Genomic DNA, 224,944 nt, shown 5'->3' with positions numbered 1-224,944 from the left:
TGGCCGCGCTGCTGATGGGCGGTTCGGGACGGCTGTGGAAGAAGGTCGGCAGCCTGCTGTGGGGCGAGGCCGCGCTGAACGCCCTGCACACCGCCAACGAGAACATCCTGGTCAGCAGCCTCGGCGCCGAGCAGTTCGAGCGGCACTACGCGCGCGGCGCGAACCTGCCCGTCCAGGTGCTCGCCGACCTCGCCCGGGCCCACGCGCCCAAGGCCCGTCCACCCGCCCCGCCGGACGAGGACGGCAGCCCGCTCGGCCCCTCACCCGCCGCGAACGCGAGGTGGCGCACCTGATCGCCCAGGGCCTCAGCAACCGCAAGATCGCCGAGCGGCTCGTCATCTCCAAGCGCACGGCCGACGCCCACGTCGACCACATCCTGACCAAGCTCGGCTTCAACTCCCGCACCCAGGTCGCCGCCATGATCGGTGCCCTCCGCACCCCGCCCCCCGACAACCCCTGATCCGCGGATGCGGTCAGTGCCCCGCCGTGGCGCGCAGGGCGGAGGCGAACGTGCGCAGCGCCCTGCGAACGGCCGGTTCGGACGGACGTGATTGCAGGACGACGCTTCGGGTGGGCAGCCGGGGGAGTCCGAGTGTTTCGCCCATGTCGATGGTGCCGGGCGGGGCGACGCGGGGGCTGAGTGCTGCCACGGCCAAGCCCGCTGCGGCGGCGGCGCCGATGGTCGCGATGCCGCCGCCGACGAACACCGCCTGCCACGCGATGCCCGCTTCGTCCAGCGCGGTCGCCGCCATCTGGTGGACGTGGCACGACTCGGCCTGCAGGGCGAGACGCAGAGGTTCGCCCGAGCGGTGCTGGAAGTCGGACGAGGCCATCCAGCCGAAGGACTCCTCGAACAGGACTTCACCGTCGGTGCGGCGGCCCTCGTGGCGCAGCACGATGACCGCGTCCAGCGCATCGCCGTCGAACTGGTCGAGAAGCTCCCATGAGCTGCCGACGCTCACCTGCAGCGTCAGGTCCGGCTCCGCCTGCCCGAGCCGGCGCAGGAGGTAGGGCAGTTCGGCGCCGATGACGTGGTCGCTGATGCCGATCGACAGGCGCTGCCGCTGGACGCCGAACGAGCCGAGGGCATCCGCGTGGGCGGCCAGCAGTTCACGTGCGGGCCCGAGGAACGCGGCGCCGTCCGGCGACAGGCGGACCAGGCGGGGCGAACGGTCCAGCAGGCGGCGGCCCAGGACGTCCTCCAGGCGCTTGATCTTCAGGCTCACGGCGGACTGCGTGGAGTCCATCGCCTCCGCGGCGCGCGTGAAGCTCTTCAACTCGGCGGTCAGGACGAAGGCCTGCACGGCGTCCAGGGCGAGCATCTTCATCGTCGCACCGATCATTGGAGAACTTCATGGCTGAAATATCCTAAGATCACTTTTTTGACTGATCAAGGGCTGGCTAGGCTCCGGACCGTCCGGAGGAACGGAGCCCGACCATGCCCTTGGTCCAAGTGTCATTGCGGCGCGGCAAGTCCGCCGAGTACCACCAGGCCCTCTTCGACGGCGTCTACCGCGCCATGCGCGAGACCTTCGACGTGCCGGAGGACGACCGCTTCATGACGATCACCGAGCACGACGCGAGCACCTTCGACGTCAGCCCCACCTACTGCGGCGTCGAGCGGAGCGACGAGGCGGTCATCATCCGGATCACCGCCAACAACACGCGCGACCTCGCCCAGAAGAAGGCGTTCTACCTGCGCATCGTCGAACACTTGCAGGCGAACCCCGGCGTGCGCCCCGAAGACGTGTTCATCAACCTCGTGGAAGTGCCGCCGGAGAACTGGTCTCTCGGCCACGGCATCGCGCAGTACGCACCGCAGCCGGACTGAGGCCGAGGTCGATCGCGCCGGCCGCGTCGAGGCGGGCAAGTTGGCCGGGGGAGAGGCTCGCCTCCAGGGCGTCCAACGTCAGCGGCCGCGGACGCGGGACGCGGGACGCGGGACGCGGCATCACGGCCCGGGTGGTCAGGTGGCGAGGCCGTTGCGGTAGGCGTAGACGACGGCCTGGACGCGGTCGCGGAGGTCGAGCTTGGTGAGGATGCGCGAGACGTAGGTCTTGACGGTCTCGGGGCTGAGGGTCAGCGCCGCGGCGATCTCGCCGTTGGACAGGCCGTCGGCGATGAGGCGCAGCACCTCCAGCTCCCGAGGGGTCAGCGGGACGCGGTCGGAGCCGCTTTCGGCGGGCCGGATCCGCGCCGCGTACCTTCCGACGAGCCGCCGCGTCACCTCGGGCGCGAGCAGCGCCGCGCCGGACGCGACCGTGCGGATGCCGTGAAGGAGCTGGGCGGGCGGAGCGTCCTTCAGCAGGAACCCGCTCGCGCCCGCGCGCAGCGCCTCGTACACGTAGGCGTCCAGGTTGAACGTCGTCACCACGAGAACCTTGACCGGATCGGCAACCCCCGCCCCGGCAAGCAGGCGGGTGGCCGCGATGCCGTCGAGCACCGGCATCCGCACGTCCATCACGACGATGTCCGGGGTCAGGCGGCGGGCCAGCTCGACCGCGGCGCGCCCGTCCCCGCACTCGCCCACCACCTCCAGGTCGGGCTGGGCGTCGATGATGGTGGCGAAGCCGGTGCGGACCAGCGCCTGGTCGTCGCAGACCAGGACGCGGACCGGGACGGTCACGACGGGCTCCCCGCCGGGATGCGCGCCCGGACGGCGAAACCGCCGCCCGCCCGCGCTCCGGCGCCGAACTCGCCGCCCAGGGCCTCGACCCGGTCGCGGAGCCCGGCCAGGCCGCGACCACTTCCGCCGACCGCCGCGGTCCGTGCTCTCGGTCCATCCGCTCCGGGCGACGCGGTTCTTGTGCCCGGTCCGTCCGTGCCGACCGCCACGCTGATCTCCCGTTCGCCGAAGCGGACCTCGACCACGGTGGGGCTGCCGTGCGCGTGCTTGAGCGCGTTCGTCAGGGCCTCCTGGACGACCCTGAACGCGACCGACTCGGCGCTGCCCGACGGCGCGGCCGGTTCGCCCTCCTGAGTGAACTCCACCGGCTGGCCGGCCTGCCGCGTCTGCTCGACGAGCGCGCCCAGGTCGCCCGGCGGCGGGGCCGTCCCGTCCTCGTGGTCGGGATCGAGCAGGTCGAGCAGGTGGCGCAGGTCGCTGATGGCCCGCCGGCCGGTGCCGGTGATGGCGTCCAGCGCCGTGTCGAGCCGGTCGGGTGCGGCGGTCAGGTAGCGGGCCGCCTCGGCCTGGACGACCATCGCCGTGACGTGGTGGGTGACGACGTCGTGGAGCTCGCGGGCGATGCGGGCGCGTTCGGCGGCGCGGCTCGCCTCGGCCACCCGGTGGCGGCGTTCGGCTTCGGCCGTCCGGGCCGAGCGCCACCAGGCCCCGACTCCCCACGCGAGCGCCAGCGCCACGAGGAACATCGCGTAACCGGCGGGGCGCTCGCTGCCGCCCGGACGGTCCAGCGCGACCGCCAAGGGCACGAACGCCACCGCCAGGACGACCAACGTGGCGCGCCGATGCCGTTCCAGATGGGCGCCCGAACTCACCATCGCGAGCGCCAGGCCCGTCCCGGCAAGCTCGTGGTACCCGCGCAACTGGTCGAGGGCGAAACCGGCCGATACCAGCGCCAGGCAGGCGGTCGGCCACCGACGGCGAACCGCAAGTGGCAGGCACTCCAGCGCGACCGCCGCCACTGCCAGGGCGTCCAGCGGGCGTTCCGGAACGTCGCCGAGCCTGGTCCCGTGGCCGTGCAACGCCGGGAGCAGCGACCCCGCGAACAGCAGCAGCGCCGCCGGAAGATCGCGGACGATGACGCCGGAGCGCCGCCACCGGCCGACCACCCCGCGAAAGTCGATCACCGGGCGAGGGGAGCCCGTCAACGGGCGGCCTGCGCGGTGACCTCCTGGACCGCCGACACCACCAGGTCCGGGCGCTCCAGGTAGATGTAGTGCCCGCTGCCGGCGGCGGTGGTCAGCCGGCTGCGGCCGGACAGCCCGAGCCACCTGCGCTGCCCCGCCGACCAGGCCTGCTCCAGCCGCGGCCCGTAGGTGGGGATCGCCCCGAGGTACTGCTTGCCGTGCTTGAGCACCTCCACCGGAATGTCCCCGGCCGAGCCGACCTTCCCGTCCACGATGACCAGCTTCTCCGGGTTCTGGCCCTGGAAGATCGCCAGGTTCTGCGCGCGGACCTGGGCCGCGGGCCCGGTGGCGGACGCGGGGATCACCCTGCTGATGTCGGCGATCATCGTGGCCGGGGTCGCGTCCATCAGGACCAGCCCCTTCACCTTGTCGCGGTGCTCGGGCGCGTACCGGGCGGCGATCAGCCCGCCGAGCGAGTGCCCGGCCAGCACGACCGGGGCATTGCCGGCCAACCGGGCCAGCACCCCGGTCAGGACTTTGCCAGTGGCGGCGAAATCCTGCGGACCGTCCGGTTGGGCGCTTCCGCCGGCACCGAGCCGGTCGTAGGAGCAGACCCGGTGCTGCTTGCTCAGCGACTTCTGCAGCGCGGCCATCTTGTCCAGCCCGTCGCCGCCTCCGTGCAGCAGGACCACGACGGGCGAGCGCTTCGCCGCCGTCCCCGAGCAGGAGACGTTCACCGCCTTGCCACCGATGCCGATCTTCTTGGTTCCGGTGAAGGCTTCCACGTCGCCTTTCCCATTGCCGGCGGCGAGCGGATCCCGGTCGTCCCCGTCCTTGCACCCGGCGAGCCCGGCGGCGGCGACGGCGCAGCACACCGCGATCACAGCGGACGACTTCATCTTGCGGAACATCGATTCCTCCGGCGGACGACCTGATGACCGTTCACGCGAACTCCGCGTAGGGCCGCGATCACCCCGAGAACGCTAGGGACCGACCGCATCCGGAATCATCACCGCGTGGTGGACACCTTCAGGTAGCTCGCACGGGGGACAACGCTCGCGCCGCCGCCCGCCCGGCTCGCCTAGTTGAGGCGGAGGCGCTGGACTCCGGTGAAGTTCGTCCCTGCGAACAGCCAGCGGCCGTCCGGGCTGACGGTGAGGGACGAGGTGGACGGGCTCACCAGGCCGCGGCTGATGTCGTGCCAGGTGGCTCCGGCGTCGTCGCTGCGCCACACGCCGGTGCGCGCGTTGCCGGACCAGGCGGCGTACAGCGTCCGCGGACGGCGCGGGTCGGCGACCACCTGCTTCAGGATGCCGTTCGCACTCGGCTGGACGGTCCGGAAGTGCGCTCCGCCGTCGGTGCTCAGCCGCAGCTCGGACTCCCCGGCCAGGACGCGCCGCGGGTCGCGGGGGTCGACGAACACCTGGGCGGTGGCAGCGCCGCTGACCGACGTGAACGTCCGTCCGCCGTCGTCCGAGCGCAGCAGGCCCTTGCGGCTGCCCAGCCACACGCGCCGCGGGTCGCGCGGGTCCCCGGCCAGGGAGGTGTACGGCGCGTCGGGGAGCTGGGCCGTCCACCACGTCGCGCCCTCGTCGTCGGTGCCGCGGATGCCCCAGCCGTCGAGCGAGTGGAACAGCACCGACACCCGGCGCGGGTCGGCCGGGTGGACGAGCAGGTCGAACGGCGCGCCGCCGTCGTTGATGAAGGCCGGCTTGGACCAGGTCACGGCGCCGTCGCCGCTGCGGTAGATCCCGGTGGACAGGCCGTTCTCCTCGGCACGCCACACCGTCCGGGGCGAGCGCGACGACACCGCGATCCTCGGGTGGGCGTGCAGCTGGTCGGAGGTGACGCGGGTCCAGCGGCGGGTGGCGGGGGTGACCCGGCCGGTGGGCAGCGGCGTGTGGAACAGGTCCCAGATCCCGGCGGAGACCAGCAGCGTGCGGCCTTGCCGGTCGCGGGTCGTGACCAGGTGCGCGGCGGTCTCGCTCGGCACCCCGAGCGGCCGGTAGGTGCGGCCGTTGGTGGTGGTGAACACGCCGTGGTAGCCGTCCGACACCAGCGTCGTGCCCGGCTTGCCCGGCATCGGCGCGACCTCGCCCACGCCCTGACCGGAGATCGGCACGTTCCAATGCGCGAAGGTGCGGCCCCGGTCCCGGCTCGCGTAGACCTTGCCGGCGGTGGTCACGAACACCTGGTCGCCGAAGATCTGCGGCCCGTAGAGGTAGTCGGCCTTGTCACCCAGCAGCAGGCGCCAGGTCCTCCCGCGGTCGGACGTGCCGTACAGCGCGTGCCCCGCCGTCACCACCACGCCCCACCGCGTCGCGGCGACCTCGTCCACCGCCTGCCGCCCCGGCTTCCCGAGCCGCTGCGGCACCGGCGACGCCCCGCCGATCCCCTTGATGACCCAAAGGTCCTGCCCGGGGGAGACCGTCGTGGCGAACAGGTCGCCGCCGACCAGGGCGAGCTGGTGCCTGAGCATCGGAGCCGCCATCGAACCGCGCGCCCACGGCCGCGCGATCTGCCGCCAGTGGTCGCCGCCGTCGGTGCTGACCCCGATCGTGTCGAGGCCCTCGGTGACGACCGTCCGCCCGGACACGGCGAGCTGGAGCGGCCCGTCCTTGGTGTCGTGGCGCAGCGTCTTCCAGCTCGCGCCCCGGTCGGTGCTGCGCAGCAGCCACCCCTCGTAGACCCCGAACCCCACCTGCTTGGACACCAGCAGGTACATGCGCCGCGAGTCGCGCGGATCGACGACGAACGCGCGCGCCGCCCCGCCCGTCCGCGGCACCGTGTCGCGCAGCCGCCAGTGCCCGCCGCGATCGTCCGACAGCCAGAGCAGCTGCGGCGCGTCCGTCATGACGGCGATCTCGTTGGGCTTGGACGCCGACAGCCCCAGCGACCCGCCAAGCGAGTCCGGCCCCACCGCCTCCCAGCGCGGCGCCGCGGGCTTGGACCGTTCCGCCTGCGCCGCCTGAGCCACGCCCGTCCCGGACAGGACGAGCGCCACACCGGTGGCCACGACCCCGATCCTCTGCCCGAACCGTGGTCTGCGGTGCCCGGCGGGCACGATGCCGTTGCGTCTCATGCGTGGCTTCCTTCGGTGGGGGGTGATCACGAACGGCCCGAGCATGATCCACTACCGACCAGTACGGAAGAGCCGCCCCCCACAGAGTCCCCATACCGACCGCTCCCACCTACCGCATCAACCAGCGACACCACGTCACCTCCCGGGGCGTCCGAGTCGCTGGCCGATGACCTGCGTGATGTCCGGTACCGCATCGCCCTCGTCGGCGACCGCGTGCCACACCGTCCCGCCGGGCGCGGACTCCAGGGCGAGGCGGAACAGGACCGCCGGGGCCGGGCAACCAGGAGCTCGGCGTCCGGATCAAGGCGGCCGTTGCGGTCAGCACCAAGCTCCAGGAGCGGGACGCCCTCAAGAGCGTCGGGCTTGTGGCCGCGATGACGACCGCGCTCGTTGCCCGCGGGGTTCCGGACGCGGTCGCGCACCTCGCCGCCGAGCTGGGCGTCCTCGCGTTCAAGCGGGGCTACGCCCAGTGGTCCGAGAGCAAGGACGATGACGTGGACGGGCTTGCACGTCATGCGCTGGCCGCCCTGAACGACTTGCACAGCGCGACGTCGCAGCTGTTCACCCGTAACCGATAGTGGGGCGTTTTCGAAGCGGAATTCCTGCGGTGGTTCAGGCGACGGCGAGGCAGGTGTCGATCAGGGTTTTCAGGGCGGGGCCGTGACCTGCCTTGGTGATGAGTGCGGTTTGGGCGTGGGGCAGGTCCAGCCTGCGGAAGGCGATGCGCCGGATGGAGAGTTGTTCGGCGGCGGATGCGTAAAGCACGCTCCAGGCCGGGGCGCCTGATCCGATTTCGCTTAGTGCGTCGTGTACCGCGTCGATCGGGTTGCCCCAGGACGGCTCGATGCCGGCGCGTTCCAGGCCCGTGGTGATGAGGTCGTGGAATCGCGGGTTCGTCTCGCGGGCCGTCAGACGCAAGGGCAGCCGCGCGATCTGCTTGAGCTGGATCGCCGGACGAGCGGCCAAAGGGTGAGTCGCTGGGAGGGCCGCGACGAGCGGTTCGGTCCAGACCGGGAATTGTTCGAGGTTCCCATCAGGGTCGGTGATCGCGGGCCGGACGAAGGCCGCGTCGAGCCGTTCTTCGCGGACGGCGGCGATTCGCTGGGAGAAAGGCAGGCTTACCAGTTGGATCTGTAGTCGAGGCGCGACGCGCGACAGTTGTTCCAGGACGCGGTCGAGCCTTTCGCCGAGCCCTTCGCTCGTGCCGAGGCGAAGCGTGCCGGTCACCTGGTCGGCCGGTTCGCGGGCGAGGTCACGCAGCCGGTCGATGGCGAGGAGGGCCGTCCGGGAGGCGGGCAGCAGGCGGTGGCCCGCTGCGGTCAGCCGCACGCGGCGGGAGGTGCGTTCGACCAGCTCGACGCCGAGTTCGCGTTCGAGCCGGGCGAGTTGCTGGCTCACCGCGGGCTGCCCGACGTGCAGGCGCTCGGCCGCGCGCCCGAAGTGGAGTTCCTCGGCGACGGCGACGAAGTATTCGAGCTGGCGCAGTTCCACGGACACCCCGCATCGATCACCGATCCTGATACCTGCACATCGCAACATCGCGTTGATGCCGGTGGATTCCCCGGCGTGGAATACAGCGCATGAGATCAGTGGTGAACACCCCGGATGGAACGGTCATTCGCGAAGTGCCCGATCCCGCGCCGCGCGAGGACGAGGCGCTGGTCGCCGTCCGCGCGTTCTCGATCAACCGCGGTGAGCTGGCGCTGCTCGCGCGCCGGAAGCAGGACTGGCGTCCGGGCCAGGACGTCGCCGGCGTCGTGGTCGAGGCCGCCGCCGACGGGACCGGGCCGAAGCACGGCGATCGCGTGGTGGCGATCGTCGACGAGGGCGGCTGGGCGGAGCTGGCCGCCGTGCCGACATCGCGCCTGGCCACGGTGCCGGACGCGGTCGAGATGGAGCAGGCCGCGTCGCTCCCCATGGCAGGGCTGACGGCATTGCGGACGTTGCGCTTGGGCGGCAGCGTCCTGGGCCGCCGGGTCCTGGTCACGGGCGCCGGCGGCGGTGTCGGCGGATTCCAGGTCGCGCTGGCCGCGTTGAGCGGTGCGGAGGTGACGGCCGTCGCCCGTCCGGACGCCGCGGATCGGCTGACCCGGATCGGAGCGGCCGCCGTCGTGCCCGACGTGGCGGACGCGACCGGCACGTTCGAGCTCGTCCTGGAGTCGGTCGGCGGGCAGGAACTCGCCGGTGCGATCACCAAGATCGCTCCGGACGGCACGGTCGTCCTCCTCGGCACCAGCAGCGGCGAGAAGACCGGGATCGACATCTACGACTTCGTCGGCGGCCACGAGGGCGCCCGCCTGCTCAGCTACCTGTCCTACGCGCAGCCCCAGCCCGCCGGACCCGATCTGCGACTGCTGGTCGACCTCGTCGCGTCCGGCAAAGTGAAGCCGGAACTCGGCCTGGTCAAGGACTGGACGCAGCTCCCCGAGGCCATCACCGCGCTCCAGGACCGCACTATCCAGGGAAAGGCCGTCCTCACCATCACCTGACGAACCAAAGCGACTCCGGCGGACTCGTCCCGCCGGAGTCGCACCTTCATTACGGCTCCGGTCAGGGTTCCAGCGGCGCGGGCGGGTTGTGGGACGGCGGCGCCCAGCCTTCGAGGGCCGGACCGATGTCCACCCAGGCGGAACTCCCGTCGGCGGTCTGCCCGAGCCGGCATTCCAGAACGCGTCCTCCGACGCTGACCTGATCTCCCGGCAGGTACGAGCGTCCGGCGGTGTCATGACAGGTCAGGTCGGAGGCGGCAGCGCCGTCGGCCAGGACGATCCCGCCTACTCCGATCAGACCCGCCACCAATGAGGCGCCGACAATGCGCTGAACTCGCATGATCTCCCCTGGTGTCGCGGCGGTCACTGCAAGGCACGTCCCGGACCGAACTCCGGTTCACCTACGCCGCCCCGCCGTCCGACGCCACTCCACGGGGACGCTGCCCAGATGCCCCAGCGTTCGAGGAAACGATCTCTCGGCGGGTGCATCCGTGCGACCCGTGCCGGGCGTCTCAGAAACGTGGCGATGATGCGACAGCCTGGCGCTGGCGATCCGGCGGAGGCGACGACCCGACCGTGGTGGAGAGCGCGCCTTCCCGTGGTGGCCACGGCCGTCGGCGGGCTGTTGGCGGCCGTGGCGGTGGTGGGCGCGGTGTGGGTGGTGGCCGGGCCGGGCGCGGCGTGGGTGCTGCACCATCTCGACGGCATTCACGACAAGGACCTGTCAGCCAAGGACCGGGCGGACGCGCTCAGCTCCATCCGCGGTCAGGCTCTGGGCGTGCTGACCGGGGTGCTGGCCACGGTGGCGATCTACTACACCGCGCACAACGCCACCACTGCCCGCCGCGCCCTAGCCCACAGCGAGCAGGCGGCCCGCCAGACGGCCGAACTGACCGAGCAGGGACAGGTGACCGAGCGGTACACCAAGGCCATCGAGCAGATCGGCTCCGACAGGCTCGACATCCGCATCGGCGGCATCTACGCCCTTGAACGCATCGCCGCCGACTCCGCCCGCGACCACCCCACCATCGTCGAGGTGCTGGCCGCGTTCGTCCGCGAGCACTCCCACGACAACGACGCCAACGCGCCTGTCGCACCCGACCATCTCCAGGACGACCCCGATGCGGTCGGTCGCCTGCGGCCCGACCTGCAGGCCGCCCTTACCGTCCTGGGACGTCGCGACCCCGACCACGCCATCATCGATCTGCGCGACGCCACCCTGCTCACCGCGGATCTGCGCGATGCCACATTGCGCGGCGCGGACCTGAGCCGCGCAGTGTTGAGCGGCGCGAACCTGCGCGGCGCAAGCCTGAGCCATGCGAGTATGCGCGGCGCGGATCTGCGTGGCGCGGACCTCAGCGGCGCGAAACTGGCCAGCGCGGATCTGAGTGGCGCATATCTGAACGACGCGAACCTGACGAGCACGGATCTGGCCGACGCCGATCTGAGCGGTGCCGACCTGATCGGCACGAACCTGCGCCGCGCGGCCATGCGCAACGCGAACCTGCACGGCGCGGACCTGAGCAGTGCGGACCTGTCCGGCGCGGACCTGCGCGAGGCGCGCGGCGCCGATCTGGCGGGGGCAAGGGGCGTCCCGCAGTTCCCTCCACCTGATTCACAAGCGTCCCTGTAGCGATCGGTTCTGCTGGGGCGGCCGCGGTACGGTTCGGGCGTGATCGCCGAAGGAGGGGCTCAGCTCGGAAGGTTGGCCGCGCATCGCTTGGCCCAACTTGGCTGCTGCGTGATCGAGGCAGGCCTGACCGACGCAGAGGTCGCTCGCATCGAGCGCGAGTACGGGTTCGAGTTCGCCGACGACCACCGGGCCTTCCTCGCTGCGGGCCTGCCGGTCCACGAACCACGGGAAGAGGAGCCGGGCGTTGGTTACGCGTGGGAGAGGCCATGGCCGGACTGGCGCAACGGCGACCCCGACGAACTTCGCCAGCGCCTTGACTGGCCGATCGACGCCCTGCTTCGGGACGTCGAGCACGGGCATTGGCAAGATGCCTGGGGCGAGCGGCCGGATTCCGGCGAAGCGGCCGTTGACCTGGCGCGGTCGCAGCTGGATGGGGTGCCGAGGATGGTTCCCGTCTACGGGCATAGGTTCTTGCCCGCAGGTCACGGCGGCTTCGGCCACCCGGTCTTGTCGATGTGGGGCAGCGACATCATCTATTACGGCGCTGACCTGCTCGACTACATCAACCAGGAGTTCGAAGGACCCCGTCCCGAGCATCCCGAGGACTGGGCGCCCCAAGCCACCGTGCCGTTCTGGCGGGACTACCTCTGACGACACCCCCATAGACGGCGCCTGAGTGCAGCGAAACGGCACTGGCTGTCGCTGTCATCGCGGGCTTCGAGGCGGGTATGCAAAAAGCGTCTTGCAGGTTAAACGCGGCCGTTACATGCTTTTAACACTCTATTTGTGTAATTCATTTGCGGCGGGCTCCGGTCTTCTTGCTTTCTGTGGGAGTTCGTGAGCGAGGAGCCGCGTTGGGGTGGTGGAGTTCGAAGCGGGCCCGGGGACGCCGGTGACGCTCGCCTCGTGGGGGACCCGGCGGGGTGTCCGCGGGTGGGCTGGAGGAGGACGATCGTGCATCTGACCCATCACGAGCAGGAGCGGCTGCTGATCCATGTGGCCGCCGAGGTGGCCGCCAAGCGGCGGGCCCGGGGGCTGCGGCTGAACTATCCCGAGGCGATGGCGCTGCTGACCGTCCATGTGCTGGAGGGGGCCAGGGACGGCAGGACGGTGCGGGAGCTGATGTCGTCGGGGCGGGGCGTGCTCACCCGCGAGGACGTGATGGAGGGCGTCCCGGAGATGATCGAGACGGTCCAGGTGGAGGCGACGTTCCCGGACGGCACCAAGCTGGTGACCATCACCGACCCCATCCCCGCCCGGGACGACGTCGCAGGGCCCGGCCATGTCGAGCACGCGGCCGAGCCGGTGCTGATCAACGAGGGGCTGCCGGTGACGCGGGTCGAGGTCCGCAACAGCGGGGACCGGGCGGTGCAGGTCGGCTCGCACTACCACTTCTACGAGGTGAATCCGGCGCTGGAGATCCGTCCGGTGCCGGGGGCCGCGGACGCCGAGCCCGACCGCGGGTGCGCCTACGGCAAGCGCCTGAACATCCCCGCCGGCAAGTCGCGGCGCTTCGAGACGGGGTGCCGCGTCGAGGTCGATCTCGTCCCGTTGCAGGGCGAGCGGGTCGTGGCGGGGCTGCGCGGGACGGTCGGGGGCGCGCTGGATGACTGAGCCGGATGGAGGCCGTCCGCGGCTGGAGCGCGCCGAGTACGCCGACCTGTACGGGCCGACCACCGGCGACCGGATCCGGCTCGCCGACACCGACCTGCGGATCGAGGTCAGTGAGGACTGGGCGGGCGGTCCGGGGCACAGCGGCGACGAGGTGGTGTTCGGCGGCGGCAAGGTGATCCGCGAGTCGATGGGCCAGTCCCGGGTGGCGCGCGCCGACGGCGCTCCCGACACCGTGATCACCGGCGTGGTGGTCCTGGACCACTGGGGGGTCGTCAAGGCCGACGTGGCGCTGCGGGACGGGCACATCGTCGCGCTGGGGAAGGCCTACAACCCCGAGACGATGAACCGGCGCCATGACGACCACCCGGTCGCCACCGACATCGTGATCGGTCCGGAGACCGAGATCGTCGCAGGCAACGGCAAGATCCTCACCGCCGGCGGGGTGGACACCCACGTCCACTTCATCTGCCCCGAGCAGCTCGACGTGGCGCTCGGGTCCGGCGTCACCACGCTCATCGGCGGCGGGACGGGCCCGGCCGAGGGGAGCAAGGCCACCACGGTCACACCGGGACGGTGGCACGTCGCCTCGCTGCTGGCCGCGCTGGACGGCTCCCCGGTCAACATCGGGCTGCTCGGCCAGGGCGCCACGATGTCCAAGGAGTCCATGCGCGACCAGCTGCGCGCGGGCGTCCTCGGGTTCAAGGTGCACGAGGACTGGGGCGCCACCCCGGCCGTCCTCAACGCCTGCCTGGAGGTGTGCGAGGAATCCGGCGCGCAGCTGGCGATCCACGCCGACACGCTGAACGAGGCCGGTTTCCTGCAGAGCACGCTGGAGGCCGTCGGCGACCGCTGCGTCCACGCCTTCCACGTGGAGGGCGCGGGCGGCGGACACGCCCCGGACATGATCGAGATGGCGTCCCACCCCAGGGTGCTGCCCGCCTCCACCAACCCGACCCGCCCGCTGACGGTCAACACCGTGACCGAGCACATCGACATGCTGATGGTCTGCCACCACCTCAACCCGAAGGTCACCGAGGACCTGGCCTTCGCCGACTCGCGGATCCGGCCGTCCACGATGGCCGCCGAGGACGTGCTGCACGACATGGGCGCCATCTCGATCATGTCGTCCGACGCCCAGGCGATGGGACGCATCGGCGAGGTGATCCTGCGGACCTGGCAGACCGCGCACGTGATGAAGCGGCAGCGCGGCCCGCTGGACGGCGACGGGGCCGCCGACAACCTGCGGGCCCGCCGCTACGTCGCCAAGTACACCATCAACCCGGCCATCGCCCACGGCATCGGCCACAAGGTCGGCTCGGTGGAGACCGGCAAGCTCGCCGACCTGGTGCTGTGGGAACCGGCGTTCTTCGGCGTCAAGCCCTACCTGGTGATCAAGGGAGGGCAGATCGCCTACGCGCAGGTCGGTGACGCCAACGCCTCCATCCCGACCCCGCAGCCGGTCCTGCCGCGCCGCATGTTCGGCGCGCTCGGGCGCGCGCCCGGCGGGAACTCGGTCAACTTCGTCTCCGGATGGTTCGACGGCGAGGTCCCCGGGCTGCACAAACCGTTCGAGGAGATCACCAGCACGCGCGGCCTGGGTAAGGCCGACATGCGCGAGAACGACGCCCTGCCGCGCATCGACGTCGACCCCGACAGCTTCACCGTCACGGTCGAGGGCAGCGGCGGGGCCAGCCGTCAGGACGACCGGACCGGAGACGTCAGCGTGCAGGTCGGCCAGGAAACCGTCGCCCCGGAGTACCGCGACGAGCTCCCGATGGCCCAGCGGTACTTCCTGTTCTGACTCTTCTGACTCTTCTGACCCGTGTCGGTCCCCGTCGTCCTGGAGGCATGGTGAGCCCGGTGTCCTTGCTGATCTTGAGTGACGGGCGCTTCCCCGCCGGAGGCCACGCGCACTCCGGCGGGGCCGAGGCCGCCATCGCGGCCGGGCGCGTCCACGACACCGCGTCCCTGGAGGAGTTCTGCCGGGGACGCCTCTCCACCGCCGGCCTGGTCGCCGCGGCCCTGGCCGCCGCGGCGGCGAGCGGGCACGACCCGCTCCTCCTGGACGACGCCGCCGACGCCCGCACCCCCTCCCCGGCGCTGCGCCAGGTCGCGCGCAGGCTCGGCCGGCAGCTGATGCGCGCCGCCCGCGCCGTCTGGCCCAGCCCTGACCTGGACCGGCTCGCGGCGGCGCGTCCGGCGGGTGCGCATCATCCCGTCGTGCTCGGCCTGGTCGCGCGCACCGCCGGTCTGTCCCCGCAGGACGCCGCCCAAGCCGCCGCCTACGACAGCGTCTGCGGGCCGGTGAACGCCGCGGTCCGCCTGCTGGGCCTGGACCCCTTCCAGGCCACCGCCGTCCTGGCCCGCCTCAGCGGCGCCATCGAACACACCGCTGCCCAGGCCAGCGAGCACGCCGCGCGACTACCGGTGGACGGCGTCGACGCACTCCCCGCCGCGTCCGCGCCGCTGCTGGACATCACCGCCGAACAGCACGCGACCTGGCCGGTGCGCCTGTTCGCCAGCTGACACGTCCCTGCTTGTCCGCCCATCCGGACCGCCACTTTGGAAGGCGCCATGCACCTGCACCACACCGACCCGGTCCACGCCGACCTCATCCCCCCTTCCGCTGCCGCCCTCTCCGGCGGACGCCGCCGTCCCGTGCGCATCGGGCTGGGCGGGCCGGTGGGGTCGGGCAAGACCGCCACCGTCGCCGCGCTGTGCAGGCGGCTGCGCGACACCCTGTCCATCGCCGTCATCACCAACGACATCTACACGCGCGAGGACGCCGAGGCCCTGCGCCGCCAGGCGGTGCTGCCCGACGAACGGATCACCGCCGTGGAGACCGGCGCCTGCCCGCACACCGCCATCCGCGACGACATCTCCGCCAACCTCGAAGCCGTCGAAGACCTCCAGGAACGCCTCGACCCCCTCGACCTGGTCCTGATCGAATCCGGCGGCGACAACCTCACCGCCACCTTCTCCAAGGGCCTGGTCGACCACCAGATCTTCATCATCGACACCGCCGGGGGCGACGACATCCCCCGCAAGGGCGGCCCCGGCGTCACCACCGCCGACCTCCTGATCATCAACAAGACCGATCTCGCCCCGCACGTCGGCGCCGACCTGGACGCGATGGAACGCGACGCCAGGGCCGCCCGCGGCACCCTGCCCGTCATCCTCACCAGCATCAGGACCGACCAGGGCATCGACCCCGTCGCCGACTGGATCCGCGCCCGCCTCGCCGACCACGCCCACCTCGCCGACCAAGCCCGCCCCGCCGACCACGCTCGCCTCGCCGACCACACCAACCGCGCATGACTGCGGCGCCCCCCGTCCACCCTCCGCCGGACACCGCCCCGACCCCGCACGGCGCCTACGGCCTGCATGCCACCGCCCGCATCACCGCCGAGTCGGCCGGCGGCGCCACCGACCTTCCGCTCCTGGACGGCGACGGCCCGTTCTCCCTGCGCCGCCTGCGCTCGCGCGGCACCCAGGCACGCGTCTGCGTCCTGAACACCATGAGCGCCCCGCACAACGGCGACCGCCTGCACACCGAGGTCACCGTCGGCCCCGGCGCCGACCTGCACGTCATCACCGCCGCCGCCACCATCGCGCTGCCCGGGCCCGTCCCCGTCCACGCCACCCACGACCTGACCCTGCGCGTGGCCGACCACGCACGCCTGCACTGGCTACCCGAACCCCTCATCTCCGCCGCCGGAAGCGACCTGCGCCAACGCATCCGCATCGACCTGGCCCCCACCGCCCGCCTCGTCCTGAGCGAGCAGCAGATCCTCGGACGGCCCCACGAACCCCCAGGGCGCCTCAGCACCCGCATCACCCTGCGCCGCGACGGCCGGACGCTCCTGGACCAGCACAACACCTACGGCCCCGGCGCCCAGGGCTGGGACGGCCCCGCCGTCCTCGCCGGCAACCGCGCCACCGGCCAGCTCCTCATCATCGACCCCGCCTACGAAGACCACCCACCCGAGCCCCACCACCTCGACACCCCACCGGCCCAAGGCGTCATCACGCCGCTTCCCGGCCCGGGAGTGCTCCTCACCGCCATCGCCCCCGACGCCGGCCACCTCCAGCACTGCCTCAACGCCGCCCTACGCCACCTGGGCCACCACACCCAATAAGCGACGTTCTATTCGGACGCTTCAGTGGCTGTGTGTCAGCGCGCCGATTCCGATGCTGGTCCGGAGGTAGACCATCCCGTCGGTCGGCAGCACGGCCTCCACACCACAGGCCGTGCCGTTATCAGGCGGCTGTGTTACTGCGGCGGGGGAGGGCCCGCCAAAGGCGGCCGCAGGCGATCGCGCCGACCAGCAGCAGGACGTAGTCGAGGGGCGTCCAGGCTCCGCCGCTGCGGGTGGCCTCGCCATGGTGGACGACGATGGTGACCGAGCTTTGCAGCCAGGCGATGCCGCTCCAGATGTAGGTGCCGTCCGAGTGCGGGCTGGTGGCGGTGATCGCCTGCTGGTAGGCCTTCGCGGCCTCGTCGAGGAAGAAGTTGAACAGCAGCGGGGCGGTGAGTAGGAAGGTCGTCGCGGCGATCCAGGAGTAGCGGGGGCCATCGCCACGTTCGGCGGCCCGGAAGCCCTCCGCGAGGGTCCGGGCGTTGCCGATCCGGCGCACCGCCTCCGCCGCGCCGACCTCCATCGCCGCCTCCAGCAGGTTGGCGCGGACCTCGCGCCGCCGGGCGACGCGGACCCGCGGGTGCAGGTCGTAGAGGCGCTGGTCGAGCGACCAGACGACCCACTCGATGCGCAGCCGATCGAGCCAGGTGACGGTGTGCTGAGGCATGTCAGGAACCTCTCTGCGGTGCTGTGGGGGGAGTTGCCGACAGCGGCCGGTTCAGGACGGCGTCGACACTGGCGACGTGCCGGCTCCAGCCGGCGGTTCCGTCGGCCAGGGCTTGGTGCCCGGCCGCGGTGAGCCGGTAGTACTTGCGCGCGGGCCCGCTGCTGGACGCGACCAGCCGGGTGGCCAGCCGTCCCTCCCGCTCAAGGCGGGCCAGCGCGGGGTAGACCGTGCCCTCCAGGACGTCGGCGAAGCCGGCGGCCTGCAGGCGCTGGGCCACCTCGTACCCGTACGACTCCTCCTCTGCCAGCAGGTGCAGCAGCAGTAGCGACAGGACACCTTTGAGCAGTTGCGGATCATGGCTGGAGGTCACAGCACCCAGACTGTCGCAGGTACTAGATAACGTCAAGTACTAGCCAGTGACCAGAACACGAGCGCCGAGCCACGCCGTGGTCGGACGGGCGCGCCGGCGTCCCCGGACGCGGCTACCGGGCGTCGGGGGCGGTCTAGGGGAAGGGGATCTCCTGGCCGACGTGGAGTTCGCGGGCCCTGCGCGCGATGCGCAGGCCGGAGAGCGCGTCCTCGACGGCCAGGCCCAGCGACTTGAACAGGGTCGTCTCGTCGGCCTGCGCGCGTCCGGTGATCCGGCCCAGCAGGATGTCGCCCACCTCCCCCCGGATGTCCCGCGGCGCCAGCAGGCCCTGTTCGATGGGGACGCGGAGGTCGCCCGCCTCGGCCAGGGCGGCGTCCAGGCCGTCCACGAAGATCGAGCAGCGCGCGACCAGCCCACCGGTCAGCTCGCGCTTGTCGGGGAAGGACGAGCCGACCGCGTTGATGTGCGTGCCGGGAGCGACGTGCGCCTCCGCCAGGACGGGTTCCGCGCTGCCGGTCACGGTGCAGATGATCGCGGCGTCTGCGGTGGCAGCGGCGACCGAGGACGCCGCGGAGACGGGGAACGGGAGGCCGTCGAGCGACGCGGCGAAGGCGCGCGCCTTCGCCGCGTCGCGGGACCAGACCGTCGCGCGGGTCAGCGGGCGGACCGCGGCCATCGCCTCCAGGTGGCTGCGGGCCTGGACACCGGCGCCGAGGACGGCGAGGGTGTCCGCGTCGGGGCGGGCGAGCAGGTCGGTCGCGACCGCGGAGACGGCGGCGGTGCGGACGGCGGTGATGACGGTGCCGTCCATCAGGGCCTCCGGACGGCCGGTCCGGTCGTCGAAGACCAGGACGAGCCCCGCGTTCAGCGGCAGGCCGAGCCGGGGGTTGCCGGGTTTGATCGCGACGATCTTGATGCCGAAACCGGCGTCCGGGACGTCGGCCGAGGCGGGCACGTAGGACGGCATCACCGCGTACGCGTCGGCGCCGGTACGCAGCATGAGCCGCTGCGGCTGGACGACCTTCCGCGCGCTGAACAGGCCGAGCGCGGCGCGCATGGCCTCGATCGACTCCTTCATCGGGTACAGGGCGCGGACGTCGTCGGCGTTCAGAACGATCATTTCGTCACTCCGGGGTCGTGTGTCCGTCCAGCAGCGATCCGTCCGGCAGCGCACCGTCGGACAGCGCTGCGTCCGGCAGCGCACCGTCCGGCAGCGCTGCGTCCGGACGGCGGCGGGCGGGAGGCGGCCGGTGGCGCATCTCGGCGCGGTCGAGCAGGGCGAGGGCCGGTCCGGTCATCGCGGTGGTCGCGAGCGCCATGACGACCAGCGCGGCGAACAGCGCGGGCGTGATGATCCCGGCGCTGCGGCCCGCCTGCAGCACGATGAGTTCGGTGAGCCCGCGGGTGTTCATCAGCGCGCCGACCCGCAGCGCGTCCCAGCGCGACTGCGCGCCGAGCCGCGCGCCCGCGTAGCCGCCGAGCGTCTTGCCCGCCACGCCGAGCGCCACCGCCGCGAGGACGAGCGCGGGCGAGGCGGCGGCGAACCCGGCCGTGACCGCGCCCACGCCGCTGACCACGAAGTACACCGGGACCAGCGACCGGCCCGCCGCCGTCACCGAGCCCAGCGCGGCGCTCCACGGCTTGGCGGCCGGCACCGCCAGCCCGGCCAGGGCCGCGCCGACGATCGCCGTCAGCCCGAGCCGTTCGGTGGCGCACGCCAGGGCCACGGCGACGATGCCGATCAGCGGCGCCGCCAGCCGGGGAGCCCGCCGGCACAAGGCGTCCCCCGCCGCGCCGCCCAGGACCCGGCGCAGCAGCACCGTCACCGCGAGGCCGCAGGCCAGCACCGCCATCGCCCGCAGGAAGCCCGAGCGGGATCCCGACGCCAGCCCGATCGCGACGGTGAGCAGCGGCCAGGACAGCGCGTCGATCACGATGCCCGACGCCAGGGAGACCCGGCCCACCGGGGTGTCGGCGAGGCCGCGGTCGAGCAGGATCCGGGCCAGCACCGGCACGGCGGTGATCGACAGGGTGACCGCGAGCATCAGGACGAACGCGCCGGTCGGCGCGGTGCCGCGCACGGCGGGATCACCGGTAGCCAGCACCAGGGCGGCGAGCAGGACGCCCGCCGCCTGAGCCGGTAGCAGCGCGCCCACCACCACCCGCGTCACCGTGCGCCGGTCCGGTGCGGACGGCCCGGTGCGCAGCTTGTGCGCCAGGCCGCACAGGAACAGCACCAGTCCCGCCTCGCCCACCAACTTGAGCGCGGCGAGCACCCCGCGCGGCAGCAGCATGTCCAGGCCGTGCCGGCCGGCCAGCCACAGGACGGCAGGGCCGGCGAGCAGCCCGGCGGCGAGTTCGCCGATGACCTCCGGCTGGCGGCTCCGGCGCGCGGCGTACCGGCCCGCTGCGGCGACGAGCAGCACGGCTCCCAACGCGGCGAGCACGTGCCCGGCCCGGCCGAGCGGTTCCACGGCCGCCATGCGGGCCGCTGTACCGGCCGCCATGGCGGCGGTCACCGCGGGACCGCGTGCCCGGCCGCCTCGACGATCAGGTCGATGAGCGCGGGGGCGTGGTCGTTGAGGAAGAAGTGGCCGCCGGGGAACAGGTGCAGGCCGCGGAAGTCGGTGGTCTCGGCGTGCCAGTCCCGCAGCGTCCCGGGTGGTGTCACGGTGTCGGCGTCGCCGTTGAAGGCGATGACCGGCACGTCCAGCGGGGCGACAGCCCGGTAGGCGTACCCGCGGCAGAGGCGGAAGTCGGCCCGCACCACCGGAAGGCTGCGCTCCAGCATGACCGGATCGGCGAACAGCTCGTCCGGGACGCCGCCGATCCTGCGCAGGTCGGACGCGAACGCCGTGTCGTCGTCCGGGTCGGGCATGACCCGCCGCGCGGCGCCGCGCGGCGGCCACGACATGACCGCGAGCAGGACCGGCAGGGGAGCGCCGCGCCGCCGCAGCTCGTGCGTCAGCCGGTAGGCCAGCATCGCACCCATGCTGTGCCCGGCGAGGACGTAGCGTCCGCCGAGTTCGGGACCGAGGCCGTCCAAGAGCGCCTCTACAGCCCGGTCGACGTCGGTGAAGGGCTCCTCCCGGTGCCGTCCGGGACGACCCGGCAGCCGCACCGCGCGCAGCTCGACGCCCTCGGGGAGGTGGTCCGCCCACGTCCGGAACATGGACGGCCCGCCGCCCGCGCAGTGCAGGCCGTAGAGCGTGAGCCGCGGGTCCGGGCACCGCCGGAGCACGAGGTACCAGGGATGCGATCGCGCCATGACGGAAGTGCGCTCCCAACGGAGTCGGCCGCCGGCCGGCGGGGTTCGGCCGCCGGTCGGCGGGGCTCAGACCAGCGACTGGGCGATGATCTCTTTCATGACCTCGGTGGTGCCGCCGTAGATCGTCTGCACCCTCGTGTCGAGGTAGGCGCGGGCCACGGGGTAGCCGCGGACGACGCCGTTCCCGCCGTGCAGCTGCAGGCAGCGGTTGACGACGTTCTGGCACAGCTCGGTGTTCCACCACTTGACCATCGCCGCGTCCTCGCCGCTGAGGCGTCCCTCGGTGTGCGCGAGCACGGCGCGGTCGCAGTGGCTGCGCGCCACGGCGAGCGAGGTGGCGAGCTCGGCGAGGACGAAGCGGTTGTACTGGTGCCGCGCGATCGGCCGGCCGAAGACGGTGCGTTCGCGGCAGTAGTCCAGGGTGTCCTCGAAGACCCGTTCGGCGGCGGCGAGCGCGGAGACGGCGATCCACAGGCGCTCCTGCGGAAGGTTGCGCATGAGGTGGCCGAACGCGCGTCCCGGGGCGCCCAGCAGGTTCTCCGCGGGGACCGCGACGTCCTGGAAGAACAGCTCGGCGGTGTCGAGGGCGCTCATGCCGATCTTGTCGATCCGGCGGCCGCGGCTGAACCCGGCGCGGTCGGCTTCCACGACGAACAGGCTCGCGGACGCGGTCCGGGTCCCGCCCCGCTCCGGCGGGGTGCGCGCGACCGTGAGGAACAGGTCGGCGGTGTGGCCGTTGGAGATGAACGTCTTGGCGCCGTTGAGCAGCCAGCGGTCCCCGTCGCGGACGGCGCCGGTCCGCATGGCGCCGATGTCGCTGCCGGCGTCCGGCTCGGTGATCGCGATGGCGGTGACCAGGGAGCCGTCGCAGAAGCCGGGGAGCCAGCGCGCCTTCTGCTCCGGGGTCGCCAGGGTGCGCAGGTAGGGGCCGACGATCTCGTTGTGCAGCGGCAGGCAGGGCGCGTAGGCGCCCGCGCGGGCCAGCTCCTCCGCCAGGACGGCGTGGAACCGGTAGTCGGTGGAGCCCCCGCCGCCGTACTCCTCGGGGACGTCCATGCCGAGGAGACCCGCCGCCCCGGCGGCCCGCCAGACCTCGCGGTCGACCGCGCCCTCCTCCTCCCAGCGCGGGTAGTGGGGGGAGATCTCCTTCTCGATGAACGCGCGGACCGTCTCGCGGAACGCCCGGTGCTCGTCCGTGAGGATCTCATCGCGCATCGCGCGCCTCCACCGGCGTCGGCGCCGTCCACGTCGGCATGATGTCGTGGAGCCGGTTCATCATCGCCTGGCAGTACGCGGCGTTGTGCTCGATGCTGCGGTGCCGCGGATAGGGCATCTTGCGGCGTCCGCGATGGTCCAGGCGCAGCAGTGCCGTCTCGCCGGTCTCCGGAACCGGCAGGTCGGAAACGCGCAGGTGCGGCAGGACGGACAGGGGCATCCGGACCTCCACGCGGTAGCGGTCGAGCTGCTCGGCCGACGTCTCGTGGAGCGGGACGGGCGGCAGCGCCACCGGCTCCCGGTAGATGTACGGCCGGGCCAGCAGGTCGATCTCGGCGAGGGCGCGCACCACCGGGTCCCGCCACCAGGGGGAGTTCCGGAGGAAGTCCATCAGCAGCGTGTCCAGCTCGGCCCGGTGGTGGTGCATCGCCAGGTGCAGGGCCTTGCCCACGTTGTTGAGGTCGTACTGGTCCATCTCGGCGATCGAGTGCGCGAAGAAGCGGCACAGCGGGTTCTCGGTGTGCTCCTGGAACCAGCGCACCGCCGCGGTGAGGAACGCGGTGTGGTCGCAGGCGCCCGACGCGTCCAGGTAACCGGCGGTGTGGTAGAGGGCGCGGGCGTTGTACAGGGTGATGACGGCGTAGTAGAACCACACGCCCTCCTCGTACTCCTCCCGGTCCACCCACTTGGTGCCGACCACCAGGTCCGCCTCGGACGCGTCGTCGGCGACCCGCACGGTGTCGATCCCCAACTGCTCGCGCTGCCGCTCCATCGGGGTGTTCCGTAGCAGGAGCTGGGGGTAGACGACCACCGTGCCCGCCTCGGACCGGCACAGCCGCCCGATCCCGGCGCGGAAGGAGTCCAGCGTCTCCCCGGGGAGCGGCCAGATCAGCTCGGTGTAGGAGCTGATCTGCTTGTCGTGCAGCTTGCGCTGCAGCTCGACGTAGGTGGACTCCTTGATGTTGGCCCTGTCCACCATCCGCAGCGCCTGCGGCGACACGGTCTGCAGCGAGACCGGCTGGCTGGTCAGCATGCCGCCGTCGACGAGGATCTCGGTGATCTCGGTGACCCGGTCGGGCCGGTTCTTGGCCGCCTGCATGTTGACCATCAGCGGGTAGCCGGTGCGTTCCCGGCACGCGACCAGGTGCCGGGTCAGCTCGACGTCGCGGGGCAGCGCGCCCCAGTTCGCGTCGGCCAGGAACACGCTCTCGACGCCGTGCTCGCTGATCCAGGTGAGGTCGCGCTTGACCCGGTCGAGCCCCCAGCGGTGGATCTTGTCGTTCGTCGCGGCGCCCCAGTAGCAGTAGGTGCAGCGGAAGGGGCAGCCCCGGTTGGTCTCCACGACGGCGAAGGTGTAGTCCGCCCCGTCGAAGATCCCGGCGGCGAACGGCGAGGGGATCTCGTCCAGGTCGCGCAGCCGGTCCGGCTTGTCGGTGGTGACCAGCGTCCCGTCCTGCCAGAAGCTCACGCCGGGCACCTGGCGCAGGTCCGGTTCGGGGCGCGCGAGCTGCTCCAGGTAGGCGGCGAAGGTGGTCTCGCCCTCCCCGTTCGCGACGGTCACGTTCTCCTGCCCGGGAGCCACGTAGTCGGCGATGTGGTCCATCACCTGCGGGCCGCCGAGGATGAAGCGGGCCTCGGGACGGGCCTTCAGCAGCTCGTCCAGGACGGTCTGGAACCGCCGCATGTTCCACAGGTAGCAGCTCATCGCGTAGACGTCGGCATCGAGCGCGACCAGCTCCGCCACCAGCTTCTCGGCCGGATGGCCCACCGGGCGCGAATGGATGACGAAGTCGTGGCTCCGTGCGATCGCGGCGTCCCGGGTGGCGTACGCCTGCAGGTAGCCGGACACGAGGGGCAGCGTGTTCGGGTAGAGCGGGACCTCCACCATCGCCACGCGGGTGCGCGCGCTCACCGGGACGCCCCCGTCGTGGTGGCAGGGGCCGTCGCGGCGGCCACCGCGGTGCCGCGTCCGGCCCGTTCGTCCAGCAGCTCGGCCAGCTCGCCGAGGATGTCGGTCTCGAACATGTCCTCGGCGCCGAAGTGCAGGTCGTGCCGCTTGGCCTCGGCGGCGAGCCGCATCGCCAGCAGGGAGTCGCCGCCGAGATCGAAGAAGCTGTCGTCCCTGCTGGTCGGCCGCTGCCCGAGGACCCGGCCCCACAGCTCGGCCAGCAGGCGCTCGGTCGGGCCGAAGCCGGCGGCCTCCTCGCCGGCGGACGCGTCGCCGGGCGGTGTCCGGCCGGCGGACGGCGCCGGGAGCGGCCGGGCGGCCAGGGCCCGCCGGTCGGTCTTGCCGTGCGGGGTGAGCGGCAGCGAGTCCAGCCGGACCAGCGCGTGCGGGACCATGTACTGCGGGAGCGCCGCGGCGAGGCGGTCGCGCAGCGTCCGGGCGTCGGGCGGGGCGTCCGCCTCGGCCGCGACCCAGTACCCGACGAGGCGCCGCGTCTCCCCGTCCTCGGGCTCGGGCGCCACCACGGCCGCGCGGGCGACGCCGGGGACGGCGAGCAGGGCGCTCTCGATCTCGCCGGGTTCGATCCGGAAGCCGCGGACCTTCACCTGGTCGTCGGTGCGGCCGAGGAACGCCAGCCGCCCGTCGGGCAGGCGCTTCACCAGGTCCCCGGTGGCGTACATGCGGACGCCGGGACGGCCGGCGAACGGGTCGTCGCGGAAGCTCCGCGCGGTCTGCTCGGGCCGGTTCAGGTAGCCGCGGGCCACGGCCGTCCCGCTCAGGTGCAGCTCGCCGGGCTCGCCCTCGGCCACCGGACGCAACCGCTCGTCCAGGACGTGCGCGGTCAGGCCCGGCAGCGGACGGCCGATGGGAGGCGGCACCGCGCGGTCGGCGCCGGGCTCGATCTCGCCGCAGGTGGCCAGCATCGTGGCCTCGGTCGGCCTGTACACGTGGAACAGCCGGAACGGCGGGTGCACCGCCGGCGGCGCGTGCAGCTTCTCACCGCCGAGCAGCATCACCCGCATCGATCCGCCACGGCCATCCCACGAGGCTTGCAGCAGCCGCACCGCCAGCGCGGTGGTGAAGAACGCCACCGACACGCGCTGATCGCTTAGCCAGTCGACGAAGTCGTCCGGGGAGTCGGGAAGCCGCCGTTCGGCGATGCACAGGGTCGCGCCCCCGGCCAGGCACGGCCAGACCTCCAGCGCCCACCCGTCGAACGACGGGCGCGCGATCTGCGGCATCCGGTCTCCGGGGGCCACCCGGAAGGTGTCGACGTACCAGGAGACGAGGTCGGCCACACCCCGGTGCTCCACCAGGACGCCCTTGGGGCGGCCGGTCGAGCCGGAGGTGAAGGTCACGTAGCAGAGGTCGCCGCCACCGGCGGTGCCCGGTTTGCCCGTCGCGTCGTCCGACGCGGGTAGCTCGGTCGGCTCGTGTGCCGCGGATAGGGCGGTCGGCTCGTGTGCCGCGGCAAGGTCGACCAGGATCTCCGGGGGCGAGCCGGGCGGCAGCCGGTCGGCGAGCGCCCGCGTCGTGAGGATCACCGGGGCGTCGCAGTCGGCGAGGATCGCTCCGGCGCGGGCGGGCGGCTCGCCGGTGTCCATGCCGACGTAGGCGCCGCCGGCCAGCAGCACCGCCAGGGCGCTCACCACGAGCTCGGGCGAGCGGTCCAGCCACAGCGGCACCAGCGTGTCGCGCCCGACGCCGCGGGCGCGGAGCCGGGAGGCGAGCGCGGCGGCGCTCCCGTACAGCTCGGCGTAGCCCAGACTTCGTTCGCCGTGCGTGACCGCAGGCAGGTCCGGCCGCCTGCGCGCCCATCCCGCGATTCGCTCGGTGATGGGCTCGGATTCGGCGACATGCTCATGCTGCTTCATTCCGATTGACCTTCCAACCCTACTCGTGGCCGAACCGTTCGCGTTCGCCGTGTCGCACTTCTCCGCGTGACCGCATGAAATCGCCGTCGCCGGCGGACGGCCACCTGTCGATGACCGGGAAACAAGCGTGCCGATGACCGTGAAACCCGAGCTGGTCGAAGCCTCTCCCGGAACGTTAGGCATATGCCACCGCGGATATCCATGGGGTTTCTATTTTTTTTCGGCTTCGCCCGCCGTCCGCCGAAGCCGTTACCGGCGGCGTCGCTCGATGTCAGGGGCCAGAATCTCCCCGGTGGCCGCACCGCGGACGAGGATCGCCTCCACCGGGCAGGCCTCGGCCGCGTCGAGCACGTCCCGGTCCGGACGCGTCCGGTCGCGCGTCGGCCGTGACCGCGCGCCGGCGAGCCGGAAGGCGGCGGGCGCGAGGCTCTCGCACATGCCCGAGCCGATGCAGGTGGACGCGTCGACCTCCACCCGCCACTCCGCGTCGTCCCGCCGGTCGCCGCCGCCGTTCACATGCGTCATTCCGCTCAGCTCCTCGGTATGCCGACAACCGAGTGGATCTCCTTTCGCCGAGTGGCGTCAAGCGGGTCCGGCTGTCCTGTCGCCGGGACAGCGGCGGAGCGGGGAATGGCGCTGGAAAAGGCGGGACGACCTTGACCGCAAAGCGCGGAGAGTTGAAGGTGGTGATCGGTCGCGGGGCAGCAGGACGCGGCCTGTATGACGATTTCCCGTCCCAGATCCGACGTCATCGTGCGTTCGGCATGGCGGTTTTCGCGATCCATTCGTCCTCTGGAGACCCACGTGCGTGAAATGGCGGAACACGACCGGTCGCGGGAAGTGTCGCGGGGTGCCGGACCGGCCCCGGACATGACCGTTCCCGAACTGTTCGGGCGGTGGGCCGCGCGTCGACCGGACGCCGTCGCGGTGACCGATGGCGAGCGTTCCCTGACCTACCGGCAGCTCGACACGTGGTCGGCCCACTTGGCGCGGGCGCTGGCCCGGCGCGGGGTGGGACCGGAGTCCCTGGTCGGCGTGGTCGTGCCGCGCTCGCCCGAGCTGCTGGTCGCGATGCTGGGGGTGCTGAAGGCCGGTGCTGCGTACGTGCCGGTGGATCCCGACTACCCGGCCGAGCGGCTGGAGTTCATGTTGGACGACGCGCGTCCGGCACTGGTGCTGACCGGCGCGGGGGAGGCGGCGGCCCTGCCCGGCGGGTGCCCGCGCCTCACCTTGGAGGAGGTCGCACCCCAGCCCGCCGAGTCCCAGCCCGCCTCGGCCTGGCCCGCCGCGTCCCGACGCGCCGGCCGCGTGGACGCGCCGCCGGATCCCGCCCCGGTCGAGCACCCGGACCGGCTGGCGTACGTGATCTACACCTCCGGCTCGACCGGCGTGCCCAAGGGGATCGCCGCCACCCACCGCGACGTCGTCGGGCTCGCGCTGGACCGGCGCTACGGCGACGGCACCCAGGCGTGCGTGCTGACCCACGCGCCCGTGGCCTTCGACGCGTCGGTGTACGAGCTGTGGGTGCCGCTGCTGAACGGCGGCCGGGTCGTCATCGCACCCGAGCTCGACCTCACGCCCGAGGTGCTGGCGCGCCTGGTGGTCGAGCACCGCCTCACCGCGGCGTTCCTCACGCCCGCGCTGTTCAACGTGCTGGTGGAGGAGGACGCCCGGTGCCTGGCCGGGCTCCAGGAGCTGTGGGTCGGCGGCGAGCGCATGCTGCCGCGGGCCGCCCAGCGGGCCCTGGCGGCCTGCCCCGACCTCATCCTCTTCAACGGCTACGGCCCGACCGAGACCACGGCGTTCTCCACCTGCCACCGGGTGCGGCCTACCGAGGACATCGACGCGGAGGTCCCGATCGGCCGTCCGATGGACTTCCTGCGCGGCTACGTCCTGGACGAGCGGCTGCGTCTGGTTCCGCCCGGCGAGCCTGGTGAGCTGTACCTGGCGGGCGCCGGGTTGGCGCGCGGCTACCTGAACCGGCCCGGGCAGACCGCGGAGCGGTTCGTCGCCTGCCCGTTCGGTCCGCCCGGTGACCTGATGTACCGGACCGGCGACGTGGCGGCGCGCGCGGCGGACGGCGAGCTGATGTACCTCGGCCGCGCCGACGAGCAGGTCAAGATCCGCGGGTTCCGGATCGAGCCCGGCGAGATCCAGGCGACCCTGCTGGCGCATCCGGCCGTGGCGCAGGCGGCCGTGGTCGCCCAGGCGGACCACGACGGCAGGGACAGGCAGCTGGTCGGGTACGTGGTGCCGGTCGCGGACGGCGATACCGGCTGGGGCGCCGGCGACGGCGACATCCTCATCGACTCGGGGCTCGTGGCCCGGGAGCTGCGCGCCTTCGCGGCCGAGCGGCTGCCGGAGTTCATGGTGCCCGCGGTGATCACGGTGCTGGACCGGCTCCCGCTGACTCCGAACGGCAAGCTGGACCGCGACGCGCTGCCCCGCCCGGAGCGCGGCGGCCGGCCCTACCGGGCGCCGCGCACGCCGGCCGAGCGCGTGCTGGCCGCGCTGTTCGCCGAGGTCCTCGGCCGGGCTCGGGTCGGGATTGACGACGACTTCTTCGCCCTCGGCGGCGACAGCATCCAGTCGATCCAGGTCGTGGCGCGGGCGCGGGGACGCGGCGTCGAGGTCGGCACCCGGCAGATCTTCGAGCACCGGACGGTGGCGGCGGTCGCCGCCGCGGCCGGGTCCGGCGAGACCCCGCCGCCCGTCCTCGCCGAACTCGACGGCGGCGGCGTCGGGTGGATGCCGCTGATGCCGGTGGCGCGGTGGATCCTCGAATCGGGCGCCGGGTTCGACCGGTTCCTCCAGGCGCTCGTCGTCGAGCTGCCCGCCGGCATCGACCGCGCCGGACTGACCGCCACCGTGAGCGCGGTCCTGGACCGGCACGACATGCTCCGCGCCCGCCTGCTGACCGGCGACGGCGCGGGCATGCGCGCCGAACCGCCAGGCTCGGTGGACGCCGCCTCGCTCGTCCGGCGCGTCCCCTGCTCCGGACGGTGGGACGAGCCGTCCTGGCACGATCTGCTGCTGGAGGAACTGGACGCCGCCGCCGGACGGCTGGACGCCGCGGCCGGCACGGTGGCGCAGTTCGTCTGGTTCGACGCCGGCGACGGGCCGGGCCGCCTCCTGGTGGCCGTGCACCACATGGTGGTCGACGGCGTGTCCTGGCGGATCCTGACCTCCGACCTGGCCGCCGCGTGGGCCGCGGTCCGCGCCGGAGCGGAACCCGACCTGCCGCCCGTGAACACCTCGGTGCGGCGCTGGGCGCGCGGGCTGGTCGAGGCGGCGGCCGCCCCCGAACGCGTCGCCGAGCTGCCGCTGTGGCTCTCGATCGTGGACGGCCCGGACCCGATGCTCGGCGCCCGCCCGCTGGACCCGGCCGTGGACGTGATGCCGACCGTGCACAAGGCGTGGGCACGGCTGTCCGCGCGGGTGACCGACGCGCTGCTGACCACCGTCCCGGCGGCCTTCCGGGGCGGCGTCAACGACGGTCTCCTCGCGGCGCTGGCCCTGGCGGTCGCGCGGTGGCGGCGCGGCCGGGGCGTGGACGAGCCGTCCACGCTGATCCGGCTCGAAGGACACGGCCGCGAGGAGGACGTGGTTCCCGGCGCGGACCTGTCCCGGACCGTCGGCTGGTTCACCAGCGTGTTCCCGATGCGACTGGACCTGACCGGGATCGACCTGGACGACGCCTTCGCGGGCGGCCCCGCCGCCGGGGCGGCGGTCAAGGCGGTCAAGGAGCGGCTGCGTGCGGTGCCCGACAAGGGCATGGGCTACGGCCTGCTCCGCCACCTCAACCCCGAGACGGCCGAACGGCTGCGCGGGCGGCCGGTCGGCCAGATCGGCTTCAACTACCTCGGCCGGCTCTCGGCCGCCGACATGCCCGGGGAGCTGGCCGGGACGGGCTGGACCCCGACCTCGGAGCTGGCGGAGTTCGCCGAGTTCGCCGAGCTGGACGCCGCGCACGACGCGCGCATGCCCGCGCTGTCGGAGCTGGACATCAACGCCGCCGTCACCGACGGACCGGACGGGCCGCGGCTGGGCGCCCTGTTCGGCGCGCCGACCGGCGTGCTCTCCCCGGCCGAGGTGCAGGAGATCGCCGATCTGTGGTGCGCCGCGCTGGAGGGGATCGTCCGCCATGCGACGCAACCCGGCGCGGGCGGGCTGACGCCCTCGGACGTCCCGCTCGTCTCCGTCACCCAGGACGAGCTGGAGGCGTGGGAACAGCGCTACCCGGGCCTGGTGGACGTGTGGCCGCCGACCTCCCTCCAGTCGGGACTGCTGTTCCACTCCCTGCTGAACGACTCGGACTTCGACCCGTACCACGTCCAGTACGTCCTGCACCTGTCCGGGCGACCGGACCCGGAGCGGCTGCGGGCCGCCGGGCAGGCGCTCCTGGACCGGCACGCCGCCCTCCGCACCGCCTTCGTCCCGGACGCCCGCGGCGACCTGGTGCAGCTCGTCGTCGAGGGCGTCGAACTGCCGTGGCGGCACGCGGACCTGAGCGGCCTTCGCGAACCGGACCGGGACGCCGAGCTGAAGCGGTTCCTGGCCGCCGACCTGAGCGACCACTTCGACCCGTCCGAGCCGCCGATGCTGCGCCTGTCCCTGGTCGAGCTGGGCGCCGACCGGTCCGAGCTCGTCCTGACCGCCCACCACGCCCTTTTCGACGGCTGGTCGATCCCGCTGATGACGCAGGATCTGCTGCGGCTGTACGCGGCGGGCGCGGACACCTCGGCGCTGCCGCCCGCGCGCGACTACCGCGCCTTCCTGGCCTGGCTGTCCGGCCAGGACCGCGCCGAGGCCGCCCGGGTGTGGGCGGACGAGCTGCGCGGCCTGGACGGCCCGACGCTCGTCGCGCCCCGCGAGGCCCCCGCGGACGACGGCGCCGGGGTCGGGCAGGTCACCGTCCCGCTGGAGGCGGCGACGGCCCGTGCGGTGGCCGACCGCGCGGCCGAGCTCGGCGTCACCGTCAACACCGTGGTGCAGGGCGCGTGGGGCGTTCTGCTGGGCCATCTCACCGGCCGCCGCGACGTGGTGTTCGGCGCGACCGTGGCGGGCCGTCCACCCGCCGTTCCCGGAGTGGACGGCATCGTCGGGCTGTTCCTGAACACCTTGCCCGTCCGCGTCCGGTTCGACCCGGGCGACGGCTTCGCCGACCTCCTCCTCGCGCTGCAGGAGCGGCAGAGCGCGCTCCTGGACCACCATCACCACGGCCTGACCGAGATCCACCGGCTGGCCGGGCTGGACCGGCTGTTCGACACCTTCATCGCGTTCGAGTCCTTCCCGATGGACCGCGCGGGCATCGCCAGGGCGAGCAGGGACACCGGGATCACGGTCACGGGTCTCCGCCCGTTCACGACCACCCACTACCCGCTCACTGTGCTGGCCCTGGCGGATGCCGACACGCACCTCCGGCTGGCGCTGCAGTACAGGCGCAGCACGTTCGGCCCGGAGGCCGCCGACGACATCGCGGCGCGTTTCGGGCGCCTGCTACGGACCCTGGTGGACGAGCCCGGCAGGCCGGTGGGGGCCACTGACGTCCTCGAACCTGCCGAACGGGAGGAGCTGCTGAGGCGACTCGACGGTCCGGCAGCCGAACCGTCCGAGGCCACCCTTCCGCGCCTCTTCCGACGCCAGGCGAAAGCGACGCCCACGGCCGTCGCGGTGGAGGCAGGCGGCGAGGCGATGACCTACCGCGAACTCGACGAGCGCGCCGACCGGCTGGCGCGCGGCCTCGGCCGGCTCGGGGCCGGCCCGGAGCGGATCGTCGCGGTGGCCCTGCCGCGCTCGGCGGACCTGGTCGTCGCCTTGCTGGGCGTGCTGCGCAGCGGCGCGGCGTACCTGCCGATCGATCCGGCCCACCCGAGCCGCCGCCTGGAGTTCGTCGTCGCCGACGCCGACCCGGCCCTCGTGCTGGTGGACGAGACCACGCAGGCGGTCGTCCCGGACGGGACCGCTCCGCGCCTCCGCCTGGACGAGGTGATGGAGCAGGGAGCCACCGCCTCCGCCGCTTCTGCCGAACCGCCTGCGGCGCCCGGACCGGACAACCTGGCCTACCTGATGTACACCTCCGGGTCCACCGGGACACCGAAGGGCGTGGCCGTCACGCACCGCAACGTGACCAGCTGCCTTCCCGGCCTGGCCGCTCGCCTCGACATCCAGGAGGGCACGCGGCTGTTCGCCGGGGCCTCGGTGAACTTCGACGTGTCGGTGTTCGAGCTGTTCGCCACGCTGTGCGCCGGGGGGACCGTCGAGATCGTCCGGGACGTGCTGGCGCTGTGCGCGCGCGACGGCTGGTCCGGCGGCGTGCTCAGCGCGGTGCCCTCCGCGTTCGCCGAGCTGCTGGAGCAGAGCGAGGAGGCGGTGAAGGCCGACGCCGTGGTGTTCGCGGGGGAGCCGTTGCCCGCATGGCTGACGGCGCGCGCCCGCACCGCGGTCCCCGGCATCCGCGTCGTGAACGCCTACGGGCAGACCGAGACGTTCTATGCGACCGCCCACACCGTGAACCCCGTGGACGATGCGTGCGCGGTGGAGGCGGGCGGGGCGGGCGGGGCTGGCGGGGCGAGTGTGCCGATCGGATCGCCGCTGGAGAACGTCCGGACGTACGTGCTGGGCGACGGGCTCGCACCCGTGCCCCCTGGCGTGGTCGGCGAGATCTACGTCGCGGGCGCCACGGTGAGCCGCGGCTACCGGGGGCGCCCGGGACTGACGGCCGAGCGCTTCGTCGCCGATCCCTTCGGCCCTCCGGGTTCCCGGATGTTCCGCACCGGCGATCTGGGCCGCCGGCGGAACGACGGCCCGCTGGAGTACGTCGGGCGGGGCGACGCCCAGCTGAAGGTGCGCGGGGTCCGGATCGAACCGGCCGAGGTGGAGGCCGCCCTGACCGCCCATCCCGGAGTGGGCCGGGCCGTGGTGACCGTGCACGCAGCAGAAGCCCTCGCCGGGTCCGAGCAGCTGGTGGGCTACTACACCGCCACAGGAGCACTCGGCCCTGACGCGGAGGAGCTGCGCACGTTCGTCGCCGAGCGCCTGCCCGCCTTCATGGTGCCCGCGGCGTTCGTCGCCCTCGACCGGCTGCCGCTCATGCCGAACGGGAAGCTCGACCGGGCGGCGCTCCCCGAGCCGGTGCTCACCGGCGCCGCCTACCGGGCGCCCCGCACCGCTCACGAGGAGGCCCTGTGCGGCCTGGTCGCCGAGGTGCTGGAGCGGGAGCGGGTCGGCATCGAGGACGACTTCTTCGCGTTGGGCGGCAACTCGCTGCTGGCCACCCGGCTGTCCAGCCGGATCCGCCGGAGGCTCGGGATCGAGGTGTCCGTGCGGACGATCTTCGAGGCGCCGACCGTCGCGCGCCTGTCGACCAGGGTGGGGCCGAGGAGGACGAGCAGGCCCCCGTTGCGCCGGATGAGTGGGAGCGCCGAATGATCCAGTTGTCGTACGCGCAGCGCCGGTTGTGGTTCATCGACCGGTTCGAGGGGCCGTCGGCCACTTACCACCTTCCGTTCGTCCTGCGGCTGACCGGCGCGCTGGACCGGGCCGCGCTGACCGCGGCGCTCCGCGACGTCGTGGCGCGGCACGACAGCCTGCGCACGCTGATCGTCGAGGACGAGGCGGGCGTGCCGTTCCAGCGGGTGCTCCCCGAGGAGGAGGCGGCGCGCCTGGACGTCCCGATCGTGGACGCCGACCCCGCGCAGGCCGACGCAGTGGCTACGGAGCTGGCGGAGCGGCCGTTCGACCTCGCGTCCGACATCCCCGTGCGGGCGTGGCTGATCCGGTGCGGCCCCACCGACCACCGGCTGGTGCTGGTGATCCACCACATCGCCGCGGACGGGCAGTCGATGGCACCGCTGGCCCGGGACCTGACCCAGGCCTACACGGCGCGGCTGCGCGGCTCCGCGCCGGAGTGGCCTCCGCTTCCGGTCCGGTACGTGGACTACACGCTCTGGCAGGACGAGCTGCTCGGGGACGAGTCCGACCCGTCCAGCGTGCTGGCCACCCAGCTGGAGTACTGGCGCCAGGAGCTGGCGGGGATCCCGCAGCCGACCCGGTTGCCCGCCGACCGGCCGCGTCCGCCCGAGGCGTCCCATCGCGGCGACGCGGTGCGGTTCGACATCGATGCCGAGACGCTGGCGCGGGTCGAGAGGCTGGCGGGAGACCGGAGCATGTCGGTCCCCATGGTGCTGCAGGCGGTCCTGGCGGTCCTGCTGTACCAGCTCGGCGCCGGTGAGGACGTCGCGCTCGGCTCCACCATCGCGGGCCGTCCCGACGAGGACCTCACCGAACTCGTCGGCTTCTTCGTCAACACCTGGGTCCTGCGCGTCGACCTGTCGGGGAACCCGTCGTTCGACCGGGTGCTGGAACGGGTCCGGGAGAAGGCGCTGGCCGCCTACGACAACCAGGACGCGCCGTTCGAGCGCCTGGTGGAACTGCTCAACCCCGACCGGTCCACCGCCTACCACCCGCTGTTCCAGGTCATGTTCACCTGGCAGGGCGAGGACCGGATCGACCTCGACCTGCCGGGCCTGCGGGCGACCCTGCGCGGGGTGCCGACGCCGACCGCGAAGTTCGACCTGGAGCTCAACGCCGCGACCCTGCCCGGCGGCGGGCTGCGCTGCACGCTCGAATATGCGACCGACCTGTTCGACCGGGACACCGCCGAGGGTGCCGCGGCCCGGTTCACGCGCGCGCTGCACCGGCTCGTGGCCGACCCGCGCCGTCCGATCGGCGCGCTGGACCTGCTGGAGGAGTCCGAGCGTCGCCGGCTGCTGCGCGAGTTCAACGACACCGCCCAGCCGACCCCCGGGCTGACCATCGCGGACCTGGTCGAGCGGCAGGTCACCGCCGACCCGGACGCCGTGGCGGTCGTGTTCGGGACGCGGTCGCTCACCTACGGCCGGCTCAACGCGCGCGCCAACCGGCTGGCGCGCGAGCTGGTCCGGCGCGGCGCGGGGCCCGAGCGGCTGGTCGGGCTGGCGCTGCCGCGCTCGGAGGACCTGGTCGTGGCGATGCTGGGCATCCTGAAGTCCGGTGCGGGCTACGTGCCGATCGACCCCCAGTACCCGAGCCGCCGCCTCGAAGCGGTGCTGTCCGGGGCCGGGCCGGAGCTGATCGTCACCGACGCGGCGACCGCCGGGGTGCTGCCGGACTCCGCGGTCCCGCTGCTGCGCCTGGACGCCCTCGACCTCACCAGCGGGCCGGCCGGCGACCTGACCGACGACGAGCGCGTCTGCCCGCTGCGGCACGACCACCTGGCGTACGTGATGTACACCTCCGGGACCACCGGGACCCCCAAGGGCGTGGCCATCACGCACCGCAACGTGGTCAACGGCGTGCTGCGGCTGGCGGCGTCGGTCGGGGCGCGGCCGGCGGGCCGGACGCTGGCCGGGACCTCGATCAACTTCGACGTGTCGGTGTTCGAGACGTTCACCACGCTGGCGACCGGCGGGACCGTCGAGGTCGTCGGCAACGTGCTGGAGCTGGGGGAGCGGGACGGCTGGTCCGGGACGGTGCTGAGCACCGTCCCCTCGGTGCTGTCGGAGCTGCTGGACCAGGTGTCCGGCAAGGTCACCGCCAACGTGGTCGTCCTGGCGGGCGAGGCGCTGCCCGCGTCGCTGGTGCGGCGGGTCCGCGAGGTGATGCCGGGCGCGCGGGTCGTCAACGCCTACGGGCAGAGCGAGACCTTCTACGCTTCGGCCTTCGCCGTGCCGTCCGGGGACGGCTGGGCCGGCCCCGGCAGCACGCCCGTGGGCGTTCCGCTGGGGAACATGCGCGCCTACGTGCTCGGCCCCGGCCTGGCCCCGGTGCCCGCGGGCGTGGTCGGCGAGCTGTACGTCGGCGGCGCGATCGGCCGGGGCTACCACGGCCGCGCCGGGATGACGGCGGAACGGTTCGTGGCCGATCCGTTCGGTCCGCCCGGGGCGCGGATGTACCGCACCGGCGACCTGGCCCGGTGGAACCGCGACGGCCAGCTGGAGTACGCCGGCCGCGGCGACCAGCAGCTGAAGGTGCGCGGGTTCCGGATCGAGCCCGGCGAGGTGGAGGCGGCGCTCACCGCCCATCCGGGTGTGACCCGGGCGCTCGTGGTGGCGCGTCCGGGACGCGGTTCCGGCGAGCGGCTGGTGGGCTATGTGGTTCCGGCCCGTCCCGAAGGCGGCGCCGAGGACGGAGGACCTGGCAATGGCGCGGATGGCGGGCCCGGCGTCGGCGCGGACGGGGGACCCGGCGAAGGCGCGGGCGGTGGACGGGGCGAGGTCACCGTCGACCTGTCCGCCGGGGTGGACGTCGGGGAGCTGCGCCGGTTCGTGTCCGACCGGCTCCCGGAGTACATGGTCCCCTCGGCGCTGGTGGTGCTGGACCGGCTGCCGCTGACACCGAACGGCAAACCGGACCGGTCCGCGCTCCCCGATCCGGAGTGGACCGGCGGCGCGTACCGGGCGCCCCGCACGGCCGTCGAGGAGGTCCTCGCGTCGGCGTACGCCGACGTCCTGGGCATGGAGCGGGTCGGGATCGACGACGACTTCTTCGCGGTCGGCGGCGACAGCATCCGCTCGATCCAGGTGGTGTCGCGGGCCCGCGCGCGGGGCGTCGAGATCACGCCGCGGGAGATCTTCGTCCGGCGGACCGTGGCCGGGCTGGCCGACGCGCTGGCCGACCGGCCCGGCCCGGGCGCGGAGACGCCCGCGCTGGCCGAGCTGGACGGCGGCGGGGTCGGCTGGATGCCGCTGCCGCCGATCGCCCGCTACCTGCTGGAGCTGGGCGGCGGCTACGACCGGTTCTCCATGTCCATGGCCGTGGAGCTGCCGGACGGCATCGACCGGGCCGGGCTGGTCGCCACGCTCACCGCGGTGCTGGACCGGCACGACGTCCTGCGCGCCCGCCTGGACTCCGAGGACGGCGGCGGCCTGCGGGTCGGGCCGCCCGGTTCGGTGCAGGCGGACGGGCTCGTCCACCGGGTCGCCTGCGACGGCCGGTGGGACGCGGCCTGGAAGGAGTCGGCCGCCGCGGAGCTGGACGCCGCCACCGGGCTGCTCGATCCGCGGGCCGGGGTGATGGCGCGGTTCGTGTGGTTCGACGCCGCCGCGGGCCCGGGCCGGTTGCTGATCGTCCTGCACCACCTGGTGGTGGACGGGGTGTCGTGGCGGATCCTGCTGCCCGACCTGGCCGCCGCGTGGCGGCAGGTGCGGGCGGGCCGGCGGCCCGAGCTGGAGCCGGTGGCGACCTCGGCGCGGCGCTGGGCGCACGCGCTCGTCGAAGCCGCCGCCGACGACGCGCGGACGGCCGAGCTGCCGCTGTGGCGCTCGATCGTGGACGGCCCGGACCCGCTGCTGGGATCCCGTCCCCTGGACCCGGCGGTGGACGTCCAGGCGACCGTCGAGCACCACTGGCTGAGACTCCCGGCCGGGGTCACCGAGTCGCTGCTGACGCGCCTTCCGGCGGCCTACCGGTGCGGGGCCGACACCGGCCTGCTCGCCGCGCTCGCCCTCGCCGTCACCCGCTGGCGGGGCAGGCGGGGGACCGACGAGCCGTCCACCCTGGTCCGGCTCGAAGGCCACGGGCGCGAGGAGGACGTGGTGCCCGGCGCGGACCTGTCCCGCACCGTCGGCTGGTTCACCAGCCTGTTCCCGGTGCGCCTGGACGTCGCCGGAGCGGACCTGGACGACGCGTTCGCCGGCGGCCCCGCCGCCGCGACCGTGATGAAACGGGTCAAGGAGCACTTGCGGGCCGTCCCCGACCGGGGGATCGGCTACGGGCTGCTCCGCCACCTCAACCCCGAGACGGCGGCTGTGCTGCGGAAGTACTCCGCCGGGCAGATCGCCTTCAACTACCTCGGCCGGTACACCGCCGCCGACATGCCGGAGCAGCTGCGCGGACTCGGCTGGACGCAGGCCGCCGACACGGTGGAGACCGTCGCCGACCCGGACCCGGACATGCCCGCCATGGCCGCCCTGGAGATCAACGCCCTCGTCGCCGACACCGCGGACGGGCCCCGCCTGACCGCCCGGCTCGGCTTCCCCACCGGCCTGCTGACCGGCGAGGACGTCCGGGAGCTGGGCGAGCTGTGGTGCGCCGCGCTGGAGGCGCTGGCCCGGCACGCCGAGCAGCCCGGCGCCGGCGGCCTGACGCCGTCGGACGTCCCGCTCGTGGCGGTGGACCAGGCCGAACTGGAGCGCTGGGAGGAACGCCACGGGGGCCTCGCGGACGTGTGGCCGCTGACGCCGCTCCAGTCGGGCCTGCTGTTCCACTCGTCGCTGTCGGAGTCCTCCTCCTACCACGTCCAGCTGGTGTTCCACCTGGAAGGGGAGGTCGACCCGGACCGGATGCGCGCGGCCGGACGGGCCCTGCTCGACCGCCACCCGAACCTGCGCGCCGGGTTCGCGGCGGACGCGACCGGGGACCGGGTGCAGGTCGTCCCGAAGCGGGTGGAGATCCCGTGGCGCTACGAGGACCTCGGCGGCCTCGACCCCCGGCGGCGCGAGGAGCGGCTCGGGCGGTTCCTGGCCCGCGACCGCGCCCGCGGGTTCGACCCCGCCGCGCCCCCGCTGCTGCGGATGGCGCTGCTGGCCATGGAGCCCGGCCGCGCCGAGCTGGTCTGCACCGCGCACCACGTCCTGCTCGACGGCTGGTCGATCCCGCTGCTGATGCGGGACCTGCTGCGGCTCTACGCCGCCGAGGGCGACGCCTCGGCCCTGCCACGCGTGCGCGGCTACCGGGACTTCCTCGCCTGGCGGTCGCGGCAGGACCACGCGGCGGCGGCCCGCGCCTGGGCCGAGGAACTGCGCGGGATCGACGAGCCCACCCTGCTCGTCCCGGACGCCGCCGAGCCCGGCCCGGACGCCGAGGACGTCGCCGATCTGCGCGTCCCGCTGCCGCCGGAGCTGTCCGGGGAGCTGGCGCGCCGGTCCGCCGAGCTGGGCGTCACCCTCAACACGCTGGTCCAGGGCGCCTGGGCGTTCCTGCTCGGGCGGCTCACCGGCCGGGAGGAGGTCGTGTTCGGCGCGACCGTGTCGGGCCGTCCGCCCGAGCTGAGCGGCGTGGACGCGATGGTCGGGCTGTTCGTCAACACCCTTCCGGTCCGGGTGCGCTGCCCGGCCGGAGCCTCGTTCGCCGATCTGCTGACCGATCTCCAGGACCGCCAGGCCGCGCTGCTGGACCACCACCACCACGGGCTCGCCGACATCCAGCGGGACGCCGGCCTGCCGGCGCTGTTCGACACCGTGGTGGCCTTCGAGTCGTTCCCGATCGACCACGTCGGGCTCAGCGAGGCCCACACCGCCGCGGGCGTGAGGATCACCGGGCTGACCCCGTATGCCGCGTCCCACTACCCGCTGGCGGTCGTCGCCGACGCCGACCCGCACCTCCGGCTCACCCTCCAGTACCAGCGGCACGCGCTGGACGCCGCGACCGTGACCGCCATCGGCGACCGGTTCCGGCGGGTGCTCGCGCGGCTCGCCGCCGACCCGCGCGTGCGGGTCGGCGACATCGACGTCCTCGGCTCGGACGAGCGCGAAGCGGTCCTCGGCCGGTGGATCGACACCGCGCGGACGGTCCCGGCCACCACGATCGCGGAGCTGTTCGAGGCCCAGGCGGCACGGACACCCGATGCGGTCGCCGTGGTGTTCGAGGACGTGTCGGTGTGCTACGCCGAGCTGAACCGGCGGGCCGACCGGCTCGCCCGCCGCCTGGTGGTCCTCGGGGCGGGCCCGGAGCGGGTGGTGGCCGTGCGGCTGCCCCGGTCGGTCGGACTGCTGGTCGCTCTGCTGGCGATCCAGAAGGCGGGCGCGGCCTACCTGCCGATCGATCCGGACCAGGGGAGCGAGCGCATCGCGTTCCTGTATGCCGACGCCCGGCCGTCCGTGACCGTCGCGGCTCCCGGCACGCCCGAGGACGCCGGAACCGAGCGGATCGTGCTCGACGCCTCCGGCGCGGTGGACGGCGAAACGGGCACCGACGTCCACGACACGGACGTCCACAGCGCCGACCCCGGCAGAGCGCGGGCCACGCCCGCCCATCCGGCGTACGTGCTGTACACCTCCGGATCGACGGGACGTCCCAAAGGTGTCATGGTCGAGCACAGGGCGATCGTGAACCGCCTGCTGTGGATGCGCGACCACTACGCGGTGGGCCCGGACGACCGCATCCTGCAGAAGACCCCGCTCGGCTTCGACGTGTCGGTCTGGGAACTGTTCCTGCCGTTCACCGCCGGGGCGGCGCTGGTGGTGGCGAGGCCGGACGGCCACCGCGACCCCGCCTACCTGGCGGAGCTGATCCAGCGCGCCGGGGTGACCATCACCCACTTCGTCCCGACGATGCTGCGGGACTTCCTGCGGGAACCGGCGGCGACCGGCTGCACGATCCTGCGCGCGGTCATCTGCAGCGGCGAGGAACTGCCCGGCCACCTCCGCGACGAGTACTACGCGGTGCTCGACGCGCCGCTGCACAACCTCTACGGGCCGACCGAGGCCGCGGTCGACGTCACCGCCGCCCGGTGCCCGCTCCCGGGGGAGGGGCCGGTCACCATCGGCCGTCCGGTGTGGAACACGCGCACCTACGTCCTCGACGCGCGGCTCATGCCCGTCCCGCCCGGCGTGCCGGGCGAGCTGTACCTGGCGGGCGACCAGCTCGCCCGCGGCTACACCGGCCGTCCCGGACTGACCGCGGACCGGTTCGTCGCCGACCGCCACGGCCCCCCGGGCGCGCGGATGTACCGGACCGGCGACGTGGTCCGGTGGAACCGGCGGGGGGAGATCGAGTACCTCGGCCGGACCGACCAGCAGATCAAGCTCCGGGGCCAGCGGATCGAGCCCGGCGAGATCGAGGGCGTGCTCGGCGCGCATCCCGGGGTCGCGAGGACCGCGGTGGTCGCCCGTCCGGTCGCCGCCGGCGGCGAGCAGCTGGTCGCCTACCTGGTGCCCGACCGCGAGGCGGCCGGGCCGGTGGCCAACCTGTCGCGGCTGCGCCGGGAAGGGCGGCTCGCCGACCGGGAATTGCACGAGCTGCCCAACGGCATGGTCGTCTGCGCGCGGAACCGGTCGAACACCGCGTTCCTGTACGACGAGATCTTCGTGCGCGGCGAGTACGCGCGGGCGGGGCTCGCGCTGCCGGAGTCCGCCTGCGTGGTGGACGTCGGCGGCCACGTCGGCATGTTCTCGCTGTGGGCCGGGCACCGGCGCCCGGACTGCCGGATCTACGCGTTCGAGCCGATCCCCGAACTGGCCGGCATGTTCCGGCTGAACGCGGAGCTGCACGGTCTCGACGCGGTCGTCACCGCGTGCGGGCTCGGCCGGGAGCCGGGCGAGGCGGAGTTCACCTACTACCCGGAGATGTCGCTGCTGTCCGGGCGGTTCGCCGACGAGCGCGAGGAACGCGACATGCTCCGGCAGGTCCTGCGCAACGAGCGCGCCCGCGACGGACGCGACGACGCGGCGCCCGGCAGCGGCCCGGACGGCGGCCCGGACGGCGGCGCTGGCGACGGAGCCCAGGACGGGCTGCTCGACGAGCTGCTGACCGAGCGGCTGCGCGCCGAGCAGGTCGGGGTCGAGGTGCGGACGCTCTCCCAGGAGATCCGCCGCCACGGCATCACCGCGATCGACCTGCTGAAGATCGACGCGGAGAAGAGCGAGCTGGACGTCCTGCTCGGCATCGAGCCCGCGCACTGGCCGATCATCCGGCAGGTCGTGGTGGAGGTGCACGACATCGACGGCCGCCTCGGCGTCGTCGTCGAGCTGCTGGAGGACCGGGGACTGCGCGTCACCGTCGAGGCCGCCGACGACCTGGCGGGCACCGGGATGTACTCCGTGCACGCCCGCCGCCCCGAGGCGGCGGTGTCCCAGGATGCCGTGCAGCCCGGTAAAGCTGACGGCGAGCGGTGGCGTCACAACCCCCGGGACTTCGTGGACCGGGTGCGCGACCATGCGGCGGAGCGCCTGCCGCACTACATGGTCCCGATGGCGTTCGTGGTGCTCGACGCGCTACCGGTGAACGCGAACGGCAAACTCGACCGTCGCGCGCTGCCCGCGCCCGAAGCCGCCGGCGGCGAACGCGGGTTCCGCGGTCCGCGCACGCCGCGCGAGGAGGCGCTCTGCCGGCTGTTCGCCGAGGTGCTCGGGGTGGAGCGCGTCGGCGTCGACGATCCCTTCGGCGCGCTGGGCGGGCACTCGCTACTCGCCACCCGCCTGGTCGGCCGGATCCGCGCGGAGCTCGGCGTGGAGGTCCCGATCCGCGCGGTGTTCGACGCGCCGACCGTCGCGGAGCTGGCGCGCCACCTGCCCGCCGCGCCGTCCGGACGCCCGGTCATGCGCCGGGCCGCGACGCGCCCGGAGAGCGTCCCGCTGTCGTTCGCCCAGCGGCGGCTGTGGTTCGCGGCGCGCTTCGAGGGCCCGTCCGCCACCTACAACCTGCCGGTCGTGCTGCGGCTGACCGGCCGGCTGGACGTCCCGGCCCTCCGGTCGGCGCTGCGCGACCTGGTGGCCCGGCACGAGAGCCTGCGCACGGTGGTCGCCGAGGACGAGGATGGCGTCCCGTTCCAGCGGATCCTGCCGATGGAACAGGTGTCGTTGGAAATCCCCGTGGCCGACGTCTCCCCGGCCGACGTGCCGGCCGCGGTGGCCGAGGGCGCCGCCCACCGCTTCGACCTGGCGGCGGAGATACCGGTGCGGGCGCGGCTCCTGCGCGAGGACGAGGAGCACCACGTCCTCCTGCTGCTGATCCACCACATCGCCGGGGACGGCGAGTCCATCACGCCGCTGATGCGCGACCTGGGCGCGGCCTACGCCGCCCGGCGGCGCGGCTCGCCGCCGGACTGGCCGGAGCTGCCGGTGCAGTACGCCGACTACGCGCTCTGGCAGCGGGAGCTGCTCGGCGAGGCGGACGATCCGGACAGCGTGCTCGCCGCCCAGCTCGCCTACTGGCGGGACGAGCTCGCCGGTCTCCCGCAGCCGATGCCGCTGCCGTCCGACCGCCCCCGTCCGCCGGTGGCCGGTCACCACGGTGACCTGGTGGACCTCGCCCTCGATCCCGAGCTGGTGGCCGCGATCGGGGAACTGGCCGCCTCGCAAGGCGCGACGGTGCCTATGGTGCTCCAAGCGGCACTCGTGCTGATGCTGCGCGAGGCCGGCGGCGGCGACGACCTCGCGATCGGCTCGCCGATCGCCGGACGCACCGACGACTCCCTGGCCGAGCTGGTCGGGTTCTTCGTCAACACCTGGGTGCTCCGGGTCCGGATGTCCGGCGAGCCCACCTTCGCCCGGGTGCTCCACCAGGTGCGGGACCGCGCGCTGGCCGCCTACGACCGCCAGGACGTCCCGTTCGAGCGCCTGGTGGAACTGCTCAACCCCGAGCGCTCCACGGCCTACCACCCCCTCTTCCAGGTCATGTTCGCCTGGCAGCACGGTGCGCCCGAGACCTTCGACATGGACGGTCTGCACGCGTCCCTGAAGACGGTCGCCACCCACACGTCCAAGCTCGACCTGACGTTCCTCCTGGCCGACGTCCCGGAGCGCGGCGTGGTGGGCGGCATCGAGTACGCCACCGACCTGTTCGACCGGTCCACGGTGGAGGACCTGGCGGACCGGTTCGTCCAGACGCTGCGCGGGGCCGTGAACGACCCAGACGCGCCGATCGGCCCGCCGCAGGTCGCGACGCATGCCGTGGCCACCGACCGGGAGGGCGCGACGATCCGCGGGCTCCGGACCGAACTGGCCGAGGTGGAGGCGGCACTGACCGAGCACTCCGGTGTCGCGCGCGCGGCGGTGGTCGTGCACGAGGGGCATGGCAGCCGGAGGCTGGTCGCCTACCTGGAGCCGGAAGGGCCGGCGCACACCGAGTCCACCCTGTCCTTCACCGGCGGTGTCGCGGCGCCCGAGCTGCGCGACTTCCTCTCCGCACGGCTGCCCGCGCACGCCGTGCCGTCGGCGTTCGTGTTCCTGGCCCGGCTGCCCGAGGCGCCGGACGGGACGGTCGACCGCGCCGCGCTCCCCGAGCCGCCGGCCGCGGGCGCCGAGTACCGGGCCCCGCGCACGGAGGCGGAGACGGCGCTCGCCGCGGTCCTCGCCGAGGTCCTCGGGCTGGAACGCGTCGGGATCGACGACGACTACTTCCTTCTGGGCGGTGACAGCATCCGCTCGCTCCAGGTCGTCTCGCGGGCGCTGGCCCGAGGCGTCGAGATCACGCCGCGCGACATCTTCGAGTTGCGGACGGTCGCCCAGCTGGCCGCGAAGGCCCGGGACCGGTCCGGCCAGGCCGCGGCCGAGCGGAAGGCCCCCCGGCCGGAACCGGGCGGCGACCAGGACTGGATGCCGCTGCCGCCCATGGCGCGGCACCTGCTGGAACAGGCCGGTCCGGCGCGCCGGAACATCGACCGGTTCGCGATGGCGACCATGGTGGACCTCCCGGACGGCATCGACGACGCCGGCCTGGTCGCCACGCTCGCGGCGATCGTGGACCATCACGACCTGCTGCGCGCCCGCCTGGAGGCAGACGGCCTGCGAGTGGCGCCACCGGGATCGGTGGACGTCCGGACGCTGCTCCGCAACGCCGCCGGGACAGCCCCCTCCGATCCGCAGCGGGAGCTGGATGCCGCAGTCGGCCGCCTGGACCCGTCCGCCGGAGTGATGGCGCAGTTCGTCCGGCTCGAACGCGACCGGCTCGAACGCGACCGGCTCGGAAGCGACCGGCTTCTGATCGTCCTGCACCACCTGGTCGTGGACGGGGTGTCGTGGCGCATCCTGCTGCCCGACCTCGCCGCCGCCTGGCAGGCCGTCCGGACGGGGGCCGACCCCCGGCCCGCTCCCGTCCCCAGGTCCTTCCGGCATTGGGCGCACGCGCTGCGCGACGAGGCGGTCTCGCCCGGCCGCGTCGCGGAACTGCCGATGTGGCGGTCCATGCTGGACGGCGCGGACCCGCTGGTCGGCGCGCGGCCGCTCGACCCCGCCCTCGACGTGCAGGCCACCCTCGACACCGTCGAGACCCGGCTCGCGCCCGACGCCACGCAAGCCCTGCTGGCGCGGCTTCCGGCGGCCTACCGCTGCGGGGTGGCCGAGGGGCTGCTCGCCGGGCTGGCCCTGGCGATCGCACGTTGGCGGCGGGCGCGCGGAGTGGACGAGCCGTCCGTCCTGCTGCGGCTCGAAGGCCACGGCCGCGAGGACGCGCCGCTGCCGGGAGCCGACCTGTCCCGCACGATCGGCTGGTTCACCAGCGTGTTCCCCTTCCGAGTCGAGGTCCCGACCAGGGGACCTGGGGTGGGGGAGCTGGTCAAGGCGGTCAAGGAGCGGCTGCGCGGCCTTCCCGACAAGGGCCTGGGATACGGGCTGCTGCGCTACCTGAACGACGAGGCGCGCGCCGAGCTGTCGGTCCGTCCGGCCGGCCAGGTGACCTTCAACTACCTCGGCCGGTTCTCGGCGGCCGACATGCCCGAGACCCTCCGGGGCCTGGGGTGGAGCGAGTCGGCCGACGCCGCCGACCTGGCAGTGCGGTTCGACCCCGACCTGCCGGTGACGTCGGCACTGGAGGTCAACGCGTTCGTCTCCGACACCGCGGACGGCCCGCGGCTCAGCGCCCGGTTCGGGTTCCCGTCCGGCGTGCTGGCGCAGGCGGAGGTCACCGAGCTGGCCGACCTGTGGTGCGCCGCGCTGGAGGAGATCGCGCAGCACGTCGCCGCGCCGGAGGCAGGCGGGCTCACCCCGTCGGACGTGCCGCTGGTCGACGTCCGGCAGAACGAGATCGAGGCGTGGGAGCGGCGCTACCTGGGACTCGCGGACGTCTGGCCGCCGACCCCGCTCCAGTTGGGCCTGCTGTTCCAGTCGATGCTGACCGGCGCCGGCCGGGACCCGTACCACATGCAGCTGGTCCTCCACCTGAGCGGCAAGGTCGATCCCGAGCGGATGCGCGCCGCGGGACAGGCCCTGCTGGACCGGCACGCCGCCCTGCGCGCGGCGTTCGTCGGTGCGGCGTCCGGCCGCTGGGTCCAGCTGGTCGTGGACGGGCTCGTCCTGCCGTGGCAGGTGATCGACCTGCGCGCCCTGGACGAGGACGGCCGGGCCGCGGAGCTGGAACGGGCGCTGGCCGCCGACCGGGACGAGCCCTTCGACCCGGCGGTCCCGCCGATGCTGCGGTTGGCGCTGGTCCTGACCGGCGAGGAGAGCGCCGAACTCGTCCTGACCGCGCACCACCTGCTGTTCGACGGATGGTCGCTGCCCCTGCTGACGCGGGACCTGATGCAGCTGTACGGAGCGGACGACGACGGCGGCGGCCCGTCGGCGCTGCCACGGGCGGCCCGCTACAAGGACTTCCTCGGTTGGCTGTCGGGGCGGGACTCGGACGAGTCCGCGCGCGCCTGGGCGGACGAGCTTGACGGCGTGGACGAACCCACCCTCATCGCCCCCGGCGCCGGACCGGAGACCGACCCGGACGACGTCACCGTGCTCGACGTCCCGCTCCCACCGGAGGTGGCCGCCGGCCTGCCCCGGCGCGCGGCCGAGCTCGGCATCACGCTCAGCACCTTGGTCCAGGGCTGCTGGGGCATCGTCCTGGGCGCCCTGACCGGACGGCAGGACGTGCTGTTCGGCACGACGGTGTCCGGCCGTCCGCCGGAGCTTGCGGACGCGGAGTCCATGGTCGGCATGTTCGTCAACACCGTCCCGATGCGGGTGCGGTGCACGCCGTGGAGCACCCTCGGCGGCGTGCTGGCCGACCTCCAGCGACGCCAGAGCGCGCTGCTGGAGCACCACCACCACGGGCTCACCGAGATCCAGCGGTCCACCGGGCTTCCCGTCCTGTTCGACACGGCGGCGGTGTTCGAGTCGTTCCCGATCGACACCGCCGGGATCGGCGCGGCGAACTCCGCCGCCGGGATCTCGGTCACCGGGGTCAGCGCGCTCACCGCCACCCACTACCCGCTCGGCATGGCGGCCGCCGCCGCGCCCCACCTCCAGGTCACCGTCCAGTACCGCGAGACCGCGCTCGACGGCACGGTCGCGGCCCGCTCTGCCGCACTCCTGGAACGGGTGCTGCGGCAGGTGGCCGACGATCCGGAGGTGCCGGTCGGCACTCTGGACGTCCCGGACGACCCGGAGCGGGAGCGCGCCCTGGCCCATCTCGACGCCACGGCCGAGCCGGCGCCGCAGGGGACCATCGCCGAGCTGTTCACGGCCCAGGCGACCGCGACCCCCGATGCCGTCGCGGTGGTGTTCGGCGGAAGCGAGCTGACCTACAAGGATCTCGACGTCCGGTCGGACCGGCTGGCGGGCGAGCTGGTCCGCCGCGGCGCGCGGCCGGAGACCGTGGTGGCGGTGGCGGTGCGGCGGTCCCCGGACCTGGTGGTCGCGCTGCTCGCCGTGGCCAAGGCGGGCGCGGCGTACCTTCCGGTCGACCACTCCTATCCGGCGGAGCGGATCGACTACATGGTCTCGGACTCCGGGGCCGGGTTGGCGATCGCGGACGCGGACGGCGCCGAGGTGCTGTCCGCGTGCCCGGCGCTGTCCGCGTGCGCGGTGCCGATGCTGCGGGTGGACGAGCCGCTGCCCGCTTCCGACGAGCCGCCCGCCGGGCGCGCCACGATCGGGCCCGCCGCGGACCTGGACGGCCTGGCCTACGTCCTGTACACCTCCGGCTCGACCGGACGGCCCAAGGGCGTCGCGGTCACCCACCGCGGGGTGGGCGCGCTGGCCGCCGCGCACGCCCGGCGGCTCGGCGTCACCGCCGGGTCGCGGATGCTGCAGCTGGCCTCGCCGAGCTTCGACGTGTCGCTCTGCGAGCTGTTCACCGCGCTCTTCTCGGGCGCCGGCGTGGTCATGGCCGACAGCGCCGACCTGGTGCCCGGGCCCGTGCTGGCCCGGACGATCACCGAGGCGCGGACCACCCACGCCATGATCCCGCCGCCGGTGCTGGAGCTGCTGGACCCCGCGTCGCTGCCCACCGTGCGGACGCTGGTGACCGGCGGCGAGGCGGTCCCGGCGGAGACGGTCGCCGCGTGGGCGCCCGGCCGCCGGATGGTGAACGTCTACGGGCAGACGGAGACGACCGCCGCCGCCACCATGAGCGCGCCGCTCGGCGCTGACGCCGGCGCCGCGCCGATCGGGCGGACGATCCCGGGCCTCCGGCTGCTGGTGCTCGACGGCGCGCTGCGTCCGGTGCCTCCCGGCGTCGCCGGGGAGCTGTACGTCGCCGGGGCCGGGGTCGCGCGCGGCTACGTGGGCCGCGCGGACCTCACCGCGCAGCGCTTCGTGGCCTGCCCGGCGGGGCCGCCCGGCGCGCGCATGTACCGGACCGGCGACCTCGTCCGGCTCACCCCGGAGGGCGACCTGGTGTTCCACGGCCGCACCGACGACCAGGTCAAGGTCCGCGGGTTCCGGATCGAGCCGGGGGAGGTCGAGAGCCGCCTGCTGGAGCACCCGGCGGTCGGCCGGGCGGCGGTGTTCGTGGACGACCGGCTCGGCGACCCGCGCCTGGTCGGCTACGTGGTCCCCGCCGGGGACGCCGCGTCCGCGCCGGACGGCGGCCTGGTCGGGGCGCTCCGCCGGCACCTGCGCGAGCGCCTGCCCGAGCACATGATGCCCGCCGCGCTGACACCGGTGGACGCGATCCCGCTGACGCCGAGCGCGAAGGTCGACCGGCGTGCCCTGCCGCTCCCGGACCTGTCGGGGGCCGCGGCCGGACGCGCGCCGCGCACGGCGCGCGAGCGCATCCTGTGCGGGCTGTTCGCCGAGGTGCTCGGGCTCGACCGGGTCGGGGCCGACGACGACTTCTTCGCCCTGGGCGGGGACTCCCTGCTGGCCGCCCGGATCGTCAACCGGGTGCGCACGGTCCTCGGCGTCGAGGTGCCGATGCGGACGGTGTTCCAGGCCCCGACCGTCGCCGGGCTCGCCGCGCGTCTGGCAGCGGGCGCCGACGACCAGGCCGGGGCCGCCGACCAGGCCGGGGCCGCCGACGACCGGGCCGGGGCCGACGACCGGGCCGGGGCTGAGGACCCGTTCGGGCCGGTGCTGACTCTCAGGGCCGGAGGCGAACGGGAGCCGCTGTGGTGGATCCACCCGGGCGGCGGGCTCTGCTGGCCGTACCTGGGACTCGCCGGGTCCTTGCCCGCGGACCGGCCCGTCTACGGCGTCCAGGCCAAGGGGTTCGACGGCTCGGCCCCGCTGCCCGCGTCCATCGGGGAGATGGTCGCCGACTACGTCGCCGAGATCCTGCGCGTCCAGCCCGAAGGGCCGTTCCACCTGCTCGGGCTCTCCGGCGGCGGCACCCTGGCGCACGCGGTGGCCGCCGAACTCCAGCGCCTCGGGAACGAGGTGGGCCTGCTGGCGCTGCTGGACAGCGTTCCCGGCGGACGCCTCGCCGAGGAGCGTCCGCCCACCGAGGCGGAGATCCGCGACTACTTCGCCGCGCACCTCACCGACGCCGCCGGCTCCGGCGACTACAGCGCCTTCGTGGACGGCGCCGTAGCGGTGATCACCAACTACACGCGCCTCGCGCCCGGCTTCGACTCGCCGGTCTTCCGCGGCGACGCGCTGCTCTTCGACGCGGTGCCCAAGCCCGGGGGGTCGTTCGCCGGGCTGTGGCGCCCGCACGTGGAGGGGACCCTGCACCAGCACGACATCCAGTCCGCGCACGGGGACCTGCACCTCCCCGGACCCGCCGCCGAGATCTGCCGGATCGTCGGGCGGCACCTCGCCGCCGGCGGCGCGACGCCGTGGTCGTGAGAGGCACCGAGAACAACAGGCCGTCACCGAGGGAGTGCTCGAATGGACGAGAGTGAACTGTACGACGTGGTGGGCATCGGGTTCGGCCCCTCCAACCTCTCGCTGGCGATCGCGCTGGAGGAGAGCGAGGAACCGCTCAGCGCCCTGTTCCTCGAGCGGCAGCCCGCGCTCGGCTGGCACCGCGGGATGCTGGTCCCCTCGGCGAAGATGCAGGTCTCCTTCCTGAAGGACCTGGTCACCTTCCGCAACCCCGTGTCGCCGTTCAGCTTCGTCTCCTACCTGCACGAGCGGGGACGGCTGGTCCGGTTCGTGAACAACCAGGACTTCTTCCCGACCCGGCGGGAGTTCCACGACTACCTCGAATGGGCGGCGGCGAGGGTCGCGCACCGGGTCGACTACGGCGCGGAGGTGACCGCCGTGCGGGCCGTCCCGGACCGGCGGCCGGGGCCGGTGGACCGCCTGCGCGTCGAGGTGCGCGACCCCCGGGCCCCGGGCGGGACGCGGTCGGTGGACGCCCGCAACCTGGTCATCTCCACGGGCCTGGTGCCGCGGATGCCCGCGGGGATGGAACCCGACGAGTCCGTCTTCCACGCCGCGGAGTTCCTCCACCGCTTCCGCCGGCTGGACCCCCGCTCGCTGCGGCGGGTGGCCGTCGCCGGAGCGGGGCAGAGCGCCGCCGAGGTCGTCAAGTTCCTGTACGACGCGCTGCCGGAGGCGACCGTCTACGCGATCCTGCCGTCCTACGGCTACACCGTCGCCGACGACACCCCCTTCGCCAACCAGGTGTTCGACCCGGCGGCGGTCGACGACTACTACCACGGCTCCGCCGAGGCGCGGACCGCGTTCTGGCGGTACCACGCGGGCACCAACTACTCGGTCGTCGACGGCGACGTGGCCAAGGAGCTTTACCGGCGCGCCTACGACGACGAGCTGTCCGGGACCGGACGGCTGCGCTTCCTCAACCTGTCCCGCGTCACCCACGCCAAGTCCGTCGCGGGGGAGACCCGCGTCACCGTGCACTCGACCGCCTCCGACAGGTCCCGGGACCTGGACGTCGACCTGCTGGTCTGCGCTACCGGATACGACCCGATGGACCCCGGCCGGGTCCTCGGCGAGCTGGCCGGACGCTGCGCCCGCGACGCCGCCGGGCGGCTGCGGGTCGAGCGGGACTACCGGGTGGTCACCGGCGACGACGTCCGCTGCGGGATCTACCTGCAGGGCGGGACCGAGGACACGCACGGGCTGTCGTCGTCGCTGCTGTCGAACCTGGCGACCCGCAGCGGCGAGATCGTCGGATCCATCGCGGCCCGCGCGGCCGCCGAGAAGCGGAACGGAGTCCGCGTATGAGCACCAACCCGTTCGATGCCGAGGACGGCGAGTTCTACGTCCTGGTGAACGACGAGGACCAGCACTCCCTGTGGCCGACCTTCGCCTCCGTCCCGGACGGCTGGCGGGTCGCCTACGGCGGGGCCGACCGGGCCGCGTGCCTGGAGCACATCGAGCGGAACTGGACCGACATGCGGCCGCGCAGCCTGCGCGAGGCGATGGCCGCCGACCTTGAGGAGGCCAAGTGACCGAGCGGAACCCCGACCACGTCGTCATCGTCGGAGGCGGCACCGCGGGCTGGATGACCGCCGCGTACCTGAAGGCGGCGTTCGCCGACCGGCTGCGGATCACCCTCGTCGAGTCCGGCAGGATCGGCACCATCGGGGTCGGCGAGGCGACCTTCAGCGACATCCGCCACTTCTTCGAGTTCCTCGACCTGCGCGAGGAGGAGTGGATGCCGTTCTGCAACGCGACCTACAAGCTCGGCGTCCGGTTCGAGGACTGGCGGCGTCCGGGGCACTACTTCTACCACCCGTTCGAGCAGATCCGGTCGGTCGGCGGGTTCCCGCTGGCGGACTGGTGGCTCCAGGACGGCCCGGGCGACCGGTTCGACCAGGACTGCTTCGTGATGCCGTCCCTGTGCGATGCCGGCCGCAGCCCCCGGCACCTGGACGGCACGCTGGTCAACCGCGAGCCGAACGCCGCGGAGGAGCCCGTCGGGCTGACCATGTCCGAACACCAGGGCAAGACGCAGTTCCCCTACGCCTACCACTTCGAGGCGGCGCTGCTCGCGAAGTTCCTCACCGGTTACGCGGTGGACCGCGGCGTGCGCCACATCATCGACGAGGTGCGGGACGTGCGGCTCGACGAGCGCGGCTGGATCGACCACGTCGTCACCGCCGAGCACGGGGAGCTGCACGGCGACCTGTTCGTGGACTGCACCGGGTTCCGCGGCCTGCTGCTGAACAAGGCGCTTGAGGTCCCGTTCATCTCCTACCAGGACACCCTGCCCAACGACAGCGCGGTGGCGCTGCAGGTGCCGCTCGACATGGCGAAGACCGCCATGCGCCCGTGCACCGTCGCCACGGCACAGGAGGCGGGCTGGATCTGGACGATCCCGCTGTTCAGCCGGATCGGCACCGGCTACGTCTACGCGCGCGACTACATCTCGCCGGAGGAGGCCGAACGCACCCTGCGCGAGTTCGTCGGCCCGGAAGCGGCCGACGCCGAGGCCAACCACATCCGCATGCGGATCGGCCGCAGCGGGCAGTCGTGGAAGAACAACTGCGTCGCGATCGGGCTGGCCAGCGGGTTCGTCGAGCCGCTGGAGTCGACCGGGATCTTCTTCATCCACCATGCGATCGAGCAGCTGGTGAAGTACTTCCCCGGCCCCGACTGGGACCCGAGGGCGCGCGAGCGGTACAACGACGCCGTCGCGCACGTGATGGACGGCGTGCGCGAGTTCCTCGTCCTGCACTACCAGGGCGCGGCGCGCGCGGACACCCAGTACTGGCGCGACACCAAGACCCGGGTCGTCCCGGACGCGCTGGCCGGGCGGCTGGAGCGCTGGAAGGCGGGGCTGCCCGACAGCGAGACGATCTTCCCGTACTACCACGGGCTGCCGCCGTACTCCTACATGTGCATCCTGCTCGGGACCGGCGCGATCCGGCCCCGCCCGTCGCCGGCGCTCGCGCTGTCGGACCCGGCCGCCGCGGCCAAGGAGTTCGGCGCCATCCGCGACCGGGCCGCCCGGTTGGCGGACACCCTGCCCACGCACCACGAGTACCTCGCCGCCATGCGTGATCGAGATGCCTGACGAGCACCTGGCCTCGCTGCCCGGGCCGGCCCGGCCGGCCGAGCCTCCCGGCCCGGCCGGCGGGCTCGCCCGGCCGGCCGGCCCGGGCGGCCGCGAGGGCTTCCGGGCGATGATGCGCGGGTTCCCTACCGGCGTCGCGATCGTCACCGCGCTGGACCTCGCCGGCCGGCCCTGGGGCATGACCTGCTCGTCGGTGTGCAGCGTGACGATGGACCCGCCCACGCTGCTGGTCTGCCTGCGGAGCGGGAGCCCGACGCTGGACGCGGTCGTCCGCCGGGGCGAGTTCGCCGTCAACCTGCTGGACGACGGCGCCCAGGCCACCGCGGAGCTGTTCGCGTCCGGCGACCCGCACCGGTTCGACCGGGTCGGGTGGCACCTGGGGGACGGCGCGGCGGGCCCGCACCTGCCCGAGGACGCGCACGCGGTCGCCGACTGCCGGGCGGGCATGCGCCTTCCGGTCGGCGACCACGTCGTGGTGTTCGGTGAGGTCCGCGAGGTCGTCAACCGGACCGGCCGCCGGCCGCTGCTCTACGGTCTGCGGCGCTACAGCGCCTGGCCGCACCCGTGACCGCTGAGGGCGCGGGCCGGGCGGCGAGGACGGTGCGCTGCTTGGGACCGGCCAGCGGGACCTCGGCGCCCTCGTCCCGGACCTCGACGGCCCCAGAATCCGGTACTCCATCTCGTCCCTCGTCACGCCGGCCGCGCGGCGGGGGCCGCCTCGATCACGCTGTAGGACGGCAGGCCCCCGACGGTCGGCACGTCGGTCACGGCGGTGAGCGCGAAGCCCGCCGCCGCGAGCAGCGCGCGGTACTCCTCGGCCGTACGCTCGCGGCCGCCGCTGTGGACCATGGTGTTCAGATCGGTCATCCCGTAGGTGGCCGAGTCGCCGGGGGTGAGGACCGGCGGCATGACCGTCTCCACCACCAGCAGCACGGCGTCTGCCGCCAGGGCCGTCCGGCAGCCGCGCAGGAGGGCGGTCGCCGCGTCGTCGTCGCGGTCGTGGAGGAGGTGGTTGAGCAGGTAGGCGTCGGCTCCGCGCCCCGGCGGCTCGTCGGGAGCGCGGGCGGCGAGCTCGCAGCGGTCTTCGGTACCGGCCGCCTCCATGGTCGCCCGAACGCGGTCGAACGACTCCGGGACGTCGTGCAGGACGCCCTTCAAGCCGGGGTTGGCGGAGAGGATCTCCGCGAGCAGGACGCCCTCGTCACCGCCCAGGTCGGCGAGCGTTCCGAAGCGGGTGAAGTCGTAGACCTCGGCGATCCCGGCCGCGAACTCGCGGCCGGCGCGGGCCATGGCGGCGCGGTAGCGCGCCGCCGTCTCCGGGTCCCGCAGCGCCGCCTGGTGGGCCGTCAGCCCGGTGGCGGGGTCGCGGGGCGCTCGCCCGTCGCGGACGGAGCGTGCGAGCGAACCCCAGGCCCGCCACAGCTCCGGCGTCACCGACAGCAGCAGATCGTCGCGGACCGAACCGGGCGCGTCGGACCGCAGCAGCCCGCCGGTCTCGGTGAGCCCGAAGCGGTCGGCGCCGAACTGCTCGACCACGCCGAGCCCGACCAGGGCGCGGAGGAGCCTGCGCAGCGTCCGGACCTCGGTCGCGGTCCGCCCGGCGACGTCCGCGCAGTCGAGAGGGCCGTCCGCCAGGGCGTCCGCGACACCCAGCTCGGCGGTGGCATAGAGGATCTGGGCTGGGATGTGGCCGTACATCATCTGGTGCAGCGACTGCGCGTCCATGAAGACGTGCTCCTCTTCGATGTCACACGGTGTGGAGGGGGAGCTTGCGGACGCCGACCATGTCGGGCGTCTCGAAGAAGACGGGCGGGTCGTCCGGGACGGCGCGCAGCGCGGGGAAGCGGTCCAGCAGGCCGTTGAGGGCGTACCGCGCCTCGATCCGGGCCAGCCCCGCGCCGATGCAGAAGTGGATCCCGCCGCCGAACCCGAAATGCGGGTTGGGGTCGCGGCCGGGATCGAAGACCTCGGGGGCCGCGAAGACGCTCGGGTCGCGGTTGGCCGCGCCGAGCCAGAGGAACACCAGCTGGTCCTTCGGAATCCGCTGCCCGGCGATCTCGCAGTCGGCGTTGGTCGCCCGGGTCAGGACCGCCGCCGGCGGCAGCACCCGCAGCGCCTCCTCGACCGCGCCCGGCACCAGCGAGCGGTCCGCGCGCACCCGCGCGGCCTGCTCGGGATCGGCGTCCAGGCACAGCACGGTGTTGCCGAGGATCATCGAGGTGGTGATGTGGCCGGTGATCAGCAGGATGTTGGCGATGTTCACCGCCTCGTTGTCGGTGAGCCGCCGGCCGCCGGCCTCCGCCAGGGCCAGCTCGGTGAGCAGGTCCTCCCGGGGGTGGCGGCGCCGCTCGGCGAGGTGCCCGGCCAGGTACGACAGCAGCGGGCGCATCCGCTCGGTGCCCTCACGGATGTCGTTCCCGCCCTCCTCCTCGTCGAGCGCGGAGAAGCCGCTGAAGCTCTCGATGACGTCGTCCGCCCACCCGCGGAACATCTCCCGGTCGGACGGCGGGACGCCGAGCAGCTCGGCGATGACGATCACCGGCAGGGGGTAGGCCAGGTCGGCGACGGCCTCGATCTCGGACCGGCCGTCCATCGCGTCCAGCAGCTCGCCGGTGAGCGCCGCGACCCGCTCCTCCAGGGCGGCCAGGCGCCGCGGGGTGAAGGCCGGGCTGAGCAGCCTGCGGTAGTCGCGGTGGGCGGGCGGGTCCATCTGGGACAGGTCGCCTTCCAGCAGCGCCGCCTCTACGGTCACCGGGAGCAGCCGAGCGGTGTTGGACGAGAACGTCTCGTGGTCATTGAGCATGCGCCGGCACTCGGCGTGGCCGTAGACGTTCCAGAGCCCCTGCTCCTCGTCGAATTGCACCGGCGCGTCCGGCCGCTTCCCGCGCAGCCAGCCGTGGTCCGGGTGGACGTTCCATTTGTGCACTACCGATGTCATGGCCTCTCCTGTCCCTGGAGCCCGTCCGGTGTCCCTGGAGCCTGGTTCCGGTGTCCGTGGAGCCTGGTCCGGGCGGGTCATGCGACCAGGACGGGCAGCCCGTCCACGCCGCCCGCGTCGGCGATCCGGTAGAAGGTCGGCGGGTTGTCGGGGTCGGTGCGCAGCCCCGGAAGCCGGTCCAGCAGGATGTCCACCGCGGCGCGGCCCTGCATCCGGGCCAGCCTCCTGCCGATGCAGAAGTGGACGCCGCGGCCGAACCCCAGGTGCGCGTTCGGCGTCCGTCCCGCGTCGAGCCGGTGCGGGTTCTCGAACTGGCGCTCGTCGTGGTTGGCCGCACCGGTCCACACCATGACGACCTGGTCCTTGGGGATGACGGTGCCGGCCACCTCCACATCGACGTTGGTGCACCGCCCGACCGCCGCGATCGGGGAGAAGAACCGCAGGCACTCCTCGACCAGGCTCGGCACCAGCGAGCGGTCCGCGCGCACCCGCTCCGCCTGGTCGGGGAAGGCGTCCAGGCACAGCATCGTGTTGCCGATCAGGATGGACGTGGTGTGGTGCCCGTTGATCAGCAGCCGGTTGCAGATGTTGAAGACCTCCGAGTCGGTCAGCCGCTCGCCCTCCACCTCCGCGTGCACCAGGTGGCTGATGAGGTCCTCGCGCGGCGTCCGGCGGCGCTCGGCGGCGAGCCCGCCCCAGTAGTCGCGCATCTCGTAGAGCAGGGCGAACCCGGCCTTCAGCGCCTCCTCCTGGTCCAGCACGGCCTCGGGCGGCTCGAAGTCGCCCGTGTCGTCCAGCATCCGGTGCATCCACGCGTGGAACAGGTGCAGGTCCGAGCGGGGGATGCCGAGCAGCTCGCCGATCACGGTCAGCGGCAGCGGCGTGGCGAAGTCCTTGACCAGGTCGAACCGGTCCCGGTCCGCCAGGTCGTCCACCAGCTCGTGGATGAGCCGGATGACCCGCGGTTCGAGGGACGTCATCAGGTCCGGCAGGAACGCGTGGTCGGCCAGCCCGCGCACCTTGCGGTGCTGCGGCGGGTCCATCTGGGCGAAGTCGCCTGCGCAGATGTCCGGGTCGAGGTCGATGGGGTCCAGCCGCCCGGCGTCGTTGGAGAAGACCTTCGGGTTGGTGAGCGCCTCGACGGCCTCCGGGTAGCCGTAGATGTTCCACATCTTGAGCTCGTCGTCGTAGTCGACGACCTTCTCGGGGCGACCCCCCTTGATCCAGACGTGGTGGGGATGGACGTTCCACTCGTCAACGCGCATGACCGGGTCGGTTCCTTCCATGGGATGCGGTCGCGGACTCGTCGGCCGGGTTACGCGGCGGAGGTCGGTCCCCGCCGCCGTCGCGGGCGGGCGCGTCCCCGGCGGACGCGTCCCGCTTCTCGCCGACGAACCGGATGAACCGGTCGGCGGTCGAGTGGGTGTAGAAGTCGCGCGGGGTGACGGCGGGCAGCCCGCGCTCGCGCATCGCGGTGAGGACGCGGATCACCAGCAGCGAGTTGCCGCCCAGCTCGAAGAAGTTGTCGCTCGCGGTCACCTCGGTCCGCAGCTGCCGCCGCCAGATGTCCAGGATCTCCGCGGCCAGCCCGTCGGGCTCGGCCCCATCCTCCGGCGGGGGAGCGGCGTCGGGAACGGGCCCGGCCGAGTGCGGACGGGCCAGGGCGGTCGGCGCGGGGAGCCGGGCCGTGTCGGGCTTCCCGTTGGGGGTGAGCGGGATCTCGGGGACCGCGGTGAGCGTGGCCGGGACCATGTACGGGGGCAGGATGCGGCGCGCCTCGTCGAGGACGGCCCGTGTGACGTCGAGGACGGCCGGGGCGCCGTCCGGCCGGTCGAGCACCACGTACCCGTCGAGCCGCTGCTCGGCCGCGTCCCCCTCCGCCGCGCCGACCACCACGAGCGCGGCGCGCACGGCGGGGTGGGCGGCCAGCACGGACCTGATCTCGTCCAGCTCGACGCGGTGGCCGCGGATCTTCACCTGGTCGTCCAGCCGGCCGAGGTGGTCGAGGCGCCCGTCCGGCCGGAGCCGTCCCCGGTCCCCGCTGCGGTAGCGCCGCACCCCGGTGCCGGGCTCGACGGCGAAGCGCCGCGCCGTCAGGCCGGGACGCCGCAGGTAGCCGCTGGCCACGCCCGCGCCCGCGACGTGGATCTCACCGGCGGCTCCCGGCGGCAGCACCCGGCCCCGCGTGTCGCGCACCGAGACCGACCACCCCGGCAGCGGACGGCCGACCGAGCGGGACCCGGCCGCCACGTCCGCCGGGGTGACCGTCTGCGCGGTCACGTGCACCGTCGTCTCGGTGATGCCGAACATGTTCACCACGCGGCAGCGGCTGGGGGAGTACCGCGCGAACCAGGGGGTGAGCAGGTTGACGTCCAGCGGTTCGCCACCGAAGACCAGCAGCCGTACCGACAGCGCCGCGTGCGCCGTCCGGTCCGCGCCGGCCGTCCGGACCGCGTGCGCCGTCTGATCCGCGCGCACGAGCTGGGAGAACGCCGAGGGGGTCTGGTTGAGCACGGTGACCTTCCGTTCCGCCAGGAGCCGGTGGAACGCGTCGGGGTCGCGTGCGGTCCAGTACGGGACGACGACGAGCCGCCCGCCGGTCAGCAGGCAGCCCCAGATCTCCCAGACGGAGAAGTCGAAGGCGCTGGAGTGGAAGAGCGTCCAGACGTCCTCGGGGCCCAGCGCGAAGTCGCCGCTGGTGGCGTCCAGCAGCGCGGCGACGTTCCGGTGCGGTACGACCACGCCCTTCGGGCGGCCGGTCGATCCGGAGGTGTAGATGACGTAGGCGGCGCTGTCCGGGGAGCCGGGCCGTGGCCGTCTCGACGGCCGTTCTGAGGCGGCGTCCTGGGCGCGAGCGCCCCGGCGGTCCACCTCGCGGGGTTCGACGACTTCGACGCCGTCCAAGGAGGGGAACCGTTCGGGGGCGCCGATGACCAGGCGCAACCGGGCGTCCTCGGCGATGTACCGCAGGCGGTCGGGGGGATAGGTGGCGTCCATCGGGACGTAGGCGCAGCCCGCCTTGAGGATGCCGAGCATCGCGATGACCAGCGCAGTGTCGCGGTCCAGGCAGAGGCCGACCAGGTCGTCCGGGGCCGCGCCCAGCTCGCGCAGCCCGGCGGCGACCCGTTCCGCGCGCTCGTCGAGCTGCCGGTAGGTCACCTCCTCGTTCTCGTCGGCCAGCGCCACCGCGTCGGGGAGGCGGCGGGCCACCTTCTCGAAGCGCCGGTCGATGCGCTCTGGAGGGACGTCGAGGCGCACGTCCGCGCCGCCCAGCCGCAAGATCCGCGCCGTCTCGTCCGGTGCCAGGAGCGGTATGTCGGACAGGGCCGGGACGGCCGGGGCCGACGCGAGGTGCGCGGCCGCGCTCTCGACCGCCGCGCAGAACGTCGCGGCGACATCGGGGCACACCGATCCCTCGTCGAACCAGCAGGTCAGTTCGGTGGTCCCGGTGGGGTCGGTCGCGGCGTGCAGGGTGAGCGGGAAGACCGGGCGCAGGGACGGGAGGTAGGTCCGGTCGGGCGATCCGCTCGTCGTCAGCAGGCCGACAGGGGGCACGGCCTGCTGCGGGGGCGCGGCGGTGAGGACGTCGAATCCGGCGAGGAGGGCCGCCGGACCCTCGTCCTCGTCGATCTGCACGCGTACGCGTTCCGGTTCCCATCGCGGCGTGTCGGTGTCCGCCCGTCCGACCTCGACCGTCGCTTCACCGGTGTAGCGAGCCAGGGTGAGCGCGAGGGCGCCCGTGAGGATCTCCCGGCTGTCGGCGGGCAGGCCGTGCGCCGCGAGCGACCGGGTACCGACGATCCCGTCCCGTTGCGGATCGCCGAGACCCCAGCCGACCGTCGGCCAGGCGTGCCGGGCCGGCGGAGGTTCGCCTGGGGACGCGGGAACGTCCGGGTCCTGCCCGAGCAGAACGAGATCGGCGATCTGCTCCAAAGCGGCGCGCGGCACCCATCGGCGGACGGCGACGAGCACCAGATCCGCCACGCCGTCCGCGTACCGGAGCAGGACGGCGCGGACCGGGCAGCCGTCGCCGCGGACCGGCCGCAGCGCCTCCCGGCCGAGCCGCTCGCGCGCCGCCGCGGAACCGTGCGGCGCGGGAACGGCCGTCTCCCAAAGCCGCCACCCTGAAGTCCGGGAGCGGACGAACTCGACGGGCGCCGGGTCCCGCGTCCGCACGATGAGGCTGTGGCAGGCCCACCCCCACGCGGCCTCCGCCGGAGGGCTCGTCCCGCGACGGAGCTGTGCGGGCGTAGGCGGGGTGAGGAACGCGACCCGCCCGGCGGCGTCCGGTGATGTTTCGGTGGTCATCCCCATTGTCCAGCCCCTTACCGGTGATGGTGGCGGTCGCGTGCGGTCACCTGCTGGTGAAGCCGCCGTCGACGGTCAGCACCGCGCCCGTCATCTGCCATGCGTCGTCGCCCGCCAGCCAGGCCGCGGCGCCCGCCACGGCGGTGGGCTCGATGAGCGCGTTCGTCGGCTGGTCGCGCAGGAAGATCTCCTCGTGGCCGGCGGCGGGCAGGTCGAGGGAGCGCGCGATCTCCACCAGCATCCGGCCCTCCACCAGCGGGTCGTCGCGGACCGAGCCGGGGCACAGCGCGTTGACCCGCACCCGGTGCGGCGCGTAGTCCAGCGCCGCCGCCCGGGTCAGCCCGACGAGCCCGTGCTTGGCGGCCACATAGGCGCTGAAGTTGCGGTAGCCGACCAGCCCCGCCGTGGACGACAGGTTGATCACGCTGCCGGACCGCCGCTCGACCATGCCCGGCGCGACGGCCTTGATCATCCGCCAGGCGCCGGAGAGGTCGACGTCCAGCATGAGCGCCCAGTCGGGCTCGCCGATCTCGTGCACGGCCCGGCCCGAGGGCGCGGCGATGCCCGCGTTGTTGACCAGCACGTCGATGCCGTGGAAGCGGTCGAGCGCGGCGGCGACCGCCGCGTCCACCCCGGCCGGGTCGCGCACGTCGAGCGGGGCCGCCAGCACGGCCGCGCCCTCACGCTCGCACAGCTCGGCGGTGTGGTCGAGCTGGTCTCGGCTGCCGAGCGGGTAGCCGACGCCGGGCAAATCGGCGGCGATGTCGAGGAGCACCAGGTCCGCGCCCTCGCGGGCGAACCGGACGGCGCACGCGCGGCCGATCCCGCGCGCCGCGCCCGTGATCACGGCGGTCTTGCCCTTCAGCGTCATGGCGGCGGCTCCCGTCTCGGCCGGCTGCGGCCTCAGTCGTCGGCGATCGCGTCGAGGAGCGCGCCGGGCGCGCCGGTCAGGTACATGTGTCCGCCCGGTAGTTCGAGGTACCGGAAGCCGCCCCGGGTGGCGTCCGCCCACTGGCGGGCGTGGTCCCGGCTGACGAGGGCGTCGTCCGTGCCGCGCAACGCGGTGATCGGCGTCCGGAGGGGGTCCGACGAGGACGGCTTGTAGTTCTCGTGCATCGCGACGTCCGCCCGGAGCACGGGCAGCAGGAGCTCCCGGAGGTCCGGGTCGTCCAGGGCCTCGTGGCGGAACCCGGCGAACTCCTGGACCCGGCTCAGGAACTCGTCGTCGGCGAGCCCCGTCGCCCTGCTGTCGCGTCCCGTCCACGGCCCGGGGGATCCGCTCACGTAGAGGTGCGCCAGGCCGGGATGCCCGCGCCGCTCCAGTTCGCGGGCGATCTCGTAGCTCAGGACGGCTCCGAGGCTGTGGCCGAACAGCGCGAAGCGGGGGACGTCGCGGGTGAGCCGGACGACCTGCGGCACGAGCGCGGCGGCGGCCTCCGCCACGTCGGTGAACGGTTCCTCAGAGAACAGCTCCTCGCGACCCGGCAGCTGCACCGGGAGGACGGCGATGCCGGACGCGGTAGGGCTGGGCCAGGCGCGGTAGAACCCGGCCCCGCTGCCGGCGAACGGAAGGCAGACGAGCGAAAAGGGCATGGGCGGCATGGATTCCTCATCGTTTCGACCGGCGGGAATTTCGACCGGCGGTAACTTCGACCGCCGGGAACGCGGACGGTGCGTGTCCTGGCGACAGGACACGTCCCGTTCCCGGTTCTCAATGCGAATTCAGCGGGAATTCAGTGGTCGCCGTTCGGGGTAAGGCGGCCCATCAGCGCGGCGATGTCCCGGTGGTGGGTGGTGTCGCGTTCGGCGAAGGACCGCCGCACCCGCTCGCGGACGTCCGGCGACTGCTCCTGGCTGAGTTTGAACATTCCGTCCACGCGCGAAACGTCGATTCTGTACGCGCCGACGCCGACCAGGATCCGCCGGAAGTAGTCGAGGGAATCCCGCATCGCCCACTCCGCGCCGAAGCGTTCTTCAAAGGTTCGCACGGTGGCCGTCACGGTTTCCAGGGTCTCTTCGTCGGAGCCGACCTTCCGCACCGTCCCGTGCACGTGCACGGCGGTGAAGTTCCAGGTGGGGGCCGCCGGCGTCGTCCCGTACACGGTCGGCGACACGTAGCCGTGCGGACCCGTGAACGTCGCTACGACGCGGCTGCCGTCGACCAGGGCCGCCCAGTGCGGGTTCGCCCGGTTCATGTGGCCCCAGAGGGTGGTGCCGGTCAGATCCTCCAGGTCTTCGGACAGTTCGGGATCGACAATGATGGGAACGTGCGTGACATACGGCGGATCACCGTCGGCTCCGCTGCTCGCCAATTGGGCCAGCGGATTCCGCCGCACCAGATCCACCGTCCACGATGCCTCCGGCTCCCGATAAAAGCAAGGAACGAACATGCGACGCCCCCTTCACCGTTTCCGCGCGCCGATCAAGGTCGCGCAGCACACGGTAAATCCCGTCAAGGAATTTGTCGAGGGCGCCGCCGTCCGGTAACTCGGCTTCGGTCCCGAGTCGCGTCAGCCGACGCGTTGGAGGAGTTTCGCTCGCCGTTCGGCGACGCGCGAGCCGGATTCCTTGCGCGCCATGCGGGAGAGGACGATCGGGGCGACGATCACGCCTACCAGCGCCCACGCGCCGAGGACGCCGAGCGTCTCCAGGTGCCGCCAGGAGTGGCCGAGCTCGACCGCGGCCATGGAGTGCGGCAGCAGCGCCGAGCGCATCCCCAGGCCAAGCCAGTAGATGGGGAACACCTGCGCCGTCGCCTGGAGCCAGCCGGGCAGCGCGGTGATCGGGTAGAAGATGCCGGAGATCGAGATCAGGCCCATCACCAGGATGGACAGGTAGCCCGCGCCGCGCGGGCTGGCGATCAGGGAGCCGAGCATCGCGCCGATGGACTGGGTGGCGACCAGGCCGAGCAGCAGCACCCAGGCGAAGGTCGCCCAGGACCCGGCGCGGCCGGCCTCCAGCCCGGTGACCATGAAGAGCCCCGGCACCATCAGGATCACCAGGTAGCCGACGATCGTGGCCGACGTGGTCACGAGCTTGCCGAGGAAGTAGCCGCGGATTCCGTTGGGCACGGCCTTGGCGCGCAGCAGCGTGCCGTCTTCCCGCTCCGCCGTGAGCTGCTGGATCAGCAGGACCGCGCCGAAGCAGGTGAACATGCCGAGCACGCTCGGCATGATGAGCGTGCCCAGCTTGAAGCCGGTGTGCTGGAACTGCCGGTGGCGCAGGAAGAAGACCGCGACCAGGGTGGCCACCGGCCACAGCAGGTGGCCGAGCAGTTCGGGACCGGTGACCGACTGGCGGAACTCGATCATCCCGCGGGCCAGTCCCGCGCGCAGCGCCACAGCGGTGGAGTTCACTTCAGGGCCTCTCTCCCGGTACGGGTCCGCTCTTCGGTGCCGTCGCTCCCGGGCGGTGTCTCGGGCTCGCTCTCGGCGCGCCGGACGAGGGACAGGTAGGTGTCCTCCAGCGAGGACCGGCGCACCTCCAGGTTGCGGACGTCCCTGCCGTGCCGCTGGAAGAGGTCGTAGACGAAGCCGGTGGAGTCGGGGACCGAGCGGATGTAGGGCTGGCCGTCGAGCGTCCAGTGCACCTCGTCCTGGCCGACGATCTGCTGCGCCAGCTCCTCGGCGGTGCCGTCGGCGACGATGCGCCCGCCGTTGAGGATCATGATGCGCCCGGCGAGCTTGTCGGCCTCGTACAGGTCGTGGGTGGTGAGCACGATCGTGGTGGTGCCGGTGGCGGCCAGCTCCAGCATCAGGGCGTGGAACTCGCGCCGGGCCACCGGGTCGAACCCGGCCGTGGGCTCGTCGAGGAACAGCACCTCGGGGCGTCCGACCAGGCCGATGGCGACGTCCAGGCGGCGCCGCTGCCCGCCCGACAGCATCCGGACCGGCTTCTCGGCGTGCTCCTGCAAGCCGACCAGCCCGATCAGCTCGTCCACGTCCCAGGGCCTGGTGGTCTCGCCGGTGCCGTAGGGGGAGTAGTAGTACCCCAGGTGGGCGAGGAGCTGGCGCACCCGCCACTTGCCGTGGTCGCGCCAGGACTGCAGCACGATCCCCACCCGGGCCCGCCAGCGCTCGTCGCCGTGGGCGGGGTCGGTGCCGAGCACCGCGACCCGTCCGTCGGAGCGCATCCGGAAGCCCTCCAGGATCTCGATGGTCGTGGTCTTGCCCGCCCCGTTGGGGCCGAGCAGCGCCACCACCTCGCCCCGGCGGATCCGGAACGCCACGTCCTTGAGGACCTCCTTGTCGCCGTAGCGCATCCGGAGTCCGTCCACGTCCAGCACCACGGGGGCGTCGGTCGTCATCGTCGTTCCTTCCCTCGCGCGTCCGCCGGTCATCCGTCCCCGGCGATGGCCCGCTGGAGGCGTCGCACGAGGTCCTCGCGATCGAGCCCGGTCAGGCCCAGCGCGCGCGGCACCGGCCCGACCCTGGCCTGGAGGATCCCCAGCAGCAGGTGCGCCGGCTGGAGGTCCTGCTTGTCGCTGGCCGCCGTCACCCCGCGCTCCAGGGCGAGCTTGGCCGAGGTGCCGAGCTGGGACGGGCGCTTGGCGGCGCGCTTCGGCGGCGGGAGCTCCCCGCCCTCCACCGTCACCCCGGCCGTGCTGAGGCTGTGGGTGAACTCGCGCTCCAGCGCCCGCTGGATCGTCTGCCGGTCCAGCCCCGCCTCCCGCAGCACCTTGTGCGCGGTGCCCCGCCGCTCCGAGGCCACCGCCAGCAGCAGGTGCTCGGCCTCGATCGTGGCCGAGCCGGCTTCCTGGGCCTCACCCGCCGCCAGTTCCATCACCGTGGCCAGGTAGCTGCCGAACATGCTCATTCCAGGGCCTCCTCGCCCGGGCCCCGCGCGGCGGGACCCGTCAGGTCGCGTGGACCGTGTGGCGCGCGGTCGCCGAGCCCCGGCAGGGGGACGCGGACGGCCGGGCGCCGGATACTTAAGCAACCATAGTTGACTAACGACGGCTGTCAACCTAGATTGCTTACTGGCTCCGGTGCCGCACGTCATGTCCCGGTGACGGGACAGAGCGGGCGGCGCTCGCCGGGGCGGGGAGGGGGTGTGCGTCCCGGGCGTCCCCCGGCCACGGCGGTGGCCGGAGGCGCCTTAGCGGGGAGCAGGTGCGATCAGATCATCCGTGCGCCGTCGCGGGCACGCGCAAGCGCCCGGCGACCGGGCACGCGCAAGCGCCCGGCGCCCCGGACGCCGTGCTCCCGCGCGGTCATGGCCGCGGAATCCAGGTCGACGGTATCCAGCCAGTCTCGGTGGCGATACGGACGGCGTCCACCTTGTTGCGGGCGTTCAGTTTGGTGACGACCGTGGTCAGGTAGTTCCGTATCGTCCCGACGGACAGTTGGAGCGCCGAGGCGATCTCGTTGGGCTCCGCGCCCTGGGCGACGTACATGAGGACCTGCGACTCCCTGGACGACAGCGGGCTCTCGCCGGCGTTCAGCGCGGCCACGACCAGGTGCGGGTCCATGATGCGGTGCCCGGAGGCCACCTCGCGCACGGCCTCGGGCAGGCGCTCGGCCGGTGCCGTCTTGAGCAGGAAGCCGACGGCCGGGGCGGAGAGCGCGCGGCGCAGCACGCCCGGGCGCGCCAGCCCGGCGAGGATGATCGTCCGGCAGGAGGGGAGCGAGCCGTGCAGCAGCTTCGCGGCGGTGAGCCCGTCGATGTTCGGCGTCTCCAGGTCGAGGACGGCGACATCCGGCCGGCATTCCCGGGCAGCGGGAATGACCAGGTCGCCGCGGTCCACGCTGGCCACCACGCTCAGATCGGGTTCGGCTTCGAGCAGCGCGACGAACGCTCCGCGGATCATGTGCTGTTTCTCGGCGATAAGGACTTTCAGGGCAGGCATGTGTGCGTCCTTCGAGTGGAAAGAAACGCCAGGCGGTCATGCGGTTCTGAGCGGGGTGACGGAACGGGACGGGGGGCGTTCGCGGGGTGGCAGGGGACGTCGGTGAAGGGCGTCGGCGTGCAGCGCGCAGTGCGCGGCGCGCGGATGCCGGACCGGGCAGTGGTCGGGGCGGGCTCGCGGTGGGGACGGCCGAGCGAGGCCGCGCGGGGTGGATGGAGCGTTCCGTCGCCAAGCGGCTCCGGAGCGAAAGGGCACCGGCGGCGGATCGCGGCCCGGGCCGGCCGTGCGGCGGCGAGGAACGGGGCCTACCGCACCGGCGCCGGGGCGCTGCCGCCACGAGCAGGGGCGCGGACGGGCGCAGGGAGCGCGGCGGCCATCAATCGGGGCGTCCTGTTTCACGGCTGCCTGCTGCTTCGAGGACTCCTGGGACCGGTCGGGCGGCGGGACGCGTGAACGCGCGCGGCGTCATCTCCTTCTCCGGAGCTTGACGCCCGCGTCGATGAGCCGCCTGGCGTGCTTCTTGTGCACCGCCTGGCGCGTCACCCCCAGCGCCTCGGCGACCTCCAGCCAGCTCCAGCCCGTCCGCATGGCCTTCTCGATGGCTGAGTCCTCAAGGCGGTCGGCGAGCTTCCGCAGCGCCACCACCGCCGCGAGCTCGTCCGCGGCGTCCCCCGAAACGGGAATCTCCACACCCGACATGAGAGCAAGTTAAGTTGACTCCTGTTGCCTGTCAACCCGAGTTGCTTGGGGCTCGGGCCGCGGGGGTGGCGCCCCGCACCGCCGGGAGCACTCCCCGTGACCGTGAATTCTTCATGGTCACTTCGTGAAATGATCAGTGGACTTCCACGATCGCGTCTTGCATGCTTCCTCTCGTGTCAACGAGGTCGGAAATGCGGATCGATGGGGGGACGCCGTCGCTTCTCCGGGGCGCGTCGGTCGACCGCGCCCGCCGTCCTCGCCAAATGGGGAAACGGAGCGTTGCTTTGACACGGAACAGTCTCATGGAAGGGCGCAGGTCCAGTACAGGATGGTCGCCGCGCGCGGTCGCGGGTGACGAGCGCATTCAGGCGCGGCGGGTCGAACTGCGGATGCCGGCCGACCTCAATTTCGAGTCCTGGCTGCACATCGGGCGCAACCTCAAGCTGATCACCAACTCGTCGGTCTGGTGGCTGGGGGACTGGCTGGTGTACGGGGAGAAGAGGTTCCCCGACCGGTACCGCCTGGTCATCCAGGAGACCGGCCTCGACTACCAGACGCTGCGCAACTATGCGTGGGTCGCCCGCCGGTTCCCTCCGTCCCGCCGGCGCGACGCCCTCAGCCTGCAGCACCACGCCGAGATCGCGGCACTTCCGGAAGCGGAGCAGGAACGGTGGATGGACCGCGCCGAAAAAGAGAAATGGTCGACCCGGCGCCTCCGTAAGGAACTCCGCCAGGCTCGCGAGTTCCCTGCTCCGGAATCGTCCGGCGAACCAGACGCCTCCACGACGGTCATCGTGAACCTGGACACGACCCGCAAAGACCGTTGGACCCAAGCAGCCGAAGCCGCGCAGATGCCTTTAACAGAATGGATCGCCAAAGTCCTGGACGAAGCCGCACTGGCCGAAACAACCCCCTAACCCCACCACCCTCAGTGATGGGCGAGAGCGCCGACGGTGATACGAACCCACCAGGAAGTCGCTCCCCTTTGCCCCCTCGCTTCCGGGCAGTCGAAGGCCGGTTCCTCAATCGGAACCGGCCTTCGACCTGCTTGTCCGAGGGGCTCCGGCTTCGAACCAGCGACCTCGCCGCCACCACGCCCTGCTGATCCGTGACCGGTATCCGATGATGAACGCCACGGCTGACCGGTGACATTTGCCTCTGCCGTACGGCGTGCGTCGGCCTTCACGCTGGGGGCCATCACTCCCACCAGCGCAGGTGGAGCACGTACGGAAGGACGGCATCACCATGACCACGCACGTCCCCCAGCAGGCAGGTACCGCTGCGGACCCGCATCCCCGTAAGACGGTCGACGTGCTGGACACCTACATGAGCTACGTCGACACCGGCCCCGAGGACGGGGCCGGGACGGTGGTGTTCCTGCACGGCAATCCGACCTCGTCCTATCTGTGGCGCAACATCATCCCGTACGTGTCGGACCGGCACCGGGTCCTGGCGCCCGACCTGGCCGGCATGGGCGCCTCCGGGCCCATCACCGGTGGCGGCTACCGGTTCTTCGACCACGTCCGCCATCTGGACGCCTGGTTCGACGCGGTCGTCCCCGACGGCCCGGTCAGCCTGGTGCTGCACGACTGGGGGTCGGCGCTGGGCTTCCACTGGGGACGCAGACACGCCGAACGCCTGCACACCATCGCCTACATGGAAGCCATCGTCCAGCCGCGGCTGTGGGCGGACTTCCCCCAAGGGCGCGACACGCTGTTTCGTGCCATGCGCTCCCCGGAGGGCGAACGGCTCTGCCTGGAGGAGAACTTCTTCATCGAGACCGTCCTGCCCAAGAGCGTGCTGCGCCAACTCTCGCATGAGGAGATGGACGCCTACCGCGCGCCTTTCCCGACGCGCGAATCCCGCATGCCCACCCTGCTGTTCCCCCGCGAGCTGCCGATCGACGGCGACCCGGCCGACGTGGCGGCGGTCGTGGAGGAGTACGGCGGGTGGCTGAGCCGCTCACCGGTGCCCAAACTGCTGGTCTCGGCCGAGCCGGGAGCAATCCTGGTCGGACGGGCCCTGGAGTTCGCCCGGACCTGGCCCAACCAGCGCGAGGTGAAGGTGGCCGGCATTCACTACGTCCAGGAAGACTCGGCTGACCAGATCGGCACCGCCCTACGGGAGTTCATCGCCGGGCTGTAGCCGCACGACGCGTCGGCCCGGCCAAGCCCACCCGCCGGGCTGACGCCGTCCTGCCTAGAGCCAGCCGGCCTCGCGGGCGATGCGGATGGCGTCGATCCGGTTGCGTGCGCCGATCTTGGTGATCGCGTAGGACAGATAGTTGCGTACGGTGGCCGGCGACAGGGACAGCGCGGCCGCGATCTGCTCGGTGGATATTCCGCTGTCGGCCTGTCTGAGCACGTCGGTCTCCCGGGCCGTGAGCGGGCTTGCCCCGGTTTCCAGGGCCGCGGCGAGCAGGTCGGGGTCCAGGACGCGGTCGCCTGCGGCGATCCGCCTGATTCCGGCGGCCAGCTGCTCGGGCGGGGCGTCTTTGGCGATGAAACCCCGCACATGCGCTTTCAGCGCGCGCAGCAGATTGCCCGGACGGGTCAGACCGGTGAGCACCAGGGTCCGGCACTCGGGCATGACCTGGTGGAGCTGCTCGGCGGCGGTCAGGCCGTCCAGTCCCGGCAGCCCGATGTCGATGACGGCCACGTCGGGCCGGGTGCGCAGCGCGGTTTCGACGATCTGGTCGCCGCGGTCGAGTTCGGCGATGACCTCGATGTCGTCTTCCAGGCCGAGCAGGGCGGTGAGCGCGCCGCGGATCATGTGCATGTCCTCGGCGATGAGTACGCGGATCACGTGGGCTCCTCGGGCAGATCGACGCGCAACCGGAACCGGCCGCCCGGCAGAGGTCCGGCGGTCACCCTCCCGGACAGGGCCCGGACCCGTTCGGCCAGCCCGGTCAGGCCACCGCCCGGGGGCGTCGAGGACGCCGGGTCCACTCCGTCGTTGATGATCTCAAGCCGGGTCGGCGCCGCGATGATCGAGCAGTTCTCGGCCGCGCTGTGCCGCAGGACGTTGGTCACGCCCTCCCGCAGCGCCCAGCCGTACACGGTCCTGGCCACGGCCGGCAGCCCGTCGACGTCGATCACGATCCGCACCTCGGCGCCCGCCGCGGCCAGCAGCGTCCGGGCGCCGGCGGCCTCGGTGTCCAGATCGACACCGGTGCCGTCCTGGGACACGGTGGCAAGGTCGCGCAGAGCCGCCCGCGCCACGGCGGTGAGGGTCGCCACCTCGCTCTGGGCCGCCTTGGGGTCGGTCTCCAGCAGGCGGAGGGCGAGGTCGCCGCGCAGGGAGACCGCCGACAGGCTCTGCCCGATCAGGTCGTGCACGTCGCGGGAGATCCGCAGGCGTTCCTGCGCGATCGCCAGCTCGGCCAGTTCGGTGTGCGCGGCCCGCAGTTCGCCGACCGCCCGGGTCAGGCGCGCCAGACCGTACAGCGCCGCCGACCCCATCGGTATCGACAACCCCCACCAGCCGGCCTCGAAGACGATCCAGGTGACAGGACTCCCCAGCACTGCTGCCCATGCGGACGCCCAGACCGCCGTGCCCAAGGCCAGCACGGCGGCGGCCACGATGGCCGGCCGCCCCCGCAGCAGCATCGCCACCGAGGCGACCATCAGCGCCTGCGCGGCCGCCCAGTTGTAGGTGTAGAACGGCAGCGGCGCGTACACCACGACGGCGAGGCCCGCCAGGCTCCACGGCCAGCCCGGTGGCCGTTCGCCCCGGGCGGCGGCGAGGCTGTGGCGCAGCTGCAGCGTGACCAGAGCAAGGCCGAGCAACGCCGGCAGGACCACCCCGCGGGAGGGTTCGCCGGGCGTGCCCACGATCGTGAACACCGGGCTGACCAGCCCCATCGCGACGGTGGCCATGGCCATCATGCGGCGTGGCCGCCCGGGCGGCCACGGGGTCGTGCTCACCCCCGGGCCGTCCGGTCGATGAGCCGGACCGCCAGGCCGCCCTCGGCCCCCGCCTGGACCGTCAGAGCGCATTCCCGCAGGGCCGGGTCGGCCAACGCCCGGGCCACCACCGGGCGAAGACTCGCCCGAACCTCCTGCGGCATCCGCGCCGGAAGCCCCGAATCGGGCAGGACGACCTCCGCCCGGATACCACCTGCCGACAGCAAGGCCGCGGCAGCCTGCAGTTCGGCCTCCAGCGACACGTTTCGGTACCCGCTCAGCATCCGGCGGGCTTGCAGGAGGGCGGCTCGCGACCTGCCGGTCACCGCACGCAGCGCCTGGGCCGCGGCCTCTGGATCATCAGGTGCGGCTCGCGCCGCGGCCTGGCTATCGGCGACGATCCGGTCCAGGGCGGAGCCGATCGTGCCAGTCAGCTCGGCATCGATGCGGCTGCGCTCGGCGACGGCGGCCCGCAGGGCGAGCTCCCGGCGGGCGGCCTGAACCTGACGGAGGATCCGCGCGAGCCACACCAGCACGGCCAGCGAGATCCCCCACCAGAGGGTATTCAGGGCTGCGAAGACCGCGATCCCGCGCACCGCGAAGTCGGCCCGAGCGGCACCGGCGGGCACCCGGGTCCAGGCGACAGTGGCCAGCACCGCGACGGCGGTCAGCGCGGCGACCACCCCCAGCGACCACGGAGGCGGGATGACCACCAGCGCCAGCCCGACCAGGACCGTCACGGCGAGCGGCCAGTTGGCCCCGGCGAACGGCATCGCGGCCATGATCACCACCGCGACGCCCGCCAGCAGCCAGCCGCTCCTGCGCGGACCGATCCCCCGGATCGTCCCGTTCACCAAGGCGATGTACAGCGGCAGGTACAGGGCGGTGGCGGCGATCGCGATGGCCGCCCGGCCGGGGACGACGGGCGACATCACGGTCGGATACAGGCACTTGACCGCCAGGGCGACGTTCCAGGTGATGACCGCGGCGGTGGTCAGCCGCACCAGCCGATCGGCCGACTCCTGCGCCATTGCTGCCCCCGCCCGCTCCGCCTGCATCAGGATAGGGACAGCGCCGACGAACGATCAAGGAGAACGGTCGTCAGGCGCCGCCCTGCCGCTCCTGCCTGATACGGCCTCAGCAACGACGTCAGGTTGCCTGGGTAGCGGTGCCGGAGCGGGCCATGGCGCCCGGGCCATGGCGCCCGGGCCTCGGCGCCCGGGCCTCGGCGACGCGGGTCACCCACCTCGCCCCTTCGCCTGGCCTCCATCAGATGCCAGACATCGCCGGTATCTGATGATGAACGCCACCGCTGGCCGGTGACATTTGCCTCTGCCGCACGGCGTGCGCCTACCTCCACAATGGGGGGCCATCACTCCCACCAGCGCAGGTGGAGCGCGTACCGAAGGGGCACCATCACCATGCACGCAGTTCTCGCGCAACAGTCAGGCCAGTCCTTCAGCTATGCCAGCGTGCCCCGGCCGGTGCCGGGGCCTGGCGAGGTGCTCGTCGGGGTCCGGGCGGCGGCCATCACCCGAGACGAGCTGACCTGGCCGCAGAAGTGGCCGGCCGTCCCGTCCTTTGAGATCTCCGGTGTGGTGGCCGAGGCCGGCGCGGACGCGGCGGGGTTCGCCCCAGGCGACCAGGTGTACGCGCTGCTGGACTTCAACGGCAGCGGCGGCGCGGCCGACTACGTGCCTGTACCGGCGGCTCGACTCGCCGTGAAGCCGACCAGCGTGGATCATGTGGCGGCGGCCAGCCTGCCGCTCGCCGCGCTGACCGCATGGCAGGCCCTCACCGACCACGCCCACCTGAAGACCGGGCAGCGGGTGCTCGTGCACGGCGGCGCGGGCGGGGTCGGCAACTACGGAGTGCAGCTCGCGGCGGCGTTGGGCGCTGAGGTCGTCGCGACGGCGTCCTCCAACGACGCCGACTACGTCCGGAGCCTGGGCGCCTCGCTGGTCCTGGACTACCGCACCGCGTGGGAGGCCCACGTGGAGCCGGTCGACGTCGTCCTGGACACCGTCGGCGGCCCGGTTCTGGACCGTTCGTGGCAGGTCATCCGCGGCGGGGGCATCCTCGTCGCGGTCGCCACCCCGCCCCCAGACGGTGCGGCCGAGGCCCACGGTGTCCGCGGTGACTACTTCATCGTCACGCCGGACCAGGCTCAGCTCACCGAGCTGGCCCGCCTCGTCGATGCCGGAACCCTCCGCCCCCAGGTCGGCCTGACCTTCCCCTTCTCCGAGGCCGCCGCCGCCTTCGAAGCTCTGACCAGCGCCCACCCCCGAGGCAAGGTCGTACTGACCAACGGCTGAGCCGCAAGGCCTCATCCTCCAGCCGCAAGGGATCGGCGGGTTCTGTTTCAGCCGCCCAGGTTGACTGCGCGGCGGAGGTCGGCGGTGTATGCCCGGGGTTGTTCCCAGGCTGCGAAGTGGCCGCCGGAGGGGTGTTCCACGTAGTCGCGGATGTTGAGGAAGGCTTCGGCGTAGCTTCGCGGCTCGGGCTTGGTATCGCCGGGGAAGATCGACAGCACGGTGGGGGTGTCGATCCGGCCGGAGAGGGTGGCGGGTTCGGTGTAGGTGGCGAAAGAGGTCCCGATCGTGCCGGTGACCCAGTAGGCGGTGACCCAGGTGAGCAGTTCGTCGATGGTGAACGCCGACCCGTCGGACCAGGCCAGGAGTTTCTCGACGATCCAGGCGGCCAGGCCGGCGGGTGAGTCGCCGAGGGCGACGGCGAGGGTGTTGGGCCGGGTCGACTGCTCGGCGATGTACCCGCCGTCGGCCCGGAACCAGCGCGCCGCCCGGTCGAGGTAGGCCGCCGCCTCGGGTTCGAGCTCGGCCGGGTCCGCGGTGAGCGCGCGCAGCGGCGCGATGTTGGTGAGGTGCAGGGCGGCGACCCGGTCCGGGTGTTCGGCCGCGAGGATCTCCGCGACAGTGCCGCCCACGTCGCCGCCGGACAGCGCGTACCGCGGGTAGCCGAGTTGTTCGAGTGCGTCCGCGACGATCCCGGCGATCCTGTTGGCCGACATGCCGGGCGTGGTGAGCGGGGGCGCGAACGGGAAGCCCGGCAGCGCGGGAACCACCACGTGCATGTCGGTGAGCAACGGCAGGACGCGCTCGAAGCGCAGCACCGAGTCCGGCCAGCCATGCAACAGCACCACGACCGGGGCGCCAGGATCGGCGGATCGCTGATGGATCACCCGCAGCTCAGTGCCCGCCGCCCCCACCGTGACCCAGGGGAGTTCGCCGATGCGGCGCTCGTGCACATCCCAGTCGTACCCGTCCGCCCAGCGTTCGAGGAGGTCGTCAAGGAGAAGGCCGCCGAGGCCGCGCGCGCGGTCGCCGCACCATGGCGTCGTGACGTGCCGCGTCCGCAGGAGTCGTTCCCGTAGCTCGTCCATCATGTGTATCAGCGTACACATACTGGGTGTATGCTCGTACACATGAGCTCGCGCAACGCCACCGCCACCAGGCAGCGGATCCTGGAGAACGCGCAACGCCAGTTCGCCCGGTATGGGTACGCTGCGACCACGGTCAAAGGTGTGGCCGACGCGGCCGGGGTGTCGCCCAATCTCATCACGCGCTATTTCGGCGGCAAGGACGGCCTCTTCCTGGCCGCGACCCAGGTGAAGATCCCGGTGTCCGGCTCCATTGACGGCGACCGCTCCGCACTCGGCGCACGCCTGGCGGCGAGCATCGTCCAGCGCTGGTTCAGCGCGTCCGAGGAGGATCCGCTGCTGGTGCTGCAACGCGCATCGGGCGAACGCCCGCAGGCCGCGCAGGCGCTGGCGGCCTTCCTCGACGCCAATTCGCTCGAACCGCTGCACCGCTACCTGCGCGACAGCGGTCTGGACGACGCCGAGGCCCGCAACCGGGCCGCGGCGATCGACGCTTTCGTCTTGGGCGTCTCCACCCGCCGCCGGGTCCTGCGATCCGAGCTCGGCGACTCCGCCGAGCTCCACACCTGGCTGAGCACCACCATCCAGCGCCTCGCCGACGGCTGACAAGACAGCAACAACACCGACGTGCCGTCCGCCCGCGCTTCAGCCGATCGATTTCCTTCTACCCGACGATCACGGCACGGCGGGTGTCGATGGCGCAGCGGCCCAGAACGCTCGTGGTGTCGGGCCATGCTGCTCGGCACCCGGTGCGGTCGCTGGTGGCAGCAAGCGGGGACTCCAGCGACAGGCCGTGTTCGGTGAGCCGGTAGGGACTTGAGGTGACGGTCGCCTCGACTCTGCGCCGGACCAGGCCATCGGCGATGAGCTGCCGCAAGGTGGCCGAAAGCATCTTCTGGCAGATCCCGGGCATCCGGGAGCCGGATCTCCCCAGGGGCGGCCTCGGCTGGCACCGTGACCGCCATCGAGGTCCAGTTGGTGCCGATACGGTCCAGCAGCTTAAGGGGAGCTACCGGGTTCGTCCCGCTGACAGACTCGACGTTTTGATTGGACAGTCGGCCCCGCCCGGTAACGGGGGCCGGACGGGTGCAGCGCGCCGGACGGCGAGGAACAGCGGCCCGCTGGCGCGGTCGCCGATCAGGCGTGGGAGGAGCTGACCGATGCCGGACTGCCATCAAACCCAGCGGACGACGTGACCCATCGCGGTGATGCGTGAGGCCGTCCAGGGCAAACAGGTTGTTGAGCAGCTTCCCGAAGACGATGCCGCGCTGCCGGGCGTTCTCCATGGAGGACAACTGGCGAGCCGGGACCGAAGGGCTTGGCGCTCGGCACGGCGGTGTGGGTGTCGCCGGTGGTGCGGCGGCGGTCGTAGTGGGCGCGGGCTCCTGGCGAGGGACGCGGGCAGGCGAAGGCCCAGACGTAGCCGGTGGCGGCCAGGCGGTCGTTCTTCACTTGGCGGTTGATGACCTGCCGGGATCGGCCGCTGGCGCGGGTGACCGGTGCTGATCCGGCATAGGCCTTCAGGCCGCGGGCGTCGGCGAAGCGAGTGCGGTCGTCGCCGAGTTCGGCCAGGATGCGGGCCCGACCAGCGGGCCGACGCCGGGGAAATTGGTGATGGTCTGGGCGTCGGGGTGCTGAGTGAAAGCCTCCTCAACGGCGGCGGCCAGGTCCTGTTCGGCGGCGCATGCGGCTTCGAGCTGGGCCAGCAGCGAGGTGAGCTGGCGGCCCATGGCTTGTTCGACCAGGTCAGGCAGGCGCGTGTGGTACGCGCGGAAGATCTGGCACAGGCGTCCAACGTCCTGCTCGACCTGGCGGGCTCGGCCCGCGCGTTTGAGCGCCGCACGGATCTGGCCGCGGGTGAGGGTGGTGGCGCGCCTCGGGGTGGGCGCCAGGGCCAGCAGGACGCGGGCCTCGGCCTTGGTAATGCCGCCGTTGCGCAGATGGGCGAATGCCTCCAGAGTGGCGGCGTAGTAGTCGTGCAGCACCGCACGGATGCCCTGGCCGAGTTGAATGCGGTCCCAGACCGCGTCCTGCTGGGCGCGGGCCAGCACGGTGATCGCGCGGGCCAGGTCGGAGTCGGCGGGCAGGGGACGGTGCGCGACCATGTCGGTGCGCAAGATATTGGCCAAGGCCATCGCGTCCTGCTCGTCGGACTTTTTGTTCGAGGCGCTATGGCGTCCGCGATAGCGCGAGACCGCATAAGGGTTGATGGCGAACACTCGGCGGCCGGTGGCGCGCAGGCTGGCCACCAAGAGCCCGTGCTGCTTTTCGATTGCGATCGGGATCGGGGCCTCTGGGGAGTCGCCGGCCTCGGCCAGTAGGGTCAGCAGGGCACGCAGGTGGCGGCGGCGACCGGCGCGCCGCAGCCAGGGCAGTGCGGGACGGCGGGCGGAGAGGTCCTGGCTGTTGCGGCGGAGATTCCTTTCGCCGATGGGAGGCTTCAGCCTTCCCACGGTTTCTCCCGGTAGGTGCACACCAGGTCGTCTTGGAAGACCGTCTCTGGAGACGTCAGCTTTCACACCTGTCTGAATGCGTCGGCTCGCTAGGCGTCGAGGTAGCGGTAGCGGTCGTCGCCGGGTGTGATGGAGACCTGACCGTCGCGGATCTGCCATTCGGCCATGCCGTTGATCTCGTGGGTGGCGAAGAACAGGCCGGTGACCCGGTCGCCGTCGGGGTCGGAGGCCGGGAGCTGCGCGATCTCGCTTATCTGCTCCTGGAACGCATCTATTGCCGACTCGCGGATGTCAGCGCCGTAGAAGACGTAGTAGGTCCAGTTGATGTGTTGCCGCGGCGTCCCCCAGCCGCCGGAGTAGTGACCGTCGTCGTGCGCCGCGATGATCGTGTGGATCGCGCCGAGCTGCTGTTTGTCGCATTCCAGCCATCCTCTGACCGAGACGTAGATGCCCACCGGCTGGTCCTCTCCTCATTCGCGGCAGTGCCGCGGGGCTCCATTGCGACCCCTCGGCCGCATGCCACTGCAGACTCCATACAGCCACCGCCTCCTCACCGCGCTTCCGGTCGATCCGAAGATGAGACGACGGCCCCCATCAAGCACGGTGACACACCACGCCACGATCGCCACCACCTGCTATCCGTCGACAGATAGTCACTACGACGCCGGGATGAGATGACATCTCATACGATCACAAAGCATGTCAGAACTCGTGGATTCAACAGCCGATCCCAACGGGGCCGCCGATCACCAGATGTTCGGGATCTGCGACCGGCAGGCCCTGACCGATGCCGACCTCCGAGCGCCGGTCCCCGGAACAGAGTGGCTGGGCGTGGGAAGGTCCGCCGTGCTGGTCGGCGTGGTGATGGACTTTCTCGGTCTGGACGTCCGCCTTGAGCACTGGACCGCCGAGCCCCCGGCGGCGCAAGATCCCGAAGTCACCACGACGATCGAGTTGCACTTCCCCACGGGATCTTTGACCTACGACGCCGTCGCAGCCGGGCCAAGACCTGACTTTTTCGCCGTGCCTCCCGGGACCTACAAGGTCCGTGTCTCCGGCTGGGGGCGTGCCGGCATCAGGGAAAGATGGCTTGAGACCCACGACCTCGATGGCGACGAAGCCGAGCAAGCAACCGAGGACCTCAGAGGCCAAGAACGCTACCTTTTTCAGCTCTGGCCAAGTCCCCCATCAGAACGCTGACCCACGCACACCTGGGACACGCGTTGGCCGGGAGGGTAAACGACAGGCTTAGCGTCAAGGGATGGCGTTGTCGGAATGCTTGCTGTTGGGCGGCGCGGGTGGGGCGCTGGTCGAGGTGATATCGCTGTTGAACTACCTCAATGCCTGGCAGCGCGCTCGGCGGGACACCAGCGGCAAGGTCAAGAACAGGCCGCCCTCGGTCTGGAAGTATGTCGACTTGCCCGCAACCGCTTGGCTACTTGTGATCCGAACCGGAGTTGGGGCCGGTACAGCAACGGTCTTCGCTCTTGGCCACCAGATCAACGGCCCGTACGCCGCACTGGCCTCAGGTCTGGCGGCACCAGCGATTTTGGCGCGGGCCGGCCAGTTTTCTTCGGCCCGCAAAGCGGTCCAGGGCCAGGCAGCACCCGCAATCGCCGAAGAGAAGCGCGAGAACGTGGCATGACGGCCCCTGCTTCCCTGCGCCGCGCCTGGCGGCGGGTGCTTGGACTAGAGCCGACGGTCGAAACTCCTATCGCCAGCCATCGCAAGCTACCCACTTTGGCAGCGAGTGGTCGCGGGCCTGTTGAGAGTGAGGCTGCAACCTCGTGTTGAAACCGCCAACTCCCCAGGCGTGCCCATGAACCGCATCAGTGGCACCGCCCGTCAGGGCATGTTCAGCACGCACGAGCAGGAGCACGCGTTGGCATGACGCCCGCCGGGCTCACGGTCGGCAAGGTGAGCCTGTGGTCAGCTGTCGACGACCAAGTTCGACCCCGACGACTACCGCAACCGGTACGCGGTGGAATGCGGCATCAACCGCCTCAAACGCCACCGCGCCGTGGCCACCCGCTACGACAAGCTCGCCGCCCGCTATGAGGCCACCATCCACATCGCCGCCATCAACGACTGGCTCACCTGACTTCGAAACAGGCCCTAGTGGTTCGGCTGTCGTCGGTGCGACCCGGACTGGTTTTGGTGTCAGTAGGAGATACAGAATTGGCGTTCGTCGCCGACTTCGAGGTGTCCGGACGGATCGTCCTGTGGTGGATTCCCTACGGACGCCACCAGAACGAGTATCGGCCTCGGGGGCCCCGACGAGCTGATCTCCGTGGGAGGCCGCTCGCCGAGCCGAACCTGGATGCCATGCCCTGTTCCTCAGCGGATGCAGCGCTGCTGAGGCGGGCATCTTCCCTGTGGGTGGCGGCGACCTCTTGCTAGGGGGCTGATTCGACGTCGGTCACCCATCGCCGGTCAAGGTAGATGTGGTATTCGGACACCGCGTTCTGATGGACCATCAGAAGCCTCGGCTTTTTGAGGTAGAAGTCCTCCGATGCCAGCAGCCTGCCTGTGGCGGGATCGATGATCAGGACGCGGCGTTGAGACCACTTGCCACCGAAGTCCGCGTCGGCGGTGACGGCCTGCCCGGTGCGGCCGGCGCGGTCCCGAACTCGTCCCAGCGACCGTATGGTTGGTTGGCTGGCGAGCATGTGCCACATGGCCGCCGCGGATCGGGAGCTGATCACCTCGTCTTGATGAAGCCGCGTGATCGCGCCCATGAGCCGGTACCCGGCCGTTCCGCCTTGAGCCGGTCCGGCGAGCAACAGGTGTTCGAGTTGCCGGGCGCTGAGGCCGGGATCTAGCCACCGGGGGCGTGGGCCCTTGGAGCGTGTATCGGTGAGGGCCCTGCCCGGCCGTTGCGTGATCGTGCGGCGGGTGCCATCGGGAGCCCAGAACCGCTGGTTGGCCTCCTCCGCAACCTCGGCGGATCCTTTCCGGTCCTGCACCGAGACGTTGAGATACCAGTCCCGGTTCTTGGTGTAGGCGGTTTTGCCCGCGGCTCCTTCTGCGATGTCGCCTTGATGCTCGGCCGCCTCGGCGAGTTTCAGCAGGACGGGCTCCGCCGGCGGCAGAGCGTCCGGCGGCGGCGGCGTGCCGCCGGCTGCCAGCTGATAGTTCAACAGCCGCGGAGTCGCGATGTACTTGTCCCGGCTTGTCTGGTTCGAGTTGGCCAGGACGAGCGCGGCCGCTGCAGCTGCTGCTGTCGCGCCCGCACCGGCCACCAGGACTCGGCGCCGGCTCATCGAGGGCGAGGAGTTCGCCGCCGCGTCCGGCTGAGCCGGGGGGCGCTGTGCGGCAAGGATCCCGTTCAGAAGGTCGTGAGCGCGGACGGCGCGCTCCCGACGGGCCGGGGCGTCGAGCTCGTCAGCCGTCAGCGGGTCGCAGCTCGCCACCAAGTCCAAGTCCTCATTGGCTTTCATATGCCACTCCTTCTCGGCCCCGCGCCACGCCTTGTCCGGCAGAGGGTTCGCCTCCGCCACGCGCTTTGGTCACCGCAGCCTGCAGTCTCCGGCGCGCTCGGTGAACCCGGTTGGCCATCGCCGTGGGGGAGCAACCGACCACACGTGCTGCCTCGCTGATGCTCAGACCGTCCCAGCCGACCAGTTGGAGGGCTTCTTGGTCTCTCCCGGACAGGCTCTGCATGGCTGTCGCGGTGTCGGATACCGCGGTCTGCGCACCCGAGGTGATGCCGTAGGCGGGAGCCGAGGCCCCCAACAGGTGGCCGAGCTTGGCAAGCAGACGGTCTCCGCGGCGTTGTCGGCGCTGCTCGTTGGCCACGACCTTGCGGGCCACGCCAAGCAGCCATGGCAACACTTCAGCCTCGCGGGACGGCACCTCACCGCACCGCCGCCAAGCGACCAAGAACGTCTCGCCTACGACATCAAAGGCGAGATCGCTGCCCACTCTTCGAGCGCTGTACCGCCACACCGTTTCGTAGTGGCTCTGGAAGATCTCAGTGAACTGCTCCTCGCGATTCACCACCGGCCTCCTCTTCGCCCCTACATGTCCGGCGAGGCTCAGATCCTCGCATAATGTGACTCAAGTCACATTGGAGCATTCGAGGGGCCCGTGGAAGTGGCCCGTGGGCAGCTCGCTGGATTACTGGAACACAGGACTGACTCGGCACCCCGCCGCTACCGCGCCCACCCAGACCTGCCTACCTGTACCGTCTCGGGCGACGCCGACTGCCGGAGTTCCTGGACCGGTGACCGCCAGAGGCCTGACCGGCCCCGACGGTCGCGCCCTGCGCCGCGCCGCTGCAGCCCCGGTGGTCGACGCGACCAGGCCGAACACCTCGCCCTTGCCGCAGGCGAACTCGCGCTCGACGCCCGCGCCGAAGACCTGGCTCATCCCGTCCAGCAAACCGGCTGGAGGACCGGCCCGATCGCCGGATACATCACCGCCGCACTGCCACTCATCGCCCGCGCCGTCCTGGCGGCGGCGGTCGCAGCCGACCGCGCCGCAGGAGCCACTTGGGACGAGATCGCTGTCGTCCTGGACATCAGCGCCGACCCCGCCGCCCGCCGAGACCGGCCGAACTGACCTCTACAGAGAAGCGTCCGACAGCGCCTCTCTCAACCGGTGGATCTGCTCACGCCAGTCCTGGCCGCCAACATGGGTCCACAACGCCGCGGACTCTGAGTTCTCACCAACGACCCGGTCGAGCGCTTGGACCGCCAAGGAGCGCAGATCCGCCGGCAGGGGCGGGATCGCCTCCTTCGGACCGTAGGCGGTGGCGATCGGCGGACCACCAGCACACTGCGCGGCCACGATCGCCGCTGCCGCGACGGCGGTGTCTCCAGTGGCCACCCCCAGATACTCGCCTTCTGCCACCGCCGCGCTCAACGCGTCTCGGATCGCTGCCGGACGATCCTGCTCCGGTAGGTCATCCAAGTCGCCGGCAAAGTCAGCGGCCGTGTCGTTCCCAAAGGGGCCGGCACCCCACGTTCCCATCTTCACCCTCTGATCACTCGCGATTCGCGATCAGACTAAAGGGCAGCTCCGACAGCCCGACGTTTGTCGACGCCTCAGTGACTCGCTTGTGACGGCCGATGCAGCGGTACCGGGTGAGAGCCTTCTCTACGTCTTCGGGGGGCTCCGGTCCGGCGCACGGCGTCGCCCGCCAGCTTTTGCTCAAGAGCACCACTTCGCAGCTACGTCCACCTCGTGCTGGTGCCAGTCACAAGCGGTGCATCTCAGCATGTTGTTGCCCGCCGTATCAGCTTCCGTCCCTTCCTCGACGGGTCGCCGCGAAGCCGCAGGTCTACTTGACGGCGACGCTGACGTCACCGCGGCCGCCCCCTCGAATGGGATGGCCGGACGTGGGAGGTCAACGGCGAACCCGTCTTCTGGCCAACGCGCTCGGCAGCGGCATCCACCACGTCGAATTGAACGTCGTCGGCGGCTAACTGGCGGTTGGGCCCTCGCGCAGGGTCAATGCCAGAACGGCGTGGTGTACCCAGGGCGGGACCCGCAGGACTTTGACCGCGTCCGGGGGATGCCATTGCAGCCGGACGCCTTCGGTCAGCGGGAGTGCTGCGGCGTCTCCGTCCCACCGGGCGGTGAAGACCACGACCCCGCCGCCGTCGGGACCGGGTGGGTACTCCAGTTGCTGGGTCAGGGGCAGGGCCAGGCCGGTTTCCTCGGCCAACTCCCGCTCCATCGCCTGCAGCGGCGTCTCGCCCGGCTCGGCCAGCCCGCTGATCAGCGACCAGTGCCCGGGCCAGGCGATCTCAGGATCGTCATCACGCAGGTGCAGCAGTACCTGGCCCGCGGAGCTGAGCACGACGACGGCGACACCGAAGTCGCCGGTTCGGTCGGCGGTCACGGGGATCCCACAGAGTTCGGCACGGTGGGGCGGCCGTTCCATTGTCCTCTGTCGTGGCGGCATGTTCCGTAAGGCGGGGGGCGATGCTTCCTTGGAGGTCTGGCGCGGTTCCGATGGGCTCTAGGGCCATGTCGAGCTGGGGAGAAGTGCGCAGACTCGCGACGGCATCTGCGTGGGGGAGCTGAGGGTCGCGCCGTGGCTGCGTGCATGTGCGGTCGGTCTTGGCGGCGGCAGACGATGGCCTGTCGTTGTTGGGCGGCCAGGCGGTGTTGTTCATTGGGGCGGTGATTGTTGCAGGTGCTCCAGGAAGCTGCTGTCCACCTGGGGGTTCTTCAGTTGCCAGGTGCGGCGTTCGAAGACGAGGTCGCCGCTCACCACGAGTGGGACTTTTGAGCGGTAGGCGATGATCGCCCATTCGTGGGCGGTGCTGGTGAGGGTCATTCGTACGTTGCGTACCTGTCCTCGCACGTCTGCGGTCAGAGTGATCGTTCCGGCCTCGTCTTCGTCGCCGTCGTCGCGTACGAGGCTGCGGACATGACCGACGAGGGTCTCGTGGTGAGGTGGTTCTTCGCGACGGATGAGTCTTTCTCTCACTTTGGACAGCAAAGCGGCTGCGCTCTGGTCCAGGACGACCGGCTCGGTGCCCACCTTCGGACGGGGGTGGCTGGCGGCCCAGTCGAAGGTCAGGCCGACCGAGCGAAGTCCTTCTGTTCTGGTCATCTCTTCGAGTGACTCCACCAGGCCGGCGCTGAGGCCCCATTCGCTGGGTGCCGCCAAAATGGATTCGCTACCGGCGCCGCAAGGCCGAATGCGCCGCCTTCACCCTGGCCGCGTACAGAGCATGCTGAACGGTGCCCACCAGCAACTGCCCGGCGGGAAGATTGTGCTGGTCCGGGGACAACCTGGGAGTTCATCACTCAGCGGCGACGCGGGCGTTCATCGGCGCCCACGCCGACTGGCTGACGGTGTTCCACTGCCGGCCTACGCCCCGAGCTCAACCAGGCCGAGAGCGTGTGGTCGCTGCTGCAACGGTCCATGACCAATTTCCCGGCCACCGATCTGGACCATCTGGCCGGCGTGATCAAGCACCGGCTCAAGGTGATCCAGCACCACCCCGACGTGATCGACGGCTGCCCGGCCATCACCGGCCCCACCCTGAACACCACACCCGCCATCACCAATTAACCCTGGTTAGGACGGCCGCTCCAGGCAAAGCCGTCCCAAACCCTCATTCGCACCACGTCGTTAGGCTTCGAGGGGTCGGCCTGCCTGGCTGAGCAGTCGGTCGCCGAGTTCGGTTCGTGAGTAGAGCACCTGTCGGCCCGCCCGGCGAGAGGTGAGCAGCCCGGCGGCCCGCAGTGCCTGGAGGTGCACGCTGAGTGTCGGCGCGGAGAGGGCCATCTGGGTGGAGGCGTGACTGGTCGACATCGGCAGGTCGAGCTGGGCCAGGAGGGCGGCCCGGGTTTGTCCGAGGACGCCGGCGAGCGCCGAGCCGGGCTGCTCAGGGTGGGTCTCCCAGAGCCGGCCGAGGCCACGGGGGGAGTAGGAGACGCTGGGTGGTTCTGGTTGCGCGGTCCGTACCAGGACGTCCGGCCAGGCGAAGGCGCAGGGTACGAGGAGCAGGCCGCGCCCGCCGCAGTCGGCTTGGCCTTCGTAGTATTTGACGATCTTTAGTGTCTGCTCGTCGAACGTTACCGACGGGTGGAGGTTGCTCATCATTCGATCGACGCCACCGTCGGCCAGGGCATCGAGTCGATAGGCGATGTCGTCGTTGAGCAACGCTTCGATTCGCGGCCAGTGCGGGGCGATCGCGACCCGGTGATACGCCTCGAGCGCTTCGGTGATGGGGCCGATGCCTGCGTCGGGCCGATCTACCAGCGCCTGGAGCAGGGCTCGCCGCTCTTGGCGGCCCGGTCTTTGCTGGGCGAGCCGGTGGGTCGCCAGGTGCGCCAGCTCCTGCGCGACGATCTCCGGATCGGCGTCGGCGACCTGCGCGAGCGCGTCCGCGAAGGTCGCCGAGCGGCGACCCTGCGGTGGCACCAGGAAGTCGGGGATGTAGCCCTCCGGGCGCACCACCGCCCGCAGCAGGTCGAGGTCACGCTTGCGCAGCCGGTCGGCTCGCTCGGCGAACCCCTCGATCCAAGGACGGTGCAGGTGCGGACCCTGCTTGCCGGCGGCCAGCGTACGGAGGCTGGCGACGGTCTCTTTGAGGGGCGAGGCGGCGAAGCGTATACGGGTCAAATCGATCGCTGTGAGGTGTAGGTGGATCATGCGCGCCGCCCTTCGATTAGGCCTGAGCCTAATCGTGGCCGTATGCATTGACTCCGCCGGAGACTGAGGACGTTCGCTCGGACCAAAGATCAGGATCGAAGATGCGCACTCTGTTTCACCGTTGCGGCCGGACGTGGAGGACTTCACCGTCCTCAAACAACTGCCGGAGCACGTCGTCCCTACCGCTTTGGCCCAGGCAGGCCGATCGCGGCCACCGCGGCCACATCGTCGTCCCCGGCGGCGCCATGCCCGCGAATCGATGACACAGGCCCTGCCCGCAGCATACGAACGACTCCACGCCTACGGGCCGGAGTTCGGCGGCGACGAGGAGGGAAACCACGGGCTGACCAATCACGGGCCGATGGCCGTGGAGGTCATGGTCCGGCGGGAGCTCGACATCAACATCGACCGCTGGCTCGACCGCTACGTAGGCCGCCTGGCGGAGCTGCCCGACGCGAGCGCGGCCATTCGGCCCGGCGAGTGGCGCGCCGCGCTGGGTCAGGCACGACGGCTGCCCGACTGGGCCGCCTACTTCCGGCACGAGCTGACCGAGCGCCCATGGCCAGAGGTGCTCGCCGAGTGGTGGCCGCGGCTGCTGCCCGGGATCGTGGCCGGCTCGACCCACGGCGTGATCCGGGTCAGCCACGCGGTGCGCTCACTGCGCGCCACCCCTGTCACCCCGGCGCATCAGACCCTCGACGAACTGGCCCACGGGCTGGCGTTCTGGGCGGCGCGCTACCGCGAGCTCGCCGGGATGGTCGCGCCGGAGGGAACACTCACGCCGCGACAGGCCCTGCCGGCCGTTACCCGGCTCAAAGACCGGAGCGGCTTCATCGCCCACCGGCTCGACCGGCTCGAGGGCAGCCCCGGTTGGACCGCGAGCCTGCGCGCGCTGGAACCCGCCGCGTCCGCCGATGAGGTCCCGGCGCGGTTGGAGTCACTGGTCGACAGCGCCGCCAAGGCCTACCTCGGGCTCGGCCACGGCTCCCCGGTCCTGCTGGCCCACGCCGCTACCGCGCCCAACGGCGTGCGGCACGTGCTGCCGGTGTTGCCGACCGAGCAGTGGTTGCCGAGTCTCGCGGCGGCCTGGGCCGCGGTGGTGGCGGTCGTCGCGACGTACGCCCCGCTCCGGTCGGCCCCGTGCTCGGAGATCATCCGGCGCTATCCCGAGCCGGCCCGTGAGGAGGCGCTCCAGCGGGCAGCCGAACACGGCGACGAGCACGTCCTGAAGTTCGCCGACACTGCTGTCGAGTCCTACGACCGCACCGGCGATCCCGAGCTGCTCACCGCGACCCTTCACGTCGGCGAGCTGATCGACCGTCCTTGACACCCGACGACATCTGGCGGCTCGCAGCCGATCTGCGACGGCCCGACGCGGGGTGCTGGGCGGTGTCGGCCAGTGGCTGATCGGTACCGTCCGCTCGGTACACAACTCAACCGTGACGGGACCGGGAGAGGATTCCCGGCTCGTTCATCCACCCCGGCCGTTCCGGCCAGGGATCAACCCTGCCTGAGGAGTATCTGGTGCGTAAGATCATCGCGAGCCTGTTCGTTTCGCTGGACGGTGTGGCCGAGGCGCCCGACACCTGGCATTTCCCCTACTTCAACGATGAGATGGGCGATGCCGTCGGTGCGGCCATGGCGACCTCGGACGCGATGCTGCTGGGTCGCGTCCAATACGAGCAGTTCGCGGCCTACTGGCCCTCCAGCAAGGACGAGTTCGCCGACTTCATGAACAACCAGAAGAAGTACGTCGTCACCAACACCCTGACCGAAGCCACCTGGAACAACACCGACATCATCAGCGGTGATGTGCCGGGCAGGCTCCAAGCGCTCAAGGCCTCCGAGGGCGAAGACATCGCGGTGACCGGCAGCCTCACCCTCGTCCGGTCACTGCTCAAGGAGGGCCTTCTGGACCGGCTGCAACTGTTCGTCCACCCGGTCATCATCGGCAAGGGCGCCCGCTGGTTCGACAACCTCGACAGCATCGAACTGCGGCTGACCTCTGCCGAGACCTTCAGCGCAGGCGTGATCAACCAGGTCTACACCCCGGCCGCCTGACCATTTCCGTCAGGCCGGACGGGACCGCCCAAGGCGTCGGCAGTGCCCGCGGCTGGGAGCCGGGACGGTGCGATGACTTGTTCAGGAGGCGCTGCCATGCCGGGCGCCAGCGGGGTGGCCTGGTGCGACGACAGCAGGCGCGCGGCCGTGCGGTCGGCCGTTCGGTGGGCGACCTTCCCGGTCGCGAGGAACGCTATAAGCACCCCCATGGCCCCGCCGGCGGCGATGATCCACCAGCCGGGACGGCTGGCTGCGGGCAAGGACGCGCGGGGGTCAGTGGACAGGTGCGCCACGACGACCGCGCCGACGATGGCGACGCCCAGGGCCTGGCCGACCTGGCGTCCGGTCGAGGCCACAGCGGATGCGACACCGGCCTGGGAGAGTGGCATGCCAGAGACGGCCGTCGCGGTGATCGGCGCGTTGAGCATGCCGAAGCCGAGCCCGAAGCATAGGAAGGAGGCCAGCAGCAGCCAGGCTGGGGTATCGGCGGACAGGACGGTCAGCAGCAGAGCGGCCACCATGAGAGCGGCACCGCTGATAGCCAGGGGCATTCGCGCACCGTACCGGGCGGCGAGTCGGCCGGACAGGGGCGCGACCAGCAGGACTGTCAGCGCGAGTGGCAGCATCAGCAGCCCAGCGATAGTGGCGCTGAGCCCGCGGGCATCCTGCAGGTAGAACGTCATGACCCAGAGGTATCCGCCTGCAGCGGCCATCCCCACGAGCGCCATGGCGACGGCCCCGGCGAAGGGGAGGCTGCCGAAGAACCGTGGATCGATCAGCGGCTCGGGGTGATGTGACTCCCAGACGATGAGCCCGGCACCGCAGACGAGAGCGAGGACGATCAGGCCGAGGATGCTCGGCGATGCCCATCCCTGCGTGCGACCGTTGATGATCGCGTACGTCAGCGTGGTGAGCACCGTCACGACCAGCAACTGGCCGACGAGGTCGGCTCGGCGAGGCCGATCCCCTCGGGACTCGGGCACATAGCGCGCCGCGAGACCGATGGCGAGCAACCCGATGGGGACATTGATCCAGAAGATCGATCGCCACCCGATGGTGCCGACCAGAATTCCGCCGAGGATCGGGCCGAGAGCCATGCTCAGCCCGTACACGCCGCTCCAGATGCCGAACGCGCGCGCCCTGCGGTCCGGGTCCGGGAAGACCTGCGAGACGATCGCCATGGCGACCGGGTTCATCATTGATCCACCGATGGCCTGCAGCACGCGGGACGCCACCAGGCATTGCGCATTCGGCACCATGCTGCACAGCAGGGACGCCAACGTGAAGATCGCCAGTCCGGACTGCAGGATGCGGCGCCGGCCCCACCGGTCGGCGAGCGACCCCGCCGTGAGGAGCAACGCGCCCAGCACCAGCTGGTAGGAGTCGACTGTCCACTGCGACAGGGACAACGGTGCATGCAGGTCGGCGCGCATCCGAGGCAGGGCGATGGTGACGATCGTGTTATCCAGGCCCACGATCAGCAGGCTGAGACAGCAGATTGCTAGGACGAGAGCCGGACGGACCGGCCGGGCGGGAGCGGAGGCTGTTGTGGACACCAGATCACTATCGGATCCCAGGCCCTCTCCGGTCCAACATTGATTCCGTTTCATTATCGATTCCAGATCGGTATCGATATCCTGATCGGATGGCGCCCGTACTCGACATCACCCCACTTCGCAGCCTTGTCGCGGTTTCTGCGTGCGGTGGGTTCCACCGCGCCGCCCATGCGCTCCATCTCACCCAGGCCGCGGTCAGTCGGCATGTGCAGCGGCTGGAGGACGCGATCGGCCGACCCCTGATCGAACGAGACGGACGCGGCATCAGGTTCACCCCTGACGGCGAGGAGTTCCTGGTCCACGCCCGTGCCATCCTGGATGCCCACGACACCGCCCTCGCGCGCTTCGACCGGCATCGGCCCCGGACGATCACCGTCGGGTCGATGGACCACGCCGCGGACGAGTTGCTGCCCGACCTGATCCACGAGCTCCGCCGGGCCTTCCCTGAACGGGACATCCAGTTCCGTATCGGCCGCAGCGCTCAGCTACGCGCCTCGGTCGCCCGGCAGCAGCTCGACGTGGCGATCGTGCTGGAAGGCATCACCCGCGATCCGCACGATCCGCACGCGATCGCTTGCCGGTGGCTGGCCGCAGCCGACTGGCGGCCACCCGAGGCGGCACTCCTCCCTCTGGTGCTGTTCGACCATCAGTGCGGCCTGCGCACCGGCGCCCTCGACACGCTGGCAGCGGAGAGGATCGGCCACCACATCACCGCCGAGGCACCCGATCTGACGGGCGTCCACGCCGCCGCCCGCGCCGGTCTCGGCGTCACTCTCCTGCCGGTCATCGGCCGCATCCCCGACAAGCTGACCGTCGTCCCGGGACTCCCCGCCCCGCCTTCCGTCATATTCGGCATCCGTACCTCACCCGCGCTGGACACCAAGGACGCCGAGAAGATCAATGAGGTGGCGCGCCGCGCCGTCCGTGACCTCCTCCGTCCGTCACGGTCGGCGCCGTCGCCCGAATGGTCTCGATGCCGCCGCGGGTGAAGAAGATGTCCGAGGCGTTCAAGGGCGTGTTCATGTGCCGAGGAGTTCGGCCATTGCCCCTGGCCGCCCGAGGAGGGTCGTCCTGCGTAGGCGGCAGGAAATCCGTCACGGATGGGCGGTTGCAGGGGGGCGCCTGGCAGGCGACCAGACCCGAGTGGCTTGAGGGCAGGTGGGGCCGAGAGGAGCGCTGTTCCGGCGGAGGGTCGCGGGCAGGGAGTAGAGTGAGTTTAGGTCTAAACTCATGGGAGGTTCGGTCATGGCACGGACGGTCGTGGTGAGCGGCGGAGGGACCGGTATCGGCCGGGCGGTGGCGCGGCGGTTCGCGGCGGACGGTGACCAGGTGGTCGTCATCGGCCGCCGGGCAGAGGTCCTGGAGCGGGCGGCCAAGGAGATCGGCGGCACCGCCTTGCGCGCCGACCTGAGCGAACCGGCCGACGTCGAGCGCGTGCGGGACGAGTTGGCCGAGCGGTTCGGCGGCATCGACGTGCTGGTCAACAACGCCGGCGGCAATGTCGAACGGCACGGGGACGGTGGAGGCGACGTCGCGGCGCGCTGGACGGGCAACTTCCGGGCCAACGTGCTGACCGCGGTGCTGCCCACCGAGGCGCTGCGGGACCTTCTCAACCCGTCCGGCCGCGTGGTGTTCCTCACCTCGATCGCGGCGCTGCGCGGGTCGGGCGGCAGCTCCTACGGACCGATGAAGGCGGCGCTGCACCCCTACTCCGGCGACCTCGCCGCCGCGCTCGGGCCGCGCGGCATCACGGTGAACGTGGTCGCGCCGGGCTTCATCGACGACACCGAGTTCTTCGGCGGCACGCTGGAGGAGGAGCGCCGCGCGATGCTCGTCGGGCAGACCCACACCGGACGCGCCGGGACGCCGCAGGACGTCGCCGAGACCGTTCACTGGCTCGCCTCGCCCGGCGCGGGACACATCACGGCGCAGATCATCCAGGTGAACGGCGGAGCCGAGCGTGGCCGCTGACCCGCCGGGGCGCGCCAGCGGCGCCGCACCGGACCGGGCGGACGCCATCGCCGCCGCCTGGCGGCGGGAGCTGCCGGGCGTCCCGGTGGAGTCGATCGGAGTGATCACCCGGATCTGGTGGGCGGCGAAGGTGTTCGGGGACGAGCGCCGCCGCCTGCTGGCCGCCCTGGGCGTGGACGTCGCGACGCTCGACCTGCTCTCCACGCTCCGCCGCGCCGGCGCGCCCTACCGGATGAGTCCGGGCGAGCTGGCCGAGGCGTGCATGGTGACGCGCGGTGCGATCACCCAGCGGGTGGAGCGGGCGGCGCAGGCGGGGTTGGTCGAGCGGACCACCACAGGTTCCGGCTACCACGCCCGCGCCGTCACGCTCACCCCGGCGGGAGGCGCGCTCCTTGACCGCGTGGTCGCCGACCTGCTCGCGGCCGAGGACCGGCTGATCGGCCACCTGTCGCCCGAGCGCCGCGACCAGCTCGCCGACCTGCTGCGCGACCTGCTCGCCGGCCTCGACGCCGCACCGCCCACCGGCCAGGTCGGCGACTGAGCCCCACCAGCACGGGCCGCTCCGGACGGGGCGCCGCCGACCTACCGGGCCTGGCGTCCGGAAGCGGCGGCAGCATAGGAGCACCAATGTTTGAGTTCGAACGGCGAGGTAAAGCTCCTCAACCGATCCCGCCCGACGTGCAGGTCAAATCCAGCGAGCTTCGGCCCGGCGGCATTCTGATCACCAAGCACCGCTGGAGCGCCTGCCACGGCACCGACCTGGACCACCGGCTCCAGCGCCTCGGCGTCACCGGGATCGTGTTGGCCGGGATCGCCAGCAGCATCGGAGTCGAGTCCACCGCCCGCGACGCCCACCAGCGCCGCTGCAACCTCACTGCGTCCACGACGCCATGACCGACCCCGACCCGCAGGCCCGCACCAACGCCCTCACCCGCATCCTCCCCAAGATCGCCGAAGTCGGCGCCACCTCGGACGTACTGCCCCACCTGTGACGACCGCCACCGTGCCCACCACAGGCGCCGGCTCGGGGGTCGGCAGACGATGTGCAACTGCACGATCCAGCGATGACCAACAGCGCGCTCACGCAGCTCCCCTCGGTCGCGAGCTTGGGCACCACGCCGAAGACCCTCCGCCGGGCGAATGGGTGCGGGGCTCGCTCGGTGATGAGTCGTGCCCGAGGGACCTGGTCAACCTGATCGTCAGTTCGGATTCAGGCAGTTTGCAGGGAGGCGAGGAAGCCCTTGACGGCGGTGGCGAAGCCTTGGGGGTCGGTGGCGTAGGCGAAGTGGTCGCCGTCGAGTTCGGCCAGGTCGGTGTTGGGACGGCCGGTCACGTAGTCCTTGCCTTGCTCGGGGGTGAGGACCTGGCTGTTGTTGGCCAGGACGAACAGGGCGGGGCAGGTGGTGGCGGTCCAGTCGGCCCAGTGGTCGCCGTGGGTTGCTTGTTCGGAGGTGATGGTGTCCTGGGGGTGGAAGGGCAGGCGCCAGCCGCCGCCCGGAGTGGGGCGCAGTTTGTCGCCGAGGATGGGGGCCAGCGGACCGATGGCGTCCAGCAGGGTTTGGCGGTCGGGGGCGGTGTAGGGCATGCCCAGTACGAACGACAGGGCGCTGGGGCCGTCGTCCAGGTCGCAGACCGGACCCTCGATGTTGACGATCGCGGTGACGCGGTCGGGGTGGCGGGCGGCGATCTGGAAGGCGGTGATGCCGCCGCCGGAGTGCCCCAGCGTCACGGCCTGCTGGATCCCGAGGTGGTCCAGGACGGCGATGGCGTCGTTGACGTAGTCGTCGCGGGTGTAGGAGGCGGCCCGGTCGGAGTCGCCGTGTCCGCGCTGGTCGGGGGCGATGATCCGCCACTGGGGCGCGAGCGCTTGGGCCAGCGGCGTCCAGGTGTCGGCTTCGTAGAGGTGGCCGTGTAGGGCCAGCAGCGGCCGGCCGGGGCCGCCGAAGTCCAGGTAGGACAGCCTGCGGCCGTCGTTGTGAAGCTCGCCGCGGATGCCGGTGACGCTGTTGTCGTTCATGGCTCTGACCTCTATCAGTTGTCCGATTCGCTGCCCGGCGACCAGGCCCGCGCCTGGCCGATCGTCGTGAGCGCGTGTCATCAGGCTGGCGGGCGGACGGCTGCCGAACAACAGCGATCTCGGCCATGAACCGTTAACCGATAGGTTCACGTTGACCGGAAGGTCTCCGACCGGGCGGTGCGTTGGCGAAGGGAGGGCAATGGAGCTTCGGGACATCGAGATCTTTTTGGCGCTGGCCGAGGAGCTGCATTTCGGGCGGACCGCCGAGCGGCTGCACGTCACCCCGTCCCGGGTCAGCCAGGCGATCAAGAAGGCCGAGCGGCGCGTCGGCGGGCCGCTGTTCGAACGCACCTCCCGCACGGTCCGCCTCACCCCGGCCGGCGGACGGCTCTACCAGACCCTCCAGCCCGCCTACCGGCAGATCATCGACGGGATCGAAGAGGCCGCAGCCGCCCATGAGGTCCCGGGCGCGCTGACGCTGGGCAGCATGGGACCGGAGGGCTGGCAGATCCGGGAGATCGTCGACCGGTTCCGCGCCCGGCACCCCGCCGTCCGGCTCGTGCACCGCGAGCTCAACGCCGTCGACCCGCTCACGCCGCTGCGCTCTGGGGAGATCGACGTGGCGCACCTGTGGCTGCCGGTCCGCGAACCCGACATCACCGTCGGCCCGATCACCCACACCTCACCGATCGTGGTGGTCATGGCCACCGGCCACCCCTACGCTGACCGCGAATCGCTCAGCCTGGAGGACTACGGCGACCTGACCTTCATGGCACACCGGTCGCCGATCCCGGCGTCCATGGAGGAGGCGTTCCAGCCCTTCCGCACCCCGTCCGGGCGCCTGATCGCGCGCGGCCCGGCCGTCTCCGACTGGGAAGACCAACTCAAGGCCGTGAGCGCCGGACAGGCCGTCGCCGCCGCGACCGCCGAGGCCGCCGGCTTCTACCCCCGACCCGACCTGGTCTACATCCCCGTCCGCGACGCCCCGCCCATCCGATGGGCCTTCGCCTGGCACACCCCCAACCCCAACCCACTCGTCCGCGCCCTCGCCGGCGCCGTCGACACCCACGACGACAACGCCTGACACCAACACACCCGCCACCAGCACCGCAGGACGCACGGGCGAGCTCGCCGAGCCGTCGATCGTCCTGGGCGGTGGTGAGCTGTTCAGTGAGGTCGCGGATCAGGCAGGCATAGCCGTCGCCCAGGGGCTGAGGTCCCCGCAACTGAGCAGGTCACCCGAATCCGGGTGCTCACCGGCTCGGACGCCGACCCGGTCCGCCTGGCCGGGAAGGTCCCGATCGCCAAGAGCGGCTGCACCTACTACTGCCCGAACGCCGAGGTCGCCCAGCGGTGCATCGAGGCGCTGCGCGCCTCCGACGAGCGGCTGCGGTCCCGCCCCGAAGAGCAGATGCTCTGGGACTGGGAATGCACCTGGTTCGAGCCCGAGTCCGGCAACCCCGACGGCGGCGGCACCGTGATCCTGGGCGTCGCCTGGTTCGACGCCGCGTTCTTCGCCGAGCGCCGCGACGCCTGGCTCGGGCGCATGCACACCCGCATCTACGCCGACCTCGGCATCCCGATGGACGACATCACCGTCACCCACTGGACGGCGGCCCCACCGTCCGCTCAGGCGGCCTGACCGCCGCCAGACCCGCGCCCCCGCAGTCTCCGCGGCGCCGGGGGCGCGCCCCGCGTCTCGGCAGGTTCCCACACCGAGCCCCCGCCGGGCACGGCACACTGGTCACTCCAGTGACGTCGTGGCCGAAGGGGCTCAAGCGTGGACCGCCTCATCACCCACCTCGGGCTCGACACCGACCAGGCCAAGCTCCTGCACGACCGGCGCGGCACCACCGTCTACCGGATCGGCGACCTCGCCCTGAAGATCACCGATGGGCTGATGGCGGCTCGTGAAGGCGAGATCCTCAAGCTGCTGGGCACCGAGTTCTACCGCGACCACGGCTGGGACGGCGACGACCACGGCCCCGACGGCGACCGGTCGTGGCTGCTGCTGCGCTGGATCGACGGCGCCACCCTGTGGTGCGCCCTGGAACCGGCACACCGCAGCGACAGCCAGGCCACCCGCAGCCATGCCCTCGCCTGCACCCGCGATGCGGCCGTCGCGCTCGCCGAGCTGCACGCCGCCGGATGGGCCCACGGCGACCTCCAGCCCGATCATGTCCTGTTCGAAGGCGACCGCACGCACCTGATCGACCTAGCCTGCGCGCAGCACCCGGCGGTGGCCGTCCCGCCCTATGTGCACCGCGGCGGCCTGGCCCACACCACCGCCCCCGAGATCGCCGCAGCGATCCTGGCATCCGAGGAGCACATCACCGCCACCCCGCAGGCCGACATCTGGTCCCTGGGAGCCTCCCTGTGGTGGTCCTGGACCCGAACCCCACCGATCACCTACACCGACTCCGCCACCGGCCGCCCTGGGCAACTGGCCAACATCGCCGCCCTCCACCGCGCCCCGGCCACCGCCCGATCCTGGCCGTTCCGCGTTCTCGAGGAGATCATCACGGCCTGCCTGGCCGCCGACCCCGCCGACCGGCCGACCGCCAAAGAGATTGCGGCCTCACTGGCTTCATAGTCCAGTCACGTGGCCGCCCACCCACCGGCAGCGATCAGTCGGCGGCGGCAACCGCCGCGGCGACAGGAGCTGCGGCACCGAGGACGACCACGCCCGCCATCAGCACGATGGCGACCAGGCCGCTGACCGCGCAAGACCCGTCCCGATAAGAGGTCATTGCCCCACGACCTTCTGCAACAGCACCACCAGCGGCGCCACCGCCTTCAGCATCCGCATGGCCACGTCTCCTTCCGGGCCGACATCGCGCTGCCTTCCAGCGGGCCGCGGGGCCCCGGGCCTCCTCCGGTGGTGGGAGGGCGAAGAAGACCCGGACGCGATGGCGCCGACGACCCCGCGGCCTAGCCCTTGAAAAGCCCTGCTCACTCCAGCAACGGCGCCACCGAGGTCTCCTCGGGGACCAGCCGCCGAAACACCCGCACCATCACCTCAGCCGCCCCCGGCTCGCCGCCGAGCGCGCTGCACAACCGCGACGCCCCTGCCCGGTGCGCCGACCACAACAGTCGCGCCTCCAGGTGCCGCCGTTCCAGATCCGTCAGCCGCAACCCGGAGACCAGCCCAGTCACTACTGCGGGCTCCACTTGCGCCCGCAAACCCCCAGCGTCGATGCCGTCGACCAGGTGCGCGGCGATCCGCCGCAGCCGCGGCTCGGCCACCCCCAACGCCCCCACCAGCCACACCGGGTCGCCCGACCGGACCTGCAGCGCCAGCTCGCGCCAGATCCTCTCGCGCACCAAGCACCCCACCACCGGATCCAGCAACTCCCGCCGCACCGGATCCAGCAACTCCCGCCGCACCTGATCCAACGACAGCGGCTGCACCAGCAACGCCGACTCAGCCACACCCGGCAGCACCGGCGCCCGCTCCGATCCGGCCAACACCGCGAACGCCGCCGCGATCAGATCCAGCGCCCCGCACCCAGCCACCTCACCGACCCGGTGCCGGCCCAAGACTCGTTCGTCCTCGAAACCACGCATGCCTCGATGAAGCCAGGCCCACCCAACAGCGCCCCAACACGCCCACCGCCCACGACCTCTCACCGTCACGCTCCCAACCCACATCGCCCGTCAAGGGCCTCTGCGCTGGCGTGCCGTTATGCCGCCGTTGAGCCGCTGTTGGATGGCTCTGCGGAAAAAAACGGTCGGCTCGGCCGCCGAGGGCAGGCCGCCGCCGGTAGGGGAAGCATCTTGGAGTTTGGGATCTTCATCCCTTGGAGATCGACGTGGACGTCACCACGAGGACTAACTGACGTACGTCCCGCCGTGCCTGCCGCCCGGGCCCACCTTTCTGCACCGGGCGGAGCTGATGTAGCGCGGTGGGTCGCAGGCGCCTGCCGTTCGGGACGCGGCGGCCAAGGCGGCTGCGGCCAACCCATCCGCCGCAGCCAGTGCCGCGCGGTGCCCGCAGGAGCGATGGAGTGGAGATGCCTTTTGGGATGTTGCGGTGGATCTCTTACGGTTCGGGAGGCCGATCTCCCAAGGAGTCTGTCTGCAGCTCTCCGGCCCAGGCTTGTTTCGATGCTCGCTGTGCGGGTGGGGGCGGTCCGGAAGACCGCGATGGCCGAGCGTACCCACAATGCCATCCTGGATGCCACCGCCCATGCCGAGGGCAACATCAACCTGGCCGCCATGGGCCGCGAGTTCCGCTGCGACAACAGCGGCAACGTGATGCAGGACGGGCCCTTCATCTCCGGCGGCGATGGCAACCTCCACCTGGCCGCGGCCAACGACCCGCAGAGCCTCATCCTGGGCGACGCCAACAACAACCCGGTCTACATCTGCCATCAAGTCAGTCCATGTCCCTGAGCTGACCTCCCTGCCGTAGGGCGCGGCGGCCGCAGGACAGCGGCTATGTGTGTTGAGCGTCTTCCTTGAAGCCGGCCGTCCGCGTCGGTTGCGCCTGTTGGCCCGGTTCACGCGCGCAAAGCATAGAAAGCTCCGACCCTCCCATCGGACCGGCACGGTTTCAGTGGATTGCCAGCTGAGGCCGTCGGCTATGTGCGCTGGAGCGGTCGAGGAGCTGGGCGAGACGGCGCAAGCGCATTACGGACGAAGCCGGATCGAGTTCACCGGCGTCAAGTCACCCCACCAGTAGGAGCCGGCGGCAGGCCCGGGATAGCACTCGCCGCCGTTGTACTGGATGCACAGATCGACGTGCGCGCCACCAGTCTGGTTGTTGTCCACGCCGTACTCGCCGTAAATGCCGGACAGGTTGTAGACGCCATAGCGGTACCAGGAGTTGGTGACGTCCCACGGCTCGTACGCCGAAATGAAGCACACATCGCCCAACGGGCAGCCGAACTTATCCTCGCCGCCCGCACGGACGGTCGTGGCGAGGTTGGGCTGGGCGTGGTGGTCGGCGGCGTTGGCTTGGGGTGCGGTCGCGCCACCGGCTAGGAGCGTGGCAGCGGTCGACGTCGCTGCCGCCAGTGCGGCGATGATGCGTTTCATCGACGATCCCTCTTCTTCTCTTGTGGAGTGCCTTCTTTGGACGCGCCCATCACAGTGGACTGGCGAGAATCGGCGGCTCACGATGCCTGCGGGAGCGCTGTTGGGCGCCTGAGCCCACTCGCTACGGTGCTCGCTCGGAACTTCCATGACTACGGGCGAGGGGCGAACTGGCTCGATCAGGCCACGGGCGGTGCGCGGCACACGAGAACCTCGTTCTCGGGGCCCCGCGCTCCGGGCGTTGGCGGCGCCCGGAAGGGGCGAGCCCAGCACGCCCTTCATCCCGCCAGGCAACGCCGCCGCCCTGAGCACAGAGGTGCTCGATGGACCCAGAAGACCCTCGTGACCGGATTCACCGGATGTTGGCGCCGTTGGACGTCTGTCAGAGCGTGTGTGGGCCACTGCGTCTGCAGCCGAGCCCGGCAGGTCAGGCCGTCACCTTACTGTGTCAAGGTGCGGGCCCTGGCGGCTGGACGTGCCTGTCCCCGGACCGACGCAGCGATCTCAGCACTCGGCAGTAGCGAGGTGACGCTCCCTCCATCCAGGCGCGTGGGGTGGCTGTTGGAAGCCTCGCGGGGGCGGATGCCGGAGAAGGCCGCCTCACAGATCCAGGCTGACCACGTGCATGTGGATGCTGGTGAGGCCGACCTTGCTGAGCAGGCCGTCGGTTCGGCCTATCGCGCGCGGTTGGGGGACGTGTTGGGTGGCTGTGGGGTGCCTGCGCTTGGCTGGGAAGCGCCGTGGGCTCTGGAGGCACCTATGGAAAGAGCGAAGCGGGCCGATGCGGACCAGGCAGGTTCAGCCGATTCGTCGGTGTCCTGGCTGGACGAGGCGTATCGTCGCTGGTCACGGCTGGGGGCTCTGACGAGTGCGGGGTCTCGGTGGCGGCGATGACCGCGCTGCGCTTGTACACCCCGGCCGCGGCGGCCGAACTGCTGCAGGTGCCGGAGTCCTGGTTGCGGAAGAAGGCCGGCGCCCGGCTGATCCCCTGCACCTTTGTGGGCAAGCACCTGCGCTTCAGCGAAGCCGACCTCGCCGCCATCGTGGCCTCGGGGAAGCGAGCCCCTCGCGGCGCGGCGCGCGTCCGGTCGCCGCGTCGGCGGCACTGACCCATCCCCGTCTGAACCGCCAGGGAGACAAGATGGCCTACGCCGAAAAACGCGGGAAGTGTTGGCGCGCCCGCTTCAGGCGACCCGACCGGAGCTGGGGATCGGCGAGCACCGACGATGCCGGGCTGCCGTTCCTGACCAAGACCGCCGCTGAGGAGTGGGGCGAGGACCAGGAGGCCGCGGTGCGGGCCGGGACATGGCGCGACCCGCGCTGGGGGGAGGTCACTCTGAAGGCGTTCACCGAGCGGTGGTGGACGGTCCAGGACGTCGAAGACACCACCCTGGCGCGCAACCGGTACCTGCTCGACCACCACATCCTGCCCGCGTTCGGGGAGCGCACGCTGGCGTCGATGGCGGGAGGAAAGGAGGCCGCGCAGCAGACGCGCGAGGAGATCGCGCGCTGGGAGTTGGGGATCCGGTGGACCCCCAAGCGGGGCGGCCGGCCCTACGCCGCGCGCACCGCCGGCGATGCGCGCTCGCTGCTGCGCACGATCCTGGGGGACGCCCTGGATGCCGACCTCATCATCGCCAATCCCGCGGCCAAGGGACGCGGTCGCGGCCGGGTGCGGACCCGGCGGCGCGCGCGGGCCCGCTCGGTGAAGCGCCAGTGGTGCACCCCGCTGCAGGCGCTGCTGGTGGCCGAGCGGTGCGCGCTGATGTCGGGGCGGGATGAGGAGTTCCTGCTGGTGGTCACCATCGCCTGGACCGGGATGCGCTGGGGCGAGGCGATCGGGCTGGAGGAGGCCGACCTGGAGGAGGGGGGCATTCGGCTGGACTGGCAGCTGCGCGAGCTGGCCGGACGGTTCCTGCGCGTCCCGCCCAAGGACGACAGCAGCCGACTGGTGGACCTGCCGCCGTTCCTGGAGCGCCTGCTGACCGCGCACCTGGCCGCCACCGCGGGGCGGCGCTGCAGCTGCCCGGGCCGGCCGCGGGCGTGCCTGGGGGACAGTCCCGGCAACGGCCGCTACCTGTTCCTGACCCGAGAGGGACGGCATCCGCGCCGGTCCAACTTCGCGCGCCGCTACTGGCATCCGGCAGCCGACGGGACCTACCCCGGGCAGGCCGGCAAGCGGCCCTGGCCGGCCCGACCGGTACTGGCCGATGCCACCACCGGCTGGCCCGGCGCTCCGCTCACCCCGGCCTGGACGTATGCCGAACCGGGACGGCCCTTCGCACCGCCCGAAGGCCGCGGCGTGGTCCGCTACGCCGAGTCGGGCTGGCGCTGGTGTCGTGGCTACCGGACTGGTGCCGCACGGGCTGCGGCACGCGCACCAGACCTGGATGGCCGAGGACGAGATCGCCCGGGTGCTGTCGGCCGAGCGGATGGGGCACGAACTCGGCGGCATCCAGGACCTGTACACCCACATCTCCCGGCAGATGCGCGCCCGGCTACGCAAGGCGCTGGAACGCCGCTGGAAGCAGGCCCTGGACCAGCGCGCCGCGCTGTCGCGGCGCTCCCTGGTGCCGCTGCTGGACCGGCTCCTGGCGAAGCGGGAGAAGACGATCTCCCAATCGTCTCCCAAAACGGCCCCGAAAAGCGTCAAGCCCAGACCATTCGGAAATGATCTGGGCTCTGACCAGGAAGAACGGGGTGGGCGATACTGGGTTCGAACCAGTGACCTCTTCGGTGTGAAGGATCAAGGAGCCCCAGGTCAGCGCGGCCACCTTCGGCCTGACCTGCCGATTCCGTCTCAGAGTGTCTCAGCGCGTCTCAGCGTGTTCCATCGCGATCACGCACGACGCACGCACGATCATGAGCCTTCCCGGCGCTTCCACGAGTCCCGGATCTTCTCATGTGCGTCCGGCGCGAGGTGCGCGTACTTCTGCGTCGTCGCGGGCGACTCGTGCCCCAGAAGGTGCTGCACCTCGTACAGCGGAACGCCGTCCTGCACCAGGTGCGACGCCGCCGTATGCCGCATGATCTTCGGGGGGAAGCGGCGGATTCCGGCCGCCGCCACCGCCGGGTTCCAGACGCGGTCCCGGAAGTTCCCGTCGTCGATCGGGCCGCCGCCGGGCGCGGGGAACACCAGCCCCTTGCACGGGCCCTTCCCGGGCAGCGTGGTCCCGTCCGGCAGCACCTTCCGGCAGGTGCACGCGCCCGCCCACTTGCGGCCCGCGCCCAGTTCCTTGGCGATCTGCTCCATCAGCTCCTTGCGCGCCGGGACGGTCCGGTGACTCATCCTGGACTTGGGGTACTCGCGCAGCCCGTCACGGGTCATCACGCGGGTGACCTCGATCAGGTTGCGCTTCCAGTCCATCCGGTCGGTGTGCAGGCCGTAGATCTCGCCCGGCCGCAGGCCCACGTCCATGCCCAGCTCGATCAGCAGCCGCGCCCGGCGGCTGGATCTCCCGGCCGCCTCGTAGAGGGCCCGCGCCTCCTCCCGCTCGTAGAACTGGACCGGCTGCGGCTCGATCCTCGGCAGGTCCAGTGCCGCGAACGGGTTCCGCGTGATGATCGGCGGGTGGGCGTTCATGCCAGCCTTGTACAGGCTGGTCATCAGGAACACCGCCTCGTGCACGGTCGCCGCGGAGAGGAACGGCACGTCCGCGTCGGCGTCGCCCGTGGCGCGGCCCTTGTGCCGCGCACGCCTGGTGGACCGGAGCCGGTTCACCCACTCCTGCGCCTCCTGGCGGGCGACCGCGTTCATCGGCCAGTCCGCCCACTCCTCCTCGCAGTGCGTCCGCCAGATCGACGCGTGCTTGCGGATGGTCGGCGCCTCCAGGTGCCGCGAGGCCACCACCCGCTCGCGCCACTCCTTCACCGTGATCCGCCCCGCGCGGGGGTCGAACTGCTCGCCGCGCTTGTACCGCATTTCGAGGTCCCCGGCCCATTCCTTGACGACGGATTTGAGCTTGTCGGTCTCGGTCGTGCGGCGGCCGTTGGGCATGTAGACGGTGGCCTGCCACAGGCCGCTGGGGAGTTTCCTGTACGAGGCCATCGGGCCTCCTATCCCGTCCGGCGCTGCCGGAGCTGATCGGAGAGGACGTCGGCGAGCTTGCCGGCGGTGGAGCGCTGGCGGTCCTCCAGCAGCTCGACGCGGTCCAGGAGCGACTCGATCGCCTCGCGGGTGGTCCCCAGGAGTCGCAGGGTGTCGGCGTGCTGGCGGGTCGCCAGGCACAGCACCGACCGGGTGGCGTCGAGCGTCCCGGCGTATGCGCCGCCGACCGCCGCGCCGAGGAAGCAGGCGAGGGCGACGGTCAGCCACGGGTCCTCGCCGCCCGACAGCGCCAGGACGGTCAGGGCGAGAAGGACGGCGAGGACGGTGACGACCACGGCGATGTGGAGCTTCACGCCGAGCTGGGTCATGGGGTCGGGATGGGGGTGGTCGTAGGGCGGCTGGCCGGAGTTCGGGTCCTGGCCATGCGCGGTCTGGTCGTGGGGGGACACGGGTGGGGCTCCCTGTTTGTCCGTGATCCGGGAGGCTCTCTGGGCAGGGAGCTGAACGCGAGGTCTCGGCGTTGAGAGAGCGCTAACCCGATGTGGTTGTGGGGCGGCCCGATCCGCGACGGGATCGGAAGCGGGAACCCGATTATGTGTCGGTGCGTCATGCCCTCGTAACCCCTAAGTCTCCTCGGTATCTGAAATCCCGGGGCTCGGCGGGAGTTTCGCCTGGTAGGCGATGCGACAGCAGTCAAGATCCTTCTCATGTGCCGCTTACCTGACGGCTACCTCGGCGGCTTTCGACGTGTCCGAATCGGGGCAAAGAATCTAACGCCAACAGTTGGCGCGGAAAGTTTCCACCCCCTGACCTGTCATCCGGTGTCCCGGTCGCGGTCGCCCCAGGACTCCAGCAGCTCCCGCAGCACATGGCCGCGAGTGCGGTCCTGGTCGTCCTCGGCGTCCACCGACCGCCGCCACGCCTCGTACATCCGGTCCAGGCGGGTGAACTCGTCCTCGCTCGCGCCCTCCGGGATCGGGTCGGGGTAGCCGCCGGCCAGGATGCGGTCGATCGACCGAGGCTGCCAGCGCAGGGCGTCCTCCAGCCCGCGCTTGGTGGTGGACCGGATCAGTCCGGTCCCCGCGCGCAGGCGGCTCAGTCCCTGGCGGGTGATCCCCGCCTCGTTGGCGACTTCGGCCCAGGTGCGTCGGAGTTCGGAGCGGCGCTCGTCCATCAGCCGCGCAAGTCGCTCACGCGCGGTCTCCTGGTCGGCCATGGCCCCCATCGTGGCCTATCCGAGGCGACAACGCCAGACAACACTCGGCAACGTATCGGCAGGTCAGAAAGCCATGGAAGGCAACTAACGCCATCTAGTAAGGAACTTGGCGCAAACTAACGCCGTCTGGCTCTAGGCAAGGCGACGCTAGTTGACGTAAGTTTGCATTCATGAAGCGAACCCCGCCGATGGTGACGCTCCGGGCCCTCCGTGAAGCGCACGGCCTCACGCTCGAACAACTCGCCGACCGGATCGTCATAGAGGGGGGCAGGACCACCAAGGCGTCCCTGTCGAACCTTGAGGTGGGACGCAGAAAGCCCAGCACCCGGCTCCGCGCCGCCTGGGCCCGCGCGCTCAAGCTCCAGCCGGTGGACATCTACCAAGCCGAGGACCTCCGGGCGCTGCTGGAGTCGCACGACGAGCCGGGGGAGCGGTCGGCGTGAGCAGCCCGCGTCCGCGCCTGCACCTCATCAGCGAGACCGCGACGATCCTCGGCGTCTCGCGAGCCACCGTGTACCGCCTGATCGCCGCTGGTGACCTCGCCGCGACCGACGCGGCACCCACCGGGGCCCGCGCCCCCAAGACCCGCGTATCCGACGACGCCATCGAGAAGTTCATCGCCGCCCGCACCCGGTCGGCGCGCAAGAAGTCCGCCTGACCCTCCAATCGCAAGGAGCCCTGACGTGGGCACCCGAGGCTTCATCACCTTCGCCGCCGATGGCGTCGAGAAGACCACCTACAACCACAGCGACAGCTACCCCGGCGGCGTGGGCATCCAGGTCCTCGGCTGGCTGCGCGCCGCGCGCGACAGCCTGGACGCCGTCCGCGAGCGGGTGACGGCCCTGCGCGTGGTCGGTCCGGACGAGAAGCCGACCGCCGAGGACATCGAGCGGCTGGCCAGGTACGCCGACACCGGCGTCTCCAGCCGCCGCCTGGACGACTGGTACGTCCTGCTGCGCGAGACGCAGGGCGACCCGCACGCGATCCTCGACGCCGGGGTGATCGAGGACGCCTCCGAGTTCCCGCTGGACAGCCTGTTCGCCGAGTGGGGCTACGTCATCGACCTGGACGCCGAGACCTTCGAGGTCTACCGGGGCTTCCAGGACCACTCGCACTCGCGCGGCAGGTTCGCCGGTCGCGGTACCGCCAAGCACACGAACCTCACCGCTGGCTACTACCCCGTCGCGCTGGCCGCCTCGTGGCCGCTGAGCGCCCTCCCCGACGACGACGACTTCCTCGGCAAGTTCGGCGAGGACTCCTGACGCAAACGGGCCCGTCGGCCCAGCACGGCCGACGAGCCCAAGCCCTTCCGAAGCCTTCAGAAAAGGAGAAGGACGTGACCCAGAGTACGGCCCCGCCGCAGGAGCCCGCGACCCGCGAGACGTGCCCGACCTGGTGCACCGCCGACCACCGGTACACGACCTGCCACCACATCAAGGTCGGTGAGGCCCACGGTGTCTCGGTCCGGCTGACCCGCGCCCCGTCCGGCGCGGCGACCTGCGTGCTGCTGCTGATCCTGGACCTGCTGGGCAGCCCGCTGTTCGGCAACGGGATCACCGAGGCGTCCGCCGGGGACCTGCCCATCCTGATCCCGCTGATGGACCTGACCGGCCGCACCGGTCTCGCCGACCTGCTCCGCGCGGCGACGGTGCTGGTCGAGAGCGAGGTGGCTCCGTGCTGACCTCGCAGATCCTCGACAAGGCCGCCGAGCACCTGGAGACCTACGGCTGGATCCAGAACCACCACTACGAGCTGTGGGCGCGCGGGCCGATCGAGCGGCGCGCGTGCTGCCTGGTCGGCGCGCTGAACGTCGCCGAGACCGGCAACCCGCTCGCCGACGGCTCGGGCGCGCCGCGCGAGGCGCTCGTCCGGCACCTGGTGCTCGCCGGGGACTTCTCGGCCTTCTCGCTGGCCGGGTGGAACGACGACGCCTATCGGACCATGGCCGAGGTGCTCGCCGCCCTCCGCGAGACCGCTGAGGAAGAGCGGGGGGAGGGCCGGTGAAGACCTCGACGATTCTCGACCGGGCTGCCGACCACCTGAGCAAGTACGGGTGGATCAAGGGCTTCCTGTACTCGCCGGGGATGTCGGAGCCGCTGGACCGCCGTCCCTGCTGCCTCATCGGCGCGCTCAACTGTGCGGAGACCGGGACGCCGAAGCGCTTTGGATCGGACGCGCCGCTGGAGGCTCTGGCCCGGCACCTGGACCTGGACGGCGACGACGCCGTGGACTCCAGGCTCCTCAACTGGAACGACTCCGACGCGCGCACCGAAGAGGACGTGCTCGCCGCGCTGCGCGAGACCGCCGCGACCGAACGGGAGGCGGGCCGGTGAGAACCTCCGAGATCCTGCTGCGCGCCGCCGAGGTGATCGAGACGCGCGGCTGGCACCAGGGCACCTGGTTCCCCGACCCGCTGGAGCGGAAGGCCGCCGGGTGGACCCGCGACACCTGCCCGGTGTGCGTGCTCGCCGCGATCAACATCGGAGCCGGGAACAGGACCGACTTCAGCACAAGCTTCTACGACTGGGAGGACGTGCCGACGGACCCGGCCTACGTCGCCGCGGTGGCGCTGGCCGACTGGCTGAGCCTGGACCTGGACGGCGACCTGCTGGACGTCGTCGGGCAGGGCTGGAACGACCACCCGGACCGCACCCAGGAGGAGGTCACGGCGGCGCTGCGCTGCGCGGCCGAGGCCGAAGACGCGCGGGGGGCCGGGGCATGACCGTCCGTATTGAAGAGGCGTGGCTGTCGTCCGACACCTCCCGCCACATGGCGCGCCGCTACCGGGGCCGCTGGATCGTGTCGTGGCTGCCGCGCGGGCCGATGGAGCACCGCCGCGCGGTCACGGCGATGGTGCTGGCCGACCGGGTCGCCGCCGGGCAGCTGCGGGACTCGGCCGACCGGATGCTCGCGACGCAGCAGGCGGGCGAGCTGGGCCTGACCCTCGACCAGGCACTCGGCATGATCTCCGCCGAGCCGCTGCCGAGGGACGGTGCCTCATGAACCGCCCGGAACTCGACCGCGTGCACGAACTGGCCGCCGAGACCTTGATCGCGGCCATCGAGTACGACACCGGTCGGGCACGGGCGGCGACCGAGCGGCTCGTCACCGAACACGGAGCAGCCGGGGTCGTGACCGCGATGCTGAGCTGGGCCGACACGCTCCTGGAGGCGATGGGCCTGCCGCCCGGCCAGCAGGTCGCGCTCGTCTTCCGCGACGCCGACAGCGGCCACATCGGGTTCGCGGGCGAGCCGCGCTGGCGGCCCGAGGTGGTGTGGGCGGGCCGGATGCTCGCCGCGCGCGCCGCCCGCGACCTGGAGCAGTGGAACGCGCTGGCCGCCGCGATCCCGGACGGCGAGACCGGCCGGTATGTGTCGGCGGTGCTGGAGGCGGTCGTGCTGACGCTGCGCCGGATCGGGGTGGTGGTCCTGTGACAGCCCTGCCGCGCGCCGTCGTCCGGCTCGCCGCCCTCGTGCTCACGCTGGTGGACCTGGCGCGGCTGCCCGCCGACGCGCCCCGGGTGTGCATGGGCCCGCGCCGCCACCGGGTGGCCCGCCTGACCCGGCGGCAGTCCCGGGCCGTCCGGGCGCGCGGGCGGGTGGAGTGCCGGTGGTGCGGCTACGCGCTCGTCACCCTCGGCTCCGAGGCCGCACACCGCGCCGCCGCCCGCCGCGACACCGAGCGCGGGGAGGCGTGATGTGCGTCTTCTGCCGCGCCTTCACCGCCCTCTACGGGGCCGACCCGGACATCGCGCTCAACCCCGACCGCTGGCCCGAGTACGACGCGATCCGGCTCGGCGGGGCCACCAGCGACCGGGCCGCCAAGCGCGCGAAGGACCGGTACCGGCGCAAGGCCAGGGCCCAGCGCCGCCGCGAGCGGGGGCAGGGATGAGCGCCCGCATCGACGGCCTCGCCCCGGCCGACGTCGCGCTGATCGTCACCGCGCTCGCGGTGACCGCGCCCCGCCTGGACGACGCCGAGTCGCGCGGGCACTGCCGCTACCTCGCTGCCGCCCTGGCCTCCGGGCTGATCGCCGTCGGCCACCCCGCACTCGCCCCGACCAAGGACCCCGAATGAGCGTCCCGTACCGGCTGATCGTCCCCGCCTCGGCGGACCGCGCCGTGTGGCTGGCCGAGCGCCGGTCGCTGATCGGCTCCTCCGACGTCGCCGCCATCCTCGGCGTGGCCCCGCGCGGCACGCCGCAGGCCGTCTACTACGACAAGCGCGGCATGCTGCCCCTGGAGGAGGACGCGGGCGAGGCGGCCCTGTGGGGCAGCCTGGACGAGGAGACCACGGCGCGCGAGTGGGCCCGCCGCAACAGGTCCGTCGTCCGCCGGATCGGCCTCATCGCCCGCAAGGACGCCACCCATCGCGGCTGCACCCTCGACCGGCTCGTCACCGAGTGCCCGCTCGACCGGCACCTGCCCGACCGGTGCGCGCTGGAGGTCAAGCACCGGTCCGCGTGGCTGGCCGGCAAGTGGAGGCGCTCGGTCCCCGACGACGTCCTCGCGCAGGTGCTCTGGCAGATCCACGTCACCGGCATGGATCACGTGCACGTCGCGTGCCGGATCGGCGGCAACGACTTCCGGCAGTACGCCGTGCGCCGCGCCGACCACACCGACTTGATCGCCGACATCGTGACCGCGGTCGATCGGTTCTGGCACGAGCACGTGCTCGCCGGGCGGGTGCCGCCGCTGAGCGGTGCCGAGGACCCCGACGCCGTCCTCGACCTGTACGACCGGCTGCACCCCGACCGCGACGGCATCGCCCGGCTCGACGGGCAGGCCGCCGCCGACGCCACCGAAGCGCTCCTGGAGTACGAGACGCAGCGGCTCGCAGAGGGCCGCGCGAAGAAGGCCAAGGCGCGAGCGAAGGCGCGGCTGGTGGAGCTGCTGGACAGCGCCGAGGCCGCCGTGCTCTACGACCAGACCGTGGCCGCCTACTCGCTGGACGCCGTCACCCGCGACGGCGATCCGCTGACCCGCTCGAACGTCGATCTCGACCGGCTCGCCGAGCTGCACCCCGCCGCGTACGCCGACTGCGTGACCGAGGCACCCTACCGCCGCCTGTCGATCGCCCGCGAACGGCGGCTGACCGAGGAGGACATCGATGTCTCCGTCTCTGCGTGAGAACGCCGCCCGGCTCGCGAGCGGTGAGCCGGTCTCCGACGCGGCCACTCCGCCGCTCGGCGGCTCGGGCATCTCGGCCTCGGCCGCGCCGCTGCCCGAGGTGGACATCCCCGAGCCCGGACCGGACGGCCCCGAGCCGGTGCCCGTGCATGTCGCGTGGTCGCGCGTGATGGCCGACGTCCGCAAGATCGGCAAAGGCGGCGAGGGCAACGAGTACACCGGCCCCGGCGCGTACTCCTTCCGAGGTATCGACCGGACCGTGAACGCCTTCGGGCCCGTGCTGCGTAAGCACGGCGTTCTGGTCCTGCCGGTCGAGGTCGAGGCGCACTACCGCGACGTCCGCACCTCCCAGAACAAGCCGTCCAAGGAGACCACGGTCACCGTGTCCTGGCTGGTGATGGGGCCGCGCGGGGACTGCCTGCCGCACCTTCTCCAGTCGGCGGGCGAGGCCCTGGACAGCAGCGACAAGGGCACCGCGAAGGCTCAGTCGGTCGCGCAGCGCGTGCTGCTGCTGACCGCCGCGCAGGTGCCGACGGGCGACCCCGACACCGACGCGGTCAAGATCGAGCGCGGTGAGGCTCCCGTCCGGACGGCGGTGGACTACCGGGACGAGGCCCTGGACCCGGCGACGTCGGTGCAGCGGCTCCGGCAGATCTACTACGAGCTGTCCCAGCACCGGATGGCCGCCGCGCAGGTCGTGAACGAGCACGGCGACGACGAAGAGATCGGCGCGCTGGTCCGCCGTGTCGGTGCCGAGCGGGCGGGCGGTGCCTGATGGACCGGCTGCCGAACAACCAGCACGACGCCTTGGCGCTCACCTCCGCGAGCCTGACCGCCGCCCTGGCGAGCGACTGGCACCGCGCGATGCGGCTCCTCCAGCAGGTCGGGGACGAGTGCGGGCCCGACGGTGTGGATCGGGCGCTGCTGGCGCTGTGCGACACCGCCATCCACGTCTCCGGGATCGTCCCCGGCACACCGGTCGCGATCTCGTGGCAGGCCGTGGACGGCGACGGAGCCATCACCGGCCCGGACGAGGTGACGCGGCCCGAGGTGGTGTGGGCGGGCCGGATGCTCGCCGCGCGCGCCGCCGACGACGAGGAGCAGTGGGATGCGCTGCTGGCAGCGGCTCCCGAGGACGAGATCGCGTTCGGGCGGCATGCCGGGGCGCTGCTGGAGATGTCCGCGCTGATCATCGCGCGGGAGAAGGGGGTGAAGATCGGTGAGCGCTGACCCGTGGCCCCACATCCGCGAGGCGGAGTTCCGCGCCGACGAGGGCGAGTGGCTCGCCAGCATCGCCCACGCCCTGATCGCCCTGGCCATCAGCGACGCGATCATCCACGACCCGGCCAGCACGGTCGAGGCGGTGGCGCGCGCCGACCAGGTGCTCGGCCGCCTGCCCCGCCGTCCCATCCCGGTCCCGGACCTGGTGCCGCTCCGGCGGCACGACCGGGGCGAGCCGGACGTCCCGCCGGGCCCTCGGGACGCCTCATGACCGGCGTGGGGCCGGGTGTCCCGTGCTCGGCCCCACGCCGCCCGTACCTACGGGCCGCCGCCCCGGATGACGGCCGGAGCGGCGGCGACGGCCGCACCACGAAGGGAGAAACGGCCGTGCACCAGTTGTACATCGAGAAGACCAGCCCGCGAGGGCGGCAGATCTGCGCCGCGCTCACCCTCGCGCACCTGCTGGAGATCGGCCTCCCTGCCGCCAAGTGGGAGATCACCGACACCGGCGAGATGTTCGGGGTCGTCCGCGCGTCCGGCAATGACGCGCTCACGGCGATCTGCGACTACGCCGAGTTCCTGCACCGGGCGGTCGTCCGGGTGGACGCCGACGACGGCGTGACGGCGTGGACCAACTGCTACGTCCTGGCCAGCTATCGGGGCACGGCGCTGGGCGTGTGGGCGCAGGTCCGCCGCCGCCCGCTCGACCGGACGGAGGCGGCGTGATGCAGGACCCGAACGGACGCAAGGCGTTCACCGAGGCCCTTCGCGAGGCTGCGGACTACCTCGACGCGCACGGCGAGGTGCCGCTCCCGGGCCGCGCGGAGCTGGTGGTGCACGCGGACGGATCGGACGCCGACCAGCGCGCTGAGGTGGACCGGGTGGCCGAGTTGCTCGGCACCACGCCCACCGGGACGTCGCACTACCGCGCGAAGCGGACGTGGGGACCGGTCGCCTACGAGGTGATCGCGATCTCCGAGGCGAGCATGGCCAAATACAACGCGCTGATGTCCTACGGCGGCAGCATCGTCCCCGAGGACGGTGCGCCGTGACCGCCCCGCTGAAGCCCTGCGGCACGGTCGCCGCTTACAGCAGGCACCTCTACCACGGCGAGGATCCGTGCCGGGAGTGCCTGGCGGCCATCAACACGGCGAACAAGCCGCGCGGGCGCGCCAAGTGGGAGCTGGCCCGGCTGCACTGGGACACCTTCCTGGCGCTGCGGGCCGAGGAACTGGCGAGCGAGCCCGACGCGGGGGAGGACAGCCTCCGGCGGGCCAGCGGCCGGGCCGGGACGCGGCTGGCCTCGCTGCACCCCGGCGAGTTCGCCGGGCTGCTGGCCAAGCACCGGGCGCGGCTGGCGAAGGAGGTGTCCCGGTGAGCCCGCTCCAGCCGTGCGGCACCCGCGCGGCCTATGCCCGGCACCTGTACTACGGCGAGGAGCCCTGCGCGGAGTGCCGTCGGGCGAACGCCGACTACTCGATGGCCCATCCCGGGAACCGGGTGGTCGCGGCTCGCGCGCGCAACGTGGTCCGCGACCGGCACCGGGCCGAGTTCGACGCGCTGCTGTCCGCCGAGCGGCGGCGCTCCCCGTCCCAGCCCCCCACGGCCACCTACATGAGCGCCAAGTACGAGCTGGCCCGCATCTACGACGCCGAGTACCGGGCGGTGCTGGCCGATCTTCTGGACAAGGAGGCGGCATCGTGAGCGCCCCGTGCGGCACCACGTCCGGCTACCAGCGGCACATCAGGCATGGCGAACGGCCGTGCGACGCCTGCCGGAAGGTCAACAGCGCCCACACCTACGCCAGACACGGCGAAGCGCAGCGCGCACGCACCCGTGCGCTGACCCGGCTCGCCCACGCGCATCCGGACGCGTTCGCAGCCCTGGAGATCCGCGAGTTCGCCGCCGACGGCGTCACCACCCGCAGTGGCCCGGCCTACCAGCGGGCCCACCGCCGCGCCAAGTCCGAGCTGGCCCGGCTGCTGCCCACCGAATACGCCGACCTGCTGGCCGCCGAACTCGCCGCCGAGGCGCACCCCGTCGCCACCCGCCAGGAGCCCCGATGAGCAGCGACCTGCGGCCGTGCGGCACCCGCGCCGCCTATGAGCGCCACCGACGCCACGGCCAGCCGATCGACGAAGCGTGCCGCAAAGCCAAGTCCGCCTACGTCTACGCCAAGCGCGGCGGCTACCAGCGCGCCCGCAACCGCGCGTTGACCAGGCTGGCGCGCACCTTCCCGGAGATGTTCGCGCGGCTGGAGGCCGAGCACTTCGCCGCCGATGGCGTCACCAGCCGGAGCGGAGGGGTCTACCAGCGCTCCCGCAGACGCGCCATGGCCGAGCTGGCGCGGACCCTGCCGGAGCGGTACGCGCCGCTGCTGGCCGCCGAACTCGCCGCCGAGGCGCGCCGCATGAACCCCCCGGCCGACCAGGAGTCCCGGTGAGCCGCACCTTGCAGCCCTGCGGCACGCGCGCCGCCTACAAGCGCCACAAGCGGCGCGGTGAGCAGCCCTGCGAGCCGTGCCGCCAGGCCAACGCCGCCTACATCAGGCCCACCGGCAGCGCACGGCACCGGGCGCTGAAGGCGCTGGCAGAGCGCCACGCCGCCGAGTACGACGCCCTCTACCGGACCGAGCTGGCCCGCAGCCAGGAGACCGACGATGACTGAACCCCTCCCCACCCCGATCCTCGAAGCCCTCCGCGCCGCGCAGGGCCGCCACGACCGGTGCGCCGAGATCACCGCCGCTCAGGCACTGATCGACCCCGAAATCGCGCAGTACGAGAAGGCCCTCGGCGAACTGCGCGGCCGGCACGCCGACCTCGGCCGCGAACTCACCACCGCCCGCGACGACGCCCGCCGCTACCTGCGCATGGCCGTGCTGCTGGCGGGTGAGGAGCACCTCACCATCCCCGCCGCGCTCCTGCCCGGTACCCAGGCACCGGCGCAGGTGCCGCCGACGCTCGCGGACGAGGACCCGTGCGCGCACGGCGCGCACGGCATGTGCACCGGCGACGGCTGCGAGTGCGTCTGCCACGCCGCCGCCGCGCTCGGCTACGCCGACGAGACCCAGCGCGCCGAGGCGATCCACACCGCCGGGGCCTCCCGCGAGCTGCCCGAGACGACCACCCCGGACGGGGGTGAGCCGCCCGCCGGCCGGTTTCATCCCGCACCCGAGGACGGCGGTGAGAGCGATGCGTGAGCCCGTCCGGGTCGGCCGCCTGCGCGCCGCGTGGGCGCTGTGGCTGGCCCGCCGCGACACCTACCCTGCCCGCCACCTGAAGGGACACGCGGCATGACCGAGCCGACCGAGTTCACCATCGAGGCGATCGTTCTGCGGCGCGCGCTCACGACTGCGCTTGCCTTCACCGATCGCACCGGCACGTGGCCCGCGCTAGAGAACGTGCAGGTCAAGGTGATCGATGACGGTATCGAGTTCGCCGCGACCGACCGGTACACCCTGTACTGGGAGCACGTGAAGGTCACCGGCGAGCCGTACGGCCTGCTCATCCCGGCGCATATCGCGCGCCGCCTGCTGACGATGGTTCCCAAGGGCACGGCCCGCAAGCCCGTCATGGGCATGGTCTCCTTCGCTCGCGTCGAGGGCCGCGTCACCGCCCGGTTCCTCGGCGAGTTCGAGGAGTTCGAGACCTCGATCACCTTCACGCCGCCCGAGTTCGACGGCTTCCCCGACTACCAGAAGATGCTCGACGGCTGGTCCGAGATCGACCCCAAGACCTACGCGCACGAGGTGCACCTCAGCCCGCACTTCATGGCGAGGGTCTCCCGGGCCATCACGGCTCGCGGGCACATCGTCGAACCGATCAGGATCTCGTTCCTCACGGCGCACAAGCCGGTGGTGCTCCATGGCCCGGACGGCTTCAACGCGATCATCATGCCGGTCCGGACGGGCGGCGCTTCATGACGACGCTGCTGTCCCTGATCCCGCTCGCCGCGCTGGCCACCGCCGTCGCCGCCATCTGCTGGGCAGAGGCGCGCGAGCGCGTCGAGCGGGTCCGGCGCGACGGCCTCGGCGAGATCGACGCGCGGCGGGCTGCGGCCGCCGTGCGCGAGGGCGGCCTGCGCCCTCCGCCGTCCGAACCCGGCGAGGAGGCAACGTGACCCGCCCGCTGAAGCCGTGCGGCACGCCCGCCGCCATCATGCGGCACCGACGCCGCGGCCAGCCGCTCTGCGACGCCTGCCGCAAGGCGCACGCCGCGTGCAAACGGGAGTGGCGCAGGACCGGCCGCTACCGGCTACCCGATGGCTGGACGGCCTCGTGACCGCCGCCTTCACAGACCCCACCCCGGCCGCCGCAGCGAGGGGAGCGGCCGGGGTGGGCACCCTTCGCCGCGCGCCTGGCGATCGGCCTGCCTGCGGCAACTGCGGCGAGCCGTGTCCGGGCAGGCCCCAACGCGGATGGTGCAGTGCCTGCTACTTCCGCTGGTACCGCGCCGGTGCCGACCCCGAGGCCGATCCACCCGCCCCGCGAAGAGGCCGGGCCCGGACGGCAGCGATCCGCGAGGACTGCGCCTGGCTGATCGAGGGCGGCCTGTCGGTCGAGGAGGTCGCCACGCGCGTCGGCGTCACCCCGCAGACCGTCCGCCGCCACATCGCCCCGCCCACTCCGCCTCCGGTGTGCGCGCATGCCGACTGCGTGGCGTCTGCCACCTTCCGGCGGTGGTGCGACGAGCACAGGGACCTGCGCCGCGCCTACCTCGCGGCGCGCGCCGCGGAACTGTCCCGCTGGTCCGCCGCCTGCCGCATCGGCGTCTACTGGCGCACCACCTACCGGTGGGAGCCCGGCGAGCCGGGCGTCGGCCGGCCCCGGAAGGAGGCCACCGCATGACGGACCCCGCAGTTCCCGGCACCGTCGCCGTCACTCAGGCCCCGCCGGGCATGGGCGACTGGGACCTGCGCGGCCTGTGCCGGGACCATCCGCAGCTCCTGGAGGCCACCAGCACGGCGGGAGTGAAACTCGCCCGCGCCCTGTGCGCACGATGCCCCGTCTGGCGGCCGTGCCGCGCCTGGGGGCTGGGGCTGGGCACCTACGCCCACCCCGACCCCGGCGGGATGATCGGCGGCCTGACCGAGCTGGAGCGCCGCGCCGTGCGCCGGGCGATGGGACGGACCGGGGCCGAGGCCGAGCCGCAGGAGGCGGTGCCCGCCCCGATCGACCTCAAGGAGTGCACCCGCTGCGGCGAATTCAAGGCGCTGGACGAGTTCTACCGCAACAAGACCACCCGCGACGGCCGGGCCTCGGCGTGCAAGAAGTGCGAGTACAAGGCCAAGCAGCAGTACCGGCGGCAGCGATGACCGACGAACTCGACGCGCGGATCCGGCTGCTGGAGGCCGAGCGCGCCCGCCCCGACCCGCCGGGCGACCCCAGCGTGGTGGAGCTGATGCGGCGGCTGATCAGGACGCTGCACGCCGCCTACCTCACCCCACCCGACCGCGACCTTCTGCGGTCCGCACGCGGCACGGACGCCGCAGAAGGAGGAGCGTGATGGCCCGCACACTGGTGACCCTGCGCACCCACGACGGTCGGGAGGTCGCCTACCCGAGGCCGTCCGGGAAGGCCAAGTTCACCCCGCAGACCGGCGCCGGGATCTCGTGGGCGAAGTGGAGCTGGAACCCGGTCACCGGCTGCCTGCACGGGTGCGACTACTGCTACGCGCGTGCGATCGCCACGCGGTTCCCGAACGCCTTTCCCGCCGGGTTCACGCCGCTGTTCCACGAGGAGCGGCTCGCCGCCCCGGTCAACACCAGCGTCCCGGCCAGGCACCAGGGCGACCCGGCGTGGCAGCGGGTGTTCGTGTGCTCCATGGCCGACCTGTACGGCCGGTGGGTGCCGGACGAGTGGATCACGGCCGTGCACGAGGCGATGGCGGGCGCGCCCTGGTGGCAGTACATCCTGCTCACCAAGTTCCCCGCCCGCTACGTCGGCCTGGACCTGCCGCCCACGGCATGGGTCGGCACCTCAGTGGACGAGCAGAAGCGCGTCCGGATCGCCGAGGACGCGTTCCGGCACCTCGACGGCGGGGCGGTGAAGTGGCTGTCCCTGGAGCCGCTGCGTGAGCCGCTGGAGTTCACCGACCTCAGCGTCTTCGACTGGGTGGTGATCGGCGCGCAGACCGGGACCCGGCAGCCGGACGGCGCCGTCCCGGCGTTCGCGCCGCCGCTGGAGTGGGTCGCGCGGATCGTCGCGCAGGCCCGTAAGGCGGGCTGCAAGGTCCACCTCAAGCCCAACCTCGTCAACGGCCGCCCCGGCATGACGCTGCCCGACGAGTACCCGACAGCCCGATAGCCGGGCCGAGTGCCCCCTGACAGCACAGGAAGGAGGCCGTAGGTGCCCTGGGTCCGCTTCGATGACCAGTTCCCGATCCACCGCAAAATCGACGGATTGTCGGACGCCGCCTTCCGGCTCCACGTGTCAGCCATCTGCTGGTCCGCTAGGAATCTGACCGATGGTCGGATCTCGGCAGCAGAGCTGCGCATGGTGGCAAGGATGCGGCGGCCGGACAAGTTCGTCGATGAGCTGTGCAGGTCGGGACTCTGGCGTCGGGTGGACGGCGGCTGGCTCATCCACGACTACCTGGAGTTCCAGCCGTCCCGCTCGAAGGTAGAGAAGGGCCGAGTCGCCAAGGCCGAGCGGCAGCGTCGCTGGTTGGACAAGCGCAAGAACGGCCCTGTGGAAAAACCTGTGGACAGAGACGCGTCTATAGACGCGTCTCAAGACGATGCCCCGTCCCCGCCCCGCCCCGAAGGAAGCGGGGCCGGGGACCGGCCCCGAGCGCGCGGCGCGCCCGGCCGGACCGGACCCACGGGTCCGGCCGGGCGCGCCGTGCCGCCGTGGTGCGGCCAGTGCAGCGACGACGTGAAACGCCAGATCGAACTCGACGACGGCCGCGTGGCCCGCTGCCCTGAATGCCATCCGCTCCGAGAGGACACCGCATGATCATCGATCGTCTCGACGCCTGGTGGTGCCGCGTGCTCGACGAGCGCGCCCGCCGCCGCATGGTCCGCGCCCTGCGCGCCGAACAGAAGCTGCTCCGCGACCAGCTGGCCTACTGCGACCGGCAGTACCACGCCGCGACCGGCCAGCACATCCCCGACCTCGACGACCGCCGGGAGCACACGTGAGCGCGAAGCGCATCCAGCGGAAACGCACGCGCGGTTCGCGCCTGGCCGAGGGAGCGATCTACGTCGGACGCGGTACCAAGTGGGGCAACCCCTGGCGCGCCGTCAGCAGCCGGACGGTCCGGAACCAGTGGCACCAGGAGGTCTGGTGCGCGCCCGGCGAGGCGCGCGGCGTCGCCGCCCGCCGGTACCGCGAGGACTTGCTCGACGGCCGCCTCGACTTCGACGTGGAGGACGTCCGCCGCGAGCTGGCCGGCCACGACCTCGCCTGCTGGTGCCCGCTGCCCGAGCCCGGACAGCCCGACCACTGCCACGCGGCCGTGCTGCTGGAGATCGCGGCCGAGGAGCCGACGTGACCGCGATGCCCACGGCCGACAACCACGGCCACTGGTGGCTAACGACCTTCGCGGCGCGGAACCGGCTGCACGCCGTCCCCGCCACAGCGCCTGACCCCGACGACGAGGACGCCTGCGAGGCGCTCCGCCTTAACGAGCTGACGCTTACGGCCCGCTGTGGCGTCACGACGGTCATGGCGTGGCCCGGCCTGTTCTCGCGGCTCAGTCGCCCTCGCTGCGCGCACTGCTGCCGCGCGCTGGGCATCCCGCGCGGTCACGGAACCCCCGGCAACGAGGCGGCGCGCGCCGGGCGAGGCCCGTCATGACGGGCCCGTGCCAGAGCGCCACGTCGGACGGCCGCCGGTGTTTCGCGCCAGCGACCCACCGCGGCACCGGCGGATGCGTGCACGAGCACGTCTTCGCCATGCGGCTCTGCGACGATCACGTCCCGCTTCTGATCGAAGGCCAGCTCAACTGCATCTTCTGCTGGAACGGCGGTGCGGGCCACCCGTGCCTCATCCGGGGCCGCCTCGAACGTCTGGAACCCGTCGAGGTGATCACGTGACCGAACCCAGCCGTGCCCAGGTCATGAAGCCCGGCCACTGCTCGTTCTGCGGAGGCCCCGGCGAGCGCGGCCCGTCCGGGGCCTGGTGGCACACCGGTGAGTCCTGCCATACCGGCTACGGCGTCCTCCCAGCCGGGGCGGTGCCGCGCGGCCCGCTCGGCGGGCCGGGGGAGTGGCCGCCGCGCTTCGTCCCGGAGGAACCGTGACCGACCGCGACCCCGAGCTTCAGCGCGCCGTGGACGCCGCCACGCGCGAGCTGTCCCGCCGCGTGGCGCACGTCGCCGCGCTCGCCGACCCGGACGCGTGGGCCGCCGCGTTCATCGCCGCCATGTGCGAGGAGGGCTGGCGTCCGGTGCCGCGTCCGGCCGAGGCGGTCATCGCGTCCGGGCCGCGTGACCCCGACCTCGCCCACCGCCGCGCCGCCGAGGCGCGCGCCGCTCTGCGCGAACGCCGCCAGGAAACCGAACGCGCCCCGGCCGGGCCCGAGTACCTCGCAGCTCCTCAGCACCCCGACACCAGGGACCCCCGATGACCGAAACGCCGATGGCACGCCAGTGGCGCGAACACCTGCACGCCGGCCGCTGGCGGCGCGCCCGCATGACGCACGACCCGCACCTGCCGGGCCTGTACTGGCCGCCGCGCCTCACCGACCGCCCCACCGCCCTGGAGACCCGCGATGCCACCTGACCCCGCCGTCCGGGTCTGCGCCGCCCGCTTCACCGCCTCGCGCCTGCCCGAGGGCCACCCGGACGCCGTCGCGTTCACGATCTCGGTCGAGTACCAGGGCGGCGAGCGGTGGTCGGTGTCGCACGGCCTGCTGATGCTCGGCGGCGATGGGAAGTGGTCGCCTGGCTACGAGGGCCCGTTCGGCTGGTACGAGCCCGAGACCGAGGCCGACCGCGCGGCCTACGAAGCCGCGTTCGGCGCGTGGCGGGACGCCCACCTGTTCACGCTTGCCGACGCCCTCGACCTGGCCCGCGAGCACGCGGCGAAGCTGGTTGTGAACGGTCTGACCGTTGCCGACGTCCTCGCCCGGACGGAGGAGGACGCGTGATCTGCGCCAGATGCCAGCGCCGCGACCACGAGGGATGCCTGTCGCCCGACTGCGCGTGCGGTCACCGGGGGAGCCCCGTCCGGCCCCTGGCCTCCGCCGAACGGCAGGAGGTCCGCGCCGGGCGGCTCACCGCCACCGTCCTGCCGAGGGAGACCCGCGCCGCCCGCATCGCCGGAGGCGACACGTGAACGCGGCGGAGCGACTCGGCCACGATCTCCAAGACGCCATCACCGCCGCCGGGCGCGCGCAGATCACCGTCGCCGAGGAGATCGGCGTCTCCCAAAAGCACCTGTCTCAGATGCTGATCGGCAAGGCGCACCTGTCGCTGAAGTGGGCCGAGAAGATCGCCGAGGCGTGCGGGCGTGCCTTGGTGGTCGCGGTCGTGGACCCGGACGACGACCTGCGCGCCCGGCTCCGCGACGCTATCGACCGCGACGGGTTCAGCATCGAAACCCAGACCGACGCGGCGATGCGGATCGTGCAGCCCGTCCTCGACCGCGCCTGCGAGCGCACCGCCTACCTCGAAGCGAAGGTCGCCACCCTCGACCGGCTGCTGGAGGGGTTCCCGGACGCGCACGCCGACTTCGGGCACGGCTGCGCCGACTGGTGTTTCCGCTGCCAGCTCGACAGGCTCCGCGACCGCGCGGAGCGCGCCGAAGCCGCCGCCGACCGTGTCCGCGAACTGGTCGGCACATGGCCCGCAACCGAGGCCGATGCCGTCGAGCCCGAGGACTGGCCTCTGTACGTCGCGCGCCGCGAGATCCTCGCCGCCCTCGAACCCGTCTCGGAGGAGCCCCAGTGATCGACCGCGTCTGCCGTGCCCTGGTCCGGCTGCTGTCGGCCCACCCCGAACGCCACGACCCGCCCGCCCCGCGACCCACCCGCCTGGTCAACCGCATCGTCTGCTTCGACCGCCACGGGCATCCGCACGCCAGTGACGCCCCCGAGGAGCAGTTCGGCCGCCGATTCGATGGCATGCCGTTCCCCGCACACGTTACGGGCGCCAACGCCGAGGACTGCCCGGCGTGCACCGGACGCCGCGACCTGCCTTACCCGTTCATCTGCCCCGGCACAGACCCCACGGAGACGCCGTGACCCCCTCCATCGGCCTCATCATCGGCGACGTGCGAGGCCGGGCGTGAACGCGCTGCTGGCCATCGCCGGAGCGGTCGCCTACCTCGCCGTGGCCGCCGCCATGATGCGACTCCTGGCCTGGGTCGGCGTCCGCTGGTTGGACGGGCGCAACGACGAGTTTGAGATCTTCGGCGGGCTCGCGTGGCCCGCCGCCCTGGCGGTGATGGCGGCCGTCGAACTCGTCACCGGCCTGCACCGGCTGGCCACGCGCGGCATGAGGGAGGACAGGTGAACGAGCAAGTCGAGGTGTGGAGCCGCCGATTCGTCAGACCCCGTATCGACTTCCTGCGTCCTGCCAGACCGCATCCTCTCGCGGCCTGGAACCGTTACGGCGCGATCCCCGGAACGCCCTTCCGGGGCGTGACGATCGGCATGGCGTTCATGTGGCGCGGTCGCGGCGTGGGCATCCGCTGGGCTCGCCCCCAAGTCCACTTCGAGGAAGCTCGATGACGACAAACGACCTGTGCGTGACCGACCACGGCGACGACGAGCGCCGCGCCCTGCCCGCGCTCCGGTTGTGCGCCCGGTGCTACTACGACCTGCGCTTCGACCTCGACGCGCTGCCGCGCCTGTACGACGCGCTCGCCGAGGCCCTGGCTGTCACCGGAGGGGCGGGGCAGCGTGTCACCGGTTCCTCCGGCCATCCGCTCCCGATCAATCCCGCCGTCGCCGGCCACCGGGACCAGATCCGCCACGACCTGATCTGGTGGGCCCTGCACGTCGCCGACGCGCGCGGCCTCACCCTGCCCGAGTCCACCGTCCGCGCCGTGGCCGAGCTGCTGGCCCACCAGGTGGACTGGATCGCGGCGACCCTGCCCGCCGCCGCCGAGTCTCCGCCGGTGTTCGCCGAGCTGGTCCGCCGTGCCCGCTCGCTGCTGGATCCGGTCCGCCGTCTGGCGACGGGGGAGCGGTGCCGGAGCGCGGATGAGGACGGGCAGCGCTGCACGGGCACCGTCTCCATGGTGCTGACCCGGGCCGAGGCGTGGGAGGCCCGGTGCTCGCGGTGCGGTCCGCAGGAGGCCGCGCCGTACCTGCGGGACACGATCGCGGGGCGGATGGTGACGGCCGAGCGCGTGCAGACCTACGCGCTGCGCTCGTACGGCCAGCAGGTCACGGCGTCCACGATCCGGTCGTGGGCGCACCGCGGGCACATCCGCAGCGAGGAGCGGGGCGGGTCCGTCTGGTACGACCTCGGGTCGGTCTCCCGGTACCTGGCCGCGCGGCAGGGCAGGATGGCGGGATGAGCGTCCCGGACCGCGAGCATCTCAAGGGACGGCGCGTGCGGCTCACCCTCAACCCGTGGGCGGTGCCGGGGCCGGTCGTGGGCGAGTTCGCCGGGCAGGGCGAGCGCGGGCTGACCATCATCACGGCGGGCGGAGGACGGTTCGCCTACCGCCATGACGAGATCGCGAAAGTGGAGGCGGCATGAGCCATTCCGAACGCGTCGAGGTGCTCGTACTGCTGACCGTCGGGGACGACGCCATCGTGGTCGTTCCCGCGCGCGACGACCGCGAGGTCAGAATGCCGTCCGCCGTGATCGCCGGTGATGCCGGAATTCCCGTCGGTGAGCTTCCGGGCAGGCGGTTCGCCGCGACGTGGACGCAGGTCGCCGACCGCGAGTACACGCTCGGGGAATTCGTGCTGCTGAATGATCCACGCGTTTAGCCGCGCAGATCTTGGCGCATTCTGGCCAGCCTTTCCAGCTTTATCTCTCCACAATTTTCGGCCAGCGGCGTAGTGTGGAATTGCCGGGAATCGGAGTCGGCACCTCCGGCCCCGGCGGATCACAACCTCGGCCGCCCACGAAAGGGGCCCACGATGGAACCGGAACGCATGGAGCAACTGATCGGGCGCTGGACCGCCGCGTACGAGGGCATCGCCAAGACGCTGCGCTGCCTGCCCGAGCCGATCAGCCTGCCGCCGCTCGGGGGCGCTGCGGACGACCTGTCCGGCGACCCGATCGGGACCGCGATGGACGCCGCCGCCCGCGCCGCCGGTGAGCTGTACGGAGCCGAGGGGGACGTGTCCGAAATCGGGCAGGTGCTCCACGGGTCGATCATGTTCTGGCTCGCCGCCTTCGACACGCTGCTTCACCTGCGCGCGCTCGGCACCGCCTATCGCGAGGAGGTCGCGATGGTCCTCATGCGGCAGGCGATGGGGCAGGCGCTCACCGCACACGAGATGATCCACGGGCGTGAGCCGATGCCGCCCGTCCCGCCGCCGTCGCTGAACTGACCCGCACCAAGGGCCCCGGACGATCACCGTCCGGGGCCCTTCTCGCGTGCCCAGGGGGCCGGTGGGAACGAACACGCGCGCGGCATGCTCGCGGCACTCCCACCGGCCCGAACCTCGGCCCCAAGGGGCCGCCTCCATCGTAGGCGGGATGCCGCCGGCGGTCATGGCTCGCGCTTGGGCGGCCTGCCCGCGCGACGCTCCCAGGTGGCGAGGAAGCGCCGGACGTCGGAGCCGAGCCACACCGACCCGGACGCCAGTCGCGCGACCGGCGCGGGGAAGTCCGCGCGCTTGACGATCTGGTGGACGCGCTGCCGCGAGATCCTTTCCTGCGGGGAGTTCCCGCCGATCGCCTCGACGATCTCCTGGACGCCCATGAGTTCGGGCGCGTCCCGTGCGGTGTGCGTCTCGTCCCAGAGCCGGGTGTCCATCCCGACCACCTCCCCGCGGTGCTCGCGCAGAGCTGCCGCGATCTCGTGGCGCGCGTGCTCCTGGGCGGCGCGCAGTGTGGCCGCCTCGACGGCCAGTAGCGCCGACACCCGGTCGGCCGTCCCACTGCTGGGACTGGTGTGAACGGCGAGCCTGCCGAGGATGTCTGCCAGCTCTGCGGCCAGTGCTCGGGCGCGTTCGTCGTCGGCCTCGGTGGCGAGGTCCACTCGCACGCTCCATCGCGGCATCCGCCGCCCTCCTCGCTGTCGCTGGTCAGCCGCGCTGCCGCGCCTGCGCTCATGGTCCCTGCCGAGCTTGCGCACTGTCAAGGATTGGCCGTCCGAAAAAGGTTGACAGTCCGCAAGGTTAAGCGGACGATTGAGGTAGTCCAGCAAGGCAGGTGACCTGCGATGACGCCCATCGCGCCCCCCAGTGCCGCCGCACTGTTCGCCAACCAGGCCCTCATGATCCGCGCGGCCGAATTCGAGCGCCCGGTCCTGATCGCCTACTCCGACGCCGAGGGCGTCTCCACGCTCCGCATCATCGAGCCGTACGCGGTGGAGACCACCCGCGCGGGGCACCTGCTGGTCCGCGCCATGGACCGGCTGTCGGAGGAGCCGCGCACCTTCCGCCTTGACCGCATCGTGTCGGCCGACCTGCTGCGCGGCCCGCTCCTGCTGGACCGCCCCGCCCGCGACGCGCTCACCCGCATCCGGGAGGAGATCGCCCGGATTCAGCCGACCGGCTACTACAGCGACGCCGCCCGCTGGACCCCCGATTGCCCGATCTACCCGTGAGGAGTCCCGTGATGATCAACCCGCTCGGCTTCGGTGTCCTCGTCCGCTACCACGGCTCGCTCGAAGACCGGCACGGCGTCTACGAGATCTCCGGGACCTGCCTCGACAACCGGGCTGGCACCTGCCGCTACCACCTGGCCCCCGTCGGAGCGGGCACCCTCATCCGGCACGTGCGGCCCACCTCGATCACGCCCCTGACCGCCGCCGAGATCGCCGAGTACACGGCGGAGGAGCGCATCCGCGCTGAGATCGCCGAGGTGGACCCGGACGGGTTCAGCGGCGACGCCGCCCGCTGGACCCCCGACCTGCCCGTCGTCCCCTGACTCACACGCCCTACCGGCAGGCATCCGGGTTCAAGCCCCGGAAGGGCACGTCGTATCTCACCCCCCATCGGGAGGACACCGTGTCCAGCAACATCAACGAGGCGTTCGCCGCCGAGCGCTCCACCCAGATCGACACCGCCCGCGCCCGCCAAGCCGCCTGGGACCAGCGGGTCGCGTCCGGCAAGCTCACCCCGGTCGGCAACGGCCGCTACCGGGTCACCGACCCGGGCTCGTACGACAACGGCGAGATCCTGGTGAACCAGGGCGGCCTGATCCTGCCGCAGCACGGCCTGGACCTCACCGGCACCGGCGACGCCGCCCTCTACAGCGCCGTCCCCGCCTGGCACGGCCTCGGCCAGATCATCCCCGGCGGGATCAGCGACATCGATGAGGTGCTGCGCCTCGCCGGGATCGCCTGGCAGGTGGAGCGCCGCAGCGTCCGCTACAGCGTGGACGGCGAGATCCGGACCGTCCCCGACGCCTACGTCACCGTCCGCGACGACACCCACGCGCCGCTCGGCGTGGTCGGCGGGAAGTACCGCGAGATCCAGAACCGCAGCCTGTTCCGCTTCCTGGAAGACCTGGTAGGTCAGCAGGGCGTGGTCTGGGAGTCCGCCGGATCGCTGCGCGACGGCCGCAAGGTGTTCGTCTCGATGCGCGTCCCGCAGGCCGTCACGATCGACCCGGGCGGCCTCGACGACACGATCGAGCTGTTCCTGGTCGCGATCAACAGCCACGACGGGACCAGCACCGCGCAGACCGTGGTGACGCCGTGGCGGCCGGTCTGCGCCAACACCGAGCGGTTCGCGGTCCGCGACGCGCAGTACCGCTGGACCATCCGGCACACCTCCCGCGCGCTGGACCGGCTGGAGGAGGCCCGCCGCACGCTCGGCCTTACCAGCGCCTACGCCGCCCGGTTCGGGGCCGAGGAGACCGCGCTCGCCCGCACCGACCTCGCGGTGAACGAGTTCGACCGGGTGATCTCCGACCTGTGGGAACCGGCCAGCGCCGACGACCCCCAGCGGACCCGGACCAACGACACCCGCCGCCGCGACACCCTGCACGCGATGTACCGGACCGAGGCCGAGCGCGCCGGACGGACCGCCTACGCCGCCGAGCGGACGATCACCGACTACCTGGACCACGTCGCGCCGCGCCGCCCCGGCAAGTCCATGACCGAGGAGATCGCCCGCGCGACCGCCGCGCTGGAGGGCACCGACGACGACGTCAAGACCCGCGCGCACCGCCGCCTCATGCGCCTTGTCGGCGGCGGAGTCCAGACCGGCTGACCCACCCGACCCCCGAGGGACCGGGCACCTCCGCACCCGCCCGGTCCCTCGGGCCTTCTCAGGAGCGCGCCATGCCCACCCCCCGGCCCCTGCGCAAGACCCCCCGGACCACGCCGACCGACCCCGCGAAGCCCACCGCCGAGCCCGCCGCCGAGCGTCCGGCCCGCAAGGGCATCAAAGCCGCCGCCGCCGTGCTCACCCTCACCGCCGTCTGCGGCACCGCCGCCTACCTGTGGTGGCCGTCCGGCGGGCACGCCCACCCCGCCACCCCCCCGAAGGTCGCCGCGCCGCGCGTGCTGGACCCGTCCGTCTATACGCCACCGCCCACCGCGCCCGCATGGACCCCGAGCGAGATTCCGACCGCTACCAAGACCCCGAAGTCCGCCGCGCCCGCGCCCGCGCCGTCCGCCGCGCCCGTCCCCAAGCCCGCACCCGCACCCGCGAACCCCAACCTGCCCACTGCACCGGCCGCACCGACCGTCCGCCCCACCATGCCGAAGACGCCGTGCCCGGCCACCCCGCTCGCCGCCCGCGCACCCGCCCCGCAGCCCACCACCCCGAGCCCTGCCCCGACCACCCCGACCCCGACCGGGACACCCGCGCCGACCGTGACCGTCACGGTCACCGTGACCGTCACCGCGCGCCCGAGCCCCACCCCGACACCCGTACCGACCGCGACCCCCACGTGCGGATGAAAGGGCGCATTGCGGCGCATACCGGTGCGACACGCCCTTTGCAGCGAGAGCCGAGGTTGCGTCGCAGGTCAGAGGTGTGCAACGCTGCCGCATGTAAGCCATCCGAGGTATGGCCTCAGCCCGGCGCAAGCCGAGGTTCAAACGAAGCCCGCTTGAGCGACAGCTCGCGGGCTTCTCTCATTCCCCCAGCAAAGCGCCCCGGCGATCGCGTCCACGATCCCGGGGCCGAGCCGACTACTACGGAGTCGAGCTATGGCCCACATTAAGGGCAGGCACCAGTTCGCCATCAACGTCAACCGCAGCTACGAGGGCGACCCCGAGGCCACTCGCAAGCGGCGCATCAGCGAGGCGTTCGCCGCCCTCGGCCCCGTCGTCTACTTCATCCGCGACGGCGACCTCATCAAGATCGGCCACAGCGGCAACCTCAAGACCCGCCGCCGCGCGTTCACCTCCGACCTGACCGCCATCCTCGCCGTCACCCCCGGCGACCGGGACCTCGAACAGGCCACGCACGAGCGGTTCGCCGCACAGCGCGCCAAGCGGCGCGAGTGGTACCACCCCGCGCCCGAACTGATCGCCCACATCAACGACCTCCGCGCGGCGATGAACGTCCCGCCGATCACCAGCTGGCACGCCGACGACTGAGACCGGGAGGCCAGCGTGAGCAAGCGCAGCACCGACCCCGGCAGCACCACCGCACGCGGCTACGGCACCGCACACCAGACCCTCCGCCGCCAGCTCCTCGCCGACCTCGCCGCCTGCCCCGGCCAGCCCTGCACCCGATGCGGCCACCCGATGTACCCCGACCAGGCGCTCCACCTCGACCATGAGGACGACCGCAGCGGCTACCGGGGCCTCGCGCACGCCGCGTGCAACGTCCGAGCCGGAGCGATCAAGGGCAACCGCCAGCGACGGGGCAAGCCAGCACCACGGCGGGCATGGTCCCCGCCCCAGCCGAGCCGCTGGTGACATCGCCGCAGGTCAGCGGCGTGATCAACGATCAGTCGCCACGTTTTCGCAGGTCAGCGGCTTTTTGATCTTCGGTCGGTCTGACCCGCCGCCATCAACTTTTTCGTGTGTGCAGCCCGACCGGGGGGACCCCGCCGGGAACGCGGCTCGCAGCAGCCTGCCGGACGAGGTGGACCAGTGGCCGATCAGCAAGAGCCGGGCGAGGTCGAGTCGGCGGTCTCGCGGACGCTGGCCGGCCTGGAGGAGGTCTCGCCGCTGCACGAGGGCCTGACCGCGCTGTCCCGGGTGCTGGCCCGCAAGCTCGACAACGACGCCGGGATGGCCACGGCGGCGGTCGCGCGGGAGCTGCGGTCCACGTTGGAGGCGCTGGCCGACGCGGGGGGCGATGGTGACTCGGACGCCCTTGCTGACCTCGTTGCGCACCTGTCCTCCCCGGTGGGGGACGCCCAGGAGTGACCGCCCGACGCTCGGGGCGCGGGCAGCCGAGATCGCCGAGACGCTCGGGACGCCGCTGATGCCGTGGCAGCGGCACGTCGCGGACGTGATCCTCGAAGTCGATCCGGTGACGGGCCTGCTGGCCTACCGCGAGGTGGTCCTCACGGTCCCGCGCCAGTCCGGGAAGACGACGCTGCTGCTGGCGCTGATGGTGCACCGGGCGCTGGGGTTCGGGTCGCGGCAGAACATCCTGTACTCGGCGCAGACGCGCGGGGCGGCCCGCAAGAAGTGGGAGGACGAGCATCTGGTCGCGCTGGAGGCGTCGCCGCTGCGGTCGCTGTACCGGGTGCGCAGGCAGCTCGGCCAGGAGGCGTTCCGCTGGCGCAACGGGTCGATCCACGGCCTGACCTCCAACACCGAGAAGGCGGGGCACGGCGAGACGCTCGACCTCGGCGTCATCGACGAGGCGTTCGCGCAGGAGGACGACCGGCTGGAGCAGGCGTTCAAGCCCGCCATGATCACTCGTCCGCAACCGCAGCAGGTCGTGATCTCGACGGCGGGCACGATGCGGTCGGTGTTCCTGCGCGGGAAGGTGGACGCGGGCCGCAGGCGCTGCGAGGCCGGTGGACACTCCGCGGTCGCCTACTTCGAGTGGTCGGCCCCGAACGACGCCGACCCGGCCGACCCGGCGACATGGTGGGAGTGCATGCCCGCGCTCGGGCACACGGTCACCGAGGCGGCGGTGCGGGCCGACTTCGAGTCGATGAAGCTGCCGGAGTTCCGGCGCGCCTATCTGAACCAGTGGCCGGACGCGGCCCCGGACCAATGGCTCGTCCTCGGCCGGGACGCCTGGATGGACCTGGTGGCGACGCTGCCGGATCCAGACCTGATGGCGCCGGTGGCGTTCTCGGTGGACGTGACGCCCGAGCGGTCGCACGCGTCGATCGGGGTGGCAGGTCGGCGCGAGGGTCTGACGCTGGTGGAGGTCGCCGAGCACCGGCGCGGTACCGGGTGGGTGGTGCCGCGCCTGGTGGAGATGTGCGAGCGGTGGGGGCCGTGCGCGGTGGTGATCGACGCGGCCGGGCCGGCGGGTTCGCTGATCCCGGACCTGGAGGCCGCGGGCGTCGCGGTGACCAAGCCGTCCATGCGGGACCTGACGCAGGCGTGCGGGGGTTTCATCGATGCCGCACGGCCCCAGGATGGCCCGCCGACGCTGCGGCACGCGGGACAGCGGGCCCTTGACGAGGCGGTGGCCGGGGCCGTCCGGCGGTCGCTGGGCGATGCGTGGGCGTGGTCGCGGCGCTCGTCGGCGGTGGACATCTCGCCGCTGGTGGCGGTGACGCTCGCCGCCTGGGGGCGGAGCAAGTTCGGGGCCAAGGCGGGGGCGGTCAACGTGATGGAGAACGTGTGGTGAGGGGGCCTGATGGCCAGGTCGGTCGTGGTGGCGTCGGGCACGGCGAACGTCCAGGCGGTGACGGGCCCGTTCACGCTGGTCGGTGTCTCGGTGCGGGAGAACGCGGGCACGCCCGCCGCCGCGGCGCTGGTGATGCGCGATGGGACGACCACCGGCGACCCGGCGCGGGTGCTGGTGAAGCTCGCCGCGTCCGAGTCCAAGCTCCTGGGGCCGCTGTCGGTGGAGTTCGCGAGCGGGATCTTCGTGCACCGCGAGTCCGGCACCTCCGAACTCGTCCTCTACCTGGAGTGAGGCGGCGGCACGGTGGCCTGGGTGAGGGAGGGCGTGCGGTGAGCGACCTTCGAGCGGCCGAGGTCGGCTCCTGGAGCCGGGTCGGGCTCGACGGGCAGGGGCGTCCGCTGTGCCCCTGCTGCCAGGAGCCGATGGCCGAGGTCGGGCCGGGTCAGTGGACCTGCGCACTGATGGATGCGGCGTTCCGGCAGATCGCGACGGCGCTCGGAGGGCTGGCGCGATGAGGTGGCCGTGGCGTCGGCGCGCCGAATCGCCGCCGGGCGAGGCGCGCACGATCTCGTTCCAGCAGGTCTGGGGCTCGGGCGCGGACCAGCGCCTGACGGCGGTGACCAGCATGGACACCGCGCTCACGCTGGTGCCGGTGTTCGCCGCGACGCGGCTGCTGTCGGACTCGGTGGCCTCGCTGCCGCTCCAGACGTTCCGGCAGGTCGGCGACGTCCGTATGCCGATCACCGACCCGGCGCTGATCCGTGACCCCACGCAGTACGGGACGGTCTACGACTGGGTGCACCGGGCCATGACGTCGCTGACGCTGCGCGGGAACGCCTACGGCCTGATCACGGTCGTGGGCGGGAACGGTGGGCCGTCGCAGATCGAGTGGCTGCACCCGGACGACGTGGAGATCCTGCACGACCGGACCGATGAGCGTCCGCAGTGGTTCTTCCGGGGGCGTCCGCTGGACGCCTCGCTGCTGGTGCACATCCCCGGCTACACGCTGCCGGGCCGGGTCCTCGGCCTCTCGCCGATCATGGCGTACCGGACGACGATCGAGACCGGAATCTACGCGCAGAGCTTCGGGCGGGACTGGTTCCAGAACGGCAGCACTCCGGCCGCGATCCTGACGTCGGAGAACCGGCTGGAGCAGGCCGACGCCAAGGCGCTCAAGCAGCGGTTCCGCGCCGCGGCCGAGGCGCGCGAGCCGGTGGTGATGGGCGGGGGACTGGAGTACACGCCGATCTCGGTTCCCGCTGAGGAGAGCCAGTTCCTCGCGACCTTGAAGATGAACGCGACGCAGATCGCGAGCATCTACGGGATTCCGCCGCAGATGATGGGCGGCGAGGTCGGCAAGAGCCTGACCTACAGCACGGTCGAGCAGGACTCGCTGAACTTCGTCCGGCACACCTTGCGCCCGTGGCTGGTGAAGCTGGAGACGGCGATCAGCGGGCTCCTCGCCTCGCCGCACTTCGTGAAGTTCAACGTGGACAGCATCATCCGCGCGGACCTGCTGAGCCGCTACCAGGCGCACCACCTGGCGCTCGCCGACGGCTGGATGAGCCGGGACGAGGTCCGCGCGCTGGAGGACCGGCCGCCGCTGCCGAACGGCGAGGGCTCATCGTTCACGCCGCCTGTGCCCGCTACCTCCCAACCCACCGCACAGCCCGCGACCGCCCCGGGAGGGACGCTGTGAACGACGTCGAGCGCCGGTACACGCGCGGCCTGGTGGAGGTCCGCGCCGAGCCGGACGCCCCGCAGCAGATCGGCGGGTACGCCGCCAAGTTCATGCGCCTCTCGCAGAACCTGGGCGGTTTCGTTGAGCAGATCGAGCCGCGTTTCTTCGCCAAGAGCCAGGCGGACGGCTGGCCTGGCGTCATGGCCCGCTACAACCACTCCGACAACATGCTGCTGGGCACCACGGCCGCCGGGACACTGCGCCTGGCCGTGGACGCCACCGGCCTGGACTACACCGTCGTGCCGCCGTCCAGCCGCGCCGACGTGGTGGAGCTGGTGCAGCGCGGCGACGTGCGGCAGAGCAGCTTCGCGTTCCGGACCTTCGAGGACGAGTGGGCCCAGACTGAGCAGGGCTTCCCGCTGCGGACCCTGGTGAGCGGGGCCCTGGTGGACGTCGCGCCGGTGAACTCGCCGGCCTACCCCGACACCAGCACCGGCCTGCGGTCGCTGGCCGCGCAGGTCGGCGCGGACCCGGACGAGGTGCTCCAGGCCGCCGCCGCCAACGAGCTGCGCAGGTTCTTTGCTCACCCGCCCGCGACGGTCATCGACATGCACGTCAACCGGAACACGCCCGACGAGAAGCTCCAGGAGATCGCCCGGCAGGCCGCCGAGGCGGCGCTCGGGAATGTCGAGGGCGGGACCGAGGTACGCGAGACGGTCTCGGACGAGCCCTGGTCCAACTTCACCCCGGCCGACTACGACATCGCCCAGTGGCGGCGCGCCTGCCTGATCGACACCGGTGAGGGCGCGGAGGACTCCAAGGGCCGCTACAAGCTGCCGGTGCGCGAGCCGGATGGCGACCTGAACCGGAACGGGGTGCACGCGGCGGCCGGTGGGCACGGCCTCGGCGCGGTCACGGGCATCTCCGACGCGCAGCGGACGGCGGCGGCCAAGACGCTGATCAGCCTCTACCGCGACCAGCTCACCGAGGACCCCCCGGAATCGCTGCTGGCGATGGCCGGGATGCGCAGCGCAGGACAGGGCGAGGCAGGCGGTGAGGTCCGGGCGGCGATGGTCGCCCTCGCCGCCAAGCAGAGGCCCCCGTACCCGCTGCCTTGACGGATCGCGAGCGGCAGGGCGCAACCCACCGCTCGCGGACCAGGAAGACCGGCCCGGCAGCCGGATATCTGCCGCGGAGGCAGGGCGCAACCCACCTCAACGTCCAGTTCAGATCTCTGAAACGGAGATGGCGTTGAGTCGTTCATTCATCAAGAGCCTGCACGAGAAGCGGCTCAAGACCTGGGAAGAGGCCAAGGCGCTGGCCGACAGCGTCGCCGAGCAGAAGCGGGACTTCAGCGCCGAGGAGCAGGAGACCTGGCTCCGGCTGAACAGCGAGATCGACGCCATCGACGAGCGCGTCAAGAAGCTCCAGGAGGCCGAGGAGCGCGCCAAGGAGTCGGAGGAGACGTTCCGGGCGCTGCTGGACCAGCCGGTCGCCGAGGGCCGTAAGGCGCCGGAGGACAAGAGCGCGGATGAGCAGCTCCGTTCGTGGCTGTCCGGTGCGTCCGGTGGCCGGGCGCTGGACATCCGTCCGACGGCGGAGGAGCGCAGCACCGACCTGCGGACGCTGTCGAAGCTGACGGCGGCGGCGGGCGCGAACACGGTCAAGACCAGCTTCTACAACCGCCTGATCGCGCATTTGATCGAGGTCAGCGGCATGCTGTCGATCGGCGCGACGATCCTGCGGACCGCGACCGGCGAGTCGATCCAGGTCCCCAAGACCACGGCGCACAGCGCGAACGCGTCGATCGTGGCGGAGGCGGCCACCCTCGCCGCGAACGAGCCCACGTTCGGCCAGGTCACCCTGGACGCGTTCAAGTACGGGTTCCTGATCCAGATCTCGCACGAACTGCTCAACGACACCTCGATCGACCTGACCGGCTACCTCGCGATGCAGGCCGGGCGGGCGCTCGGCAACGGGATCGGCGCGCACCTGGTCACCGGTACCGGCACCAACCAGCCGAACGGGGTGGTCACGGCCTCGACGACGGGAGTGACCGGCGGCACGGGCGTCGGCGGCGCATACACGGCCGACAACCTGATCGACTTGTTCTACAGCGTGATCTACCCGTACCGGAACAGCCCGTCGTGCGCGTGGCTGATGAAGGACGCGTCCGTCGCGACCCTCCGCAAGATCAAGGACGCGTACGGCGAGTACCTCTGGCAGCCCGCCCTGACCGCAGGCAACCCCGACACGGTCCTGGGCAAGCCGCTGTTCACCGACCCGGCGATGCCCGCCGTGGGCCTGTCCGCCAAGAGCGTCGCGTTCGGCGACTTCTCGCAGTACTTCATCCGCATGGTGGAGACCCTGCGGTTCGAGCGCAGCGACGACTTCGCCTTTAGCTCGGACCTCGTCACGTTCCGCGCGATCCTGCGCGGCGACGGCGACGTCGTGGACACCACCGGGGCGATCAAGGTGTTCGCCGGGGGCGCGAGCTGACAGTGGTCCTCACCAGCAACGACGTGCCGGGCCCGGGACCCCGACCGGGCCCGGCACCCGAAGGAGGCAAGATGCGAGTGGTCATGAAGCACCAGATCTCCGGGACGCGCGACGGGCAGGAGTGGCCGGCGCCCGGCGGCGAGATCGAGCTGCCCGACGTCGAGGGCGCGATGCTGTGCGCGCAGGGCATGGCCGAGCCCGTCGAGACGCGCGGCAAGGACGAGGAGAAGGCGACCGCGCCGAAGGCGTCCACGCGCAGTAAGTAGATGGCCCCGTCGCTGGTCACGTCGTACGCGGTCTACGCCAACGCCAGCAACACCACGACCCTGACCACGACCACCTTCACTCCGTCGAACGGCGAGGTGCTCGTGGTGAAGCTCGCGACGTGGGACACCGCCGTCTCGATGGGCGCACCGACCGGCGGTTCCCAGACGTTCACGTCCAGGAACATCGTCGCGCCCGGCGGGTTCAACAACTGGTGCGGGATCTACACGGCGGTGGTCTCCGGGTCGCCGGTGAACATGACGGTGTCCTCCACGCCGTCGGCGACCTCATGGCACTCGATGGTGGTCGAGCGGTGGTCCGGGGCGACGCTCGCGGCGTCTCCGGCGGTCAACGCGACCACCTCCGGGACGGGCACGTGCTCGACGACCCTGACCACGACGGCCGCGAACTCGGTCGTGTCCTGGACGTCCGCCGACGCCTCCGACAAGGACCCGAGTACCCGCGCCTACCTGTCCAGCGCGACCGAGGACGGGCTCCAGGACGGCCATGTCGGGAACAACATGGTGGCCTACTACGCCTACCAGAGCGCCGCGACCGCGGGCTCGCAGACGATGGGCCTGTCCGCGCCGACTCCGCAGACATGGGTCCTGGCGGGCATCGAGGTCAAGGCCGCCGCCACGGCCAGCGGGCCGATCAAACCGCTTTCGCAGTACACCGGGTTCTTCTGAGAGGGATGACATGGCCCGCTACTCCGTGCAGGTCGAGTCCGCGGCGGCGCTGGCCGTGGACACGGGTTTCGCCTGGCTGATGGCCTCGGCGAACAACGGCTACAAGCTCCGTCGGGTCACGCTCGGCGTGGTGGCCGGTGCCAGCACGCCCACCAGCCAGCAGCTCGTCGTGGGCATCAACCGCGTCACCACGGCGGGCACCACGCCGACGGCCGGGATGACGCCGGTGAAGCTCGACCCGAACACGGCGGCGGCCGGATCGGTGTGGAACACCGCCTACTCGACGCCGCCGACGCTCGGTACCGCCGACATGTTCCGCGCGGCGTTCAACTCCCAATCGGGTGCGGACCTGCCGTGGGAGCTGCTGGAGGAGCTGGTGGTGTCGGCTGGCACCGCCAACGGCCTGGTGTTCATCAACCGTGACAACGCGCTCCCCGCCTCGCACAAGCTTGTGCTGAGTGCGGAATTTGAGGAGTAGGGGCCGCCTGCGCTGAGGCAGCGAACGCCTGACCGTCGGGAGGGCCCGTGGCGAGGCAGGCCCGTAACGTCCGGTCGCGGCGCGGAGCCATCTGGCAGGTACCGCCGCCGAGCGCGGCCTCCGTCCCCGGGGTACCGCCGCCGATGGTGCGGCAGGCGCGTCGCCCCGCGCCCTGCCCGCGTCGTGGCCGGATCCAGACCGTCCCGCCGTCCGTGCCGGTGCCGCCGTCCTGGGGGGTGCGGCGGCCGGTACGGACGGCGGGACTACGGCGCGGGCAGTTCCTCAAGCTGCCGCCCGCCGCCGCTACAGTCACCCCGCCCGCGCTAGCGCCGCTGTGGCTGACGGCCAGGCGGCCCCGGGCAGGGACGATCCGGCGCGGTGACTTCCTGGCGGTCCCGGTCGCCGTCGCCCCGACTGTCCCGCCAGCACTCGCCCCGCCGTCGCAGGTCGCGCGGCGGGCGCGGACCGGGGGAGCGCGGCGGGGGCGGTTCCTCGTCATTCCGCCCGCGGTCGCGCCTGCCGTTCCGCCCGCGTGGCCGCCGCCGTGGCTGACCGGGCATCGGGCCCGGCCGCCCGTCCGGCGCGGCGCGTTCCTCCCGGTGCCGGTCGTTGCTCCGCCGGTTCAGCCTGCGGACCCGCCGCGGTCCGCCGTGACCGGACGGCGTGTGCGGTCGCTGTCGCCCCGGCGCGGCCGGTTCGCGCCCGTGCCGCTGGCAGGTGCGGTTTCGGCGGTGCCGACCTGGACGCCCGGCGCGGTCGCGGGACGCCGCGCCAAGCCGCACGCGACCAGGCGCGGCCACTTCGCGCCGACACCGCTGGTCGGCGCGGTCCCGCCCGCACCGCCGCCCATCGCTCCCGCCGGCCTGCTGGGTCGTCGGCCGAGGCCGCCCGCGCCGAGGCGCGGCCGGTACGCGCCTGTCCCGGGCGTGGTCCAGCAGGCGACCCCGCCCGTGCCCGCCGCCGTGGTGGGGCGCCGCCTGCGCCTCGGCTCGGTCAGGCGCGGCCGGTTCGGGCTCGTCCCGGCGGTGCCGCCGTCCTACCCGGCCAGGCTCGGGGCGCGGCGTCCGCGCACGAGTCCGGTGCGGCACGGCCGGTTCCTCGCGGTGCCGTTCCCGCCGCCGCTTCCGCCGGGTCCGCAGGCGCTGCCGCCCGGCCGGGTGTGCGGTCGCCGGGCCCGTACCGGTCCGGCGCGGACTGGTGTGTTCCTGCCGCTGCCCTTGCAGGGCGTGGCGGTGGCCGCGCCGACGCGCGGCTCGGTGGCGGGCCGGGACCGGTCCGGTGCGGCGTTCGGCGGCGCGGCGCGGACCGGGCCGCTCGTCGGAGGCGCCGCCCGGTCCGGGGCGACCACGACCGGCGCGGCACGGTCCGGCTCGACGGTGGCGGGGCAGGCGCGGATGGGACCGGCGATGAGAGGTGGCTCGTGAGCTATGACCTGGGCGAGGTCGTCCCGCTGTCGGTGACGATCCGGGACGCGACCGGCGCGCTCGCCAATGCGGGCTCCGTTACGGTCACGATCACTCTGCCGGACGGGACGGCGGCCGGTCCTACCACGGTGTCTGCGGCCTCGACGGGCGTCTACAACTACGACTACCCGACCACGCTGTCCGGGCGGCACGTGGTCCGCTGGCTGGCCACCGGCAGCAACGCGGGCGCGTGGACGGACGTGTTCGAGGTGCTCGCCACCGACCCGGGGCAGCTCGTCTCCCTGGCCGAGACCAAGGCCGAGCTGCGGATCGCGGCGGACGACACCAGCCAGGACGGCGAGGTGCAGGACATGCTCCGCGCCGCGACCGATGTCGTCGAGCACTACGTCGGTGCGATCGTCCGCCGGACCTTCACCGACACCTACGGGGGCCTGGTCGGGTCGTCGCTGCTGCTGACACGCACACCGGTGCTGTCGATCGTGTCGGTGGTCGAGTCCGGGACGACGCTGACGCCCGCCGACTACCTGGTGGACGCCGAGTCCGGCGTGCTCCGGCGGGTAGCGGCCGACTTCCCGCAGCTCTGGCTGTTCGGCATCCAGAACGTGACCGTGACCTACGTCGCGGGCCGTACAGCAGTGAAACCCGCCTGGCGCGAGGCGTGCCTGATCATCACGGCGCACATGTGGGAGACCCAGCGCGGCCCGCAGCGCGGCCCGTTCCAGTCCGGCAGCGAGGACTACGACCCGCGCTATTCCTACAGCATCCCGCGCCGCGCCCTGGAGCTGCTGAACGAGCCGGTCGGCGGGATCGCGTGAGCGTCTCGACGGTGCCCGCCGTCCTGGACGCCCTCGTGCAGCGGGTGGGCCTGGCGCTGCCGGGTGTGCAGGTGACCGACGGGCAGCCGGTGGACGTCGAACCGCCGGACACGGTGTGCATCGGGTTCACGGGCACACCCGGCGAGGCGGTGGTGGTCTCGATGCTGAGCCCGGAGCAGATGGCGGTCACGCCGGACCGGGAGTCCTACACGGTGGCGTGCGTCGCCTCCTGCTGGAAGGGGCACGAGCGCGACGCCAAGGCCGTACGGGACCGCGCCTACGCCCTGGTGGACGCGGTCGATGCCGAGCTGGCACGCGACCCGACCCTCGGCGGCCTGGTGCTGCGTGCGCGGCTGGCCACCGAGGAGCTGATCCCGGAGCAGACCGCCGAGGGCGCGCTCGCGACCGTGAAATTCAGCGTCTCGGTGGACGCTTTCGCAGGCAGGTGAGCGATGTCCGATGAGGTCCGCAAGCTGGTGCACGACCTCGGCAAGATCCCACCGGAGCTGAAGCGTGCGCTGCGGCCGGGCCTGCGCACAGCGGGGCGGATCGTCGCCGAGGACGCGCAGGCGCGCGCGTCGTGGTCCACCCGCATCCCAGCGGCGATCAAGGTCCGGGTGGGGCTGACCGGGAGGAGCGCTGGGGTCTCGGTGGTGGTGAACCGGAAGGTCGCGCCGCACGCGCGCCCGTTCGAGCACGGCGGCCGGGACGGGACCTTCCGGCACCCGGTGTACGGCCACCGGAAGACGTGGGTGGCGCAGCGCGCCCGCCCGTTCCTTGCGCCCGCGCTGGAGGCCAAGGGCGACGCGGCTGAGCGGCAGATCGCCGAGGCCGTGGACAAGGCGACCCGTGCGGCGGGTTTCCGCTGACCGATCACTCAGGAGGGGGCCAATGGCCGCGCTCACTACCAACGTCGTGCCCAAGCAGGCGACCCGCATCGACACGCTGTTCACGGCCGCTTCGGCGGGCGGTGACGACTGCGCGACCGGCGGCGGGATGTTCCTGCTGGTCAAGAACACGAGCGGCTCGGCCGTCACGGTCACGCTCGCTGTGCCGGGACTGGTGGACGGGGACCTGACCGTCGCCAACCGCACGTTCAGCGTCGCCGCGACCACCGGCGAGCACTGCATCCCGCTGACCGACTTCCCGTACAAGAACACCTCGACCGGGCGCGCGAACATCACCTACTCGGCGACGTCCGGTGTGACGGTCCTGGTCGTGCGGGTCCCGACGTCATGAGCACCACCGTGTGGATGCGGCACCCGGACCTGGCCGACGCCGCCGAGGTGCCCGCCTCGGCCGTGCCGATCTGGGGGGCGGCGGGGTGGGTGCCGGTGGACGCGCTCGCCGACGCGGTGGACGTGCCGGACGACGAACCGCCGCCCGACTCCCTCGCCGCCGAAGACGCACCCGAGACCGGCGGGCCCGCGCCGCGCCGCCGCAGCACCCGACGGGAGTCCTGATGCCTGCCACCCCGATCACCGCGTCGTCGCGGTACATCAACCCCGGCACCACCAAGGTCTACTGGGCCACCTCGATCGCCAACAAGTCCGCGCCGACGCGCGCGGAGCTGAACGCGGCGATCGACGTCACCGGAGAGCTGGCGGACAACAAGGGCTGGATGGTGTCGAGCGACGTCGTGGACGCGCCCACCATGGACTCCCGTTTCACCGCCAAGATCCCCGGCCGGACGGACGCCAAGGACTCCTCGCTGACGTTCTATGCCGACTCGACGGGCAGCGACGCGCGGACGTTGATGCCGCTCGACACCAACGGGTTCGTGATCTGGCTGGACGGCGGCGACGTGACCGGGCGCAAGTGCGATGTGTTCCCGGTCCGGGTGGCGTCGGTGGGCAAGGAGCGCAGCACCAAGGGCTCCGATCCGGCGACGGTCCCGATCGAGTTCGCGATCACCGCCGTGCCCGCCCAGGACGTGGTGATCCCGTGAGCCTGCTGGACAAGGCGGCCATCCTCGCCGCAGAGGACCGCCGGTACGAGGTGGTGGACGTCCCCGAGTGGGGCGGGCAGGTCCGCGTCCGGTCGCTGTCCGGCGCGGAGCGGGACGAGTTCGAGGGCAAGACCCTGATCCAGGCGGGCGGGCAGCAGCGGGTCAACGCGCGGAACCTCCGCGCCCGGCTGGTGGCGATCACGGTCGTGGACTCCGACGGCCAGCTGGTGTTCGAGCCCGCGGACGTCATCAAGCTCGGCAGCAAGTCCGCGAGCGCGCTCCAGCGGGTGTTCGACGCCGCGCAGCGGCTGTCCGGACTGAGCGAGAGCGACGTGGAGGAGCTGGCCGAGGGTTTCGGAAGCGCCCAGATCGACGCCTAGCGTTCCGGCTGGCCGCGCATCTGGGCATGACCGTCGGTCGCCTGCTGGCGACCATCGACGCCCGCGAGCTGGCCGAGTGGTCCGCCTACGAGCGGGTGGCCGGCCCGCTCGGCCCCGACCGCGGCGACTACCAGGCGGCGATCATCGCCGCGACGATCGCCAACGGCAACCGCGATGAGAAGTCCGAGCCGTTCACGCCCGCCGACTTCCTGCCCGACTGGGACCAGTGATGGGGGTGGGCGTTGGCGACCATCCGCAACTTGATCATCCGCATCGGCGTGCACGACGCCGAGGTCCGCGCGGGCGTCGAGCGGGTCAAGAAGGAGATCGGCGACCTGGAGAAGCACGCCGAGGCGCTCCAGAACCTTTCCCGCTCGGCGGGGCTGGCGGTGCTGGCCGGGTCGGCGGTGCAGCTCGTCACCGCGCTGGCGCCGGCCGTCGGGGTGCTCGGCGCGGTGCCGAGCGCGGCGGCGGGCGCGGCGGCGGCGCTGCTGCCGCTGAAACTCGGCCTGTCCGGCGTCGGCGAGGTGCTGGGGTCGGCGATCACCGGGGATGCCAAGAAGTTCAATGAGCAGCTGAAGGCGTTGCCGCCCGCTGCGCGGTCGGTGGTCGGGGAGCTGGGCAAGACGTTCGGCGGGCTCCAGGCGATCGCGCAGCAGGCATTGTTCGAGCCGATGAAGGGCGCGGCGAAGGGGCTGGCGCAGGACTTGCGCGGGCCGTTGACGACCGGTGTCGCGCAGGTCGCCGCCGCGTGGGGCCGTCTCGGTGCGCGGGTCCTCGGCGTGCTGCGCGAGTCGGCGACGATCTCGTTCCTCCAGCGGCTGTTCGCGAACGTGGCGCGGGCCATCGACGGCGTGGGGCGCGGCGTCCCGGTGCTGCTGCGCGGCTTCCGCGACCTCGCGAACGTGTTTCTTGGGAGCTTCGGGCGGATCGGGAACGCGCTCGGCGAGGCGATGACCAAGGCTGGGCTGTGGCTGTCGCGGATCGCCGTGGGCGGGCAGGCCACCCGCTGGATGAGCGCCGCCGTGGTCGTCCTCGGGCAGCTCTGGCGGATCGTGGTGAACCTCGGCTCGGCGCTGCTGGGCATCTTCGGCGCGGCCAGCAGCGGTGCGGGCACCTTGCTGAACAGCATCGTGCAGCTCACGGCCAAGTTCGCGGCCTGGACGCATTCGGCGGAGGGCAAGGAGAAGCTCGGGGACACCTTCCGCCTGCTGGGGCAGACCCTCCAGAACCTCATGCAGATCCTCCCGAGCGTCCTGCCGGTGATCGTGCAGCTCGCCACCGCGTTCTCCAAGCTCCCGCAGCCGGTCCAGGGCGTCCTGTCGAAGTTCCTGGCGTGGACGATCCTCGCCGGGCTGGTCGGCACGAAGGTCGCGCCGCTGGTCTCGGGACTGGGGCTGGTAGGGAAGGCGTTCTTCAAGGGCGGCGACGCGGCCGGAGGGATGGCCGCCAAGGTCGGGAAGGCGGCCGGGAGCTTCGCGGTCTCGGCCGGGAAGATGGCGGCCTCGGCGGCGGCCTCGACGGGCCGGATCATCGCTTCCTGGGCGGTGGTCGGGGCTCACGCTGTCGCGGAGTCGGCCAAGGCGGTGGCGGCGTTCGCCAGGGCGTCGGCGGCGGCCGTGGCCGAGGGAGCCAAGGCCGCCGCGACCTTTGCCATCGTCGCGGCGAGGGTCGTCGGCGGGTGGATCCTGATGGGCGTCCAGGCGATGGCCAACGCGGTGCGGATGGCCGCCGCTTGGCTGATCGCCATGGGCCCGATCGCGCTGGTCATCGCCGCCGTCGTCGCGATCGTCGTGCTGATCGTCATGAACTGGAACAAGATCAAGAGCTGGACGGTTCAGGCGTGGCAGTTCGTCTGGGACTGGATCAAGAAGATCGCCGGGTTCATCTGGCAGCTCTTCCTCAACTGGACGATCTACGGCCAGGTGATCAAGCACTGGACGCAGATCAGGGACACGACGGTCGCTGTGTGGAACGCGATCGTCAACTGGATCAAGGGCATCCCCGGCCGCTTCATGGCCAACCTGTCCGCGCTCGGCAACCTGGCGTCCAAGGTCGGCGGCTGGTTCGCCGGGATGGCCAAGGCCGCCGTGAACCAGGTCAACTGGCTACTCGGGCAGGTCGCACGCGTGCCCGGCCTGATCCTGCGGTCGCTGGGCGACCTCGGCAAGCTGCTCTACAACTCCGGCCGGAACGTCATGATCGGCCTGTGGAACGGGCTGGCGTCGATGGCCCAGTGGATCTACAACGCCGTGATGCGGCTCGTCCACGACATCATCCCCGGCCCGGTCCGCAGCGTCCTCGGGATCGCTTCGCCGTCCACCCTCTTCCACGGGTTCGGCGTCAATCTGGGCCAGGGGCTCGCGCTCGGCATGAACAGCAGCCGCGAGCTGGTCAGCAGGGCTGCGCGTGGTCTGGCCGAGGCCGCTGCCGTCGCGCCCGGCACGCCCGGCTACGGGTGGAGCACCCCGACACCGCCGGGCACCGCGCGGGCCGCTGCGCGCCGCCAGCCCGGCACCGACTACGCGCGGATGGCCGCCGCGCTCACCGAGGCGATGCGGCGTCAGGGCGTCGGCGCAGCCTACCTGGACGGGCGGCTGGTGTCCGACACCGTCTCGCGGTACACGGGGCGGGCGACCGAACAGCGCAGGAGGACCGGGTAAGTGGTCGCCGCATGGAAGTTCGTGGACCAGCCGATCGCCAGCCCGACGGTGCTGCTGGACATGAACGATGGGAACACCTGGGCCACGCTGCGCGAGGGCTTCGACGTCTCGCCGCCGTCGCTGCGGCGCTCGATCGTCACGAACGCCATGTCGGACGGCGGGTTCCTCACCAGCGCCGCCTACGACCTGCGCGAGCTGCGGTTCACCCTCCAGCTCTCCGGCATCACCGAGGCGGACCGGTACACGCAGCTCAAGGCGTTCGAGCGGGAGGTCGCCAAGCCGTCCAACCTGCTGATGTACAAGCCCGACCTCGGCAGCAATCCGGTCTTCTTCCGGACGCTGCGCTCCGACACCTTCACCCTGGACAACCAGTTCATCCCCGGCCAGGCGTGGCGGATCAACGCCTCGGTCCTCGCCGAGCCGTTCGCGATCGGCACGCGCGTAGACCTGGCGGCGGTCACCGTGACCAACGACCCGGCCGCAGGGAGCAACCCGAGCCGCATCGACATGACGGGGATCCTCGGCGACGCGCCGAGCCCCGCGTTCGTCCGGCTCGGCAGTCTTGCGGCAGGGACGAGCATGTTCCTGGCGCAGCGAACCACGAACAACCCCGGCGCAGTGACCCTCTTCGCGCAGGCCGAGTCGGGCACGATGGGCACCGACACCACGGCGACCGCGGGTACCGCGTCGTTCTCCGGGAGCGGGAACAAGGCGGCCACCACCACCTTCGCGACGGCCACGGGGATGACCACGCGGCTGACGTACACCACGCTTCCGTCCGCGACCTCGGCCGAGGCGCTACGCGGCCGGTACCGGGTCCTGCTGCGTGCGTCCGTCGCTGCCGCCGCGACCACCTCGACCTACCAGTTCCGCTTCCAGCAGCTCGGCAACGACACCTCCTCCGGGCCGACGGTGACCGCCACCATCACCAACGGCACCTTCCAGCTCATCGACCTGGGCGTGATGGAGTTCCCGCCGTCGCTGGCCACGCCGGTCTCGATCGGCTACAGCGCACTGGCCGCCGGTTACGCCACCTCTCAGTTCGGCCTCCAGGTGTCTCGTGCCTCGGGTACCGCCAGCCTGGACATGGACTACCTGTACTTGCTGCCCGCCGATGAGCGGCTGTGCGCGGTGTACCAGGCCGCCTCCAGCGGCTACCTGATCTTGGACGGCCCGAACGACACCACCTACTGCATGGCCGCCGGTACGAGCCCGTTCGGGGCGACGCCCTCCAACCGGATGATCGACAATGCGGGCGGGCTCGTCCCCCGGATCGGTGGCTTGCCGGTGCTGGTGCCGGGCGTGACGAACCGCTGGTATCTGCTCACCGACACCGGCACGATCACCAACACCAAGAGCGTCGAGGTGTCGTACTGGCCGCGCTGGCGGGAGGTCGCGCCGTGAGCATCCCCGTCCCCCTCGGCGTCAGGATCATCAACAACTACCAGGACGCCTGGGACATCTGGGTCACCAATGCCGTGCAGGACATCACCTTCCGCAGTGTCGTCCCCGGAGGGTTCGCGAGCGCGACGATCAGGCTGCACCGGCCCGCGATCCTTGCTGGGGCGACCGGCTACCTGTACGACACCGACGCCGGCGCGTTCGAGCGGGTGGTGCGGCTGTTCAACCGGGTCCAGATCGTGGACTTGAGGGATGCCTCGATCGTCTGGGAGGGGCGGATCGAGGACCCCAAGCGCAACAGCGCCGACGACACGTGGGAGGTCGGCTGCCTCGGGGCGATGGTCGCCGCGTCCGATGTGCAGCGGCCGATTTGGTACGCCGACAGCGACGTTCAGTCGTGGGTGCCACGCAAGACGTCCTGGTGGCAAGCCAGCGTGGACACCGTCGGGCAGACCATTGAGATCCGCTGGGCCGGTGGCTATTCCTTTGCCCTCGGCACGCTCTACACGGCGCTGGACTGGCGGCGCGGCCAGGAGTGCGAGCAGTTCGTCGCCCGCTACGACATCACCTTCTCCGGGGTCGGTGCCACCAGCGCCAGCGGAGGATCCGGCACGGCGGTCAACCTGTGGAACTCGGTTGACGTGATCTCCGGGTACAGCACGAGCGCCATCGACATCGACGCCACCAATTACACCCAGAACATCAGGCACACCAGGTACATCGGTGCGGCCTACGATCACTACAACCCGACCGGCGGCATCTCGTGCAACGACGGCTGGGTCATGCGCATCAACATGGGCAAGGGCTCCGGCTCGGGTGCCTACATCACGCCGCCGGACGCGGTTCTCGGCCGGATCAGCCGTCCGCACGTCTACGCCGTGCGAATGGATCGCTACGGCAACTCCCTGACCGCCTCATCGAACTACACCACCGACTACGTCACCTTGCCGCAGATCGTCGAGGACGTGGTGGGACGGCTGCTGGTCGGGGGCTGGTTCCAACCGTGGGGCAGCGATACCGGGCAGGTGCGGGCCTCCGACATCTGGATCGACTACACCTCGGCCCGCACGTGGACTCACCTGACCTACTTCGACGGCGCGACCGCCGCCGACATCCTGAACGACATGGTGGCCGCCGAGCCGACCGCCTACTGGGCCCTGTGGGAGAGCCGCTACGGGGCCACTGACCAGAACAATGACCAGAACATCAACGGGTTCCGGTTCGAGTGGGCGACCTGGCCGGCCTCTTGGGGCTACCAGGCGACCTCCGCGGACGGGCTGGAAGAGCAGCCCAACGGGTCGGACCTGCGCAACGAGATGTTCTACAAGTTCACCGACAGCGCGGACTGGGACTCGGCGAACTCCGGGCTCACCGAAGTGCTGCCAGAGTCCGATGCCGTCCCGGAGCTGGACTGGGCGAAGCTGACGCGCGCGATCACCGTTATCCGCGAAGAGCCGACCGACCCCGACACCCCGCTCACGGAAATGCTCGGCATCCTCCAGCGCTACGGCAAGGTCCGCAACGCCGGGACCCTGACGGTGCGCCGCCCGATCCCGTTCTACGACAAGGGCGTCAACTCCTGGACCGGCGCGAGCCGCATGGTGCAGCCGTGGGAGATCCGCCCCGGCAAGCTGATCCGCATCACCGACCTGCTGCCGTCCGGGCGTATCAACGACTTCTCGCACGGCACCACCGCGCCGCCGCCCGAGCACAACGGCACCGTTTGGCGTGTGGTCGCGACCGAGTACAACTCGGCCGACAACTCCTGCCGCCTAGAGCTGGACCAGGTCGCGTCCTGGCAGCTCGCCACGCAGATCGCCGACGCCGCCGCCGCTCCGGCCCCGAACGTGAAGAAGGGGTAGCGGTGGCCGCCCTGGAGATCCGGCAGGGGCGCTGTGGCGGATGAGCCGGGTCTCGGTGAACTCTCCCGCAAGATCGAGGACTTCCGGCGGGACGTTCGCGACGACTTCCAGGCCATCGCGACCCAGCTCGCGCAGTACGTCCTGCGCGAGGTGTACCTCGCCAACGAGGCCGCGCAGGACACCCGGATCGCCCGGCTCGAACGCGAGCTGGAGAACGCCCGGAACACCGCCCGGACCGCGATCTACGCGGCGATCGGCGCGGCCGTGTCGTCCGTCGTCGCCGCCGTGATCATCACCTACCTCTTCAAGGGCGGTCACTGATGCGGCCAGATGTGCGGGTGCGCGACGTGCTCGTCCTGGTCGGTGTCCTGCTGCTGGTGGTCGGGGCGACCTACCTGGCGGCGCTGATCGGCCAGACCCGCGCCGACCGGGCGCGGCTGGAGCGGCAGGTGGACACCCTTTCCCGGCAGGTCCGCGACCTCGGCGGGGTGCCGTCGGTGTCGCCAGCTCCGGGCCCTTCCGGTTCGGCCGGCCCGCCGGGCGGGCCGGGCTCGTCCGGGGCTCCGGGTTCCAGCGGCTCTCCCGGCCGGGCGGGCTCGGCAGGCCCGGCCGGTTCGCGTGGCCCGGCCGGGTCGCCGGGTGCGAGCGGTGTGCCGGGCCGGGACGGGCCCAGCGGGCGCGACGGGACGCCCGGTCCGGTCGGACCGTCCGGACCGCAGGGGCCTCCCGGTGAGCCGGGCCCATCCGGGTCGCCGGGGCCCGCGCCGTCCACCGTCTACTGCACGCCACCGGACAAGCTGAGCGGCGGAGCGTGGACCTGCACCGGTAAGGAGCCACCGTGACCGAACCGCTGGACGGCGTCTACCGCGAGCGGCATCACCTGGTCGCCCACCTCGCCGCGCTCTACCCGGCGGTGATGGTGCCGAATGCCGATGAGGAGGCCCCGGACTGGCCTGTCCTCTACGTGACCCTGCCGACCGGCCAGGTCTCCTGGCACATCGCTCCGCGCGACTTGGATCTGTTCCACCACGTCCCCGTCGGCGCGGCGGCCGAGTGGGACGGCCATGACGTCGAGGAGAAGTACCGGCGGCTCGACGCGTACACCGCCGCCCTGACCGAGGAGGTCTCCATGGCCGATGAGCCGATCCCGCCCGAGCCGAAGGACGGGGCACCCGTGCATCCGTGGGACGGGCGGCAGGACGTCCCGCAGACGCCGGGCAGCGTCGTCGAGTCCGACCCGGAGGTGGCCGATGACCGGGAGCGCTGAGGATCTCCTGACCGTCGCGCGCGGCGAGCTGGGGCAGGGCGAGCATCCGCCGGGCAGCAACCACAACAAGTTCACCGACTGGTACGGGCTCGGCGATGTTCCGTGGTGCGACATCTTCCTGGCCTGGTGCGCCGACCGTGCGGGCTGCCTGCCTGCGGTGGGCCGGTTCGCCTACACGCCGTCGCACGCGCAGTGGTTCAAGGAACACGGCCGCTGGGGAGAGGTGCCGCGCGTCGGCGCGATCGTGTTCTTCGACTGGGGCGGCTCGCGGGACCTCTCTGCGATCGATCACGTCGGCGTCGTCGAGGCGCTCAGGGCGGACGGCTCGATCGTCTCGATCGAGGGCAACACCGAGGACATGGTGCGGCGGCGCGTCCGCACGAGCGGCATCGCGGGCTACGGCTACCCGGCCTACGCGGGCACGCCGTCCCCGCCGCCGCCGGTCGCGCCGCCGTGGCCCGGCCGGTACCTCCGGCAGCCGCCGATCATGACGGGCGGCGACGTCCGGACGTGGCAGCAGCAGATGAGCCGCCGGGGCTGGCATCTGGCCGTGGACGGCGCGTACGGGCCGGAGTCGTCAGCGGTGTGCCGGAGCTTCCAGACCGAGAAGCGCCTGGAAGTGGACGGCATTGTCGGCCCGGCGACGTGGCGCGCGGCGTGGACCGCGCCGATCACTTGAGGAGGCCGTGATGTCCGAACCGATCGATAGCAAGGTCGAGGGCAAGGTGGTGGCTGCGTCGTCGGCGGCGCTGGTGGCCGCGTTCATCGTCGGCTGGGTCGTTCACGTCCTGCCGGGGCTGTCCGGGCTGGCCGAGCCGCTCCAGGCGGCGGTCACGGCGCTGATCGTCGCTGGGCTCACCTTCGCGGGCGGGTGGCTCGCGAGGCATACGCCGAGGTGACATAGCCTGACCCGGTTGGCCGGTGGGGAAGCCGGACCGGCACGACGCCCCGTCACCGCTTCGGCGGTGACGGGGCGTTTCGCGTGCTCAGATCTTTTCCAGGGTCCCTGCGAGTGCCTTCGAGACTGCCCGGAGGGCGCTCGCCGCGTCCTGCATGACGTGCACCGTGCCGGGGCCGTCGCCCCGCTTGAGCGCGTACAGCCACTCGCCTTTCCAGCACCCGGCCCCAGCTTGCACGCCCGCAACGCTGAACTGGGCGTCGAGCTGAGCCGAGAGGAGGAACTCCTCGAACGACGGGGTTTGCATGGTCTCAGCCTGCCATTGCGAGCGCTGCTTCGGGGCGAGCTTCGGGGCGATCCTTCACCGCCTCCGAAGCCAGCACGGCAGCCAGGGCCGCCGTGATCGGCTGACCGGTCTTCAGCTCCACGAATCCGTACTGGCCGGTCGGGTTGCACTCCAGGAACCACCACGTTCCGCCTTCGGCCGCGACGAAGTCGAACGCGCCGTAGTTGAGCCCGAACCGCATCATGAAGCTCCGGACGTGCGCCCGGACGCTCACAGGCACCTCCAGCGGGAGGAACTCGGCCTGCTGTTGCTCGGGCCGCCAGTCGGTTCGGGTGGTCCCGCGGATCTCGCAGGCGAACAGCTGGTCCCGAACCGCGGTGAGTCGGACGTGAGCACCCTGGATGAGGTGCTGGAACATCGAGGCAACGAGCAACTCCCCAGGCAGTCCGGCGACCTCTATGCGCTCGGCTGGGACCATGCCGCCGTCACGGAGGCCCTGGCAATGCCACGCCTTGTTCAGCGTCTGCTCCTCGATGGAGTGCCGCCGAGCCCACCCGGCCACGGCGGAGCCGGATGTGGTGACGAGCGTCCGCGGGACGGCGAACCCGCATGCGACGGCGACACGGAGCTGGACCGGTTTCGGGACAGCGCTGGCCGCAGCGTCCGGATGGTTCACCCAGAACGCGGGCAGGGCCTTGAGGGTCCCCAGGAGCGCCGCGGCGTCCTCCTGCGCGGCCCACGCCCGAGCCAGCTCGTCGCCGATGCCTGGATGCCCCTGGGGATCCCACGCCCACCGCCACAGGACCGCGCCGACCCGCGACAGGTCGAGGCGGACGGGGCCCTGGGAGATGGTGCCCTCCCACCGGTCACCGTGCAGCTCGACGGCCATCTCCAGGGGGTAGGTGTCGTCGGCGGGGTCGATGCGGACGACACCGACGTCCGGATGGTGGTCGCGGAGCCGCTGGACGATGAGGTCGGAGGTGTGGTCGTCGCGGGCCGTGACGACCAGCACCGTGCGACCCGACGTCACTTGGATTCCTCGTCGCTCTTGTTGTCATTGCCCGCGGTGTTGTAGGTGGTCGTCCAGGTGCCGAGCCGGACCGGGTCGATCGCCTTGCCGCCGATGGTGTTGAAGCCCCTGACGTGGTCGTAGACCAGGCCGGGGATGTCGGGGGCCAGCGCCGCCGGAACGGTGATCTCACGCTGGAGCGGGAAGGGCAGCGGGGCGGTGGGGCTTGCCGTAGCGGTCATGGTTGCTCCTCGACCGATGCTGCGGCCCGCTGGTGCGGGCCGATGTGCCTCCCAGTACGCCGCCGATCCGCGCGGGTAGGGAGGGGGATGTGCGCGGGCCGCACATCGTTTGCGGATTCGGCAAACGGGCTGGAACTCACCTGCGAACGGACCTACGTTCGGTGCACGGAGCCTTACGCCCACAAGTAGGCGGTGGTGTGGTGGATCCTCATCATCCGGTGTGGACGACGTCCTCTCTCCGCGAGGCGATCGCGCACCAGCAGTACGGGCGGGTCGTGCGGATCCTTCGGCAGGCCGAGGGGCTCACCCTCGCCGAACTCGGCCGCCGCTGCGGCTACTCCGCCTCGCGCCTCTCCCGGCTCGAACGCGACCTCGCACCTCTGGCCGATGTCGGTATTCTCCGGCGATTCGCGACGGCGCTGAACGTCTCACCCACCGTTTTCGGGCTCCTCCCGGCCGAGGAAGAATCTGCCGGTGCAGACGAGGGACTCGGCACGCCATCGGGGCCTAATGTGGTGCCCGGTGACCGCGGTGCTACCGAGGAGGACCCTGTGCGACGACGCGAACTGCTGGCCGCGAGCGCCGGCCTGGCCGGAGCCGCCACCCTGGGTCTGCCGCGCAACGCCCTCGCCGACCAGTGTTTCGACCTCGACCGGGTCCTGTACGAGCCCGCCCGTACCGCGCCCGTCTCCTTGGACCGGCTGGAGACGGCCGCGCGGCGCGCCCGCGACCAGTTCCAGGCCGCCCACTACGACGCGCTCACCCAGGCACTGCCTGCCCTGGTCGCGACCGCCACGGCCACGCGTGAGCACGCGCCCCACGGGCAGACCGAGCGTGCGAACGCGATTCTCGCCGATGTGTACCTCGCGGCGAACGCTCTGCTGCTCAAGCACAACGACGACCGGCTCGCCGGAGTCACCGCCGACCGGGCCGTCCAGGCCGCCGCGGCAGGCGGCGACCCGCTGACGCTCGCTGACGCCCGCCGTGCGGTCGCGGTCGTCATGCGCCGCACCGGCCAGCGTGCGCAGGCCCAGCGGCTGCTGCTGGCCGCAGCCCACGAGCTTCAGCCGACCGGCGACCCGAGCGATGAGCACCTGTCGATGTACGGGAACCTGCTCCAGATCGCGGCCTACACCGCTGCGGTGGACGGCGACCGGCACTCCGCCCGCGACTACATCGCCGAGGCCGCCGACACGGCGCAGCGCCTCGGAGCGGACGCCAACCACCGCTGGACGGCGTTCGGCCCCTCGAACGTGACCCTCTACCAGGTCAGCATCGCCCAAGTCCTCGGCGACAACGGCACCGCGATCGAGCACGCGCAGCGCCTGCGCGGCGTGAAGCTGCCGACCCGGGAGCGGGAGGGGCGGCTCGGTGTGGACGTCGCCCGCGCCTACCACCAGTGGGGCAAGCCTGACGCCTGCTACCGGGTGCTGCGACGCGTGGAGCGGATCGCACCGGATGAGGTCCGGCACCGGCCGCCCGTCCGCCGCATGGTCCAGGACCTGCTGCGCGCCGACCGCCGGGGTTCGCTGCCCGGGCTGCGCGCCTTCGCGGGACGCGTGGGCGTGCGAGCCTAGCTCGGCGTCGCGTAGTCGCAGAATGCGACGACCGCCTCCTTGGACGACGCGGCCTGCTTCACGACCTTCCCGTCCACCGTGATCGTGCAGGCGACCGAGCCGCTCGTGCTGTAGCTGGAGACGTTCACCATGAGGAACTGACCGGCCCCGCCCGCGAGCTGCTTGCGCCACGGGAGCTTCGCGCCGGGCAGCTTCTCCGTCCCGGACGGTGTGGCGTAGATGAGGTCAGCGGTCTTCACGGTCCCGGTGACCTCGTACACGACACTGTGCTGCACCTTCGCGGGGCCGCTGCCCTGCGTGGGCGGAGCGATGGTGGGGTCGGCGGCCCGGTCCGGGCTCTGGCAGGCCGCCAAGGCGACGGCGGCGGCGAGGGCGGTAGCGAGGCGGGCGGGGTGCTGCATGGGGACTCCCGTGATGAGGGGTGTCCACCACGGTAGACAGCGCCGCGCGTCCGGGCGGCCGTCCGGCAGGATGCGGACACGCGACCGCCCGCCAGGCGGACGCTGGCGGGCGGTGGTTGCCTGTCTCAGGCGGCCGTCGTCCACTCCCCGAGGCACTCCCGGATCGCAGAGAGCGCCTCGCGCCGGGCCGACCACGCCGCGTCCCATGCCGCCTGCTGGCGCTCGGTGAGGTCCATCGGGTCGGCGATCTCGGCGGCGAGCGCGGACAGCCGCGCCTCGGCCGCGCGCAGACGTCGCCGGGCCCGGTCAAGGTTGATCAAGGGGTCGGGGGTCATCACCCGGACATGCTATGCCGGGCCGCTGACACTCAAGGCCGGGCAGGTGCCCGCGGCACAGCGCCTCACCGCCGAGGACGGTCAACGCGACGCGGGCACCGTTCCAGCCGCCGACCGGGTCCAGGCCCTCGCGGATGCAGGCCGCGCACATCAGGTGCATCGGGCCTCCTAGGAGCGGGCCGGGGCGGTGCGCATGTACGCGGCGGCCTCGGCGAGCCGCTCCGACAGCTCCCCGCACATCTCCGTCGCCTCCTCCAGCGCCCCCATCGCCTCGGAATTCGCGCCGCTCATCTCGATCTCGGCGAGCACGTCGCGGAGCACCCGGTGCCCGAGGCCGATGATGTGGATGGCCGTGACGCGCTCGCCCCGGCGCAGCTCGGAGGTCTCCTCCCAGATCGCCGGGACGTTGTCCTCGCAGATCGACGCGACCGAGCCGAGCGCGGACAGGACGAAGTACAGGCTCGGGGCGTGCCTGCCCAGCTCGTCGCAGGCTTCCAGCAGCTCGGGGATGCGGGACGGGTCCAGGTCGGTGTCGCTCATCGGGTCTCCAGTCGGGCGAGGATCACGGGCAGGTCGGCGCGGGTGGCCAGGACGGCGCGGGGCGCGGTGCCGTCGGCGGGCCCGACGACCCCGGCGGCCTGGAGGGCGGACATGAGCGCGGCGGCGCGGCCGTGCCGGATCCGCAGCTCGCGGCGCAGCATCGACGTCGAGGCGGCGCGCGCTTCGACGACCAGTCGCGCGGCCGTGGCCAGCAGCTCGTCGGCGGGGCCGGCGGGCGCGGGGTCGGGTCCGGGCGGGTCGGCGGGCGGAGCCTCGGTGGTTGTGCCGGTCGCGCGGGCGACGACGGCGGCGATCTCCTCATCGGTGATCATCGCTGCCTGGAGTCTGCGTGCGCTGCCCGCGCCCATCGGCCGGTACAGGGCGTCGCCCGCGCCGATCAGCTTCTCCGCGCCGCCCTGGTCGAGGATGACGCGGGAGTCGGCCAGCGAGGACGTCGCGAATGCCAGCCGGGACGGCATGTTCGCCTTGATGAGCCCGGTGACCACGTCCACGGACGGGCGCTGGGTCGCCACCACCAGGTGGATCCCGGCGGCGCGGGCGAGCTGCATGATCCGCACCACGTGCGTCTCGACGTCTTCGCGGGCGATGATGATCAGGTCGGCGAGTTCGTCCAGCACGACCAGGAGATACGGCATGAGCTGCGCGGCCTGGCCGTGCAGGGTCCGCACCGTGCCGTTCCTGACCTTGGTGTTGTAGCCGTCGATGTGCTTGCAGCCGTTGGCGGCAAGTACCTCATAGCGGCGGTCCATCTCGCCGCCCTCGCGCGCCAGCCACGCCAGCGCCTCCACCGCGTCGGCGGCCTCGGTGATGATCGGGCGGAGCAGGTGCGGGATAGGTCGGTAGGCGGCCAGCTCCACCCGCTTGGGGTCGATGAGGATCATCCGCAGTACTTCCGGCGGGATCCCGCGCACCAGCGGCCCGCAGATCAACGAGTTCAGGAACACCGACTTCCCGCTGCCGGTCGCGCCGCCGACCATCAGGTGCGGCATCGCCGTCAGGTCGCAGCCCACCGGCGTCCCGTCCACGTCCCGGCCCAGCGCCACCGTCAGCGGACCCGCGCCCGCCAAGTCCAGGCCCCGCAGGACGTCCCCGACCATCACCATGTCCCGCACCCGGTTCGGCAGCTCCACCGCGAGCCGGTCATCGCCGCGCGCCGCACCGACCCACGGCGGATGCTCGCACTCCATCGCCCGCCCGATGTCGTCGGCCAGCGCCGCGACCTTGCTGCCGCGCACGCCCGGCCCGAGGGTGAGCAGGTACCGGGTGATGGTCGGGCCGCGCACGTGCCCGGTGACGCGGGCGTCCACCTTGTGCTCGGCCAGCACCTTGTCCAGGATGCCGCTGGTGCGTTCGGCGTCGGTGCCGTCGTCGCGGCTGGCCGCCCCGGCGTGCAGCAGGTCCAGCGCCGTGCCGGTCTTCGGCGCCCGGACGGCGGGCGGCCCCGGCGGCAGGTCGGCGGTCGCCGCGGTCGCGGGCGGCTCCGGCTGCTCCGCGCCGGTCCACCACAGGTAGGCGGCCACCGCCACCGGCAGCACCAGCAGCAGCAGCGGAACCTGGACCGCGACCTGCGGCAGCAGCAGCGACCCGAGCACCAGGCAGCCCCACCGCGCCATCCGCGCTCGCCGCCGCTCGGAGGCGACCTCCCCGCTCGTCGGGGTCGGGTTGGTCTCGACCGGAGGCGGCGGGTCGGGCCGGTAGCCGTGCCCGTAGTCGGCGCGGCGCTGCCGCTCGGCCTCGATGTGCGCGTCGCGGCGCTGCCGGGACCGGTCGATGAGCCGGTCTTTGGCGCGGCGGGTCAGCTCCGCCTCGTCCAGGTCGGACGCCTGGAGCCACTCGGGGAGCTGCGCGGTCGCGCGCTGGTAGCCGCGTCCGAGACGGGCGCGCGCTTCGCCCGTTCGGCCGGCGGGCAGGCGGTCCCAAATCCTCAGCCGGGCGCGCCATTCGGCGCGGTTCTCGGTGCGGGTAGTGGTGTCCATCTCCTGGCCTGCGGTTTCGTGAGCGGGAACAGGGGTGGGAAGGGCCTGGGAACAGGCCGGGAAGGGCCTGAGAACGGCTCCGGGAAGGGGGCGGGAACAGGGCCGGAACAGGGTCACGGACGTGCGCCCGCCCCGTTTCGGCCCTACGGAGTGCCCCCGCCGCCGTTCCCGTTGCCGGTGTTGGGGTTGTTGCTGTAGCCGGGCCCCTGGATGCCGTTGACCGCGTTCTGCACCTGGCCGCCGGTGTTGCTGATGGTCTGGAGCGCGGTCGGCCCGAACACGCTTCCGGCCAGGATCAGCCCGACGATCAGCGCGGCGACGATCGGGACGCGCGTCGTCTTGTGGCGCTTCCACGCCATCACCACCGCGAACACGGCGATGATCAGGATGAGCGTCCGGCCGCTGTCCTGGGCGGGGAACTGCGCGGTCGGGTACTGCTGCGGCTGCTGCCGGGGCTCGGCCGCCGTGCTGTTGGGCGGCCGGATGGGGTAGCTGCTCTGGGTGTGCATAGGTTCTCCCATGGGTGTATCCCGCCCCCGGGATCAGGGACGGGACGGGTTGCGCGGTGCGGCAGGCGGAGGATCTCGCGAGTTCTTGAGCTGGCTCACGACGCGTCCCGACCGGCCATGACTGGCACACGCCCGTTGATCTCGGGCGGAACGCCCGGCTCGCCGTCAGGTTCCTGTGCGCCGCGCTCGCCGTGTTCGCGGACCATCTCCGACAGCCGGTTCCGGTTCACCGCGAACGCCTGGGCCACCTGCCTGATGGACGGCCTCTCCTCCGAGCAGTCGCGCTGGTGCAGGAACGCCGTCAGCGCCGCGTCCTCGCCGGTGGACGCCACCCCGTGCGGGCAGCGTGCCACTGGCTCGCTGCTGCCATCGTCGGCCGGAGCGGGGCCGCCTTCGCGGGCCCGGCGGACCATGCCCATCAGCGTCTCGTAGGACAGCACCAGTGCCACCGGTGCCAGTGCGCTGACCAGCGCGCTTCCGCGCCCGACGTGCCAGCCGGATGCCACGTTCATGGCCACCGTGGACAAGATCCCGAAGGCCAGCGACGTGACCGCGAGGCGTGGCCTGCGCATGCCGTGCTGCGCGGCGTCCAGGAGGGCCAGCGACGACCCGAAAATCATGAGGTCGGCCACCAGCGGCACCAGGTAGGCCACCCAGCCGTGGCTGCCGGTCCGGTGGGTGACGTCCAGCCCGTGCTGATAGGAGATGACGGCGGTGATCGCGGCGAGCGCGGCCAGCGACAGGCCACCGCCGAGCCGGACGTAGCCGCTGCTCTGCTGCTGGCGTGCGGCTGGTGCCGGGCTGCCCTGCCTGATGCGCCGGGCCAGCCTCCTGCGGACGGCGGAGACGGGGTTGAGGTTCCTCATGGCCGTGTCCAGTGGGGTCGGGTAGTTGCCCGCGACCCGCAGTCAGTGCGGATGATTCCTGCGGGTCGCGGGTGTCTGAGCGGTGATCGTCAGGCCGTGCCCTTGGCGCGCCTGGCCGCCTCGGCCGACTGGGCTTTGGCCATCTGCTGTTCCGCGCGGGTGCGCGCCGCCGCGCGCTCGACGATGCTGCCGTAGACGCGGATGTTCTCGGGGTTCTCGCGCCGGTTGAGCAGCCAGTACTGGGACTCGGGCACGATCTCGTCCATCAGCCGACGGTAGGCCGCGAGCTGGAGGGCGAGGCGACGGTCCCGCGACATGTTCTCGGGCCGGAACCTGGGCGGAAGCTCATCCTCGGCCATGGCCCACCTCCTGGTGGGTGGCGTGGCGGCCCGCCAAGGCGGGGAGCGGGCCGCCACTTCCCCCCTCGGTGCGGCGGTCAACCCGCACCGATCCGGACCGCGCGGCCGTGCTTTCCCTGGCACGGGCCGCGCGGCGTGATGTGAGGGCGGCCGGGACCGCGCCGCGCCCGTCCACCCCCACGCTCATGCGGACCCGACCTCGCGCAGCACGTGCCGGATCCGCGCCGCGACGGCCTCGACGTCGTCGAGCCCGCCGATCGCGTTGCCCCACGGCCAGCGGAACGCGCCCTCGCGGACGATGACGCGGTCGTTGAGCTGGGACACGTTCGGGTTGGCCACGCGCAGGACGTCACCGTGGACGTCGCTGCGGAGGTCGGCGTACCAGCCGTAGGAGATGAGTTCCGTCGCCAGCTCCAGCAGAGCTGCCTTGGGGTCGGTCTCTTCCATGCCCCGACGGTAGGTGTGACGTGCGCCACGGAGTTGCCAGGTGGCAACTCGCCGCCAACAAGCGGCAACCGACGGCTATGCGATCAGTGTGGGACGCCCATCCGCGCGGCCATTCCGCGCAGCTCACGGCCCTGGGAGGCGATGCGCGCCTGCTCCAGCATGACCCCGATGGTCTCCCGGACTTTGCTGTCGTTGCGGAACCTCTGCGGCGCGACCTGCTCCGAGCGCCGCAGCCATCCGATCGCCTCGTCCCGCCGCTTCGGGTCGCGGGCCACGCCCCGGCCCACGTCGGCGAGGAAGCAGGTCTTGCGGCCGAGGTGCGCGTCGAGCTTCGCCTCGTCCACCTTGGCCGCGAGCCCGGTGACCTCGCTGCCCGCCTTGCCCGCCTCGACGCCCACGGTGACGTACCAGATCGCGACGTTGGTCGCGCTGAACGCCTGCCAGTTGCCGTCCAGGTCGTCCGGAACGCGGGTGGCGAGGTCGGCCGCGACCTCCAGCCAGTGGTCGGCCGCCGCGTGGTCGCGGCTCGCAGCGGACGCGAGCGCTGCGGACAGCGTCAGCATCCCGAGCACGGGAACGTCCCGGTCGTCGCGGATGTGCGGGTCGAGCCGGTCCACGGCGCGCTCGGTCAGCGATTGGATGCGAGGCCAGTTGCTGGCGTTCGGGCGGAGCAGCGCGAACCCGGCCTTGCCGCGCGCGATCGGGTCGTCCAGGAGCACGGCCGTCTCGTCGGCACGCATCGCGGCGATGTGCCCGAGGTCGGGGTGCTGGAGCGAGCGCGCCATCCCGGCCGCGCACATGTACGCCTCGACCAGCGTCGCCAGGGCGAGCCGGTGCGCGGCCTCGTCGGCGGGGGAGTGGGCGTGCCAGTGCAGCTCGTCGATGAGGTCCGGCAGGTATTTGCCGACCTCCAGGTAGTTGTAGCGGCGACGCTCGGTCTCCACCTTGCCCGCCATCAGCGCGGCGAGGTCGGGCAGCGGGCGGGCGCGCTCGACGACCGGCTCGGAGTGGTAGCCGTTGGTCTCCAGTGCGACCCTCAGCGGCGGGATGTACCGGTGCGGCTCGGACTGGAGCGGGTCGGAGGTGAGGTGCGGTCCGCCGACTAGCTCATGCTCCGACACCTGGAGCGCAGTGGCGAGGGCGGCGATGTGGGACCGGCGGTCCAGGCTCCTCTGCCCGCGTTCGGCACGGGACAGAAAGCTCTTGTCGAGTCCCGCGAGTCCGCCGAGTTCGTCCAGGGTGAGTCCGCGCCAGCGACGTAGGGCCCTGAGACGGGCACCGATGGTAATCTCATCGTGCATCGGCCTCGCACCTCCTGGGTGTCTCGACAACCCCAGGCTACGGCGCGAGGCCGTCCCGCGTTAGGCGTTCAACACCCGTACCGGCACGCACGGGACGGCGAAAAACAAATGATCACGCACCAGGCACGCATGGACGCGAAAGAGGCCGCTTCCCTCGATTGAGGAAAACGGCCTCTGACTAGGCGGTGGGCGATACTGGGTTCGAACCAGTGACCTCTTCGGTGTGAACGAAGCGCTCTCCCACTGAGCTAATCGCCCCTTGCCGACTGGCCTTGCGGCGTTCCCGGCAGGAAGAACTCTAGCGCATGTCGGGGGGTGTTCGCGCATTGGTGGGTGGTCTGGAAGTCGGGACGTGGGTCCTGGGATTCAGGGTGTGGTGCGGAGGGTTGAAGGTTACGCTTGGGTAGGTTTGTCGATCCCTGATGCGTTCGTGGCTCGTGTCGGAGGTGGTGGGCATGTCCAGGCTGGCGGACTTCTCCGGGCTGTCTGCCGGGCAGCGGAGGCGGCTGGGGGACGCGGCGGTGGAGCTGCGGCCCTACGTGCCGGCGATCGCGGGAGAGGCGGCGGAGAGCATCCGCCGGGAGATCCCGCAGTACGGGCGGACGCACGATCCGCGGTACGAGCTGGCGGTGGTCAAGGCCGTCCAGGAGCTGATCGGGCACTTCGTCGATCTGATGGGGGAGCGGGACGTCTCGTCGGACGAGGTGGTGGCGTACTTCCGGGAGCTGGGGGCCGGGGAGGCGCGGGAGGGGCGGTCGCTGGACATGTGGCAGGCCTCGGTGCGGATCGGGGCCGGGATCGCGATCGGGCGGCTCACCGAGCAGGCGGAGCGGCTGGGGCTCGGCGGGAACGTCAGCGAGATCGGGTACATCGCCCGGGAGGTTTTCGCCTATACGGATCGGATCGCTGAGGTCGTCGCCGAGGGGCACGCGGAGGCTCAGGCGCGGGCCGAGGGGGAGCGGGAAGGGCGGCGGCGGAGGCTGATCGATCTGCTGCTGACCGATGAGCCCGAGGCGGGTGAGTTGCGGGACGTGGCGGCCAGGGCCGGGTGGGCGTTGCCGCAGCGGGTTGCGGCGGTCGCCTTGGCGCGGGGGAAGGACCCGGCTCAGCGGCCTGCACTGCCGCCGGACGCGTTGGTCGGGCTGCATCTGGACGACGCGTGCGTGATCATGCCCGACCCCGAGGGGCCCGGGCGGCGGCATCAGTTGGAGACGGGCCTTGATGGGTGGGTCGCCGCGGTGGGCCCGGCGGTCGGGCCGCATCAGGTGGCGCGGTCGCTGCGGTGGGCGCGGCGGGCGCTGGGGCTCACGGTCAAGGGTGTGATCGACGGCGAGAAGCTGGTCGTCGCGACCGAGCACATGCCGCTATTGGTGATGACGGGCGAGCGGGACCTGGTCGAGCTGGTCGCCGATCGGCGGCTCGCGCCGCTGCGGAAGGTCCGGCCCGCGCTGCGGCGGGTGCTCGCCGAGACGCTGCTGGCGCTGATCGAGTGCCGGTTCAACGCGACGGTCGTGGCGTCCCGGCTGAGCCTGCACGCGCAGACCGTCCGGTATCGGCTGCGGAAGCTGGAGGACCTGTTCGGGCCCGTGCTGCACGAGCCGTCCGTCCAGCTGGAGCTGCACATGGTGCTGCGGGCGTGGCTCGCGACGACGTCAGACGAAGGGGAGTGACAACACGAACGTCCCGCCGGAGGATTCCGGCGGGACGTTCGGGGGGTGGTCAGCTGCCGGCCGGCGCCGGCTTGGCCCTGGCGGTCCTCTTCGCCGCGGGCACGGGCTTCTTGTCCATGGTCACCGGCTCCTTCGGGACGGTGACCTGGACGCGGCCGACCCGGCGCCCGGAGCGCCCGTCACGGCGGGTCAGCCGCAGTCTGAGGAGGGAGAACCCGCAGGAGCAGGCCAGCGCGGCCAGCCATGCGGCCTGGGTGGACGTCAGGTTGCCGTGGTCCGGCGTGACCGACGAGCGCAGCGCCAGCGCGGCGCTGGGCTGGGCGAGCGAGCCCGGCGCGATCTGCGGCGGGGCGACCGGCGGCGCGGCCACCTGCGGCAGGGCCACCTGGTTGGACGGCGTCGTGCCCGGAGGCAGCGTCGTCCCGGGCGGCACCGTCGGCAGGTTCCCGTTGTAGCTCGGCGGCGCCGACGAGTTGGGTCCGGTGACCGAGAAGCTCGCCGAGTCGGACGCCGAGGACGCGTAGCTCGCCGACGCCGAGGCCGTCACCGTGATCGTCCCGGACGGGGCGCCCGACGGGACGATGATCTGCGTGAACGCCGACCGCGGGCCGCGCACCGAGCCGAGCGGCGCCGTGGACGGCGAGACCGTGGCGCCCGGCGCGGAGATGTGCACGACCGTGTTCTCCGCGGTCCCGCCCGAGGCGCTGACCCGGACGGTCGCGACCAGCACCCCGCCCGCCGCGACCGAGGACGACGACACCTGCACGCTCACCGACAGCGTCGGATGCGCGGGCCGGGTGTGCGGGGGCGACGAGGGCCGCCCGGGCGGGTCCGAGGTGTGCGAGTGCGTGGGCGTCGGGGTCGTCGTCTTGGTGGCCGTGGGGGTCGGCGTCGGCGTCTCCGAGCGGGTCGGGGACGAGGCGGTCGGCGTGGGGGTGGGCGTCGGGCTGTCGGACACCGGTTCGCCGACGCCGCTGAACCGGGCCATGGGCGTCCGGCCGGAGCCCGGGTGGTGGGCGCCGTGCCCGTGCCCGATCACCGCGACCGGAATGACCCAGGCCGTTCCGAGGCCTATCACCAGGACCGGGCCGGCGACCCGGGCGCTTCGAGGAACGCGCATTGTCTCCGCCAATCTCCGCGGGCGTCCCGCCCGTCTTTCCGAGCCCCCTCGCGGGTTCTCCCAGGCGTCCCGGCAAGTGTCCGATGCCGGGGAATGACTTGGATGGGATCATGCGGCGGAACCGGCGGCAACCGGTTCCGGACCGTTCTATAACCAATCGCTTACAGCCTTTGCGGCGCGCGTTCGGAATTGTCACCGGACGCGCGCCGCAAGGCCGCGAGCACTACTCGGACGGGTGGCGGCGGTAGCGCATCGCGCGCAGGACGACCTCGATCCCGAAGCGGCTGTCGGGGTCGCGCAAACGGTCGCCGAGGATGCGTTCGAGCTGCCGCATCCGGTACCGGACGGTCTGCGGGTGGACGTGCAGCCGCTCGGCGATCTCGGCCGCCGTCCCGCGCGTGACCAGCCACTCCCGCAGCGTCTCGGTGAGCCGGTCCGCCTGCGCCGGGGTGAGCCCGTCGAACGGCGCGAGCTGCCGCCGCGCGAGCTGGTCGAGCAGCTGGACGTCCGACAGGAGCCACAGCGTGGACAGGTGCTCCTCGCACTGCACCAGCGGTCCGGCCGTCAGGACGTCCCGGGCCGCGAGGGCGAGCGCCTGCCGCGCCCAGCGCAGCGAGTCGGACGCGCGGGACGGCACGACCGGCAGCCCCACCGCCGCCCGGTGCTCGGGGATCGCCGCGCGCAGCATCGCCAGCCGCCCCGGCGTCACCGGCCCGGGGAACAGCAGGTGCGGCGCCGGGTCGTCCAGGTCGGTGAGGACGTCGCCGTCCAGCGCGCCGCGCACGCACCGCCCGCGCGGCTGGATCGCGACCAGCACGACCTCCTGCGGGACGGTCCAGCCGGCCGCCGAGGCCAGCTCCCGGACCGCGGCCGGGGACGCCGGCGGACGGTCCAGCAGCAGCCGCAGCAGCCTGCGCCGGCGCTCCTCGGTGACCGCCGCCGGGCTGCGCTTGGCCTGGACGTACCCGTCCAGCGCGAGCGCGGCGAGCCGGTCCATATGGTCGAACACCGCGTCCGCGAGCCGGGCCATGACGGCGGGCGACACCTCGTGCTTGGGCGCCACCTTCATGATCCGCCGCCAGGCGGTCTGGCCGCTGATCCGGAACGCGGCCTGGAGGCACTCCATGCTGCGGCCCTCGCGCGCCTCCAGCTCGCCGAGCCGCCGGCACGCGTCCTCGTCTCCCGACCGGGCGCGCCCGGGGTGGCCGCCCTCGACGCGGTCCACGAACACCGACAGCTGGCGTTCCACGCTGGCCCGCAGGACCTGCCCGTACGGGCTGTCGATCGGGCCGGCGTACTCGGGGATGTGCCGTCGGATCTCGCCGATGATCTCGTCGGTGAGGCTGGGCAGCTCCGGCCGCATCATGATGGCGAGCTCGCGCGGAAGCGGCGGCACCGGCCCCGCCGGGACCCGTCCTTCCTGGTGGTCGAGCGTCTGCGTCATCGGTAAACCTCCTCGCCGTCGGCGACCGGCCCCTCCCGCCCCGCTCCCGCGGGGGGCCGCGGGGAGCGGGATCGAGCCGGTGCGCCGAGTGCGGCACGGGACCGCGGATGAGGGCGGGACACGCCGAGCGGGGACCCCTGCGCGCCGTCCCGCCGCGGTCCGGGACTGCCCCGAAGCTAGAACAGCCGTGGCCGATCCCATACTCAACGGCTGCCAAACAGCACCCGCCGAATGTGCGTCCCGCTCACAGAAAACACCCGTCCACCCGTCCTGCCGGCCCGCCGGGACGATCCGGTGCACGCGTATGAACGCGGTTCTGGCGTCCGCTGACAACGTTTCCGGGGACCTTGTCACCTGCAGACAAAGGGCGAGGTAAGCACTCGGTGACAACCGCCGGACGGGATCTGCTCATCCGGCGTCAAATGCTTGTACCGGGTATTACGCAGAGGTTAATCGCCTTCCTATTGTGTCCGGCAGCCCACGGGCGGCCGCACACGCGGCGGCGTCCCGCGGACGGCAGCCCGCGGACGCCCCGGGCGCTCAACGGAAGGCGGCCCACACAGCATGAGAGTCACGAGCATCCCCGCGCGGCGAGGCCGCGCCGCACTCGTAGCGGCCGTGCTGCTCGGCGCGCTCCTCACCGTCCTGTCCGCCGGACGCCCCGACCCCGCGTCCGCCCAGACCCCCGGCCCCAAACTCGCCGCCCCCGACGGCGTGACGCTCGGCTTCAGCTGCGACTACCCCCTCATCGGCAAGCAGGACCTGTCGGTCCGCATCAAGCTCAACGTGCCGAAGGTCATCGTGGCCGGCACGAACTTCAGCAACTACACGCGCTTCGACACGATCGCCACTGTCAGCTCGAAGACCACTACCGGATTGCGGGCCCAGGATGCCGCGACGATCGAAGGCACCGCGCTTGCCAAGGCGACGGTCGTCCTGCCATCACAGCAGGTGCACATCAAGAGTTCCGCGTCGATGGTGAAGACGAAGGTCCCGCCTGGCGGCGGCTTCCGCGTACAAGCGAACGGCACCGCCCCGAGCTTCGAATCCGACGATCCAGGCGAAGGCAGGATCGAACTGACCTCGCTGACCCTCGCGCCACTGCTGTTGAAAGCAGATGGCAGTCTCACCGACCTTGGCAAGGACTTCAGTGTCAACTGCACGCAGACGAGCGGGTCGAACGTGCTGGCGGCATTCAAGGTCGTCGCGTCGGACGCCGTCCCGCCGACCAAGCCGGGCGCGCCGGTCGCCGTCTCCCAGGGACCGACGCAAGCGACTCTGGCGTGGACGCCTTCGACCGATGACGTCGGGGTGCAGGGCTACAAGATCTACGACGGAACGACCAAAGTCGCCGACACCTACGACGGCAACTCGATCGTGACGGTCCAGAACCTGACCGCCGGGCCGCACACCTTCACGGTGAAGGCACGAGACCTGGCTGACAACCTGTCACCGGCGAGCGATCCGACGATCGTGCAGATCGGCGCGGACATCCGGGAGAAGGTCCCGCCGACCGCCCCGACAGGGCTGCGGGTTCCGACGGACGGCAACCCGCCCAAACCGCTGGTCGGTGGGACCTGGGCGCGGCTCGAATGGACGGCGTCCACCGACAACGTCGGGGTCACCGCGTACGACATCTACAGCGGTGCCAAGGTAGTGGCGACCGTCGATCCGACGGATGAACCGTGGGGTTGGGTGCAGGGGCTTACTCCGCTCAGCACCTACACGTTCACTGTGGTGGCCAGGGACGCGGCGGGGAACGTGTCGCAGCCGTCCAACGCGATCACCGTGCATACCGGCAAAGGGCCGCCCAAGGGGTGCGGTGACTACCACGGTGCGCCGGCCGACCTGTCCTCGCACGGCTGCCTGTACATGGCGGGCTTCAACAACGTGAACAAGCTGGACGGCGCGGCGATCGTCAACGATCCCAAGCAGGATCCGGTGTTCGCGAACGTCGCGTTCAAGACCGTCGAGCAGAAGTACATCGACGCGCGGTTCCGGTTCGTCAGGCCGCTCCGGTCGAAGACCACGTTCCTGACCTTCGGGTTCATGCCGACGACCGCGACGATGGAGCTCGACCAGATCGGCGACGGCACGATGCACGGCGACTACACGGGCGACGGCTACAACGTCACCGCCACCACGACCGTCCGGGTGCGGATCTCCGACGCGAGGGCGAACGGTGCGCCGGTCAACGTCGGTCCCCGCTGTCAGAGCGGCAAGCCGATGAACGTCGTGCTGACCGCCAAGGCCGCCGACTTCAAGGACATTCTCGAAGGCGGACGCCTCACCGGGACGGTTGCCATCCCGAATTTCTCCGGATGCGGTGTCGGGGAGAACATGAACCGGCTGTTCAACCACGCCATCTCTGGCCCTGGGAACTTGCTGAAGATTCGCCAGGGACCCATCTGCAAGGCCGAGTCGGAGGACTGTCCGCCGGTCGATCCCGAGCGCTGAAAAGGAGCGAATAGTGAACGCTGGAATGCGGCGAGTAATCGCTGTGGCATTCGGGGCGGCGGTGCTTTTCGGTGCCGCGGGCTGTGGTGGGAGCAAGGACAGCGCGTCACCGCCCGCCTCCTCTGGGGCACCCGCGCCGTCAGCCGGTGCGACCGCTCCGAGCAGCGGAAACGTTGCGCCGACGAACCGAGTGACGACCGCGCCGGACGCCGTGAAGAAATCGGCCGAGGCCAAGCGCAAGCTGGACGCCTGCCTGACGAAGGCAGGCGTCAAGCCGATTCCCCCGACCGGCCGCCCGCTCAGCGACAAGGAGGCGGCGGCCGCGCGCAAATGCGCCGGAGACATCCTCAAGGGTATTGGAACCAAGTGAGCGAGATACCCGGAAAGTTTGTCAGGCGGGTCTGAGAACGACGCCACATCCGGAGCGTAGTTTACGGGCGTGAAACACCGTGCCGAACGCAAATCCGGAGGTGAGCTCGAATCGGGGGTGGAAATCCGTCGATGCGCATCACGCATCTGGTCGTAACTGAGAGGTAACGAGTGAGCAGCAAGTCTCGGGCGCTCCGCAAGGGAGCCGCAATCGGCGCCTCCGCCGGGGTCGTTGTCGGCCTCGCCGGGGCGCTCGGCGCCGGAACCGCTTCGGCGGCCCCGGCTTCGCCGGCGCTGGCCAGCACGCACACGTTCAACTACACGTGTACCTACCCGCTGATCGGGAAGCGGCCGCTCAAGGTCGCGATCAACACCAACATCCCGGAGAAGCTGGGCGTCAGCCAGAACACCGGCAAGATCCAGTTCACCTGGACGGCCACGCTGGGCGATGAGACCACCTCGGGCCTGAACGCGGTGGACGGCGCGACCATCGAGGGCTCGGCCGAGGCCAAGGCGCAGGTCGTCGGCCCCGGCTACCCCAACGGGGTCAGCGTCTCCACCAAGAACGCGCTGGAGCCGACCCAGATCCCGTCCTCTGGATCCTTCCAGATCAAGGGCTACGGCGAAGCCCCCGGCATCTCCTTCGACTCGGCCGGGCAGATCACCGCCAAGCTCGGTGACATGAACCTGAACGTCCTTCTCAAGAAGAAGGACGGCACTCCCGGCGCGATGGGCACCTTCAAGGCGCCCTGCACCATGGACGCGGGCCAGGACGCGACGGTCGCCAGCGGCCAGGTCGTCGACGGTGACCAGACGCTGCCGTCCCCGATCACGGCGCCCTCGTACTTCCCGTACACGGGTGCGCCGGTGAGTCCCGGCCAGCTGAGCTACGCCCTCAACCTCAAGGGCAACTCGTTCATCAAGTCGCCGAACGGCAACATGCCGCTCGACGGCAACATCGGTGTCAAGGTGGACGGTGCGACCGGTGCGATCACCGGTGACCTGACGCTGAAGAAGGCCACCGGCAAGATGAACATCCTCGGCTTCCTGCCCGTGGACGCCACGGTGGACTTCGCCCAGGTGGGCCAGACCGTCGGAACCTACTCCAACGGCGAGATCAAGACCACCTCGACGATGTACATCAAGCTCCCGCTGATGAGCCTGATGGGTATCCCGCTGGGCGGCGGCGACCAGTGCCAGTCCAGCAAGCCGTCGGCGATCGACATGTTCTCCACGCCGGGCCAGTTCTTCAACCCGAAGGTGGGCGGCCCCTACAAGGCGTCGAACTACACCATCTCGGACATCGTGAACTGCGGCCCGCTGAACGGGATTCTGAGCATCTTCACCGCGGGCTCCGGCAACACGATCGACGCCAACCTCACGCCGTCGGCCTGACCGCCGGCTTCGCACCAGGGGCCTGAGGCCCCGATACCTCTCCGCGCGTGACGCGGTCCGTCCCCGCCGGCGCCCCCGCCCGGTGGTGGGGACGGGTCCACGCGCCCCTGCTCCCAGAACCACCCCAGAGTTCCCTCCTCCCCATGAGAGGCAGCAGGTGAAACGCCACAGAAGTAGAGCCACGGCGGTGATCGCCGCCGCGGCGACGGTCGCGACCGGGCTTGTCGCGTTCGCGACCTCTACCCCGGCCTCGGCGGACACGCCGCAGCTGTCGCTGGACTACCGCTGCGACTACCCGCTGATCGGCATGCAGGACGTGCATGTCGACATCTCGTCCGACATCCCGGACACCACGACCGCCGGCGTGCAGAACCCGGCGTTCAACATCAAGGCCGTCTCGACCATCGGCGCGGACACGACCTTCGGTCTCAACACCATGGGTGCGACCACGATCGAGGGCAGCGCCAAGGCCCAGGCCAAGGTGTACTCGCCCGACTACCCGAACGGCGTCGGTGCCAACACCACGGTCACGCTGGACAAGGCGAACGTTCCGGCCTCGGGGCCGTTCTCGGTGAACGCGGCGGGCAAGACCCCGGCGCTGGAGTTCGACACCGCGGGCTGGGGCGCCATCAACGTCGGCAACCTGACGCTCACCGTCACGCCGAAGGACGCCGCGGGCAACCCGACGGCGCTCGGCACGCTGACCGTGAACTGCTTCCAGAAGCCCGGCCAGCACAACGTGCTGAAGCAGTTCTACGTCGACGACGGCAAGACCCCGAAGCCACCCAAGCCGGACCCGGTCGACAAGCCGGTCACGGGACCGACCGAGTACGGGAACCCGACGTACCCGTCGAACCCGCATGAGATCACACTCACCTACATGTGCCCGTACCCCCTGATCGGCAAGCACCCACTGTCGGTCAAGGCGACGATCGACTACCCGGCCACGGTCAAGGTCGGCGACTACGCTCCGCCGATCCACATCAAGTCGATCAGCACCACCGACGACGGCACCGTCGAGGGGCTCAACGCGCTCGACCCGGCCCCGGCCACCATCGAGGGGTCCGCCAAGGCCACGTCGACGCTGATCGTCCCGGAGATCACGGGCTACCCGGACAACGGCCTGAAGGCCTATGTCAACCTGCCGATCGCCAAGACCTCGATCCCCGCGACCGGGCATCTTGAGATCCCGGCCGAGGGCGACGCCCCCAAGATGGTCTTCAAGACCAAGGGCAAGGGCTACCTCAAGGTCAACGACATCGTGCTGACGATGACGCCGCGGCTCGCCGACGGCTCGCCGCAGCCCGACATCGGCACCTTCACCAAGACCTGCGTCCAGGACGCGGGGCAGCAGAACACGATCGCCTCGTTCGACATCGTGGACAACACGACGGTTCCGCACCCGGCAGTGACCGGTCTGACGGCGGGCACGCCCACCGACACGACCGTTCCACTGAGCTGGACGGCCCCGTCGGGCGCGACGCCCACCGGCTACGAGGTCTACAACGGCTCGACCAAGGTCGCCGACGTCCCCGCCGGCACCACGAGCTACACCGTCTCCGGTCTGAGCGCGTCGACCAAGTACACCCTCGGTGTCGTCGCCGTCTACTCGGACGGCGGCAAGTCCGACCCGGCGACCGTGGACGCCACCACCTCCGGCACCCAGCCCCAGCCCCCCGCGAAGGTCACCGGGCTGACCGGCACACCGGGCACCGACAAGGTCGACCTCAAGTGGGACCCGTCGGCGAACGCCACCTCCTACGAGGTCTACAACGGTTCGACCAAGGTGACCGAGACCGCCGCCACCAACTTCACCGTCACCGGCCTCCAGCCGAGCACGAAGTACACCTTCGGTGTGGTCGCGGTGAACAAGGACGGCAAGGCCGACCCGACGACCGTTGAGGTCACCACGGCAGACGCGCCCAAGCCCCCGCCCGCGGCGGTCACCGGGCTCGCTGCCAACGGCCCGACCGACACCACGATTCCGGTGACGTGGAACCCGTCCACCGACGCGACGTCCTACGAGGTCGACGTCAACGGCACGAAGGTCGCGGACAACATCACCGACACCAAGTACACCGTCTCCGGCCTCACGCCTGTGACCAAGTACACGATCACCGTCTACGCCGTGAACGTGAACGGCAAGTCCGACCCCGCCTCGATCGAGGCGTCCACGGGCACCACGCCCATCCCGCTGCCGCAGCCGGTGACCGGCCTGGCGGTGGACGGCACCCCGACCACCACCGGAGTCAACCTCAAGTGGACCGCGGGCAAGGACGCGAAGTCCTACACGATCTACAACGGCTCCACCAAGATCGCTGAGAACGTCACCGACACCAAGTACAGCGTCACCGGCCTCAAGCCGAGCACGAAGTACACCTTCGGTGTCGTCTCGGTGAACGACGCGGGCCAGTCCTCGCCCGTCACGGTCGATGTGACCACGCCGGACGAGCCCGGCAACCCGCCGGCGGACGTCACCGGCATCGTGCTGGCGAGCGCGCCGGACGCCACCTCGGCCACGATCAAGTGGAACCCGTCGAGCGGTGCGGACTCGTACGAGGTGACCGTCAACGGCAAGACCGACACGGTCAAGGTGCCCCAGGACACGATCACCGGTCTGACGGCGAACACCAAGTACACCGTCTCGATCGTCGCGGTGAACAAGTTCGGCAAGTCCAAGCCGGCGACCTTCGAGTTCACCACAGGCGGCAACGGCAACCCGGGTGGCAAGTTCGCCTACACCCTGGCTGGCTCGTCGTTCGTCAAGGCCGCCAACGGCACCGTGAAGCTCACCGGCGGCATCCAGGGCGACGTGGACTCCTCCGGGAAGTTCACGGGTTCCCTGACGCTGAACAAGACGAGCGGCACCTTCCAGCTGCTCGGCTTCATCCCAGCGACCGCCGACGTGGACTTCGCCCAGCAGGGCCAGACCACCGGCACGCTGTCCGGCAGCAGCCTGACGTCCAACTCCAAGATGATCGTCAAGCTGCCCTCGGTGAAGGTGTTCGGCTTCGAGGTCGGCGGCGGGACCACCTGCCAGACGACCGCCCCGGCCGACATCACCCTGAAGTCGACCGACTTCAACCAGGCGTCCGGTGGCAACCTCACCGGCACCTACACCCTTCCGTCGGTCAGCGGGTGCGGAATGCTCAACTCGCTGATCAGCGCCCTGACCGCCGGGCCCGGCAACACCGTCGCGGTCAAGCTCACCAAGGCGGGCTGAGCCCCGCTCCGGTAGCCGATCCCGGCAGAGCCCCCGCCGCCGCACCCACCTGCGGCGGCGGGGGTCCCCCCGCACCCGGCGACCGGCCCCCTTCCTGACATCGGACGGAAGCGAGAACCATGATCGAGCGACTCCTCGGGGCGGCCGCCCTGGCGACGGTGGCGATGCTGCCCGCCGTGGCCCCTGCGACCCCCGCGCGGGCCGACCAGGTCTCGCTGACGCTGAACTACCACTGCAACTACCCCCTCATCGGGTCCCAGCCCGTGAAGGTGGACGTCAAGGCCGACATCCCAAAAACGATCAAGGTCGGCGAGCCGACCCCCAGGTTCACGATCTCCTCGGTGTCGCTGGTGAACGCGGCCGCGACGCGCGGGCTCCGCGCGGTCTACGCGGCCAAGATCGAGGGCACCGCGACCGCCTATGCCAGTGTCGTAGCGCCTGGCTACCCGAACGGGCTCAAGGTCCGCGCGTTCCTGCCGATCGCGAGCACGCCGATTCCCGACTCGGGCGAATTCCCGGTCAAGGCGGACGGTTCGACCCCCTCGCTCACCTTCGACGAACCGGGCCACGCGAAGATTGTGGTCGGCGACCTGCTGCTGACGCTCGACCCGAAGCTCGCGGACGGCACCGAGACCGGCCTGCTGACCTTCGAGTCGGAGTGCACGCAGGACCCCGGCCAGAACAACGTCCTCGCCGAGCCCGAGATCGTGCCGGCCGCCGACGCGGACAAGGGCTTCGCCCTCAAGGGCACCACGACCCTGAAGACGACCGGCGCGGTCGCGCCGCTCACCGGATCGTTCAAACCGGCCTTCCAGGACGCCGGAACCTTCACCGGCGAGCTGATGCTCAACCCGGCGACCGCCGCCGTCGCACTCCTCGGCCTCATCCCGGCGTCCGCCGACCTGGCCTTCCAACCGGCCGGGCCCGCGACCGGGACGCTCGCCGCCGACGGCAAGCTCACCGCCGACGCCAAGACGGACATCTCGGTCCCCTCGGTGAAGGTGTTCGGCCTCGAACTCGGCGGCGGGACGGACTGCCACACGAGCGCACCCGCCAACATCGCGCTCACCTCCCCGAACTTCAGCCGGACCGCGGGCGGCGACCTCACCGGTACCTACGCCCTTCCCGCACTCACCGGATGCGGAGCGCTGAACGACCTGATCAGCCCCCTGATCAGCGGGCTGGGCAACACGATCAGCCTCGCTGGCTCCCCGGTGACGCAGCCGACCGTGACCGTCACGCCCCTGAACGGGAGGACGCAGTGACCCGCCCGCACGACGACCTGCTCCGCGCCGGGACGTTCCGGACGATCGTCGCGTCTGCCCTGGCCGTCCTCGCCGCGCTCGCCTTGGTCGTCTTCGCGCCGGGCGCGTTCGCCCACGAAGCCCGGCTCCCGAGCGAAGCGCGCGGCCTCCCGGCCGGAACGGACCCCGGACCGCCCGGCGACGCGTTCTACACCCCGCCGAGCCCGGTTCCCGCGGGCCAGCCCGGCGACGTCATCCGGGCCCGTCCGGCCAAGGCCGGTCCGCCGACCGCGCGGTCGCTCGCCGACGCCTGGCAGGTGATGTACCTGTCGAAGGACACCCACGACCAGTTGATCGCCGAGACCGGCACGATCCTGGTCCCGAAGGGCGCCGACCCGGCGACGATGCCGATCGTCGCGATGGCGCCCGGCACGTCCGGTCCGGCGTTCCGCTGCGCGCCGTCCAAGATGATCGACGGCGGCATCTTCTACGAGCAGGCGATGCTGAACGAGCTGCTCAAGCGCAACTGGGCCGTCGCCGTCCCGGACTACCCGGGCTACCACGCGAACCCGACGACGACCTACATCACCGGACGCGACGAAGGCCATGCCGTCCTCGATGCCGTCCGCGCGGCGCAGCGGCTCCCCGAGGCGAAGCTCAGCAAGGACGCCAAGGTGCTCGTCCACGGGTACTCGCAGGGCGGCGGCGCGGCGATGTGGGCGGGCGAACTGCAGCCGGCCTACGCCCCCGAACTGAACCTCCAGGGCATCACCGCCGGGGGAGTGCCCGGCGACATCGTCTCGGTCGCGCTCGCCCTGGACGGCTCGAAGGCGTTCGGCTTCCTGTTCTACGCCCTGCTCGGACTGCACAACGCCTACCCGGACGTCCAGTTCGACAACGTCCTGAGCGATGCGGGCAAGCAGGCTCGCCAGCAGCTCGAAGGGGACTCCTGCACGTTGGAGTTGCTCCTGAATTTCCAGAGCAAGTCCGTGGACGACTACTTCACCAACAGCCCCCTGGGTGACTCCGCCTGGCTCACGCATGCCAAGGAGAACCGGCTCGGTTCGGCGGCGATCAAGGTGCCGGTCTACCAGTACCACTCGACGACCGACGAGATCGTGGCCTACCCGCAGGCGTCGCGGCTCCGCGACAAGTACTGCGCGCTCGGCGTGAAGCTCACCTGGAAGCCCTGGGACGGCCTGTCCCACATCACCCTCGTCGGACGCGGCAACGCCGACGCGCTCGCCTTCCTGACCGACCGGCTCAACGGCGTGCCCGCGAGCTCGAACTGTCCCACCACCCCACAAGGAGCGTCCTCATGACACGCCAAGCGACACGCCGGCTCCTCGCCACCGCCGCCGCGGCGGCGGTCCTCGCCGCCTCGGCCGCGGGGTGCGGCGGCGGCGGCGACAAGAACTCCAAGGCGACGGCCTGGGCGGCCAAGGTCTGCGACACCGTCGGCCAGAACAAGCTGCCGCTGCCGAACTTCGGGAACGGCAAGAACGCCAAGGTCGTCAAGACCGGCTACCTGAACTTCCTGGACAGCCTGAACCTGCGGCTCCAGCGGGTCGAGCTGGCGCTCAAGGGCGCGGGGCTCCCGCCGGTCGACAACGGCGGCAAGACCTACGACCTGGCGATGAGCAATCTCCGGTCCGCGCAGACCGCCGTCACCGGGGTCCGCACGGACGTCGGCAAGGCCCCGGTGAACAACGTCGTCGGCTTCCAGAAGGCGGTCGCGAAGGCGAGCCCGGCGATGTCCCGGTTCACCACCTACCAGGGCCCCGTCAAGGACCTCCGCACCAACGCGAAGCTGAACTCCGCGTTCGACGACGCCCCCAGCTGCAAGGCCAACAAGCTGTGATCGCCCGGGCGATGGCGTTCCCGGTGAACGCCATGCGGACGATCGGGCAGGTGTTCCAGCTCGGCGCGACGGTGATCGGGCTGCTGTTCCGGACGCGGTTCCAGTTCCGCGAGTTCGTGGACCAGTTCTGGTTCATCGCGAGCGTCACGATCCTGCCGGCGTCGCTGGTGTCGGTGCCGTTCGGCGCGGTGACGTCGCTGCAGGTCGGGTCGCTGATCCAGCAGCTCGGCGCGGAGTCGTTCACCGGCGCGGCGAGCGTGCTGGTGATCATCCAGCAGGCCAGCCCGATGGTGGTGGCGCTGCTGGTGTCCGGGGTGGCCGGGTCGGCGATGTGCGCCGACATGGGATCCCGGACGATCCGCGAGGAGATCGACGCCATGAAGGTGCTCGGCGTCTCCCCGGTCGAGCGGCTGGTCGTGCCGCGCGTGGTCGCCTGCATGGCGGTCGCGTTCCTGCTGAACGGGCTGGTCTCGGTCGTCGGCGTCGCCGCGGGCTACTTCTTCAACGTGTTCCTCCAGGACGGGACGCCGGGCGCGTACATGGCGAGCTTCTCCGCGCTCGCCCAGCTCCCGGACCTGTACGTGGGCGAGTTCAAGGCGCTGATCTTCGGCTTCGTCGCCGGGGTCGTGGCGTCCTACCTCGGCCTGAACCCCGGCAAGGGGCCCAAGGGCGTCGGGGACGCGGTGAACCAGTCGGTGGTCTTCGCGTTCCTGGTGCTGTTCGTCGTCAACATGATCATCACCGCCGTCTACCTCCAGATCATCCCGCCGAAGGGAGGGTGAATGGCGCTCCTCCCGAGCTCCTTCCGCCGCACGCTGGCCAGCCCGGGCCGCCTTTTCGCCTGGCTCGACCAGCCCGGTGACCAGCTCGTCTTCTACCTGAAGGCGCTGCTGTGGACGCCGCGCGCGATCCGCCGCTACCTCAAGGAGGTGCAGCGGCTGCTCGCCGAGGTGGCGTTCGGCAGCGGCGGCCTCGGCGTGGTCGGCGGCACCCTCGGCGTCATGATCGCGATGACCCTGGCCACCGGCGTGGTGGTCGGCATGCAGGGCTACTCGGCGCTGCAGCAGATCGGGTCGGCCGCGTTCACCGGGTTCGCCTCCGCCTACGCCAACACCCGCGAGATCGCGCCGCTGGTCTCCGGCCTGGCGCTGTCGGCGACCGTGGGCGCGGGCTTCACCGCGCAGCTCGGCGCGATGCGGATCAACGAGGAGGTGGACGCGCTGGAGGTGATGGGCATCCCCAGCCTCCCGTACCTCGTCACGACCCGGATCGTCGCGGGCACGGTCGCGATCATCCCGCTGTACGGGATCGGGCTGGTGTCGTCGTACGTCTCGGCGCGCCTGGTCACGGTGCTGTTCAACGGGCAGTCGGCGGGCACCTACGACCACTACTTCGGGCTGTTCCTGTCACCGATCGACGTGCTGCTGTCGTTCCTCAAGGTGTTCGTGTTCAGCGTGATGGTGATCCTGTCGCACTGCTACTACGGGTTCCGCGCGCGCGGCGGCCCGGCGGGGGTGGGGCAGGCGGTCGGCAAGGCCGTCCGCACGTCGATCCTGCTCATCGGCCTGACCGACTTCTTCATGAGCCTGGCCGTCTGGGGGACGACGACCACGGTGAAGGTGGCGGGATGATACGCCGAGGCGGGCAGCGGCGAAGGCCCAGCGAGAACGCCGAGGTCGTGAAGCGGCGCCTGGCGGGAGTGGTGTTCCTGCTCGTCCCGGCGCTGCTGGTGGCGCTGTCGGTCGCGGTCTACGACAAGAAGTTCACGACCGTCGCGACCGTGACGCTGCACACCGCCAGCACCGGGAACGGCCTGCACCCGTACGCGGACGTGAAGCTGCGCGGGGTGCCGATCGGCGAGGTCCGGAAGATCCACGCGACCGGGGCGGGGGCGACGCTGACGCTGGCGATCCAGCCGGACAAGCTGCACCTGGTGCCCGCGGACGTCACCGCGCAGATGATGCCGACGACGCTGTTCGGGCAGCGGTTCGTGGCGCTGATCCCGCCCGCGTCGCCGGGGCCGCGCCGGCTCCGCGCCGGGGACGTGATCAGCCAGGACCGCTCGTCCAACGCGATCGAGCTGCAGCAGGTCATGGACAAGATGCTGCCGCTGCTCACCGCCGTCCGGCCCGCCGACCTGTCGGTCACGCTCAGCGCGATCTCGCAGGCCCTCAGCGGGCGCGGGACGCAGATCGGCCAGACGATGGTCGAGCTGGACGCCTACCTGAAGAAGATGAACCCGACCGTGCCGACGCTCAGCAGGGACATCACCGAGCTGGCGAAGGTCACGCAGAACTACACCGAGGCCGTCCCGGACATCCTCCAGGCGATGGACGACGCGACCTACACCAGCCGCACGCTCGTCGACCAGCAGGCCGGGCTGAGCACGGTGTACTCGTCGGTGACGTCGGCGTCCCAGGACATGTACGACTTCCTGAAGGAGAACTCGGCCAACATCATCCGGCTGAGCGTGGACAGCAAGCCGAGCCTCCAGGTGATGGCGAAGTACTCGCCCGAGTTCCCCTGCATGCTGCGGATGCTGAACGACTTCATCCCGCTCATGGACCAGGCCGTCGGCAAGGGCACCAAGACGCCGGGCCTGCGGGTGGACGTCACGACCGTCCAGTCGAAGGGCTGGTACAAGCCGGGCAAGGACGCGCCGCGCTTCACCGCCAAGGACGGCCCGAACTGCTACCCCGTCCCGTACAAGGGCGCGACGGCGCGGACCGCGTCGGTGCGCCGCGGCGGGCTCGGGCTGCCGAACTCGCCGGAGGAGAACGAGCTGGTCAACGAGCTCGTCGCGCCCGGCCTGGACGAGGTGCCGGGCAACCTGCCGGACTGGAGCAGCGTGCTGCTCGGCCCGGTCTACCGAGGACGGCAGGTGACCGTGCGATGAAGTCGCGCAGCATGATGAAGCCGCTGGTCAAGTCGCTGCTGTTCACGGCCTTCACCGGCCTGGCGACCGCGGTCCTGGCGGTGAGCATCGCGCAGACGCAGGTCGGCGCGACCGACTCCTACAAGGCCCGGTTCAGCGACGCGTCCGGGCTGCGGTCGGGCGACAGCGTCCGGGTCGCGGGCGTCCAGATCGGACGGGTGAACCACGTTTCGGTCACCGACCGGCGCGTGGCGCTGGTGACGTTCTCCGTCGAGCACGGGCGCAGCGTCCCGCTCACCGCGACCGCGACGATCAAGTACCTGAACCTGGTCGGCCAGCGGTACGTCGAGCTGGACCGGGGCGCCGGCGGGACGGGCGAGCTGAAGCCCGGCTCGACGATCCCGCTGGACCGCACCCGGCCCGCGCTCGACCTGACCCAGCTGTTCAACGGGTTCCGGCCGCTGATGCAGGCGCTGTCGCCGGGCGATGTGAACAAGCTCGCCGACTCGCTGGTCAAGGTGTTCCAGGGCGAGGGCCCGACGATGGAGACGCTGCTCACCACGGTCGGGTCGCTCACCAAGACGATCGCGAACCGCGACCAGGTGATCGGCGAGGTCGTCACGAACCTGAACGCCGTCCTGTCCGACCTGAACGGACGGTCCGGACGCCTGGTCGACCTGGTCACCACGCTGCGCAAGCTCGTCTCCGGCCTGGCGTCGGACCGGCAGGCGATCGGGGACGCGGTCAGCGCCCTGGACGACCTGACCAACAGCACGGCGGGCCTGCTGGGCGAGGGCCGGCAGCCGCTGCGCGCGGACATCGACAAGCTCGGGGCGCTGTCGAAGAACCTGGCCGACAACTCCGGCACCGTCGAGAGGTTCCTCCGGATGCTGCCCACCAAGACGGCGACCCTCACGCGCCTCGGCTCGTACGGGTCCTGGATGAACCTGTACATGTGCGAGGCGAGGCTCTCGGGCGTCTCCTACAAGCAGTACGACGACTCGCACCGGCCGCCGCCGACCGGGATCCCGCTGACCGAGGCGAGGTGCCGCGGATGAGCCGCCACAAGCCGCTGTTCAAGCCCGTCCGGGACCGGAACCCGATCCTGGTGTACCTGGTCGGCATGACGCTGTTCGTGATCGTCTGCGCGGCCGCGTTCCAGGCCCAGAACCTGCCGGTCATCGGCGGCGGGACGACCTACACGGCCGACTTCAGCGAGGCCGCGGGGCTGCGTCCCGACAACGAGGTGCGGGTCGCGGGGGTGAAGGTCGGCACGGTGCAGAGCGTGAAGCTGCACCTGGGCAAGGTGCGGGTCTCCTTCCGCGTCCGGCACACCTGGGTCGGCGACGCCAGCACCGCCGCGATCGCGATCAAGACGGTGCTGGGCGACAAGTACCTGGCCCTGGACCCGCTGGGGAGCCGTCCGCAGCGGCCGTCCGCCGTGATCGGCTCGGACCGGACGATGGCGCCGTACGACGTCACCGAGGCGTTCGACGACCTCAGCGGGTCGCTCCAGCAGCTCGACTCGGCGAAGCTGGCGCAGAGCCTGCAGAGCCTGTCGGGGACGTTCCAGAACACGCCGCCCGCGATCCGCACGGCGCTGACCGGCGTCACGGCCTTCTCCAAGACCGTCTCGAAGCGGGACGCGCAGCTGCGCGAGCTGCTCCAGTCGGCGAACAGGTTCTCCGGCACGATGGCCGGCCAGACCCAGCAGATCCAGACCCTGCTGCGCGACGGCAACCTGCTGCTCGGTGAGCTCAGCCGCCGCCGCGACGCGGTGCACGGCCTGCTCGTCGGGACGCAGAACCTGTCGGAGCAGCTGTCCGGGCTGGTCGACGACAACCAGGCGCAGCTCGCCCCGGCGCTGCGCTCCCTGGAGAAGGTCACCACGCTGCTGGAGCGCAACAAGGCCGACCTCGACCGGGCGCTCGCGCTCGCCGGCCCCTACACCCGGCTGCTCGGCAACGCGCTCGGCAACGGCCGCTGGATGGACGGGTACCTGTGCGGGGTCGTCCCCAAGAACTACCTGCCGCCCGGCACGCCCCCGGCGAAGGGCTGCATGCCGCCCAAGCAAGGAGGCAGCTGATGGCCGCCACGCGCGTGAACCGCGTGCTGTTCGCGGGGGCGTCGGCGCTGGTCGCCGTCGCGCTCGCCGCCGGGCTGAGCATGGTGCCGCTCGGCACCCCCGGCTACGACGTGACCGCCTACTTCCCGCAGGCGGTCGGCGTCTACTCCGGGTCGGACGTCCGCGTCCTCGGCGTCAAGGTCGGGACGATCAAGTCGGTGCGGCCCGAGCCGTCCCGGGTGAAGGTCGTCCTGCGGGTGAACAGGGATGTGGACGTCCCGGCCGACGCGGGCGCGGTGGTCATCGCGCCGAGCGTGGTCGCCGACCGGTACGTCCAGCTCGCGCCCGCCTACACCGGCGGGACGAAGATGCGGTCCGGCGGGGTGATCCCGCAGGACCGCACCCGCGTGCCGATCGAGATCGACACGCTGTACCAGACGGTCGGGAAGCTCGCCAACGACCTCGGCCCCAACGGGCTGAACAAGAACGGCGTGCTCGGGCAGGCGCTGCACACCGGCGCGGCGAACCTCGCCGGGAACGGCCAGTCGATGGGAACGACCGTCCAGGAGCTGGGCAAGGCCGCCCGCACGCTGAACGGCACGCAGCGCGACCTGTTCTCCACGGTCGACAACCTGCAGAAGTTCACCGGGATGCTCCGCACCAACGACGACCAGGTGCGGCAGGCCGAGCAGAGCCTCGCCGACGTCACCGGCTACCTCGCCGCCGACCGCAACACCCTCGCTGCGGCGCTGCACCAGCTCGCCGACGCGCTCACCAAGGTCCGGACGTTCATCAAGGACAACCGCGACCTGATCCGCACCGACGTCGGCAAGCTCGCCACCATCACGCAGCTGCTGGTGGACCAGCGCAAGTCCCTCGGCGAGGCGCTGGACGCGCAGGCGCTCAACGTCGGGAACGTCCTCAACGCCTACGACCCGAAGACCGGGACGCTGATGGGACGCGGCGACCTCAACGAGCTCAGTACACCGCCCGTGCCGCTGGCACCGACGGACGGAGGCGGCCAATGATCGTCCGCGTGGTGGCCGGGATCCTCGCCGCCGGGACGCTGTCGGGCTGCGCGTCCGGCGGCGTGACCAGCCTGCCGCTGCCCGGCGGCGCCGACGTCGGCTCGCACCCCTTCACCATCAAGGCCCGGTTCTCCAATGTGCTGAACCTGGTCCCGCAGTCGGCGGTGAAGGTCAACGACGTCGCCGTCGGCCGCGTCACCAAGGTGTCCCTGCCGAAGAACGGCTGGACCGCCGAGGTGACGCTGGTCGTCAACGGCGACGTGAACCTGCCCGCCAACAGCTACGCCCAGCTCAAGCAGTCGAGCCTGCTGGGGGAGAAGTACATCGCGCTCGCCCCGCCGCCGCAGGGGTCGGCCACCGGCCGCCTCGGCAACGGCGCCACGATCCCCGAGGACCGGACGAACCGGAACCCGGAGGTCGAGGAGGTCTTCGGCGCGCTGTCGATGCTGCTGAACGGCGGCGGCCTGAACCAGCTGCACACCATCACGACCGAGCTGAACAAGGCGCTCAACGGCAACGAGCCGCAGGTCAAGGACCTGCTCGGCCAGGTCGCGCACCTCAGCTCCACGCTCAACGCCAACCGCAACGGCATCACCGACGCGCTGGACGGCCTGAACCGGCTGTCGGCGACCGTGAACGGCCGCCGCGACCAGCTCAACCGGGCGATCGATGACCTGACGCCCGGCCTGAAGGTGCTGGAGCAGCAGCGCGGCGCGCTGGTCGACATGCTCCGGGCCCTCGACCGGCTGTCCGGGGTCGCGGTGAACACGGTGCAGCGCAGCCGCGCCGACCTGGTCGCCGACCTCAAGGCCCTGGAGCCGACGCTGCGCCGCCTCGCCCAGTCCGGTGACGACCTGCCGAACGCGCTGCAGGTGCTGCTGACCTATCCGTTCACCGACTCGGTGATGCCCGCGGTCAAGGGCGACTACCTCAACACCTACCTGAGGGTGACCGCGGTGGACGGCACCACGGTCGTCCCGCCGGTCGGGGGGAAGTAATGATCACACTCGCCACCCGGGTCAAAGTCATCGGCTTCTGCGTGATCGCGGTGGTCACGCTGGCGTTCGTCGGCGTGAAGTACGCCGCGCTCGGCGGCTACGTCGGCTACCGCGACTACTACACCGTCAACGTGGAGCTCGCCCAGGCGGGCGGCCTGGCCCGCTACGCCGACGTCACCTACCACGGCGTCTCGGTCGGACGCGTCGGACCGATCCGGCTCACCGACGACGGCGTGGTCGCCGAGCTGCGCATCAAGAAGAACGCCCCGCGCATCCCCGCCGACCTGACCGCCAACGTCGCGAACCGGTCGGCGGTCGGTGAGGAGTACATCGACCTGCGCCCGACCCGCGGCGGCGGCCCGTACCTGGCGAACGGCTCGCACATCGCGCGCGCCGCGACCTCGACTCCTGCGCCGGTCACGGACCTGCTGCAGAGCCTGACCAACTTCGCCGGATCGGTCCCGCTGGACGACATGCGCACGGTCGTGCAGGAGCTCGGCCTCGCCTTCAACGGGCAGAGCCAGAACCTCCAGGCGCTGCTCGACCAGGGCCGCGCGTTCACCCGCGCCGCCGACGAGCACGTCCAGCCGACCAAGGACCTGATCACCGACAGCGAGACCGTCCTCGGCACGCAGAACCAGGAGGCGGACGCGCTGAAGTCGTTCGGCCGCAACGCCAGGCTCCTCGCCCGGCAGCTGCGCGACTCCGACGGCGACTTCCGCCGCGTCGTCGCCGCCGCGCCGGGCGCCAGCGAGCAGTTCGCCGGCCTGGTCCGCGATGTGGACCCTCAGCTCAGCGTGCTGATCGCGAACCTGCTCACCACCTCGGACCTGCTGGTCACCCGGGTGGGCGGCATGGAGGAGCTGCTCGTCAAGGCGCCGCGCGCGGTCGCCGCGGGCAACTCGGTCATCAAGGACGGACGGCTCCAGTTCGGCATGGTCACCACGTTCTTCCAGCCGCTGCCCTGCACCCGCGGCTACGAGGGCACCCGCTACCGCAACGGCCTGGACACCTCGTCCGGGCCTCCGCTCAACACCGCCGCGCGCTGCGCGCTGCCCGCCTCGTCCGGGGTGGACGTGCGCGGCCCGGGCAACGCGCCGGACGGCGGCGTCCCGACTCCCGCCCGGCCCGGCTCGGTGCTGAGCGGCGCGGTCGACCCGACGCTGCCCGGCGCGCTCGGCCTGCCCAACCTGCCGTCCGGCGCGCCCACCGGGATGGCCGGACTCCTCGGCGTCCAAGGAGGCCGCTGATGCGCTGGACCGCCCGCGTCCTGCTCGCCCTCGCCCTGGTGTTCCTCGGCTGGTCCGGCTGGTCGCTCTACCAGGCCTACCGGTCGCCGCTCGGCGACCTCGGCAAGGACCGCGACACCGTCCTCAAGGTCGGGTCCGCGCAGGTCGCGGCCCTGAACAGCATGGACTGGACGCGTCCCGACGACGGCCTCAAGCGCTGGCAGGACGCCTCCACCGGCCCGCTGCGCGACCAGCTCCAGCGCGAGGCCCCGGCCGACAAGCAGAAGATCGTCCAGGGCCGGATGGCCGCCGACGCGACCGTCGACGCGGCCGCCGTCACCTCGCTGGACGCCCGCTCGGGCACCGCCCGGCTGGTCGCCGCCGTCCGGATCACGCTCACCCCGTCCGCCGGCGGCGCCCCGACCGTCCAGCGCAAGCGCTACGAGGCGGGCCTCGCCCGGACCCCGGCCGGCTGGCGGCTCCAGTCGCTCACCGTGATCCCGGTCAGCGCCCGCTAGGAAGGAGCCCCGTGACCTCCATCGTCGACATCGACGAAGAAACCACCGAGGAGCCCGCCACGAGGCCCCGCCGCCCCTACGCGACGCTCGCCGCCGCACTGGTGCTCGCCCTCGCCGGCTGCGGCCTGTTCGCGCTGCACGACACCGCGCGCGGCGGGCCCGTCTCGTCCAACCGCGCCCTGCTCGACACCGACGCGACCACCAAGGCCATCGGGGACGTCAGCGACGCCCTGGCCCGCGTGTTCACCTACGGCCCCGACGACACCGCGAACGCCGAACGCGCCGCCGCCGACACCCTGACCGGACGCGCCGCCGCCGACTACAAGCGCCTGTTCTCGGTGGTGAAGCAGCAGGCCCCGCAGCAGCGCCTCGCGTTGCGCACCCGCGTCGTCCGGGCCGGGCTGGTCAGCCTCACCGGCCATACCGCGCACCTGGTGGTCTTCCTCGACCAGACCGCCACCCGGGCCGGCCAGCCTGCGGGCACCCCCGCCCCCGCGCAGCTCGCGGTCACCGCCGAACTGCACGACGGCCAGTGGCGCATCAGCGTCCTCAAGTCCCTCTGACCCTCCGGAGCCCGCCATGCCCGCCGAAACCACCTCAAAATCCCCACCGGACGAGAAGCCCGACACCGAGCAGTCCCCGGAACCAGAGACCGCCGAGGAGTCCGAGAAGCCTGCCGCGAAGAAGGCGGGCGACGAGAAGAGCGCTCCGAAGCCCTCCGCAAGCCGGGACGTGCTGCGCCCTGTTTCGGCGGCGTTGTGCGCGATCGCCGCGATCGCCTTCGCCTGGGCTTCGTGGACCTGGTACGCCGCCGCGCACGACGACGCCCGGCACTACTCCGTGCTGCGCGACCGGGTGCTGAACACGGCCGAGCAGGAGATCCAGAACCTGAACACCCTCGATTACCGGCAGGTGGACCGGTCGCTCAAGGCGTGGCAGGACTCGGCGACCTCCGACCTCTACAACGACATCGCCCAGGGCAAGACGCAGTTCACCCAGCAGGTGCAGCAGGCGCAGACGGTGACGACCGGCAAGGTCCTGGAGGGCGCGGTCACCGAGCTGGACGAGCACGCGGGCCGCGCGCGCGTCATCGTCGCCATCCAGATCACCGTGACGCCGCCCAAGGGCGACCCGGTGGTCAAGCGCAGCCGCCTCATCGGCGAACTCACCCGCACGCCCGGCGGCTGGAAGATCAGCGCGCTCGGCCAGGCCCCCGTCGGAAGCTGAGGTCGCCATGCGCATCCCCCGACTCCCCGCCCTGCTCGCCGCCGCGACGATCGTCCTCGGCTCCGGCGCCGCCTGGGCGCACGCCGAGACCGGCAAGCTGAACAGCACCCCCGCCGCCCGCAACGCCGCCCTCGCCAACGGCGCCCGGACCGCCGAGGTCAAGGGCCAGATCAGCGAGGCCGCGAACACCCTGTTCTCCTACAACGCCGCCGCCCCCACCAAGACCGACCAGGCCGCCAAGACCCTCCTCACCGGCCAGGCCGTCAAGCAGTACGACACGATGCTCGCGGGCATCCGCCGTGACGGCCCGTCCCAGAAGCTCGTCCTCACCACCACCGTCACCGACGCCGCCGTCCGCACCCTCCAGGACGACCGCGCCCGCCTCCTGCTCTTCCTCGACCAGCGCAGCGCCAGCGGCACCACAGGCAAAACCACCGACGTAGGCGCCGTCCTCGCAGTAGACGCCGTCCGCCGAAACGCCCACTGGCAAATATCCGCCCTAGACCCCCTAGGCGGCTCCTGACGCCCGCCGGTCCACGACCGGCGGCCCACAACCCTCGCCCGGCGGAAGCGCGCCTTCCGCCGGGCGTCGGCGTGCCAACGCCCTACCGCAGCGCCACCCCCTGCCTAGCGGTTTTGCTTAAACGGGGGGTGGGGGTGGGGGGTTGATTGTGGTTCTCCTGGGGGCTGGTTGCGACGATCGTAGCGATCAGTGACAGGAGGAGCACATGGTGTCGCGTCTCAATCCGTACCTGTCGTTCGACGGGCAGGCACGTCAGGCGATGGAGCTTTACCACAGGGTTTTCGGCGGGGATCTGGACGTTCGGGCGTTCGGGGATTTCGGGCAGAACGACCCCGCGCTGAAGGACCGGGTCATGCACGCCATGCTCGTGACCGACTCGGGGTTCACGCTGATGGCGTCGGACGTGGCGCCCGGCATGCCCGCTCGTAGCGCGGGCAACGTGACCTGCTCGCTCAGCGGGGAAGACGGCGCTGAGCTGCGGCGATACTGGGACGGGCTGAGCGAGGGCGGGACCGTCCAGATGCCCCTGGAGAAGCAGGTGTGGGGCGACGAGTTCGGGATGTGCACCGACCGCTACGGGATCGAGTGGATGGTCAATATCAACGCGGGCTGAGGCCCTGTGACGCGTGGGCCTCGCGTGCCGGGTGGTGCGCGAGGGCTGCGCGCTGATGCACCTATGACCGGTAAAGCGTGCAACATTTTGCACGCAGGTCTTGCTCTGCTGATCGGTTGCGCCTTACCGTTCACGCACGCGAACCCCCGGAAAGGTGCATCTCATGCGCAAGACCAAGGCGTCGGCAGGGCTGGTCTCCCTGGCCCTCGTCGGCGGCCTCGCCCTCGCGGCGTGCGGCGGCTCTGGCGACGGCGGCGGGAAGGGCGGTGAGTTCACCTACTGGTCGATGTGGCGGCAGGAGGAACCGCAGGCCAAGGTGATCAAGGCCGCCGTGGACCGGTACGAGAAGGAGTCCGGCGCCAAGGTCAAGATCGTCTGGCAGGGCCGGGACGTCCGCAAGAAGATCGGTCCCGCGATCGCCGCCAACCAGGCCCCCGACCTGTGGGACAACGGCGCGGACGTGATCTTCTCCAACACGGTGAAGAACGGCCAGGCCGCGGACCTGTCCTCGGTGTACGACGCGCAGGTGCCGGGCGAGGGCAAGAAGGTCTCGGACGTCATCACCGCCAAGTACACCGACACCCTCCCCGCCGGGCCGGACGGCGGCAAGAAGTGGATCGTCCCCTACGAGCTGGTCTCGGCGAACCTCTACTACGACGGCGCGGACCCGGCGCTGGCCGGCGCGTCCAAGATCGCCACCCTGGACGACCTGGTCAAGCTGTGCGACACGCTCAAGGCCAAGGGCAAGGCGTGCTTCACCACCGAGGGCGACGACGGCTGGTCCAGCTCGCTGTGGCTGGACTACCTGCTGGCGCGCGAGGGCGGCAGCCTCGGCAAGATCTCCACCGACAAGTCCGGCGCGGGCTGGGACTCGCCGGCGGTGCTCGCCGCCGCGCGGAACGTGGAGAAGCTGGTCAAGGGCGGCTACTTCCTCAAGGGGTACGACGCGTCCAAGCTGCCCGCGCAGGAGACCAACTGGGCGCAGGGCAAGGCCGCGTTCTTCCTGAACGGCTCCTGGGTCGACAGCGAGACCGCCACCCAGCGCGCGGCCAAGTTCAAGTTCTCGGCGATCAACTTCCCGGCCGCCAAGGCGGGCGGCCCGGCCGAGGCGAACGCGATCATGTTCGGGTTCTCGGTGCCCAAGCGCGCCAAGCACGCGGACGCGGCGAAGAAGTTCATCGCCGACTTCCTCAAGAAGGACAACCTGTCCGGCATCGCCACCGAGGCGAAGAACATCACCCCGCGCGACGACATCCCGGCCCCGGCCGAGCTGGCCGACGTCCAGAAGATCCTGCAGAGCAACCCGTCCCGGGCGATGCAGGACAACATGGACGGCGACTACGGCGACAAGGTGCTGTACCCGGCCTGGCTCGACCTGCTGCACGGCAAGTCCACGCCCGAGCAGTTCGTCGCGGCCGTGAAGAAGGCCCACGAGACCTACGTGAAGGCCACCGGCTGATGACCGCCACCGTTCCCGCCCCCGCCCGGACCCGTGGGTCCCGGGCGGGGGCGTCCCGCCGTTCCGGGACGGGACGCGACCCGCTGGAGCGCCAGCAGCGCCGGCTGTTCTGGCCGTTCGCCGCGCCGGCGCTGCTGTTCTACACCGTCCTGTTCCTCGTCCCGATCGCGTACTCGGCCTACATCAGCCTGTACAAGTGGGACGGGATGGGGGAGAAGACCTGGAAGGGCTTCGGCAACTACCAGACCCTCATCGACGATCCGACCTTCCACACCTCGCTGGAGAACACGCTGACGATCCTGGTCGTCGGCGGCCTGGTCACGTTCGCGATCGCGTTCGCGCTGACGCTGGCGCTGCGCGAGATGTGGGGGCGGATGTTCGCCCGCTCCGCGCTGTTCTTCCCCTGCCTGGTGAACGCGATGGTGTTCGGCGCGTCCGCCGGGTTCATCTTCCACCCGTCCGGGCCGGTGAACACCGCGCTGCGCTGGGCCGGCGTGGACGACCCGCCGAAGTGGCTGTCCACCGACAACTCGTTCAGCATGATCACCGCGATCGTGATCTGGTCGGCGACCGGCTACTACACCACGATCATCATGGCCGCCGTGGACCAGATCCCGCCCTACCTGTACGAGGCGGCCGAGCTGGAGGGCGCGTCCGCGTGGGGCAAGTTCCGGCACATCACGCTGCCGCTGTCGTGGGACGTGGTGTCGGTCTGCGCCGTCCTCTGGACGGTCTCGTCGGTGAAGATCTTCGAGATCGTGCTGCTGTTCGGCACCGCCAACACCAACCCGTCGGTCAAGTCCTGGACGACGGCGATGTACGTGTACCAGTCGGCGTTCCCGCAGAGCGCGGTGCCCAAGCTCGGCCTGGCGGCCGCGGCCGCGATCGTCAGCCTGCTCATGGTCGCCGTCTTCACCCTCGCGCTGCGCCGTCTGATGCGCCGCGACCCGATCCAGTTCTAGGGGCGACCGTGCATCTCGGAACAACCGTGCAGATCCTCATCCAGTTCTAGGGAGCCCCCCGTGCAGATCCTCCCGCGGCGGCCCGCGCCGCTGAAGATCGTCGGCCGCGGCCTGGTCTGGCTCCTGGTCGCGGTCACGCTGCTGCTGCTGGCCTGGGTGTTCCTGACCGCGCTGCGCGACACCAGGGATATCTTCCAGCACCCGTTCGGCCTGCCGACCTCGCCGCGCTGGCACAACTTCGCGAAGGCGTGGAACCAGGGCGGCTTCTCCAAGGCCGCGCTGTCCAGCGTTTACGTCGCGACGGTGGCGTCCGTGCTGGCGATCGTGCTGTCCGCGCCGTGCGCGTACGCGCTGGTCCGCCGCCGCAACCGCATGTCGAACGCGCTGACCCTGGTGTTCGCCATGGGCCTCGGCGTGCCCGGCCAGGTGCTGGTCGTGCCGCTGTTCGTCGGCCTGGCCAAGGTCCAGCTCACCAACAGCTACACCGGCCTGATCCTCGTCTACACCGCGCTCGCGCTGCCGTTCACCGTGTTCCTGCTGACCGGCTTCTTCGCCAGCGTGCCGCGCGTCCTGGAGGAGGCCGCCGCGATCGACGGCGCGTCCGGCGTGCGGACGTTCGTCCAGGTCGTCCTGCCCGTCGTGCGCGGCGGGCTGATCACCGCGTTCCTGCTCCAGTTCATCGCCAACTGGAACGAGACGCTGTTCGCGGTCGTGCTCATGCAGGGCGACAAGGGGACGCTGCCGGTCGCGCTGATCGGTTTCGTCCAGTCGCAGCAGTTCAGCGGCATGGACTGGGGCGCGCTGTTCGCCGGGATGACGATCATCCTCGCGCCGCTGGTCGCGCTGTTCTCCTGGCTCGGCACGCGCATCATCCAAGGCATGACCGTCGGAATCGGAAAGTGACAGGGCATCGGAAAGTGATGGGGCATCGGGAAGTGATGGAGCTTCGTCAAGAGACCCTGAGCGTCCCCGCCGCCCTGCCGGGTGCGGGGACGCTCCCCTCGGTGCACCGGCCCGTCCCGGTATCGGCGCCGCCGTCCGAGATCGCCGAGGCGGATCCGGAGATGGCCGCGCAGCTGGTCTACGGGAAGCCGCCGACGATGCTCCCCTACACCCGGCAGGACGGCTACGACCGGCGGCGGACCGTCCAGAGGATCCCGTCGGTGGTCCTGGAGAGCGACGTGCTGACCGCGACGTTCCTGCCCGGCCTCGGCGGACGGCTCTGGTCGCTCGTGCACAGGCCGTCCGGACGCGAGCTGCTGCACCGCAACCCCGTCGTCCAGCCCGCGAACCTGGCGCTGCGCGATGCGTGGCTCGCCGGGGGAGTGGAGTGGAACCTCGGCACGACCGGGCACTGGCCGCTGACCTGCGAGCCGCTGCACGCCGTCCGGGTGACCGCGCAGGACGGCACGCCGGTGCTGCGCATGTACGAGTTCGAGCGGCAGCGCAGGCTGACGCTGTGCATCGACGCGTGGCTGCCCGCCGGATCGCCCGTCCTGTACGTGCGGGTCCGGGTCCGGAACGCGTGCGAGGAGGAGACGCCGCTCTACTGGTGGTCGAACATCGCCGTCCCGGAGGCGCCGGACGTGCGCGTCCTCGCGCCCGCAGACGCGGCCTACTACTTCGGGTACGAAGGCTCGCTGCGCCGCGTCGGCTTCCCCGAACTGGACGGCGTCGACCGCAGCTACACCACGCGCGTGAAGGGCTCGGCCGACTACTTCTTCGACATCCCGGACGGACGCCGTCCGTGGGTCGCCGCGCTGGACGGCGAGGGGCGGGGGCTCGTCCAGGCGTCCACGGCCAGACTGCGCGGCCGCAAACTGTTCCACTGGGGGACGGGCACAGGCGGCGAGCGCTGGCAGGAGTGGCTGAGCGGCCCCGACGCGCGCTACCTGGAGATCCAGGCCGGGCTCGCCCGCACGCAGCTGGAACACGTGCCGATGCCCGGCCGGACGACCTGGGAGTGGACCGAGGCGTACGGCCTGCTGGAGGCCGACCCCGAACGCGTCCACGGCCCGTGGGAGCAGGCCCGGACGGCCGCCGCCGAGGCCCTCGAACGCCTCGTCACCACCGCCGACCTGCAGCGAGCAGCCCAGACCAGCGTTGGTCCACCCGAGCGGACGCTTTCGCACGGTTCGGGATGGCTCGCGCTGGAGGTCGCCGCGCGCGCCGAGCTGCCCGACTCCGGCCTGCCGCCCGGTGAGATCGGCGACGAGCAGCGGCCCTGGCTGGAGCTGCTCAGCAGTGGAACGCTCCCGGCGAGCGAGCCGCCCGCCGCCCCGATCGTCGGCCAGGCGTGGCGCGACCTGCTGGAGAAGCACGCCGAGGACTGGCACGCGCTGTACCACCTCGGGCTCGTCCGGCTCGCCGACGGCGAACCCGAGGCTGCGCGGACGGCCTGGCAGCGCTCCCTGGAACTCCGCCGCACCCCCTGGACGCTGAGGGCCCTAGCCCAGCTGGACGGCAACCCCGACCTGCTGATCGAAGCGCACCGCCTGCTGCCCGAATCGCGCCCGTTCGCCGTGGAAGCACTGACGCTGCTCCTCGAAGCCGACCGTCCAGCCGACGCGCTCGCCCTAGTGGACGGCCTGACCGGGCCGCTCCGCGCGTTGGGCCGCATCCGGTTGCTGGAGGCCAGGGCAGCGGTCGCGACCGGGGACCTGCCTCGTGCGCGCGCGATCCTGGACGCCGGCCTGGAGGTGGACAACCTCAAGGAAGGCGAGGTCTCGCTAGACGCGCTATGGGAAGCCGTCTACCCAGACCGTCCAGTACCCACCGAGTACGACTTCCGCATGTTCTCCGCATAGCCAACCGCAAAGGCGGCGGCCCCAAAAGGGACCGCCGCCTTTGGCGTGTCAGCAGCCGGTGGAGAGCTGGTGGGCGCCCACGTCGGGGGTGCAGGTGGGTGGGACGCGGTTGCCGAAGTAGTCGCGGCCGCCGTTGTTGGCGATCGTTAGGCCGGCGCGCTGCGCGGGCGAGCCGGGGCGGATTCGGTAGTCGGCGGGGCGCGTGCCGCCCGGGGCGGTGAGCCGTGCATCGCCGGTGATTGTTCCGGTTGCTCCGGACGGCGTCGCAACGCCGTTCAGCAGGTTGTTCTGGACGCGGTAACCACCCGACAGCAGCTTGAACACCGCCGTCCCGGACCCCTGCTTCACGACGATGTTGTTGGCGAAGGTGACGTTCCGGAGGTTGGTGTTGTTCTCGTTGACCACGTTCTGCGAGACGCCGTCACCGATGTAGAAGGTGTTGTTGTAGATGGCGGCGCTGTCGATCGTCCCGCCGCAGTTCTCGACGCCGCGGAAGCGGTCGTTGACGCTCACGTTGTAGCGGACGACCGCGTTCCTCACCGCGCCGTCGGCGTTGCAGAGCAGCAGGAAGCCGCCCTCGTTGTCGTGGCTGTAGTTGTACTGGAAGACCGTCCCGTAGGCGTCCTGGTCGACGTCGAAGGCCATGCCGTCGCGGGTGGTGTGCCCGCCGGAGACCTCGTTGTGCTGCAGGACGACGTCGTCGGAGTTGTGCGTCCAGAGCCCGGCGCTGTAGCCGGCCGACCGCTTCTGGAAGCCGTCCACGCGGTTGCGCTCGACGACCGCGCCCTTGACGTTGCCGACCACGATGCCGTCGCCGCCGATGTCGGAGACGCGGTTGCCGCTGACCGCGACGCGCGTCCACGGGTGGTAGGCGCCCTTCGCGCCGCCGCCCCAGCCGGACCGGTTCCAGGTGGAGAACAGGAAGATCCCGGACCGGTCGGCGTGCGCGACGCGGTTGCCGGTGATCCGCAGGTCGTCGAAGACGGTCGGCGTCGCCGTGCCCTCGACCCAGACGGTGATCCCGGCCGAGCCGCCGACGTCCTTGCTGTCGTCGCCGCTCACGTCGTGGACGTCCAGCCCGGACAGGACGATGTGCCGGAGCGTCCCCGCGTCGCCGCCGCTCACCCGGACGCCGCGCCGCTTGCCGGGCGTCGCGGCGGTGTTGGTGGCTTCGAGGTTCCGGACCTCCCAGTACTGCTGGTTGTGCAGGACGATCGCGTCCGGCGCGCCCGCTCCGCCGATGACCGGACGACCCGGACCGCGCCCGTAGGCGTCCGCCCGGATCGGCGCGCCCTGGCGACCTGAACCGTGCGGGGCGAACGTTCCGGTGCAGGTCGCGCCGCGCTTGAACAGGATCCGGTCACCCGGTCCGAAGGTGTGAGCGTTGACGGACGCGAGCGTGTTCCAGGGCGAGCGCGCGGTGCCGCGCCCATCGGACGCGGCGGAGCAGTCCACGTAATGGGCGGCGCCGCTGAGGGCGGAGGCGGGGGCGGCGGTCAGGGCCGTCGTGCCGAGGGCGGCGACGCCGAAGGTCAGGAGGAGGCGGGTGCGCATGCGGTCTCCGGGGCGCTGTGGGGTTGGATGATCGCAGCGTAGAGATGCTCGAAACTGTGCGCAATACCTCATTTTCGTTCAGCAGTGCTCATCGAGAGAGATCATCTGATCGGTTTCGCTCGAAAGTGGTACGTTAGTGAGCGATAGGAGGTGAGCCGTGACCGACGCGACGCAGCCGCGCTTCGCCGCCGAGCGCCACGAGCGGCTGCTCCGGCTGCTCCGCGAGCGTGGCGCGATGCCGCTGCAGGCGCTCGCCGAGGAGCTGTCCGCGTCCGAGGCCACCGTCCGCCGCGACCTGCGCACCCTGGAGGAGCGCCGCCTGCTCACCCGCAGCCGGGGCGGCGCCGCGCCCGTCGGCGGCCTCGCGCACGAGCCCACCCAGCAGGACAAGGCCGCCGTCGCCGTCGCCGAGAAGGCCGCCATCGCCGAGGCCGCCGCCGAGCTCGTCGGCCCGGACGACGCGGTCGTCATCGGCCCCGGCACCACCACACGGCAGCTCGCGCTGCGACTGGCGGCCGTGCCCGGCCTCACCGTCATCACCAACTCGCTCGCCGTCGCCGAGGCGCTCGCAGACTCGCGCACCGCGCAGGTCGTGCTCACCGGCGGCACGCTGCGCGGGCCGATCCGCGCGCTGGTCGGCGCCGAGACCGAGGCGTTCCTCGGGACGGTCCGGGTCCGGCACGCGTTCCTGTCCGGGAACGGGCTGACCGCCGCGCGCGGCCTGTCCACCCCGCACCTGGCCGTCGCCGCCGCCGACCGGGCGATAGCGGCGTGCGCCGAGCGGCCCGTCGTGCTCGCCGACCACACCAAGGTCGGCGCGGACGCGCTGTTCCAGACCGTCCCGCCTGGACGCATCGCGCACCTGTTCACCGACGCGGCCGCGCCCGCCGCCGAGCTCGCCGCGCTCGCCGACGCGGGCGCGACCGTCCACCGCACCGGACCCTCGTGAGGAAGCACCCCATGGCCGACAGCGCCCGCACCTCGGTGAAGCTCGCCGACGGCCGCGAGCTGATCTACTTCGACGACGTGCCGGGCCTGGACCGCACCGCGCCCGACCGGCGCGAGCTGCCGCCGTCCGAGCCGCGTCCCGAGGTGCGGTTCGACCCGCTGACCGGCGAGCACGTCGTGATCGCCGCGCACCGGCAGACCCGCACGTTCCTGCCGAAGGCCGACGCCGCCGCGCGCGCCGCCTGCCCGCTCTGCCCCGGCCACCCCGACAGCGAGGTCCCGGCGGACGGCTACCACGTCGCGATCTTCGAGAACCGGTTCCCGTCCCTCGGCGGACCGGCCGGCGGGCGCTGCGAGGTCGTCTGCTTCACCGACGACCACGACGCGACCTTCGCGGACCTCCCGCCCGAGCGGCTCGCGACCGTCGCCCGCGCCTTCACCGACCGCACCCGCGAGCTGGGCGCCCGCCCGGACGTCGCGGAGGTGTTCATCTTCGAGAACCGCGGCGCGGAGATCGGCGCGACGCTCTCCCACCCGCACGGCCAGATCTACGCCTTCCCGTACCTGACACCGCGCACCGAGCGGATCCTCGCGCAGGACGGCTGCGTCCTCTGCGACATCGTCGCGCGCGAGGCGACCGGCGAGCGGGTCGTCGCCGAGACCGCGAACTTCGTCGCGTTCGTCCCGCACGCCGCGCGCTGGCCGTACCAGGTCCAGATCGTCCCGCGCGTGCACGTCCCGGACCTGGTCGCGCTCGGCGAGCCCGAGGCGGACGAGCTGATGGGCCTGTACGCCGACGTCCTCGGACGGTTCGGGCGCCTCTACGACCAGGCCGTCCCGTACATGGCGGGCTGGCACCAGGCGCCGCCGTCGGCCCGCGACCGCTCCCACCTGTGGGCCGAGGTCTACACCCCGCAGCGGACGGCCGACAAGCTCAAGTACCTCGCCTCGGTCGAGACCGGAACCGGCGCCTTCCTCAACGACGTCCGCCCCGAGGACGCCGCCGCCCGCCTCCGCGCCCTCTGACGCCACGCCCCTGAGAGACGGGTCCGCCCCCGCCGGAGACCGGCGGGGGCGGACCGCATCGGTGCCCTAGCCCTCCAGCGTGAGCGCGAACAGGTCGGCCCGGGTGTGGCCGCCCTGGCTCGAACCGCCGAAGGTCAGCGATGCCAGGTGCTTGCCCGGATCGAGCGGCAGCGCCTGCGAGTAGATCTTCGTCACGGCGTCCTGGAGCTGCCCCGCGTGGTAGCGGTGGCTCGTCGCCGCCGCGGTGGTGCCCGCGCCGGTCATCCAGTCCTGGGCACTGAGCCGCAGGTCCCGCGTCGTGCCGTCGGTGTAGGTGGCCGTGACCGTGATGTCGGCCGGGCCGTAGGACGCCGACGCCAGCACGTGCAGCCCGCTGTACGCGCCGTCCGGTACGGCGACCTTCTGCCCTGCCGTGACCAGCGCGTTGGCGGCCGACCCCGCACCGGACGGGAAGGTGTACGGGACGTCCCCGACCGTGACCGGCCCGGCGGCGGGGAGCTCCTGGCCGGCGTAGGCGTAGCCGTCGCCGAAGTCGCCGGCGGTCGGAGCGTCGGGCGAGGCGATCACATCATCGGTGTACGGCAGGCTCACCCGCGTCATCGGCCCGGTGACGTGCAGCACCGAAGCGGCGGTGAACGTCTCGGACCCGCCCGTGGCGGTCGCCGCGAGCTTGTGGTCGCCGCTCGCGGTCCCGGCGGGCACCGGGACGTCCACGGTGACCGACGTCCGGCCGTGCGCCGCGAGCGACGGGTACGAGCGGACGATCGGCGCGCCGCCGAACGGGTTGGTGATGCTGAGCGTTCCGCCCGGCGCGGACCGGTCGCCGCGGTTCGCCAGGTCCACCGTCACGTGGCTGGTCTCACCCGGGTGGGCGGACGTCGCCGACGGTGTCACCCCGAGCAGCGTGGCCCGGGACGCGTCGTAGCCCTTGGCGGCGATCCGGAACGTGTACGCCGACTCGGCCTTCACAGCCGACTGCGGCGGCATCGTGACCGCCAGACGGCCTTGCGCGTCCTTGGTCCAGGCCAGCGGCTTGTCGTAGCCGAGTAGCCGGACCTCGTCCCCGGCCTTCACCGGTACGGGCGCGGTCAGGTTCAGGCTGCTTCCGGGCCATTGGAGCGCGGTCGCATAGAACGCGTTCGGCTGCGTGGCGAACCGCACCGGGACGTTCGATCCGCTGTCCTCCGCCTGCGTCCAGTACCGCGACCCGTAGACCGCCTCGCCGTTGGTCGCCAGCCAGGAGCCGAGCGACTTGAGGCGGTCGGCCTGGGGGTCGGGGATCGTCCCGTCCGCCTTCGGGCCGACGTCCAGCAGCAGGTTGCCGTTCTTGCTGACGATGTCGACGAAGCTGGTGACGAGCTGGTCGGCCGTCAGGTAGTCGGCCGCCGTCTCCTGGGCGTTGTAGCCGTAGGACATCCCGATGCCGCGGCTCGCCTCCCATTTGGCGGTCTTGATGTCCTTCTCCACGCTGTACTCCGGCGTGGTGAAGTCGTAGGACTTGTTGCCGCAGCGGTTGTCCACCGCGACTTCCTTGGGATTCACGCGGTTCTTGGCCTGGTTGTAGTAGTCGGCCATGAACCGGTCGGCGTTGTTCACGCCGCCGATGTCGCACCAGATGACGTCCGGGTCGTACTTCTTCACCACCTCCGTCATCTGCGGGTACTGGTAGTCCATGACGTAGTCCTTCACCGGCCTGTCGCCGGTGTACGGGACGGGCTCGCCGGTGAACGGGTTCTTCGGCGCACCGCGTCCGAACCAGCCGCCCCACTGCACCGGCTCGGACGGGTTGTACCACTCCGGCATGGAGTAGTAGATGCCCTTCTTGAGGCCGTAGCCGCCCTTGTCGTCCGCGTCCACCAGGTCCTTCACGATGTCGCGGTGCGGGCCGTACTTCACGGTCGTGCGGTCGGTGTAGGCGGAGTCCCAGAGCGCGATGCCGTCATGGTGCTTGGCGACGAGCGTCCAGTACTTCGCGCCGCCCGCCTTGAACAGCTTCATCCAGTCGTCCGGGTTCCACTTCTCGGCCTTCCACTGATTCAGGAAGTCGTCGTAGGAGACGTCCTTGCCGTAGTTGGCGAGGTGGTACTTCTGGGTGGCGCTGTCCTTCCGGTTCATCTCGGACCAGTACCACTCGGCGTACTTGCTGCCGCTGCCGTCCTTCGGCGCGAACGCCGGGACCGAGTACGCGCCCCAGGTGATGAAGATGCCGAGCTTGGCATCCTCGAACCATTCCGGGACCTTGTGCTTGGCCAGGGACTCGGGCGTCGGGGTGTAATCGGGTTCGCCCAGGCTCCGGTGATGACCCTTGTGTCCCCGGCCGTGGCCGTTGCCCCGGCCGTTGTCGCCGCCGTTGCCCTGCGCGACCGCCGGGGTCGCGCAGACCGCCGTCACCAGCGTGCCGGTGGCGAGCGCCGCGATCACCGAGCGCGGCCGGCTCCGTGCCGCGCTCCTTGCCGTACGCCTTGCCTTGCTCCTTGCCATTGCGGACTCCTCCAGGTGGGGGGTGGGTGGGAGAGGAGAGATCAGAGGACGCGGAAGCGCTCCCAGACGTCGCGGAGCGAGTCACCGTCCAGCAGCGCGGACAGGACGCGGTCCTCGGTACCGGCGCGCCGCGACGCCAGGCCGGTCACCTCGGCCTCGCGGTCGGCGGGGACGCGGACGACGCCGTCGTCGTCGGCGACGACCAGGTCACCGGGGACGATCCGGACACCGCCGCACGTCACCGGCTCCTGGACGGCGACGACCCGCTGCCGGGCGCGGTAGTCCACCGGCAGGGCGCCGCGCGAGAACACCGGCAGGTCCAGCGCGAGGACGCGGTCGTGGTCGCGGGTGAAGCCGTCGCAGACGACGCCCGCCGCGCCGTGGCCGCGCGCGGCGGCGGTGAACAGCTCGCCCCACAGCGCCGACCGGTCGCTGCCGTCCGCCGCGACCACGACCAGCTCGCCGGGCCGGATCCCGTCGATGAAATCGATCATGTCGTCGTACGGGTCGTCGCCTGCGGACTCCGCCGGGCCGAACCGGACCGTCCGGGCCCGGCCCGCCGCGCGGAACCCCGGCCGCAGCGGCCGGATCGGCGCGCGGACGACCTGCTCGCGCAGGCCCGCCGCGTCCAGCGAGTCGGACGTCTGCGCGGTGCTGAAACCGAGCCGCCCGGCAGGCGACGGCGCCTCAGCAGGCGAGGGCTCAGCGGATGACATGGCCGCCTCCCGGACGGAACGGGAACTTCTGCTCGATCTCCGGGGTGAGCGCGACGCCCAGGCCCGGTCCGGACGGCGGCAGCAGGAAGGAGCCGTCCCGGCGCGGCGGCTCGACGCACAGCGCCTCGCGCAGCGGGTTCGGCAGCGTGCACAGCTCGGCCAGCTCGACACCCTCGGTGGCGAACACCGCGTGCAGGCTCGCCATCAGGTTCACGCCGGACGACCAGATGTGCGGGACGCAGGCCAGGCCCGCCTCGCGCGCCAGCCGCGCGATCCGCTGGAACTCGACCGGGCCGCCGACCATGCCGACGTCGGGCTGGAGCACGTCCGCGCCGTCCGCCTCGACCAGCCGCTCGAACTCCTGCCGCGTCGAGTAGCTCTCCACCCCCGACACCGGGACGTCCAGCGCGGACCGGACGGAGGTGTAGCCGGCGACGTCCTCGGCCCGGCAAGGCTCCTCGTACCAGCGCGGGCCGTAGCGCTCCAGGTGCCGCCCGACCCGGAGGACGTCCTGGTGGGGCCACGGCCGCCCGGCGCAGCCCTGCACGGCGTCCAGCACGAACCGCGTCTCCGGGCGCAGCGCGGCGAGCACCTTGTCGACCAGGCCGATCGTCCGGTCCGGGCCGGTCATCGCGCGGAACTTCACGGTGCCGAAGCCGTCCGCCTCCATGGCCCGGGCCCAGGCGACGACCTGGTCCTCGTCCACGCCCAGGCCGCCGCTCGCGTACACCTCGACGCGGTCCCGGCGCAGCCCCCCGAGCAGCTCGTAGGCCGGGACGCCCAGCGCCTTGCCCATCGCGTCGAACGCGGCGACCTCGACCGCCGCGACCGCGCCGGCGGCGATCCCGCCGCGGGCCCAGAACGCGGTGCGGTCCCGCAGCGCGTCGCCGACCTCGCGCGGGTGCCCGAACTCCAGCCCCTCCGCGTACGGCCGCAGCGCCGCGACCAGCCCCGGCAGCGCGGCGGCGGCCATGATGCCCTGCGCCGCCTCGCCGACGCCGGTCACCCCGTCCGCCGTGGTGATCTCCACCAGCGCGGCGTCCCAGGTCTCGATCCGGCCGCCGACCCATTCCAGGGGCGGGTCCCCGGGGGCGGCGCTCAGCGGAACGGCCCGCAGGCCGACGATCCTCATGCCCTCACTCCTTCGCATCGCACGGCGTCACCGTACGGCGCGAAACGGCCGGACTCAAGAGATTCGTCAGACCAATTGTGGGAACATGGGTCTACAGGGCGAGAGACTGAGGGCTTGGAGGGAGATTGGTCTGACTAATCCACGGGCACCGGGGCGTGCCGGACGAAGGCCTCGACCGAGGCGATGTGCGAGGCGGCGACCGCGGCGGCGCGGGACGGGTCGCGGTCGTGCAGCGCCTCGTAGATCGCCTCGTGCTCGTGCAGGCTCTGCCCGAACACGCCGCGCTCCAGCCGCCCGCGCTTCACCCGCGCGCGCAGCGTCCGGCTGCCGAGCGCGGTGCAGAACGCGGCGAGCACCGCGTTGCCCGACGCCCGCACCATGATCTCGTGGAACCGCAGGTCGGCGGCTATCGCCTCGTCCAGGTCGCCGTCCCCGGTGTGCGGGTCGTGCCGCATCACCTCCAGGCAGCGGGCCAGCTCGGCCAGCTCGACGGCGGTGATCCGGCTCGCCGCCTGCGCGGCGGCCGCGGCCTCCAGCACCCGGCGGACGGCCAGCAGCTCCAGCGCCGTGGCGTCCGGCGACAGCTCGACCAGCGTGGCCACCGCGTCCAGCAGCAGGTGCGGCGCGAGGCTGGTCACGTACGTGCCGTCCCCCTGCCGGGCCTCCAGCACGCCGACCAGGGTGAGGGCGCGGATCGCCTCGCGCAGCGAGCTGCGCGACACGCCGAGCCGCACCACCAGCTCGCGCTCGGTGGGCAGGCGCTCGCCGGGCGCGAACTCGCCGCGGGCGATCATCGCCTTGATGCGTTCGATGGTGTCCTCGGTGACCGAGGTCCGGGCAGGTGCGACCACCCTGGCGATCCTACGAGCCTCCGCGCCCCACCCGGCCCCAGAGGTCCCGCAACACCCCTACTTCGGCCGTGTGGTGGATGAACTCGTCCAGCACGTGCAGCACGACGTTGATCGCCGGACTTTCCGCATAGGCGAAGAACGCGGGCCCGGCGGGCCGCCACCAGTCGTCGGCGCCCAGCCCGTCCAGGGGCTGCCGCCAGAAGCGGTGGTAGGCGTCCTCCAGGAAGGCGACGCCCCCGTCCGCGGTGCCGTGGAACTCCACGTCGTCGAGCGTGATGTTGCGGCCGTTGAACAGGCGCTCGCCGAAGTCCACGAAGGTCAGGCCGATATGGCCCATCCGCCACGCGATCGTCGGGACCGGGACGGGGTCGGGCGCGGGGCCGCCGCCGCCCTCGCCGTCGATGAGCCAGCGCCCGGACGCGTCGGGCCGCAGCGTCCAGCCGTCCGGCACGGGCTCCCACAGGTACTCGTCGTCGGTGAGGCCGGAGAGCCGGTCGCGGGTGCGCTGCCAGGCCTGGTCGAAGAGAGCGGTGATCGATTCAGGTGCGGAAGGCATACGCCATCCTGGTCCGGGCGGACGGGCCCAGGCATCCGGTTTTCCGAAACGCTGCCATGGGGTCCCGGCGGACGGCCCGGCCGATTTCGGGCATGCGGAGATGACCTCGTTGTGCGGGCGTGCTTCACCTGGGAAACGGATGGGGAGGTGCGCCGGTTCAATCGGGTCCGCTGCTGGTCAGCGGGCTGGCCGGGGCGGCTCCGCGGTCCCAGCATTCGGGGACAGGTCTTTCCCCGGACGGCTGGGAGGTTCGGTCGTGCGCAATTACAGCAGTTACGCGACGGAGTTCATCGGGACGTTCTTCCTCGTCCTCACGATCGGCTGCACCGTGCTCGCCAAGGCGCCCATGGCACCGCTCGCGATCGGCGCGGAGCTGATGGTGATGATCTTCGCGGGCGGCCACATCTCGGGCGCCCACTACAACCCCGCGGTCACGCTCGCGGTGTTCCTGCGCGGAAAGATCGGCGCGGTGGACGCCGCCGCCTACGCGGTCGTCCAGGTCGTAGGCGGGATCCTCGGCGCGCTGACCGCCAAGTACCTGGTGAACCCCGGGCACGTGGCGGCGCTGTCGCCGTCCGGACGGGCGATCGGCGTCGCGCTGGTCGCCGAGGGCCTGTTCACCTTCGCGCTCGCCTACGTCGTGCTGAACGTCGCGACCAGCCGGGACCAGGCGGGCAACGGGTTCTTCGGCCTGGCGATCGGGTTCACCGTCGCGGCCGGGGCGTTCGCGGTCGGCGGCCTGTCCGGCGGCGCGTTCAACCCCGCGGTCGCGGTCGCCGCCGCGTCCGGCGGGCTGTTCGCCTGGTCCAAGATCTGGATCTGGCTGCTCGCCGACCTCGCCGGGGCGGCCGTCGCCGCCGCGGTGTTCCTGCTGCTCAACCCCGAGGACCGGGCCGTCGCCGAGCCGGCCGAGGCGAGCCGCGAGGCCGTCGGCCCGGCCGAGCCCGCCGCGACGTGACCCAGCGGTCCGCAGCCACCGGAAAGGGCACCATGGTCCGCATCGCCAGGGACATCGTCGAGCGCTCCGGCGTCGACGTGCCCGCCCTGATCGCCGCCCTCACCGACGCCGCCCGCGCCGAGCTGAGCGACTTCTACCGGTACGGGGTGCTCGCCGCGCACCCGCTCGCCGGGATCGACGGCCCGCTGCGGGAGATCCTCCAGGACGTCCGGACCGAGGACCGGCACCACTTCGACGCGCTCGCCGCCCGGATCTGCGAGCTGGAGGGGCGGCTGCCGGACGACCTGTTCGGGTTCGTCCGGCCCGCGCCGCCCCCGGCCGTCCTGGACCCGCTCGCCGAGCTGCTGGCCGCCGAGCGGCGCGCCGTCGAGACCTACAGCAGGCTGTGCGAGCGGACCGCCGGGCGCGACCACCGCACGCACGACCTGGTCCGCGCCATCCTCAACGAGAAGCTGGAGCACCGCGCCTGGTTCGCCGAGTACGCGGGCGCCGAGGGGGCCGCGCCGCCCCGGTTCCGCCCCGGCTTCCGGGGCCGGTCGCCCTACCTCCCCAAGACCCGCCCCGACGCCCCGGCCTGACCGCACGCCCGGGCGGACCGGTCTGACGCCCGGCCGGACGAGGCGGCCGGTCTCCGGTCGGTGGGGCGGGCCGACCGGGGGCCGGTCAGCCGACCAGGTCGTGTCGGGCGGCGTGGACGGCGAGCTGGACGCGGTTCTGGCAGCCGGTCTTGGTGAGCAGGCTCGCCAGGTGCGTCTTGACCGTGGTGACGCCGAGGTGCAGCCGCGCCGCGATCTCGGCGTTCGCCAGGCCCTCGGCCACCAGCGCCAGCACCTCGCGCTCGCGGCCGGTGAGGTCGGGCGCGGGCGCCTCGGGACCGGACGTCCGGGCGTCGCGGGCGGCGACGGCCTGCTCGACGAGGCGGCGCAGGGCGCGCGGGCTGAACGGGGTGTCGCCCGCCGCGGCGCGCCGGACCGCGTCCAGCAGCTGCGCGGGCTCGACGTCCTTGGCGAGGAACCCGCGCGCGCCCGCCGCGAGCGCCGGGTAGAGGTGGTCGTCGTCGTCGAACGTGGTCAGGACGACCACGACCGTGGCCGGCCGGTCGCGCAGGATCCGCTCGGTCGCGGCGGTGCCGTTCAGCATCGGCATCCGCAGGTCCATCAGGATCAGGTCCGGCGCGAGCCGCTCGGCCAGCCGCACCGCCTCGTGCCCGTCCGCCGCCTCGCCGACCACCTCGATGTCCGGCGCGGACTCGCACAGCATCCGCAGCCCCGACCGGACGAGATGCTGGTCGTCCACGATCATCAACCGGATCACGCCACCCCTCCCGCCCTCGCTCTCGGTCACGCTCGCCGTCCCGCTCGCCGTCCCGCTCGCCGTCCCGCTCGGACTCGTCGGCGCGGTCACGCGGCCGGTCCCGGGAGGAGGGCGGCGAGCCGCCAGCCGTCGCCGGACGGTCCGACCGCCAGCGTCCCGCCCGCCAGCTCGACGCGCTCGCGCATCCCCGGCAGGCCGTGCCCGGCCCCCGCCGCGGACGCGCCGCCGGGCAGGTCGTTCGCCAGCTCCACCCGCACCCGTCCCTGCTCGTCGGCCGCGACCTCCAACCGGACGGCCGCGCCCGGCCCGGCATGCTTGACCACGTTCGTCATCCCCTCCTGGACGAGCCGCAGGACGGTCAGGGCCCGCACCGCATCGAGCCGGGTCAGGTCCGCGCCGACCGACGCGTCCACCTTCAGGCCCGCGCGCTCGGCCCGGTCGACCATCCCGGCGAGCGCTGCGGGCAGGTCGCCCGGATCGGTCATCAGAGCGCCGAGATCCCGGCCGGGATCGGAGCGCAGCGCCGCGAGCAGCCGCCGCAGATCCGCGAGCGCCGTCGTGGCGCTGCCGTGCACATCGTCCAGCACCGCCCCGACACGCATGTCCGTGCCCGCCGACGGCTCCGGGACGTCCTTGGCCGCCTCGCCGAAGACGTGACGCGCGACGCCGACGCGCAGGACGATCGAGGCCATGTGGTGGGCCACGATGTCGTGCAGCTCGCGGGCGATGGCCGTGCGCTCGGCCATCCGAGTGGCCTCCTCGGCCAGTTCCCGCCGCCGCTCGGCCTCCTCCGCGCGCTCGCGCGCCGCCCGCGCCTCGTTCTCCACCGACCGCAGGTAGGCGGCCAGCAGGACGGGCAGGGCCAGCATCACCGTGCCCTTGTAGGCGAGGGACGCGATGTCCTGCGGCGCCTCGCCGGCCCACATCGCCGTGTATCCGGCGGCGAGGGCCGTGAGCGCGAGCGCGGCGGACCGTCCGTCCCGGCGCAGCGTCACCTCGAACACGGCGATGCTCGCGCCGACCTTCTCCACGACCGGCGTCCCGGACCCGTAGCGCGCGGCGAGCACCAGCAGGACGGGCTGGACGAACGCCGCCGCGAGCGGCCAGCGCGAAGCCGCGAGCAGCACCCCGAGGGACGCGGCCGCGATCGTGCAGTCCATCAGGGCGTGCGGATGCCCCGGCCCGCGCATCAGCAGCAGGTAGCCGATCGCGCAGGCCACCACCAGCAGCCGCGCCACCCGCGCCCGTCCCCAGCTTCCACCCACGGAATGAGCGTAAACGGGACGGACCACCCGAACGCTCCTCCGCCCGGACGACCCGCCCTCCTCCACCCGGCCGCGCCCCCACCCCACCCGGCCGCCCCGCCCAGACCGATAGGCCGCCGCGCTCGGGCCGGTAGGCCGCCGCGCGTGGCCGAGTGGCCTTGCGGCGCGGGCCGATCGGGCGGCGGTTCGGGCCGTTCGGGCGAGGCGCGAATCACCGGCCGGTCGGGACGCTGGCGGCCATGACTGACAAGACGTTGTTCGCCGCGCTGGGCCGGTTCGCGGCCCGGCGGCGGCGCTGGATCGCGGTCGCGGCCGTGGCGTTCTCGGTGTTCGCCGGGGTCTGGGGGACCGGCGCGTTCGGATCGCTGACCGGCGGCGCAGGGTTCGACGATCCCGGGAGCGAGTCGGTGGCGGCCGATCACGTCCTCGCCGGCCCTCTCGGACGCCACGCGCCCGACGTGGTCGTCCTCTACGACACCGGGCCGCGCAGCGTGGACGATGAGCCCGCCGCGAGCGCGATCCGCAAGGCCGTGGACTCCGTGCCGCGCGCAGGCATCGCCGACCTGCGCACCTACTGGTCCACCGGCGATCCGGCCTTCGTGTCCCGCGACCGGCGCGCCACCTACGTGACCGTCCGTTTCACCGCGACCAAGGACGACGAGCGCGTGGCGGCGCTGAAGCGGATCGAGCCGAGCTTCGCCGCTCCAGGCGCCAAGGTACGGTTCGGCGGGGTCACGGCGATGACCGAGCAGGTCAACGCACGGGCCCAGCGGGACGTCGCGCGCGCCGAGACGGTCTCGATGCCGCTGCTGCTGGTGCTGCTCGTGCTGGTGTTCGGCAGCCTGGTCGCCGCGTCGCTGCCGCTCGCGGTCGGCGGCCTGGTCATGCTCGGCTCGTTCACCGTGCTCCGGGTGACGATGATGTTCACCGACGTGACCCGGTCCGCGATCAACGTGATCACCATCCTCGGGCTGGGCCTGGCGATCGACTACGGCCTGCTGATGGTGAGCCGGTTCCGGGACGAGCTGGCCGCCGGCGATCCCGGCGACATCGACGGCGCCGTCGCCCGGACGGTCGCCTCGGCAGGCCGGACGATCGCGGTGTCCGGCCTGCTCGTCGCGGTCTCGTTCGCGGGGCTCACGGTGTTCCCGTCCCGGTTCCTCAGCTCGATGGGGTTCGCGGGCGCGGCCGTCGTCGCGTTCGCCGTCGCCGGTTCGCTGACGGTCCTGCCCGCTCTGCTGCGCTTCGCCGGGCATCGGGTGAACGCGCTGCGCGTCCCGCTGCCCCGCCTCGGACGCCGGCAGCGCGGCGACCGCTGGTACCGGGCAGCGCACGCCGTCATGCGCAGGCCGCTGCTCAGCACGGTCGGCCTGGTCGCCGTGCTGCTGGCGCTCGGCGCGCCGTTCCTCGGCGTGAACTGGGCGCGTCCGGGCGACTGGGTGCTGCCGACCGGCGCGGACGCCCGCGTCGTCACCCGCGAGCTGGGCGACCGCTTCACCGCCGACCCTGCCAAGCAGATCACAGCCGTCGTCGAAGGCAGCACCACGAAAGCCGCCCTGGACTCCTACGCCCGCCAGCTCGCAGGCATCGAAGGGGTGAAGGGCGCGACCGTCACCGGCACGCACGGCGATCAGGCGCGGATCAGCCTCGGCTACTCGTTCGACCCGATGTCCCGGCAGGCCGTCCGGACCGTCCATGACCTGCGTGCGACGCCGTCCCCGCCGGGCACGCGCGCGCTGTTCACCGGCATGCCCGCGTCCCGGGTCGACATCGTCCACATGATCGGCGAGCGGGTGCCGTGGATGCTGGCGTTCGTGGCGCTGGTGACCTTCCTGGTGCTGTTCGGGGCGTTCGGCTCGGTCGTCCTGCCCGTCAAGGCGATGCTGCTGAACCTGCTGTCGCTGTCGGCGGCGTTCGGCGCGATCAAGCTGGTCTTCCAGGACGGATGGCTCTCCGGCGTCTTCGGCTTCACCCCGATCGGCGCGGTGGACGCCAACTTCCCGGTGCTGATCGTCGCGATCGCGTTCGGCCTGGCCGTGGACTACGAGGTGTTCCTGCTCGCCCGGATCCGGGAGGAGCGGGCGCGCGCCGCCGACCCGGCCGAGGCGATCGCGCTGGCCGTCCGCCGGACCTCGACGGTGATCACCAGCGCGGCGCTGCTGATGATCGTGGTGGTGGCCGGGTTCGTCGCGTCCCGGCTGGTGTTCATGCAGGTCATCGGGGTCGGGCTGATCCTGGCGGTGCTCGTGGACGCGACCGTGGTGCGCGGCCTGCTCGTCCCGGCGGCTATGCGGCTGCTGGGGGAGTGGGCGTGGTGGTCGCCAGGGCGGCGCTCGCCGCGTGCAGCAGCGCCGCCGGCCGTCCCGGAGAGTCCGCACGCCCGGACGTGAGGACGGTCCCGGACGCGTCGGTCAGCACCGCGAAGGGCGGCAGCGGCAAGCCGTTCGCGTCGAACACGTCCGGGTCGACGACCACATCGACGTTCGAGGGGAGGCCGTCGCGGCGCAGCGCGGAGGTCTCCCCGGACGGGCTCACCACGACGACCCGGACGTGCTCGGCGGCCTCGGCGAAGGCGGGCAGCGCGTCCAGGCACGTCCCGCAGGTCGGCGCGACCAGCGCGAACAGCGTCGTCTCGCCGGGCGCCGCGGCCTCGCCGCCCAGGACGAACCGGTCCCCGGCACGCGGCCCGCGCGGAGCGGCAGCGCCGCCCGAACCCCGCACCGGCACCGGCCCGGGCCGAAGCACGAGCCCCAAACCGCCGATGACCAGCAAGTACACTCCCGCCAGCGGCAAGCCTGCCAGCGGCGAACCGGACGCGAACGCCGCCATCACCGAGAGGGCGAGCATCGCGCCCGCGCGAGCCAGGCTCAGCGGTCCGACCAGGGTCGTCCGCCCGGGACGTCCGAAACAGCCGCAATCGACCCGCAGCCCGCGCCGCAGCACCGAGACCTGCGCGACCAGCAACCCGGCGAACAGCGCCCCGGACAGCCCGGCCCCGGCCCGGCGCGTCCACGGCAGGACGAGCAGCAGCACCACGGCGATCTCGGCGGCGATCACCGTCCAGGCAACGGTCGAGCTCAGCCGCGCGGGCACGACCCGGTAGCCGGAGACGGCCCGCGCGAAACCGCGCGGATCGCGGAGCTTGCCGAACGCCGCCGCCGCGAGCACGGCGACCAGCGTCGGCACGGCCGACCCGAGAACGATCGCGCCCATCCACGTCCCCTCCCGGCCGCGCCGCGTCGAAGGGGCAATGCTAAGCCAGCCGTGCTCAACCGACCACGTAACGGGACGCACTTCACGTCACTCCGGGGCCACCGTCCTTGGCAGCCGGTGACAAGCATTCGGCGGGACGGGTCCGTAATCTCCTGAACGCTGGACCGGTACAGCGAGGAGGAGCCGATGCGGGCACGCGAGATCCGGGCGCTGGGAGACCTCGCCGGAGCGGGGCTCGGCGGCGTCGCCGCGCGGATCCAGGACCTCCACGAAGGCATCGCCGACCGGGTGTTCAGCGAGGTCGGACCGGCGTCCGCGCCCGTCCGCGCGGCGCACGACGGCATCGCGGGTGCGGTCTACGCGTCCGTCGCGGCGGCCCTCACCGCAGGTGGACGCGCCGCCGGAGCCATCGCCGCGACCCGCGCCGAGGACGACGGCGGCTCGGTCGACGAGGCGCCCCGCGGACGCGTCGCGCAGGCAATCCTCAACGCCTGGTGCGGCGACGAGCTGGACCGGTCCGGAAGCCCACTCGCGCTCGTGATGACCATTCGCGCCGACGGCGAGGCCGTCCCGCTGGAGCCGGACGCCATGGCCGAGGCCCACCCGGACGCCACCGGCCGCGTCGCGGTGTTCCTGCATGGCCTGAGCGAGACCGAGGGCGCCTGGTCCTACAAGTCGTCCGCGCATTACGGACGGCCCGGAGTCACCTTCGGCCGCCGCCTGCGCGACGACCTCTTCTACACGCCCGTCTACGTCCGGTACAACACCGGCCTGCGCGTCCACGACAACGGCATCCGCCTGGACGAGCTGCTTACCGAACTGACCGAGCTGTGGCCCGTCCCGGTCGAGGAACTGCTGCTCGTCGGGCACTCCATGGGCGGCCTGGTCATCCGCAGCGCGCTCGCCCAGTCCGAAGCCGACTGGCCGACGCTCGTCCGCGACACTGTCACGCTCGGCAGCCCGCACCTCGGCGCGCCGCTCGAACGCGGCGCCGAGTACGCCGCCCGCACGCTCGGCCGCTGGCGCGAGACGCGCGCCGTCGCCGCGGTCATCGACGCGCGCAGCGGCGGCATCAAGGACCTGCGGCGCGGCACGCTGCTCGCGGGCGGCCACCGGCCCGTCCCGCTGCACGAGGGCGCGCGGCACTTCGTCGTCCTCGCGACCGTCGCGCCGCGCACCGAGTCGCTGCTGGCCGACCTGCTCGGGGACGGCCTGGTGCGCCCCGACAGCGCGTGCGGGGACACCGGCGACGACGGCCGGATGGCCTTCCCCGACGAGCACGTCCGCCGCCTGCCGCGGCTGCACCACTTCGACCTGCTCAACCACCCGCAGGTCTACGACTGCCTGCTCGACTGGCTGTCCGACCGCGAGCAGGCCGAACCGGCCTAGGGCCTGTTTCGAAGTGGCCTCGGCCATGCGCGCGAACGCGTGACCAGCGCGGTGCCGCGACGCCGGAGGCGAGCGGCACCGCGCTGATCGCGAAGCGATGCCGCGTTCGCCCAGGCGCGGTCACGGAGCGAGCCGCTAGGCGAGCGCAGTGGGCCGTGACTTGAAACACAGCTTAGTTGTCGTAGTTGACCGTGACGTCGTCGGTCTCGGCGAAGGACTGGCAGGTCAGCACGTAGCCTGCGTCGACCTCGGCCGGTTCGAGCGCGAAGTTGCGCCGCATGTGCACCTTCCCGGACGTCACCTGCGCCCGGCACGTCCCGCACACGCCGCCCTTGCACGCGAACGGCAGGTCGGGCCGGACCTGCTGGGCCGACTCCAGGACGGTCCGGTCGCGGGGGAGCGCGGCCGTCGTGGACCGCCCGTCCAGCGTGATCGTGACCTGGCTGACCGGGCCCTCGGGCGCGGCGTCTTCGTGCCGCAGCGGCGCGATCGGCTCGTCCTCGGCGAAGAACAGCTCGCGGTGGACGCGTTCCGCCGGCACCCCCAGGCCGTCCAGGACGCGGCGGGCGTCCTCGACCATCCCGATCGGGCCGCAGAGCCACCAGTGCGAGGCGTCCCGCAGGTCCAGGCCCTCGACGAGCGCTGCGAACCGGTCGGCGTCGAGCCGTCCGGACAGCAGCTCGGCCTCGCGCGGCTCCCGCGACAGGACGTGCGCGACCTGGAACCGGGCCGGATGCAGGTCCTTGATGTCGGCGATGTCCTCGGTGAACATCACCGTGTCGGTGCGCCGGTTGCCGTACAGCAGCGTGACATGGGTGTCAGGGTGCGCGGCCAGCGCGGACGAGGCGATCGACAGCATCGGCGTCACCCCCGACCCGGCCGCGACCAGGACGTGGTGGGCGGGCTCGCCGAGATCGGGCGTGAACGTGCCGGTCGGGCCCATCACCTCCACCTCGTCGCCCGCGCGCGCCTGGTTCACCAGCCACGACGAGAACAGGCCGCCCGGCACCTCGCGGACGCCGATCCGCGGCGGCGCACCGGCGGGTGCGCAGATCGAGTAAGAGCGGCGCTCGTCCCGGCCGTCCTCGACCCGGCGCAGCGTGAGCGCCTGACCGGGCCGGAACGCGAACTCCTCCGCCAGGCCGGGCGGCACGTCGAACGCGACGGCCACCGCGTCCGCGCACAGCCGCTCGATCCCCGCGATGCGCAGCCGGTGGAACGTCCGGCGGCGCCGGACGGGCACGGTGGTCGCCGGTGAGGTCACCCTAGATCTCCTTGACGTGCTCGAACGGTTCGGAACAGGAACGGCAGCGCCACAGCGCCTTGCACGCGGTGGACGAGAACCGGGACGTCTCCGCGGTGTCGCGCGACCCGCAGTTCGGGCACGGCACGGCCTCCCGGACGGCGCCCAGCACCAGCGGCACCGGCCCGGGCGAGGCATCGCGCTGGGCCGCGCCGGGCGGCGAGACGCCGTGCTCGGCCAGCTTCCGGCGGCCGTCCGCGCTGATCCAGTCCGTCGACCACGGCGGATCCAGGACGGTCCGGACCCGCACGTCCGCGAACCCCGCCTCGTGCAGCGACCGGACGACGTCCGCGCGCATCTCGGCCATCGCCGGGCAGCCGCTGTAGGTCGGGGTCAGCGCGACCGTCACCGAGCCGTCCGCGTCCTCCGCGACGTCCCGCAGGACGCCGAGGTCGGCCAGCGTCAGCATCGGCAGCTCCGGATCGACGACCCGCTCGGCCACCTCGCGCGCCGTCGTCTGCCGCGCCGTGCTCGCGCGCGCCGTCACCACTGGCCTCCCGGGAGGGCCCGCGCGACTTCCTGCATCTCGAACAGCAGCGGCGCGAGGCAGGGCGTGTGGTCCCCGGCGCGGCCGTCGCCCTCCAGCGACTCGGCCGCCGGAAGCTTCAGCGTCGCCGCGTCCGCGACCTGCGCGAGGACGGCTCCGACCTCGTCCCGGACGTCCGCTGCCCGGTACAGCTCCTCGATGTACGGCGCGACCGCGTCCAGGCCCTCCTGCATGCGGCGGTGCGACTCGTCCGTGCCGTCCCCGAGGCGGACGACCCACTCGGCCGCGTACTGCCGGTGGTAGGTCAGCTCCTTGACGCCCTTGGCCGCGACCGCGCGCAGCACCGGGTCGGCGTGCCCGGCGGCGAGCCGCTCGAACACCGCGAGCCGGTGCGCGGAGAACACCAGCAGCCGGGCCACCGAGAACGCGAAGTCGCCGTTCGGCAGCTCCACGAGCCGGACGTTCCGGAAGTCGTCGGATTCGCGCAGGTAGGCCAGGTCGTCCTCGGACCGTCCGGTGCCGTCCACCTGGCCGGCGCGGGTCAGCAGCAGCCGCGCCTGGCCGAGCAGGTCGAGGCCGATGTTCGCGAGCGCGACCTCCTCCTCCAGCTCGGGCGCGCGGGTGACCCACTCCGCCAGCCGCTGCGCGGCGATCAGCGCGTCGTCACCCAGCCCCAGGCACAGCGCGGCCAGTTCGGCGGGATCGACACCGTCCGGGACGGACGTGTCGACGCCGTGCAGGGGGTCCTCGAAGCCGGTCCCGAAGGCCCAGCGCGCGTCGTCCTGCTCCTCGGCGAGCGACAGGTACACGTGGTCGTCTTCGCGCATCGTCGCCTCCCTAGATGTGCGGGACGTCGTCGGGGATGTCGTAGAACGTCGGGTGCCGGTACACCTTGTCGCCGCTGGGCTGGAAGAACGGGTCCTTCTCGTCCGGCGTGGAGGCGGTGATGTCCGACGAGCGGACCACCCAGATCGACACGCCCTCGTTCCGCCGCGTGTACAGGTCGCGCGCGTGCGTCAGCGCCATCCGCTCGTCGGCCGCGTGCAGCGACCCGACGTGCACGTGGTTCAGCCCGCGCTTGCCGCGGACGAACACCTCGAACAGCGGCCACTCGTCCTTCACGACGCCTTCCTCTCACGCTTGGCGGCCTGCTTGGCGGCGTGGGCTGCCGCGGCCTCGCGGACCCACGCCCCGTCCTCGTGGGCGGTCCGGCGGCGCTCGATCCGCTCCTCGTTGCACGGGCCGTCCCCGCTGATCACGCGCTTCAGCTCGTCCCAGTCCGGGGTGCCGAAGTCGTGCCGCCCGCGCTCGGGGTTCCAGCGCAGCTCCGGGTCGGGCAGCGTGACGCCGAGCCTCTCCGCCTGCGGGACGGTCATGTCCACGAACCGCTGCCGCAGCTCGTCGTTGCTGTGCCGCTTGATCTTCCAGGCCATCGAGCGGGCCGAGTTCGGGGACGCCTCGTCCGGCGGGCCGAACATCATCAGCGACGGCCACCACCAGCGGTCCACGGCGTCCTGGACCATCGCGCGCTGCGCCTCGGTGCCGCGCATCATGGTCAGCAGCAGCTCGTAGCCCTGCCGCTGGTGGAACGACTCCTCCTTGCAGATCCGGACCATCGCGCGCGCGTACGGGCCGAAGCTGCTGCGGCACAGCGGCACCTGGTTGCAGATCGCGGCGCCGTCCACCAGCCAGCCGATCACCCCGACGTCGGCGAACGACAGGGTCGGGTAGTTGAAGATCGACGAGTACTTCTGCCGGCCCTCGATCAGCCGCCGGGTCAGGTCGGCGCGGTCCACGCCGAGCGTCTCGGCGGCCGCGTACAGGTAGAGCCCGTGGCCCGCCTCGTCCTGCACCTTGGCGAACAGGATCGCCTTGCGGCGCAGCGACGGCGCGCGGGTGATCCAGGCGCCCTCGGGCTGCATCCCGATGATCTCCGAGTGCGCGTGCTGCGCGATCTGCCGGACGAGGGTCCTGCGGTAGGCGTCCGGCATCCAGTCGCGCGGCTCGATCCGCCGGTCGTGCGCGATCACCCCGTCGAAGTGCGCTTCGAGGCGGTCCTCGCCCGCCTCGGCGCCCGCGCCGGTCGCGGTCTGCGTCATCGGCCCCACTTCCTTACCGACCATTCGTTCAGTAATTAGTCTGGGGGATGGCACCCGTCCACGGCAAGACACCCCGGAGGTACCCGGCATGACCGACACGCAGGATGGCCCGGTGCGGGCGATGATGGACGCCGACCGGGCCTCCGCCGCCCTGGGTATCGAGGTGACCGGCTCCGGCCCCGGCACCGCCGACCTGCGGATGACCGTGACCGACACCATGGTCAACGGGCACGGCCTCGCGCACGGCGGCTACGTCTTCCTGCTGGCCGACACCGCCTTTGCTTGCGCCTGCAACAGCCACGGGCCGGTCACCGTCGCCGCCGGAGCCGACATCACCTTCGTCGCGCCCGCCTACGCCGGGGACGTCCTGCGCGCCGTCGCCCGCGAGCGCGTCCGGTACGGCCGCAGCGGCGTCTACGACGTCACGGTCCTCCGCGGGGACGAGGTCGTCGCCGAGTTCCGGGGCAGGTCGCGCGAGCTGTCCCGGCGTGGGAACGGTCCCGAGGCTGTGTCACAGTGACGGGCATGAGCACCCCACCGGTCACGGGAGGACGGCGCGGACGCCCCGGCTACGACCGCGCCACCCTGCTGGACGTCGCCGTCGCGGCCTTCAACGAGCGTGGCTACGACGGCACGGGCATGGAGGAGCTGTCCCGGCGGCTCGGCATCACCAAGTCCGCGATCTACCACCACGTGACCGGCAAGGAGGAGCTGCTCGAACTGGCCGTTAACCGCGCCCTGGACGCGCTGTTCGCCGTCCTGGACGCCGAGCTCGACCGGCCCGTCACCGCCACCGAGCGGCTGGAGCGGACCGTCCGGGGCGCCGTCCGCGTCCTGGTGGACGAGCAGCCCTACGTGACGCTGCTGCTGCGCGTGCGCGGCAACTCCCCGGTCGAGCGCCGCGCCCTGGAGCGCCGCCGCGAGTTCGACCACCGCGTCGCCGACCTGGTCGCGCACGCCGCCGCCGAGGGCGGGGTCCGCGACGACGTACCGCCGGGCTTCGCCGGACGCGTCCTGTTCGGCGCGGTCAACTCCCTCACCGAGTGGTACCGCCCGGAAGGCGGCATGACCCGCGACGCCGTGGCGGACGGCCTGGCCTCCCTGCTCTTCGAGGGCCTCCGCCGCCCGTCCTAGCGCGCGGCGGCGGGGCGGCGGCGCCTGCGGACGCGCGCGGGTCGCCCGTCCTCAGCCTGCCCAGCACTTGGTGACGCGGGCGCCCTCGACGGTGAAGTTGATCCGGCCCTGCCGGTACTCCATCGTCACCATCGAGTCCGGTTCCAGCCGCCGGACGGCCGTCCAGCCGCGCGTCCGGGCCCGCTGCTCGGCCTCGTCGGCGTCCAGGCCCTCGTAGGCGGCGAGCGCCTCGTCCCGCTCCGGCTGCTCCAGTTCCATGCCGCCATGATCCGTCCGGCATCCGCCCAGGTCAACCGGCCCCCGCCCGCAGGCTCATCGCGCCCTGACGATAGGTTCTCCGCTCCGGCCCCCGCCCCCCTGTGCCGGGGCCGACGCATGTCATTTACCTACCCCTCGAAAGGCAAGGCAGGCATGTCGGAGGAAGGCACGCGGAAGCACCCCGTGGACGAGGTGCTCCCCCTGCCCAAGCTGGCCCTCTACGGATTCCAGCACGTCCTGGCGTTCTACGCCGGAGCCGTCGTCGTCCCCATCCTGGTGGCGAGCGGCATCGGGCTGTCCCCCCAGCAGCTCGTGTACCTGATCAACGCCGACCTGTTCACCTGCGGCATCGCCACGATCATCCAGGCCTGGGGCTTCTGGAGGATCGGCGTGCGGCTGCCCATCGTGCAGGGCGTCACCTTCACCGCGGTCGCCCCGATGATCGCCATCGGGCAGGGCGCGGCCACCCCCACCGCCGCGCTGCTCGCGATCTACGGCGCGACCATCACCTCCGGCGTCGTGATGTTCCTCGCCGCGCCGTTCCTCGGCCGGGTACTGCGGCTGTTCCCGCCGGTCGTCACCGGCACGGTGCTGACGATCATGGGCCTGCTCCTCATCCCGAACGCGCTCACCGACGCCGCCGGCGGCGCGGCGCTCAAGGGCAAGCCCGAGTTCGGCAGCTGGAAGCACCTGGCCTATGCGGGTGGAACGGTCCTGTTCATCCTCGTGCTCTACCGGCTGCGGCGGCCGTTCCTGTCCAGCGTCGCCGTGCTGCTCGGCCTCGTCGGCGGGACGGCCCTGTCGTACGCGCTCGGCGACAGCTCGTTCGACCAGGTCGGACGGTCGCACTGGTTCGGCGTCACGACCCCGTTCCACTACGGGACGCCGACCTTCCACATCGGCGCGGTCGTCGCGATGCTGCTGGTGATGCTGGTCACCGTCGTCGAGACCGTCGGCGACTCCAAGGCCACCGGCGAGATCGTCGGGAAGCCCGTCAGCGACGGCGACGTCACCCGCGCGCTGCGCGCGGACGGCCTGTCCACCGTCCTCGGCGGCGCGCTCAACGCCTTCCCCTACACCTGCTTCGCGCAGAACGTCGGCCTCGTCCGGCTCACCGGCGTCCGCAGCCGGTTCGTCGTGGTCGCCGCCGGGTTCATCATGATGGTCCTCGGCCTGTTCCCGAAGGCCGCCGCGTACGTCGCGTCCATCCCGCCGGACGTGCTGGGCGGCGCGGCCATGACCATGTTCGGCATGGTCGCGGTCGTCGGCATCCAGACGCTCGCCCAGGCCGACCTGCGCGACGAGCGCAACGCCCTGATCGTCGGGGTGAGCATCGGGATCGCGTTCGTCCCGGCCACGGTCCCGGCGTTCGGCGAGCACATGCCGCGCGACGTCGCCGCCATCCTGAACAGCGGCATCACCCTGGGCAGCATCACCGCGATCCTGCTGAACCTGGTGTTCAACGTCCTGACCCGCAGGCCCCCGGCCCCCGTCGAGGAACCGGCGCCCGCCACCGCGTCCTGACGCGTCCCTGCGCCACCGGCCGGGCCCTGTCAGCCGACTGACAGGGCCCGGCCGCTTTTCATCACTTTGCACCTATGACGCACGGGTGTCTCCTGTCACATTTCGGGTCACACGCCGGTCGGCACCGGCCGTCCGGCGGACCCGAGGAGGTCCAGGTGAGAATCCCGCGCGCGCTTGCCGTGGTCTCGGCCGTGCTGGCCGCAGCCACGGCCGCGCTCCCGGCCGGAACGGCACGGGCGGACTCCGTCCCGCCCGAGAAGGACGCCTTCTACCAGCCGCCCGCCCCGCTCCCGCCGGGACGTCCCGGCGACGTCATCCGGTCCCGCACCGCGAACTACCCGATGTCCTCGTCCGTGACGTCCACCCAGGTGCTCTACCGGTCGGTGAACGCGACCGGCCAGGACATCGCCGTCTCCGGGACGGTCCTGGTGCCCAAGGCGCCGTGGTCCGGCGGCGGCGCCCGCCCGCTGATCTCCTACGCGGTCGGGACGCGCGGCATCGGCGACGAGTGCGCCCCGTCCTACACGCTGTCGCAGGGGCTCGACTACGAGCAGTTCTTCATCAACGACCTGCTGAACAAGGGCTGGGCCGTCGCCGTCACCGACATGGAGGGCCTCGGCACCCCCGGCATCCACACCTACACCGTCGGGCAGTCCGAGGGGCGCGCCGTCCTCGACATGGCCCGCGCCGCCGAGCGGCTTCCGTCGTCCGGACTGCCCGCCGACACCCCCGTCGGGCTGCTGGGCTACTCGCAGGGCGGCGGGTCCACCGGCTGGGCCGCCCAGCTCGCCGCGTCCTACGCGCCCGAGCTCAAGATCAAGGGCGCGAGCGCGGGCGGCGTCCCCGGTGACCTGGTCGCGGTCGGCAAGTCCCTGGACGGCGGCCTCGGCATGGGCCTGGCGTTCCTGTCCGCCGTCGGCTACGACACCGCCTACCCCGAGCTGAAGCTGGACGGCTACCTGAACGACGCGGGCCGCAAGCTGCTCGCCGCCGACAAGGACGTGTGCCTGCTCAGCGCGGACGGCGTCGGCGCGATCGGGAACACCGCGTTCCGCCACATCACCGACTTCACCACCAAGAGCCCCCTGGACTCCCCGGCCTGGCTCGCCCGCTTCGCGGAGAACAAGCTCGGTGGGACCAAGCCGTCCATGCCGGTCTTCCAGGGCCACGCCGCGCTCGACGAGCTCGTCCCGTACGGGCAGGCCGACGAGCTGCACAAGACCTGGTGCAAGGCCGGGACGAACCTGACCTGGCAGACCTACCCCTTCGCCGAGCACGCCCTCGGCCTGCCCATGTCCTGGCCGGACGAGACCAACTTCCTCAGCGACCGGTTCCAGGGCAAGCCCACCAGCGGCAACTGCTGAGCCACCCCCTCGCTCCCGCCGCCGTCCGGACGCTGGATAGGCCGCGCGCCGGGTGAATATGCTTCGCACGCCCGCCGGACCACAAACAGTGCATATCCGGCGGGCACGCGCAGCGTTCGTCCGAGCAGGGGAGGTGTGGTGGCGGGCCACATGACACCGGAGGAGTTCCGGCGGTACGGCAAGCAGGTCATCGACTGGATCGCGGACTACCACGAGTCGATCGAGTCCAGGCCCGTGATGTCGCAGGCGAAGCCGGGCGACCTGCTCGCCGCCCTCCCCGAGCGCCCGCCGGAGAAGGGCGAGGGCTTCGACGGCCTGCTCGCCGACCTCGAACGGGACGTCATGCCGGGCATCACCCACTGGCAGCACCCCTCGTTCTTCGGCTACTTCCCGGCCAACTCCACCGGCCCGAGCATCCTCGGCGATCTGCTGTCGGCCGGGCTGGGCGTCCAGGGCATGATGTGGGCCACCAGCCCCGCCGCCACCGAACTGGAGACCCGCGTCGCGGACTGGATGGCCGACCTGCTCGGCCTGCCCGCCGCCTTCCGCGGCAACGGCGTGATCCAGGACTCGGCGTCAAGCGCCTGCCTCGTCGCGCTGCTGTCCGCCCTGAACAAGGCCGGCGGCGGCACCCCCGGACGGGACGGCATCGACCGCCGCTACACCCTCTACATCAGCTCGCAGACCCACTCGTCCCTGGAGAAGGCCGCCCGCGTCGCCGGAGTCGGCGCGAACAACGTCCGCGTCGTGGACGTCGACCCGGACACCCTCGCCATGGACCCGGCCCACCTCGACGCGCTCCTCACCTCCGACGCCGCGTCCGGCGCCACGCCCGCCATGGTCTGCGCGACCGTCGGCACCACGTCCACCACGGCCATCGACTCCGTGCCCGCGATCGGCGAGGTCTGCCGCAAACACGGCGTCTGGCTGCACGTGGACGCCGCCTATGCGGGTGTCGCCGCGGTCTGCCCCGAGTTCCGCTGGATCAACGACGGGCTCGCCGAGTACGCCGCGTCCTACTCGACCAACCCGCACAAGTGGCTGCTCACCAACTTCGACTGCACCCTGCTCTGGATGGCCGACCGCGCCCCCATGCTGGACGCCCTGTCGATCCTCCCCGAGTACCTGCGGAACCAGGCCTCCACCTCGGGCGAGGTCATCGACTACCGCGACTGGCAGATCCCGCTCGGACGCCGCTTCCGCGCCCTGAAGCTCTGGTCGGTCATCCGCTGGTACGGCGCCGAAGGACTCCGCGACCACATCCGCAGCGGGAGCGGCCTCGCCGACGAGCTCGCCGAGATGATCGGCGCCGACCCGCGCTTCGAGGTCCGCGCCGACCACCCGTTCGGCCTGGTCTGCTTCCGCCCGCTGTGGGAAGGCCTGGACACCGAGGCGGCCAACGACGCCACGCTCGCCGCGATGCACCGGCTCAACGCGTCCGGCGACCTGCTCCTCAGCCACACCAAGATCGGCGGGCACGTCCTGCTCCGGATCGCGATCGGCGCCCCGCAGACGGGACGCGCCCACATCCAGGCCGCCTGGACGCGCATCCTCGAAGAAACCACCTCGTGACCGCTGGGACGGGCCGCTTTCTTCCTCGCACCGGCCCGTCCCGCTCACTTCATTAGTCGGCTCAGCTGGCCACTTGACCAGCGGTTCCGCGCCCAGCTGTGTGGGGGCCGGTTCAGACACCGGCCCAGTGCTCGGCGATGGTGGACGCCGCCGCCAGGCCCTGGTCCCGGCCGGCCTTGGCGGACGGCGTGCGGGTCCCGGGGGAGAGCGGGTCCGTTCCGAACGCCGCGAGGGACGCGTCGTCCGCGGCGATGACGTCCACGACCGCCCCGGCGTCCCGCAGCGCCGCCACCTGGCCGTCCAGCGCCGGATCGGCCAGCGGCGCCACCACCAGGACGATGTCGAACCCGGCCGCCAGATCGGCGTTCACGATCGACCGGATGCCGCCGTCGATGTACCGGACGTCACCGACCGTCACCGGAGGCCAGATCCCCGGGACGGCGCAGCTCGCGGCCACGGCGTCCACCAGCGGCACACCGGAGTCCTTCGTCCAGACCACCGGCGCGCCCGTCGTGGCGTTCACCGCCGTGATCTGCAGCGGACGCTCCGGCCACTCGTGGACCGGAAGCCGCCCCTCGACCACCGCGTACCGCTCCTTCTCCGAGACGGTCTCGGTGGCCAGGGCGGCGGCACCGATCTGGCGCCGGACCTCGCCGACGTCCGAGTACTCGGCCTGGATCCTGGTCATCTCCTCCCACACATGCTCAAGCGAAACCCCCTCCGGGACGAACTCGTAGTTCTGCAGGGCGGGATCGACCTGCCGCTCGTACAGCTCGCCGGCCGAGAGCCCCGTCCCGACCTGGGCCGCCACCGCCGAACCGGCCGAAGTCCCCACGAGGAGGTCCGCACCGAGAACGTCCGCTCCGCCCTCGGCCAGCCCCGCGAGCACCCCGGCCTCCCAGGCGATGCCCGCTACACCGCCCCCGCCCAGCACCAGCGCCGTCCGTCCCGCCACGGTCCCCTCCCGAAGATCACTCGTCACCATGGACGCGGCAGCGCCGCGACCACGGGATGTATTCCACGCGGCGCGTGGTTTGACATCCGTCCGGCGGGGCACGTAGGTTGTCTCTTCGTCCCCACGGGATGCAGGACGCGCGTTCACGCTGCGGCCGACCGGGGGAAACCTCATCACGATCTTCAGGGCGCGGCATTCAGCCATGCCCTGCGTGATGTCGCCATCGGAAAAGCGCCGATTTTGCGAATCGGTGCGGGTCTGGTGAAATGGCAGGGCCCGCGCAGAACGGCCGCGAAAGCGGACGGGAAGCGCGGAATCGGAATCGCCCGGAAATTGACAAGCCGGACGGAACTGATAAAGTAAGCGAGTCGCCACGGAGCGAAGCCGCAGAGGGATCTGCGGGGGAGCGCGTGGGTGTCCGTTTCTTGAGAACTCAACAGCGTGTTAAAAGCCAGTGCCTTTATCGATCAGGCAGGTTTGCCTGATCGCCCCGCACTCCGAGCCTCTGGTTCGGGGTGGGGATTTCTTTGAGGCAAGCGATCCTTTGGATTGCTTTGCTGGGATCTTCGGATCCTTCATGAGGTTTGGCTGCCTGGGGTTCGCCCCCTGGGTGGTCGTTGGACCTTGATGGAGAGTTTGATCCTGGCTCAGGACGAACGCTGGCGGCGTGCTTAACACATGCAAGTCGAGCGGAAAGGCCCCTTCGGGGGTACTCGAGCGGCGAACGGGTGAGTAACACGTGAGCAACCTGCCCCTGACTCTGGGATAAGCCTGGGAAACTGGGTCTAATACCGGATGCGACACACTCTCGCATGGGATGTGTGTGGAAAGTTTTTCGGTTGGGGATGGGCTCGCGGCCTATCAGCTTGTTGGTGGGGTGATGGCCTACCAAGGCGACGACGGGTAACCGGCCTGAGAGGGCGACCGGTCACACTGGGACTGAGACACGGCCCAGACTCCTACGGGAGGCAGCAGTGGGGAATATTGCGCAATGGGCGGAAGCCTGACGCAGCGACGCCGCGTGGGGGATGACGGCCTTCGGGTTGTAAACCCCTTTCAGCACCGACGAAGCTAACGTGACGGTAGGTGCAGAAGAAGCGCCGGCTAACTACGTGCCAGCAGCCGCGGTAATACGTAGGGCGCAAGCGTTGTCCGGAATTATTGGGCGTAAAGAGCTCGTAGGCGGCTTGTCGCGTCGGGTGTGAAAGCCCACGGCTTAACCGTGGGTCTGCATTCGATACGGGCAGGCTAGAGGCAGGTAGGGGAGCATGGAATTCCCGGTGTAGCGGTGAAATGCGCAGATATCGGGAGGAACACCGGTGGCGAAGGCGGTGCTCTGGGCCTGTACTGACGCTGAGGAGCGAAAGCGTGGGGAGCGAACAGGATTAGATACCCTGGTAGTCCACGCCGTAAACGTTGGGCGCTAGGTGTGGGGTTCTTCCACGGATTCCGCGCCGTAGCTAACGCATTAAGCGCCCCGCCTGGGGAGTACGGCCGCAAGGCTAAAACTCAAAGGAATTGACGGGGGCCCGCACAAGCGGCGGAGCATGTTGCTTAATTCGACGCAACGCGAAGAACCTTACCAAGGCTTGACATCGCCCATGCCCCCCTGGAGACAGGGGTTCCTTTAGTGGGTGGGTGACAGGTGGTGCATGGCTGTCGTCAGCTCGTGTCGTGAGATGTTGGGTTAAGTCCCGCAACGAGCGCAACCCTCGTTCCATGTTGCCAGCACGCTCCTTCGGGGGTGGTGGGGACTCATGGGAGACCGCCGGGGTCAACTCGGAGGAAGGTGGGGATGACGTCAAGTCATCATGCCCCTTATGTCTTGGGCTGCAAACATGCTACAATGGCCGGTACAGAGGGCAGCGATACCGTGAGGTGGAGCGAATCCCGTAAAGCCGGTCTCAGTTCGGATTGGGGTCTGCAACTCGACCCCATGAAGTCGGAGTCGCTAGTAATCGCAGATCAGCAACGCTGCGGTGAATACGTTCCCGGGCCTTGTACACACCGCCCGTCACGTCACGAAAGTCGGCAACACCCGAAGCCCGTGGCCCAACCCGCAAGGGGGGGAGCGGTCGAAGGTGGGGCCGGCGATTGGGACGAAGTCGTAACAAGGTAGCCGTACCGGAAGGTGCGGCTGGATCACCTCCTTTCTAAGGAGCACCAACTGGCCAGGACGCTCGGGGCAACCTGGGGTCATGGTCGGTGGCCATCATCAGCGGCGCACGTCCGCTGGATGGCTGCTCATAGATGTGGAGCACTGGCTACTCAGTCCGCAGGTCATGCGGTCTCGCTAGTACCGCCCCGCAAGGGGAGGGGAACGGGAGTCCCGGGTGGTCGGCAGGCTGGACACGCTGTTGGGTCCTGAAGGAACGGACACGTTGAGTGTCCGGGACTTCTGGACTGCGGGACTGGATGACGGCCGAACGGGATCCGTTCGGCCGCGCTGGTAGGCCCGGTTGTTTTTTGAGAACTACACAGTGGACGCGAGCATCTCTGAACGAGACTCCTTTGTGAGTTTTGTTCTCTGTTGCGATTTGTTTGATCGTTTTGTGTGTTCAAGTTTTTAAGGGCATACGGTGGATGCCTTGGCATCAGGAGCCGATGAAGGACGTGGGAGCCTGCGATATGCCTCGGGGAGTCGGCAACCAGACTTTGATCCGGGGATTTCCGAATGGGGGAACCTGGCACTCGTCATGGGGTGTCGCCGCCGGTTGAATGTATAGGCCGGTTGGTGGGAACGCGGGGAAGTGAAACATCTCAGTACCCGCAGGAAGAGAAAACAATAGTGATTCCGTGAGTAGTGGTGAGCGAAAGCGGAGGAGCCTAAACCGTGCGCGTGTGATACCTGGCAGGGGTTGCGTGTGCGGGGTTGTGGGACCACCCTGTTGAGACTGCCATCTCGACGAGGAGTTACAAACTGCTGGGATAGTTGAACGGCTTGGGATGGCCGACCGTAGACGGTGAGAGTCCGGTAGACGAAATTCCAGTGGCTTCTGGGTGTGTTCCCGAGTAGCACGAGGCCCGTGAAATCTCGTGTGAATCTGCCACGACCACGTGGTAAGGCTGAATACTTCCTGATGACCGATAGCGGACCAGTACCGTGAGGGAAAGGTGAAAAGTGCCCCGGTGAGGGGTCGTGAAATAGTACCTGAAACCGTGTGCCTACAAGCCGTCAGAGCGTCCTCACAGGGTTTCGGCTCTGTGTTCGTGATGGCGTGCCTTTTGAAGAATGAGCCTGCGAGTTATGGTGTGTGGCGAGGTTAACCAGTGGTGGGTAGCCGTAGCGAAAGCGAGTCTGAAGAGGGCGTTTGAGTCGCATGCTGTAGACCCGAAGCGGGGTGATCTAGCCATGGGCAGGGTGAAGCGCCGGTAAGACGGTGTGGAGGCCCGAACCCACCAGGGTTGAAAACCTGGGGGATGACCTGTGGTTAGGGGTGAAAGGCCAATCAAACTCCGTGATAGCTGGTTCTCCCCGAAATGCATTTAGGTGCAGCGTTGCGTGTTTCTTGCCGGAGGTAGAGCTACTGGATGGCCGATGGGCCCGACAAGGTTACTGACGTCAGCCAAACTCCGAATGCCGGTAAGTGAGAGCGTGGCAGTGAGACTGCGGGGGATAAGCTTCGTAGTCGAGAGGGAAACAGCCCAGATCATCGGCTAAGGCCCCTAAGCGTGTGCTAAGTGGTAAAGGATGTGGAGTTGCCGTGACAACCAGGAGGTTGGCTTAGAAGCAGCCATCCTTGAAAGAGTGCGTAATAGCTCACTGGTCAAGTGATTCCGCGCCGACAATGTAGCGGGGCTCAAGCACACCGCCGAAGCCGTGGCATTCAAGCGTCTGCTTGGATGGGTAGGGGAGCGTCCTGCATCCTAAGAAGCCGTCGAGTGATCGTGCGGTGGAGGGTGTGGGAGTGAGAATGCAGGCATGAGTAGCGAATCACACGTGAGAAACGTGTGCGCCGGATGACCAAGGGTTCCTGGGGCAGGCTAATCCGCCCAGGGTAAGTCGGGACCTAAGGCGAGGCCGACAGGCGTAGTCGATGGACAACGGGTTGATATTCCCGTACCCGCTGGTACGCGCCAACGCCGAGCCCGTTGATGCTAACCACCCGAACCACCTTACGAGCCTTCGGGCTTGTTCGTGTGGGGAGCGTGGGGCCCGATGCGGTAGTAGGTGAGCGATGGGGTGACGCAGGAGGGTAGCTCAGCCCGGGCGATGGTTGTCCCGGGGTAAGCCTGTAGCCCGGACCGTAGGCAAATCCGCGGTCTGTGAAGGGTGAGAGGTGATGCCGAGCCGTTTTTGGTGAAGTGAGTGATCCCATGCTGCCGAGAAAAGCCTCTAGTGAGTGTGCCGGCGGCCCGTACCCTAAACCGACTCAGGTGGTCAGGTAGAGAATACCAAGGCGATCGGGTGAACTGTGGTTAAGGAACTCGGCAAATTGCCCCCGTAACTTTGGGAGAAGGGGGACCATGCCCGGTGACCGGTCTTGCACCGTGAGCTGGGGGTGGTCGCAGAGGCCAGGGGGAAGCGACTGTTTACTAAAAACACAGGTCCGTGCGAAGTCGTAAGACGCTGTATACGGACTGACGCCTGCCCGGTGCCGGAACGTTAAGAGGACCGGTTAGAAGTTTCGACTTCGAGGCTGAGAATCTAAGCGCCGGTAAACGGCGGTGGTAACTATAACCATCCTAAGGTAGCGAAATTCCTTGTCGGGTAAGTTCCGACCTGCACGAATGGCGTAACGACTTCCCCGCTGTCTCAACCACAGGCCCGGCGAAATTGCAGTACGAGTAAAGATGCTCGTTTCGCGCAGCAGGACGGAAAGACCCCGGGACCTTCACTATAGCTTGGCATTGGCGTTTGATGTGTCTTGTGTAGGATAGGTGGGAGACTGTGAAGCGGGCACGCCAGTGTTCGTGGAGTCGTTGGTGAAATACCACTCTGGTCGCCTTAGACGTCTAACCCGCACCCGTGGATCCGGGTGGGGGACAGTGCCTGGTGGGTAGTTTAACTGGGGCGGTTGCCTCCTAAAGAGTAACGGAGGCGCCCAAAGGTTCCCTCAGCCTGGTTGGTCATCAGGTGGTGAGTGCAAGGGCACAAGGGAGCTTGACTGTGAGACCGACAGGTCGAGCAGGTGCGAAAGCAGGGCCTAGTGATCCGGCACCGGCGTGTGGAAGCGGTGTCGCTCAACGGCTAAAAGGTACCCCGGGGATAACAGGCTGATCTTCCCCAAGAGTCCATATCGACGGGATGGTTTGGCACCTCGATGTCGGCTCGTCGCATCCTGGGGCTGGAGTAGGTCCCAAGGGTTGGGCTGTTCGCCCATTAAAGCGGCACGCGAGCTGGGTTTAGAACGTCGCGAGACAGTTCGGTCCCTATCCGCTGTGCGCGTAGGAGAATTGATGAGGGTCTGTCCCTAGTACGAGAGGACCGGGACGGACGAACCTCTGGTGTGCCAGTTGTCCCGCCAGGGGCATGGCTGGTTGGCTACGTTCGGTCGGGATAACCGCTGAAAGCATCTAAGCGGGAAGCCTTCCTCGAGATGAGTTCTCCCACACCTTCGGGTGTGTAAGGCCCCCAAGAGACGATTGGGTTGATAGGCCGGGGATGGAAGCGCGGTAACGTGTGGAGTCGACCGGTACTAATAGGCCGAGTGGCTTGAACACACATAGCGTTCAAACCAATCGCTGCGTTAAATGAGATGATTCGCGTCCCTGTGTGGTTCCCAGAAAACAACTGGGTTCCGCTACAACAACATACCGAGCCTGGCTCGGACGAGACTTGCCGCACCCTGCGGGTGTGTGCGTTGATCGTTCGGTGGTTATGGCGAGGGGGAAACACCCGGTCCCATCCCGAACCCGGTAGTTAAGCCCCTCAGCGCCGATGGTACTGCATGGGAGACTGTGTGGGAGAGTAGGACGCCGCCGGACTATAATTGTCGAGGGTCGCCCCGATTCGGGGGCGGCCCTCGACTCATGTATGGGACCTGTCAAAGTAGGCTGCAAGGGTCCATCGAAGTACCGAGAAGTGACGGACGTGATGAGCGCGGAAGAGGACGGCCGAGGCGAAGAAGGCCGCGAACGACGGAGCAAGAACGGCGGGCAGGGGGAGCCCGGCCGTCGTGCGGGCGGTGCCCGTGGCGGCTTCGGGGGCAACGGCCCCCGGCGTGACGGCGGGTCGCGCGGCGGCGCGCCGCGCTCCGGCGGTGAACGCGGCCGCTTCGGCGGGGACCGCGGCCGGCCTGGTGGTCCGGGCTCTCGCGGAGGCTCGTTCTCCGGTGGCCGGGGCAACCAGGGCGGCGGCTGGCGGGACCGGCCGGGCGGGCAGCGCGATGAGCGCGACCAGGGTCGTCCGTTCCGCGGGTCCGACGACCGGCGCGGGCCCGGCGGCGATGACCGCCGCGAGGGCCGTCCCGGTGGCGGGCGCTTCCAGGGCGGCGGCCAGGGCCGTCGTTTCGAGGACCGCGGCGACCGGCGTTTCGGCGACCGCGACGACCGTGGCGGTAGGGACGACCGGCGCTCCGGCGGAAGCGACGACCGTGGCGGTCGGCGCTTCGAGGGGCGCGGAGACAGCCGGCCCGGTGGCGGAGGCTTCCGCCAGGGCGGCCGTCCCCAGGGCGATCGGCGTCCGGGCGGGTTCCGCCAGGACCGCGACGAGCGTTCCGGCGGCGGCTTCCGCGACCGTGACGACCGTCGTGGCGGCGGCCGTTACGAGGACCGTGGCGGCGAGCGCCGTGGCGGCTTCCAGGGTCGTGATGGCGGGCGCGGCGGCTTCCAGGGACGTGACGACCGCCGTGGCGGTGGGTTCCAGGGACGTGACGACAGGCGTGGTGGCGGTTTCCAAGGCCGCGACGATCGCCGTACCGGCCCGCAGGACCGCGATGACCGTCGTGGTGGCTTCCAGGGCCGCGATGACCGCCGCGAGGGATACCAGGGGCGGGACGACCGTTCTGGTGGTTTCCAGGGCCGTGGCGAGCGCTCCGGCGGTTTCCAGGGACGCGATGGCGGGCGCGGCGGTTACCAGGGCCGCGATGACCGACGCGGCGGGTTCCAAGGCCGTGACGATCGTCGTGGCGGGTTCCAGAGCCGCGACGACCGCCGTGGCGGTCCCCAGGACCGGGACGACCGGCGTGGTGGCTATCAGGGCCGCGATGACCGTCGTGGTGGCTTCCAGGGACGTGACGACCGCGGTACGGGTTCTCAGGACCGGGACGAGCGTCGTGGTGGCTTCCAGGACCGTGGCGGCGAGCGTCGTGGCGGTTTCCAGGGACGCGATGGCGGACGTGGCGGTGACGCCCGTGGTGGTGGCTTCCGGGGACGGGACGACCGTCGCGGTGGCTTCCAGGACCGTGGCGGCGAGCGTCGTGGCGGTTACCAGGGCCGGGACGATCGGCGTGGCGGGTTCCAGGGGCGGGATGACCGTCGTGAGGGCTCCCAAGGGCGCGAGGAGCGTTCCGGCGGGTACCGCGACCGGGATGACCGCCGTGGGGGCGGTGGCTACCAGGGCCGTGGCGGACGTCGTCCGCAGGACGGCGAGCGCCGGTCGTACGGGCCGCCGCACCGCCGGGACGAGGGCGAGCGTCCGGCGCCGAAGCACGACGATCCGGTGCTGCCGGACGATGTGACCGGTGCCGAGCTGGACGAGGAGGCCCTTGAGGAGCTTCGCACGCTGCCCAAGGACCTCGCGGCCCGGGTGGCTCGGCATCTGGTGATGGCCGGCCGGCTGGCCGAGGACGACCCGGAGACGGCGTACAAGCACGCGCGTGCGGCGCGCCGCCTGGCCTCGCGGGTCGGGATCGTCCGGGAGGCGGCCGGGCTCGCGGCGTACGCGGCGGGCGAGTGGGCCGACGCCCTCGCCGAGCTGCGCGCGGCGCGGCGCCTGGGCGCCGGCGACGAGGCGTACCTGCCGGTGATGGCCGACGCCGAGCGCGGTCTGGGCCGTCCGGAGCGGGCACTGGACGTGATCAAGTCGCCGGAGGCGGCGCGTCTGGACCAGATGGGCGCGGTCGAGCTGCGGATCGTGGAGTCCGGCGTCCGCCGGGACCTCGGCCAGTTCGACGCGGCCGTGGTGACGCTCCAGGTGCCGGAGTTGCGCGACCGCAGGCTGCGTCCGTGGTCGGCGCGCCTGTTCTACGCCTACGCCGACGCGCTGGTCGATGCCGGTCGCGAGGAGGAGGCCTCCGAGTGGTTCGCCCGCTCGGCGGCGGCCGACCGCGACGGCGAGACCGACGCGGCCGAGCGCTACGCCGAGCTCGAAGGCCTGGACATCCTCGACACCGAGGACGACGGGACCGAGGAGATCACCGACGGCGAGGCCGAGTCCGCGCCGGAGACGGCCGAGGCGGTCGACGTCGACGAGGCGTCCGCCGAGGTCCCGGTCGAGGACGACCCGCGGGTCGAGGAGGAGCCGGACGCACCGGAGGTCTACGAAGGCGACGACGCCGTCGCCGACGCGGCCGCCGCTCCGGCCCCGGTCTTCCTGGAGCCGAAGGTCGAGAACGCCGAGCCGCCCGCAGAGCCCGAGGCCGAGGACGACGAGGACGAGGACGACGCGGACGAGGCGTCTGCCAAGGACGCGTCCGACGAGACCGCCGCCGCCCCGAAGGCTGACGAGGCGAAGCCCAAGGACGACCCCTCAGCCTGAGCACGAGCAAGAACCGCGTGAGCGGGCCTTCCGACGGATCATCCGCCGGAGGGCCCGCTCACGCGTTTCCGGGGTGTTCGCGTCCCGAAGAGTCAGGCGTGCCGGTTGAGGGCGTGGATGATGCCGGCGACGTTGCTCTCGGTGCTGTTGAGGATCTCGTACTTGAGGGCCAGGTCCGGGTCGACGTCCTCGGCGGTGATCTTGTAGCGGTCGTCGGTGCGGTCGCGGACCATGGCTACGGCGTGGTCGAGTTCGGGGCTCTCGTCCTGCGCGGCGCGGACGGCGTCCACCCACACGCGCAGCTCCTCGGCTGACCGGTCGAGGGTGTCCTGGACCTCGGTGACCGGCCCGTAGTGGGCGAAGAGCAGGCGGGACGGCTGGAGCGCCTTGAACTTGTCCAGCGAGCCGAGCGCGGTGTCGAGGTCGAAGTCCGGCGGCGGCGTCGCGGGCCGGACGTCGGCCGTCTCGGGGATGTAGATCCCGGCGGCGTCGCCGACGTAGAGATCGCCGGTGGCCGAGTCGACCAGGCCGACGTGGTGCTTGGCGTGGCCGGGGGAGTAGTGCGACTCCAACCGGCGCCCGCCGCCGAGGTCGATCACGCCGGTGTCCTCCACGGCGCGGATGCGGGCGGCCTCGGTGGGCTTCAGCTCGCCGAACAGGGTGTCGAGCATGTCGCCGTAGACCATCCGGGCGCTGCGCATGAGCCGTTCCGGGCTGGCGAGGTGCCGCGCGCCCTTCTCGTGCACGACGACCTCGGCGTCCGGGTACAGCTCGGCGATGTCGCCGACGCCCCCGGCGTGGTCGAGGTGGATGTGGGTGACCACGACGGTCGCCAGGTCGGACGCGGCGACACCGAGCTCGTCCAGGGCGCGCTTCACGACCGGCGCGGACCCGGCCGTCCCCGGCTCGACCAGGCAGGGACGGTCGGACAGGATCAGGTAGCCGGCGGTGATGCCGCTGAAGCCCGCCATCCTGGTGTCGATCTCGTAGACGTCGCCGCCCAGCGGTGTGATCGTGGTCTTGGTGTCCATGCCCCGATCATCGCGCCGGGACGGCCCGTTTCTCCAGCCCCCGGCCCCGGAGACCGGTCGCGCCGCGGCCCCGCGGGCTCCCGAGACCGCTCAGCGCGGGTTCTCGTGCGCAATGAGCAGGTCCCCATGCGTGGCGGACGGTCAGCGGAGGTCGCCGGCGGCGTGCAGGTCGTCGAAGATCAGCCGGACGGCCGGGGAGACGGACCCGCGGTCGGCGTAGCGCAGCCAGCGCGTCTCGGCGATCTCGGCGGCCGGTGCCAGCGCGCCCGCG

At 71.7% G+C, this 224,944-nt stretch carries 238 protein-coding genes, 1 tRNA gene, 3 rRNA genes and 2 pseudogenes (2 of these 244 running past the window's edge); 159 read left to right on the top strand and 85 right to left on the bottom strand.

Annotated elements, in window-relative coordinates; genetic code table 11:
• Together FHU30_RS22990 and FHU30_RS22985 are read left to right on the top strand one after the other, a co-directional pair.
• Nucleotides 1-293 carry the final stretch of an ATP-binding protein gene (locus tag FHU30_RS22990; RefSeq protein ID WP_253878620.1) on the top strand. Its footprint begins 1,906 nt before the window's first position, so the window shows 293 of its 2,199 coding nt (coding positions 1,907-2,199); its start codon lies off the left edge, out of view; the stop codon is at nt 291-293.
• Complete coding sequence (locus tag FHU30_RS22985) at nt 281-460, top strand: LuxR C-terminal-related transcriptional regulator (RefSeq protein ID WP_253878619.1); 180 nt, start codon at nt 281-283, stop codon at nt 458-460. Before FHU30_RS22990 ends, FHU30_RS22985 begins: the two co-directional genes overlap by 13 nt.
• Nucleotides 461-473: 13 nt before the next feature.
• Here the strand turns inward: FHU30_RS22985 and FHU30_RS22980 are convergent, their stop codons facing one another.
• Nucleotides 474-1,343, bottom strand: a complete 870-nt coding sequence (locus tag FHU30_RS22980; RefSeq protein WP_253878618.1) for a LysR family transcriptional regulator — start codon at nt 1,341-1,343, stop codon at nt 474-476.
• A 95-nt stretch (nt 1,344-1,438) separates the two neighbouring features.
• On the opposite strand from FHU30_RS22980, the gene FHU30_RS22975 reads away from it, so the two are divergent.
• Nucleotides 1,439-1,831 carry a tautomerase family protein gene (locus FHU30_RS22975; protein WP_253878617.1) on the top strand — a complete coding sequence of 131 codons (393 nt, stop codon included), beginning with the start codon at nt 1,439-1,441 and terminating at the stop codon, nt 1,829-1,831.
• Between the two features lie 135 nt (nt 1,832-1,966).
• Here FHU30_RS22975 and FHU30_RS22970 read toward each other — a convergent pair whose 3' ends face one another.
• The 4 genes from FHU30_RS22970 to FHU30_RS22955 all read right to left on the bottom strand — a co-directional run bounded on the left by FHU30_RS22970 (nt 1,967) and on the right by FHU30_RS22955 (nt 6,892).
• A complete protein-coding gene (locus FHU30_RS22970; RefSeq protein ID WP_253878616.1) occupies nt 1,967-2,626 on the bottom strand; it encodes a response regulator in 660 nt (219 codons plus the stop codon).
• A complete protein-coding gene (locus tag FHU30_RS22965; protein ID WP_253878615.1) occupies nt 2,623-3,810 on the bottom strand; it encodes a sensor histidine kinase in 1,188 nt (395 codons plus the stop codon). Before FHU30_RS22965 ends, FHU30_RS22970 begins: the two co-directional genes overlap by 4 nt.
• A gap of 17 nt (nt 3,811-3,827) precedes the next feature.
• Nucleotides 3,828-4,709, bottom strand: a complete 882-nt coding sequence (locus tag FHU30_RS22960) for an alpha/beta fold hydrolase (protein ID WP_253878614.1) — start codon at nt 4,707-4,709, stop codon at nt 3,828-3,830.
• A gap of 182 nt (nt 4,710-4,891) precedes the next feature.
• Nucleotides 4,892-6,892, bottom strand: a complete 2,001-nt coding sequence (locus FHU30_RS22955) for a beta propeller repeat protein (RefSeq protein ID WP_253878613.1) — start codon at nt 6,890-6,892, stop codon at nt 4,892-4,894.
• Nucleotides 6,893-7,257: 365 nt separating this feature from the next.
• On the opposite strand from FHU30_RS22955, the gene FHU30_RS22950 reads away from it, so the two are divergent.
• Nucleotides 7,258-7,470, top strand: a complete 213-nt coding sequence (locus FHU30_RS22950) for a hypothetical protein (RefSeq protein ID WP_253878612.1) — start codon at nt 7,258-7,260, stop codon at nt 7,468-7,470.
• A gap of 34 nt (nt 7,471-7,504) precedes the next feature.
• Here FHU30_RS22950 and FHU30_RS22945 read toward each other — a convergent pair whose 3' ends face one another.
• A complete protein-coding gene (locus FHU30_RS22945) occupies nt 7,505-8,389 on the bottom strand; it encodes a LysR family transcriptional regulator (RefSeq protein WP_253878611.1) in 885 nt (294 codons plus the stop codon).
• Nucleotides 8,390-8,472: 83 nt separating this feature from the next.
• On the opposite strand from FHU30_RS22945, the gene FHU30_RS22940 reads away from it, so the two are divergent.
• On the top strand, nt 8,473-9,381 hold the full coding sequence (locus FHU30_RS22940) for a zinc-binding dehydrogenase (protein WP_253878610.1): 909 nt from the start codon (nt 8,473-8,475) through the stop codon (nt 9,379-9,381).
• Nucleotides 9,382-9,442: 61 nt separating this feature from the next.
• Here FHU30_RS22940 and FHU30_RS22935 read toward each other — a convergent pair whose 3' ends face one another.
• Complete coding sequence (locus tag FHU30_RS22935) at nt 9,443-9,721, bottom strand: hypothetical protein (protein WP_253878609.1); 279 nt, start codon at nt 9,719-9,721, stop codon at nt 9,443-9,445.
• Nucleotides 9,722-9,982: 261 nt separating this feature from the next.
• Here FHU30_RS22935 and FHU30_RS22930 point away from each other — a divergent pair, with 261 nt between their 5' ends.
• The 7 genes from FHU30_RS22930 to FHU30_RS22900 all read left to right on the top strand — a co-directional run bounded on the left by FHU30_RS22930 (nt 9,983) and on the right by FHU30_RS22900 (nt 16,767).
• On the top strand, nt 9,983-11,014 hold the full coding sequence (locus FHU30_RS22930) for a pentapeptide repeat-containing protein (RefSeq protein WP_253878608.1): 1,032 nt from the start codon (nt 9,983-9,985) through the stop codon (nt 11,012-11,014).
• A gap of 39 nt (nt 11,015-11,053) precedes the next feature.
• On the top strand, nt 11,054-11,665 hold the full coding sequence (locus FHU30_RS22925; protein ID WP_253878607.1) for a hypothetical protein: 612 nt from the start codon (nt 11,054-11,056) through the stop codon (nt 11,663-11,665).
• 303 nt (nt 11,666-11,968) lie between these two features.
• On the top strand, nt 11,969-12,628 hold the full coding sequence (locus tag FHU30_RS22920) for an urease subunit gamma (protein ID WP_253878606.1): 660 nt from the start codon (nt 11,969-11,971) through the stop codon (nt 12,626-12,628).
• The gene (locus FHU30_RS22915) at nt 12,621-14,429 is read left to right on the top strand and encodes an urease subunit alpha (protein WP_253878605.1); all 1,809 of its coding nucleotides are present in this window, start codon (nt 12,621-12,623) and stop codon (nt 14,427-14,429) included. Before FHU30_RS22920 ends, FHU30_RS22915 begins: the two co-directional genes overlap by 8 nt.
• A 59-nt stretch (nt 14,430-14,488) precedes the next feature.
• Entirely contained in the window at nt 14,489-15,154 is a 666-nt protein-coding gene (locus FHU30_RS22910; protein WP_253878604.1) for an urease accessory protein UreF, read from the top strand.
• A gap of 48 nt (nt 15,155-15,202) precedes the next feature.
• Nucleotides 15,203-15,946 (top strand): urease accessory protein UreG, encoded by a 744-nt coding sequence (ureG, locus tag FHU30_RS22905; RefSeq protein WP_253878603.1) that lies wholly within the window; start codon nt 15,203-15,205, stop codon nt 15,944-15,946.
• Nucleotides 15,943-16,767, top strand: coding sequence for an urease accessory protein UreD (locus FHU30_RS22900; RefSeq protein WP_253878602.1), 825 nt, complete (start codon nt 15,943-15,945; stop codon nt 16,765-16,767). The genes ureG and FHU30_RS22900 overlap by 4 nt, the downstream gene beginning before the upstream one ends.
• A gap of 121 nt (nt 16,768-16,888) precedes the next feature.
• Here the strand turns inward: FHU30_RS22900 and FHU30_RS22895 are convergent, their stop codons facing one another.
• From FHU30_RS22895 to FHU30_RS22855, 9 genes are all read right to left on the bottom strand, one after another.
• A complete protein-coding gene (locus tag FHU30_RS22895; RefSeq protein ID WP_253878601.1) occupies nt 16,889-17,434 on the bottom strand; it encodes a hypothetical protein in 546 nt (181 codons plus the stop codon).
• Between the two features lies 1 nt (nt 17,435).
• A complete protein-coding gene (locus FHU30_RS22890; protein WP_253878600.1) occupies nt 17,436-17,804 on the bottom strand; it encodes a PadR family transcriptional regulator in 369 nt (122 codons plus the stop codon).
• Between the two features lie 133 nt (nt 17,805-17,937).
• Nucleotides 17,938-18,924 carry an ornithine cyclodeaminase family protein gene (locus FHU30_RS22885; protein ID WP_253878599.1) on the bottom strand — a complete coding sequence of 329 codons (987 nt, stop codon included), beginning with the start codon at nt 18,922-18,924 and terminating at the stop codon, nt 17,938-17,940.
• A gap of 4 nt (nt 18,925-18,928) precedes the next feature.
• The gene (locus FHU30_RS22880; protein ID WP_253878598.1) at nt 18,929-20,287 is read right to left on the bottom strand and encodes a cation:proton antiporter; all 1,359 of its coding nucleotides are present in this window, start codon (nt 20,285-20,287) and stop codon (nt 18,929-18,931) included.
• Between the two features lie 32 nt (nt 20,288-20,319).
• Entirely contained in the window at nt 20,320-21,072 is a 753-nt protein-coding gene (locus FHU30_RS22875; protein WP_253878597.1) for a thioesterase II family protein, read from the bottom strand.
• 66 nt (nt 21,073-21,138) lie between these two features.
• Nucleotides 21,139-22,287, bottom strand: a complete 1,149-nt coding sequence (locus tag FHU30_RS22870; protein WP_253878596.1) for an acyl-CoA dehydrogenase family protein — start codon at nt 22,285-22,287, stop codon at nt 21,139-21,141.
• Nucleotides 22,277-24,199 carry a B12-binding domain-containing radical SAM protein gene (locus tag FHU30_RS22865; RefSeq protein ID WP_253878595.1) on the bottom strand — a complete coding sequence of 641 codons (1,923 nt, stop codon included), beginning with the start codon at nt 24,197-24,199 and terminating at the stop codon, nt 22,277-22,279. Before FHU30_RS22865 ends, FHU30_RS22870 begins: the two co-directional genes overlap by 11 nt.
• On the bottom strand, nt 24,196-26,109 hold the full coding sequence (locus FHU30_RS22860) for a non-ribosomal peptide synthetase (RefSeq protein ID WP_253878594.1): 1,914 nt from the start codon (nt 26,107-26,109) through the stop codon (nt 24,196-24,198). The genes FHU30_RS22865 and FHU30_RS22860 overlap by 4 nt, the downstream gene beginning before the upstream one ends.
• 249 nt (nt 26,110-26,358) lie before the next feature.
• Entirely contained in the window at nt 26,359-26,634 is a 276-nt protein-coding gene (locus FHU30_RS22855) for a ferredoxin (protein WP_253878593.1), read from the bottom strand.
• Between the two features lie 345 nt (nt 26,635-26,979).
• Between FHU30_RS22855 and FHU30_RS22850 the strand changes: the two genes are divergently transcribed.
• The 6 genes from FHU30_RS22850 to FHU30_RS22825 are packed head-to-tail and all read left to right on the top strand — an operon-like array spanning nt 26,980 to nt 53,515.
• On the top strand, nt 26,980-33,540 hold the full coding sequence (locus FHU30_RS22850; protein ID WP_253878592.1) for a non-ribosomal peptide synthetase: 6,561 nt from the start codon (nt 26,980-26,982) through the stop codon (nt 33,538-33,540).
• On the top strand, nt 33,537-49,805 hold the full coding sequence (locus FHU30_RS22845) for a non-ribosomal peptide synthetase (protein WP_253878591.1): 16,269 nt from the start codon (nt 33,537-33,539) through the stop codon (nt 49,803-49,805). The genes FHU30_RS22850 and FHU30_RS22845 overlap by 4 nt, the downstream gene beginning before the upstream one ends.
• A gap of 42 nt (nt 49,806-49,847) precedes the next feature.
• Entirely contained in the window at nt 49,848-51,152 is a 1,305-nt protein-coding gene (locus FHU30_RS22840) for a lysine N(6)-hydroxylase/L-ornithine N(5)-oxygenase family protein (RefSeq protein WP_253878590.1), read from the top strand.
• Entirely contained in the window at nt 51,149-51,379 is a 231-nt protein-coding gene (locus FHU30_RS22835; protein WP_253878589.1) for an MbtH family protein, read from the top strand. Before FHU30_RS22840 ends, FHU30_RS22835 begins: the two co-directional genes overlap by 4 nt.
• Complete coding sequence (locus FHU30_RS22830; RefSeq protein WP_253878588.1) at nt 51,376-52,947, top strand: tryptophan halogenase family protein; 1,572 nt, start codon at nt 51,376-51,378, stop codon at nt 52,945-52,947. Before FHU30_RS22835 ends, FHU30_RS22830 begins: the two co-directional genes overlap by 4 nt.
• Nucleotides 52,940-53,515 carry a flavin reductase family protein gene (locus tag FHU30_RS22825; protein ID WP_253878587.1) on the top strand — a complete coding sequence of 192 codons (576 nt, stop codon included), beginning with the start codon at nt 52,940-52,942 and terminating at the stop codon, nt 53,513-53,515. The genes FHU30_RS22830 and FHU30_RS22825 overlap by 8 nt, the downstream gene beginning before the upstream one ends.
• Before the next feature lie 122 nt (nt 53,516-53,637).
• Here FHU30_RS22825 and FHU30_RS22820 read toward each other — a convergent pair whose 3' ends face one another.
• The 12 genes from FHU30_RS22820 to FHU30_RS22765 all read right to left on the bottom strand — a co-directional run bounded on the left by FHU30_RS22820 (nt 53,638) and on the right by FHU30_RS22765 (nt 66,740).
• Entirely contained in the window at nt 53,638-54,672 is a 1,035-nt protein-coding gene (locus tag FHU30_RS22820) for a methyltransferase (protein ID WP_253878586.1), read from the bottom strand.
• A 22-nt stretch (nt 54,673-54,694) separates the two neighbouring features.
• Nucleotides 54,695-55,885 carry a cytochrome P450 gene (locus tag FHU30_RS22815; RefSeq protein WP_253878585.1) on the bottom strand — a complete coding sequence of 397 codons (1,191 nt, stop codon included), beginning with the start codon at nt 55,883-55,885 and terminating at the stop codon, nt 54,695-54,697.
• Nucleotides 55,886-55,962: 77 nt separating this feature from the next.
• Entirely contained in the window at nt 55,963-57,150 is a 1,188-nt protein-coding gene (locus FHU30_RS22810; protein ID WP_253878584.1) for a cytochrome P450, read from the bottom strand.
• Nucleotides 57,140-60,193 (bottom strand): amino acid adenylation domain-containing protein, encoded by a 3,054-nt coding sequence (locus tag FHU30_RS22805; RefSeq protein ID WP_253878583.1) that lies wholly within the window; start codon nt 60,191-60,193, stop codon nt 57,140-57,142. The genes FHU30_RS22810 and FHU30_RS22805 overlap by 11 nt, the downstream gene beginning before the upstream one ends.
• Before the next feature lie 46 nt (nt 60,194-60,239).
• Nucleotides 60,240-61,064 (bottom strand): SDR family oxidoreductase, encoded by an 825-nt coding sequence (locus FHU30_RS22800; protein ID WP_253878582.1) that lies wholly within the window; start codon nt 61,062-61,064, stop codon nt 60,240-60,242.
• Between the two features lie 32 nt (nt 61,065-61,096).
• Nucleotides 61,097-61,786, bottom strand: coding sequence for a thioesterase II family protein (locus FHU30_RS22795; protein WP_253878581.1), 690 nt, complete (start codon nt 61,784-61,786; stop codon nt 61,097-61,099).
• A 140-nt stretch (nt 61,787-61,926) separates the two neighbouring features.
• Nucleotides 61,927-62,583 (bottom strand): FMN-binding negative transcriptional regulator, encoded by a 657-nt coding sequence (locus FHU30_RS22790; protein ID WP_253878580.1) that lies wholly within the window; start codon nt 62,581-62,583, stop codon nt 61,927-61,929.
• A gap of 120 nt (nt 62,584-62,703) precedes the next feature.
• A complete protein-coding gene (locus FHU30_RS22785; protein ID WP_253878579.1) occupies nt 62,704-63,549 on the bottom strand; it encodes an ABC transporter permease in 846 nt (281 codons plus the stop codon).
• Complete coding sequence (locus FHU30_RS22780; protein WP_253878578.1) at nt 63,546-64,499, bottom strand: ABC transporter ATP-binding protein; 954 nt, start codon at nt 64,497-64,499, stop codon at nt 63,546-63,548. Before FHU30_RS22780 ends, FHU30_RS22785 begins: the two co-directional genes overlap by 4 nt.
• Nucleotides 64,500-64,528: 29 nt before the next feature.
• Nucleotides 64,529-65,008 (bottom strand): Clp protease N-terminal domain-containing protein, encoded by a 480-nt coding sequence (locus FHU30_RS22775; protein WP_253878577.1) that lies wholly within the window; start codon nt 65,006-65,008, stop codon nt 64,529-64,531.
• Between the two features lie 397 nt (nt 65,009-65,405).
• Nucleotides 65,406-66,041 carry a response regulator transcription factor gene (locus FHU30_RS22770; protein ID WP_253878576.1) on the bottom strand — a complete coding sequence of 212 codons (636 nt, stop codon included), beginning with the start codon at nt 66,039-66,041 and terminating at the stop codon, nt 65,406-65,408.
• Between the two features lie 465 nt (nt 66,042-66,506).
• On the bottom strand, nt 66,507-66,740 hold the full coding sequence (locus FHU30_RS22765) for an RNA polymerase subunit sigma-70 (RefSeq protein WP_253878575.1): 234 nt from the start codon (nt 66,738-66,740) through the stop codon (nt 66,507-66,509).
• 302 nt (nt 66,741-67,042) lie between these two features.
• Between FHU30_RS22765 and FHU30_RS22760 the strand changes: the two genes are divergently transcribed.
• Nucleotides 67,043-67,657, top strand: a complete 615-nt coding sequence (locus FHU30_RS22760) for an LmbU family transcriptional regulator (protein WP_253878574.1) — start codon at nt 67,043-67,045, stop codon at nt 67,655-67,657.
• A 328-nt stretch (nt 67,658-67,985) separates the two neighbouring features.
• Nucleotides 67,986-68,885, top strand: coding sequence for a haloalkane dehalogenase (locus FHU30_RS22755; protein WP_253878573.1), 900 nt, complete (start codon nt 67,986-67,988; stop codon nt 68,883-68,885).
• Nucleotides 68,886-68,939: 54 nt separating this feature from the next.
• Here FHU30_RS22755 and FHU30_RS22750 read toward each other — a convergent pair whose 3' ends face one another.
• Genes FHU30_RS22750 through FHU30_RS22740 form a run of 3 tightly spaced genes read right to left on the bottom strand, consistent with a single transcriptional unit; the run spans nt 68,940 to nt 71,676 of the window.
• The gene (locus FHU30_RS22750; protein ID WP_253878572.1) at nt 68,940-69,545 is read right to left on the bottom strand and encodes a response regulator transcription factor; all 606 of its coding nucleotides are present in this window, start codon (nt 69,543-69,545) and stop codon (nt 68,940-68,942) included.
• Nucleotides 69,542-70,618: a sensor histidine kinase gene (locus tag FHU30_RS47180; protein ID WP_253878571.1), complete on the bottom strand. Its 1,077-nt coding sequence runs from the start codon at nt 70,616-70,618 to the stop codon at nt 69,542-69,544. The genes FHU30_RS22750 and FHU30_RS47180 overlap by 4 nt, the downstream gene beginning before the upstream one ends.
• Nucleotides 70,619-70,662: 44 nt before the next feature.
• Nucleotides 70,663-71,676, bottom strand: coding sequence for a histidine kinase (locus FHU30_RS22740; RefSeq protein WP_253878570.1), 1,014 nt, complete (start codon nt 71,674-71,676; stop codon nt 70,663-70,665).
• Nucleotides 71,677-72,066: 390 nt separating this feature from the next.
• Between FHU30_RS22740 and FHU30_RS22735 the strand changes: the two genes are divergently transcribed.
• On the top strand, nt 72,067-72,960 hold the full coding sequence (locus FHU30_RS22735; RefSeq protein WP_253878569.1) for an NADP-dependent oxidoreductase: 894 nt from the start codon (nt 72,067-72,069) through the stop codon (nt 72,958-72,960).
• 47 nt (nt 72,961-73,007) lie between these two features.
• Here the strand turns inward: FHU30_RS22735 and FHU30_RS22730 are convergent, their stop codons facing one another.
• Complete coding sequence (locus FHU30_RS22730) at nt 73,008-74,048, bottom strand: epoxide hydrolase family protein (RefSeq protein ID WP_253878568.1); 1,041 nt, start codon at nt 74,046-74,048, stop codon at nt 73,008-73,010.
• 39 nt (nt 74,049-74,087) lie between these two features.
• Between FHU30_RS22730 and FHU30_RS22725 the strand changes: the two genes are divergently transcribed.
• Nucleotides 74,088-74,648, top strand: a complete 561-nt coding sequence (locus FHU30_RS22725; protein ID WP_253878567.1) for a TetR/AcrR family transcriptional regulator — start codon at nt 74,088-74,090, stop codon at nt 74,646-74,648.
• A gap of 58 nt (nt 74,649-74,706) precedes the next feature.
• On the opposite strand, the gene FHU30_RS22720 is transcribed toward FHU30_RS22725, so the two are convergent.
• The 4 genes and pseudogenes from FHU30_RS22720 to FHU30_RS22710 form a co-directional block, all read right to left on the bottom strand.
• Nucleotides 74,707-74,955, bottom strand: coding sequence for a winged helix-turn-helix transcriptional regulator (locus FHU30_RS22720; RefSeq protein WP_443612893.1), 249 nt, complete (start codon nt 74,953-74,955; stop codon nt 74,707-74,709).
• A gap of 419 nt (nt 74,956-75,374) precedes the next feature.
• Nucleotides 75,375-75,721 (bottom strand): annotated as a pseudogene (locus tag FHU30_RS47885) (transposase); the annotation flags it as partial.
• Nucleotides 75,722-76,021: 300 nt separating this feature from the next.
• Nucleotides 76,022-76,654 (bottom strand): annotated as a pseudogene (locus FHU30_RS47880) (IS110 family transposase); the annotation flags it as partial.
• Nucleotides 76,585-76,950, bottom strand: a complete 366-nt coding sequence (locus FHU30_RS22710; protein ID WP_253878564.1) for a hypothetical protein — start codon at nt 76,948-76,950, stop codon at nt 76,585-76,587. The gene FHU30_RS22710 and the pseudogene FHU30_RS47880, both read right to left, overlap by 70 nt.
• A 244-nt stretch (nt 76,951-77,194) precedes the next feature.
• On the opposite strand from FHU30_RS22710, the gene FHU30_RS22705 reads away from it, so the two are divergent.
• The gene (locus FHU30_RS22705) at nt 77,195-77,695 is read left to right on the top strand and encodes a hypothetical protein (RefSeq protein ID WP_253878563.1); all 501 of its coding nucleotides are present in this window, start codon (nt 77,195-77,197) and stop codon (nt 77,693-77,695) included.
• A gap of 61 nt (nt 77,696-77,756) precedes the next feature.
• Complete coding sequence (locus tag FHU30_RS22700) at nt 77,757-78,140, top strand: hypothetical protein (protein WP_253878562.1); 384 nt, start codon at nt 77,757-77,759, stop codon at nt 78,138-78,140.
• Between the two features lie 751 nt (nt 78,141-78,891).
• Here the strand turns inward: FHU30_RS22700 and FHU30_RS22690 are convergent.
• From FHU30_RS22690 to FHU30_RS22670, 5 genes are all read right to left on the bottom strand, one after another.
• The gene (locus FHU30_RS22690; protein WP_253878560.1) at nt 78,892-79,935 is read right to left on the bottom strand and encodes a hypothetical protein; all 1,044 of its coding nucleotides are present in this window, start codon (nt 79,933-79,935) and stop codon (nt 78,892-78,894) included.
• The gene (locus FHU30_RS22685; RefSeq protein WP_253878559.1) at nt 79,922-80,494 is read right to left on the bottom strand and encodes an RNA polymerase sigma factor; all 573 of its coding nucleotides are present in this window, start codon (nt 80,492-80,494) and stop codon (nt 79,922-79,924) included. Before FHU30_RS22685 ends, FHU30_RS22690 begins: the two co-directional genes overlap by 14 nt.
• Nucleotides 80,495-81,061: 567 nt before the next feature.
• Nucleotides 81,062-81,469, bottom strand: a complete 408-nt coding sequence (locus FHU30_RS22680; RefSeq protein WP_253878886.1) for a DUF4259 domain-containing protein — start codon at nt 81,467-81,469, stop codon at nt 81,062-81,064.
• A 451-nt stretch (nt 81,470-81,920) separates the two neighbouring features.
• Nucleotides 81,921-82,343: an NUDIX domain-containing protein gene (locus FHU30_RS22675; RefSeq protein ID WP_253878558.1), complete on the bottom strand. Its 423-nt coding sequence runs from the start codon at nt 82,341-82,343 to the stop codon at nt 81,921-81,923.
• Between the two features lie 273 nt (nt 82,344-82,616).
• Complete coding sequence (locus FHU30_RS22670; RefSeq protein WP_253878557.1) at nt 82,617-83,120, bottom strand: hypothetical protein; 504 nt, start codon at nt 83,118-83,120, stop codon at nt 82,617-82,619.
• 234 nt (nt 83,121-83,354) lie between these two features.
• Between FHU30_RS22670 and FHU30_RS22665 the strand changes: the two genes are divergently transcribed.
• Nucleotides 83,355-83,528, top strand: a complete 174-nt coding sequence (locus FHU30_RS22665) for a hypothetical protein (protein WP_253878556.1) — start codon at nt 83,355-83,357, stop codon at nt 83,526-83,528.
• Between the two features lie 60 nt (nt 83,529-83,588).
• Here FHU30_RS22665 and FHU30_RS22660 read toward each other — a convergent pair whose 3' ends face one another.
• The gene (locus tag FHU30_RS22660) at nt 83,589-84,614 is read right to left on the bottom strand and encodes an ArsR/SmtB family transcription factor (protein ID WP_253878555.1); all 1,026 of its coding nucleotides are present in this window, start codon (nt 84,612-84,614) and stop codon (nt 83,589-83,591) included.
• A 259-nt stretch (nt 84,615-84,873) separates the two neighbouring features.
• On the opposite strand from FHU30_RS22660, the gene FHU30_RS22655 reads away from it, so the two are divergent.
• The gene (locus FHU30_RS22655; RefSeq protein WP_253878554.1) at nt 84,874-85,941 is read left to right on the top strand and encodes a questin oxidase family protein; all 1,068 of its coding nucleotides are present in this window, start codon (nt 84,874-84,876) and stop codon (nt 85,939-85,941) included.
• A gap of 197 nt (nt 85,942-86,138) precedes the next feature.
• Nucleotides 86,139-86,675 carry a dihydrofolate reductase family protein gene (locus FHU30_RS22650; protein WP_253878553.1) on the top strand — a complete coding sequence of 179 codons (537 nt, stop codon included), beginning with the start codon at nt 86,139-86,141 and terminating at the stop codon, nt 86,673-86,675.
• Here FHU30_RS22650 and FHU30_RS22645 read toward each other — a convergent pair.
• The gene (locus FHU30_RS22645; RefSeq protein ID WP_308211368.1) at nt 86,657-88,231 is read right to left on the bottom strand and encodes an MFS transporter; all 1,575 of its coding nucleotides are present in this window, start codon (nt 88,229-88,231) and stop codon (nt 86,657-86,659) included. The genes FHU30_RS22650 and FHU30_RS22645 overlap by 19 nt on opposite strands.
• A gap of 89 nt (nt 88,232-88,320) precedes the next feature.
• On the opposite strand from FHU30_RS22645, the gene FHU30_RS22640 reads away from it, so the two are divergent.
• The 4 genes from FHU30_RS22640 (at nt 88,321) to FHU30_RS22625 (ending at nt 91,096) form a co-directional block, all read left to right on the top strand.
• Nucleotides 88,321-89,220, top strand: a complete 900-nt coding sequence (locus FHU30_RS22640) for a LysR family transcriptional regulator (protein WP_253878551.1) — start codon at nt 88,321-88,323, stop codon at nt 89,218-89,220.
• Between the two features lie 256 nt (nt 89,221-89,476).
• Nucleotides 89,477-90,202 carry an SDR family NAD(P)-dependent oxidoreductase gene (locus FHU30_RS22635; protein WP_253878550.1) on the top strand — a complete coding sequence of 242 codons (726 nt, stop codon included), beginning with the start codon at nt 89,477-89,479 and terminating at the stop codon, nt 90,200-90,202.
• Nucleotides 90,192-90,743, top strand: a complete 552-nt coding sequence (locus FHU30_RS22630; RefSeq protein ID WP_253878549.1) for a MarR family winged helix-turn-helix transcriptional regulator — start codon at nt 90,192-90,194, stop codon at nt 90,741-90,743. The genes FHU30_RS22635 and FHU30_RS22630 overlap by 11 nt, the downstream gene beginning before the upstream one ends.
• Nucleotides 90,744-90,829: 86 nt before the next feature.
• Nucleotides 90,830-91,096 carry a cysteine hydrolase family protein gene (locus tag FHU30_RS22625; RefSeq protein ID WP_301323480.1) on the top strand — a complete coding sequence of 89 codons (267 nt, stop codon included), beginning with the start codon at nt 90,830-90,832 and terminating at the stop codon, nt 91,094-91,096.
• A 316-nt stretch (nt 91,097-91,412) separates the two neighbouring features.
• Here FHU30_RS22625 and FHU30_RS22620 read toward each other — a convergent pair whose 3' ends face one another.
• Nucleotides 91,413-92,219 (bottom strand): alpha/beta fold hydrolase, encoded by an 807-nt coding sequence (locus FHU30_RS22620; RefSeq protein ID WP_253878547.1) that lies wholly within the window; start codon nt 92,217-92,219, stop codon nt 91,413-91,415.
• A gap of 199 nt (nt 92,220-92,418) precedes the next feature.
• Between FHU30_RS22620 and FHU30_RS22615 the strand changes: the two genes are divergently transcribed.
• The 3 genes from FHU30_RS22615 (at nt 92,419) to FHU30_RS22605 (ending at nt 94,812) form a co-directional block, all read left to right on the top strand.
• Nucleotides 92,419-93,303: a LysR family transcriptional regulator gene (locus tag FHU30_RS22615; RefSeq protein ID WP_253878546.1), complete on the top strand. Its 885-nt coding sequence runs from the start codon at nt 92,419-92,421 to the stop codon at nt 93,301-93,303.
• A 165-nt stretch (nt 93,304-93,468) separates the two neighbouring features.
• Nucleotides 93,469-93,861: a hypothetical protein gene (locus FHU30_RS22610; protein WP_253878545.1), complete on the top strand. Its 393-nt coding sequence runs from the start codon at nt 93,469-93,471 to the stop codon at nt 93,859-93,861.
• 138 nt (nt 93,862-93,999) lie between these two features.
• A complete protein-coding gene (locus FHU30_RS22605; RefSeq protein WP_253878544.1) occupies nt 94,000-94,812 on the top strand; it encodes a protein kinase domain-containing protein in 813 nt (270 codons plus the stop codon).
• 34 nt (nt 94,813-94,846) lie between these two features.
• On the opposite strand, the gene FHU30_RS46245 is transcribed toward FHU30_RS22605, so the two are convergent.
• The gene (locus tag FHU30_RS46245; protein WP_301323479.1) at nt 94,847-94,969 is read right to left on the bottom strand and encodes a hypothetical protein; all 123 of its coding nucleotides are present in this window, start codon (nt 94,967-94,969) and stop codon (nt 94,847-94,849) included.
• Between the two features lie 202 nt (nt 94,970-95,171).
• Nucleotides 95,172-95,786, bottom strand: a complete 615-nt coding sequence (locus FHU30_RS22600) for a hypothetical protein (protein WP_253878543.1) — start codon at nt 95,784-95,786, stop codon at nt 95,172-95,174.
• A gap of 540 nt (nt 95,787-96,326) precedes the next feature.
• Between FHU30_RS22600 and FHU30_RS22595 the strand changes: the two genes are divergently transcribed.
• Nucleotides 96,327-96,614 carry a hypothetical protein gene (locus FHU30_RS22595; protein ID WP_253878542.1) on the top strand — a complete coding sequence of 96 codons (288 nt, stop codon included), beginning with the start codon at nt 96,327-96,329 and terminating at the stop codon, nt 96,612-96,614.
• A 237-nt stretch (nt 96,615-96,851) separates the two neighbouring features.
• On the opposite strand, the gene FHU30_RS22590 is transcribed toward FHU30_RS22595, so the two are convergent.
• Nucleotides 96,852-97,259, bottom strand: a complete 408-nt coding sequence (locus tag FHU30_RS22590) for a hypothetical protein (protein WP_253878541.1) — start codon at nt 97,257-97,259, stop codon at nt 96,852-96,854.
• A gap of 887 nt (nt 97,260-98,146) precedes the next feature.
• Between FHU30_RS22590 and FHU30_RS22585 the strand changes: the two genes are divergently transcribed.
• Nucleotides 98,147-98,365, top strand: a complete 219-nt coding sequence (locus FHU30_RS22585; protein ID WP_253878540.1) for a helix-turn-helix domain-containing protein — start codon at nt 98,147-98,149, stop codon at nt 98,363-98,365.
• A gap of 32 nt (nt 98,366-98,397) precedes the next feature.
• On the top strand, nt 98,398-99,930 hold the full coding sequence (locus tag FHU30_RS22580) for a tyrosine-type recombinase/integrase (protein WP_253878539.1): 1,533 nt from the start codon (nt 98,398-98,400) through the stop codon (nt 99,928-99,930).
• Between the two features lie 186 nt (nt 99,931-100,116).
• Here FHU30_RS22580 and FHU30_RS22575 read toward each other — a convergent pair whose 3' ends face one another.
• The 3 genes from FHU30_RS22575 to FHU30_RS22565 all read right to left on the bottom strand — a co-directional run bounded on the left by FHU30_RS22575 (nt 100,117) and on the right by FHU30_RS22565 (nt 102,520).
• A complete protein-coding gene (locus FHU30_RS22575; RefSeq protein ID WP_253878538.1) occupies nt 100,117-101,304 on the bottom strand; it encodes a tyrosine-type recombinase/integrase in 1,188 nt (395 codons plus the stop codon).
• A gap of 8 nt (nt 101,305-101,312) precedes the next feature.
• On the bottom strand, nt 101,313-101,753 hold the full coding sequence (locus FHU30_RS22570) for a hypothetical protein (protein ID WP_253878537.1): 441 nt from the start codon (nt 101,751-101,753) through the stop codon (nt 101,313-101,315).
• Between the two features lie 365 nt (nt 101,754-102,118).
• Nucleotides 102,119-102,520: a hypothetical protein gene (locus FHU30_RS22565; protein ID WP_253878536.1), complete on the bottom strand. Its 402-nt coding sequence runs from the start codon at nt 102,518-102,520 to the stop codon at nt 102,119-102,121.
• 170 nt (nt 102,521-102,690) lie between these two features.
• On the opposite strand from FHU30_RS22565, the gene FHU30_RS22560 reads away from it, so the two are divergent.
• From FHU30_RS22560 to FHU30_RS22325, 48 genes are all read left to right on the top strand, one after another.
• Nucleotides 102,691-102,963: a helix-turn-helix transcriptional regulator gene (locus FHU30_RS22560; RefSeq protein WP_253878535.1), complete on the top strand. Its 273-nt coding sequence runs from the start codon at nt 102,691-102,693 to the stop codon at nt 102,961-102,963.
• Nucleotides 102,960-103,178, top strand: coding sequence for a helix-turn-helix transcriptional regulator (locus tag FHU30_RS22555; RefSeq protein ID WP_253878534.1), 219 nt, complete (start codon nt 102,960-102,962; stop codon nt 103,176-103,178). Before FHU30_RS22560 ends, FHU30_RS22555 begins: the two co-directional genes overlap by 4 nt.
• A 25-nt stretch (nt 103,179-103,203) precedes the next feature.
• Nucleotides 103,204-103,782: a hypothetical protein gene (locus FHU30_RS22550; protein ID WP_253878533.1), complete on the top strand. Its 579-nt coding sequence runs from the start codon at nt 103,204-103,206 to the stop codon at nt 103,780-103,782.
• Between the two features lie 74 nt (nt 103,783-103,856).
• Entirely contained in the window at nt 103,857-104,201 is a 345-nt protein-coding gene (locus FHU30_RS22545) for a hypothetical protein (protein ID WP_253878532.1), read from the top strand.
• A complete protein-coding gene (locus FHU30_RS22540) occupies nt 104,195-104,524 on the top strand; it encodes a DUF6197 family protein (protein ID WP_253878531.1) in 330 nt (109 codons plus the stop codon). The genes FHU30_RS22545 and FHU30_RS22540 overlap by 7 nt, the downstream gene beginning before the upstream one ends.
• A complete protein-coding gene (locus FHU30_RS22535) occupies nt 104,521-104,853 on the top strand; it encodes a DUF6197 family protein (RefSeq protein WP_253878530.1) in 333 nt (110 codons plus the stop codon). Before FHU30_RS22540 ends, FHU30_RS22535 begins: the two co-directional genes overlap by 4 nt.
• Entirely contained in the window at nt 104,850-105,242 is a 393-nt protein-coding gene (locus tag FHU30_RS22530; RefSeq protein WP_253878529.1) for a DUF6197 family protein, read from the top strand. The genes FHU30_RS22535 and FHU30_RS22530 overlap by 4 nt, the downstream gene beginning before the upstream one ends.
• A complete protein-coding gene (locus FHU30_RS22525; protein WP_253878528.1) occupies nt 105,239-105,523 on the top strand; it encodes a hypothetical protein in 285 nt (94 codons plus the stop codon). The genes FHU30_RS22530 and FHU30_RS22525 overlap by 4 nt, the downstream gene beginning before the upstream one ends.
• Nucleotides 105,520-105,954: a hypothetical protein gene (locus FHU30_RS22520; RefSeq protein ID WP_253878527.1), complete on the top strand. Its 435-nt coding sequence runs from the start codon at nt 105,520-105,522 to the stop codon at nt 105,952-105,954. Before FHU30_RS22525 ends, FHU30_RS22520 begins: the two co-directional genes overlap by 4 nt.
• On the top strand, nt 105,951-106,217 hold the full coding sequence (locus FHU30_RS22515) for a hypothetical protein (protein ID WP_253878526.1): 267 nt from the start codon (nt 105,951-105,953) through the stop codon (nt 106,215-106,217). The genes FHU30_RS22520 and FHU30_RS22515 overlap by 4 nt, the downstream gene beginning before the upstream one ends.
• On the top strand, nt 106,217-106,411 hold the full coding sequence (locus tag FHU30_RS22510) for a hypothetical protein (protein ID WP_253878525.1): 195 nt from the start codon (nt 106,217-106,219) through the stop codon (nt 106,409-106,411). Before FHU30_RS22515 ends, FHU30_RS22510 begins: the two co-directional genes overlap by 1 nt.
• Nucleotides 106,408-106,596 carry a hypothetical protein gene (locus FHU30_RS22505; protein ID WP_253878524.1) on the top strand — a complete coding sequence of 63 codons (189 nt, stop codon included), beginning with the start codon at nt 106,408-106,410 and terminating at the stop codon, nt 106,594-106,596. Before FHU30_RS22510 ends, FHU30_RS22505 begins: the two co-directional genes overlap by 4 nt.
• Nucleotides 106,593-107,648 (top strand): YqaJ viral recombinase family nuclease, encoded by a 1,056-nt coding sequence (locus tag FHU30_RS22500; protein ID WP_253878523.1) that lies wholly within the window; start codon nt 106,593-106,595, stop codon nt 107,646-107,648. The genes FHU30_RS22505 and FHU30_RS22500 overlap by 4 nt, the downstream gene beginning before the upstream one ends.
• The gene (locus FHU30_RS22495) at nt 107,629-108,423 is read left to right on the top strand and encodes an ERF family protein (protein WP_253878522.1); all 795 of its coding nucleotides are present in this window, start codon (nt 107,629-107,631) and stop codon (nt 108,421-108,423) included. The genes FHU30_RS22500 and FHU30_RS22495 overlap by 20 nt, the downstream gene beginning before the upstream one ends.
• The gene (locus FHU30_RS22490; RefSeq protein ID WP_253878521.1) at nt 108,423-108,878 is read left to right on the top strand and encodes a hypothetical protein; all 456 of its coding nucleotides are present in this window, start codon (nt 108,423-108,425) and stop codon (nt 108,876-108,878) included. Before FHU30_RS22495 ends, FHU30_RS22490 begins: the two co-directional genes overlap by 1 nt.
• Nucleotides 108,868-109,140 carry a hypothetical protein gene (locus FHU30_RS22485; protein ID WP_253878520.1) on the top strand — a complete coding sequence of 91 codons (273 nt, stop codon included), beginning with the start codon at nt 108,868-108,870 and terminating at the stop codon, nt 109,138-109,140. The genes FHU30_RS22490 and FHU30_RS22485 overlap by 11 nt, the downstream gene beginning before the upstream one ends.
• A 116-nt stretch (nt 109,141-109,256) precedes the next feature.
• Nucleotides 109,257-109,595, top strand: a complete 339-nt coding sequence (locus FHU30_RS22480) for a hypothetical protein (RefSeq protein ID WP_253878519.1) — start codon at nt 109,257-109,259, stop codon at nt 109,593-109,595.
• Entirely contained in the window at nt 109,595-109,921 is a 327-nt protein-coding gene (locus tag FHU30_RS22475; protein ID WP_253878518.1) for a hypothetical protein, read from the top strand. The genes FHU30_RS22480 and FHU30_RS22475 overlap by 1 nt, the downstream gene beginning before the upstream one ends.
• Nucleotides 109,918-110,247: a hypothetical protein gene (locus FHU30_RS22470; protein ID WP_253878517.1), complete on the top strand. Its 330-nt coding sequence runs from the start codon at nt 109,918-109,920 to the stop codon at nt 110,245-110,247. The genes FHU30_RS22475 and FHU30_RS22470 overlap by 4 nt, the downstream gene beginning before the upstream one ends.
• A complete protein-coding gene (locus FHU30_RS22465; protein WP_253878516.1) occupies nt 110,244-110,573 on the top strand; it encodes a hypothetical protein in 330 nt (109 codons plus the stop codon). The genes FHU30_RS22470 and FHU30_RS22465 overlap by 4 nt, the downstream gene beginning before the upstream one ends.
• Nucleotides 110,570-110,935, top strand: coding sequence for a hypothetical protein (locus tag FHU30_RS22460; RefSeq protein WP_253878515.1), 366 nt, complete (start codon nt 110,570-110,572; stop codon nt 110,933-110,935). The genes FHU30_RS22465 and FHU30_RS22460 overlap by 4 nt, the downstream gene beginning before the upstream one ends.
• Nucleotides 110,932-111,312 (top strand): hypothetical protein, encoded by a 381-nt coding sequence (locus FHU30_RS22455; RefSeq protein ID WP_253878514.1) that lies wholly within the window; start codon nt 110,932-110,934, stop codon nt 111,310-111,312. The genes FHU30_RS22460 and FHU30_RS22455 overlap by 4 nt, the downstream gene beginning before the upstream one ends.
• Nucleotides 111,309-111,536, top strand: a complete 228-nt coding sequence (locus FHU30_RS22450; protein ID WP_253878513.1) for a hypothetical protein — start codon at nt 111,309-111,311, stop codon at nt 111,534-111,536. Before FHU30_RS22455 ends, FHU30_RS22450 begins: the two co-directional genes overlap by 4 nt.
• The gene (locus FHU30_RS22445) at nt 111,529-112,068 is read left to right on the top strand and encodes a hypothetical protein (RefSeq protein ID WP_253878512.1); all 540 of its coding nucleotides are present in this window, start codon (nt 111,529-111,531) and stop codon (nt 112,066-112,068) included. Before FHU30_RS22450 ends, FHU30_RS22445 begins: the two co-directional genes overlap by 8 nt.
• Before the next feature lie 93 nt (nt 112,069-112,161).
• Nucleotides 112,162-112,791 (top strand): hypothetical protein, encoded by a 630-nt coding sequence (locus FHU30_RS22440; RefSeq protein WP_253878511.1) that lies wholly within the window; start codon nt 112,162-112,164, stop codon nt 112,789-112,791.
• Nucleotides 112,788-112,988, top strand: a complete 201-nt coding sequence (locus FHU30_RS22435) for a hypothetical protein (protein WP_253878510.1) — start codon at nt 112,788-112,790, stop codon at nt 112,986-112,988. The genes FHU30_RS22440 and FHU30_RS22435 overlap by 4 nt, the downstream gene beginning before the upstream one ends.
• Before the next feature lie 214 nt (nt 112,989-113,202).
• Nucleotides 113,203-113,715 carry a helix-turn-helix domain-containing protein gene (locus FHU30_RS22430; protein ID WP_253878509.1) on the top strand — a complete coding sequence of 171 codons (513 nt, stop codon included), beginning with the start codon at nt 113,203-113,205 and terminating at the stop codon, nt 113,713-113,715.
• Complete coding sequence (locus FHU30_RS22425; RefSeq protein WP_253878508.1) at nt 113,712-114,182, top strand: WhiB family transcriptional regulator; 471 nt, start codon at nt 113,712-113,714, stop codon at nt 114,180-114,182. The genes FHU30_RS22430 and FHU30_RS22425 overlap by 4 nt, the downstream gene beginning before the upstream one ends.
• The gene (locus tag FHU30_RS22420) at nt 114,179-114,373 is read left to right on the top strand and encodes a hypothetical protein (RefSeq protein WP_253878507.1); all 195 of its coding nucleotides are present in this window, start codon (nt 114,179-114,181) and stop codon (nt 114,371-114,373) included. Before FHU30_RS22425 ends, FHU30_RS22420 begins: the two co-directional genes overlap by 4 nt.
• Nucleotides 114,373-115,173: a DUF5131 family protein gene (locus FHU30_RS22415; protein WP_253878506.1), complete on the top strand. Its 801-nt coding sequence runs from the start codon at nt 114,373-114,375 to the stop codon at nt 115,171-115,173. Before FHU30_RS22420 ends, FHU30_RS22415 begins: the two co-directional genes overlap by 1 nt.
• A gap of 42 nt (nt 115,174-115,215) precedes the next feature.
• On the top strand, nt 115,216-115,824 hold the full coding sequence (locus FHU30_RS22410) for a hypothetical protein (RefSeq protein WP_253878505.1): 609 nt from the start codon (nt 115,216-115,218) through the stop codon (nt 115,822-115,824).
• Nucleotides 115,821-116,009 carry a hypothetical protein gene (locus tag FHU30_RS22405; protein WP_253878504.1) on the top strand — a complete coding sequence of 63 codons (189 nt, stop codon included), beginning with the start codon at nt 115,821-115,823 and terminating at the stop codon, nt 116,007-116,009. Before FHU30_RS22410 ends, FHU30_RS22405 begins: the two co-directional genes overlap by 4 nt.
• The gene (locus FHU30_RS22400; RefSeq protein WP_253878503.1) at nt 116,006-116,362 is read left to right on the top strand and encodes a DUF4326 domain-containing protein; all 357 of its coding nucleotides are present in this window, start codon (nt 116,006-116,008) and stop codon (nt 116,360-116,362) included. The genes FHU30_RS22405 and FHU30_RS22400 overlap by 4 nt, the downstream gene beginning before the upstream one ends.
• Nucleotides 116,359-116,667, top strand: a complete 309-nt coding sequence (locus tag FHU30_RS22395) for a hypothetical protein (protein ID WP_253878502.1) — start codon at nt 116,359-116,361, stop codon at nt 116,665-116,667. Before FHU30_RS22400 ends, FHU30_RS22395 begins: the two co-directional genes overlap by 4 nt.
• A gap of 77 nt (nt 116,668-116,744) precedes the next feature.
• The gene (locus FHU30_RS22390; RefSeq protein ID WP_253878501.1) at nt 116,745-116,906 is read left to right on the top strand and encodes a hypothetical protein; all 162 of its coding nucleotides are present in this window, start codon (nt 116,745-116,747) and stop codon (nt 116,904-116,906) included.
• Nucleotides 116,903-117,112 carry a hypothetical protein gene (locus FHU30_RS22385; RefSeq protein ID WP_253878500.1) on the top strand — a complete coding sequence of 70 codons (210 nt, stop codon included), beginning with the start codon at nt 116,903-116,905 and terminating at the stop codon, nt 117,110-117,112. The genes FHU30_RS22390 and FHU30_RS22385 overlap by 4 nt, the downstream gene beginning before the upstream one ends.
• On the top strand, nt 117,109-117,438 hold the full coding sequence (locus tag FHU30_RS22380) for a hypothetical protein (RefSeq protein WP_253878499.1): 330 nt from the start codon (nt 117,109-117,111) through the stop codon (nt 117,436-117,438). Before FHU30_RS22385 ends, FHU30_RS22380 begins: the two co-directional genes overlap by 4 nt.
• Nucleotides 117,435-117,593 carry a hypothetical protein gene (locus FHU30_RS22375; protein WP_253878498.1) on the top strand — a complete coding sequence of 53 codons (159 nt, stop codon included), beginning with the start codon at nt 117,435-117,437 and terminating at the stop codon, nt 117,591-117,593. Before FHU30_RS22380 ends, FHU30_RS22375 begins: the two co-directional genes overlap by 4 nt.
• The gene (locus tag FHU30_RS22370; protein WP_253878497.1) at nt 117,583-117,960 is read left to right on the top strand and encodes a hypothetical protein; all 378 of its coding nucleotides are present in this window, start codon (nt 117,583-117,585) and stop codon (nt 117,958-117,960) included. The genes FHU30_RS22375 and FHU30_RS22370 overlap by 11 nt, the downstream gene beginning before the upstream one ends.
• A complete protein-coding gene (locus FHU30_RS47175; RefSeq protein WP_253878496.1) occupies nt 117,957-118,148 on the top strand; it encodes a hypothetical protein in 192 nt (63 codons plus the stop codon). The genes FHU30_RS22370 and FHU30_RS47175 overlap by 4 nt, the downstream gene beginning before the upstream one ends.
• Nucleotides 118,145-118,762 carry a helix-turn-helix domain-containing protein gene (locus FHU30_RS22360; RefSeq protein WP_253878495.1) on the top strand — a complete coding sequence of 206 codons (618 nt, stop codon included), beginning with the start codon at nt 118,145-118,147 and terminating at the stop codon, nt 118,760-118,762. The genes FHU30_RS47175 and FHU30_RS22360 overlap by 4 nt, the downstream gene beginning before the upstream one ends.
• The gene (locus FHU30_RS22355) at nt 118,759-119,055 is read left to right on the top strand and encodes a hypothetical protein (protein WP_253878494.1); all 297 of its coding nucleotides are present in this window, start codon (nt 118,759-118,761) and stop codon (nt 119,053-119,055) included. Before FHU30_RS22360 ends, FHU30_RS22355 begins: the two co-directional genes overlap by 4 nt.
• A 43-nt stretch (nt 119,056-119,098) precedes the next feature.
• Nucleotides 119,099-119,326 carry a hypothetical protein gene (locus FHU30_RS22350; RefSeq protein WP_253878493.1) on the top strand — a complete coding sequence of 76 codons (228 nt, stop codon included), beginning with the start codon at nt 119,099-119,101 and terminating at the stop codon, nt 119,324-119,326.
• A complete protein-coding gene (locus FHU30_RS22345; protein ID WP_253878492.1) occupies nt 119,323-119,544 on the top strand; it encodes a hypothetical protein in 222 nt (73 codons plus the stop codon). The genes FHU30_RS22350 and FHU30_RS22345 overlap by 4 nt, the downstream gene beginning before the upstream one ends.
• Nucleotides 119,541-120,338 carry a hypothetical protein gene (locus FHU30_RS22340; RefSeq protein ID WP_253878491.1) on the top strand — a complete coding sequence of 266 codons (798 nt, stop codon included), beginning with the start codon at nt 119,541-119,543 and terminating at the stop codon, nt 120,336-120,338. Before FHU30_RS22345 ends, FHU30_RS22340 begins: the two co-directional genes overlap by 4 nt.
• Complete coding sequence (locus FHU30_RS22335; RefSeq protein WP_253878490.1) at nt 120,335-120,523, top strand: hypothetical protein; 189 nt, start codon at nt 120,335-120,337, stop codon at nt 120,521-120,523. The genes FHU30_RS22340 and FHU30_RS22335 overlap by 4 nt, the downstream gene beginning before the upstream one ends.
• The gene (locus FHU30_RS22330) at nt 120,520-120,759 is read left to right on the top strand and encodes a hypothetical protein (RefSeq protein WP_253878489.1); all 240 of its coding nucleotides are present in this window, start codon (nt 120,520-120,522) and stop codon (nt 120,757-120,759) included. The genes FHU30_RS22335 and FHU30_RS22330 overlap by 4 nt, the downstream gene beginning before the upstream one ends.
• Nucleotides 120,760-120,927: 168 nt before the next feature.
• Nucleotides 120,928-121,329 (top strand): hypothetical protein, encoded by a 402-nt coding sequence (locus FHU30_RS22325; protein ID WP_253878488.1) that lies wholly within the window; start codon nt 120,928-120,930, stop codon nt 121,327-121,329.
• A 161-nt stretch (nt 121,330-121,490) separates the two neighbouring features.
• Here FHU30_RS22325 and FHU30_RS22320 read toward each other — a convergent pair whose 3' ends face one another.
• A complete protein-coding gene (locus FHU30_RS22320; protein ID WP_253878487.1) occupies nt 121,491-122,003 on the bottom strand; it encodes a hypothetical protein in 513 nt (170 codons plus the stop codon).
• 162 nt (nt 122,004-122,165) lie between these two features.
• On the opposite strand from FHU30_RS22320, the gene FHU30_RS22315 reads away from it, so the two are divergent.
• The 33 genes from FHU30_RS22315 (at nt 122,166) to FHU30_RS22155 (ending at nt 145,947) form a co-directional block, all read left to right on the top strand.
• On the top strand, nt 122,166-122,552 hold the full coding sequence (locus FHU30_RS22315; RefSeq protein WP_253878486.1) for a WYL domain-containing protein: 387 nt from the start codon (nt 122,166-122,168) through the stop codon (nt 122,550-122,552).
• Nucleotides 122,553-122,563: 11 nt separating this feature from the next.
• Nucleotides 122,564-122,875, top strand: coding sequence for a hypothetical protein (locus FHU30_RS22310; RefSeq protein ID WP_253878485.1), 312 nt, complete (start codon nt 122,564-122,566; stop codon nt 122,873-122,875).
• Nucleotides 122,876-122,955: 80 nt separating this feature from the next.
• Nucleotides 122,956-124,164: a DUF932 domain-containing protein gene (locus FHU30_RS22305; protein WP_253878484.1), complete on the top strand. Its 1,209-nt coding sequence runs from the start codon at nt 122,956-122,958 to the stop codon at nt 124,162-124,164.
• Nucleotides 124,165-124,235: 71 nt separating this feature from the next.
• The gene (locus FHU30_RS22300; protein WP_253878483.1) at nt 124,236-124,859 is read left to right on the top strand and encodes a hypothetical protein; all 624 of its coding nucleotides are present in this window, start codon (nt 124,236-124,238) and stop codon (nt 124,857-124,859) included.
• A gap of 252 nt (nt 124,860-125,111) precedes the next feature.
• A complete protein-coding gene (locus tag FHU30_RS22295; RefSeq protein ID WP_253878482.1) occupies nt 125,112-125,504 on the top strand; it encodes a GIY-YIG nuclease family protein in 393 nt (130 codons plus the stop codon).
• A 15-nt stretch (nt 125,505-125,519) separates the two neighbouring features.
• Nucleotides 125,520-125,828 (top strand): hypothetical protein, encoded by a 309-nt coding sequence (locus tag FHU30_RS22290; protein ID WP_253878481.1) that lies wholly within the window; start codon nt 125,520-125,522, stop codon nt 125,826-125,828.
• Nucleotides 125,829-126,005: 177 nt separating this feature from the next.
• Nucleotides 126,006-126,284, top strand: a complete 279-nt coding sequence (locus FHU30_RS22285; RefSeq protein WP_253878480.1) for a hypothetical protein — start codon at nt 126,006-126,008, stop codon at nt 126,282-126,284.
• A gap of 58 nt (nt 126,285-126,342) precedes the next feature.
• The gene (locus FHU30_RS22280; protein ID WP_253878479.1) at nt 126,343-127,677 is read left to right on the top strand and encodes a terminase large subunit domain-containing protein; all 1,335 of its coding nucleotides are present in this window, start codon (nt 126,343-126,345) and stop codon (nt 127,675-127,677) included.
• Nucleotides 127,678-127,686: 9 nt separating this feature from the next.
• Entirely contained in the window at nt 127,687-127,968 is a 282-nt protein-coding gene (locus FHU30_RS22275; protein WP_253878478.1) for a hypothetical protein, read from the top strand.
• 38 nt (nt 127,969-128,006) lie between these two features.
• The gene (locus FHU30_RS22270) at nt 128,007-128,192 is read left to right on the top strand and encodes a hypothetical protein (protein WP_253878477.1); all 186 of its coding nucleotides are present in this window, start codon (nt 128,007-128,009) and stop codon (nt 128,190-128,192) included.
• Nucleotides 128,189-129,376 (top strand): phage portal protein, encoded by a 1,188-nt coding sequence (locus FHU30_RS22265; protein WP_253878476.1) that lies wholly within the window; start codon nt 128,189-128,191, stop codon nt 129,374-129,376. Before FHU30_RS22270 ends, FHU30_RS22265 begins: the two co-directional genes overlap by 4 nt.
• Nucleotides 129,373-130,476, top strand: coding sequence for an HK97 family phage prohead protease (locus tag FHU30_RS22260; protein WP_253878475.1), 1,104 nt, complete (start codon nt 129,373-129,375; stop codon nt 130,474-130,476). Before FHU30_RS22265 ends, FHU30_RS22260 begins: the two co-directional genes overlap by 4 nt.
• Before the next feature lie 133 nt (nt 130,477-130,609).
• Entirely contained in the window at nt 130,610-131,857 is a 1,248-nt protein-coding gene (locus FHU30_RS22255; protein WP_253878474.1) for a phage major capsid protein, read from the top strand.
• A gap of 71 nt (nt 131,858-131,928) precedes the next feature.
• Nucleotides 131,929-132,123 (top strand): hypothetical protein, encoded by a 195-nt coding sequence (locus FHU30_RS22250; RefSeq protein ID WP_253878473.1) that lies wholly within the window; start codon nt 131,929-131,931, stop codon nt 132,121-132,123.
• Entirely contained in the window at nt 132,124-132,810 is a 687-nt protein-coding gene (locus FHU30_RS22245) for a hypothetical protein (protein ID WP_253878472.1), read from the top strand. It abuts the gene before it with no gap.
• A gap of 10 nt (nt 132,811-132,820) precedes the next feature.
• Nucleotides 132,821-133,288 carry a hypothetical protein gene (locus tag FHU30_RS22240; RefSeq protein WP_253878471.1) on the top strand — a complete coding sequence of 156 codons (468 nt, stop codon included), beginning with the start codon at nt 132,821-132,823 and terminating at the stop codon, nt 133,286-133,288.
• Between the two features lie 650 nt (nt 133,289-133,938).
• Nucleotides 133,939-134,712: a hypothetical protein gene (locus tag FHU30_RS22235; protein WP_253878470.1), complete on the top strand. Its 774-nt coding sequence runs from the start codon at nt 133,939-133,941 to the stop codon at nt 134,710-134,712.
• Nucleotides 134,709-135,527, top strand: coding sequence for a head-tail connector protein (locus FHU30_RS22230; protein WP_253878469.1), 819 nt, complete (start codon nt 134,709-134,711; stop codon nt 135,525-135,527). Before FHU30_RS22235 ends, FHU30_RS22230 begins: the two co-directional genes overlap by 4 nt.
• Entirely contained in the window at nt 135,524-135,976 is a 453-nt protein-coding gene (locus tag FHU30_RS22225) for a hypothetical protein (RefSeq protein ID WP_253878468.1), read from the top strand. Before FHU30_RS22230 ends, FHU30_RS22225 begins: the two co-directional genes overlap by 4 nt.
• A gap of 3 nt (nt 135,977-135,979) precedes the next feature.
• Nucleotides 135,980-136,396 carry an HK97 gp10 family phage protein gene (locus FHU30_RS22220; RefSeq protein WP_253878467.1) on the top strand — a complete coding sequence of 139 codons (417 nt, stop codon included), beginning with the start codon at nt 135,980-135,982 and terminating at the stop codon, nt 136,394-136,396.
• Nucleotides 136,397-136,418: 22 nt separating this feature from the next.
• On the top strand, nt 136,419-136,766 hold the full coding sequence (locus FHU30_RS22215; protein WP_253878466.1) for a hypothetical protein: 348 nt from the start codon (nt 136,419-136,421) through the stop codon (nt 136,764-136,766).
• Nucleotides 136,763-136,990, top strand: coding sequence for a hypothetical protein (locus FHU30_RS22210; protein ID WP_253878465.1), 228 nt, complete (start codon nt 136,763-136,765; stop codon nt 136,988-136,990). The genes FHU30_RS22215 and FHU30_RS22210 overlap by 4 nt, the downstream gene beginning before the upstream one ends.
• Nucleotides 136,990-137,475: a phage tail tube protein gene (locus FHU30_RS22205; protein WP_253878464.1), complete on the top strand. Its 486-nt coding sequence runs from the start codon at nt 136,990-136,992 to the stop codon at nt 137,473-137,475. The genes FHU30_RS22210 and FHU30_RS22205 overlap by 1 nt, the downstream gene beginning before the upstream one ends.
• A complete protein-coding gene (locus FHU30_RS22200) occupies nt 137,472-137,855 on the top strand; it encodes a phage tail assembly chaperone (protein WP_253878463.1) in 384 nt (127 codons plus the stop codon). Before FHU30_RS22205 ends, FHU30_RS22200 begins: the two co-directional genes overlap by 4 nt.
• 26 nt (nt 137,856-137,881) lie before the next feature.
• Complete coding sequence (locus FHU30_RS22195; RefSeq protein WP_253878462.1) at nt 137,882-138,085, top strand: phage tail assembly protein T; 204 nt, start codon at nt 137,882-137,884, stop codon at nt 138,083-138,085.
• Between the two features lie 30 nt (nt 138,086-138,115).
• Nucleotides 138,116-140,518, top strand: coding sequence for a phage tail protein (locus FHU30_RS22190; RefSeq protein WP_253878461.1), 2,403 nt, complete (start codon nt 138,116-138,118; stop codon nt 140,516-140,518).
• Complete coding sequence (locus FHU30_RS22185; RefSeq protein WP_253878460.1) at nt 140,519-141,922, top strand: hypothetical protein; 1,404 nt, start codon at nt 140,519-140,521, stop codon at nt 141,920-141,922.
• Complete coding sequence (locus FHU30_RS22180) at nt 141,919-143,781, top strand: hypothetical protein (RefSeq protein ID WP_253878459.1); 1,863 nt, start codon at nt 141,919-141,921, stop codon at nt 143,779-143,781. Before FHU30_RS22185 ends, FHU30_RS22180 begins: the two co-directional genes overlap by 4 nt.
• A 33-nt stretch (nt 143,782-143,814) precedes the next feature.
• A complete protein-coding gene (locus tag FHU30_RS22175; protein WP_253878458.1) occupies nt 143,815-144,102 on the top strand; it encodes a hypothetical protein in 288 nt (95 codons plus the stop codon).
• Complete coding sequence (locus FHU30_RS22170; RefSeq protein WP_253878908.1) at nt 144,102-144,623, top strand: hypothetical protein; 522 nt, start codon at nt 144,102-144,104, stop codon at nt 144,621-144,623. Before FHU30_RS22175 ends, FHU30_RS22170 begins: the two co-directional genes overlap by 1 nt.
• Nucleotides 144,620-145,048 carry a WDGH domain-containing protein gene (locus FHU30_RS22165; RefSeq protein WP_253878457.1) on the top strand — a complete coding sequence of 143 codons (429 nt, stop codon included), beginning with the start codon at nt 144,620-144,622 and terminating at the stop codon, nt 145,046-145,048. Before FHU30_RS22170 ends, FHU30_RS22165 begins: the two co-directional genes overlap by 4 nt.
• A complete protein-coding gene (locus tag FHU30_RS22160; RefSeq protein ID WP_253878456.1) occupies nt 145,032-145,727 on the top strand; it encodes a C40 family peptidase in 696 nt (231 codons plus the stop codon). Before FHU30_RS22165 ends, FHU30_RS22160 begins: the two co-directional genes overlap by 17 nt.
• A gap of 10 nt (nt 145,728-145,737) precedes the next feature.
• Nucleotides 145,738-145,947, top strand: coding sequence for a hypothetical protein (locus FHU30_RS22155; RefSeq protein ID WP_253878455.1), 210 nt, complete (start codon nt 145,738-145,740; stop codon nt 145,945-145,947).
• A gap of 87 nt (nt 145,948-146,034) precedes the next feature.
• On the opposite strand, the gene FHU30_RS22150 is transcribed toward FHU30_RS22155, so the two are convergent.
• From FHU30_RS22150 to FHU30_RS22140, 3 genes are read right to left on the bottom strand one after another with little or no spacing between them, the layout of a single operon-like run.
• A complete protein-coding gene (locus tag FHU30_RS22150) occupies nt 146,035-146,253 on the bottom strand; it encodes a hypothetical protein (RefSeq protein ID WP_253878454.1) in 219 nt (72 codons plus the stop codon).
• A gap of 4 nt (nt 146,254-146,257) precedes the next feature.
• Nucleotides 146,258-147,262, bottom strand: coding sequence for an MvdC/MvdD family ATP grasp protein (locus FHU30_RS22145; protein ID WP_253878453.1), 1,005 nt, complete (start codon nt 147,260-147,262; stop codon nt 146,258-146,260).
• On the bottom strand, nt 147,259-147,483 hold the full coding sequence (locus FHU30_RS22140) for a hypothetical protein (protein WP_253878452.1): 225 nt from the start codon (nt 147,481-147,483) through the stop codon (nt 147,259-147,261). Before FHU30_RS22140 ends, FHU30_RS22145 begins: the two co-directional genes overlap by 4 nt.
• A 200-nt stretch (nt 147,484-147,683) precedes the next feature.
• On the opposite strand from FHU30_RS22140, the gene FHU30_RS22135 reads away from it, so the two are divergent.
• Nucleotides 147,684-149,060, top strand: a complete 1,377-nt coding sequence (locus FHU30_RS22135; protein WP_253878451.1) for a helix-turn-helix domain-containing protein — start codon at nt 147,684-147,686, stop codon at nt 149,058-149,060.
• Here the strand turns inward: FHU30_RS22135 and FHU30_RS22130 are convergent.
• The 10 genes from FHU30_RS22130 to FHU30_RS22085 form a co-directional block, all read right to left on the bottom strand.
• Nucleotides 149,057-149,461, bottom strand: coding sequence for an MmpS family transport accessory protein (locus FHU30_RS22130; protein ID WP_253878450.1), 405 nt, complete (start codon nt 149,459-149,461; stop codon nt 149,057-149,059). The two genes, FHU30_RS22135 and FHU30_RS22130, sit on opposite strands and share 4 nt — an antisense overlap.
• 125 nt (nt 149,462-149,586) lie before the next feature.
• Complete coding sequence (locus FHU30_RS22125; RefSeq protein WP_253878449.1) at nt 149,587-149,796, bottom strand: hypothetical protein; 210 nt, start codon at nt 149,794-149,796, stop codon at nt 149,587-149,589.
• A 168-nt stretch (nt 149,797-149,964) separates the two neighbouring features.
• Nucleotides 149,965-150,336, bottom strand: a complete 372-nt coding sequence (locus FHU30_RS22120) for a hypothetical protein (RefSeq protein WP_253878448.1) — start codon at nt 150,334-150,336, stop codon at nt 149,965-149,967.
• Nucleotides 150,333-152,333: a DNA translocase FtsK gene (locus FHU30_RS22115; RefSeq protein ID WP_253878447.1), complete on the bottom strand. Its 2,001-nt coding sequence runs from the start codon at nt 152,331-152,333 to the stop codon at nt 150,333-150,335. Before FHU30_RS22115 ends, FHU30_RS22120 begins: the two co-directional genes overlap by 4 nt.
• 143 nt (nt 152,334-152,476) lie before the next feature.
• Complete coding sequence (locus tag FHU30_RS22110; protein ID WP_253878446.1) at nt 152,477-152,842, bottom strand: hypothetical protein; 366 nt, start codon at nt 152,840-152,842, stop codon at nt 152,477-152,479.
• Nucleotides 152,843-152,937: 95 nt separating this feature from the next.
• Nucleotides 152,938-153,708 (bottom strand): DUF2637 domain-containing protein, encoded by a 771-nt coding sequence (locus FHU30_RS22105; RefSeq protein WP_253878445.1) that lies wholly within the window; start codon nt 153,706-153,708, stop codon nt 152,938-152,940.
• Between the two features lie 89 nt (nt 153,709-153,797).
• Entirely contained in the window at nt 153,798-154,067 is a 270-nt protein-coding gene (locus tag FHU30_RS22100) for a hypothetical protein (protein WP_253878444.1), read from the bottom strand.
• A 183-nt stretch (nt 154,068-154,250) separates the two neighbouring features.
• A complete protein-coding gene (locus FHU30_RS22095) occupies nt 154,251-154,514 on the bottom strand; it encodes a hypothetical protein (protein WP_253878443.1) in 264 nt (87 codons plus the stop codon).
• 83 nt (nt 154,515-154,597) lie between these two features.
• Nucleotides 154,598-155,815, bottom strand: coding sequence for a helix-turn-helix domain-containing protein (locus tag FHU30_RS22090; RefSeq protein WP_253878442.1), 1,218 nt, complete (start codon nt 155,813-155,815; stop codon nt 154,598-154,600).
• 186 nt (nt 155,816-156,001) lie between these two features.
• Nucleotides 156,002-156,073 (bottom strand) — tRNA-Val (locus tag FHU30_RS22085).
• Between the two features lie 197 nt (nt 156,074-156,270).
• On the opposite strand from FHU30_RS22085, the gene FHU30_RS46240 reads away from it, so the two are divergent.
• On the top strand, nt 156,271-157,485 hold the full coding sequence (locus FHU30_RS46240) for a PucR family transcriptional regulator (protein WP_301323476.1): 1,215 nt from the start codon (nt 156,271-156,273) through the stop codon (nt 157,483-157,485).
• Between the two features lie 49 nt (nt 157,486-157,534).
• On the opposite strand, the gene FHU30_RS22070 is transcribed toward FHU30_RS46240, so the two are convergent.
• Nucleotides 157,535-158,605 (bottom strand): hypothetical protein, encoded by a 1,071-nt coding sequence (locus tag FHU30_RS22070; RefSeq protein ID WP_253878441.1) that lies wholly within the window; start codon nt 158,603-158,605, stop codon nt 157,535-157,537.
• A gap of 223 nt (nt 158,606-158,828) precedes the next feature.
• Complete coding sequence (locus tag FHU30_RS22065) at nt 158,829-160,049, bottom strand: PucR family transcriptional regulator (RefSeq protein ID WP_253878440.1); 1,221 nt, start codon at nt 160,047-160,049, stop codon at nt 158,829-158,831.
• 564 nt (nt 160,050-160,613) lie between these two features.
• On the opposite strand from FHU30_RS22065, the gene FHU30_RS22060 reads away from it, so the two are divergent.
• The 24 genes from FHU30_RS22060 to FHU30_RS21945 all read left to right on the top strand — a co-directional run bounded on the left by FHU30_RS22060 (nt 160,614) and on the right by FHU30_RS21945 (nt 186,902).
• On the top strand, nt 160,614-162,506 hold the full coding sequence (locus tag FHU30_RS22060) for a DUF6801 domain-containing protein (RefSeq protein ID WP_308211358.1): 1,893 nt from the start codon (nt 160,614-160,616) through the stop codon (nt 162,504-162,506).
• A 190-nt stretch (nt 162,507-162,696) separates the two neighbouring features.
• On the top strand, nt 162,697-162,876 hold the full coding sequence (locus FHU30_RS22055; RefSeq protein WP_253878438.1) for a hypothetical protein: 180 nt from the start codon (nt 162,697-162,699) through the stop codon (nt 162,874-162,876).
• A 170-nt stretch (nt 162,877-163,046) separates the two neighbouring features.
• Nucleotides 163,047-164,270, top strand: a complete 1,224-nt coding sequence (locus FHU30_RS22050; protein ID WP_253878437.1) for a DUF6801 domain-containing protein — start codon at nt 163,047-163,049, stop codon at nt 164,268-164,270.
• A gap of 187 nt (nt 164,271-164,457) precedes the next feature.
• Nucleotides 164,458-167,493, top strand: coding sequence for a fibronectin type III domain-containing protein (locus FHU30_RS47170; RefSeq protein ID WP_253878436.1), 3,036 nt, complete (start codon nt 164,458-164,460; stop codon nt 167,491-167,493).
• 119 nt (nt 167,494-167,612) lie between these two features.
• Complete coding sequence (locus FHU30_RS22040; RefSeq protein ID WP_253878435.1) at nt 167,613-168,758, top strand: DUF6801 domain-containing protein; 1,146 nt, start codon at nt 167,613-167,615, stop codon at nt 168,756-168,758.
• Nucleotides 168,755-170,059: a lipase family protein gene (locus FHU30_RS22035; RefSeq protein WP_253878434.1), complete on the top strand. Its 1,305-nt coding sequence runs from the start codon at nt 168,755-168,757 to the stop codon at nt 170,057-170,059. Before FHU30_RS22040 ends, FHU30_RS22035 begins: the two co-directional genes overlap by 4 nt.
• Nucleotides 170,056-170,598: a hypothetical protein gene (locus tag FHU30_RS22030; protein ID WP_253878433.1), complete on the top strand. Its 543-nt coding sequence runs from the start codon at nt 170,056-170,058 to the stop codon at nt 170,596-170,598. Before FHU30_RS22035 ends, FHU30_RS22030 begins: the two co-directional genes overlap by 4 nt.
• Nucleotides 170,599-170,609: 11 nt before the next feature.
• On the top strand, nt 170,610-171,380 hold the full coding sequence (locus tag FHU30_RS22025) for an MlaE family ABC transporter permease (protein ID WP_253878432.1): 771 nt from the start codon (nt 170,610-170,612) through the stop codon (nt 171,378-171,380).
• Nucleotides 171,381-172,229, top strand: a complete 849-nt coding sequence (locus FHU30_RS22020) for an MlaE family ABC transporter permease (protein ID WP_253878431.1) — start codon at nt 171,381-171,383, stop codon at nt 172,227-172,229.
• Nucleotides 172,226-173,494, top strand: coding sequence for an MCE family protein (locus FHU30_RS22015; protein WP_253878430.1), 1,269 nt, complete (start codon nt 172,226-172,228; stop codon nt 173,492-173,494). Before FHU30_RS22020 ends, FHU30_RS22015 begins: the two co-directional genes overlap by 4 nt.
• Entirely contained in the window at nt 173,491-174,531 is a 1,041-nt protein-coding gene (locus FHU30_RS22010; RefSeq protein WP_253878429.1) for an MCE family protein, read from the top strand. The genes FHU30_RS22015 and FHU30_RS22010 overlap by 4 nt, the downstream gene beginning before the upstream one ends.
• Complete coding sequence (locus FHU30_RS22005; protein ID WP_253878428.1) at nt 174,528-175,559, top strand: MCE family protein; 1,032 nt, start codon at nt 174,528-174,530, stop codon at nt 175,557-175,559. The genes FHU30_RS22010 and FHU30_RS22005 overlap by 4 nt, the downstream gene beginning before the upstream one ends.
• Nucleotides 175,559-176,566, top strand: coding sequence for an MCE family protein (locus FHU30_RS22000; protein ID WP_253878427.1), 1,008 nt, complete (start codon nt 175,559-175,561; stop codon nt 176,564-176,566). The genes FHU30_RS22005 and FHU30_RS22000 overlap by 1 nt, the downstream gene beginning before the upstream one ends.
• On the top strand, nt 176,563-177,564 hold the full coding sequence (locus FHU30_RS21995) for an MCE family protein (RefSeq protein ID WP_253878426.1): 1,002 nt from the start codon (nt 176,563-176,565) through the stop codon (nt 177,562-177,564). Before FHU30_RS22000 ends, FHU30_RS21995 begins: the two co-directional genes overlap by 4 nt.
• Nucleotides 177,564-178,814 carry an MlaD family protein gene (locus FHU30_RS21990; protein WP_253878425.1) on the top strand — a complete coding sequence of 417 codons (1,251 nt, stop codon included), beginning with the start codon at nt 177,564-177,566 and terminating at the stop codon, nt 178,812-178,814. Before FHU30_RS21995 ends, FHU30_RS21990 begins: the two co-directional genes overlap by 1 nt.
• The gene (locus FHU30_RS21985; RefSeq protein WP_253878424.1) at nt 178,814-179,311 is read left to right on the top strand and encodes an Rv1363c family protein; all 498 of its coding nucleotides are present in this window, start codon (nt 178,814-178,816) and stop codon (nt 179,309-179,311) included. Before FHU30_RS21990 ends, FHU30_RS21985 begins: the two co-directional genes overlap by 1 nt.
• A gap of 11 nt (nt 179,312-179,322) precedes the next feature.
• Nucleotides 179,323-179,874, top strand: coding sequence for a hypothetical protein (locus FHU30_RS21980; protein ID WP_253878423.1), 552 nt, complete (start codon nt 179,323-179,325; stop codon nt 179,872-179,874).
• Between the two features lie 16 nt (nt 179,875-179,890).
• Nucleotides 179,891-180,538, top strand: a complete 648-nt coding sequence (locus tag FHU30_RS21975) for an Rv1363c family protein (RefSeq protein ID WP_253878422.1) — start codon at nt 179,891-179,893, stop codon at nt 180,536-180,538.
• A gap of 7 nt (nt 180,539-180,545) precedes the next feature.
• On the top strand, nt 180,546-181,061 hold the full coding sequence (locus FHU30_RS21970; protein WP_253878421.1) for a hypothetical protein: 516 nt from the start codon (nt 180,546-180,548) through the stop codon (nt 181,059-181,061).
• A 205-nt stretch (nt 181,062-181,266) separates the two neighbouring features.
• Complete coding sequence (locus tag FHU30_RS21965) at nt 181,267-181,674, top strand: VOC family protein (RefSeq protein ID WP_253878420.1); 408 nt, start codon at nt 181,267-181,269, stop codon at nt 181,672-181,674.
• Between the two features lie 163 nt (nt 181,675-181,837).
• Entirely contained in the window at nt 181,838-183,133 is a 1,296-nt protein-coding gene (locus FHU30_RS21960; RefSeq protein ID WP_253878419.1) for an ABC transporter substrate-binding protein, read from the top strand.
• Entirely contained in the window at nt 183,133-184,095 is a 963-nt protein-coding gene (locus FHU30_RS21955) for a carbohydrate ABC transporter permease (RefSeq protein WP_253878418.1), read from the top strand. Before FHU30_RS21960 ends, FHU30_RS21955 begins: the two co-directional genes overlap by 1 nt.
• Before the next feature lie 60 nt (nt 184,096-184,155).
• Nucleotides 184,156-184,998 (top strand): carbohydrate ABC transporter permease, encoded by an 843-nt coding sequence (locus tag FHU30_RS21950; protein WP_253878417.1) that lies wholly within the window; start codon nt 184,156-184,158, stop codon nt 184,996-184,998.
• A 35-nt stretch (nt 184,999-185,033) separates the two neighbouring features.
• Complete coding sequence (locus tag FHU30_RS21945) at nt 185,034-186,902, top strand: DUF5107 domain-containing protein (protein ID WP_253878416.1); 1,869 nt, start codon at nt 185,034-185,036, stop codon at nt 186,900-186,902.
• A gap of 48 nt (nt 186,903-186,950) precedes the next feature.
• Here the strand turns inward: FHU30_RS21945 and FHU30_RS21940 are convergent, their stop codons facing one another.
• Nucleotides 186,951-188,456: a right-handed parallel beta-helix repeat-containing protein gene (locus FHU30_RS21940; protein ID WP_253878415.1), complete on the bottom strand. Its 1,506-nt coding sequence runs from the start codon at nt 188,454-188,456 to the stop codon at nt 186,951-186,953.
• Between the two features lie 157 nt (nt 188,457-188,613).
• On the opposite strand from FHU30_RS21940, the gene FHU30_RS21935 reads away from it, so the two are divergent.
• Both FHU30_RS21935 and galT read left to right on the top strand, forming a co-directional pair.
• Complete coding sequence (locus FHU30_RS21935) at nt 188,614-189,405, top strand: DeoR/GlpR family DNA-binding transcription regulator (RefSeq protein ID WP_253878414.1); 792 nt, start codon at nt 188,614-188,616, stop codon at nt 189,403-189,405.
• 11 nt (nt 189,406-189,416) lie between these two features.
• A complete protein-coding gene (galT, locus tag FHU30_RS21930) occupies nt 189,417-190,430 on the top strand; it encodes a galactose-1-phosphate uridylyltransferase (RefSeq protein WP_253878413.1) in 1,014 nt (337 codons plus the stop codon).
• Nucleotides 190,431-190,496: 66 nt separating this feature from the next.
• On the opposite strand, the gene FHU30_RS21925 is transcribed toward galT, so the two are convergent.
• The 5 genes from FHU30_RS21925 to FHU30_RS21905 form a co-directional block, all read right to left on the bottom strand.
• Nucleotides 190,497-192,911, bottom strand: a complete 2,415-nt coding sequence (locus FHU30_RS21925) for an alpha-L-fucosidase (RefSeq protein ID WP_253878412.1) — start codon at nt 192,909-192,911, stop codon at nt 190,497-190,499.
• 41 nt (nt 192,912-192,952) lie between these two features.
• On the bottom strand, nt 192,953-193,627 hold the full coding sequence (locus FHU30_RS21920; RefSeq protein ID WP_253878411.1) for an RraA family protein: 675 nt from the start codon (nt 193,625-193,627) through the stop codon (nt 192,953-192,955).
• The gene (locus FHU30_RS21915; protein WP_253878410.1) at nt 193,614-194,759 is read right to left on the bottom strand and encodes a mandelate racemase/muconate lactonizing enzyme family protein; all 1,146 of its coding nucleotides are present in this window, start codon (nt 194,757-194,759) and stop codon (nt 193,614-193,616) included. The genes FHU30_RS21920 and FHU30_RS21915 overlap by 14 nt, the downstream gene beginning before the upstream one ends.
• Before the next feature lie 134 nt (nt 194,760-194,893).
• Nucleotides 194,894-195,610, bottom strand: a complete 717-nt coding sequence (locus FHU30_RS47165) for a FadR/GntR family transcriptional regulator (RefSeq protein ID WP_253878409.1) — start codon at nt 195,608-195,610, stop codon at nt 194,894-194,896.
• A gap of 10 nt (nt 195,611-195,620) precedes the next feature.
• Nucleotides 195,621-196,166 carry a DinB family protein gene (locus tag FHU30_RS21905; RefSeq protein ID WP_253878408.1) on the bottom strand — a complete coding sequence of 182 codons (546 nt, stop codon included), beginning with the start codon at nt 196,164-196,166 and terminating at the stop codon, nt 195,621-195,623.
• Nucleotides 196,167-196,422: 256 nt separating this feature from the next.
• Between FHU30_RS21905 and FHU30_RS21900 the strand changes: the two genes are divergently transcribed.
• Both FHU30_RS21900 and FHU30_RS21895 read left to right on the top strand, forming a co-directional pair.
• Nucleotides 196,423-197,124 carry an aquaporin gene (locus FHU30_RS21900; protein ID WP_253878407.1) on the top strand — a complete coding sequence of 234 codons (702 nt, stop codon included), beginning with the start codon at nt 196,423-196,425 and terminating at the stop codon, nt 197,122-197,124.
• The gene (locus FHU30_RS21895) at nt 197,121-197,702 is read left to right on the top strand and encodes a ferritin-like domain-containing protein (RefSeq protein WP_253878406.1); all 582 of its coding nucleotides are present in this window, start codon (nt 197,121-197,123) and stop codon (nt 197,700-197,702) included. The genes FHU30_RS21900 and FHU30_RS21895 overlap by 4 nt, the downstream gene beginning before the upstream one ends.
• 85 nt (nt 197,703-197,787) lie before the next feature.
• Here FHU30_RS21895 and FHU30_RS21890 read toward each other — a convergent pair whose 3' ends face one another.
• Nucleotides 197,788-198,528, bottom strand: a complete 741-nt coding sequence (locus FHU30_RS21890) for a response regulator (protein ID WP_253878405.1) — start codon at nt 198,526-198,528, stop codon at nt 197,788-197,790.
• Nucleotides 198,525-199,703 carry a sensor histidine kinase gene (locus FHU30_RS47160; RefSeq protein ID WP_253878404.1) on the bottom strand — a complete coding sequence of 393 codons (1,179 nt, stop codon included), beginning with the start codon at nt 199,701-199,703 and terminating at the stop codon, nt 198,525-198,527. The genes FHU30_RS21890 and FHU30_RS47160 overlap by 4 nt, the downstream gene beginning before the upstream one ends.
• Nucleotides 199,704-199,942: 239 nt before the next feature.
• Between FHU30_RS47160 and FHU30_RS21880 the strand changes: the two genes are divergently transcribed.
• Nucleotides 199,943-202,093 carry an MMPL family transporter gene (locus FHU30_RS21880; RefSeq protein WP_253878403.1) on the top strand — a complete coding sequence of 717 codons (2,151 nt, stop codon included), beginning with the start codon at nt 199,943-199,945 and terminating at the stop codon, nt 202,091-202,093.
• Here the strand turns inward: FHU30_RS21880 and FHU30_RS21875 are convergent.
• Nucleotides 201,990-202,916: a MauE/DoxX family redox-associated membrane protein gene (locus FHU30_RS21875; protein ID WP_253878402.1), complete on the bottom strand. Its 927-nt coding sequence runs from the start codon at nt 202,914-202,916 to the stop codon at nt 201,990-201,992. The genes FHU30_RS21880 and FHU30_RS21875 overlap by 104 nt on opposite strands.
• Before the next feature lie 186 nt (nt 202,917-203,102).
• On the opposite strand from FHU30_RS21875, the gene FHU30_RS21870 reads away from it, so the two are divergent.
• Nucleotides 203,103-204,305, top strand: coding sequence for an esterase/lipase family protein (locus FHU30_RS21870; protein ID WP_253878401.1), 1,203 nt, complete (start codon nt 203,103-203,105; stop codon nt 204,303-204,305).
• A gap of 172 nt (nt 204,306-204,477) precedes the next feature.
• Here the strand turns inward: FHU30_RS21870 and paaE are convergent, their stop codons facing one another.
• The 5 genes from paaE to paaA are packed head-to-tail and all read right to left on the bottom strand — an operon-like array spanning nt 204,478 to nt 208,194.
• On the bottom strand, nt 204,478-205,569 hold the full coding sequence (paaE, locus tag FHU30_RS21865; protein ID WP_253878400.1) for a 1,2-phenylacetyl-CoA epoxidase subunit PaaE: 1,092 nt from the start codon (nt 205,567-205,569) through the stop codon (nt 204,478-204,480).
• 1 nt (nt 205,570) lies between these two features.
• Complete coding sequence (gene paaD, locus FHU30_RS21860; RefSeq protein WP_372503932.1) at nt 205,571-206,098, bottom strand: 1,2-phenylacetyl-CoA epoxidase subunit PaaD; 528 nt, start codon at nt 206,096-206,098, stop codon at nt 205,571-205,573.
• Complete coding sequence (gene paaC, locus FHU30_RS21855; protein WP_253878398.1) at nt 206,092-206,922, bottom strand: 1,2-phenylacetyl-CoA epoxidase subunit PaaC; 831 nt, start codon at nt 206,920-206,922, stop codon at nt 206,092-206,094. The genes paaD and paaC overlap by 7 nt, the downstream gene beginning before the upstream one ends.
• 10 nt (nt 206,923-206,932) lie before the next feature.
• Nucleotides 206,933-207,217: a 1,2-phenylacetyl-CoA epoxidase subunit PaaB gene (paaB, locus tag FHU30_RS21850; protein WP_253878397.1), complete on the bottom strand. Its 285-nt coding sequence runs from the start codon at nt 207,215-207,217 to the stop codon at nt 206,933-206,935.
• Nucleotides 207,214-208,194 carry a 1,2-phenylacetyl-CoA epoxidase subunit PaaA gene (paaA, locus tag FHU30_RS21845; protein WP_253878396.1) on the bottom strand — a complete coding sequence of 327 codons (981 nt, stop codon included), beginning with the start codon at nt 208,192-208,194 and terminating at the stop codon, nt 207,214-207,216. The genes paaB and paaA overlap by 4 nt, the downstream gene beginning before the upstream one ends.
• A gap of 88 nt (nt 208,195-208,282) precedes the next feature.
• Between paaA and paaI the strand changes: the two genes are divergently transcribed.
• The gene (gene paaI, locus FHU30_RS21840; protein WP_253878395.1) at nt 208,283-208,714 is read left to right on the top strand and encodes a hydroxyphenylacetyl-CoA thioesterase PaaI; all 432 of its coding nucleotides are present in this window, start codon (nt 208,283-208,285) and stop codon (nt 208,712-208,714) included.
• A gap of 5 nt (nt 208,715-208,719) precedes the next feature.
• Nucleotides 208,720-209,328: a TetR/AcrR family transcriptional regulator gene (locus tag FHU30_RS21835; RefSeq protein ID WP_253878394.1), complete on the top strand. Its 609-nt coding sequence runs from the start codon at nt 208,720-208,722 to the stop codon at nt 209,326-209,328.
• Between the two features lie 51 nt (nt 209,329-209,379).
• Here the strand turns inward: FHU30_RS21835 and FHU30_RS21830 are convergent, their stop codons facing one another.
• Complete coding sequence (locus FHU30_RS21830) at nt 209,380-209,586, bottom strand: I78 family peptidase inhibitor (protein ID WP_253878393.1); 207 nt, start codon at nt 209,584-209,586, stop codon at nt 209,380-209,382.
• Nucleotides 209,587-209,739: 153 nt separating this feature from the next.
• Between FHU30_RS21830 and FHU30_RS21825 the strand changes: the two genes are divergently transcribed.
• The 3 genes from FHU30_RS21825 to FHU30_RS21815 all read left to right on the top strand — a co-directional run bounded on the left by FHU30_RS21825 (nt 209,740) and on the right by FHU30_RS21815 (nt 214,046).
• A complete protein-coding gene (locus tag FHU30_RS21825; protein ID WP_253878392.1) occupies nt 209,740-211,110 on the top strand; it encodes a nucleobase:cation symporter-2 family protein in 1,371 nt (456 codons plus the stop codon).
• Nucleotides 211,111-211,265: 155 nt separating this feature from the next.
• Entirely contained in the window at nt 211,266-212,474 is a 1,209-nt protein-coding gene (locus FHU30_RS21820; RefSeq protein WP_253878391.1) for a lipase family protein, read from the top strand.
• A gap of 138 nt (nt 212,475-212,612) precedes the next feature.
• Nucleotides 212,613-214,046, top strand: a complete 1,434-nt coding sequence (locus tag FHU30_RS21815; RefSeq protein ID WP_253878390.1) for an aminotransferase class I/II-fold pyridoxal phosphate-dependent enzyme — start codon at nt 212,613-212,615, stop codon at nt 214,044-214,046.
• 112 nt (nt 214,047-214,158) lie between these two features.
• Here the strand turns inward: FHU30_RS21815 and FHU30_RS21810 are convergent, their stop codons facing one another.
• Nucleotides 214,159-215,001: a patatin-like phospholipase family protein gene (locus tag FHU30_RS21810; protein ID WP_253878389.1), complete on the bottom strand. Its 843-nt coding sequence runs from the start codon at nt 214,999-215,001 to the stop codon at nt 214,159-214,161.
• 624 nt (nt 215,002-215,625) lie between these two features.
• Between FHU30_RS21810 and FHU30_RS21805 the strand changes: the two genes are divergently transcribed.
• The 3 genes from FHU30_RS21805 (at nt 215,626) to rrf (ending at nt 220,929) form a co-directional block, all read left to right on the top strand.
• Nucleotides 215,626-217,154, top strand: a 16S ribosomal RNA gene (locus FHU30_RS21805).
• A 403-nt stretch (nt 217,155-217,557) separates the two neighbouring features.
• Nucleotides 217,558-220,665 (top strand): 23S ribosomal RNA (locus FHU30_RS21800).
• A gap of 147 nt (nt 220,666-220,812) precedes the next feature.
• A 5S ribosomal RNA gene (rrf, locus tag FHU30_RS21795) occupies nt 220,813-220,929 on the top strand.
• The 16S, 23S and 5S rRNA genes sit together here, the layout of an rRNA operon.
• A 43-nt stretch (nt 220,930-220,972) precedes the next feature.
• Here the strand turns inward: rrf and FHU30_RS21790 are convergent.
• A complete protein-coding gene (locus tag FHU30_RS21790) occupies nt 220,973-222,703 on the bottom strand; it encodes a hypothetical protein (protein WP_253878388.1) in 1,731 nt (576 codons plus the stop codon).
• Between FHU30_RS21790 and FHU30_RS21785 the strand changes: the two genes are divergently transcribed.
• Nucleotides 222,692-223,642 (top strand): hypothetical protein, encoded by a 951-nt coding sequence (locus FHU30_RS21785; RefSeq protein ID WP_253878387.1) that lies wholly within the window; start codon nt 222,692-222,694, stop codon nt 223,640-223,642. The two genes, FHU30_RS21790 and FHU30_RS21785, sit on opposite strands and share 12 nt — an antisense overlap.
• A 92-nt stretch (nt 223,643-223,734) precedes the next feature.
• Here the strand turns inward: FHU30_RS21785 and FHU30_RS21780 are convergent, their stop codons facing one another.
• Both FHU30_RS21780 and FHU30_RS21775 read right to left on the bottom strand, forming a co-directional pair.
• On the bottom strand, nt 223,735-224,673 hold the full coding sequence (locus FHU30_RS21780; RefSeq protein WP_253878386.1) for an MBL fold metallo-hydrolase: 939 nt from the start codon (nt 224,671-224,673) through the stop codon (nt 223,735-223,737).
• A 141-nt stretch (nt 224,674-224,814) separates the two neighbouring features.
• A protein-coding gene (locus FHU30_RS21775; protein WP_253878385.1) for an NUDIX hydrolase crosses the window boundary here: on the bottom strand, nt 224,815-224,944 show its final stretch. 272 nt of this gene lie beyond the right edge of the window; only the last 130 of its 402 coding nucleotides appear in the window; its start codon lies beyond the right edge, outside the window; it ends in the stop codon at nt 224,815-224,817.

The organism is Actinomadura rupiterrae, from assembly GCF_024172125.1.
Classification (GTDB): Bacteria; Actinomycetota; Actinomycetes; order Streptosporangiales; family Streptosporangiaceae; genus Spirillospora; species Spirillospora rupiterrae.
This window is presented reverse-complemented; position numbering and strand designations above follow the sequence as displayed.

Coding starts and splice junctions, on each gene's coding strand:
- FHU30_RS22860 (WP_253878594.1), bottom strand. CDS start 26,109: ATGAAGCAGCATGAGCATGTCGCCGAATCCGAGCCCATCACCGAGCGA.
- FHU30_RS22405 (WP_253878504.1), top strand. CDS start 115,821: ATGATCATCGATCGTCTCGACGCCTGGTGGTGCCGCGTGCTCGACGAG.
- FHU30_RS22310 (WP_253878485.1), top strand. CDS start 122,564: ATGATCAACCCGCTCGGCTTCGGTGTCCTCGTCCGCTACCACGGCTCG.
- FHU30_RS22220 (WP_253878467.1), top strand. CDS start 135,980: ATGTCCGATGAGGTCCGCAAGCTGGTGCACGACCTCGGCAAGATCCCA.
- FHU30_RS22565 (WP_253878536.1), bottom strand. CDS start 102,520: ATGGCCGACCAGGAGACCGCGCGTGAGCGACTTGCGCGGCTGATGGAC.
- FHU30_RS22720 (WP_443612893.1), bottom strand. CDS start 74,955: ATGCCCGGGATCTGCCAGAAGATGCTTTCGGCCACCTTGCGGCAGCTC.
- FHU30_RS22800 (WP_253878582.1), bottom strand. CDS start 61,064: ATGACGCTGAAGGGCAAGACCGCCGTGATCACGGGCGCGGCGCGCGGG.
- FHU30_RS22100 (WP_253878444.1), bottom strand. CDS start 154,067: ATGGCCGAGGATGAGCTTCCGCCCAGGTTCCGGCCCGAGAACATGTCG.
- FHU30_RS22015 (WP_253878430.1), top strand. CDS start 172,226: ATGATACGCCGAGGCGGGCAGCGGCGAAGGCCCAGCGAGAACGCCGAG.
- ureG (WP_253878603.1), top strand. CDS start 15,203: ATGCACCTGCACCACACCGACCCGGTCCACGCCGACCTCATCCCCCCT.
- FHU30_RS22315 (WP_253878486.1), top strand. CDS start 122,166: ATGACGCCCATCGCGCCCCCCAGTGCCGCCGCACTGTTCGCCAACCAG.
- FHU30_RS22960 (WP_253878614.1), bottom strand. CDS start 4,709: ATGAAGTCGTCCGCTGTGATCGCGGTGTGCTGCGCCGTCGCCGCCGCC.
- FHU30_RS22500 (WP_253878523.1), top strand. CDS start 106,593: ATGAGCGTCCCGTACCGGCTGATCGTCCCCGCCTCGGCGGACCGCGCC.
- FHU30_RS21990 (WP_253878425.1), top strand. CDS start 177,564: ATGATCACACTCGCCACCCGGGTCAAAGTCATCGGCTTCTGCGTGATC.
- galT (WP_253878413.1), top strand. CDS start 189,417: ATGGCCGACAGCGCCCGCACCTCGGTGAAGCTCGCCGACGGCCGCGAG.
- FHU30_RS22620 (WP_253878547.1), bottom strand. CDS start 92,219: ATGAACGACAACAGCGTCACCGGCATCCGCGGCGAGCTTCACAACGAC.
- FHU30_RS21945 (WP_253878416.1), top strand. CDS start 185,034: ATGGAGCTTCGTCAAGAGACCCTGAGCGTCCCCGCCGCCCTGCCGGGT.
- FHU30_RS22775 (WP_253878577.1), bottom strand. CDS start 65,008: ATGAGCATGTTCGGCAGCTACCTGGCCACGGTGATGGAACTGGCGGCG.
- FHU30_RS22335 (WP_253878490.1), top strand. CDS start 120,335: ATGAGCGTCCCGGACCGCGAGCATCTCAAGGGACGGCGCGTGCGGCTC.
- FHU30_RS22155 (WP_253878455.1), top strand. CDS start 145,738: ATGTCCGAACCGATCGATAGCAAGGTCGAGGGCAAGGTGGTGGCTGCG.
- FHU30_RS22005 (WP_253878428.1), top strand. CDS start 174,528: ATGAGCCGCCACAAGCCGCTGTTCAAGCCCGTCCGGGACCGGAACCCG.
- FHU30_RS22585 (WP_253878540.1), top strand. CDS start 98,147: ATGACCGCGCTGCGCTTGTACACCCCGGCCGCGGCGGCCGAACTGCTG.
- FHU30_RS22580 (WP_253878539.1), top strand. CDS start 98,398: ATGGCCTACGCCGAAAAACGCGGGAAGTGTTGGCGCGCCCGCTTCAGG.
- FHU30_RS22370 (WP_253878497.1), top strand. CDS start 117,583: ATGCCACCTGACCCCGCCGTCCGGGTCTGCGCCGCCCGCTTCACCGCC.
- FHU30_RS22635 (WP_253878550.1), top strand. CDS start 89,477: ATGGCACGGACGGTCGTGGTGAGCGGCGGAGGGACCGGTATCGGCCGG.
- FHU30_RS22280 (WP_253878479.1), top strand. CDS start 126,343: ATGCCGTGGCAGCGGCACGTCGCGGACGTGATCCTCGAAGTCGATCCG.
- FHU30_RS22755 (WP_253878573.1), top strand. CDS start 67,986: ATGACCACGCACGTCCCCCAGCAGGCAGGTACCGCTGCGGACCCGCAT.
- FHU30_RS22780 (WP_253878578.1), bottom strand. CDS start 64,499: ATGACGACCGACGCCCCCGTGGTGCTGGACGTGGACGGACTCCGGATG.
- FHU30_RS21970 (WP_253878421.1), top strand. CDS start 180,546: ATGCGCATCCCCCGACTCCCCGCCCTGCTCGCCGCCGCGACGATCGTC.
- FHU30_RS22705 (WP_253878563.1), top strand. CDS start 77,195: ATGTCAGAACTCGTGGATTCAACAGCCGATCCCAACGGGGCCGCCGAT.
- FHU30_RS21955 (WP_253878418.1), top strand. CDS start 183,133: ATGACCGCCACCGTTCCCGCCCCCGCCCGGACCCGTGGGTCCCGGGCG.
- FHU30_RS22120 (WP_253878448.1), bottom strand. CDS start 150,336: ATGAGCGACACCGACCTGGACCCGTCCCGCATCCCCGAGCTGCTGGAA.
- FHU30_RS22340 (WP_253878491.1), top strand. CDS start 119,541: ATGACGACAAACGACCTGTGCGTGACCGACCACGGCGACGACGAGCGC.
- FHU30_RS22215 (WP_253878466.1), top strand. CDS start 136,419: ATGGCCGCGCTCACTACCAACGTCGTGCCCAAGCAGGCGACCCGCATC.
- FHU30_RS22375 (WP_253878498.1), top strand. CDS start 117,435: ATGACCGAAACGCCGATGGCACGCCAGTGGCGCGAACACCTGCACGCC.
- FHU30_RS22040 (WP_253878435.1), top strand. CDS start 167,613: ATGATCGAGCGACTCCTCGGGGCGGCCGCCCTGGCGACGGTGGCGATG.
- FHU30_RS22660 (WP_253878555.1), bottom strand. CDS start 84,614: ATGATCCACCTACACCTCACAGCGATCGATTTGACCCGTATACGCTTC.
- FHU30_RS22435 (WP_253878510.1), top strand. CDS start 112,788: ATGACGACGCTGCTGTCCCTGATCCCGCTCGCCGCGCTGGCCACCGCC.
- FHU30_RS22915 (WP_253878605.1), top strand. CDS start 12,621: ATGACTGAGCCGGATGGAGGCCGTCCGCGGCTGGAGCGCGCCGAGTAC.
- FHU30_RS21925 (WP_253878412.1), bottom strand. CDS start 192,911: ATGGCAAGGAGCAAGGCAAGGCGTACGGCAAGGAGCGCGGCACGGAGC.
- FHU30_RS21780 (WP_253878386.1), bottom strand. CDS start 224,673: ATGGACACCAAGACCACGATCACACCGCTGGGCGGCGACGTCTACGAG.
- FHU30_RS22765 (WP_253878575.1), bottom strand. CDS start 66,740: ATGTCGGGTGTGGAGATTCCCGTTTCGGGGGACGCCGCGGACGAGCTC.
- FHU30_RS22815 (WP_253878585.1), bottom strand. CDS start 55,885: ATGACATCGGTAGTGCACAAATGGAACGTCCACCCGGACCACGGCTGG.
- FHU30_RS22700 (WP_253878562.1), top strand. CDS start 77,757: ATGGCGTTGTCGGAATGCTTGCTGTTGGGCGGCGCGGGTGGGGCGCTG.
- FHU30_RS21835 (WP_253878394.1), top strand. CDS start 208,720: ATGAGCACCCCACCGGTCACGGGAGGACGGCGCGGACGCCCCGGCTAC.
- FHU30_RS21915 (WP_253878410.1), bottom strand. CDS start 194,759: ATGAGGATCGTCGGCCTGCGGGCCGTTCCGCTGAGCGCCGCCCCCGGG.
- FHU30_RS22125 (WP_253878449.1), bottom strand. CDS start 149,796: ATGACCCCCGACCCCTTGATCAACCTTGACCGGGCCCGGCGACGTCTG.
- FHU30_RS22835 (WP_253878589.1), top strand. CDS start 51,149: ATGAGCACCAACCCGTTCGATGCCGAGGACGGCGAGTTCTACGTCCTG.
- FHU30_RS22655 (WP_253878554.1), top strand. CDS start 84,874: ATGACACAGGCCCTGCCCGCAGCATACGAACGACTCCACGCCTACGGG.
- FHU30_RS22110 (WP_253878446.1), bottom strand. CDS start 152,842: ATGCACACCCAGAGCAGCTACCCCATCCGGCCGCCCAACAGCACGGCG.
- FHU30_RS22245 (WP_253878472.1), top strand. CDS start 132,124: ATGGCCCCGTCGCTGGTCACGTCGTACGCGGTCTACGCCAACGCCAGC.
- FHU30_RS22030 (WP_253878433.1), top strand. CDS start 170,056: ATGACACGCCAAGCGACACGCCGGCTCCTCGCCACCGCCGCCGCGGCG.
- FHU30_RS21825 (WP_253878392.1), top strand. CDS start 209,740: ATGTCGGAGGAAGGCACGCGGAAGCACCCCGTGGACGAGGTGCTCCCC.
- FHU30_RS22455 (WP_253878514.1), top strand. CDS start 110,932: ATGAGCAGCGACCTGCGGCCGTGCGGCACCCGCGCCGCCTATGAGCGC.
- FHU30_RS21920 (WP_253878411.1), bottom strand. CDS start 193,627: ATGTCATCCGCTGAGCCCTCGCCTGCTGAGGCGCCGTCGCCTGCCGGG.
- FHU30_RS22640 (WP_253878551.1), top strand. CDS start 88,321: ATGGCGCCCGTACTCGACATCACCCCACTTCGCAGCCTTGTCGCGGTT.
- FHU30_RS22735 (WP_253878569.1), top strand. CDS start 72,067: ATGCACGCAGTTCTCGCGCAACAGTCAGGCCAGTCCTTCAGCTATGCC.
- FHU30_RS22205 (WP_253878464.1), top strand. CDS start 136,990: ATGCCTGCCACCCCGATCACCGCGTCGTCGCGGTACATCAACCCCGGC.
- FHU30_RS22325 (WP_253878488.1), top strand. CDS start 120,928: ATGGAGCAACTGATCGGGCGCTGGACCGCCGCGTACGAGGGCATCGCC.
- FHU30_RS22895 (WP_253878601.1), bottom strand. CDS start 17,434: ATGCCTCAGCACACCGTCACCTGGCTCGATCGGCTGCGCATCGAGTGG.
- FHU30_RS22490 (WP_253878521.1), top strand. CDS start 108,423: ATGGACCGGCTGCCGAACAACCAGCACGACGCCTTGGCGCTCACCTCC.
- FHU30_RS22955 (WP_253878613.1), bottom strand. CDS start 6,892: ATGAGACGCAACGGCATCGTGCCCGCCGGGCACCGCAGACCACGGTTC.
- FHU30_RS21790 (WP_253878388.1), bottom strand. CDS start 222,703: ATGCCGAGCCACCCGGGCCGCGAGGTCCTTGGGCAGCGTGCGAAGCTC.
- FHU30_RS22420 (WP_253878507.1), top strand. CDS start 114,179: ATGACCGACGAACTCGACGCGCGGATCCGGCTGCTGGAGGCCGAGCGC.
- FHU30_RS22060 (WP_308211358.1), top strand. CDS start 160,614: ATGAGAGTCACGAGCATCCCCGCGCGGCGAGGCCGCGCCGCACTCGTA.
- FHU30_RS21995 (WP_253878426.1), top strand. CDS start 176,563: ATGATCGTCCGCGTGGTGGCCGGGATCCTCGCCGCCGGGACGCTGTCG.
- FHU30_RS22855 (WP_253878593.1), bottom strand. CDS start 26,634: ATGACGCATGTGAACGGCGGCGGCGACCGGCGGGACGACGCGGAGTGG.
- FHU30_RS22000 (WP_253878427.1), top strand. CDS start 175,559: ATGGCCGCCACGCGCGTGAACCGCGTGCTGTTCGCGGGGGCGTCGGCG.
- FHU30_RS22105 (WP_253878445.1), bottom strand. CDS start 153,708: ATGAGGAACCTCAACCCCGTCTCCGCCGTCCGCAGGAGGCTGGCCCGG.
- FHU30_RS22195 (WP_253878462.1), top strand. CDS start 137,882: ATGACCGTCGGTCGCCTGCTGGCGACCATCGACGCCCGCGAGCTGGCC.
- FHU30_RS22760 (WP_253878574.1), top strand. CDS start 67,043: ATGGAAGGGCGCAGGTCCAGTACAGGATGGTCGCCGCGCGCGGTCGCG.
- FHU30_RS22150 (WP_253878454.1), bottom strand. CDS start 146,253: ATGCAAACCCCGTCGTTCGAGGAGTTCCTCCTCTCGGCTCAGCTCGAC.
- FHU30_RS46240 (WP_301323476.1), top strand. CDS start 156,271: ATGTCCAGGCTGGCGGACTTCTCCGGGCTGTCTGCCGGGCAGCGGAGG.
- FHU30_RS21975 (WP_253878422.1), top strand. CDS start 179,891: ATGCCCGCCGAAACCACCTCAAAATCCCCACCGGACGAGAAGCCCGAC.
- FHU30_RS22575 (WP_253878538.1), bottom strand. CDS start 101,304: ATGGCCTCGTACAGGAAACTCCCCAGCGGCCTGTGGCAGGCCACCGTC.
- FHU30_RS22770 (WP_253878576.1), bottom strand. CDS start 66,041: ATGCCTGCCCTGAAAGTCCTTATCGCCGAGAAACAGCACATGATCCGC.
- FHU30_RS22130 (WP_253878450.1), bottom strand. CDS start 149,461: ATGCAGCACCCCGCCCGCCTCGCTACCGCCCTCGCCGCCGCCGTCGCC.
- FHU30_RS22250 (WP_253878473.1), top strand. CDS start 131,929: ATGCGAGTGGTCATGAAGCACCAGATCTCCGGGACGCGCGACGGGCAG.
- FHU30_RS22595 (WP_253878542.1), top strand. CDS start 96,327: ATGCTCGCTGTGCGGGTGGGGGCGGTCCGGAAGACCGCGATGGCCGAG.
- FHU30_RS22210 (WP_253878465.1), top strand. CDS start 136,763: ATGAGCACCACCGTGTGGATGCGGCACCCGGACCTGGCCGACGCCGCC.
- FHU30_RS22115 (WP_253878447.1), bottom strand. CDS start 152,333: ATGGACACCACTACCCGCACCGAGAACCGCGCCGAATGGCGCGCCCGG.
- FHU30_RS22625 (WP_301323480.1), top strand. CDS start 90,830: ATGTTTGAGTTCGAACGGCGAGGTAAAGCTCCTCAACCGATCCCGCCC.
- FHU30_RS22240 (WP_253878471.1), top strand. CDS start 132,821: ATGGCCCGCTACTCCGTGCAGGTCGAGTCCGCGGCGGCGCTGGCCGTG.
- paaA (WP_253878396.1), bottom strand. CDS start 208,194: ATGACGCAGACCGCGACCGGCGCGGGCGCCGAGGCGGGCGAGGACCGC.
- FHU30_RS22095 (WP_253878443.1), bottom strand. CDS start 154,514: ATGGAAGAGACCGACCCCAAGGCAGCTCTGCTGGAGCTGGCGACGGAA.
- FHU30_RS22525 (WP_253878528.1), top strand. CDS start 105,239: ATGACCGTCCGTATTGAAGAGGCGTGGCTGTCGTCCGACACCTCCCGC.
- FHU30_RS22615 (WP_253878546.1), top strand. CDS start 92,419: ATGGAGCTTCGGGACATCGAGATCTTTTTGGCGCTGGCCGAGGAGCTG.
- FHU30_RS22590 (WP_253878541.1), bottom strand. CDS start 97,259: ATGAAACGCATCATCGCCGCACTGGCGGCAGCGACGTCGACCGCTGCC.
- FHU30_RS22170 (WP_253878908.1), top strand. CDS start 144,102: ATGCGGCCAGATGTGCGGGTGCGCGACGTGCTCGTCCTGGTCGGTGTC.
- FHU30_RS22330 (WP_253878489.1), top strand. CDS start 120,520: ATGAGCCATTCCGAACGCGTCGAGGTGCTCGTACTGCTGACCGTCGGG.
- FHU30_RS22850 (WP_253878592.1), top strand. CDS start 26,980: ATGACCGTTCCCGAACTGTTCGGGCGGTGGGCCGCGCGTCGACCGGAC.
- FHU30_RS22425 (WP_253878508.1), top strand. CDS start 113,712: ATGACGGACCCCGCAGTTCCCGGCACCGTCGCCGTCACTCAGGCCCCG.
- FHU30_RS22875 (WP_253878597.1), bottom strand. CDS start 21,072: ATGGCGCGATCGCATCCCTGGTACCTCGTGCTCCGGCGGTGCCCGGAC.
- FHU30_RS22805 (WP_253878583.1), bottom strand. CDS start 60,193: ATGACCACCGAAACATCACCGGACGCCGCCGGGCGGGTCGCGTTCCTC.
- FHU30_RS22935 (WP_253878609.1), bottom strand. CDS start 9,721: ATGCGAGTTCAGCGCATTGTCGGCGCCTCATTGGTGGCGGGTCTGATC.
- FHU30_RS22495 (WP_253878522.1), top strand. CDS start 107,629: ATGTCTCCGTCTCTGCGTGAGAACGCCGCCCGGCTCGCGAGCGGTGAG.
- FHU30_RS22140 (WP_253878452.1), bottom strand. CDS start 147,483: ATGACCGCTACGGCAAGCCCCACCGCCCCGCTGCCCTTCCCGCTCCAG.
- FHU30_RS21870 (WP_253878401.1), top strand. CDS start 203,103: ATGCGGGCACGCGAGATCCGGGCGCTGGGAGACCTCGCCGGAGCGGGG.
- FHU30_RS22065 (WP_253878440.1), bottom strand. CDS start 160,049: ATGACGCAGACGCTCGACCACCAGGAAGGACGGGTCCCGGCGGGGCCG.
- FHU30_RS22160 (WP_253878456.1), top strand. CDS start 145,032: ATGACCGGGAGCGCTGAGGATCTCCTGACCGTCGCGCGCGGCGAGCTG.
- FHU30_RS22295 (WP_253878482.1), top strand. CDS start 125,112: ATGGCCCACATTAAGGGCAGGCACCAGTTCGCCATCAACGTCAACCGC.
- FHU30_RS22690 (WP_253878560.1), bottom strand. CDS start 79,935: ATGAAAGCCAATGAGGACTTGGACTTGGTGGCGAGCTGCGACCCGCTG.
- FHU30_RS22320 (WP_253878487.1), bottom strand. CDS start 122,003: ATGCCGCGATGGAGCGTGCGAGTGGACCTCGCCACCGAGGCCGACGAC.
- FHU30_RS22730 (WP_253878568.1), bottom strand. CDS start 74,048: ATGATGGACGAGCTACGGGAACGACTCCTGCGGACGCGGCACGTCACG.
- FHU30_RS22880 (WP_253878598.1), bottom strand. CDS start 20,287: ATGGCGGCCGTGGAACCGCTCGGCCGGGCCGGGCACGTGCTCGCCGCG.
- FHU30_RS47180 (WP_253878571.1), bottom strand. CDS start 70,618: ATGGCCACCGTCGCGATGGGGCTGGTCAGCCCGGTGTTCACGATCGTG.
- FHU30_RS21880 (WP_253878403.1), top strand. CDS start 199,943: ATGACTGACAAGACGTTGTTCGCCGCGCTGGGCCGGTTCGCGGCCCGG.
- FHU30_RS22010 (WP_253878429.1), top strand. CDS start 173,491: ATGAAGTCGCGCAGCATGATGAAGCCGCTGGTCAAGTCGCTGCTGTTC.
- FHU30_RS22825 (WP_253878587.1), top strand. CDS start 52,940: ATGCCTGACGAGCACCTGGCCTCGCTGCCCGGGCCGGCCCGGCCGGCC.
- FHU30_RS22265 (WP_253878476.1), top strand. CDS start 128,189: ATGAGGTGGCCGTGGCGTCGGCGCGCCGAATCGCCGCCGGGCGAGGCG.
- FHU30_RS22275 (WP_253878478.1), top strand. CDS start 127,687: ATGGCCAGGTCGGTCGTGGTGGCGTCGGGCACGGCGAACGTCCAGGCG.
- FHU30_RS22475 (WP_253878518.1), top strand. CDS start 109,595: ATGCAGGACCCGAACGGACGCAAGGCGTTCACCGAGGCCCTTCGCGAG.
- FHU30_RS22790 (WP_253878580.1), bottom strand. CDS start 62,583: ATGTTCGTTCCTTGCTTTTATCGGGAGCCGGAGGCATCGTGGACGGTG.
- FHU30_RS22820 (WP_253878586.1), bottom strand. CDS start 54,672: ATGGACGCGCAGTCGCTGCACCAGATGATGTACGGCCACATCCCAGCC.
- FHU30_RS22520 (WP_253878527.1), top strand. CDS start 105,520: ATGAACCGCCCGGAACTCGACCGCGTGCACGAACTGGCCGCCGAGACC.
- FHU30_RS22840 (WP_253878590.1), top strand. CDS start 49,848: ATGGACGAGAGTGAACTGTACGACGTGGTGGGCATCGGGTTCGGCCCC.
- paaI (WP_253878395.1), top strand. CDS start 208,283: ATGACCGACACGCAGGATGGCCCGGTGCGGGCGATGATGGACGCCGAC.
- FHU30_RS22600 (WP_253878543.1), bottom strand. CDS start 95,786: ATGCGTGGTTTCGAGGACGAACGAGTCTTGGGCCGGCACCGGGTCGGT.
- FHU30_RS21940 (WP_253878415.1), bottom strand. CDS start 188,456: ATGCGCACCCGCCTCCTCCTGACCTTCGGCGTCGCCGCCCTCGGCACG.
- FHU30_RS22885 (WP_253878599.1), bottom strand. CDS start 18,924: ATGATCGTTCTGAACGCCGACGACGTCCGCGCCCTGTACCCGATGAAG.
- FHU30_RS22020 (WP_253878431.1), top strand. CDS start 171,381: ATGGCGCTCCTCCCGAGCTCCTTCCGCCGCACGCTGGCCAGCCCGGGC.
- FHU30_RS22900 (WP_253878602.1), top strand. CDS start 15,943: ATGACTGCGGCGCCCCCCGTCCACCCTCCGCCGGACACCGCCCCGACC.
- FHU30_RS21830 (WP_253878393.1), bottom strand. CDS start 209,586: ATGGAACTGGAGCAGCCGGAGCGGGACGAGGCGCTCGCCGCCTACGAG.
- FHU30_RS22505 (WP_253878524.1), top strand. CDS start 106,408: ATGAGCGCCCGCATCGACGGCCTCGCCCCGGCCGACGTCGCGCTGATC.
- FHU30_RS21985 (WP_253878424.1), top strand. CDS start 178,814: ATGCGCTGGACCGCCCGCGTCCTGCTCGCCCTCGCCCTGGTGTTCCTC.
- FHU30_RS22740 (WP_253878570.1), bottom strand. CDS start 71,676: ATGGCGCAGGAGTCGGCCGATCGGCTGGTGCGGCTGACCACCGCCGCG.
- FHU30_RS22300 (WP_253878483.1), top strand. CDS start 124,236: ATGCCCACCCCCCGGCCCCTGCGCAAGACCCCCCGGACCACGCCGACC.
- FHU30_RS22940 (WP_253878610.1), top strand. CDS start 8,473: ATGAGATCAGTGGTGAACACCCCGGATGGAACGGTCATTCGCGAAGTG.
- FHU30_RS22070 (WP_253878441.1), bottom strand. CDS start 158,605: ATGCGCGTTCCTCGAAGCGCCCGGGTCGCCGGCCCGGTCCTGGTGATA.
- FHU30_RS21875 (WP_253878402.1), bottom strand. CDS start 202,916: ATGGGCGCGATCGTTCTCGGGTCGGCCGTGCCGACGCTGGTCGCCGTG.
- FHU30_RS22445 (WP_253878512.1), top strand. CDS start 111,529: ATGACTGAACCCCTCCCCACCCCGATCCTCGAAGCCCTCCGCGCCGCG.
- FHU30_RS22680 (WP_253878886.1), bottom strand. CDS start 81,469: ATGGGAACGTGGGGTGCCGGCCCCTTTGGGAACGACACGGCCGCTGAC.
- FHU30_RS22795 (WP_253878581.1), bottom strand. CDS start 61,786: ATGCCCTTTTCGCTCGTCTGCCTTCCGTTCGCCGGCAGCGGGGCCGGG.
- FHU30_RS22980 (WP_253878618.1), bottom strand. CDS start 1,343: ATGATCGGTGCGACGATGAAGATGCTCGCCCTGGACGCCGTGCAGGCC.
- FHU30_RS46245 (WP_301323479.1), bottom strand. CDS start 94,969: ATGACCTCTTATCGGGACGGGTCTTGCGCGGTCAGCGGCCTGGTCGCC.
- FHU30_RS22415 (WP_253878506.1), top strand. CDS start 114,373: ATGGCCCGCACACTGGTGACCCTGCGCACCCACGACGGTCGGGAGGTC.
- FHU30_RS22560 (WP_253878535.1), top strand. CDS start 102,691: ATGAAGCGAACCCCGCCGATGGTGACGCTCCGGGCCCTCCGTGAAGCG.
- FHU30_RS22845 (WP_253878591.1), top strand. CDS start 33,537: ATGATCCAGTTGTCGTACGCGCAGCGCCGGTTGTGGTTCATCGACCGG.
- FHU30_RS22810 (WP_253878584.1), bottom strand. CDS start 57,150: ATGCGCGTTGACGAGTGGAACGTCCATCCCCACCACGTCTGGATCAAG.
- FHU30_RS22090 (WP_253878442.1), bottom strand. CDS start 155,815: ATGCACGATGAGATTACCATCGGTGCCCGTCTCAGGGCCCTACGTCGC.
- FHU30_RS21905 (WP_253878408.1), bottom strand. CDS start 196,166: ATGCCTTCCGCACCTGAATCGATCACCGCTCTCTTCGACCAGGCCTGG.
- FHU30_RS22725 (WP_253878567.1), top strand. CDS start 74,088: ATGAGCTCGCGCAACGCCACCGCCACCAGGCAGCGGATCCTGGAGAAC.
- FHU30_RS22510 (WP_253878525.1), top strand. CDS start 106,217: ATGTGCGTCTTCTGCCGCGCCTTCACCGCCCTCTACGGGGCCGACCCG.
- FHU30_RS22870 (WP_253878596.1), bottom strand. CDS start 22,287: ATGCGCGATGAGATCCTCACGGACGAGCACCGGGCGTTCCGCGAGACG.
- FHU30_RS22975 (WP_253878617.1), top strand. CDS start 1,439: ATGCCCTTGGTCCAAGTGTCATTGCGGCGCGGCAAGTCCGCCGAGTAC.
- paaC (WP_253878398.1), bottom strand. CDS start 206,922: ATGCGCGAAGACGACCACGTGTACCTGTCGCTCGCCGAGGAGCAGGAC.
- FHU30_RS22025 (WP_253878432.1), top strand. CDS start 170,610: ATGGCGTTCCCGGTGAACGCCATGCGGACGATCGGGCAGGTGTTCCAG.
- FHU30_RS21960 (WP_253878419.1), top strand. CDS start 181,838: ATGCGCAAGACCAAGGCGTCGGCAGGGCTGGTCTCCCTGGCCCTCGTC.
- FHU30_RS21965 (WP_253878420.1), top strand. CDS start 181,267: ATGGTGTCGCGTCTCAATCCGTACCTGTCGTTCGACGGGCAGGCACGT.
- FHU30_RS22440 (WP_253878511.1), top strand. CDS start 112,162: ATGACCGAGCCGACCGAGTTCACCATCGAGGCGATCGTTCTGCGGCGC.